At 60.1% G+C, this 230,686-nt stretch carries 187 protein-coding genes and 2 pseudogenes (1 of these 189 only partly in view); 110 read left to right on the top strand and 79 right to left on the bottom strand.

Annotated elements, in window-relative coordinates:
• Both PH547_RS14015 and PH547_RS14020 read left to right on the top strand, forming a co-directional pair.
• Positions 1-2,095: the 3' portion of an alpha-mannosidase gene (locus PH547_RS14015; protein ID WP_285168600.1), read on the top strand. The gene continues 932 nt to the left of window position 1, outside the view; only the last 2,095 of its 3,027 coding nucleotides appear in the window; its start codon lies off the left edge, out of view; the stop codon is at positions 2,093-2,095.
• A 69-nt stretch (positions 2,096-2,164) separates the two neighbouring features.
• On the top strand, positions 2,165-3,040 hold the full coding sequence (locus tag PH547_RS14020) for an arginase family protein (RefSeq protein WP_285168602.1): 876 nt from the start codon (positions 2,165-2,167) through the stop codon (positions 3,038-3,040).
• A gap of 31 nt (positions 3,041-3,071) precedes the next feature.
• Here the strand turns inward: PH547_RS14020 and PH547_RS14025 are convergent, their stop codons facing one another.
• Together PH547_RS14025 and PH547_RS14030 are read right to left on the bottom strand one after the other, a co-directional pair.
• Complete coding sequence (locus tag PH547_RS14025) at positions 3,072-4,256, bottom strand: DUF1501 domain-containing protein (RefSeq protein WP_285168604.1); 1,185 nt, start codon at positions 4,254-4,256, stop codon at positions 3,072-3,074.
• Positions 4,257-4,273: 17 nt separating this feature from the next.
• A complete protein-coding gene (locus PH547_RS14030; protein WP_285168606.1) occupies positions 4,274-5,803 on the bottom strand; it encodes a DUF1800 domain-containing protein in 1,530 nt (509 codons plus the stop codon).
• 253 nt (positions 5,804-6,056) lie between these two features.
• Here PH547_RS14030 and PH547_RS14035 point away from each other — a divergent pair, with 253 nt between their 5' ends.
• Positions 6,057-6,269, top strand: a complete 213-nt coding sequence (locus PH547_RS14035) for a hypothetical protein (RefSeq protein WP_104826804.1) — start codon at positions 6,057-6,059, stop codon at positions 6,267-6,269.
• Positions 6,270-6,370: 101 nt separating this feature from the next.
• Here PH547_RS14035 and PH547_RS14040 read toward each other — a convergent pair whose 3' ends face one another.
• Positions 6,371-7,282 carry a dihydrodipicolinate synthase family protein gene (locus tag PH547_RS14040; protein WP_260305125.1) on the bottom strand — a complete coding sequence of 304 codons (912 nt, stop codon included), beginning with the start codon at positions 7,280-7,282 and terminating at the stop codon, positions 6,371-6,373.
• Positions 7,283-7,433: 151 nt separating this feature from the next.
• Here PH547_RS14040 and PH547_RS14045 point away from each other — a divergent pair, with 151 nt between their 5' ends.
• The 3 genes and pseudogenes from PH547_RS14045 to PH547_RS14055 all read left to right on the top strand — a co-directional run.
• On the top strand, positions 7,434-8,138 hold the full coding sequence (locus PH547_RS14045; protein ID WP_285168610.1) for a GntR family transcriptional regulator: 705 nt from the start codon (positions 7,434-7,436) through the stop codon (positions 8,136-8,138).
• Positions 8,139-8,219: 81 nt separating this feature from the next.
• Positions 8,220-9,362, top strand: coding sequence for a M24 family metallopeptidase (locus PH547_RS14050; protein ID WP_285168611.1), 1,143 nt, complete (start codon positions 8,220-8,222; stop codon positions 9,360-9,362).
• 214 nt (positions 9,363-9,576) lie between these two features.
• Positions 9,577-11,226 (top strand): annotated as a pseudogene (locus PH547_RS14055) (PAS domain S-box protein); the annotation flags it as partial.
• A gap of 22 nt (positions 11,227-11,248) precedes the next feature.
• Here the strand turns inward: PH547_RS14055 and PH547_RS14060 are convergent.
• The 6 genes from PH547_RS14060 to PH547_RS14085 form a co-directional block, all read right to left on the bottom strand.
• The gene (locus tag PH547_RS14060) at positions 11,249-11,962 is read right to left on the bottom strand and encodes a DUF899 family protein (protein WP_104826799.1); all 714 of its coding nucleotides are present in this window, start codon (positions 11,960-11,962) and stop codon (positions 11,249-11,251) included.
• 132 nt (positions 11,963-12,094) lie between these two features.
• Entirely contained in the window at positions 12,095-12,730 is a 636-nt protein-coding gene (locus PH547_RS14065) for a J domain-containing protein (protein WP_285168612.1), read from the bottom strand.
• 209 nt (positions 12,731-12,939) lie between these two features.
• The gene (locus PH547_RS14070; protein ID WP_285168613.1) at positions 12,940-15,111 is read right to left on the bottom strand and encodes a putative bifunctional diguanylate cyclase/phosphodiesterase; all 2,172 of its coding nucleotides are present in this window, start codon (positions 15,109-15,111) and stop codon (positions 12,940-12,942) included.
• Between the two features lie 295 nt (positions 15,112-15,406).
• Entirely contained in the window at positions 15,407-16,912 is a 1,506-nt protein-coding gene (locus PH547_RS14075; protein ID WP_285168614.1) for a DegQ family serine endoprotease, read from the bottom strand.
• A gap of 277 nt (positions 16,913-17,189) precedes the next feature.
• Positions 17,190-17,849 (bottom strand): DUF2161 domain-containing phosphodiesterase, encoded by a 660-nt coding sequence (locus PH547_RS14080; RefSeq protein ID WP_285168615.1) that lies wholly within the window; start codon positions 17,847-17,849, stop codon positions 17,190-17,192.
• Between the two features lie 36 nt (positions 17,850-17,885).
• Positions 17,886-18,782, bottom strand: coding sequence for a LysR family transcriptional regulator (locus tag PH547_RS14085; protein WP_285168730.1), 897 nt, complete (start codon positions 18,780-18,782; stop codon positions 17,886-17,888).
• A 143-nt stretch (positions 18,783-18,925) separates the two neighbouring features.
• Here PH547_RS14085 and PH547_RS14090 point away from each other — a divergent pair, with 143 nt between their 5' ends.
• Together PH547_RS14090 and PH547_RS14095 are read left to right on the top strand one after the other, a co-directional pair.
• The gene (locus PH547_RS14090) at positions 18,926-20,119 is read left to right on the top strand and encodes an MFS transporter (RefSeq protein WP_285168616.1); all 1,194 of its coding nucleotides are present in this window, start codon (positions 18,926-18,928) and stop codon (positions 20,117-20,119) included.
• 233 nt (positions 20,120-20,352) lie between these two features.
• A complete protein-coding gene (locus PH547_RS14095) occupies positions 20,353-20,730 on the top strand; it encodes a hypothetical protein (protein WP_285168617.1) in 378 nt (125 codons plus the stop codon).
• A gap of 83 nt (positions 20,731-20,813) precedes the next feature.
• Here PH547_RS14095 and PH547_RS14100 read toward each other — a convergent pair whose 3' ends face one another.
• The 3 genes from PH547_RS14100 to PH547_RS14110 all read right to left on the bottom strand — a co-directional run bounded on the left by PH547_RS14100 (position 20,814) and on the right by PH547_RS14110 (position 27,429).
• Entirely contained in the window at positions 20,814-24,074 is a 3,261-nt protein-coding gene (locus PH547_RS14100; RefSeq protein WP_285168618.1) for a GH36-type glycosyl hydrolase domain-containing protein, read from the bottom strand.
• A 139-nt stretch (positions 24,075-24,213) separates the two neighbouring features.
• Entirely contained in the window at positions 24,214-26,685 is a 2,472-nt protein-coding gene (locus PH547_RS14105; protein ID WP_285168619.1) for a glycoside hydrolase family 2 protein, read from the bottom strand.
• 30 nt (positions 26,686-26,715) lie between these two features.
• Complete coding sequence (locus PH547_RS14110; protein WP_260305113.1) at positions 26,716-27,429, bottom strand: FadR/GntR family transcriptional regulator; 714 nt, start codon at positions 27,427-27,429, stop codon at positions 26,716-26,718.
• A 116-nt stretch (positions 27,430-27,545) separates the two neighbouring features.
• Between PH547_RS14110 and uxuA the strand changes: the two genes are divergently transcribed.
• Positions 27,546-28,748 carry a mannonate dehydratase gene (uxuA, locus tag PH547_RS14115; RefSeq protein WP_285168620.1) on the top strand — a complete coding sequence of 401 codons (1,203 nt, stop codon included), beginning with the start codon at positions 27,546-27,548 and terminating at the stop codon, positions 28,746-28,748.
• A 30-nt stretch (positions 28,749-28,778) separates the two neighbouring features.
• Here uxuA and PH547_RS14120 read toward each other — a convergent pair whose 3' ends face one another.
• The gene (locus PH547_RS14120) at positions 28,779-29,156 is read right to left on the bottom strand and encodes a hypothetical protein (protein ID WP_285168621.1); all 378 of its coding nucleotides are present in this window, start codon (positions 29,154-29,156) and stop codon (positions 28,779-28,781) included.
• Between the two features lie 154 nt (positions 29,157-29,310).
• Between PH547_RS14120 and PH547_RS14125 the strand changes: the two genes are divergently transcribed.
• Positions 29,311-29,736, top strand: a complete 426-nt coding sequence (locus tag PH547_RS14125) for a VOC family protein (RefSeq protein WP_285168622.1) — start codon at positions 29,311-29,313, stop codon at positions 29,734-29,736.
• A gap of 105 nt (positions 29,737-29,841) precedes the next feature.
• Here the strand turns inward: PH547_RS14125 and PH547_RS14130 are convergent, their stop codons facing one another.
• From PH547_RS14130 to PH547_RS14150, 5 genes are all read right to left on the bottom strand, one after another.
• Positions 29,842-30,672, bottom strand: coding sequence for an alpha/beta hydrolase (locus tag PH547_RS14130; protein ID WP_285168623.1), 831 nt, complete (start codon positions 30,670-30,672; stop codon positions 29,842-29,844).
• Positions 30,673-30,710: 38 nt separating this feature from the next.
• Entirely contained in the window at positions 30,711-31,958 is a 1,248-nt protein-coding gene (gene kynU, locus PH547_RS14135; RefSeq protein ID WP_285168624.1) for a kynureninase, read from the bottom strand.
• Between the two features lie 16 nt (positions 31,959-31,974).
• Positions 31,975-32,898 carry an ABC transporter permease gene (locus PH547_RS14140; protein WP_260305107.1) on the bottom strand — a complete coding sequence of 308 codons (924 nt, stop codon included), beginning with the start codon at positions 32,896-32,898 and terminating at the stop codon, positions 31,975-31,977.
• A gap of 4 nt (positions 32,899-32,902) precedes the next feature.
• The gene (locus tag PH547_RS14145; protein WP_260305106.1) at positions 32,903-33,682 is read right to left on the bottom strand and encodes an ABC transporter ATP-binding protein; all 780 of its coding nucleotides are present in this window, start codon (positions 33,680-33,682) and stop codon (positions 32,903-32,905) included.
• 88 nt (positions 33,683-33,770) lie between these two features.
• On the bottom strand, positions 33,771-34,757 hold the full coding sequence (locus tag PH547_RS14150) for an ABC transporter substrate-binding protein (protein WP_285168625.1): 987 nt from the start codon (positions 34,755-34,757) through the stop codon (positions 33,771-33,773).
• 183 nt (positions 34,758-34,940) lie between these two features.
• Between PH547_RS14150 and PH547_RS14155 the strand changes: the two genes are divergently transcribed.
• Entirely contained in the window at positions 34,941-35,708 is a 768-nt protein-coding gene (locus PH547_RS14155) for a GntR family transcriptional regulator (RefSeq protein ID WP_285168626.1), read from the top strand.
• A gap of 124 nt (positions 35,709-35,832) precedes the next feature.
• On the top strand, positions 35,833-36,786 hold the full coding sequence (locus PH547_RS14160; RefSeq protein WP_285168627.1) for an NAD-dependent epimerase/dehydratase family protein: 954 nt from the start codon (positions 35,833-35,835) through the stop codon (positions 36,784-36,786).
• Between the two features lie 10 nt (positions 36,787-36,796).
• Here PH547_RS14160 and PH547_RS14165 read toward each other — a convergent pair whose 3' ends face one another.
• On the bottom strand, positions 36,797-38,005 hold the full coding sequence (locus PH547_RS14165; protein ID WP_285168628.1) for a TIGR03862 family flavoprotein: 1,209 nt from the start codon (positions 38,003-38,005) through the stop codon (positions 36,797-36,799).
• 458 nt (positions 38,006-38,463) lie between these two features.
• On the opposite strand from PH547_RS14165, the gene PH547_RS14170 reads away from it, so the two are divergent.
• The 4 genes from PH547_RS14170 (at position 38,464) to PH547_RS14185 (ending at position 42,617) form a co-directional block, all read left to right on the top strand.
• Positions 38,464-39,183, top strand: coding sequence for a TetR/AcrR family transcriptional regulator (locus PH547_RS14170; RefSeq protein WP_285168629.1), 720 nt, complete (start codon positions 38,464-38,466; stop codon positions 39,181-39,183).
• A gap of 131 nt (positions 39,184-39,314) precedes the next feature.
• On the top strand, positions 39,315-40,472 hold the full coding sequence (locus tag PH547_RS14175; protein WP_285168630.1) for a Gfo/Idh/MocA family protein: 1,158 nt from the start codon (positions 39,315-39,317) through the stop codon (positions 40,470-40,472).
• A gap of 11 nt (positions 40,473-40,483) precedes the next feature.
• Positions 40,484-41,659, top strand: a complete 1,176-nt coding sequence (locus PH547_RS14180) for a dihydrodipicolinate synthase family protein (RefSeq protein WP_285168631.1) — start codon at positions 40,484-40,486, stop codon at positions 41,657-41,659.
• A gap of 133 nt (positions 41,660-41,792) precedes the next feature.
• Complete coding sequence (locus PH547_RS14185; protein WP_285168632.1) at positions 41,793-42,617, top strand: sugar phosphate isomerase/epimerase family protein; 825 nt, start codon at positions 41,793-41,795, stop codon at positions 42,615-42,617.
• Positions 42,618-42,705: 88 nt separating this feature from the next.
• On the opposite strand, the gene PH547_RS14190 is transcribed toward PH547_RS14185, so the two are convergent.
• The 8 genes from PH547_RS14190 to PH547_RS14225 form a co-directional block, all read right to left on the bottom strand.
• Complete coding sequence (locus PH547_RS14190) at positions 42,706-43,812, bottom strand: branched-chain amino acid ABC transporter substrate-binding protein (RefSeq protein ID WP_285168633.1); 1,107 nt, start codon at positions 43,810-43,812, stop codon at positions 42,706-42,708.
• A gap of 326 nt (positions 43,813-44,138) precedes the next feature.
• Positions 44,139-45,524 carry an FGGY-family carbohydrate kinase gene (locus PH547_RS14195; RefSeq protein WP_285168634.1) on the bottom strand — a complete coding sequence of 462 codons (1,386 nt, stop codon included), beginning with the start codon at positions 45,522-45,524 and terminating at the stop codon, positions 44,139-44,141.
• Positions 45,521-45,847 (bottom strand): L-rhamnose mutarotase, encoded by a 327-nt coding sequence (rhaM, locus tag PH547_RS14200; protein ID WP_285168635.1) that lies wholly within the window; start codon positions 45,845-45,847, stop codon positions 45,521-45,523. Before rhaM ends, PH547_RS14195 begins: the two co-directional genes overlap by 4 nt.
• Entirely contained in the window at positions 45,844-46,857 is a 1,014-nt protein-coding gene (locus PH547_RS14205) for an ABC transporter permease (protein WP_285168636.1), read from the bottom strand. The genes rhaM and PH547_RS14205 overlap by 4 nt, the downstream gene beginning before the upstream one ends.
• Positions 46,854-47,858, bottom strand: a complete 1,005-nt coding sequence (locus tag PH547_RS14210; protein ID WP_285168637.1) for an ABC transporter permease — start codon at positions 47,856-47,858, stop codon at positions 46,854-46,856. Before PH547_RS14210 ends, PH547_RS14205 begins: the two co-directional genes overlap by 4 nt.
• Positions 47,859-47,868: 10 nt before the next feature.
• On the bottom strand, positions 47,869-49,404 hold the full coding sequence (locus PH547_RS14215; protein WP_260305092.1) for a sugar ABC transporter ATP-binding protein: 1,536 nt from the start codon (positions 49,402-49,404) through the stop codon (positions 47,869-47,871).
• A gap of 72 nt (positions 49,405-49,476) precedes the next feature.
• Positions 49,477-50,472 carry a rhamnose ABC transporter substrate-binding protein gene (gene rhaS / locus PH547_RS14220; protein ID WP_104826770.1) on the bottom strand — a complete coding sequence of 332 codons (996 nt, stop codon included), beginning with the start codon at positions 50,470-50,472 and terminating at the stop codon, positions 49,477-49,479.
• Positions 50,473-50,526: 54 nt separating this feature from the next.
• Entirely contained in the window at positions 50,527-51,339 is an 813-nt protein-coding gene (locus PH547_RS14225; RefSeq protein WP_104826769.1) for a DeoR/GlpR family DNA-binding transcription regulator, read from the bottom strand.
• Between the two features lie 205 nt (positions 51,340-51,544).
• On the opposite strand from PH547_RS14225, the gene PH547_RS14230 reads away from it, so the two are divergent.
• Together PH547_RS14230 and rhaI are read left to right on the top strand one after the other, a co-directional pair.
• Positions 51,545-53,641: a bifunctional rhamnulose-1-phosphate aldolase/short-chain dehydrogenase gene (locus tag PH547_RS14230; protein WP_285168638.1), complete on the top strand. Its 2,097-nt coding sequence runs from the start codon at positions 51,545-51,547 to the stop codon at positions 53,639-53,641.
• Between the two features lie 237 nt (positions 53,642-53,878).
• Complete coding sequence (rhaI, locus tag PH547_RS14235) at positions 53,879-55,171, top strand: L-rhamnose catabolism isomerase (protein ID WP_260305089.1); 1,293 nt, start codon at positions 53,879-53,881, stop codon at positions 55,169-55,171.
• A 38-nt stretch (positions 55,172-55,209) separates the two neighbouring features.
• Here rhaI and PH547_RS14240 read toward each other — a convergent pair whose 3' ends face one another.
• Positions 55,210-55,857, bottom strand: a complete 648-nt coding sequence (locus tag PH547_RS14240) for a TetR/AcrR family transcriptional regulator (protein WP_260305088.1) — start codon at positions 55,855-55,857, stop codon at positions 55,210-55,212.
• A gap of 131 nt (positions 55,858-55,988) precedes the next feature.
• Between PH547_RS14240 and PH547_RS14245 the strand changes: the two genes are divergently transcribed.
• From PH547_RS14245 to PH547_RS14255, 3 genes are all read left to right on the top strand, one after another.
• Positions 55,989-57,176 carry an HlyD family secretion protein gene (locus PH547_RS14245; protein ID WP_445945037.1) on the top strand — a complete coding sequence of 396 codons (1,188 nt, stop codon included), beginning with the start codon at positions 55,989-55,991 and terminating at the stop codon, positions 57,174-57,176.
• A 27-nt stretch (positions 57,177-57,203) separates the two neighbouring features.
• Positions 57,204-58,796, top strand: a complete 1,593-nt coding sequence (locus tag PH547_RS14250; protein ID WP_283053991.1) for a DHA2 family efflux MFS transporter permease subunit — start codon at positions 57,204-57,206, stop codon at positions 58,794-58,796.
• 284 nt (positions 58,797-59,080) lie between these two features.
• The gene (locus tag PH547_RS14255; RefSeq protein ID WP_483315544.1) at positions 59,081-59,872 is read left to right on the top strand and encodes an HpcH/HpaI aldolase family protein; all 792 of its coding nucleotides are present in this window, start codon (positions 59,081-59,083) and stop codon (positions 59,870-59,872) included.
• A 56-nt stretch (positions 59,873-59,928) separates the two neighbouring features.
• Here the strand turns inward: PH547_RS14255 and PH547_RS14260 are convergent, their stop codons facing one another.
• The 3 genes from PH547_RS14260 to PH547_RS14270 form a co-directional block, all read right to left on the bottom strand.
• A complete protein-coding gene (locus PH547_RS14260; RefSeq protein WP_285168639.1) occupies positions 59,929-60,594 on the bottom strand; it encodes a YiiX/YebB-like N1pC/P60 family cysteine hydrolase in 666 nt (221 codons plus the stop codon).
• A 142-nt stretch (positions 60,595-60,736) separates the two neighbouring features.
• A complete protein-coding gene (locus PH547_RS14265) occupies positions 60,737-60,886 on the bottom strand; it encodes a hypothetical protein (protein WP_260305085.1) in 150 nt (49 codons plus the stop codon).
• Between the two features lie 121 nt (positions 60,887-61,007).
• Positions 61,008-62,201 carry a Gfo/Idh/MocA family protein gene (locus PH547_RS14270; RefSeq protein WP_285168640.1) on the bottom strand — a complete coding sequence of 398 codons (1,194 nt, stop codon included), beginning with the start codon at positions 62,199-62,201 and terminating at the stop codon, positions 61,008-61,010.
• Between the two features lie 189 nt (positions 62,202-62,390).
• Between PH547_RS14270 and PH547_RS14275 the strand changes: the two genes are divergently transcribed.
• The 8 genes from PH547_RS14275 to PH547_RS14310 all read left to right on the top strand — a co-directional run bounded on the left by PH547_RS14275 (position 62,391) and on the right by PH547_RS14310 (position 72,034).
• Positions 62,391-64,088: a dihydroxy-acid dehydratase gene (locus PH547_RS14275; protein WP_285168641.1), complete on the top strand. Its 1,698-nt coding sequence runs from the start codon at positions 62,391-62,393 to the stop codon at positions 64,086-64,088.
• Between the two features lie 150 nt (positions 64,089-64,238).
• Positions 64,239-65,249 carry a substrate-binding domain-containing protein gene (locus PH547_RS14280; protein ID WP_285168642.1) on the top strand — a complete coding sequence of 337 codons (1,011 nt, stop codon included), beginning with the start codon at positions 64,239-64,241 and terminating at the stop codon, positions 65,247-65,249.
• Between the two features lie 247 nt (positions 65,250-65,496).
• Positions 65,497-66,426, top strand: a complete 930-nt coding sequence (locus PH547_RS14285) for a sugar phosphate isomerase/epimerase family protein (protein ID WP_285168643.1) — start codon at positions 65,497-65,499, stop codon at positions 66,424-66,426.
• A gap of 11 nt (positions 66,427-66,437) precedes the next feature.
• Positions 66,438-67,559, top strand: coding sequence for a Gfo/Idh/MocA family protein (locus PH547_RS14290; RefSeq protein WP_285168644.1), 1,122 nt, complete (start codon positions 66,438-66,440; stop codon positions 67,557-67,559).
• Between the two features lie 215 nt (positions 67,560-67,774).
• A complete protein-coding gene (locus PH547_RS14295; protein ID WP_285168645.1) occupies positions 67,775-69,022 on the top strand; it encodes an ABC transporter substrate-binding protein in 1,248 nt (415 codons plus the stop codon).
• A gap of 76 nt (positions 69,023-69,098) precedes the next feature.
• On the top strand, positions 69,099-70,037 hold the full coding sequence (locus PH547_RS14300; protein ID WP_285168646.1) for a carbohydrate ABC transporter permease: 939 nt from the start codon (positions 69,099-69,101) through the stop codon (positions 70,035-70,037).
• On the top strand, positions 70,037-70,945 hold the full coding sequence (locus PH547_RS14305; RefSeq protein ID WP_285168647.1) for a carbohydrate ABC transporter permease: 909 nt from the start codon (positions 70,037-70,039) through the stop codon (positions 70,943-70,945). The genes PH547_RS14300 and PH547_RS14305 overlap by 1 nt, the downstream gene beginning before the upstream one ends.
• 3 nt (positions 70,946-70,948) lie before the next feature.
• Complete coding sequence (locus tag PH547_RS14310; protein ID WP_260305077.1) at positions 70,949-72,034, top strand: ABC transporter ATP-binding protein; 1,086 nt, start codon at positions 70,949-70,951, stop codon at positions 72,032-72,034.
• Between the two features lie 43 nt (positions 72,035-72,077).
• Here the strand turns inward: PH547_RS14310 and PH547_RS14315 are convergent, their stop codons facing one another.
• From PH547_RS14315 to PH547_RS14345, 7 genes are all read right to left on the bottom strand, one after another.
• The gene (locus tag PH547_RS14315) at positions 72,078-73,139 is read right to left on the bottom strand and encodes a class I SAM-dependent methyltransferase (protein WP_104826751.1); all 1,062 of its coding nucleotides are present in this window, start codon (positions 73,137-73,139) and stop codon (positions 72,078-72,080) included.
• 182 nt (positions 73,140-73,321) lie between these two features.
• Positions 73,322-73,873 (bottom strand): glutathione peroxidase, encoded by a 552-nt coding sequence (locus tag PH547_RS14320; protein WP_260305076.1) that lies wholly within the window; start codon positions 73,871-73,873, stop codon positions 73,322-73,324.
• Positions 73,874-73,980: 107 nt separating this feature from the next.
• Positions 73,981-75,768, bottom strand: a complete 1,788-nt coding sequence (locus PH547_RS14325; protein ID WP_260305075.1) for a gamma-glutamyltransferase family protein — start codon at positions 75,766-75,768, stop codon at positions 73,981-73,983.
• A 37-nt stretch (positions 75,769-75,805) separates the two neighbouring features.
• Complete coding sequence (locus tag PH547_RS14330) at positions 75,806-76,555, bottom strand: FadR/GntR family transcriptional regulator (protein ID WP_285168648.1); 750 nt, start codon at positions 76,553-76,555, stop codon at positions 75,806-75,808.
• Between the two features lie 125 nt (positions 76,556-76,680).
• Positions 76,681-78,126, bottom strand: coding sequence for a M81 family metallopeptidase (locus PH547_RS14335; protein WP_285168649.1), 1,446 nt, complete (start codon positions 78,124-78,126; stop codon positions 76,681-76,683).
• Between the two features lie 8 nt (positions 78,127-78,134).
• Positions 78,135-79,268: an ROK family transcriptional regulator gene (locus PH547_RS14340; RefSeq protein WP_285168650.1), complete on the bottom strand. Its 1,134-nt coding sequence runs from the start codon at positions 79,266-79,268 to the stop codon at positions 78,135-78,137.
• 163 nt (positions 79,269-79,431) lie between these two features.
• Positions 79,432-80,331 carry a LysR family transcriptional regulator gene (locus PH547_RS14345; protein WP_285168651.1) on the bottom strand — a complete coding sequence of 300 codons (900 nt, stop codon included), beginning with the start codon at positions 80,329-80,331 and terminating at the stop codon, positions 79,432-79,434.
• A 111-nt stretch (positions 80,332-80,442) separates the two neighbouring features.
• On the opposite strand from PH547_RS14345, the gene PH547_RS14350 reads away from it, so the two are divergent.
• From PH547_RS14350 to PH547_RS14360, 3 genes are all read left to right on the top strand, one after another.
• On the top strand, positions 80,443-81,864 hold the full coding sequence (locus PH547_RS14350) for an aldehyde dehydrogenase family protein (protein WP_285168652.1): 1,422 nt from the start codon (positions 80,443-80,445) through the stop codon (positions 81,862-81,864).
• 100 nt (positions 81,865-81,964) lie between these two features.
• Positions 81,965-82,441, top strand: a complete 477-nt coding sequence (locus PH547_RS14355; protein ID WP_285168653.1) for a nucleoside deaminase — start codon at positions 81,965-81,967, stop codon at positions 82,439-82,441.
• A gap of 243 nt (positions 82,442-82,684) precedes the next feature.
• Positions 82,685-84,181 (top strand): MDR family MFS transporter, encoded by a 1,497-nt coding sequence (locus PH547_RS14360; protein WP_283054010.1) that lies wholly within the window; start codon positions 82,685-82,687, stop codon positions 84,179-84,181.
• 134 nt (positions 84,182-84,315) lie between these two features.
• Here PH547_RS14360 and PH547_RS14365 read toward each other — a convergent pair whose 3' ends face one another.
• Positions 84,316-85,113: a FadR/GntR family transcriptional regulator gene (locus PH547_RS14365; protein ID WP_260305067.1), complete on the bottom strand. Its 798-nt coding sequence runs from the start codon at positions 85,111-85,113 to the stop codon at positions 84,316-84,318.
• A gap of 400 nt (positions 85,114-85,513) precedes the next feature.
• On the opposite strand from PH547_RS14365, the gene PH547_RS14370 reads away from it, so the two are divergent.
• The 3 genes from PH547_RS14370 (at position 85,514) to PH547_RS14380 (ending at position 90,413) form a co-directional block, all read left to right on the top strand.
• Positions 85,514-86,977: an MFS transporter gene (locus tag PH547_RS14370; RefSeq protein WP_285168654.1), complete on the top strand. Its 1,464-nt coding sequence runs from the start codon at positions 85,514-85,516 to the stop codon at positions 86,975-86,977.
• Between the two features lie 450 nt (positions 86,978-87,427).
• Entirely contained in the window at positions 87,428-88,474 is a 1,047-nt protein-coding gene (locus tag PH547_RS14375) for an NAD(P)-dependent alcohol dehydrogenase (protein WP_285168655.1), read from the top strand.
• Positions 88,475-88,670: 196 nt separating this feature from the next.
• Entirely contained in the window at positions 88,671-90,413 is a 1,743-nt protein-coding gene (locus PH547_RS14380; RefSeq protein ID WP_285168656.1) for a cation:proton antiporter domain-containing protein, read from the top strand.
• A gap of 12 nt (positions 90,414-90,425) precedes the next feature.
• Here PH547_RS14380 and PH547_RS14385 read toward each other — a convergent pair whose 3' ends face one another.
• Positions 90,426-91,334: an acetamidase/formamidase family protein gene (locus tag PH547_RS14385; RefSeq protein WP_285168657.1), complete on the bottom strand. Its 909-nt coding sequence runs from the start codon at positions 91,332-91,334 to the stop codon at positions 90,426-90,428.
• A gap of 318 nt (positions 91,335-91,652) precedes the next feature.
• Here PH547_RS14385 and PH547_RS14390 point away from each other — a divergent pair, with 318 nt between their 5' ends.
• The 4 genes from PH547_RS14390 to PH547_RS14405 all read left to right on the top strand — a co-directional run bounded on the left by PH547_RS14390 (position 91,653) and on the right by PH547_RS14405 (position 98,765).
• Positions 91,653-93,386, top strand: a complete 1,734-nt coding sequence (locus PH547_RS14390) for an adenylate/guanylate cyclase domain-containing protein (protein WP_260305231.1) — start codon at positions 91,653-91,655, stop codon at positions 93,384-93,386.
• Between the two features lie 222 nt (positions 93,387-93,608).
• Entirely contained in the window at positions 93,609-95,372 is a 1,764-nt protein-coding gene (locus PH547_RS14395) for an adenylate/guanylate cyclase domain-containing protein (RefSeq protein WP_285168658.1), read from the top strand.
• 27 nt (positions 95,373-95,399) lie between these two features.
• Positions 95,400-96,551 (top strand): phosphatase PAP2 family protein, encoded by a 1,152-nt coding sequence (locus PH547_RS14400; protein WP_285168659.1) that lies wholly within the window; start codon positions 95,400-95,402, stop codon positions 96,549-96,551.
• A 39-nt stretch (positions 96,552-96,590) separates the two neighbouring features.
• Complete coding sequence (locus PH547_RS14405; protein ID WP_285168660.1) at positions 96,591-98,765, top strand: S8/S53 family peptidase; 2,175 nt, start codon at positions 96,591-96,593, stop codon at positions 98,763-98,765.
• Between the two features lie 70 nt (positions 98,766-98,835).
• Here PH547_RS14405 and PH547_RS14410 read toward each other — a convergent pair whose 3' ends face one another.
• From PH547_RS14410 to PH547_RS14420, 3 genes are all read right to left on the bottom strand, one after another.
• Positions 98,836-99,837, bottom strand: a complete 1,002-nt coding sequence (locus PH547_RS14410) for an IS30 family transposase (RefSeq protein WP_283051097.1) — start codon at positions 99,835-99,837, stop codon at positions 98,836-98,838.
• A 195-nt stretch (positions 99,838-100,032) separates the two neighbouring features.
• Positions 100,033-100,995 carry a GGDEF domain-containing protein gene (locus PH547_RS14415; protein ID WP_285168661.1) on the bottom strand — a complete coding sequence of 321 codons (963 nt, stop codon included), beginning with the start codon at positions 100,993-100,995 and terminating at the stop codon, positions 100,033-100,035.
• Between the two features lie 337 nt (positions 100,996-101,332).
• Complete coding sequence (locus PH547_RS14420) at positions 101,333-102,088, bottom strand: SDR family NAD(P)-dependent oxidoreductase (RefSeq protein ID WP_283054084.1); 756 nt, start codon at positions 102,086-102,088, stop codon at positions 101,333-101,335.
• 297 nt (positions 102,089-102,385) lie between these two features.
• Here PH547_RS14420 and PH547_RS14425 point away from each other — a divergent pair, with 297 nt between their 5' ends.
• From PH547_RS14425 to PH547_RS14510, 18 genes are all read left to right on the top strand, one after another.
• Positions 102,386-102,982: a L,D-transpeptidase gene (locus PH547_RS14425; protein ID WP_104826731.1), complete on the top strand. Its 597-nt coding sequence runs from the start codon at positions 102,386-102,388 to the stop codon at positions 102,980-102,982.
• Positions 102,983-103,163: 181 nt separating this feature from the next.
• Entirely contained in the window at positions 103,164-103,286 is a 123-nt protein-coding gene (locus tag PH547_RS14430) for an ABC transporter (protein WP_104826730.1), read from the top strand.
• 145 nt (positions 103,287-103,431) lie between these two features.
• Positions 103,432-104,010 carry a hypothetical protein gene (locus PH547_RS14435; protein ID WP_104826729.1) on the top strand — a complete coding sequence of 193 codons (579 nt, stop codon included), beginning with the start codon at positions 103,432-103,434 and terminating at the stop codon, positions 104,008-104,010.
• 143 nt (positions 104,011-104,153) lie between these two features.
• On the top strand, positions 104,154-104,747 hold the full coding sequence (locus PH547_RS14440; protein ID WP_104827878.1) for a protein-S-isoprenylcysteine O-methyltransferase: 594 nt from the start codon (positions 104,154-104,156) through the stop codon (positions 104,745-104,747).
• 10 nt (positions 104,748-104,757) lie between these two features.
• Positions 104,758-105,549: a hypothetical protein gene (locus tag PH547_RS14445; protein ID WP_104826728.1), complete on the top strand. Its 792-nt coding sequence runs from the start codon at positions 104,758-104,760 to the stop codon at positions 105,547-105,549.
• Positions 105,546-106,418, top strand: coding sequence for an SDR family NAD(P)-dependent oxidoreductase (locus tag PH547_RS14450; protein WP_104826727.1), 873 nt, complete (start codon positions 105,546-105,548; stop codon positions 106,416-106,418). The genes PH547_RS14445 and PH547_RS14450 overlap by 4 nt, the downstream gene beginning before the upstream one ends.
• A 523-nt stretch (positions 106,419-106,941) precedes the next feature.
• Positions 106,942-107,031: a K(+)-transporting ATPase subunit F gene (kdpF, locus tag PH547_RS14455; RefSeq protein ID WP_034509905.1), complete on the top strand. Its 90-nt coding sequence runs from the start codon at positions 106,942-106,944 to the stop codon at positions 107,029-107,031.
• 32 nt (positions 107,032-107,063) lie between these two features.
• Entirely contained in the window at positions 107,064-108,767 is a 1,704-nt protein-coding gene (kdpA, locus tag PH547_RS14460; protein ID WP_285168663.1) for a potassium-transporting ATPase subunit KdpA, read from the top strand.
• 9 nt (positions 108,768-108,776) lie between these two features.
• Positions 108,777-108,938 (top strand): hypothetical protein, encoded by a 162-nt coding sequence (locus PH547_RS14465; RefSeq protein WP_158704570.1) that lies wholly within the window; start codon positions 108,777-108,779, stop codon positions 108,936-108,938.
• A gap of 47 nt (positions 108,939-108,985) precedes the next feature.
• Complete coding sequence (gene kdpB, locus PH547_RS14470) at positions 108,986-111,076, top strand: potassium-transporting ATPase subunit KdpB (protein WP_104826725.1); 2,091 nt, start codon at positions 108,986-108,988, stop codon at positions 111,074-111,076.
• 12 nt (positions 111,077-111,088) lie between these two features.
• Entirely contained in the window at positions 111,089-111,661 is a 573-nt protein-coding gene (kdpC, locus tag PH547_RS14475; protein WP_104826724.1) for a potassium-transporting ATPase subunit KdpC, read from the top strand.
• A gap of 63 nt (positions 111,662-111,724) precedes the next feature.
• Complete coding sequence (locus PH547_RS14480; protein ID WP_104826723.1) at positions 111,725-114,436, top strand: sensor histidine kinase; 2,712 nt, start codon at positions 111,725-111,727, stop codon at positions 114,434-114,436.
• Positions 114,433-115,125: a response regulator transcription factor gene (locus PH547_RS14485; RefSeq protein WP_104826722.1), complete on the top strand. Its 693-nt coding sequence runs from the start codon at positions 114,433-114,435 to the stop codon at positions 115,123-115,125. Before PH547_RS14480 ends, PH547_RS14485 begins: the two co-directional genes overlap by 4 nt.
• Before the next feature lie 100 nt (positions 115,126-115,225).
• Positions 115,226-115,681: a PTS sugar transporter subunit IIA gene (locus tag PH547_RS14490; protein ID WP_104826721.1), complete on the top strand. Its 456-nt coding sequence runs from the start codon at positions 115,226-115,228 to the stop codon at positions 115,679-115,681.
• 157 nt (positions 115,682-115,838) lie between these two features.
• Positions 115,839-116,867: a sulfate ABC transporter substrate-binding protein gene (locus PH547_RS14495; RefSeq protein WP_283054094.1), complete on the top strand. Its 1,029-nt coding sequence runs from the start codon at positions 115,839-115,841 to the stop codon at positions 116,865-116,867.
• 6 nt (positions 116,868-116,873) lie between these two features.
• The gene (cysT, locus tag PH547_RS14500) at positions 116,874-117,731 is read left to right on the top strand and encodes a sulfate ABC transporter permease subunit CysT (protein WP_104826719.1); all 858 of its coding nucleotides are present in this window, start codon (positions 116,874-116,876) and stop codon (positions 117,729-117,731) included.
• Positions 117,721-118,593 carry a sulfate ABC transporter permease subunit CysW gene (gene cysW, locus PH547_RS14505; RefSeq protein WP_285168664.1) on the top strand — a complete coding sequence of 291 codons (873 nt, stop codon included), beginning with the start codon at positions 117,721-117,723 and terminating at the stop codon, positions 118,591-118,593. The genes cysT and cysW overlap by 11 nt, the downstream gene beginning before the upstream one ends.
• 11 nt (positions 118,594-118,604) lie before the next feature.
• Positions 118,605-119,651, top strand: a complete 1,047-nt coding sequence (locus PH547_RS14510; RefSeq protein WP_283054095.1) for a sulfate/molybdate ABC transporter ATP-binding protein — start codon at positions 118,605-118,607, stop codon at positions 119,649-119,651.
• A gap of 51 nt (positions 119,652-119,702) precedes the next feature.
• Here the strand turns inward: PH547_RS14510 and PH547_RS14515 are convergent, their stop codons facing one another.
• Entirely contained in the window at positions 119,703-120,500 is a 798-nt protein-coding gene (locus PH547_RS14515; protein WP_285168665.1) for an NAD-dependent epimerase/dehydratase family protein, read from the bottom strand.
• Between the two features lie 104 nt (positions 120,501-120,604).
• Between PH547_RS14515 and PH547_RS14520 the strand changes: the two genes are divergently transcribed.
• From PH547_RS14520 to PH547_RS14530, 3 genes are all read left to right on the top strand, one after another.
• Positions 120,605-121,357 carry a FadR/GntR family transcriptional regulator gene (locus PH547_RS14520; protein WP_283054097.1) on the top strand — a complete coding sequence of 251 codons (753 nt, stop codon included), beginning with the start codon at positions 120,605-120,607 and terminating at the stop codon, positions 121,355-121,357.
• An 88-nt stretch (positions 121,358-121,445) separates the two neighbouring features.
• Entirely contained in the window at positions 121,446-122,351 is a 906-nt protein-coding gene (kdgD, locus tag PH547_RS14525; RefSeq protein ID WP_283054098.1) for a 5-dehydro-4-deoxyglucarate dehydratase, read from the top strand.
• A complete protein-coding gene (locus tag PH547_RS14530; protein WP_285168666.1) occupies positions 122,348-123,481 on the top strand; it encodes a mandelate racemase/muconate lactonizing enzyme family protein in 1,134 nt (377 codons plus the stop codon). Before kdgD ends, PH547_RS14530 begins: the two co-directional genes overlap by 4 nt.
• A gap of 91 nt (positions 123,482-123,572) precedes the next feature.
• On the opposite strand, the gene PH547_RS14535 is transcribed toward PH547_RS14530, so the two are convergent.
• The 3 genes from PH547_RS14535 to PH547_RS14545 all read right to left on the bottom strand — a co-directional run bounded on the left by PH547_RS14535 (position 123,573) and on the right by PH547_RS14545 (position 126,897).
• Positions 123,573-124,316: a histidine phosphatase family protein gene (locus PH547_RS14535; RefSeq protein WP_285168667.1), complete on the bottom strand. Its 744-nt coding sequence runs from the start codon at positions 124,314-124,316 to the stop codon at positions 123,573-123,575.
• Between the two features lie 150 nt (positions 124,317-124,466).
• The gene (locus PH547_RS14540; RefSeq protein ID WP_104826712.1) at positions 124,467-125,306 is read right to left on the bottom strand and encodes an endonuclease/exonuclease/phosphatase family protein; all 840 of its coding nucleotides are present in this window, start codon (positions 125,304-125,306) and stop codon (positions 124,467-124,469) included.
• 127 nt (positions 125,307-125,433) lie between these two features.
• Positions 125,434-126,897: a phospholipase D-like domain-containing protein gene (locus PH547_RS14545; protein WP_104826711.1), complete on the bottom strand. Its 1,464-nt coding sequence runs from the start codon at positions 126,895-126,897 to the stop codon at positions 125,434-125,436.
• Positions 126,898-127,235: 338 nt separating this feature from the next.
• Between PH547_RS14545 and PH547_RS14550 the strand changes: the two genes are divergently transcribed.
• The 6 genes from PH547_RS14550 (at position 127,236) to PH547_RS14575 (ending at position 129,994) form a co-directional block, all read left to right on the top strand.
• Entirely contained in the window at positions 127,236-127,526 is a 291-nt protein-coding gene (locus PH547_RS14550) for a DUF2934 domain-containing protein (RefSeq protein WP_104826710.1), read from the top strand.
• A gap of 261 nt (positions 127,527-127,787) precedes the next feature.
• Positions 127,788-127,940: a hypothetical protein gene (locus PH547_RS14555; protein ID WP_285168668.1), complete on the top strand. Its 153-nt coding sequence runs from the start codon at positions 127,788-127,790 to the stop codon at positions 127,938-127,940.
• Between the two features lie 78 nt (positions 127,941-128,018).
• On the top strand, positions 128,019-128,333 hold the full coding sequence (locus tag PH547_RS14560) for a plasmid stabilization protein (protein WP_104826708.1): 315 nt from the start codon (positions 128,019-128,021) through the stop codon (positions 128,331-128,333).
• A gap of 29 nt (positions 128,334-128,362) precedes the next feature.
• The gene (locus PH547_RS14565; protein ID WP_104826707.1) at positions 128,363-128,653 is read left to right on the top strand and encodes a DUF3175 domain-containing protein; all 291 of its coding nucleotides are present in this window, start codon (positions 128,363-128,365) and stop codon (positions 128,651-128,653) included.
• A gap of 28 nt (positions 128,654-128,681) precedes the next feature.
• Positions 128,682-129,419, top strand: coding sequence for a glutathione S-transferase (locus tag PH547_RS14570; protein ID WP_285168669.1), 738 nt, complete (start codon positions 128,682-128,684; stop codon positions 129,417-129,419).
• Entirely contained in the window at positions 129,416-129,994 is a 579-nt protein-coding gene (locus tag PH547_RS14575) for a methyltransferase family protein (RefSeq protein ID WP_104826705.1), read from the top strand. Before PH547_RS14570 ends, PH547_RS14575 begins: the two co-directional genes overlap by 4 nt.
• Before the next feature lie 86 nt (positions 129,995-130,080).
• On the opposite strand, the gene PH547_RS14580 is transcribed toward PH547_RS14575, so the two are convergent.
• Positions 130,081-130,557 (bottom strand): cupin domain-containing protein, encoded by a 477-nt coding sequence (locus tag PH547_RS14580; RefSeq protein WP_104826704.1) that lies wholly within the window; start codon positions 130,555-130,557, stop codon positions 130,081-130,083.
• A gap of 91 nt (positions 130,558-130,648) precedes the next feature.
• Between PH547_RS14580 and PH547_RS14585 the strand changes: the two genes are divergently transcribed.
• Complete coding sequence (locus tag PH547_RS14585; RefSeq protein ID WP_104826703.1) at positions 130,649-131,083, top strand: MarR family winged helix-turn-helix transcriptional regulator; 435 nt, start codon at positions 130,649-130,651, stop codon at positions 131,081-131,083.
• A gap of 22 nt (positions 131,084-131,105) precedes the next feature.
• Here PH547_RS14585 and ligD read toward each other — a convergent pair whose 3' ends face one another.
• From ligD to PH547_RS14610, 5 genes are all read right to left on the bottom strand, one after another.
• On the bottom strand, positions 131,106-131,993 hold the full coding sequence (ligD, locus tag PH547_RS14590) for a non-homologous end-joining DNA ligase (RefSeq protein WP_104826702.1): 888 nt from the start codon (positions 131,991-131,993) through the stop codon (positions 131,106-131,108).
• A 100-nt stretch (positions 131,994-132,093) separates the two neighbouring features.
• Positions 132,094-132,888 carry an SDR family NAD(P)-dependent oxidoreductase gene (locus PH547_RS14595; RefSeq protein WP_104826701.1) on the bottom strand — a complete coding sequence of 265 codons (795 nt, stop codon included), beginning with the start codon at positions 132,886-132,888 and terminating at the stop codon, positions 132,094-132,096.
• Positions 132,889-133,043: 155 nt separating this feature from the next.
• Complete coding sequence (pcaF, locus tag PH547_RS14600; RefSeq protein ID WP_285168670.1) at positions 133,044-134,249, bottom strand: 3-oxoadipyl-CoA thiolase; 1,206 nt, start codon at positions 134,247-134,249, stop codon at positions 133,044-133,046.
• Positions 134,249-135,019 carry a CoA-transferase subunit beta gene (locus PH547_RS14605; RefSeq protein WP_285168671.1) on the bottom strand — a complete coding sequence of 257 codons (771 nt, stop codon included), beginning with the start codon at positions 135,017-135,019 and terminating at the stop codon, positions 134,249-134,251. Before PH547_RS14605 ends, pcaF begins: the two co-directional genes overlap by 1 nt.
• A gap of 10 nt (positions 135,020-135,029) precedes the next feature.
• Entirely contained in the window at positions 135,030-135,881 is an 852-nt protein-coding gene (locus PH547_RS14610) for a CoA transferase subunit A (RefSeq protein ID WP_285168672.1), read from the bottom strand.
• A 128-nt stretch (positions 135,882-136,009) separates the two neighbouring features.
• On the opposite strand from PH547_RS14610, the gene PH547_RS14615 reads away from it, so the two are divergent.
• Positions 136,010-136,765 carry an IclR family transcriptional regulator domain-containing protein gene (locus tag PH547_RS14615; protein WP_104826697.1) on the top strand — a complete coding sequence of 252 codons (756 nt, stop codon included), beginning with the start codon at positions 136,010-136,012 and terminating at the stop codon, positions 136,763-136,765.
• 60 nt (positions 136,766-136,825) lie between these two features.
• On the opposite strand, the gene PH547_RS14620 is transcribed toward PH547_RS14615, so the two are convergent.
• Positions 136,826-137,713: a helix-turn-helix domain-containing protein gene (locus tag PH547_RS14620; RefSeq protein WP_285168673.1), complete on the bottom strand. Its 888-nt coding sequence runs from the start codon at positions 137,711-137,713 to the stop codon at positions 136,826-136,828.
• A 115-nt stretch (positions 137,714-137,828) separates the two neighbouring features.
• Here PH547_RS14620 and pobA point away from each other — a divergent pair, with 115 nt between their 5' ends.
• Positions 137,829-139,001, top strand: a complete 1,173-nt coding sequence (gene pobA, locus PH547_RS14625) for a 4-hydroxybenzoate 3-monooxygenase (protein WP_285168674.1) — start codon at positions 137,829-137,831, stop codon at positions 138,999-139,001.
• Between the two features lie 6 nt (positions 139,002-139,007).
• Here pobA and pcaQ read toward each other — a convergent pair whose 3' ends face one another.
• Positions 139,008-139,934, bottom strand: coding sequence for a pca operon transcription factor PcaQ (pcaQ, locus tag PH547_RS14630; RefSeq protein ID WP_285168676.1), 927 nt, complete (start codon positions 139,932-139,934; stop codon positions 139,008-139,010).
• 94 nt (positions 139,935-140,028) lie between these two features.
• Here pcaQ and pcaD point away from each other — a divergent pair, with 94 nt between their 5' ends.
• The 5 genes from pcaD to PH547_RS14655 are packed head-to-tail and all read left to right on the top strand — an operon-like array spanning position 140,029 to position 143,659.
• Positions 140,029-140,838: a 3-oxoadipate enol-lactonase gene (pcaD, locus tag PH547_RS14635; protein WP_285168677.1), complete on the top strand. Its 810-nt coding sequence runs from the start codon at positions 140,029-140,031 to the stop codon at positions 140,836-140,838.
• Positions 140,835-141,230, top strand: coding sequence for a 4-carboxymuconolactone decarboxylase (gene pcaC, locus PH547_RS14640; RefSeq protein WP_104826693.1), 396 nt, complete (start codon positions 140,835-140,837; stop codon positions 141,228-141,230). The genes pcaD and pcaC overlap by 4 nt, the downstream gene beginning before the upstream one ends.
• 12 nt (positions 141,231-141,242) lie before the next feature.
• Positions 141,243-141,992: a protocatechuate 3,4-dioxygenase subunit beta gene (gene pcaH / locus PH547_RS14645; protein WP_104826692.1), complete on the top strand. Its 750-nt coding sequence runs from the start codon at positions 141,243-141,245 to the stop codon at positions 141,990-141,992.
• Positions 141,993-141,994: 2 nt separating this feature from the next.
• Positions 141,995-142,606 (top strand): protocatechuate 3,4-dioxygenase subunit alpha, encoded by a 612-nt coding sequence (pcaG, locus tag PH547_RS14650; protein WP_285168732.1) that lies wholly within the window; start codon positions 141,995-141,997, stop codon positions 142,604-142,606.
• A 3-nt stretch (positions 142,607-142,609) separates the two neighbouring features.
• Positions 142,610-143,659, top strand: coding sequence for a 3-carboxy-cis,cis-muconate cycloisomerase (locus PH547_RS14655; RefSeq protein WP_285168679.1), 1,050 nt, complete (start codon positions 142,610-142,612; stop codon positions 143,657-143,659).
• Here the strand turns inward: PH547_RS14655 and PH547_RS14660 are convergent.
• Together PH547_RS14660 and PH547_RS14665 are read right to left on the bottom strand one after the other, a co-directional pair.
• On the bottom strand, positions 143,656-143,979 hold the full coding sequence (locus tag PH547_RS14660) for a helix-turn-helix domain-containing protein (protein WP_104826689.1): 324 nt from the start codon (positions 143,977-143,979) through the stop codon (positions 143,656-143,658). The genes PH547_RS14655 and PH547_RS14660 overlap by 4 nt on opposite strands.
• A pseudogene (locus tag PH547_RS14665) lies at positions 143,963-144,327 on the bottom strand (type II toxin-antitoxin system RelE/ParE family toxin). The gene PH547_RS14660 and the pseudogene PH547_RS14665 overlap by 17 nt, the downstream one beginning before the upstream one ends.
• Before the next feature lie 219 nt (positions 144,328-144,546).
• On the opposite strand from PH547_RS14665, the gene PH547_RS14670 reads away from it, so the two are divergent.
• From PH547_RS14670 to PH547_RS14705, 8 genes are all read left to right on the top strand, one after another.
• Positions 144,547-145,719 (top strand): ABC transporter substrate-binding protein, encoded by a 1,173-nt coding sequence (locus PH547_RS14670; protein ID WP_285168680.1) that lies wholly within the window; start codon positions 144,547-144,549, stop codon positions 145,717-145,719.
• 107 nt (positions 145,720-145,826) lie between these two features.
• Positions 145,827-146,690 (top strand): branched-chain amino acid ABC transporter permease, encoded by an 864-nt coding sequence (locus PH547_RS14675; protein ID WP_104826687.1) that lies wholly within the window; start codon positions 145,827-145,829, stop codon positions 146,688-146,690.
• A gap of 1 nt (position 146,691) precedes the next feature.
• A complete protein-coding gene (locus tag PH547_RS14680; protein WP_104826686.1) occupies positions 146,692-147,696 on the top strand; it encodes a branched-chain amino acid ABC transporter permease in 1,005 nt (334 codons plus the stop codon).
• Positions 147,693-148,457 carry an ABC transporter ATP-binding protein gene (locus PH547_RS14685; RefSeq protein ID WP_283054120.1) on the top strand — a complete coding sequence of 255 codons (765 nt, stop codon included), beginning with the start codon at positions 147,693-147,695 and terminating at the stop codon, positions 148,455-148,457. Before PH547_RS14680 ends, PH547_RS14685 begins: the two co-directional genes overlap by 4 nt.
• Positions 148,438-149,154 carry an ABC transporter ATP-binding protein gene (locus tag PH547_RS14690; RefSeq protein WP_285168681.1) on the top strand — a complete coding sequence of 239 codons (717 nt, stop codon included), beginning with the start codon at positions 148,438-148,440 and terminating at the stop codon, positions 149,152-149,154. Before PH547_RS14685 ends, PH547_RS14690 begins: the two co-directional genes overlap by 20 nt.
• A 111-nt stretch (positions 149,155-149,265) precedes the next feature.
• Entirely contained in the window at positions 149,266-152,904 is a 3,639-nt protein-coding gene (locus tag PH547_RS14695; RefSeq protein WP_285168682.1) for a hydantoinase B/oxoprolinase family protein, read from the top strand.
• Between the two features lie 80 nt (positions 152,905-152,984).
• On the top strand, positions 152,985-153,536 hold the full coding sequence (locus PH547_RS14700; protein ID WP_445945036.1) for a winged helix DNA-binding protein: 552 nt from the start codon (positions 152,985-152,987) through the stop codon (positions 153,534-153,536).
• Between the two features lie 304 nt (positions 153,537-153,840).
• Complete coding sequence (locus PH547_RS14705) at positions 153,841-154,671, top strand: MBL fold metallo-hydrolase (protein WP_104826681.1); 831 nt, start codon at positions 153,841-153,843, stop codon at positions 154,669-154,671.
• Between the two features lie 39 nt (positions 154,672-154,710).
• Here PH547_RS14705 and PH547_RS14710 read toward each other — a convergent pair whose 3' ends face one another.
• Both PH547_RS14710 and PH547_RS14715 read right to left on the bottom strand, forming a co-directional pair.
• Positions 154,711-155,475: a polysaccharide deacetylase family protein gene (locus PH547_RS14710; protein ID WP_260305055.1), complete on the bottom strand. Its 765-nt coding sequence runs from the start codon at positions 155,473-155,475 to the stop codon at positions 154,711-154,713.
• Positions 155,465-156,568 carry a glycosyltransferase family 4 protein gene (locus PH547_RS14715; protein WP_285168683.1) on the bottom strand — a complete coding sequence of 368 codons (1,104 nt, stop codon included), beginning with the start codon at positions 156,566-156,568 and terminating at the stop codon, positions 155,465-155,467. The genes PH547_RS14710 and PH547_RS14715 overlap by 11 nt, the downstream gene beginning before the upstream one ends.
• 190 nt (positions 156,569-156,758) lie before the next feature.
• On the opposite strand from PH547_RS14715, the gene PH547_RS14720 reads away from it, so the two are divergent.
• Both PH547_RS14720 and PH547_RS14725 read left to right on the top strand, forming a co-directional pair.
• Positions 156,759-158,483 carry an adenylate/guanylate cyclase domain-containing protein gene (locus PH547_RS14720; RefSeq protein ID WP_285168684.1) on the top strand — a complete coding sequence of 575 codons (1,725 nt, stop codon included), beginning with the start codon at positions 156,759-156,761 and terminating at the stop codon, positions 158,481-158,483.
• Between the two features lie 28 nt (positions 158,484-158,511).
• On the top strand, positions 158,512-159,390 hold the full coding sequence (locus PH547_RS14725; RefSeq protein ID WP_285168685.1) for an FkbM family methyltransferase: 879 nt from the start codon (positions 158,512-158,514) through the stop codon (positions 159,388-159,390).
• A 3-nt stretch (positions 159,391-159,393) separates the two neighbouring features.
• Here the strand turns inward: PH547_RS14725 and PH547_RS14730 are convergent, their stop codons facing one another.
• Positions 159,394-159,873 carry a class I SAM-dependent methyltransferase gene (locus PH547_RS14730; protein WP_285168686.1) on the bottom strand — a complete coding sequence of 160 codons (480 nt, stop codon included), beginning with the start codon at positions 159,871-159,873 and terminating at the stop codon, positions 159,394-159,396.
• A 134-nt stretch (positions 159,874-160,007) separates the two neighbouring features.
• Here PH547_RS14730 and PH547_RS14735 point away from each other — a divergent pair, with 134 nt between their 5' ends.
• The 11 genes from PH547_RS14735 (at position 160,008) to PH547_RS14785 (ending at position 176,243) form a co-directional block, all read left to right on the top strand.
• On the top strand, positions 160,008-161,213 hold the full coding sequence (locus PH547_RS14735) for a DUF3095 domain-containing protein (RefSeq protein ID WP_285168687.1): 1,206 nt from the start codon (positions 160,008-160,010) through the stop codon (positions 161,211-161,213).
• Positions 161,214-161,559: 346 nt separating this feature from the next.
• Complete coding sequence (locus tag PH547_RS14740; RefSeq protein ID WP_199773648.1) at positions 161,560-162,900, top strand: adenylate/guanylate cyclase domain-containing protein; 1,341 nt, start codon at positions 161,560-161,562, stop codon at positions 162,898-162,900.
• A 162-nt stretch (positions 162,901-163,062) separates the two neighbouring features.
• Positions 163,063-164,961 carry an ABC transporter ATP-binding protein gene (locus tag PH547_RS14745; RefSeq protein ID WP_283054127.1) on the top strand — a complete coding sequence of 633 codons (1,899 nt, stop codon included), beginning with the start codon at positions 163,063-163,065 and terminating at the stop codon, positions 164,959-164,961.
• Entirely contained in the window at positions 164,955-166,871 is a 1,917-nt protein-coding gene (locus PH547_RS14750; protein WP_285168688.1) for an ABC transporter substrate-binding protein, read from the top strand. Before PH547_RS14745 ends, PH547_RS14750 begins: the two co-directional genes overlap by 7 nt.
• Complete coding sequence (locus PH547_RS14755) at positions 166,864-167,862, top strand: ABC transporter permease (RefSeq protein ID WP_104826673.1); 999 nt, start codon at positions 166,864-166,866, stop codon at positions 167,860-167,862. Before PH547_RS14750 ends, PH547_RS14755 begins: the two co-directional genes overlap by 8 nt.
• The gene (locus PH547_RS14760; protein WP_104826672.1) at positions 167,859-169,034 is read left to right on the top strand and encodes an ABC transporter permease; all 1,176 of its coding nucleotides are present in this window, start codon (positions 167,859-167,861) and stop codon (positions 169,032-169,034) included. Before PH547_RS14755 ends, PH547_RS14760 begins: the two co-directional genes overlap by 4 nt.
• A gap of 100 nt (positions 169,035-169,134) precedes the next feature.
• Positions 169,135-170,349 (top strand): glycosyltransferase family protein, encoded by a 1,215-nt coding sequence (locus PH547_RS14765; protein WP_104826671.1) that lies wholly within the window; start codon positions 169,135-169,137, stop codon positions 170,347-170,349.
• A gap of 17 nt (positions 170,350-170,366) precedes the next feature.
• Positions 170,367-171,626 carry a glycosyltransferase gene (locus tag PH547_RS14770; protein WP_104826670.1) on the top strand — a complete coding sequence of 420 codons (1,260 nt, stop codon included), beginning with the start codon at positions 170,367-170,369 and terminating at the stop codon, positions 171,624-171,626.
• Positions 171,608-172,765 carry a glycosyltransferase family protein gene (locus PH547_RS14775; RefSeq protein ID WP_245464182.1) on the top strand — a complete coding sequence of 386 codons (1,158 nt, stop codon included), beginning with the start codon at positions 171,608-171,610 and terminating at the stop codon, positions 172,763-172,765. The genes PH547_RS14770 and PH547_RS14775 overlap by 19 nt, the downstream gene beginning before the upstream one ends.
• Positions 172,766-172,999: 234 nt before the next feature.
• Positions 173,000-175,714 carry an ABC transporter ATP-binding protein gene (locus PH547_RS14780; RefSeq protein WP_285168691.1) on the top strand — a complete coding sequence of 905 codons (2,715 nt, stop codon included), beginning with the start codon at positions 173,000-173,002 and terminating at the stop codon, positions 175,712-175,714.
• Positions 175,715-175,766: 52 nt separating this feature from the next.
• Entirely contained in the window at positions 175,767-176,243 is a 477-nt protein-coding gene (locus PH547_RS14785) for a cyclic nucleotide-binding domain-containing protein (RefSeq protein ID WP_104826668.1), read from the top strand.
• A gap of 728 nt (positions 176,244-176,971) precedes the next feature.
• Here PH547_RS14785 and PH547_RS14790 read toward each other — a convergent pair.
• The 7 genes from PH547_RS14790 to melA (PH547_RS14820) all read right to left on the bottom strand — a co-directional run bounded on the left by PH547_RS14790 (position 176,972) and on the right by melA (PH547_RS14820) (position 187,359).
• Positions 176,972-178,114, bottom strand: a complete 1,143-nt coding sequence (locus PH547_RS14790) for a fumarylacetoacetate hydrolase family protein (RefSeq protein ID WP_285168692.1) — start codon at positions 178,112-178,114, stop codon at positions 176,972-176,974.
• A gap of 180 nt (positions 178,115-178,294) precedes the next feature.
• Complete coding sequence (melA, locus tag PH547_RS14795; RefSeq protein WP_104826665.1) at positions 178,295-179,665, bottom strand: alpha-glucosidase/alpha-galactosidase; 1,371 nt, start codon at positions 179,663-179,665, stop codon at positions 178,295-178,297.
• A gap of 19 nt (positions 179,666-179,684) precedes the next feature.
• On the bottom strand, positions 179,685-181,355 hold the full coding sequence (locus PH547_RS14800; protein WP_104826664.1) for an ABC transporter ATP-binding protein: 1,671 nt from the start codon (positions 181,353-181,355) through the stop codon (positions 179,685-179,687).
• 13 nt (positions 181,356-181,368) lie between these two features.
• Positions 181,369-182,499 carry an ABC transporter permease gene (locus PH547_RS14805; RefSeq protein WP_104826663.1) on the bottom strand — a complete coding sequence of 377 codons (1,131 nt, stop codon included), beginning with the start codon at positions 182,497-182,499 and terminating at the stop codon, positions 181,369-181,371.
• Positions 182,499-183,509 (bottom strand): ABC transporter permease, encoded by a 1,011-nt coding sequence (locus PH547_RS14810; RefSeq protein WP_104826662.1) that lies wholly within the window; start codon positions 183,507-183,509, stop codon positions 182,499-182,501. Before PH547_RS14810 ends, PH547_RS14805 begins: the two co-directional genes overlap by 1 nt.
• Before the next feature lie 158 nt (positions 183,510-183,667).
• A complete protein-coding gene (locus tag PH547_RS14815) occupies positions 183,668-185,755 on the bottom strand; it encodes an ABC transporter substrate-binding protein (protein ID WP_104826661.1) in 2,088 nt (695 codons plus the stop codon).
• Between the two features lie 137 nt (positions 185,756-185,892).
• Complete coding sequence (melA, locus tag PH547_RS14820; RefSeq protein ID WP_104826660.1) at positions 185,893-187,359, bottom strand: alpha-glucosidase/alpha-galactosidase; 1,467 nt, start codon at positions 187,357-187,359, stop codon at positions 185,893-185,895.
• Between the two features lie 213 nt (positions 187,360-187,572).
• Here melA (PH547_RS14820) and PH547_RS14825 point away from each other — a divergent pair, with 213 nt between their 5' ends.
• Entirely contained in the window at positions 187,573-188,475 is a 903-nt protein-coding gene (locus PH547_RS14825) for an AraC family transcriptional regulator (protein ID WP_285168694.1), read from the top strand.
• 6 nt (positions 188,476-188,481) lie between these two features.
• Here PH547_RS14825 and PH547_RS14830 read toward each other — a convergent pair whose 3' ends face one another.
• Both PH547_RS14830 and PH547_RS14835 read right to left on the bottom strand, forming a co-directional pair.
• Entirely contained in the window at positions 188,482-188,901 is a 420-nt protein-coding gene (locus PH547_RS14830) for a DUF983 domain-containing protein (RefSeq protein ID WP_104826658.1), read from the bottom strand.
• Between the two features lie 225 nt (positions 188,902-189,126).
• The gene (locus tag PH547_RS14835; protein WP_285168695.1) at positions 189,127-190,530 is read right to left on the bottom strand and encodes an aminotransferase-like domain-containing protein; all 1,404 of its coding nucleotides are present in this window, start codon (positions 190,528-190,530) and stop codon (positions 189,127-189,129) included.
• Positions 190,531-190,754: 224 nt separating this feature from the next.
• On the opposite strand from PH547_RS14835, the gene PH547_RS14840 reads away from it, so the two are divergent.
• The gene (locus PH547_RS14840) at positions 190,755-192,998 is read left to right on the top strand and encodes a glycoside hydrolase family 2 protein (RefSeq protein WP_285168696.1); all 2,244 of its coding nucleotides are present in this window, start codon (positions 190,755-190,757) and stop codon (positions 192,996-192,998) included.
• Positions 192,999-193,014: 16 nt separating this feature from the next.
• On the opposite strand, the gene PH547_RS14845 is transcribed toward PH547_RS14840, so the two are convergent.
• The 3 genes from PH547_RS14845 to PH547_RS14855 all read right to left on the bottom strand — a co-directional run bounded on the left by PH547_RS14845 (position 193,015) and on the right by PH547_RS14855 (position 195,525).
• Positions 193,015-193,824, bottom strand: coding sequence for a phosphate/phosphite/phosphonate ABC transporter substrate-binding protein (locus PH547_RS14845; protein ID WP_285168697.1), 810 nt, complete (start codon positions 193,822-193,824; stop codon positions 193,015-193,017).
• A gap of 120 nt (positions 193,825-193,944) precedes the next feature.
• Complete coding sequence (locus tag PH547_RS14850) at positions 193,945-194,226, bottom strand: type II toxin-antitoxin system RelB/DinJ family antitoxin (protein WP_104826654.1); 282 nt, start codon at positions 194,224-194,226, stop codon at positions 193,945-193,947.
• A gap of 69 nt (positions 194,227-194,295) precedes the next feature.
• Complete coding sequence (locus PH547_RS14855; protein WP_104826653.1) at positions 194,296-195,525, bottom strand: glycosyltransferase; 1,230 nt, start codon at positions 195,523-195,525, stop codon at positions 194,296-194,298.
• Positions 195,526-195,843: 318 nt separating this feature from the next.
• Here PH547_RS14855 and PH547_RS14860 point away from each other — a divergent pair, with 318 nt between their 5' ends.
• The 9 genes from PH547_RS14860 (at position 195,844) to PH547_RS14900 (ending at position 206,791) form a co-directional block, all read left to right on the top strand.
• Entirely contained in the window at positions 195,844-197,181 is a 1,338-nt protein-coding gene (locus PH547_RS14860; protein ID WP_104826652.1) for a polysaccharide biosynthesis/export family protein, read from the top strand.
• A gap of 33 nt (positions 197,182-197,214) precedes the next feature.
• On the top strand, positions 197,215-200,481 hold the full coding sequence (locus tag PH547_RS14865) for a nucleotide-binding protein (RefSeq protein WP_285168698.1): 3,267 nt from the start codon (positions 197,215-197,217) through the stop codon (positions 200,479-200,481).
• A 4-nt stretch (positions 200,482-200,485) separates the two neighbouring features.
• Entirely contained in the window at positions 200,486-201,772 is a 1,287-nt protein-coding gene (locus PH547_RS14870; protein WP_260305053.1) for a glycosyltransferase family 4 protein, read from the top strand.
• Between the two features lie 148 nt (positions 201,773-201,920).
• Positions 201,921-202,613 (top strand): sugar transferase, encoded by a 693-nt coding sequence (locus PH547_RS14875; protein WP_283054145.1) that lies wholly within the window; start codon positions 201,921-201,923, stop codon positions 202,611-202,613.
• Between the two features lie 436 nt (positions 202,614-203,049).
• Positions 203,050-204,570, top strand: coding sequence for an oligosaccharide flippase family protein (locus tag PH547_RS14880; protein ID WP_285168699.1), 1,521 nt, complete (start codon positions 203,050-203,052; stop codon positions 204,568-204,570).
• Between the two features lie 55 nt (positions 204,571-204,625).
• Complete coding sequence (locus tag PH547_RS14885) at positions 204,626-205,447, top strand: methyltransferase, TIGR04325 family (RefSeq protein ID WP_104826649.1); 822 nt, start codon at positions 204,626-204,628, stop codon at positions 205,445-205,447.
• A 107-nt stretch (positions 205,448-205,554) separates the two neighbouring features.
• Entirely contained in the window at positions 205,555-205,884 is a 330-nt protein-coding gene (locus tag PH547_RS14890) for an ArsR/SmtB family transcription factor (protein ID WP_104826648.1), read from the top strand.
• Positions 205,881-206,360 carry an SRPBCC family protein gene (locus tag PH547_RS14895; RefSeq protein WP_285168700.1) on the top strand — a complete coding sequence of 160 codons (480 nt, stop codon included), beginning with the start codon at positions 205,881-205,883 and terminating at the stop codon, positions 206,358-206,360. Before PH547_RS14890 ends, PH547_RS14895 begins: the two co-directional genes overlap by 4 nt.
• 17 nt (positions 206,361-206,377) lie before the next feature.
• Entirely contained in the window at positions 206,378-206,791 is a 414-nt protein-coding gene (locus PH547_RS14900; RefSeq protein WP_285168702.1) for a GFA family protein, read from the top strand.
• 31 nt (positions 206,792-206,822) lie between these two features.
• Here PH547_RS14900 and PH547_RS14905 read toward each other — a convergent pair whose 3' ends face one another.
• A complete protein-coding gene (locus tag PH547_RS14905) occupies positions 206,823-208,538 on the bottom strand; it encodes a GMC oxidoreductase (protein WP_285168703.1) in 1,716 nt (571 codons plus the stop codon).
• Between the two features lie 215 nt (positions 208,539-208,753).
• Here PH547_RS14905 and PH547_RS14910 point away from each other — a divergent pair, with 215 nt between their 5' ends.
• Positions 208,754-209,938 carry a DegT/DnrJ/EryC1/StrS family aminotransferase gene (locus PH547_RS14910; RefSeq protein ID WP_285168704.1) on the top strand — a complete coding sequence of 395 codons (1,185 nt, stop codon included), beginning with the start codon at positions 208,754-208,756 and terminating at the stop codon, positions 209,936-209,938.
• Positions 209,925-210,695, top strand: a complete 771-nt coding sequence (locus tag PH547_RS14915) for a 4'-phosphopantetheinyl transferase family protein (protein WP_285168705.1) — start codon at positions 209,925-209,927, stop codon at positions 210,693-210,695. Before PH547_RS14910 ends, PH547_RS14915 begins: the two co-directional genes overlap by 14 nt.
• Positions 210,696-210,758: 63 nt before the next feature.
• Here the strand turns inward: PH547_RS14915 and PH547_RS14920 are convergent, their stop codons facing one another.
• From PH547_RS14920 to PH547_RS14945, 6 genes are all read right to left on the bottom strand, one after another.
• A complete protein-coding gene (locus PH547_RS14920; protein WP_285168706.1) occupies positions 210,759-212,267 on the bottom strand; it encodes an arylsulfatase B in 1,509 nt (502 codons plus the stop codon).
• Between the two features lie 87 nt (positions 212,268-212,354).
• Entirely contained in the window at positions 212,355-213,956 is a 1,602-nt protein-coding gene (locus tag PH547_RS14925; RefSeq protein WP_285168707.1) for a glucosamine inositolphosphorylceramide transferase family protein, read from the bottom strand.
• Between the two features lie 48 nt (positions 213,957-214,004).
• Positions 214,005-216,482, bottom strand: coding sequence for a condensation domain-containing protein (locus tag PH547_RS14930; protein ID WP_285168708.1), 2,478 nt, complete (start codon positions 216,480-216,482; stop codon positions 214,005-214,007).
• The gene (locus tag PH547_RS14935; protein ID WP_285168709.1) at positions 216,479-224,599 is read right to left on the bottom strand and encodes a non-ribosomal peptide synthetase/type I polyketide synthase; all 8,121 of its coding nucleotides are present in this window, start codon (positions 224,597-224,599) and stop codon (positions 216,479-216,481) included. Before PH547_RS14935 ends, PH547_RS14930 begins: the two co-directional genes overlap by 4 nt.
• The gene (locus PH547_RS14940) at positions 224,596-226,509 is read right to left on the bottom strand and encodes a non-ribosomal peptide synthetase (RefSeq protein ID WP_285168710.1); all 1,914 of its coding nucleotides are present in this window, start codon (positions 226,507-226,509) and stop codon (positions 224,596-224,598) included. The genes PH547_RS14935 and PH547_RS14940 overlap by 4 nt, the downstream gene beginning before the upstream one ends.
• A gap of 333 nt (positions 226,510-226,842) precedes the next feature.
• Positions 226,843-227,673, bottom strand: coding sequence for a glycoside hydrolase family 16 protein (locus PH547_RS14945; protein WP_285168712.1), 831 nt, complete (start codon positions 227,671-227,673; stop codon positions 226,843-226,845).
• 174 nt (positions 227,674-227,847) lie between these two features.
• Between PH547_RS14945 and PH547_RS14950 the strand changes: the two genes are divergently transcribed.
• Together PH547_RS14950 and PH547_RS14955 are read left to right on the top strand one after the other, a co-directional pair.
• Positions 227,848-229,275 carry an O-antigen ligase family protein gene (locus PH547_RS14950; RefSeq protein ID WP_285168713.1) on the top strand — a complete coding sequence of 476 codons (1,428 nt, stop codon included), beginning with the start codon at positions 227,848-227,850 and terminating at the stop codon, positions 229,273-229,275.
• A complete protein-coding gene (locus PH547_RS14955) occupies positions 229,272-230,537 on the top strand; it encodes a polysaccharide pyruvyl transferase family protein (RefSeq protein WP_285168714.1) in 1,266 nt (421 codons plus the stop codon). Before PH547_RS14950 ends, PH547_RS14955 begins: the two co-directional genes overlap by 4 nt.
• Positions 230,538-230,686: the final 149 nt, after the last annotated feature.

Below are 230,686 nucleotides of genomic sequence, written 5' to 3' on the forward strand. Positions count from 1 at the left end.
CAAGGAAAAAGTGGCCGATGGCTCCTGGGAAGTGATTGGCGGCATGTGGGTCGAGCCGGACACGAACATGCCGACGGGCGAAAGCCTGGTGCGGCAGATCCTTTATGGCCAGCGCTATTTCGAAAAAACTTTCGGTGCGCGTCACACGGTCTGCTGGCTTCCGGATTGCTTCGGCTTTTCCGGTGCCTTGCCGCAGTTGCTGCGCCAGGGCGGCATCGAGAGTTTCTTCACCATCAAGGTCAATTGGAGCGAGACCAACCGGTTTCCCTACGATCTCTTCTGGTGGGAAGGTCTGGATGGCAGCCGGGTGCTGGCGCATACTTTCGACAATCCGATGCAGGGTTATAACGGCTTTGTCCAGCCGGATTGCTTCGTGCCGACCTGGAAGAACTTCCGGGCGAAAACCCTGCATGATAGTTCGCTTCTTGCAGTCGGCTATGGCGATGGCGGCGGCGGCGTGACGCCGGAGATGGTCGAGCGCGAAGTGCAGTTGCGCAGTTTCCCCGCCATCCCGAAGGCCCGTTGGGGCAAGGTGGCTGATTTCTTCACGAGCGCCCATCGCACGGCGAAGGAAAAGCATGTTCCGACGTGGTCCGGGGAAATCTATCTCGAACTGCATCGCGCAACGCTGTCCAGCCAGAGCGGTGTCAAGCGGCTGCATCGCAGGGCGGAGCGGGCGCTGATCACCGCCGAAACCCTGGCGTCGATCGCCCATATGATCGGCGCCGCCGCGCCGCAGAGCCTGGAGGCTGACTGGCGGGTCACGTTGAAGAACGAATTCCATGATATCCTGCCCGGGTCGAGCATTCGCGAGGTCTATCAGGATGCCGAGCGTGAACTTTCCACCATCATCGATCACGCCAGGACGGCTCAAAACGACGCTGTGGGTGCCATCGTTTCGGCCTTGCCGAAGGGCGGCGTTGCGGATGCTCTCGTCGTCGTCAATCCGTCGCTGGATGCCCGGCCGCTGCGCGCGCTCCTCGCCGACGGCACGGTCCTTTCCACCGGCGACATAGTCTCGCCGCTCTCCATCCATGTATTCGACCGCGCCGCATTGAAGCCCGCCGGCGGTTTGCACGCCGAAGCGAACCGGCTGGAGAATGAGCATCTCGCCGTGACCATCGGCGCGGATGGAGCCGTGCAGAGCCTTGTTCACAAAGCGACCGGCCGCGAGGCGCTGGCGGAACCCGCCAATCAGCTTTGGGTCTATCCGGTCGACAAGCCGCGCAATTGGGATGCCTGGGACATCGACGCAGACTATCCGGAAAAGGGCGTTCGTCTCGACAAGCCGGAGAGCATCGAACTCGTCGAAAACAGTCCATATCGAGCCGCGATCAAGGTCGTCCATCGCTATCGCGATTCCAGCATCGTGCAACATTATGTGCTGACGGCCAACGCCAAGCGGCTGGATATCGAAATTGAAATCGACTGGCATGATCGCCGCACCTTACTGCGCTCGCTGAGCCCGGTTGCGACGCGGGCGCGCACCGCCACGTTCGAATGCGCCTATGGCGTCGTCAGCCGCCCGACGCATACCAATACGAACTGGGATGCTGCGATGTTCGAGGCGGTCGCCCATCGCTTCATCGATCTCAGCGAGCCGGATTTCGGTGTCGCTTTGCTCAATGACGCGAAATACGGCCATAGTGCCCGCAGCAACGTGCTTGGCATCAGTCTCGTGCGCGGCCCCATCTATCCTGATCCGATGGCGGACGAGGGCGTGCAGCGCTTCACCTACGCATTGCTGCCGCACACCGGCGAATGGCATTCTGGTGGTGTGCGGGAGGAGGCCGACGACCTCAATCAACCGCTGATCGTCGCGACGGCAGCTGGTCTCGCGGAGACGACGCTCGCTCCGATTGCCGTGATTGGCACGCCGGTCGGGCTTTCCGCCATCAAGCCGGCCGAAGATGGCGACGGGCTTGTGCTGCGCGTCTACGAACCGGCCGGCCGACGCGGCGGACTTGCCGTCATTCCGGCAAACGGCTGGACAATCAGCGAAGCCGTCAATCTGATGGAGGAGCCGGCCCAACGCGATGCGGGTCCCGATATCCTGCCCTTCGAGGTCAGAAGCTGGAAGATGATACGGGCGTGACGGCTGCGCCGACCTGGATGGTCGAATGAAGAGCAGCCGGCGCTCCACGAACAGAGCTCGGAGCAACAAATGAGTACGAAAACTCTGCGTTTGCATATCCCCCAATGGCAAGGGGGAAATTTGGAAGCCTATCATTTCGGGGCACAGTTGCTGGCGTGGCTTGCCCCGGCGGCCGCAGGGCCGGTCGCAACGGTCGAAGTGCCGGAGCCCGATGGTTCCGAACTTCCTCTCGAAGACGGCATCGTCGCGCGGAGTGCATTGCTTCGGCAACTGGATTCGACAGACCAGATCCTCAGGAAGGAAATGCCCGACAGGATTGTCGTTCTGGGTGGCGACTGCCTTGTCGATCTCGCCCCATTCGCATACCTCAATGAGCGGTATGAGGGCGATTTGGCCGTGCTTTGGGTCGATGCTCATCCCGATGTGATGACGCCAAAGCATTTCGTGCATGCGCACGCGATGGTTCTGGGCAATTTGATGGGAGAGGGCGATCCGGATTTCACGAATAGGGTGGCCCGGCCGGTCAAGCCTGAGAAGGTGATGTATGCAGGGCTCTACGATATGTCGCCTGTGGAATGGGAGATCGTTGAAAGGCTGGGGCTCAGCATGGCGACGCCGTCCCAATTAATCGACACCAGTCAACCGGTGATCGAATGGCTTCGTTCGACGAGCGCTCGGCATGTTGCCATCCATTTTGATCTCGATGTCATCGATCCCGTCCAGTTCCGTTCCCTCAACTTCGCGATGCCGAATGCACCTTCAGACGCGTTCGAGGGAGTTCCACGAGGTAGAATGACCATTGCCCAAGTGGTTCGTCTTTTGAACGACGTAGCCAGGGAGGTGGACGTGGTGGGGCTTGGAATTACCGAACACCTGCCATGGGACGCTATCGCCATCAGAGACATGCTGAGAGCGCTTCCACTGATCGGGGAAGGCCGCGCCTGAGAAAATGGGTATAGAACCGTCGGCGGAGGAATTACACCTTCAGGAACTGTGAGGACTTGTCGAAGCTCAGGCCCGGAAAGATCTTCGAATTGAGGTCGTCGGCGCCGACATCGAACTGCCGGTAAAGCATGGCGGCGGCTATCTCGCGCACGTCTGCGGTGGGCATCAGGTCGCGGTTCTCGAAGAGGTGCTCGTCCTTAATTCCCGGCCATTTTCCGAGTACGCGGCCGCCATTGATGGCGCCGCCCGCCAGCAGGCAGCAACCGCCGGTGCCATGGTCGGTGCCGCCCGAGCCGTTCTGGCGGACCGTGCGGCCGAATTCGGTCATCGCCAGAACCACCGTCGTCTTCCACGCATCCGGGCCGAGCGTGCGCTTCAATGTCAACACCGCCTGCATCAGGTCCCCAGCCGCCTTGCGGAATTGGGCTGCCTGCTGCACATGAGTGTCCCAGCCGTTGATGGAAAAACTGGCGATGCGGTATTCGCGCAGCAGCATCTTGGCGGCAAGCGCTGCGACATCGGCTATCTGTTCGCCATGTTTGGCGCCCGGCGCCTCGCCCATCTTCGCCGATTGGTCGGCGCGCATCGCCTCATCCATCGCCTTGGCGAAAGCGGGATCGTTGGCATAAAGGCGTGTCAGGAACTGCATCTCGTCCGCACCCATGCCCAAACCGGAATCCGAGGCCCAGACGTCGACCGTATTGGGGCCTGACAGGATCAATTCGGTCGAGGTGTTGATGTCGATCGCCTTATGCGCGGTCGAGCGCGCGATGCTTCCGAGTGCGCGGTTCAGCCAGCCGGTCTTTTCCTCGGCGACGTGGCCGCCACCCGATTCCAGCATGTCCTGGCCGTCGAAATGGCTACGGGCGTCGCGATAGGGCGTCGAAACGGCATGGACGAAGGCAAGTTCTCGGGCCTTCCATAGCGGCAGTAGGTCCGCCGCCGCCGGATGCAGGCCGAAGAAGCCATCGAGATCAACAAGCCCGTTATCGGGAGCGATGGCGATATCCGGTCGCAAACCGGCGAAAGATGCCTCACCATAGGGCTGCACCAGATCGAGCCCGTCCATGGCGCCGCGCAGCACGATGGTCACGAAGCGGTTGTCTCCGGGCATGGCCGCAAAAGTCACCGGCGTAAAGATCGGCGCGGCCGCCAAGCAGCCGGCGGAAGCGAGGAAACCGCGGCGGGAAAGCGAGAAGGGCTTGTCGTTTGCCATCGGAATATTTCCTCGCTTTAACGACGATTGAATTCGGGCGAAGCAAGCGCGAGCGTCAGGCCCGTCATCTTGTTCGGCGCTTGCGTGACAACCCGGATCGTGTCGTCGCGAGCCGCGTCCGCCAGCGTCTCCTTGAGAAACTGCCTCGGATCATCCTGCTTGCCATAACGACCGATTGCGCGCCGCGCCCAGGAAATCCGTTCGGACAATTCCCCGGCATTGATCCAGGCGTCGAAACCCTCGGGAAAGCCGGCCGGACTGGGTGGCCGCCACACAGGTTGCCCCATGCGCTGCAACGCGTAGACGCCGAGACCGCGCGGCACATAGAAAGTCGCGTCGATCGCGGCCTGCCGGCGTTTTGCCTCCTGCGGATCCGGTGGGTTGGCTGTATTGTCGAGCGGGCCGGAGCTGTTGTCGGGCATAGGCGGATTGTCATCGACCATTGCCTGCCCGGCACCCTCGTCATCGGCAAGCGCATCGACGACTGCGCCCGCGGCCGCATTCCTCGGAAGATCGAGCGCCCGCAGGCCGGCTGCGACAAAGTCGAAAGGCTGCCGGGCCTTGGCGGCTTCATTCGTCCAGGCGGCGGGATGATCGAGCATCGCGCCATAGACTGCCATCAGGTCACCATTCGTCTTTCGCCACATCTGGGTCATGGCATCGATCATCGCTTGCGGCGGCGTATCGGAAATGAAGTGGACCGCGAGCTTGCGACTGATATGCGCCGCCGTTTTCGGGTTCAGCGCCAGATCGTCGAGCATCTGCAAGCAATCCCGCTCCGATCGCTGGGTTCGGCCATAGCTGACACCCAACACCCGATGGCTGCCGGGTTCGGCAATGGCCTTGCGGAAATCGACCTCGACCGCCTGCCGGTCGACGGTGATGCCTGTCAGCACCATGGCGGCCGCTCGCACATCGTCCTGCGTATAGCCGCTGCCGGCGCCCAGTGTGTGCAACTCCAGCAATTCGCGGGCGAGGTTTTCGTTCAGTCCCTTGTTGCGTTTGAGGCCGGCGGGAGAATCCGGGCCGAGCGATTGCGCCTGGTCGAGATAGATCAGCATTGCCGGATGTTGGGTAGCGCCGCGCAGCAGATCCGGAAACGTCCCGCCGATATGGGGCCGGATCGCCTCGGCCTCGAACAGGGGAACGATGAGTTTCATCGGTTGGGTTTTGTCGACACTCACCGAGAAATGGTTCGTCCAGAAGGCGGCCAGCCGCTCGTAGAAGCCGTTCGGCGAGAAGACGGCCTGGGCGATGCGCGCATCGGCATCGCGCTGGTAGCTCTGCTGAAGTTCTTTGAAGACAGCCTTCTGCTCATCCCGCTTGGCAGCATCATCGATGTCGCTGCTGCGGATGTCGCGGAGACGGTCGGCCACATTGCGGATCGCCTGTCGGCGCGCATCGATGCCGCCCACCGGAAAAAGGCAACTGACGTCGCCCACTCGCATCGGGTCGAGCAGCGCGTCCTTGTCGGCAGGCGGCGTTTCGCTCGGGCGAAAGCCGTAACCGAACCGCAGTGCCGCCATGGTCTGAAATGAAAGGCTCATCGCTTGTCACCGCATCACCGATCCGGTGGTAGGCTCGCAGGCAATTGTGTCAGGAAAGTTCGGAAATTGTGGCCTTTTTCCGACATGGACAATTTGTAATTCACCTGCGGGAAACCGCGCTATCTGACTATCGCTTGAATATCAATAATTTAACGCGCGCGGATGGATTAGGCACATTCTCCGCAAGCGTCCGATCCGTCGTAATTCCTCCTTAATTTCTCTTCTATCTGGCGAAGCGGAAAAGAGGTGAGCGATGGTCAAATTTATTCATCGGAACATGGCGCTTTTACTGGCAATGGCCATGACTGCGCTCGCCATAGCTATGTACAATACGATCTCCCTGCTGGTGAGACATCACCACACGGTACTGCATGACATCCGTCATGCGGCCTTCGTGCTTGTTGTCTTCGGGATTTTTTACGGAGTCGTGCGCTATATCCAGGCATTGCCGGAAGACGCCGATTAGAATTCTGTTTCGATCCGGCGACCGGCATCGTCGGCGCTGATCCAAGACACCTTTGAAAAAAGCCGGCAACTGCATATTGGCGATTGCCGGCATATTCGTGCTTAGGCCGCCTGACGGGCCTTCGAGGGGCGCGTAGCGGCTGCCTTTTCGACCATGGCGGTAACTTCCGCGCGGCGAGCGCCGGAGAGCGGCAGTCGCGGCATGCGGACGCGCTCGGAGCCACGGCCCATGATCTGCTCGGCGAGCTTGATCGACTGAACGAGATCATGCTCGGCGTCGAGGTGCAGCAGGGGCATGAACCAGCGATAGATGCGGCGAGCCTCTTCCCAGTCGCCGCGCTCGGCAGCAGCAACAAGCTCCACGGATTCCTGCGGGAAGGCGCTGGTGAGGCCTGAAACCCAACCCTTGGCACCCAGCATCAGGCCTTCAAGCGCAACGTCGTCAAGGCCGGCGAAGATGTCGAAGCGATCGCCGAAAGCATTGATGAGGTCGGTAAACCGGCGCGGATCCGGCGCGCTTTCCTTGACGGCCTTGATATTCGGCACCTCGGCGAGGGCCTGCAATACGTCGGCGCCGATATTGACGCGATAGGCCGGCGGGTTGTTGTAGAGCATGATCGGCAGTGAAGTTGCTTCTGCCACGGTACGGAAATGCGCGATCAGCTCCTCCGGCTTCGGGACATAGACCATGGCGGGCAGGAGCATTAGGCCGTCGGCGCCCAGCCTCTCGGCATCGCGCGCATAGGCGACGGCGCGGCGCGTATCGAATTCGGAAACGCCGGTGACGACCGGAACGCGGCCGTTCACCACTTCGACGGCCGCCTTCAGGATCGTGCGCTTCTCCTCCGGATCCAGCGAATTGTTCTCGCCGCAGGTTCCCATGACGATGAGGCCGTTGACGCCGTCATTGACAAGCGCGTCCTGGACGCGCTGCGTGGCAGCGAGATCCACGGAAAGATCCTCGTTGAATTGTGTCGTTACGGCGGGGAATACGCCCTTCCATCCTGTCGTCATTTTGGCTCCTCGATTGAAAGTACTTGCGTTATATACAAACTGTCGACAAGACTCAAGGATGGTTTGAACGACATATGTGGGTCGATGCCCGCTGTTGCTGAAAGCCGCCAGAACAAAATAATAAGATGCTTGTTTCGAAGAAGGATATCGGATGGTGAACGACACGGAGAATGTGCGGGTGCGGGGCTCGGGCACGCAGAGCGTCTATGCCGCCCTGCGCAGGGAAATCCTGTCGATGGCACTTGAACCGGGAAGCCCGCTTGACGAAGTTCGGCTTTCCGAGCGCTTCAAGATGTCGAGAACACCGATCCGCGAGGCGCTGCTTCGGCTTGCCGCGGAAGGGCTGGTGACGACACTCCCGAACCGCAACACGATCGTTGCGATGATCGACTTCGCCGGCTTGCCCACCTATTTCGAGGCGCTGACGCTGATGTATCGCGTGACGACGCGTGGGGCGGCGGGGCGGAAGGATGCCGATATTATGCAGCGCGTGCGCGCCCGGCAGAAAGAATTCGCCGATGCCGTAGCTGCTCGAGATGCCTTCGGCATGATCGAGGCGAACCGCGAATTTCATGTCGCCATCGCTGAACTTGCCGGCAATCCCTATTACACCACCTTTTTCGCACGGCTGCTGGACGAGGGCCGGCGCATCCTGCGTCTTTACTACTCGACCTACGACGATCGCCTGCCGCGTCAATATGTGGACGAGCATGAGCAGATGATCGCCGCTATCGAGGCTGGCGATGTCGCCCGCGCCGACCGGCTGGCGATCGATCATGCAGCGCAGATCGTGCGCCAGATTCAGGAATACATCGCCCGCGACCTCGATCGTCCCCTTGCGATTGAGATTTCGTGATGCCTGCAGTCGCAGTCGTATCCATTCAATAGCCGGTGTCGGCCGCTCGGGAACCGAGCGCAACAGGAACTGGAAAACAAGATGACATGGTCCCATCCCGTCCCCCGCATCACCGATGACGAGAGGAAGCTCCGACTGGCACGGCTGAGAGAGGCGCTGGAGGTGGAGGGCATCGCCGGCATGCTGCTCGGCTCGACGGAAAGCCTGCGCTATTTCACCGGTCTCGACTGGCATCCGAGCGAACGGTTCCTTGGCGCGCTCGTCACACCAGCCGCACTCTATTACATCGTCCCGGGTTTCGAGCGCAGCCGCGTGGAAACGCTGCCGCATCTGCCTGGCGAAATTTTGGTGTGGGAGGAGGAAGAAAACAGTGCCGGGCTCGTGTCACGGCTGCTGGGTCAAATCGGCTCGCTTGCACTGGACGATGAGCTGCCGCTTTTCTTTTACCACAGGCTCGCTGCGGCCTTTGGCGCCGAAAGATTGAAGGATGGCGGTCAAATCATCCGGAGCCTGCGGCGCATCAAATCTCCAGCCGAGATCGCTCTCATTCAATACGCCATGAACCTGACGCTCAATATCCAGAAGCAGGCGCATGCGCTGATGAAACCAGGCATCAAGGCTTCAGAGGTCGTCGACTTCATCGACCGGCAGCATCGCCAGGCCGGGGCAGACGGCGGCTCGACCTTCTGCATCGTTTCCTTCGGGGCGGCGACCTCCCTGCCGCATGGCGCCGAGGGCGACCAGACCCTTGCGGCAGGCGACGTCGTGCTTGTCGATACCGGCTGTCAGATCGACGGCTATCATTCCGATCTTACCCGGACCTATGTGCTCGAAAGCCGCGATCGCGAATTCGAAGCGGCATGGGCGATCGAACGGGAAGCCCAACAAGCGGTCTTCGATGCAGCGAAGCTCGGCGCGCCCTGTTCGAGCCTCGACGATGCCGCGCGCCGGGTGCTTTCAAAACATGCCCTTGGCCCGGATTACCGTCTCCCAGGACTACCCCACCGCGCCGGCCACGGTCTCGGTCTGCAGATCCACGAGGAGCCCTATATCGTGCGCGGCAATGCAACACCGCTTGCCGCTGGCATGTGCTTCTCCAATGAACCCATGATCGTCTTTCCCGACAAATTCGGTATTCGGCTGGAAGATCATATCTATATGAAGGCGGAAGGACCGCATTGGTTCACCGATCCCGCCAAGGGGCCGACCGAGCCGTTTTCGTAGTTGACGGACCGCGTTCGGAAAGGCTGACAGAAAACAACGCATCATATTTTCGTGACGGTCCGGTTGGCTTAACGGCGAACCGGATTGCGCCTCTATCACCTCGCTCGCTTGTAACTTTCGATTAGAAGTCCGCGCCTCAGCGGAACCAATCCGCGTTTCCGTAGTTTACCGGGCGGCTCGGAGACCGGAATGGCATCTGCGAAAGCGCCCCCCGGTCATCGATGCAATCAGAAGTGCGGAGAGCGACTTGTTGGGTTTTGAAAAGATTACGCGTGATTTTTCTGGACGAAAGAAAGCAGAAACAGAACTCAGGCGGAGTGAAGAACAGTTTCGCATTCTCGTTCAGGGTGTCGCGGATTACGCCATCTATATGCTCGATCCCCGAGGTTACGTCTCCAGTTGGAACCTCGGTGCGCAGCGCATCAAGGGCTACTCGCAGCAAGAAATCCTCGGCCAGCATTTTTCCCAGTTCTATACGGAGGAAGACCGCGCGACGCAGCTTCCGTGGAGGGCGCTCGATATTGCCGCCAGAGAGGGCCGGTTCGAAAACGAAGGTTGGAGAGTCCGGAAGGACGGGTCCCGGTTCTGGGCAAGCGTCGTCATCGATGCGCTTCGCGACGACGATGGAACGCTTCTGGGGTTTGCGAAGGTCACGCGCGACATCACCGAGAAGAGAGAGGCTCAGCGCAAGCTTGAACAGGTGCGGGAAGAATTGTTCCAGGCGCAAAAGATGGAAGCGGTCGGCCAGCTAAGCGGGGGAATGGCTCACGATTTCAACAATTTACTGATGGCCGTTCTCGGAAGTCTGGAAATCGTGCGCAAGCGGACTGCTGACAATCCCGATATCACCCCGTTGATCGACAACGCCATCCAAGGCGCGCAGCGCGGTGCGGCGCTGACGCAGCGCATGCTCGCCTTCTCTCGGCGTCAGGAGCTCAAGATTGAGCCGCTCGACGTGGTCGAACTGGTTCGCAATATGACCGGCCTGCTGCAGCGCACGGTAGATCCGTCGATGACGATCGAAACGCATTTCCCCCTCAGCCTTCCAAGGGTGACCTCCGATCCGAACCAACTTGAGAACGCTCTTTTGAATCTCGTCGTGAATGCGCGCGACGCGATGCCAAAGGGCGGACGGCTCGTCATTGCCGCCGAACTTCGCAGCATTGCCAGGGACGAAGCGGGCGGACCGAAAGCGGGGGCCTATGTATGCCTCTCCGTCAGGGACGAGGGAGAGGGGATGGACGAGGCGACGCTTGCCAATGCAACCACACCATTCTTCACGACCAAGGGCGTTGGCAAGGGAACAGGACTTGGCCTGCCCATGATCCAGGGATTGATGGCGCAATCTGGGGGCAAGCTGATCCTGAAATCGCGCAGGGGCGAGGGAACCACGGCCGAGCTATGGCTTCCCGTCACAGCGGAGACCGAGACGAGGAAGGATGAGCCAGCGATTGAAGCAGCCCCCGCGGCGGGAGGCTTGTTCAATATCCTGGCGGTGGACGACGACGTGCTGGTCCTGATGAACACGGCAATCATGCTGGAGGATCTCGGCCATACCGTGCTGCAGGCTCATTCAGCCGAGGAGGCGCTGAAGCTGCTCGAGGATCACAACGATATCCATATCGTCATCACCGATCACGCCATGCCGAGGATGACCGGTTCACAGCTCGCCGCGGCGATCGCCGAGCGGCGGCCGGGTTTGCCGATCATCCTTGCTACCGGATACGCCGAGCTTCCGGCGGGCAGCAACAACGATCTGCTCCGCCTGCCGAAGCCATTCAATCAGGGCCAGCTTGCCGCGGTGATCACCAAAGCAGTGACCGAGACTCCAGTTGCCGGCATCGTGACTGCCGGCGAGGCATAGGCATCGCCGACGCAAGATCCGCTCAAGCATGTCCGTAGGTGAGCTTCGGATACCAGTCTCTTGCCCGGCCTTCGGGTGTCATGTCGAGGATCGTCCAGAGCGGCATAAGATCGGGCGCGCCGCGTGGATCCTGACCGGGGTCGGCGGTGACCGGACCCATCTCCTCAGCCCAGAAATGCCGGATCGTTCCATCTCTGCGGGTAAAGACATTGACGGCGGCGTTGTCGTTGCCGTTGGCTCCGAGCGCACGGTAATCGCGGCTATATTCGCCGGTCGGGTCGGAATAGAGTGGCAAATTCTGCCAGCGGCGCTCTGTCTTGAAATCAAGCAGTCTCTCGATCGGCGACCGAGCGACGACGGCAATTGCCATTCGCTGTTCGATATCGAGTATTTCGCCCTCCAGCGCCGAAAGAAACGACGTGCACATCGGGCAGGGCCGCGACCGCTCGGGGCCGAACATGTAGCTGTAGATCAGCAGGGTTTCCTTATCATCGAACAAGTCCTCGAAATTGACCGGACCGTCGGGGCTGATGAACTGATAACGCTTCTTCACCATGCCGCCCGGCGGCAGCGCGCGCCGCTGCGCGGCGACACGCTCTATTTGCCGCCGAAGTTCGATCTCTTCTGCCAGCAGAGCATCTCGCGCCTGCCGGTATTCGCTGCTTTCGTTGGGAAATCTGGCACCGTTTTTTTGCGCCAATTCTGCCGCAGGCGTGTATCCATCTTCGTTGATCATGATGTCCTCCCTTGTGCGATCGATGAGCCGATACTGGTCGTATGGCACCGTCGGAATTCGACCTGACGCGGGAGAAAACCCGGTTGCCGATCGAAAGTTCCAGCATTCAGCAGGGCATCGGATCAACGGGAATTACTGGGCGGCGGAGCGGACCCCGGGGGTGTCATCCCATTCGACATCCGATATCGGCTCGTCGCTCTCGAGCATCGGCGCGTCCATGACATAGAGATAGCCGTCGAGCATGTCGCAGGCGCGTTCGGTGGCGTCGATCTTGGCCTCCGTTTCGCTGATCGCGGCCGCGATGGCCTTGATGCGGGCGCGCAGCATATGACCGACGACATCCTTGCCGGGGCGTTTTCCCAGACGATCCAAATGAAGGCGGATGCGGTCCGAATGACGCTCCAGCTCGCTTTTGCTGAAGTGTGCCTTGCGGATTTCTTCCAAAAGACTGGCGCGCATATGGGCGACCGGATCGAAGGTTCCGGGTTCGCGCTCGTCCAGAACCATATCTGTAATGAGCTTCTCGATGGCGACCAGGGCCTGCAAATCGACGGCGTCGGTGAGTTCGACGTCATAGCCGGTATCGTCGAACACCTTTCGGCGCACCGGGTCCAGAAGCAGCTCGTAGGCCTTCTGGAGCTGTCCGAAAGCATCGGTGTCGCCGCCGGAATCCGGATGCGCCGACTTCGCCCGCTTGCGATAGGCGGTCTTGATCTGCTCTTCGCCCGCATCGCGTCCGATGCCGAGAATCTCGTATGGATCGGTCACTCCAACTCCTGCTGCCGCTCAGCCCCGTCCAAAGTCCTGAAGCTCTTATGCCGTCGATGATCCCGGCAGAACGCAGCGCCTACCGGAGGACGGTTCGTATCCGTCCCCGCTTCTTCTCTATCATCACCGCGGCAGAGTTTGGACAAAAACTATGATGACGCGACGCAGAAACGTTCTTTCTGTTGAAAGCTGCCGGTCTGTGGAGGAAATTATTTGGACAAAGACTTCAGGGCCGGCTCACGCATTATGCGCGTGACCTCTTCCGCTGGAATAGGCTTGCTGAACAAGTATCCCTGGATGGCATGGCATCCGGCCTCCGACAGGAAGCGCGCTTGCTCTTTAGTCTCCACGCCTTCCGCGATCACGTCCAGTTCCAGCGATCGTGCAAGCGAGATGATCGCGGATGTGATCGCCATGTCGTCGGCATCATCGGGAATATCCGCGATAAAGGACCGGTCGATCTTGAGGCGCGACAACGGAAAGCGTTTCAGCGTGCTCAGGCTGGAATAGCCCGTACCGAAATCGTCGATGGCGAGACTGACGCCCAGGGCGTTGAGTTCGTGCATTTTCATGATCGCCCCCTGCACGTCGCGCATCAGAAGACTTTCAGTGACCTCGATTTCGAGCCATTGCGGATCAAGGCCGCTCTCGGCGAGGGCTGCGGCCACCTGACGGGTCATGCCCTGTTCCTGGAACTGCCGAGCAGACATGTTGACGCCGATCTTCACGGGCGGCAGCCCCTGTTTCTGCCATTCTTTCGCCTGACCGCAGGCCTTACGCAGGACAGCCTCTCCAATCGGTACGATGAGGCCGGACTCCTCGGCGAGCGGAATGAAGTCTCCGGGGAAGACGAGCCCGTCAGTCGGATGGTTCCAGCGCACGAGCGCCTCCACGCCGATAATCTCGCCGGAGGTCATGTCCTTTTGCGGCTGGAAATGCAGGACGAATTCGTCCCGTTCGACCGCGCGTCTCAGCTCCTCCGATCGCCCGAGTTTCTGCCGTGCATTCTCGGCAAGTACCGGATCGAATACCTGGATACTGTTTCGGCCATTCTCCTTGGCGCGATACATCGCCATATCTGCGTTGGCGAACAGTTCCTTGGCGGTCCTGCCATGTATGGCAAAGCTGGCCATGCCAATGCTGCATGTGAGCTGCAGGTCCATTCCGGCCAAGGTAAGCGGCCGCGCCACGGCCTCGCGAATGCGCGTCAGCCACGGGACGAAATCTTCATCGGTCTGCTCGAGCGCCAGAATGAATTCGTCGCCGCCGATGCGCGATATCAGATTGTCTTGACCAATCTCCTCGGAGATCCGGTTCGCCACGATCTTGAGCAGCTTGTCGCCGGCCGCGTGACCGAGGCTGTCGTTCACGAGCTTGAAGTTGTCTATGTCGAGGAAGACGACCGCAACTTTCCTTGACGTTTCGTTGGCACGCCGCAGCATATCGTCGAGCTTTCGGTCGAGCAGCGTACGGTTTGGCAATCCGGTCAGGGCATCGTGCTCAGCAAGGAAGGTGATGCGCTCGGCATCGTAGTGACGGTCGATCGCGATACCGATCGTTTGTGCGACGCCCGTCAGAAACTCCCACAGACTCGCTTCATGGCAGGATACTTGGACAGCGAGCGCGCCGTGCTGTCCGCCGTCACCCGACGAGATTGCAAAGCGACGCCACGATGCCGGGTTGTCGAGGATATCTGCCGGCGAAATCGAAGCCGCGCATGCCGACGGGGACGCCGCCGCCACATAAAATTCCTGGGCGCCTTCCTTGTGCAGGAGTACAGCGGCGGCAGTGCCGGGGATGACCTCTTCGAGCAGGTTTGCGACGTCACTAAGGAACGGGTCTAAGCGTACTCCCTTGGCGACCGCCTTGAGAAGCTGCGCCTGGGCCTTCATCAGGCTTTCCCCGCGTTTACGGGCCGTGATGTCCCGCGAGGCCCCAACGACGCCGATCACCTTTCCCGTTTTGTCCCTTAGCGGAACGCGCGACATCATCAGCCAGCCGTTGCCTCTCAGACGGCGTTCCTCGAAACCAAGATCGGGTTCACCGGTCTCCATGACGTGTCGCTCGATGGCAGCTATGGTCTCGGCTGCCGCCGAAGGATGGATATCGTAATCCGTCAGCCCAACCATATCCTCCACGCGCTCAAGTCCATTGTTCAAGACGATGGCCCTGTTGGCGAACAGGAAGCGGCCCTCCAGATCCTTTGCATAGATGTAGTCCGGCACATGGTTGATCATGGCCTCGAGCCAGTCGTAACGCTCGGCGAGACTGGGCTCTTGGGACTGCGGAAGCTCCTCCGCCGCGCGCCCGCGGGTAATCGGCTCTTCGGTATCCACCGGTACCGCGTCCACAACCTCTTCTCCGACTGCCGCCTTGCGCATGTTTCCCTCACAATCCACGCCACGCTACAGTGTGAGCAAATCGTTATGTATCAGTGAAAGACCGATTGTGGGAGTGTGACATGCCAGCCTTCTGTGGCGACATCGTAAACTATTGGTTGACAATAGTATTGTCGGTTAAAATTCCCCCTCGGTCGCGATAGCGCCGGCGCGAGCCTGCGCACTTTGCTGCGCTGTGATGTTGGGGAGTTGGGAATTGCGGACGCAATCGCGGGAAATAGATACACCTCGCCTCCAGTGATGGAGACGAGGCGCGTTTGCCTTTCAGGAGAGATGCTTAGGCAGCCGAGAACGGCACTGCCACGAAGGTCTTGTCGCCGCCGCGTTCGATCAGCAGCAGAACCGACTTGCGGCCTGCTTTGCCGGCTTGTGCAACTGCGTTTTGGGCATCGTGGGCACTGTGGACCGGCTGATCGTTGACCGAGACGATGATGTCGCCCGCTTGGACGCCGGCAGCGGCGGCCGACTTATCGGGATTGACGCTGGCGACGACGGCACCTTCGACACCGTGCGGAAGGTTGAGCTGCTCGCGCAGATCCGGTGTCAGATTGGCGAGGCCGACGCCGATGCTCGGCTGATTGGACGGTTGGACTTTCCCGTCACCGCTGTCATTGGCAGCCTGCTTGCTGTCGTCATTGCCGCCGAGGGTGACGTTCACATCCATGCTCTTGCCATCGCGCCAGACCGTGAGCGAGCGCTTGTCGCCGGGAGAAAGATCGGCAACCAGGCGCGACAAATCCTTGGGCGACTTGACGGTCTCGCTACCGACGGCCGTAACGATATCGCCGGTCTTGATGCCGGCACGTGCAGCCGGCGTTCCGTCATTGACGCTGGCGACCAGGGCGCCTTGCGCCTGCGAAAGGCCGACGGCATCGGCAACATCGGCCGTCACGGGCTGAATGGCGACCCCGAGATAGCCGTGATCGATCGAGCCGTTCTTTTCAAGCTTGGCGACGATCGCCTTGGCTTGATCCGAGGGGATGGCGAAACCGACGCCGACGCTGCCGCCATTCGGCGAATAGATGGCGGTGTTGATGCCGACGACATTGCCGTCCCGATCGACCAGCGGGCCGCCGGAATTGCCGTGATTGATCGGAGCGTCGATCTGGATGAAATCGTCATAGGGGCCGCTGTGCAGATCGCGGCCACGGGCCGAAACGATGCCAGCGGTGACAGTCGTGCCAATGCCGAAGGGATTGCCGATCGCCAGGATCTGGTCGCCGAGCTTCAATTTATCGGAGTCGCCCCAGGCCACGGTGGCGAGAGGCTTCGGCGCCTTGATCTTCAGGACAGCCAGATCGGATTTTGCGTCAGCGCCAAGGAGCTTGGCCGGTAGTTCGGTGCCGTCATCGAGCGTCACCTTGATATCCGTGGCATTCTGAATGACGTGGTTGTTGGTGACGATGACCCCGTCCGGGCTGATGAGGAAGCCGGAGCCGAGTGCCATGGCGCGCTGCGCCGGACGATGCTGCGGCGCCTCCTGCTGCGGGAAGGGGATGCCCTGGTTCTCGAAGAACTGGCGGAATTGCTCGTCCATCGGGGAGTCGCCGGCATCCGCGCTGGTATCGGTGACCTTCATCGTAGTGGTAACGGTGACGACTGCCGGCTTGTCGGCGTCGACGATCGGCGCGAAAGAGCCGCCAGGCGCGATGATGCCGCCAGGTTCGGCCGTCGCGGCAACGGCAGCGGGGGTGCTGAAGGCGAAGGGCAGGGCCCCTGCGCCGACTATGATGGCCGCTCCGACGATGGCAGCGGCGCGATGCTTGCGAAGTAGATTTGACATGGCAGATGTCCCTTACGAGATCGTTGGCGATATGGCGTCTTGGGTCCATGTCAGGGACCAGGCGTCGAACGGAGTGCCATTTCTATTCTTTCCGGGGAATCTCTATTATCCGAGTTTACTGCGGAGCTTGCAGTAGAAAAAAGAATTGGCGCTGGAGATTTATATGATCCGCCTGATGAATTTTACAAATTAAATATTGATCATGTTTATATTGCAATTTTGTAAGACATTACTGGAATTTAACGTTGTAATGCCCGAATTTCTTCACCTTTATTGTTTAAGCGCCATCCGCCTGCGGCCAGCGCTTCAATGCTTCCGAACCGAGTTCGGTCAGGGCGTAAATGCCGCGATCGACGCGCTCGAACCAACCATAGACATTGTGCTGCAGTATTTTGGCGGCTTCTGGCGCGTTTGCGCGAATGTCTCTAGGACGCTGCTGTCCATTCTGGATCGCCATCGCACAGGCAAGTGCCTGCTGACGGTAGGCGGTCATGATCGGCGCGCGCGTGCTGCCCCCAAGGGCGGGATCGCCCTTGCGCCGCTTATGTTCCTCAACAAGACGTGATCGCCGGCGGATATTCTTGCGCGGCATCGGCGCGACCGGGCTGACGATGATATCAACGGTGTCGTTGTCGGAGACAGCCAGCATGCCGAAACCGAGGCGGCGGCAGAGATCGCGAAAACGGCGGTCGCTCTCTCGTCCCTTGCCCTTCGCCGAGACGCGGGCGGCAATCCACACTTCATCGCTTACTGACGCACGATCAACCGCCTGCAGCACGAGTTCCAAATTGAAGGTTAGCTTCAATTCGCAGATGACGACGACGGGCGGTTCATCGCTACTTAGGCCGACAAGATCGCAACTGCCGATTTCGCCCTTTACCGCGTAGCCGGCGGCTTCCAGGAAATTCTTGATCGGAAGATAAAGCGCCGTCTCCAAGTTCTGCCCTCTGCTTATCTGATGGTCATCGCTGTTTTACGTGATTCGCGATGCCAAAAAGTCGATAAAGGCGCGGATGCGTGCGGCAAGATAATCATGGCCGGCATAGACGGCGTGGATCAGCTCGATATCTCCCGCATTGAAATCCTCCAGTACCGGCACCAGTGCGCCGGTTTCGATATCGGGCTGCACATGAAAATATCCGACTCGGGCAAGGCCAAGACCGGCGAGACAGAGGCTGCGCACCGTCGGTCCATTATTGGCCTGCAGATTGCCGTAGACCGGCTTCACGAACTCTGATCCGGTGGCCGGATCGCGAAAGGGCCAGCCTTCGGCGGTCGGGCGGAAGTTGAAGGTCAGGCAATTGTGGTGATCGAGATCGTCCGGCGTCACCGGTAGGCCGTGCCTTGCGACATAAGCCGGTGAAGCAACGATGACGCGTCGTCTTTCCAGCAGCTTGCGAGCTTTCAGCGAACTGTCGCGCAATGGCCCGACACGAATGGCGACATCGGCGCGTTCACCGACGATATCGATGATGCTGTCGCTGAGCGAAATATCCAGTTCTATTTCCGGGTAGAGTGCCAGGAAATCCGGAATGAGTGGCACGATGCAGCGCACGCCAATGGCAACGGAGGCGCTGACGCGCAGAGGTCCGCGCGGGACCGTGGCGCCTCCTGCTGTCACCATGCGCTCCGTCTCCGCTATTTCGGCGAGGATGCGTTGAGCGCGCTCGAGGTAGACCTCTCCCTCCGGCGTCAACTGCAGCGAACGCGTGGTGCGCACGAGAAGGCGTGTGCCAAGCCGGTCCTCAAGGCGTGTAACGAGCTTGCTGACGGCAGAAGGTGACAGGCGCAATTTCCGCCCCGCTGCCGAGAAACTGCGAAGCTCGGCCACCTGCACGAAGACGTCCATTTCACCGGCGCGATTATCCACCATTCCACTCAAGCTTTGAATTGAATTCACAAGTGTTGAGTTGATATAGCCAATTATCGATCGAATGTCTTGAGATCATATTCTGTTCGAACAAGAACCAGTGCAGCCGGATATTTCCGGATGCCTTTCGATCGGGCCATCTCATGCCATTAGCTCTTTTTGCCTTGACGATCGCGGCCTATGCGATCGGCACCACCGAATTCGTTATCGTCGGTCTGCTGCCGACGGTTGCGGGTGATCTTCACATCACCCTGCCGCTCGCCGGTCTCATCGTCAGCGTCTATGCGCTTGGCGTTACCTTCGGCGCGCCGATCCTGACGGCACTCACCGGCCGTGTCGAGCGCAAGCCGCTGCTGCTCGGCCTGATGGCGCTCTTTGTTGCCGGCAACGGCATGGCAGCCCTAAGCCCCGGCTACGAGCCATTGCTTGTCGCCCGCGTGCTTTCGGCCTTCGCCCATGGCGTCTTCTTCTCCGTCGGATCGACCATCGCGGCCGATCTGGTACCGGAAAACCGCCGTGCCTCGGCAATCGCCATGATGTTCATGGGGCTGACGGTCGCGATCGTCACCGGCGTCCCGCTCGGCACGTTCATCGGCCAGACCTTCGGTTGGCGGGCCACCTTTGCCGCCGTCGCAGCCCTTGGCGTCATCGCCTTTGCGGGCATTGCGCTACTGTTGCCGTCAAACCTGAAGAAGGCGCCGCCGGCCGGGATCGGCGAGCAGGTCCGCGTGCTGGCAAGCGGCCGGCTCCTGATCGTCTTCGCCATGACGGCGCTGGGCTATGGCGGCACCTTCGTCGCCTTCACCTTCCTAGCCTCGATCCTGCAGGAAGTGACCGGCTTTGCGGCCTCCGCTGTCAGCCTGATTCTGGTGCTTTATGGCGTTGCCATTGCCGTCGGCAATGTTGTCGGCGGGCGTCTTGCAAACGGTAATCCGGTCAAGGCGCTGACGGGCCTTTTCATCGCTCAGGCGATCGTGCTCGTGCTGTTCAGTTTCACGGCCGTTTCGCCTTGGCTGGCAATTCCGACGCTGGCCGCTCTCGGCTTCCTGTCGTTTGCCAATGTGCCGGGCCTGCAGCTCTATGTCGTTCAGCTTGCCCGCCAGGTGCGCCCGGCCGCGGTCGATGTCGCTTCGGCGCTGAACATTGCCGCCTTCAACCTCGGCATTGCCGCCGGCGCCTGGATCGGCGGCCTAGTGGTGGAATCCGCACTCGGCCTCGGCTCAACCCCTTGGATCGGAGCGATCCTGGTCACCGCTGCCCTCGTTCTTACCCTCTGGAGCGGCGCGCTTGATCGTCGCTCCGCTTCCGTGGCGCAACCTGTTTCCTGCGCCGCCTGATGGGTCAATCGTCGCGGCCGTTAAATTTCGTAACAAATAAGAACACAACGCAAAATGCGGGTGAGCATAGTGGGTGAGCTGGGTGCGACGGACGAGCCGAAAGGCCACGTCTGCTGCCCAGCCAACTCCAAGCGCCTCGGCACAAGAGGCCTGCATATCAAAGCTGAAGGGACCGGTGCCGGGAGCCCACTAAATCGCTCCCCTATTGGAAAGAAACGACAAAGGAAATGCCAATGAGGGTTACCTTCATCGCCTTGGGCGTGACGGCCGCAATTACGATGGGCCTCGTCAGCCCCGCTATTGCTCAGGTTGTCATTCACGAGGATCAGTCGCCGGACGGCTACGACTCTGACCGGGACCAAACGGAGTCCGATTTTCTTCACGCCTGGAACCGGCATCACGATGCAGCCAATAGATGGGGCGAGCGTCGCGACAATTTCGGCCCGGATGACGTTATACGCCTCCTGGAACGGCGGGGTTATCACGTCAGGAACGTAAAGGACGTCGGGGTGCGTTATCTGGTTGAGGCAACGCGCGGCAACGACAATCTCCTCGTGAGCGTGTCTCGAGGAGGGGAAATCATGGGCGTGGTGCACGATAACCGCTATTGAAGGCCCGTGAGGCCACTGCATATGACCTCATACCCTCAGCCGCAAAATTCAAAGGGAGCCGCAACAAGCGGCTCCCTTCGCGATTACGCTTCAAAATCCAGTTCGATCTTGGAAACGGCAACCGACGCCGGCAATAGCGGCTTGTGGATACGTTCGCCGAATTGCCGTTTGAAGCCGAAGACGTTGTTGATCAGGCTTTTCGTAAAAAGCCCGGGACCGCTCGAATAGATGCGCCAGCCGCCATCGACAGCGATATCGCCCGCCTTGACGCGATCCCAATCATCAGAGGCGTGATAGCGATCGTGGAATGCGGCGTCGCTGCTGCTGAAATAGGTGTTGCGCTGGCGCAGCGAGGCATGGTCGAGCCGGCCGCTGACCGCGATCGGATTGGCGAGTGCCAACGCGTTCCAGACACCGTCAGCATCGTTGTCCAGCGCCAGCGCCTCGCAATAGCGCAGATGCGCATGCACATACATCAGCCCGATCTCGCGCCCGAAGAAAGACGAGGATTCGGCGCGGCGGAACAATGTCTCCGGTCCGCCGGCATAGGTCGCCGGCTTTTCCATCAGTCTCACACCATCCGGGAAAAGCAGATTGTCACTGATCAGCTTCATATGCGCATGCCGCTGTTCCGGCGTGAAGAGGCCGCCCAGCATCGGCTGCGTCATCGCGATCAGCGAATAATGCAGGCCGGTGCGCGTATCCTGCGGATGCAGCAGCAGTTCGACGCCATCATGGCTCGGATCGAAGACGCCGTAGCCGGCGACGACACCGTCGCGCATCAGGAGGCGGTTGAAATCGTCGCGCATGGCGGCGGCGGTTTCCTTAAGCGTCTGCGCCTCGTCGTCCCGGCTGGCAAGCGTCAGGATCGCAGCGTAGCGCACCAGTTGCTCGTAAAGCAACGAGACGGTCCAACTGCTGACCATCCAATCGCGCAAATGCGGATCGGCCGGCTGCAGGCTGTCATTCCAATCGCCTTCGCCATAGCGGATGAGGCTTGTGCCGGGTACGAAGCGGCTGCGTACGGTGTCGAGCAGCTTATCGACATGCGCGGAAATCGTCGCCGTCTCTTCGGTCCGTTGCATGGTGTCGTCGGCCCGCCACGGCACGGTTTCGGCTAGGAAGGCGAGATCGCCCGTCGTCTCGATATAGTCGCACAGCGCCTTCAGCGGCCAGACGACGATATCACCATGGCTCTCGCCAGCGCGGATGTTGGCATAGGGCTCCAACATGAACCATTGCGGCCAGTCGCCCCGGTCGCGATACTGCTCGGAAAAGACGGTGCTCAGAATCTGCTTTACTTCGGCATCATGTTCATAAGCGAGCAGGAATTCCACTGGTCCCTGGCAGGCGTCACGCGTTCCCCAGGCCGCGCCGGTATATTGTTCGAGGCCATGCGGCACGCTCAGATGCACGATCGCGTCATGCGCCAGCCAAGGCAGCATCACAGCCTGCGCCGTGACGTCGCGCCCTTCTCCTTCGATGCGCGCGCCGCGCGTCACATGGCTCCAGAAGCGTTGCGCGGGAGCAAGCATGTCTTCGCTGCTGACACCGGCCTTGTAGCGCGCGGCAAGACGTTCGCCCGCCGCCGTGTCGGTCATCGATCCGGTGACTGCAAAGCTGAAGCCTTGGGTCTGATGCGACTTGAGCGCGATGAAAGGGCCGTTGCGAGGCGTGCCGTCGCTGTAGAGAAGCTCATCGCCGCCGATTGCCTCGAAGGCACCCGGCGTCGAGGTGACGAGATGGTAGGCCGCATGCGGATAGCGATCCCAAAGCCAGGACGGCTGGGGCCGGAACGATATCTGCTTGGCAGCAGTGTCGATCTCGATGTTTGCGACGGCTTCGTAGTCACGTTCCCCGAGCACGATATGGCCGAAGATCAGGAAGCGGCAGGCCCCGCCGTCGACCGCTACGGTCCACTGCATGGACGGATCGTCGCCGGAAGCGATTGCCGTCACCGTGATGGTGCGGCCGGCGAGCCGGTAGATCCAGCGGACATCGCTCAATCCAATGTCAAAGGCCGCGGGAACGCCCAGCAGGCGCCAGCCTTCGCCGAGGTCCACGAGCATGCGCAGCCCGCTCGCCCGTGTCAGATTGTAGGGGTCGCGGGAGACCGAGAAAAGCTTGTGGAAGGACGTATTGCCGATCGTCAACTGCGCGGCAAAGATGCCCTGCATCCAACAGGTTGCGGCCAGCGTCCGGTCGTCCAACAGCATGTTCTGGCCGCTGCGGACGATGGCGCCATGACGGCGTGCCACGACGCGCTCTTTCTCACGCAGTACGATGTGGCGATTAAGCGAGCCGTCCGGCACGAAGAAGGAATAGAGCTGGCCATCGATGCGTTCTTCCAGCATCCGCTTGGGATAGAGCCGCTCGATCGTCGCTTCATCCAAAGGCTCGGTCACGAATAGCGGCGCGTCCTGCACCAGGCTGCGAGCCGGGGCATCGCCGGCAATATCGCTCGTCGCGAGTTCGTTCAGCGCCTGCGGCAGAGCGTCCAGCCTTGCAAGATCGGCATTGCTGGAGGCTGCGGGGTGATCGGCGACGAACAAGCCGAAGAAGGTTGCGGTTGCGATCGTCTTTGGTGCGAGCGCGAGAGGTTTCGATTGGATCGCCGGACACGCGACTTCGTGCTGCCGGCGCGTGCTCGGCAGGCTTTCACCAAAGCGCGGCACCATCTGTGCATCGCCGCCTGGGGCCGGCACCGCCAACTGGATCGCATCCGTGGCATAGGCCGCCGCCCCATCGAGGCAGCCCTGTGCCAGCCAAGGATTGCGCCCGCCGCCTTGCTTCAGATTTTGCCTGTTCATCACCACCGGCCCAAAGGCGGAATGCTCGGCAATATGATGGTCGACATACTGCGAAGCATAGGCCTCGCTGTTCATCAGGAAACCGCGATCGCCGAGGCCGACATCCTGGATCAGCACGAGATCGGCTGAAAGCGCCGCACCGGTCGTATTTTCAAGCGAAACCCGCCAGAACCAGGCGCTATCGCCGGGATGGAGCTGCAGCCGGACCGTATGCTTGACACCGGACGTCTCGCCGCTCCAGCAAAAGCCCGCCTCATCATGGCCGAAGCGCACCGCGGCCTTCGGGCCGACAATTTCGGCGACTTCAGGCTGCGAGCCGCCGATGCGCAGATAGAGGCGCCCGATACCGCCGTAAACAGGCGATCCCAGCACCTGATTGATCATGACGCTACCCTGCTGGTCGGCGAAATCGATGGCAAACAGCGTACCGTTCGGCAGCGCCGATACCGACAGGCCGGCACTATTGGCAAGCGTGGAAAGACCGAGTTCTTCGCGCCGTGGCGTCTGAAAGCTACGATTGGATTCCAAGGACATAACCGGTGTCTCGCTGATTCATGGGTCGGGTGAACGCACTAGATCACAAGCCGTCGCACGATCATAGAAGGCAATGTACCGTTTCGATCGCAATGTTTCGCCAGAGCCGTTTCGGCCTGTAGGCCGGCAGAGTTCTGCCTCACCGGGGGTGCGCTGTGCCTGCAACCTGATTGGCTGTACGCACGATAGCGGAAAGATCGGCGTCCTCCCACGCATCTTTCGACAGCCCCTTGATGCGGAAGGTTTTGCTCTCGCCCGGCATCAGATTGACCAGCATATCGTCGACCTCGGCATTCGGGCTGATGCGGTCGGCAAACAGGCAGAGATCGCGCAGGAAGGATTGCGCCGTGACCGTGACGGCGACGCCGTCGGCGATCGGCTCGGCCTCAAGGTCGAAGCGAGGCTGCGGATATTGCAGTTTCATATCCTTCTCGAAGAACCACCAGGCTTCGGCATCGCCGAGGCGGGCGCGCAGGAATTCGCGCTCAGGGTTGCCCGGCGTCGCCACATCCTTGGGGATGGAGATCTCGGCATTTTCGAAGCGGTCGCAAAGGATACGCCAGACGGAGTGGCGAGCGAGCAGCGTGCCGTTGAAATCGAAGCGCTCGATGGTGAAGGGCACGCGCCAGAACAGTGTCGCATCGTTAACGGCGATGGCGGCAAGACCGTCGCCGCGCGGCTGGATCGTCAGGAGGTGCGGCGCATAGCTGTTGCGTAGGGCGTACCAGAGCGGCTTCTTCCGGCCTGCGCCATCGACCGCTGCCCAGGAGGTCACCGGCCAGCAATCGTTGAGCTGCCAGACGATCGCGCCCATGCAGGTGGGGCGATGCGAACGCATATGGTCGACCCCGACGCTGATGGCGCGCGCCTGATTCAGTTGCGTGACGAAAAGCCAGTCGTCGAAATTCTCCGGAGCGGGAAACCAGCCTTCCAATCCCTTGATCAGTTTGTCATTGCCGCCGGTTGCCTTCTGGTGATGCAGGACACCGGGGGAGGCGGGCGCTCGACTTTTCTCTCGCACGGATTCGGTAAGCGTGGCGTAGGTCGAGGGCGCCTGCCAGCCGAATTCGGAACAGAAACGCGGAATATAGGTGCGGTAGGTCTCGTATCCGACCTCGTTCCAGACGTCCCAGATGTGCTTGCAGCCATGCTCGTCGGCATTCGGCGCAATATCCATCGAGCCGGAATAGGGGCTTCCGGGCCAGTAGGGTCGGGTCGGATCGATCTCAGCGACCAGTTTCGGTAACAGGTCAAGATAATAGCCGGCGCCCCAGGGGCGATTGGCGAGCACATCCTGCCAGCCCCAGTCGAAATACCCCCAGATGTTTTCGTTGTTGCCATTCCAGAGCACCAGCGAGGGGTGTGGCATCAGCCGGGTGATCGCCTCACGCGCTTCCGCTTCGATCTCGCCATAGACCGGCTCCTCCTCCGGATAGGCGGCGCAGGCGAAGAGGAAATCCTGCCAGACCATGATGCCGGCGGCGTCGCACTCTTCATAGAAGATATCGGTCTCGTAAATGCCGCCGCCCCAGACGCGGAGGATGTTCATATTGGCATCGCGTGCCTGGGCGATCCGCTCGCGATAGCGTTCCCGCGTCACGCGCGGCAGGAAGCAATCCTCCGGAATCCAATTAGCGCCACGGGCGAAGACCGGCACGTCGTTGACGACGAGGGTAAAGGCAGAACCGATCTCATCGGGCGCGGTGTCGAGGCGCACGGAGCGAAAGCCAACGCGGCGCTGCCAGCGATCCAGCATCGCTCCGTCTGAGCCCAGAAGCTGGAGGTCGAGGTCGTAGAGCGGCTGGCCGCCGAGCCCATGCGGCCACCAGATTTCCGGATTGTCGACACGGCATTCCGCCAGAGCATGCGTCTCGCCCTGCGCAATTCGGACTTCGGTTCGTTTGCCGCCGATCGACATCACCAGAGCCGCGCTGTCCGTGCCTTCGTCCGCCCATTCGACCTCGATACGCAGGCGCGCCATACCGTCACCGCCCTGCAAGGTAATTTCCGGGCGGACAATGGCGAGACGCGCCTTCGACCAGCTTTCAATGGCGACTGGCTTCCATATGCCTGCTGTGACGACGCTCGGACCCCAGTCCCAGCCGAAATTGCAGGCCATCTTGCGGATGAGGTTACCGGGTCCGGGATAGTTGGCCGGGATATCGGCGGCCGAACCGAGCGCTCTGCGGACCGCTTCGCCATGGGCATAGGCGGAATCGAAATCGACGATCAACTCGTTCCGGCCCTCCTTGAGCTGCCCGCGAATGTCGAAACGATAGCTGCGATGCATATTGCAGGTTTCCCCGAGCAATATGCCGTTCAGTTCCACGCGTGCCGCCGTATCAAGCCCGAGGCAGGACAGATCGACCCGATCCGCCTCTTCGTCATCCCAGTCGAAAGCCATCCGGTAACGCCAGGCCGAGCGGCCGATCCAGTCCTGGGAGATCTCGTTGACATCCAGATATGGGTCGGTGATGAGCCGGGCCGACAGCAGATCAAGATGCACATTGCCAGGCACGGCAGCCGGAATCGTCGCCGGGAGCGACGGGGCGGTCGAAGGTGCGCCTACGCGAGAAAGGGTCCAGCCGGTGTCGAGTGGCAGTTTCTTCATGATTATCTGTCCGTCAGGAAATGGATTGTGTCAAATCTGTCGCGGTTCTTGGGGAGGCTGGATGAACTGCAACCCGGCGTGAAGATGACGGTTCATATGATAGGCATAGGCGATTCGGTCACGCTGTTGGAGCGCGACGATGATGTCGCAATGTTCGTTATAGGCACTTTCGACGGCGACCCGGGAGCGCTTGCCGGCTTCCATCAGCCGCTGCAACAGTGGCTGTAGAATGCCATAGACCTGTGACAGTGTGCGATTGTTGGCAAGGCTGACGAGTTCGGCATGGAACTTGAAGTCGAATTCCGCAGCTTCCGACAGTTCCGGCGCCAGCTTCATGGCGTCGTTGATTGCCTTCAGCCGCGCAATGCTGGTGTCGTCGATATTCTGGAACAGAAGATCGGAGAGATTGACCTCGATCAGCCGGCGAAAACCCTGAATGTCCAGGAAGCTTTCGGCCGATATGTCGATCGCGAAGGAGAACAATTCCATCAACGCCTGCTGGCGGCGGTCGGTGATGACGGCGCCGACCTTTTGCCTGCTTTCGACGATGCCATACGCCTTCAGGATGCGGATTGCTTCGCGCACGGTGTTGCGGCTGCTGTTGAACATCGCCGCCAGCTCGATCTCCGAGGGCAGGGCGTCGCCGAGCCCGAGATTGCGCTCGCGCATCAGCCGCCGGATCTCGTCGACCACTTGGTCCACCGCCGATCCCTTCCCCTCGATCTCAGCGGTTTCCATCGCCATGCATTCCTCCAACTATCAAACAGATATTGTTGGTCAATAAGGGATGTCAAGCAGACACGGCGATGGACTTTCGCCGATGTAGCGATATGTTGACCAACAAATCAGGGAGGCATCGCATGGAGAGCTGTTGGCGCTGGTTCGGGCCGAAGGATCTCGTTCCACTCATTCACGCACGTCAAGCCGGCGCAACGGGCATTGTCACGGCACTGCACGAGATCTCCCATTCCCGCACTTGGACACCGGAGGAGATCGGGGCTCGCAAGGCCCTGGTGGAAGCAGCCGGCATGCGCTGGAGCGTCTGCGAATCGATCCCGGTCCCAAGCGCCATCAAGCTCGGCGGTGCCGGCGCTGCCCAGGCGATCGGCGTCTGGAAGGACACGCTGGTCAATCTCGCCCGATCCGGCATCAAGACGATCTGCTACAACTTCATGCCGGTGGTCGATTGGACGCGCACGAACCTGCGCTTCGAGATGCCGACGAGGGCGCTTGCCCTTCGTTTCGACATGGTGGAATTCGTCGCCTATGATGTCTTCGTTCTGCGCCGGAAAGGTGCCGAGGCAAACTATGGGCCGGGGCTTTTGCAGCGTGCCGAGGAGCGGCTGAAGGGGCTCTCGGAAGAGGCGGTTCGTCGACTGGAGAGCAATATCATCGCCGGTCTTCCGGGCGGCGAGGATAGCTACGGGCGTGAGGCGATCCGTACCGCCATCGAATCCTTTGACGGGCTGACGACGGAGGACCTGCAGACGAACCTCGACAATTTTCTGCACGAGGTCGTACCGGTCGCCGCCGAAGTTGGAGCACGGCTCGCCATCCATCCCGACGATCCTCCGATTTCGCTCTTTGGCTTGCCGCGAGTGGTTTCGACGGCGGAGAATCTGCGTCGCATCACTGGCTGCGTCGATCATCCCGCCAACGGCCTGACACTTTGCGTCGGCTCCCTTGGTTCGCGCGCCGACAATGACGTGCTTGCCATCGCCCGCGAATTTGCGTCGCGCATCAATTTTGCCCATTTGCGCGATGTGGCGATCGAGCCGGATGGTTCCTTTGTCGAAGCCGCGCATCTGGAAGGGCGCGGTGACATGTACGCGATCCTGCGCGTACTTCTGGCGGAGGAGGCTCGCCGCCGCACCGATGGCCGAGCCGACCACATGATTCCGATGCGCCCCGACCACGGCCACCTGATCGGCGACGATGTCGATAAGCCGACCAATCCCGGCTATTCGCTGATCGGGCGACTTAAGGGCCTGGCCGAGCTGCACGGCGTCATCCACGCCATTGGCAAGATCGATGACTACTCACGCTATTGGAAAAGCTTTTAGAGATTCCTGCTCCGCAAGCCGATGCAGCCTTCATCGCTTTAATCTGACGGGAACAAAGACATTCCAATGTCTTTCCCAACTGCCGTCGATCGTCCTGCTGCAGGTCACTGCGACATTCGGCGCGGACAGGCCATAGACTTTGGGAACCCATTTCACCGTCAGCGGCACAGCGCATCTCGGCACCTGAATCTTCAGATTTGGGTCAAGCGCCTCCCAACGGGTGCCGTCAGCCATGTTTTCCTTGGCGATGAATTGCCTCGCCTCTTCCCTTATCTCGAAAAGGCCGTGTTTTACGCCGCTCGTCCTGTCGTCTTCTATGCCGCGATAGGCGAGGCCGGACGCCAAGCAAGTTGGAGCCACCCCGGCAAACAGCCCTAAGGACAGAAACAGTGTTTGCCATCGGGTCATGTGTCTCTCGCCGTTCATGGGATGCAAGGTTCTTTGCCACGAAATGATCATATCGAAAAACCTTCACCGCGCTTGTCGGAAAATCGGATCGAAGCTCGTCCTTGGGACAGCCCGTCCAATGGGCACTAGCAAAATCCGTTCCGAGGAGTCGATCATGACCGATGCAACAGAACAATCGCAGCAGCCCAAGGTGCCGGTGCTTGGCGGCCTGGTGGCCTATTTGACGGTGGATGGCGCCGTGAAGGCCGCCGAATTCTACAAGCGCGCCTTCGGCGCCGAACAGGTGTTCATGTATCCGGCTGACGAGCAGGGCCGGACGATGCATATCCATCTCTATATCAACGGCAGTTCGTTGATGCTCTGCGACGCTTATCCCGAACATGGTCACGCGCTGCAAAAGCCGCAGGCTTTTACCCTGCAACTGCTTGTCGACGATATCGATGCCTGGTGGAAACGCGCCGTCGATGCCGGCGCCGAGGTCCTCATGCCAATCGAGGTGATGTTCTGGGGCGACCGCTGGGGCCAGCTTCGCGATCCCTTCGGCATCGTCTGGGCCATGAACGCGCCCGTCAAGAAATAAACTTTGCAGAAAGGACCGGGTTCGAAGAGTTCGAACCCGGTCCCATTCGTCGAATGTCGTTGCAAGGTTGAACCAGACGCGGCTTTCTGGATGAAGCCTTGTCTATTATTCTGAAAGCAGGGTCCGCGTCAGGGGATGCGTGGGATCGGTCAGGCCGTCCAATATCGTGAAATGATTGCGATCCGGTTCGACAACGGCAGACGTTGCCGCTCCGAGGCCGGTCCAGATATTGGCAAGCAGGGCATTCTGGCGGATGAATTCGGCACGCTCCGCGCCGCCGACCCAACAGGTGAGGCGGACATTGTCTGCGGGCTCCAGCAGGGCCGGACTTTCGGCCATGGCTTCGGCGGCATCGATGCGCAGAAGCTCGTTCATGGCTCGCTTCATAATCGGGCGCAGGTCGTGCACTCCGGAGATGGAGACCACATTGCGGATGCGGGCCTGGATGGATGCGGCGAGCGGGGAGGTCGCCGTGACCATGCGGGTTACGAGCTGGCCGCCGGCCGAATGTCCTGCCATCATCAGAGGGCCGTCGACCATATCGGCGGCTTTGCCGATCGCGGCCGCAACCTCCCTGGCAATGCCGGAAAGGCGGATAGCAGGACAAAGCGTATAGGAGGGAATGGCGACGGCGTAGCCATTGGCGATAGGGCCAGCAGCGAGATGCGACCAATAGCTCTTGTCGAGTTCCAGCCAATAGCCGCCATGGATAAAGACCACCAATCCCCTCGGTGGCTCGGCAGGCAGAAAGAGGTCGAAGCGATTGCGCTCGCCAGACCCATAGGCGAGATCGAGTTTGGCGCGACCGGTCGTGGCTAGGCTATCGCGGAAGGTTTGCGCCGGCTCCACCCAGGCGGCCGGCCAGCGGTCGCCGCCGACCACATAGGCGTCGCTGGTGTAGGCACTTTCCCAGTCGGTAATTCTGAAATACCTCATCGCCATGTCCCCCCCGCTTCGCGAGCGCCAATTCCCTATCAGGTCACAGTCGACCGCACGGCAAAACGCGCGTCCCTCCACGATTCGCTGCTCAGAATATCCTCCAGCACCTTCACCGCCTGCCAGACGTCGCGGTAGCCAACATAAAGCGGCGTGAAGCCGAACCGCAGGGTTGCGGGCGCGCGGAAATCGCCGATTACGCCGCGTTCAATCAGGGCCTGCATCACTTCATAGCTGTTGCTGTGGGTGAAGGAGACCTGGCTGCCGCGTCTTTCGCTATCGCGCGTGGTTTCCAGGACAACGCCATATTGGCCGCATTTCGCCTCGACCAACTGTATGAAGAGGTCCGTCAGCGCAATGCTCTTCCTGCGAAGCGCGCCCATGTCGACCTCATCCCAGACGCCGAGCACGCCCTTAAGCGCTCGCAGCGACAGAATTGGCTGGGTGCCGCAGAGGAAGCGCTTGATGCCATCGCCGCCGGCGAAATTCCGCTCAAAAGCAAAAGGCCGCGCATGTCCCCACCAGCCGCTGAGCGGCTGTGTGATGGCGTCGTGGTGTCGATGGGCTGCATAGATAAAGGCCGGCGAGCCGGGGCCGCCGTTCAGGTATTTATAGGTGCAGCCGACAGCGAAATCGGCGTTGGCACCGTCAAGATCGACCGGCAATGCACCTGCGCTGTGGCAGAGATCCCAAATCACCAGCGCACCGGCCTCGTGGATCCGGCGCGTCAGCGCCGCCATATCGCGCAGCTCGGCGCTCTTGTAGTTGACGTGATTGACCAACACGACCGCGACCTGATCGTCGATCAGGTCCTCGATATTGTCCGCATCCCGGCCTTCGAGGCGAAGGGTAACGCCTGGGCGCGTCGAGGCAACGCCTTCGGCCATATAGAGATCGGTCGGAAAGCTGTCGCCTTCCGCGACGATAATGCTGCGGCCCGGCCGCATGGCAAGTGCGGCATGCAGGGCTTTATAGATGTTGATCGAGGTCGAGTCCGTAACCACGGTCTGCCCCGGCGCCGCGCCGATCAGACGTCCGATGCGGTCGCCGAGCTCAAGCGGCAGGTGGAACCAGCCGGCGCTGTTCCAGCTACGGATGAGGCCGTTGCCCCACTCCTCCTTTGCCGCCTGCTGCAATTCGGCGAAAACATCATGCGAGGCGGCACCGAGCGAATTGCCGTCGAGATAGATGACGCCCTCGGGCAAGGCGAAGCGGCTGCGGAAGGACCGCAGCGGATCGGCCGCATCCATGGCCTCGACAGCGGCGAGATCGGGAAGGCTGGTCATGGTGTCGGGTCTCACTTTATTCGCGAATGGTTTCCCGGGCGGGCGCGCCGCCGCGGCTGCGCTTGATGCTTGGCAGGGCCAGCATCAGTAGGACGAACAGGCCGGTAGCGAGCTTCAGGTTCGGCGGCGGCATGCCGGCAGCGAGGCAGAGCGAGACGAGCTGGTAATAGATGATCGAGCCGACGAAGGGTGCCAATAGCTGCCGCAATACCGTCTGCTTGCCGGTGAAGGCCTCGCCGATCATCAGGGCCGCCAAGCCGTTGATCAGGATGCCGATGCCCATATTGACGTCGGCAAAGCCCTGCGATTGCACCATCAAGGCGCCGCTGGAGGCAGAAAAGGCGCTGGCGAGGCCGACGCCGCCGATCGTCGCGGCCCAGACATTGATGCCTTGCGCTTCGGCCATATCCGGATTGGAGCCGACGGCGCGCATGGCCGTGCCCTTCTCCGTCTTGAAATAGAGGTTCAGCGCGATGAGGACGATCAAGGCGATCAGGCCGGCGATGACGATCTTGCTTGCCGGAAAGCCCGGCTGGGTCAGGGGCACCCAATCGAATACGGTCGGCTGGCCGAAGACCGAGAGGTTCGACTTGCCCATGATGCCGAGATTGATGCTGTAGAGCATGGTCGACATCAGGATACCGGCGAGCAGCGTGTGGATGCGGAAGCGCAGATGGATGAAGGCCGTGCAGCAACCCGCAGCAAGGCCGACGACAAAAGCCGCAATGATCGCCAGCGGCGGTGCGACGCCGGCGGCGAGCAGAATGCCGCAGACGCAGCCGCCGAGCGGAAAGGCGCCTTCGCTGGTCAAGTCGGGAAAGCTCAGCATGCGGAAGGGAATCATGATCCCCAGCACGACGAAGCTCAGGATGAAGCTCTGCGCCAGCGTGACCGGGATGAGCGAGACGAAGCTCGAAACCGTTGTCTGAATGAAATCCATGATATCAGCTCACCAGCAGCATGCGGTCGGACTTGACGGCGAAGTGGCCGATCAATTCGGGAACGGTGATCCGCTTCTTCGCTTCACCGATGATTTCGAGATGAACTTTGCCGGCGTCGAGCATGATAACGCTGTCGCCGAAGTCGACGGCGTGCTGCATATTGTGCGTCACCATCAGGGTCGTAAGCTTTAACGTTTCGACGGTTCGCACCGTTGCCTGCATGACAATGTCGGCCGTGCGCGGATCGAGGGCGGCGGTGTGTTCGTCGAGCAGCAATACGTCGGGCGAACCGCCGACTGCCATGATGAGGGATAGCGATTGCCGCTGACCGCCGGAAAGCAGTTCCACCTTGGTATCCAGCCGGTTCTCGAGGCCGAGGCCGAGAACGGCGAGGCGTTCCTTATAGGCGGCGAGACGTGTGGCATTCAGGCCAGGCCGAAATCCCCGGCTCTTCCCGCGCAACTCCGCCAGAAGCATGTTCTCGCCGACGGTCATGCTGGCGGCGGTGCCCTTCATCGGGTCCTGGAAGACGCGGGCGAGCCGCGCCGCACGCTTGTGGACCGGCATGCTCGTGACGTCGTTGCCATTGATGAGAATCTGGCCGGAATCGAGGCTGAGGGCACCGGAAATCGCATTCAGCATGCTGCTCTTGCCGGCGCCGTTCGAGCCAATGACCACGCCGAATTCGCCGGTCTTGAGGGAGAGCGTCAGGCCGTTGAGCGCGATCTTTTCGTCGGGCTGGCCTCTGTAGAAAACCTTGCGCGCGGATTTGATGTCCAGCATCCGTGCCTCCCCTGTACTGTAGGGTTATGAAATGGCGGCGCTTTCAACGCCGCCATGGATCAGATGGATCCTACGAAGATGCCGCCTATTACTTCGTGAAGCAATTGCAATCGGCAAGCGAGGCCGGAACGTCGGCGCCGAAGGCCTTCAAAACGGTCTTGTTGATCAACGGAGCATGGTCCTCATAGGCAGGACGCGATGGCGCGATCGTCTTGGGATCGCCACCCTTGAGGATCTTTGCAGCGATCCTGCCGGCATTTTCACCGACCTGCTCGTAGTTGACGGCGAAGCTTGCCGGCACGACACCGCTGCGAACAGCGGCGTCGTCGGAATTGACGATCGGGATCTGTGCCTGGCGGGCGGCTGCAGCAACGGCGGTGATTGCCGGCTGCAAGAGGTTGGAGGCGGGCGTGTAAATCACGTCTGCCTTGCCGGCGAGCGAGGCGATGCGCTGCTGGATGTCGTTGACATTGTCGACGCCCACCGGGACCAGTTCGAAGCCTGCGGCCGGAGCGGCTGCCTTAACCTTTTCGATCAGGGCAGCGTCGTTAGCCTCGCCCGGATTGTAAGGCACGCCGATGCGCTTGGCGTTCGGAAGCAGCTTCTTGGTGAAGGTCAAGATGGCGGCGATGTCCTGCAGGTCGCTTGCGCCGGTAATGCCCTCATCGCCGGCATCCCAGGAAGGAACCAGCTTGGCGGCGACCGGATCGGTCACGGCCGAGAATACGATCGGGATACCGGAGCCGGCGAGCGCCTTCTTGGCGATCTGCGAGACAGGCGTCGTGATGGTGTACATCAGCTTCGGATGATCCGACTGCAACTTGGCGATCATCTGCGGCACCAGCGAAGCGTCGAAGCTGGTGTTGCTCTCGGTATAGACGACATCCTTGCCTTCGACGAAGCCATTGTCGGCCAGCGCCTTTTTGAAGCCGGCGATCGAAGCGTTGAGCTGCGGATGTTCGCCGAAATTGGCAATCGCGATCTTGATCGGCTCGGCGGCTGCCGTCGCCATGCTCGCCATGACCGCGCCGGCGACGACCAGCCCCGACAACCATCTGGATGTGGACTTCCTCATGATTTCCTCCCGGATTTTATAAGAGAGCCTCGCTCTCTCAACTTTGTTGTTGAGATCATACCGGTTGCGGTGCTGCTGTCAATTTACGATATATGATATGCACCATAAGCACCTTTGATATATAATTTTACTGAAAACCAGATTTATATATAATTTGCGGCTTCAGGTATCGGGATCGACGCTATGCAGGACAAGGAACCTCTGACGAAGACGGAAGCGGCCTATTGGCTCCTGCGCCGGGATATTCTCAACACGAAGCTGCGGCCCGGCGCATCGTTGAAGCTCAGCACTTTGCGGGATACCTATGGCGTCGGCTGGACTCCGCTGCGCGAAGCCTTGTCCCGGCTGGAAGCCGAAAAGCTGGTGACGGCCATCAGCAATCGCGGTTTTGCTGTCGCGCCGGTTTCCCGCACGGAGCTGGAAGATCTGATGCGCGCGCGGATGGTTGTCGAGCTGCCGTTGCTGCTGGAATCGATCGAGAAGGGTGGTCCGGCCTGGGAATCCGCTGTGGTCACGGCCCACTACCGCCTCTCTCGCTGCAAGATCGTACCCGACGCCGCTTCTGAGGAAATGGCGGATGAATGGGATGAAAAGCATACAGCATTTCATGCCGCTCTCTTAAGCGCTGCGACATCGAGCTGGCTCCTGCGCTTTCAAAGCACGATTTCCGACCAGCTCCGCCGTCATCATCGTTTTCTCGGTCTGGCGCCGACGCAGCGCGCCGCCGCTGGTCTGCAGAGCGGTTATGAAAAGGCGGTCGCCGCCCTGCGGGAGGCAATGGCGATCGAGCGGCATACGGAGTTGATGGAAGCGGCCCTCGATCGCGATATCGAGCGCGCTCGAGCGCTAATGACCGAGCATATCGGCTATACGCTGCAGGTCTATATCAAGTCCGAAGATGAGGATGACGAGCGCGCGCCATCAAAGTTGCGCAGGAATGTCCAATCGTAACAAAGCCGTGTCCTCCTCTGTTTGGGAATGACAAGACGGTGCATGCTCCTATTCTTTAGGCGATCATTCTCTTCATTCCGGTTCCGGCATCATCCGATTTTGAAAATATCCTTGGGAGGACATCATGACGCGTACAGTGGTCATAGGAGCAACCGGCCATGTCGGCACTTATCTCGTGCCGCGGCTGGTGGAGGCCGGGCATGAGGTGGTGGCGCTGAGCCGGGGCCAGGCAAAACCCTATTCGCCGAACCGGGCGTGGGATGCCGTTGAGCAATTGACGATGGATCGCGCCGCGATGGAAAAGGACGGCAGTTTCAGGCCGGCGATCCGCGCTCTGAAACCCGATATCGTCATCGATATGATCTGCTTCACGTTGGACAGTGCGAAGCATTTGACCGAGGCTCTCTCGGGTCATGTCAGCCATTTTCTGCATACGGGCACGATCTGGACGCACGGTTTTTCCACCGTCGTGCCGACGCTCGAGGAAACGCCGAAGCGACCGTTCGGCGAATACGGAACGCAGAAGGCCGCGATTGAGAGCTATTTGCTAACGAAGGCGCGGATCGAGAGTTTCCCGGCGACGCTGATCCATCCGGGCCATATTGTCGGCCCCGGCTGGGCGCCGCTCAATCCGGCTGGCCATTTCAACCTCGCGGCATTTTCGACCTTGGCGCGGGGTGAAACGCTCGTGCTGCCGAATTTCGGTCTGGAAACGGTCCATCATGTCCATGCCGACGATGTCGCTCAAATGTTCATGGGCGCAATTGCCAATTGGCGCGCTTCGACCGGCGAGAGTTTCCATGCAGTGTCGAGCGGCGCACTGACGCTTCGGGGCTATGCCGAGGCGATGTCGCGCTGGTTCGGCCATGAGCCGAAACTGGAATTTCTTCCCTACGACAAATGGGCGGAAGGCCAGACGCCGGAGGATGCCGAGGCGACGTGGGAGCATATTGCCCGCAGCCCGAATTGCTCGATCGCTAAGGCCGAGCGGCTTCTCGGCTACGCGCCGCGCTATACCTCGCTGCAGGCCGTGCAGGAATCCGTGGCTTGGCTGATGGAGAAGAGACGGATCGGGTGACGGCATCCCGTTACCGTTGTAGCCAAGCCTCTATTCCCTTCGCTGCCGCGCGTCCGGTGGCGAAACAAGCGGAGAGAAGATAGCCGCCGGTCGGCGCTTCCCAATCGATCATTTCTCCGGCGACGAACACGCCGGGGAGGGCCCTCAGCATATATCCGTCGTCGATAGCGCTCCAGCGGATGCCGCCGGCCGATGAGATGGCCTCGGTGATAGGCCTCGGCCTCAGGAGCGGGATCGGCAGGGCCTTGATCAGGTGCGACAGTCGTTCCGGATCTGCTAGAGCGGCTGATGGAACGAGTTCTCGCAGCAGCGCCGTCTTGACGCCTTCGATTCCCGCCCCTTTGCGAAGGCGATTGGAAAGGCTGGCTTTGACGTCTTGTCGGGCCAGATCGCGCGACAGCCGTTGCGCCGTCCTACCGGGGGCGAGATCGATTGTGAGGACGGCTCTACCGTCGTTTGCGAGCCGGTCACGCAGGCTGGCGGCATGGGCGTAGACGAGGCTGCCTTCGATACCGTGCCGGGAAATAACGAATTCGCCGGGAAAGGCGCCGGCATCAGACGTCGCTGTTACGGCCTTCAGCGGCTCTCCGGCGAAACGCTCTCTAAAAACCGTGCTCCAGGCGACGTCGAAGCCGCAATTGGCGGGCTGGAAGTCGGCGATGTCGATGCCTTTGTTCCGAAGCCAGGCGATCCAGGCGGCGTCCGAGCCGAGCCGGGGATAACTCGCGCCACCAAGCGCGAGCAGGGCTGCGTCGCATTGAATGGTCGTTCGTCCCTCCGGCGTCTCAAAGGCAAAGCCGCCTTCGGCAAAACCGGACCAGCGATGCCTTGTCAAAACCTTGACGCCTTGTTTCTCCAGCCTGCCAAGCCAAGCGCGCAGCAGCGGCGAGGCCTTCATGACCGTTGGAAAGACACGGCCCGAAGAGCCGGTGAATGTCTCCGTGCCAAGTCCTGCCGCCCAGCTCCTGATATCATCAGGCGTAAAAGCGTCGAGGGCCGAACATAACCGGTCGGAGCTTTGGCCGAAACGATTGGCGAAGCGGATATAATCTTCCGAGTGGGTGATGTTGAGGCCGGATTTCCCCGCCAGCAGGAATTTGCGGGCGACCGTCGGCATGCTATCGTAAACGGTGACGCGATGACCGGAGAGCGACAGCACTTCGGCCGCCATCAGCCCCGCGGGCCCGCCACCGATAATCGCGATCTGCTTTCCTGTCATGAAGCCGCCCGGTGTTGAATTGTTTTTGTTCTCTTGGGCCGAGCCGGCATTGAAAGCAAGGTGTCTCGCCTAAGTCATTGCTTGGCAATCTATACTCTCGGTCATGCCATCGTGAAGGACTACCTTTCGACGGCGTGGGCGACGAGAATTGGCCGGATTGGTACGTCGAATACATCGTCCGGGAACAAGCCGGCGAGGAGCTGCCGTTATAGGTGCGAGTCGCTTGCGAAGCTGTCGGATCGCACGTTCCACTCGCCATCGTCCAAGAAGGCACAATCGATGACCAGCGCGATGCTTCGAGCTTGCGCGCTGGTCACGTTGCCAACGGCGCAATTTTTATATAACTATATAGTTACTATCGCTTCCGATTTCCCTGGGGCTGTCAACTTGTGTCATGATCGAGTAATTGTCGGCGGCTAGGGGCCGCGTGGCCTTGCCAAACGCAATCGGGAGCCGCGATGAGCGAAGCCAAAATCACGAAGGGCCGATCGAAGAGCCCGGAGGCTGAAACTGTGGTCGGATCCACCGATCAGGCGGTATCGAGCTCACCCGCCGAGCGGCCGCGCCTCAGGGATGCGGAGCGCACGAGCAAGGCGATCCTGGCTGCGGCGACCAAGGAATTTGCCGAGCGCGGCTATGGCGGTGCCCGTGTCGATGCCATAGCCGAGCGCGCCAAGATCAACAAGCGCATGCTCTATCACTATTTCGGGGGCAAGGATGCCCTTTATGTCGCTGTGCTGGAAGGCAGTTACGTTGCCATCCGTTCGGCGGAGGCAAGGCTCGATCTCTCGCACCGCAGCCCCGCGGAGGGCATGCGGGAGCTTGTTGTTTTCACATGGAAATATTTTCTGGATCACCCGGAATTTCTTGGCATTCTCAATACGGAAAACCTGCATAAGGCCCGCTTTCTGAAGAGGTCGGCGCGGATTTTCGAGCTGCATTCTCCCTTGGTCGCGGAGATTTCCGGTCTGCTGGATCGCGGCGCTGCCGCCGGCGATTTCCGTCCGGGCTGCGATCCCGTCAAGATCTACATGAGCATCGCGGCCCTCGGTTCCTTCTTCCTAACGAACCGCTGGACGCTGTCGACGATCTTCCGGCGGAACCTTTCCGACAAGTCGGAGATCGACGCCTGGGGCGAGCATATCGTCGACGTCATCTTCGCCTACCTGCGTCCTTAAGCTTTTAAAACGCCTCTTAATCCCACCGAATCCGCGCAATTGCCGCTGCGGCCGTCGATGATGGCCGTTGACAGCGCCGCTTTGCCGTGTCACTCATGTAACTATATAGTTATTTACGGGAGGAGTGGGATATGGTGACGAAGCCGATCGGCATCATCATGCATGGCATCACCGGCCGCATGGGCTACAATCAGCATCTCGTGCGGTCGATCCTGGCGATCCGCGAGCAGGGCGGCGTGCTGCTTGCCAATGGCGACAGGTTGATGCCGGACCCGATCCTCGTCGGTCGCAATGCCGAAAAGATCGCAGAAGTCGCGCGTAAGCACGGCCTCGCGAAGACGACCACCGATCTCGACAGCGCTCTCGCCGATCCCCACAACACGATTTTCTTCGACGCCGGCTCGACGCAGATGCGCGTCTCGCTGCTGGAGAAAGCCATCGCAGCCGGCAAGCATGTCTATTGCGAGAAGCCGATTTCCGAGACGCTGGACGAAGCTCTTTCGGTCGCAAGCTCCGCAGAGCGTCGCGGCGTCAAGAATGGTGTCGTGCAGGACAAGCTTTATCTGCCGGGCCTTCGCAAGATCGCCATGCTGCGCGACAGCGGTTTCTTCGGCAAGATTCTCTCCGTGCGCGGCGAGTTCGGCTACTGGGTTTTCGAAGGCGATTGGGGCGTGAAAGCGCAGCGTCCCTCCTGGAATTACCGCAGGGCCGAGGGCGGCGGGATGATCCTCGATATGCTGCCGCACTGGCGCTATGTGCTCGACAATCTCTTCGGCGAGGTCAAAGCCGTGAGCTGCTACGGCGCGACGCATATTCCAAGCCGCGTCGATGAAAACGGCAGGACCTATGTCGCCGATGCCGACGATGCTGCCTATGCCACGTTCGAGCTCGACGGCGGCGTTGTCGCGCAGATCAATTCCTCCTGGGCCGTGCGTGTCCGCCGCGACGATCTCGTCACCTTCCAAGTGGACGGAACGCATGGGTCGGCGGTCTGCGGGCTGATGCGCTGCTGGACGCAGCATCGCGTTAACACGCCGAAGCCGGTCTGGAACCCGGATCAGCCGCAGCCGATCAATTTCTTCGAGACCTGGGACGAGGTGCCGGACACGCAGACCTTCGACAATGGTTTCAAGGCGCAGTGGGAGGATTTCCTGCGGCATGTCGTCGACGATACGCCATGGAAATTCACCTTGCGTGAGGGCGCCAAGGGCGTTCAACTCGCCGAACTCGCTCAAAAGAGCTGGGCAGAGCGCCGCTGGGTCGACGTTCCCTCGCTTTCCGCTCGCTAGGAGACAAGACCATGACGAAGACCCTTCGTTTGCCCGGCACCGACGGCAAGCTTGCCGAATTCACCGTCGCCAACACACCGCTTAGCCCACCGGAGCGCCCGGCAGGCGGCCATCGCTTCAATCGCGTCGCCTATGCCGCGGCTCATGTCGTCGTCGATCCCCTGGCCGACAATGATCCATGGCTTGACCGCAACATTGATTGGGAGCGGACGATCGCTTTCCGCGAATATCTCTGGGATCTCGGTTTTGGCGTTGCGGAAGCCATGGATACAGCGCAGCGCGGCATGGGTCTCGACTGGGCCGGCGCCAAGGAGCTGATCACGCATGCGCAGTCGGCCGCCCGCAATCGGTCGGACTCGCTGATCGCCTACGGCGCTGGCACCGATCATCTGGCGCCTGGTCCCGATGTCACCATCGATGATGTGATCCGCGCCTATGAGGAGCAGGTGGCCTTCGTCGAGGGGCAAGGCGGGCGCATCATTTTGATGGCGAGCCGCGCGCTTGCGGCGGCTGCCAAGGGACCGGACGACTATATCCGCGTCTACAACCGCATCCTCGGGCAGGTCCAACAGCCGGTGATCATTCACTGGCTCGGCTCGATGTTCGATCCGGCTCTGGCCGGCTATTGGGGTTCGTCCGACGATATGCGGGCAATGGAGACGGCGGTCGCGATCATCAACGACAACGCCGCCAAGGTTGATGGCGTCAAAATCTCGCTGCTGTCGGCGGAAAAAGAGATCGTCATGCGCCGCCGCCTTGATCCGGCGGTCAAGATGTATACCGGTGACGATTTCAACTATGCCGAATTGATCGCGGGTGACAGCCAGGGCTATTCGCATGCGCTACTCGGCATCTTCGACGCGATCGCGCCTGCGGCAAGCGCCGCTCTCGCGAAGCTGGCCGAGAACGATCTCGAAGCTTTCCATGAGATGATGGCGCCGACCGTCCCTCTGTCGCGCCATATTTTCAAGGCGCCGACACGCTTCTACAAGACCGGTGTGGTCTTCCTCGCCTATCTCAACGGCTTCCAGGATCACTTCCAGATGCTCGGCGGCCAGCAAAGCACGCGCTCCATCGTACACTTGTCGGAACTGTTCCGTCTGGCCGATACGGCCCGCGTTCTCAGAGACCCCGATCTTGCCGTGCAGCGGATGAAGACGATCCTTGCCACGGTCGGCGTCGCCTAAAGCAATTCTAGGAAAAGTGCGTGGCGGTTTTCCGTCCGGAATTGCGTGAAAACAAAGAGATGGAGTAGTTCGGCGATTCCGTGAAGCGCTGAACTGCTCTAATCGGGAAACGGGATCTGGGAGGATCATCAGAATGGCTGTATCCGGCCTTTCCATCAATCTTGCGACCGTGCGCCAGCAATATGATATGCGTCAGGCGGTCGACGCCTGCTTAAAACAGGAGATCGTCGCGATTGCGCCCTGGCGCGATCAGGTGCATGCGATCGGCTTGGCGGAAGCAGCGAGGATCGTTGCCGATAACAGGTTGAAGGTCACCGGATTATGCCGTGGCGGCATGTTCCCAGCCGCAGATGCTGAGGGCCTGAGGGCCGCGATCGATGACAATAGACGGGCGATCGACGAAGCGGCGGCGCTGAATGCCGATTGCCTCGTGCTCGTTGTCGGCGGTCTGCCGAAGGGTTCGAAGGATATCGCTCACGCTCGCGAAATGGTGGCGGATGGCATCGCGGCGATCCTGCCGCATGCTCGCAGCGCCGGCATTCCGCTGGCAATCGAGCCGCTGCACCCGATGTATGCCGCCGACCGCGCCTGTGTGAATACGCTAGAACAAGCGCTCGATATCTGCGATCTGCTGGGCGAGGGCGTCGGTGTCGCAGTCGATGTCTACCATGTCTGGTGGGACCCGAAGCTTTATGAACAGATCGCGCGTGCCGGCGCCAAGGGCCAGATCCTGGCGCACCATATCTGCGATTGGCTGGTACCGACCACGGATCTGCTGCTCGATCGCGGCATGATGGGCGACGGCGTTATCGACCTGAAGCGTATTCGCGCCGCTGTTGAGGAGGCCGGCTTTTTCGGTCCGCAGGAGGTGGAAATCTTTTCGGAGGCGAATTGGTGGAAAAGGCCGGGTGAGGAGGTCCTTTCCACCTGCATCGAACGTTTCCGCACGGTTTGTTGAAGGCGCAACGTGTGCCCGATCAGGCAGGCATAAAAAATGCCGGGCCACAAATGGCCCGGCGAAGTTTGAAGACTTAAACCAAAGCGGCTTATTCGACTGGGACGATCTTGCCCGCATCCCACTTGTAGAGCGAGAAGCTCTGCGAGGTGAGGTCGCCGGTTTCGCCATAGGTGACCTTCCCAATAGCGGTCTGGATCGGTTCGCCGCTCTTCAGTGCGGTGGCGACGGCTTGGGCGTCGTCGGCGCTGCCGGCCTTCTCAATGCCGGCCTTCAGGACTTGCACGGCAGCGTAGGCGTTCAGCGTGAAGGCTTCCGCCGGGATGTTGCGCTCCTTCAGCGCCGCGGCGGCGGTCTGGGAATCCGGGTTCTTCAGCGCGTCGGAGGCGTTGGTGAAGATCGTGCCTGCAGCGGCTTCATTGCCGATTGCCCAATATTCGGTATTCGATAGGCCGTCGCCGCCGATGAGCTGCGCCTTGACGGAGATGTCGTGCAATTGGCGGGCGAGAAGGCCGCCCTCCGGATGATAGCCGCCGAAATAGACGAGATCGACGCCGGCAGCCTTGAGCTTCGCCGTCAGCGCGCTGTAATCCTTTTCGCCAGGGGTCAGGGAATCGTTGAGCACTTCGGTTACGCCACCGGCGTTGAGCGTTGCCTTGAAGGCGTCCGCCAGACCTTTGCCATAGGCGGCCTTGTCGTTGAGGATGGCGATCTTCTTGTCCTTGAAGTTCTTCAGCACATATTTCGCGGCGACATCGGCCTGCTGGTCGTCACGGCCGCAGGTGCGCAGGATGTTGGGGAGGCCGCGCTTCGTGAGATCCGGCGCGGTCGCGGTCGGCGTCACCATCAGGATACCGTTTTCAGCGAGTGCATCCGATACCGGAATGGCAACGCCCGAGGTTACCGGACCGACGACGAAACGAATACTCTGACCCACGAAATCGTTAGCAACGGAGACGCCCTGCTTCGGATCGCCGGCATCGTCCCCCAGCTTCAGGACGACTTTCTGACCGAGAATGCCACCGGCCTTGTTGATCTCGTCAACGGCGGTCTGTGCGCCATTCTTGACCTGGTCGCCGTAAGCGGCCACAGGGCCGGTTAGTGGCGCGATGAGGCCGATCACGATATCCGCATGGGCAAGCGGCGCGAAGGCCAGCGAGGCGACGAAGGTCGCAGCCGTCAATGTCTTCAGACTCATTTTTTCTCTCCTTGGATGGGCGCGGCAGCGCCCTTTGAACCCGCCGCAATGGTCTGTCGTCGCGCGCGAACTGCCGTAAGGCGCCTTGAAAATGGAGACAGAAGTGACATCGAAGCTGATGATCGCTTTCGGACATTTTTGACCTCAAAAGCGCTCATAAGGGTAGTTTCTGTAGGAATATTACCGCGATTCCGCAAGAAAATAACCGTCGTGGAGACAATTTTGACGATTTCTCGGAAATTTCTATCGAGGTACCGATAGTGGAATTTGGGGGGGCGTGAGGTCGTTTTTCACCTCGAATGCCCTGCCGAAGATTCGAAGGGCGTTTATTCTGCCAATGCTTGATGCCAGGCGCGCCGGTAGTCCTGCAGACCCGGCAGATCGGCCCGAACGGGGTGGTTTTCCGGCGCGGCCGCAGGTTTGATGCCGGTCAGCAGCGCCGCACCTTGGCTGGTGCCGGTCGAGCCGGGCAGGGCGACGACGTCAGATCCCGTCAGCGAAGACAGGGCTGCAAGATAAGTCCGATTAAGCGCGAAAGGTCCCTCGACGAAAATCGGGCCTTTGGCGCCGATCAGATCCAGGCAGGCTTCAGTCATCAATGCTAGATAGAGGCTGGCGGCGGCGAGACGTAGCTCGGAACTCGCTTGCGCTTGCCCGATCCAGTGCATCTTTTGGCCAGGAAAGGGGCCGGAACCCTCGACCACGTTCGGCAGCAGCATGATGCCCTTTTCGATAACGGCCGCCAGCATCTCCTCCGTCGTTTCCTGCGATACGGGTCCGATTTCACCCGCCAGGATCTCGAACTCCCGCCCGCCCATGAAACGCGAGGAAGGCACGGCGCGGCCGTATGCATCAACATTGGCAAGCGCATCGCGCGCCGGATCGAGATGATCCAGATCCCCGCCGACGGCGAAATTGATCACCCAGGTCCCGGTCGACACGACGGCGAAGGGCGCTTCGTTCTCCACGAGATGCGGCAGCAGCGAGGCGTTGGAATCATGGATGCCGCAATAGACCGGAACCGGAGCACTGGGGCCGATCTCTGCCGCGATCGCCGGCAATAGAGGTCCGAGCGCATCGAAGGCGGAACGGATCGGGGCCATGAGAGAACGAATGTCGAGCGTGTCGACCAGCGAGGAATAAGCGCCGGTGGTCGGATTCCAGAGATCGGTGTGACAGCCGAGCGAGGTGACTTCGTTGGCGGCAATGCCGGTCAGCCGCAGGGCCCAATATTGCGGATAGGTCAGGATCGTGCTGACGCGCGCGAAGTCGTTGGGAAATACGCTCTTCTGATAATGGATTTGCGCACCGACATTCAGCCCGCCGGAAAGCCTCGGTGAAAAGGTCTCGCCGAAGGGCGGGCGCAGGCGGTCATAGGCTTTCTGCACGGCTTCAGGATAGCGATGCTCGTAATCGAGCACCGGCAGAGCAAGGCTGCCGTCTTCGGCAAGTAGAACGGCGGAGGCGCCGTGGGTGGTAATCGATATGGCGTCGAAGCCGGGTGTGGCAGCAAAGTTCTTCAGCGCACCAATAACGAAATCCCACAAGCCCTCGATGTTATAATGCGGGTAGGGGTCGGTCTTCAGCGTGGTATTGGACGTCCGAACGCCGGCGATCTCAGCGCCGGTCTGCGCGTCGAGCACCACGACCTTGGCATTGGTCTTGCCGATATCGAGGACGGCAATGCGGCGATAGGTCGATGGAGCGGTCATGGCAGATGGAAAACCGTCACAAGATCGCTCTGCACTGGCGAATTGTCGGGATTGGTCGCCATGATATCGGCCATGTGCGCCCACCATTTCTTCATGACCGGATGGTCGGGAAGGCTGGCCATCGTGTGATCCCTCGGCCGCGTCAGAACGCCGAACAGCGTGTTCGTTTCGGGGTCGAGATGGATGGAATAGTCGCTCACGCCGGCCTGGTGCAGCAGCTCCACCAGTTCCGGCCAGATCTCGTCATGACGTTTTCTGTACTCGCCCTCCATGCCGGGATTGAGCGTCATCTTGAAGGCGTGGCGTTCGAGGGATGAGGTCATTTCGAGCTCATCGCTTTGACGCGCCGTGCAACGATCGGCAGCGCGATGGTGATGATGAGGAGGAGGCCGATGAAGATCGACATGACGATGCCTGGCACGTTGAGAAGGCCGAGGCCGAACGTCACCAGACCCATGACGAAAGCGGCGATGACGACACCGCCGATCGTGCCGGAGCCGCCAAGGATCGACACTCCGCCGAGCACCACCATGGTCACCACCTCCAGCTCCCAGCCGAGCGCGATCGAGGGGCGGGTGGAGCCGAGACGTGAGGTCAGGCAGACGGCGGCGATACCACTCATGATGCCGGTCAGGAGGAACAGGATGAATTTGACCCGCTCGACCGGAATGCCGGAGAAACGCGCCGCAAAATCATTATTGCCGATCGTATAGACTTGACGGCCGAAATTCGTCGCATGCAGCAGGATGGCGAAGGCGGTCGCCAGCACGATGAAGAGAACGAATTCGAAGGAGAAGACCCAGAAGACATAGCCCTGGCCGAAATAGGCGAAAGCGTCGGGATAATTGCCATAGGCCTGGTCGCCGAGCACGATATAGGAAATGCCGCGAAACAGGCTCATCGTGCCAATGGTCACGACGATCGACGGCAGTTTCAGTACCGAGACGAGGAAGCCGTTGAAAAGGCCGCAGACGAGCCCCACACCCAGCCCGATCGCTACCAGTCCAACCGTACCCACGCCTACCTGCGCAGCGGCGCCCATGGCGGTCGACGCAAGCGCGATGATGGCGGCGACGGACAGATCGATTTCGCCGGCAATGACGAGCAGCGCCATGGCAAAGGCGATCATTGCCTTTTCGGTGAAATTGAAGGTCGCGTCCGAGAGATTGTAAGGGTCGAGAAAATAGGGCGAAGCCAATGAATTAAAAATGAAAATGGCAATCGCGACGCCGAGAAGCAGGATTTCCCAGCTCGCCATTATGCGCTTGAAGGGCGTGCCCAGACGATCGGGAATGCTGCGCTTTTCCGGTGCGGTTTCGGATACGGTGCTCATGCGGTGACCTCCTTACCCGAGGTTTCCTTCGCTGCCTGATCCCTGAGGATGATGCGGCCGCGATTGCGCTCGCGCCGGGCGTTGAAGACGACTGCCAGGATGATGACGGTGCCGGAGATGGCCATCTGCGTGAACGGCGAAATGCCGATGACCGGCAGTGCATTCTTGATGACGCCGAGAAACAGCGCGCCGAGCACAGCGCCGGCGACCGAGCCGACGCCGCCGGCGATCGAGATACCGCCGATGACGCAGGCTGCGACGCTGTCGAGTTCGAAACCGTTGGCGATGTCGACATAGGCGACCGCATAGCGCGACACCCAGAGGTAGCTGCTTAGGCCGGCCAACGCGCCCGAAAGCACGAAGGCGAGGAAGCGCGTCCAGCCGACATCGATGCCGGCATAAACCGCCGCAACCGGATTGCCGCCGCTGGCATAGGTGGAGCGGCCGAAGCGCGTGTAGCGCAGCAGGAGATACATCATCAGCACGATGGCGATGCCAACCCAGGAGAGCACGGGCAGGCCGAGGACCAGCGTGCGCGGCACGTTCAGGAAGATCGGCGTGAACTGATGCGCGTTGACCCACGCGCCGCCGGACAGTACGAAGGCCATGCCGCGGTAGATGGTGAGTGTCCCGAGGGTGACGACGATCGGTGGGATTTCCAGAGCCCAGACGAGATAACCGTTGATGGCGCCGAGCACTGCACCCATAACGATAGCCGTGATAACGAGCACGATCAGCGGCAGATCGGGATAGGCGGCATTCAGCATGGCGATCGCCATGCCGGTAAAGGCGAGATTGGCGGCGACGGAGAGATCGATCGATTTCGTCAGGATGACCGTCATCTGCGCCAGCGCCAGGATGATCAGGATCGACGTATCATTGAAGATGTTGGCAAGATTGGCGGGCTCGGCAAAACCGGCCGCACGCGTTGCGAATCCGGCGATCATCACGATGATGATGAGGAAGAGCAGCGTTTCGCGTTTTTTGAGTATGCGTAGCATCCGGCCCTCCCTATGCATTGCCCGTGGCTGCGCGCACCAGCGTTTCCGGCGTCAGCCCTTCGCGGTCGAACAGGCCGGCCGAAAGTCCCTCCTTCATCACCAGCACGCGATCCGACATGCCAAGGATTTCAGGCAGTTCGGAGGAGATCATGATGATGCTGAGGCCTTCTGCCGCCAGCTCGCTGATGAAGCCGTGCACAGCCGCCTTCGAACCGATATCGATGCCCTTGGTCGGCTCATCCAGAATGATGATCTTCGGCTGCGTCGCCAGCCATTTGCCGATCACTACCTTCTGCTGGTTGCCGCCCGAGAGCGTGCCGACAGGCACGGAAAGGGCAGCGGCGCGCAGGTCCAGCCGCTCGGCATATTTGCGGGCGAGCGCAAACTCGTCGGCTGCTTTCAGGAAGCCTTTGCGCGAGGTCCGCCCGAGCGAAGGCAGCGACATGTTTTGATAGATCGGCATCGGCAGCGCCAGGCCATGGCGGCCGCGTTCCTCCGGCACATAGACGATGCCGGCGCGGATGGCGTCATGCGGCGAATGAATATGGATTTCCTGACCGTTCAGCGTCAGCCGTCCGGAGAGCGGCCTGGTGATCCCGAACAGCGATTGACACAGTTCGGAACGGCCGGCGCCGATAAGGCCGTAGACGCCGAGGATTTCTCCACGCCGGAGCTTGAAGGAGATGTCGCGGAACTCGGTGCGGTGGCAATAATTTTCGACCTCGAACACCACGTCGCCAATGGTAACGGGCACTTTCGGGAAGGCATCCTTGACGTCGCGACCGACCATCATGCGGACGATCTCGTCCTGCGGCGTCTCCTTCAGCGGGCCATGACCAACGGCGCGGCCATCACGAAAGACCACGAAATTATCGGCGATTTCATAGAGTTCGTCGAACTTGTGGCTGATGAACAATATGGCCTTGCCCTTGGCCTTCAGACCTTCGACGATACGGAAGAGGTCATCGATCTCCTTGCGGGAAAGAGCCGCGGTCGGCTCGTCCATGATGACTATGCGTGCTTCGATAGACAGGGCGCGGGCAATCGCCACGAGATGGCGCTGCGCGATGGACAGGTCCTTCAGGCGGATCGACGGATCGATGGTGCTTTCCAGCGATTCCAGCAGCAGCCTTGACCGGCTGTTCATCGTCTTCCAGTCGATGGTGCGGAATTTCGTGCGCGGCGCATGGCCGAGAAAGATGTTTTCGGCAACCGTCAGCTCGTCGAAGAGCACGGTCTCCTGATGTATGGCGGTGACGCCGGCGTCGATCGCGGCCTGGGCGCTGTGAAACGCAACCGGCTTGCCGTCGACGAGGATTTCGCCCTCGTTCGGACGATAGATACCGGTCAGAATCTTGACGAGCGTCGATTTGCCGGCGCCGTTTTCGCCGATCAGGGCGGTGACCTTGCCGGGATAAAGCGAGATGCTGACGCCGTCGAGCGCCTTCACGCCCGGAAAGATCTGCGAAATGCCGCGCATTTCCAGAATGGCGGTATTGCCCAAGCTTGGCATGCCCGTGGCGGGTCGTTGAAGGACTGTGGTCATCAGCAATGTACCGGATAAGTTAACCAAGTCCGGCGGCCGAAGCCGCCGGAAAGCTGCGAATGGGTCTGCTGATCAGAAGACCTTGGAGAACTGATCGATATTCGAAGCGTTGTAGACGAAGGGATCAGCCATGGCGGCTTCGCCGTTGTCTCCAACCTTGATCTTGCCCATGCGGCCGGCATTGATCTCGCTGCCCGGCTTGCCGTCGGTTTCACCCTTGACGAGACGGTAGGAGATTTGCGTTGCGGAATAGCCGAGGTCGATCGGGTTCCAGATCGCGAACTCCTTCGTGGCGCCCGACTTGATGGCGCCAGCCATTTCGGATGGCAGGCCGAGACCGGTCACATAGACCTGGCCGATCTTGCCGGCATCCTTGACGGCCTGCGAAGCGGCGAGCACGCCGACGGTCGTCGGAGCGACGATGACCTTGACTTCCGGATGCGAGGTCAGGAGGCCCTGGGCTTCGCGGTAGCTCTTGTCCGAAAGGTCGTCACCGTAGACGGTCGTAACGAGGTTGAGGCCCGGGAAATCCTTGAGCTGCTTCTTCATTTCGCCGATCCAGATGTTCTGGTTTGTGGCGGTCGAAGTCGCCGACAGGATGGCGAAATTGCCCTTGCCGCCGTCAAGATGGTCCTTGGCGAGCGTCAGGCACATCTTGCCGATCAGCTCGTTTGAAGACGGATTGAGCTGCAGGATGCGGCCGGCCGGAGCCACGCCGGAATCCCAGGAGATAACCTTGATGCCGCGCTGCGTGGCCTTCTTCAAGGCAGGCACCACAGCATCCTTGTCGTTGGCGGAGATAGCTATGGCATCGACGCCCTGTGCGATCAGCGAGTTGATCACTTCGATCTGGGCTTCGGCGGTCGGCTGCGTCGGGCCGGTGTAGATGACCTGCACGCCGCCGAGTTCCTTGGCGGCTTCCTGAGCGCCCTTATTGGCCGCTTCGAAGAAGCCGTTGCCGAGCGACTTCACTACGAGGCCGATCTTGATGTCTTTCGCACTTGCCGTGCCGGCCATCATTGCGACGGCCAGCGCTACGCCGATCGCCAATTTCTTTGCAATATTCATGTCTCTTCCTCCCAAAGTTGATAGGCTATGCTCACCCCGCCACAGCCGCGCATCTCATGCGACGGACGGGGAATCCTCCCTCTCGGCCTGCGCCGTGACGCTCGCGATAATCAGCGACACGCCGGCATCCTCGATCATGCGTACAGTCTCCGCCGACACGCCGTCATCGGTGATGATGGTCGTTACCTGCTCAAGTGGGCACAGGATCAGGCTGGAGCGCTGACGGAACTTGCTGGAATCGACCATCACGACCAGCTCGTCGGCCTGGCGCATCAGCTTCTGCTCGCTCTGGATAACCAGCGCGTCGGCTTCCATGACGCCGAGCGGACCAACGCCTTGCGCGCCGATAAACATGCGCCGCGCATAGAAGTTCCGGGTCGTATCATTGTCAAAGGGTGACAGGATCAGGCTCTGCTCGCGATAGATCGCGCCGCCCGGAATCGTTACCGTGTTCTTCGAGTGCTTCACCAGATGTTCGGCAATGGCGAAGGAATTGGTCATCACCTGCAGCCGATAAGCCGAGATGTAGTGGACAAGCTGGAATGTGGTCGTGCCGCCATTGATGATGATGGCGTCGCCCTGACTGCATAATTCAGCGGCCTTGCGCGCAATTGCGCGTTTCTTATCGATATTGACGCCTTCCGAAACGCGGAAGGGGCGGCCGGCGAGATTGCCGAGCTGCGGAGGATGAATCGATTCCGCCCCGCCACGCACGCGCCGGATCTTTCCCTGCACATGCAGGGCCGCAATATCGCGGCGGATCGTCGCTTCGGAAGCCTCGGTCAATTCGGAAATATCCTGAATCGTCACCACAGGCTTTTCCTGTACGGCGCTCAAAATGATGCGATGGCGTTCACGTTCGTGCATCGGCTCCTCCTTCTCGGGTTATTTCGCAAATGTGACAAAGTGTCAATCACAAACGCTCAAAAACTTTCATATTGCATCGCAGCATTATCAATTATGATCGTTTTCGATTGACAAAGCGACTATCCGTGAGCGATATCGTGATTAACAAGGGCGGTTTGAGCATCTTTTAGACCGTCCGCAAGACATGATCTTATGGGAGGATGACATGGCGGCTGGTGTTCAGCTTCTGGAAAACCGTTGGGATGATGCATATGCGGCCGGCCTCGATGAGCCGGGCAAGCTGCTCTACCGGTCGAATCTGCTCGGTGCTGACAAGCGTATCACCAATTACGGTGGCGGCAACACATCGGCCAAGGTCATGGAAACCGATCCGCTGAGCGGAGAAAAAGTGAAGGTATTGTGGGTTAAGGGCTCTGGCGGCGATGTCGGCACTATCAAGCTCGACGGTTTTGCCACGCTTTATCAGGACAAGCTCGACAGCCTGAAGGGCATCTACAAGGGCGTTGCCGACGAGGACCGCATGGTCGGCTTCCTGCCGCATTGCACCTTCAACCTCAATGCCCGTGCCGCTTCCATCGACACGCCGTTGCACGGTTTCGTGCCTTTTACCCATGTCGACCACATGCATCCCGACGCGATCATCGCGATCGCGGCTTCCAAAAATTCCCGCGAGCTGACCCGCGAAATCTTCGGTGAAGACATCGGCTGGCTGCCATGGCGGCGCCCCGGTTTTCAGCTCGGCCTCGATCTCGAAGCCTTCGTCAAGGCGCATCCGAATGCCAAGGGCGTTGTTCTCGAAAGCCACGGCCTCTTCACCTGGGCCAATGACGCCAAGGGCTGCTACGAACTGACGCTCGCGATCATCAACAAAGCAATTCAATGGTTTGTGGCGAAGACTGAAGGCAAGACCATTTTCGGCGGCGGGGTAGTCCAGAGCCTGCCGCAGGCCGAACGCCGCGCGATTGCCGCCAAGCTCATGCCGGAAATCCGCGGTCGCATCGGCAAGGCGGAGCGCAAGCTCGGTCATTTCGACGATCAGGACGCCGTGCTTGAATTCGTCAATTCGAACAATCTCCGTCCGCTCGGTGCGCTCGGCACGAGTTGCCCGGACCATTTCCTGCGCACCAAAATCCGCCCGCTGATCGTCGACTTCGATCCGGCAAAGCCTGACGCAGACGCCGCCATCGCCGGTCTCGACCAGGCGCTGGAGGATTACCGTGCTGACTACGCCCGCTATTACAACGACTGCAAGCACGACAATTCGCCTGCCATGCGCGATCCGAACCCAGTAATCTTCCTGGTGCCGGGCGTCGGCCTTCTCTCCTTTGCCCGCGACAAGGCGACGGCGCGCATTGCCGGCGAGTTCTACGTCAACGCCATCAACGTCATGCGCGGCGCCTCGACCGTATCCGAATATCAGGGCCTGCCCGAGCAGGAAGCCTTCGATATCGAATATTGGCTGCTGGAAGAAGCGAAGCTGCAGCGCATGCCGAAGCCGAAGAGCCTGGCAGGTCGCGTGGCTTTCGTCACAGGCGGCGCCGGCGGCATCGGCCGCGCCACAGCGGCGCGTCTGGTGGGCGAGGGCGCCTGCGTGGTGCTGGCAGACATCGATCAATCGGCACTTGAGAGCACGCAGGAGGATTTCGCCAAGAAATACGGCGCGGACTCTGTACGCAGTGTCAAGCTTGATGTGACCAAGGAGGACGCAGTGATTTCGTCCTTCGCGGAAGCCTGCGTCGAATTCGGCGGCATCGATATTCTCGTTTCGAATGCCGGCATTGCTTCCTCTGCGCCGATCGAAAGCACGGAGCTTTCGATGTGGAACCGCAATATCGACATCCTCGCCACCGGCTATTTCCTCGTCTCGCGTGAAGCTTTCCGGCTGTTCCGGCGTCAGAATCTCGGCGGCAACGTCGTCTTCGTCGCCTCCAAGAATGGCCTTGCCTCGTCGCCGAATGCGGCCGCCTATTGCACCGCCAAGGCCGCCGAAATCCACCTGGCCCGCTGCCTGGCGCTCGAGGGTGCGGAGGCGGGCATTCGCGTCAACACGGTCAACCCCGACGCCGTCCTGCGCGGCTCCAAGATTTGGAACGGCGAATGGCGCGAACAGCGCGCGGCCTCTTCGAAGATCGAGGTGGACGACTTGGAAGAACATTACCGCAAGCGCTCTATGCTGAAGCTCAACGTTTTCCCGGAAGATATTGCAGAGGCTATCTATTTCCTCGCCTCTGACCTCTCCGCCAAGTCGACCGGCAACATCATCAATGTCGATGCCGGCAATGCGCAGAGTTTTACGCGGTAGTTGCGAGGCGGTGGCGGCCTCGGGGCCACCCTCGCGGTTCGAGGCCCTGCCGCGCTCGTTTCGCTCTTGCGGCAGCGCACCTCACCATGAGGGTGGGGTAACGATTGCGCCGAACTGACGGGGAGATCAGCCCTCACCCTGAGGTGGCCCCATAGGGCCCTCGAAGGGCGAGGGCGGATGATGGCTTGCAGGATGAACGCACCGTAACATTTCGAATAACATACCTGGGAGGAAAGAATGGCCGAGTTCAGAATTGCGCCGGATCTGGTCGCTGCGGAAAACGACAAGCGCGCTGCTGCGCTGAAATCTGATTATGAAGCGCTAGGCGCCACGCTCGCGCGTCGCGACGTCGATATCGAGGCCGTAACGAAAAAGGTCTCGGAATTCTTCGTTGCCGTGCCCTCCTGGGGTGTCGGCACCGGCGGTACACGCTTTGCCCGCTTTCCCGGCACCGGCGAACCACGCGGCATTTTCGACAAGCTCGATGATTGCGCCGTCATCCATCAGTTGACGCGGGCGACGCCGACCGTTTCGCTGCACATTCCCTGGGACAAAGCCGATGCAAAGGAATTGAAGGCCAAGGGCGATGCGCTCGGCCTCGGCTTCGATGCCATGAATTCCAATACTTTCTCCGATGCTCCCGGCCAGCCACATTCCTACAAATACGGCTCGCTCAGCCATGTTGACGCAGCGACCCGCGCCCAGGCGGTTGAGCACAATCTGGAATGCATCGAGATCGGCAAGGCGATCGGTTCGAAGGCGCTGACGGTCTGGATCGGTGACGGTTCCAACTTCCCCGGCCAGAGCAATTTCACCAAGGCGTTTGAGCGTTACCTCGCCGCAATGGCGGAGATCTATAACGCCTTGCCGGATGACTGGCGGCTGTTTTCCGAGCATAAGATGTATGAGCCGGCCTTCTATTCGACCGTGGTGCAGGACTGGGGCACAAACTATCTGATCGCCCAGACGCTCGGGCCCAAGGCCTACTGCCTCGTCGACCTCGGCCACCACGCGCCGAACACCAATATCGAGATGATCGTCGCCCGCCTCATCCAGTTCGGCAAGCTCGGCGGCTTCCACTTCAACGATTCGAAATATGGCGACGACGATCTCGACGCCGGCGCGATTGAGCCCTATCGCCTGTTCCTCGTCTTCAACGAACTGGTCGACGCCGAGCATCGCGGGGTAAAAGGCTTCCATCCGGCTCACATGATCGACCAGTCGCACAATGTCACCGATCCGATCGAAAGCCTAATTTCCAGCGCCAACGAAATCCGCCGTGCCTATGCGCAGGCATTGATCGTCGATCGTCGGGCATTGGCGGACTATCAAGACTCCAACGACGCCCTGATGGCCTCCGAAACCCTGAAGCGCGCTTACCGCGCCGATGTCGAGCCCATCCTTGCGGAAGCCCGCCGCCGCACCGGCGGCGCCATCGATCCCGTGGCGGCTTACCGGGCAAGCGGCTATCGGAAGAAGGTTGCAAGCGAACGCCCAGCCTCGGCGGCAGGCGGGGGCGGAATTATCTGAGAAATCAAAACGCGAGAAGCCGGACGCCCCCCGGCTTTTCAAACCTGGCAACCCTTGAGAAACACCTCGGCGCAAATGCGTGCCCGCCGGGTGATCTCCGCGATGTTCGGAGGGGGGAGTTGGCGCAGGATGGCGGCGCGCTGTGGCTCCATAATCATCATGCCACGCAGCATGCCGGAAGCCATATGGGGGTCCTCCAGACGGATGAGCCCACGTTCGCATTGCATCGTCAACCATTTCTCCATGATGGCATTCGAGCCAACGATGGCCGTCTCATAGAAGGATGTGGCGATTTCCGGAAAGCGGTCCGATTCGGCGATGACGAGACGCATAATGTCGATCGTATCGTCCGACATCGTCAGCATGCCATAGGCCGTCAGCAGTCGCTCCAGGCCCTGCCGCAAATCCATCGTCGCCAGCGTCGACTGGTCCAGCGCCAGGAAAAACCGGCCGATACGGTCGGAAACGATGCTCGAAAACAGGTCTGCCTTGGTCGGAAACAGCCGATAGAGCGTCTTGGTCGAGACGCCGGCGGATTGGGCGATCGCGTTGATGCTCGCGGCCGCATAGCCGTTTTCCCGAAATTGCGTATCGGCTGCCTCGATGATCAGGCTCTTCGTATCGTCGTCGCAGCGAAGCTGGGGTCGGCCGCGGGAGCGCTTCTCATTTATTTGAATTTCGACCATGACAATTTTCCAAATTCCTGTTGACTTCCATTTTACAGCGCATATTTTGGAAAACAATAAGTTTCCTAAATGTGCGGCCGAGAATTTTTGCGGGCATGTACCTCCAAGACGATCGGCCATCAGGAGAGACGATAGTGGAAAACAAGGTTCATGTATTGAATGCGAGCAAGCAGGCACCGGTTGCCGAAGCATCGACCATGGATGCCGGCAAACCGGATGTGACGGTCGAACTGATGCGTATTGCCAGCGAGGAAAAGCCGGCGGCGAAGAAGCGGGGCAAGTCGTTCCTGCTCGGCGCCACGGCACTCGCCGTTATCGCAGCCGCCGCCTATTACGGTCATAACTACTGGACGGTCGGCCGTTTCCAGGTATCGACCGACGATGCCTATGTGCAAGCCGATAACAGCGCCATCGCGCCGAAGATTTCCGGCTATATTACTGGCGTCGTCGTCAACGACAATCAGACGGTCAAGGCGGGGCAGGTACTGGCCCGTATCGACGACCGCGATTTCAAGACGGCGCTTGATCAGGCCAAGGCCGATGTTGCCGCCGCTCAAGCCGATGTCGAGGCCAAACAGGCCTCTCTCGACATGCAGCAATCATTGATCGCAGCCGCCCAGGCGACCGTCGATGTCGACAAGGCCAACGAGACCTTCGCGGAGCAGAACGACAAGCGTTATGCAAGCCTATCGGTCAACGGCTATGCGCCGGTGCAAACCGCACAACAGGCCGCCTCGCAGATCGCCGCCGCCCGGGCCGCGATCGACCGCGATACGGCATCGCTTGCCGGGACCATCAAGCAGGTCGATCTGTTGAAGGCGCAATTGGCGCAAGCCAGGGCGACCCTTGCCCACGACCAGGCCGTCCAGAGCCAGGCGGAGCTCAATCTGTCCTATACGACGATCGTCGCACCGCTCGATGGTGTCATCGGCAACCGCACGCTCCGCGTCGGCCAATATGTGCAGGCCGGCACGCAGTTGATGTCGGTGGTCCCGACGTCGGCCGCCTATATCGTTGCGAATTATAAGGAGACGCAGTTGACCGACGTGCATGCCGGCCAACCGGTCGACATCGAAGTCGATATGTTCCCCGGCCGCGTCTATCACGGCCATGTCGACAGCTTGGCGCCCGCGAGCGGCCAGGAATTCGCGCTGCTGCCGCCGGACAATGCCACGGGTAATTTTACCAAAGTCGTGCAGCGCATCCCGGTCAAGATCGTCCTCGATGGCGATAGCGCCGCCTCCGGCGATCTGCGCCCCGGCATGTCGGTGCAGCCGAGCATCGACATCAAGACGGCCGACCAGAGCCACGGCGCATGAACGGTGAAGGATGAGGAGTATTGAGCCATGTCCACCATCTCAGCCACCACCGCTATCGCCATCCCGCAGCCAAGCGCGAAGGCCAGCACCAGGGAATGGATCGCCGTACTCGCCGGCATGATCGGCGCCTTCATGGCGATCCTCAACATCCAGATCACCAATGCCTCGCTTCTCGATATAGAGGGTGGCATCGGCACGGGCGTCGATAACGGTGCCTGGATATCGACCTCCTATCTGATCGGCGAAATCGTCGTCATCCCGCTGACCGCTTTTTTCAGCAACGTCTTCTCGTTTCGCCGTTATATCCTCGTGAATTCGATCCTCTTCCCGCTGCTCTCGATCGCCTGTGCCTTTGCGCATGATCTTGGGACGATGATCGCGCTGCGCGGGCTGCAGGGCTTTGCCGGCGGCGTTCTGATCCCGATGGCCTTTACGATGATCCTCACCAAGCTGCCCAAGGCGCAGCAGCCGACCGGCCTTGCGATCTTCGCGCTATCGGTCACGGTTGCTCCTGCCATCGGCCCTACCATCGGCGGTTATCTGACGGAGAATTACGGCTGGCAGACGATCTTCTTCATCAATGCCCTGCCGAGCGCCATCATGGCGATCGCCCTTGCCCTGACACTCGAAAAGGGGCCGCTGCAACTTGGCCTTCTGAAGCACGGCGACTGGGCTGGCATCGTGACGATGGCAATCGGGCTTTCGGCGCTACAGACCGTGCTCGAGGAGGGCAATAAGGATGACTGGTTCTCCTCGCCCTTCATTCTGAAGCTCAGCACTATCGCTGTCGTTTCGCTCAGCGCCTTCATCTGGATAGAGTTGACCGTTCAGAATCCGCTGGTGAAGCTGCGGCTTTTGAAGCAACGCAATTTCGGCATCGGCGTTCTCGTCAACGTGCTGGTCGGCTTCGCGCTCTTCGGCTCGGTCTATATCCTGCCGCAATATCTCGGCCAGGTGCAGCGTTACAATGCCGAGCAGATCGGCAACGTGCTCGCCTGGACCGGCTTGCCGCAACTCATCCTCATTCCGCTGGTTCCGGTGATGATGAAGCGCTTCGACGTCCGCTATATCGGCTTCCTCGGTATCGCCATCTTTGCCATAAGCTGCTTCATGAACGTGACGCTTTCCGCCGACACCGCGGGTGATCAGTTCTGGATACCGAATATCGTGCGCGCTATCGGTCAGGCCATGGTCATCACGCCGATCACCGCCATCACGACAGCCGGCATTGCACCTGCCGATGCCGCCGCCGCATCCGGCTTGACCAATATGCTGCGAAATCTCGGCGGCGCGGTCGGAACGGCAACGCTCGGCACCGTGCTCACCAAGCGCGAGCAGTTCCATTCCAACATCATCGGCCAGTCGGTGACGCTGGCGCGCGATGAGGTGAGGGAGCGGCTGACGCAGACGACCAATTATTTCCTGTCGCACGGCGTTTCGGATCATGCCCTTGCCGCGCAGAAAGCAACGGTCGCCCTCGGCAGCATCATCAAGCGGCAAGCACTGATCATGGGCTTCAGCGACACCTTCGCCGTCATCGGCATCCTCTTGGCGACCGCCGCAATCGCCACGCTTTTTGCCCGCAAACCGCAGCCCGGCGGCGGGGCAGGGGCTCATTGATACGGTCGCCCATTGCTGGGCAGCGAAATATTGGACCGCGACAAGCTACCCCAGCTTGCCGCGGTCGCCGTTGTAAGATAGCCGCAGACCAATGGTGAGTTTTCCTATCCGCGCAACGTCGCGCGCATCTTTCGGGTAGCCGAGGCGCGGGAATCCGGTATTGTCGGCATCAACGACGAATGGCTGTCGCCCACTCGGCGGCGAAGGCTCGAAAGACGGCATCGAAAAGTATCTGAAGTGAAATATCTCGCCCTCAGCGGGCTTGGTAATTGAGGAAAATCATTATGACCACTGATATCGACGGTTTCGCGGGTCGCCTGAAGCGCCGGGAAAATGGCGGCATGATCTCAGCCTGGATCGGCACGCCCGATCCGCTGCTAGTCAATCACCTCTCGCAGGAAGCTTTCGACACCATTGTCCTCGATATGCAGCATGGAATGTGGGACATGGCCTCCGCGGCGAACGGCATTGCGCAGGTGCGCCTGGCCGGCAAGCCGGCGATCGCGCGCATCCCGGTCGGCGATTTCGCGTCAGCGTCGCGGCTGCTCGATGCCGGTGCCTCCGCCATCATTGCGCCGATGATCAATTCCGCCGATGACGCCCGCGCTTTGGTCAAGGCAACGAAATATCCGCCGCTCGGCGAACGGAGCTGGGGACCTTCGCTCGCGCTCAATCATTTCGGCATCGCTGCTGACGAGTATCTGCAGGGCGCCAACGGCCTGACTGTCACCATCGCCATGGTCGAGACCCGCGCGGCGCTCGATGCCATCGATGAAATCCTCGCGGTCGACGGCATCGACGGCATCTTCATCGGCCCGTCCGATCTCTCCATCGCGCTCTCGAATGGCGCGCGTCTGGCGCCCGACAGCGCCGCGATCGATCAGACATTGGCGCATGCAGTGGCGCGTTGCCGCGCCTATGGCAAGCTGATCTGCGCCTTCGGCACGGACGGCGAACGCGCCGGGCAATTCCTGAAGCTCGGCCTGGATCTCGTCATTGCCGGCGCCGAAACCGCACAGCTCCGCGCCGGTGCTCGCGCTGCAATTACCGCTGCCCGCAAGGTTGCGGCTTCCTGATCGGGATTGGAGCCAATTCGGCATCGAGGATCTTTGGTGATGGGGTGGACACCCCATCACAGCGGGTAGTTCGAATAAATCATCCTGAGATTTGGATCATTGGCGATGCTCACTGGAGTGACGAGGCTCTGATTGAGGATGTATTTATAGCACTGATCGAAATCGTAGCCGCGCTCAGTGCATTCGCTATCGCGCTGCCACCGCGACTGCACCAGGTTTCTGACAAGCATGTTGTCGATGTGTAGCTCAGATATTTTCTGCACCTTGCCGATCTCGATGCCCGCAGCCTTGTAGGCGAGATAGGGCAGTTCACTGCAGTAAATCGCATCGTTGTTGAACGAGAAAAACAGGTCATAGGGTTTGCCGTAGAGCGTGCGGGCGTAGGACAGGAGCTGCCGTGCGGTTTCGGGGGTGAGTCGCGGATCGCGATAGATCGCCACCTGTCTCAACAAACCGCGATTGACCCAGGTTTTCAGCGGTGTTTCCTTGACCTTTGCCCCGGCCTCGATGACCGTGATTGCCCCATTGTCGTTTTTGATGATGCCCATGTGTGAAAAGGCAGAACCAGTGGCGAATATGATCGCGCTTGATTGGTTACTGGTCGATGTCTGAAAAATCAGATCGCCGTCTTTGAGCGGCGGATAATCGCCGCCTGCCATGGCATAGAGCGTTCCGACGACAAGACAAACGCACAGGATCGCAATAGCCGTCAACTTCTTCATGCGATCCCCGTAACCGTTTGAAAGCGCTCGATTAGGCCGCTTTTACCAAGGCTCTTTTGCTGCTGAAACATGGCGCGCAAAAGGCCAATCATGAAACTCACGGCAGGGATCATTATTGCCGCAATGGAGTCGTCGCGATCCTTCAGGGGGCGATTTTTACATAGCAGGGATTGTACATGTTAAAGCCGCAGCCACCGCCGACGGCTTGTGCCGGCGTGATAAAATTTTGCAATGCGATCAATACCAGCGCGGCGGCGATCACAGTCAGAATCGTCTTCGTATATTTGTCCATTATATTCCCCTCAATATACAACTTATGCGGATGGGTCTAATGTGATTCTCGTGCGATTGCGAGGGGAATGCGGATCGAAATCTGTGGCGCGGACCCGGATGGAAAAGTCATAGTCCGGACATCAATACCGATCGTGCTCATAGACCACGTCAGCCCACGTTCCCGTCGCCGTCGACTGCAGGCAGGCGTCGATGAAGGCGAGGCCGTCAACGCCGGTCCAGGCATTGGGCGTCAGTTCCGCCAGCGGGTCAGGCTCGGCGCCGGCAATGCGGGCGGCAACCAGTTCGGCGAAATCGGTGTAGATATTGGCGAAGGCTTCGAAGAAGGCTTCGGGGTGGCCGGTGGGCAGGCGGGTGCCTCGCTGGGCATGCGGATGCAGGCTCGGAAGGCCGCGCGTGCGTAGCTCGTCGGCGCGGTTCAGCCGCATGACGCGCAGATCGTTGGCTTCGGCCTGGTTCCACGAGATGCCACCGTCTTCGCCATAAGCCTCGATGCTGACGACATTCTGCGCGCCGGTCGCCACCTTGCTCACCAGCATCTGGCCTCGCGTACCGTCATCGAATCTGAGGATCACTTGCGCCGTATCGTGTGCCGTGCGGCCGGGTAACGATGGGCCGACATCGGCAAGCACTGCGGCGATGCGGCGACCGCAAACAAAGCTCATCAGTTGATGCGCATGCACGCCGATATCCCCAAGCACATGGCTCTTGCCGCCCTTGGCCGTATCGAGCCGCCATTTGGTGCGTGGCGCCATCTTGTCCGGCTCGGCCTCGACAGGTCGGCTGAGCGAGCCCTGTACATAGCGGACATTGACGAGACGGAGAGCGCCGATCTCGCCGCCGGTGACGGTGGCACGCGCCTCGCGCACCATGGGATAGCCGGAATAATTATGGGTGAGCGACAGGATGCGGCCGCGGTCATGCGCCTTGCGGGCGAGCGCTAGCGCGCTGTCGTAATCGTTGGTCAGCGGCTTGTCGCAGATGACGTCAAGACCGGCGTCGAGAGCAGCGGCCGCATATTCATAATGGCTGTCGTTCGGCGTCATGATGGCGACCGCGTCGATGCCGTCAGCCCGCAGGGTTTCGGCTTCGATCATGCTCCATACATCGGCATAGCCGCGCTTGATGCCAAAGGCATGGGCGGAGTTTAGCGACCGCTCCGGATCGGAGGAGAAGACGCCGGCCGTAAGATCGAAGCAATCGTCGAGGCGTGCGGCAGTGCGATGCACCGGACCGATAAGCGAACCCTGCGCACCGCCGATCAGGCCGAGCCGCACCCGCCTGCCAAGAAGTTTGAAAACCACAGCCTGCGACATGGGAACGCGCCTTTCTTACTGACCGATGAGAGAAATTAGATAGCGCAATCCTAACATTAGCACAGCGCCGCGCTCGACATTTTGCATGTAGCTCAGCCAATATGGCAATGAGATATAGGTTCGGGGAAAACCGATCCGACGGATAGCAGCCGGTCGATCCAGGCGCGTTTTCCTAACGGGAGGGCAGATATGAGCAAGCCGGGAAAAGGTATCCGCAACGGTCTCACCAATTACGGCGATCCTCGTTTTGCCGCCTATCTGCGCCGCTCCTTCGCCTCTTCGATGGGGTATTCGCGCACCATGCTGGAAAAACCGGTCATCGGCATCACCTGGACGGCAAGCGGCTTCAACAATTGTCACCGCAACGTGCCGGAGCTGGTGGAGGCGGTTAAACGTGGCGTGCTGGCATCCGGAGGCCTGCCGCTCGATTTCCCCGTGACCTCGCTCGGTGAAGTCTTCCTCAATCCGACCAGCATGGTCTTCCGCAATCTGATGGCGATGGATGTGGAAGAAATGGTCCGCGCCCAGCCGATGGATGCCGTCGTGCTCGTCGGCGGCTGCGACAAGACTTTGCCAGCGCTGGTAATGGGCGCGGCCTCCGCCGGCAAGCCGGCAATCGTGCTGTCCACCGGGCCGATGATGACCTCGCGTTATCAAGGCGAGCGGCTCGGCGCCTGCACGGATTGCCGCCGTTTCTGGGGCCGCTATCGCGCCGGTGAGCTGAACGACAGGCAGATCGATGCCGTGGAAGGCGCTCTGGCGACGACCGCGGGCACCTGCGCGGTGATGGGAACGGCCAGCAGCATGGCAATCATGCTGGAGGTGATGGGCCTGATGTTACCCGGAACGGCAGCGATTCCCGCCGTCCATGCCGATCGCCTGCGAGCAGCGGAAGCGACGGGTGCTGCCGCAATGGGCTTGGTTTCGTCGGGAACGACCGTTCGCGAGACCGTCACCCAGGCGAGCATCGACAATGCGCTGAAGACCTTGCTCGCGATTGGTGGTTCGACCAATGCCATTATCCATCTGGCGGCGATCGCGGGACGGCTCGGCCTGAAGGTCGATCTGCAGGCGCTGAATGCGATGTCCGACGTAACACCTGTGCTCGTCGATCTCAAGCCGACGGGCGACGCCTATATGGAGGATTTCTTCTACGCCGGCGGCGTCGGCGCATTGCTGAAGCGTCTTGGTGATCACCTCGACCTATCGGCACGCACGGTCACGGGAGAAACGCTTGCTGAGCTAGTTCCCGATGATGATGCCTGGGTGGACGATAAGATCATCCGCCCGACCGAAACGCCGATCCGCGCTGACGGCGGTCTCGTGGCGCTGTTCGGAAACCTGGCGCCAAAAGGGGCGATCCTCAAGCGCGCGGCGGCCGACGAGAGGCTCTTTGAAAAGACCGGCCGCGCCGTCGTTTTCGAAGGGCTCAAGGACCTTTCGGAGCGGAGCGACGATCCCGATCTCGAGGTGACGGAAGACGATATTCTCGTGCTGAAGAATGCCGGCCCGAAGGCCGCTGGCATGCCGGAGGCTGGCTATCTGCCGATACCGGCCAAGCTGGCGCGCAAGGGTGTGAGGGACATGCTGCGCATCTCGGACGCGCGCATGAGCGGCACGGCTTACGGGACGATCGTACTGCATGTTTCGCCTGAATCCGCGGCAGGCGGGCCGCTGGCGCTGGTCCGCAACGGCGACCTGATCCGCATCAGCGTCAGGGAACGGCGTTTGGATCTGTTGGTCGACGAGGCGGAGCTTGCCAAGCGCGATCCGACGCCCGCACCTCCCGCCGAGACCCGCGGCTGGCTCGGCCTCTACAACAAGCATGTCCTCCAGGCCGAGGACGGCTGCGACCTCGATTTTCTTGTTGGGGAAAGCCATCAATAGAGATCGCGACATCCTGACGACCCAAGGGCCGTGCTTGCACGCGCATTTGACAGCGGGCATTGTCGGGCAGGCGAAGTGAAGCGAAGGGATTTGTCCAGCATGCAGGGATCGGGGATAGGGCGCGGCTTGCGGCGTGATGCGGGTCAGCGAGTGACGTTGCGCACTGTCGCGACCACACTTGGCCTGTCGATCACCACCGTCAGCCGCGCGCTGAAGGAAGGCCCTGAGGTCAATCGCGAAACCATCGAGCTGGTGAAGCGGGTAGCCGGCGAACTCGGCTATCGCCCGAACCTCGGCGGCCTCAATCTCCGCACCGGCAAGACCCATGCCATCGGCATCGTGCTGCCCTTCGAGCGCGAAGGCGAGATGAACATCGTCGTCGCCTCGCTGGTGGAAGGCGTGTCGCGCCATATGAAGGGCTGCGGCTACCGGACGACCGTCGTGCCGCAGTTGCAGGCAGACGATCCCTTGGCGACGGTTCGCGATCTCGTCGAAGAGGGCTCTGTCGACGGCATCATCATTACCCATACGAGACCGCAGGACGACCGCGTCAAATATCTGCTGGAGGTCGGCACGCCCTTCGTCACCTTCGGGCGCACCGAACTCTTGAGTGTCCACCCGAGCGTTGATCTCGATCATGAGGTGATCGGTGCGGAAGCAGCGCGGCTGCTGCTCGATGCCGGCCATCACCGGCCGCTTCTGATCGCGCCGTCCAGCCAGTTCACTTACAGCCTGCAATTCGTCAAAGGCTGGAGCAAGACCTTTACGTCGCGCAACCTCATCGTTCCCGACGACCTTATTCACTTTGCCGCAACGACGCCGGACAGCGGCCAGGAGCTGGCGAAAAATATCGTCGCCTGGCATCCGGAGGCGACCGGCGCCTTCGTTGCCAGTGAAGAGGCAGCTCTCGGCTTCCTCGCCGGGCTGCGCAAGGCCGGCCGGCATGCGGGCAAGGATTTCGGCTTGATCACCTATGGCGGCACCCGATTGCACGATTTCTTCAATCCGCCGCTCAGCGCCTTCTATTATTCCAACTATACCATCGGGGAGCGCCTTGCCTCCCTCTTATACCGCGCGATCGACGGTGACGATCCGGTCAATCTGCGCGAACTGGTGCATGCGGAATTCGTGGATCACGACAGCCAGGCGCTCTCTGCATAATTTCGATCCGCTTCCAAACATCAAGTGATCCGTCGAAGCCATTCGTAACGTTATCATTTCAGGTGACGCCGGAGAATCCATGCCTAACGGGCTGAAAAGGATTGCTTGACAGAATTGCGGCCATCTATCATTCGTAACGTTACGAATTGCTGATTGGAGGGATAAGAGGCTCCGTTCGGCAGAGAATGTCAGCTAGAGAACGGGAGCCTCGTATCTCGCAGGCAACCGCATTCCATGGGAGGATGTCATGGGCGCCGGCTCGCTTTTTTTCGGATCGCCAATCTGGACGTTCAACTGGAACCCGCCCTACGAGGCGTCGCTGAAGCGGCTCGCGCGTACCGGCTGCAAGGGTTTCGAACTCACCGCCTGGTCGGTCGATATGCTGGACTATTATACGCCGGCGACAATCCGCGGTCTGAAGGAGATCGCTGCGGATGAGGGGCTGACGCTCACCAATTTCTTTTTCAATTTGCCCTTCAGCCGCCAGGCGGGCGCCGCCTTTTCCACCGTCGATCTCGACGGCTACAAGCGCGGCGTCGATATCGTGGCGGAGATCGGCGCGCCGATCATGACCAGCATGACGCCCTATCCATTCCAATCCGACGTCAAGCCGATCCTGCAGCGGCCGATCTCGCAGGAGTGGACGGCCGCCGTCGAGCCGCAATGGGACTGGACGGCGGAATACAACGCCGTCGTCGATGGTTTCGCCAAGGCCTGCGAAATCGCAGGATCAGCCGGTCTGCGCGTCGCCATCGAGCCGCATCCTTATCGCTGGGTCAGTTCCGGCCAGGGCATGCTGCGGTTGATCGAGCGCACGGGTGCTTCGAACCTTGGTCTGAACTTCGACCCAAGCCACCTCTTTCCGGCCGGGGACATGCCGCACTATGTCGTACTGGCGCTCGGCGACCGCATCTTCAACACGCATTTCTCCGACAATGAGGGCCATACCAATGCCCACTGGCGCCCGGGGCGCGGCAAGATCGACTGGAAAGCGATCTTCGCCGCTCTGCAGGCGATCGGCTATTCCGGTCCGATCACGCTGGAGCTGGAGGATGCGCCCGGGGCGTCGCACTGGACGCATTTCCGCGAGGCGACACCCGAATTCGATCAGGAGATGCGGCGTGGCATGAACTATCTGCGCGACGCCGCCGCTGAACTCAACATCACCATTTCCTAGAGGCTATATTCATGAGCACCGCACCCATGAAAGTCGGCATCGTCGGCGCTGGAAACATCAGCGCCACCTATGTCGCAACCCTGCACGTGTTCGATTTCATCCGCGTCAAATCGGTCTACGATCTTTATGAAGGGCCAGCACAAAAGCTTGCCGCCCAATTCGGCATAGAGGCAGTCTCACTCGATGCCATGCTTGCCGACCCGGAAATCGGCCTGATCATCAACCTGACGACGCCGGTCTCGCATTACATGATCAGCAAGAAGGCGCTTCTTGCCGGCAAGCATGTCTATTCGGAAAAGCCGCTTGGCATCAGCATGTCGGAAGCCGAGGAGCTGATGTCGATCGCTCGCGCCGGCGACCTGCGCCTCGGCTGTGCGCCCGACACGTTTCTCGGCGGTGGCCATCAGTTGACGCGCCGGCTGTATGATGAGGGCCGCATCGGCAAGGCGGTGTCGGCCACCGCCATGCTGCTTCTGCCCGGCCATGAGCATTGGCATCCGAACCCGGCCTTCTTCTACGGCCGCGGCGGCGGACCGATGCTCGATGTCGGTCCCTATTACGTCACCAACCTGATCGCATTGCTCGGTCCGGTACGTGAAGTTTTCGGCACCGCCAAGATCACCCGCATCGAACGCGAGGTGAAGACCGATCCGCGCCGCGGCGAGACGATCAAGGTGCTGGTGCCGACGCATCTGACCGGTGTGATGGAGTTCCACAGCGGCGCGACGATCACCATCGCCACGAGTTTCGATGTCATCAAACACAAGCACAATCAGATCGAGATTTACGGCTCCGAGGGAAGCATGGTAACACCGGACCCGAATAATTTTAGCGGCAAGGTTGAGATATTCCGCGATGGCGGTGAAGCCTGGGAAGAGATCCCCGTCGACCATCCCTACACGGAAGGCGTGCCGGGCCATCTCGGGCTGCGTGGTTTGGGCGCGGCCGAAATGGTAGATTCCCTTCGCGCAGGGCGCCAGCATCGCGTATCCTCGGAACTCGCCTTCCACGCATTGGAAGTGATGACCGCTTTCGAGCGTTCGGCACAGTCGCGCAAGGTGGTTGCAATTCATAGCAGTAGCGGCCGTCCGGATCCGATCCCGCGCACAATTAATGAGGGACGTTTCGCATAGGCTGGGTTATAGAGAATTAGGAGAATTGGCAGTCCTCTGAGACTGCATGCTTGACGAACGGGCGATGCCGAGGAAGCATTGCCCGTTCGCCGCAGGGAATGGAGGCCCGGCGGCGCGGTTCTGGAGGACGACAGCATTCGGCACCCGATGGTCTTGTGACGGCGGCGGCTGAAATACAGGCGTTCAGAAGAACGCCACAAGAGGAGGAGGAGCATATGCGTGGATTGTTAATGGCATTGGTTGGCGCCACGGCGCTGATCGCAGTGGGCGTCACCGGCGCTCAGGCTGAGGGGAAGAGAGCCGAAGTCCTGCACTGGTGGACATCCGGTGGCGAAGCCGCAGCCGTGCGGGAACTGGCCAATGCATTCAACGCCGCCGGTGGCCAATGGGTGGACACCGCGATCGCGGGGTCCGGCTCGACCGCACGTCCGATCGGCATCAATCGCATCATCGGCGGCAATCCGCCGACAGCGATGCAGTTCAACACCGGCACGCAGATGAACGACCTGGCACAGCAGGGCCTGCTGCGTCCGCTCGACGATCTCGCCAAGGAGCAGGACTGGAAATCGGCGCTGACGCCGGCCTTCTATAATGCCATCCAGTTCCAGGGGCATATTTATGGCGCACCGATCAACGACCATGGCCAGAACTGGCTGTTCTACTCCAAGCCGGTTTTCGCCAAGGCAGGCGTGACTGAAGAGCCGAAAACCTGGGACGAAATGTTTGCTGCGCTCGACAAGATCAAGGCCGCCGGCCTGATCCCGGTCGCCGTTGGCGGTCAGCCCTGGCAACTCCAGTTGATGTTCAATGCCATCCTTCTCGGCGAAGGCGGCAAGGAACTCTATGCCAAGGTCTGGAAGGATCTCGACACCAACGCCGTCAAGTCCGACAAGTTCAAGCATGTGGCGGAAGTCTTCGCCAAGCTGCGCAACTATCAGGACCCGGGCAGCCCGAACCGTGATTGGAACGTAGCAACCGGCATGCTGATCGATGGAAAAGCCGGCATCCAGTTCATGGGCGACTGGGCCAAGGGCGAGTTCATCCATGCCAACATGGTCGCCGATAAGGATTTCGGCTGTATCCTCGGACCGGGCGAATCCAACTTCATGATGGGCGGCGACATCTTCGTCTTCCCGGTCCTGAAGGACAAGACGGCGACGGATGCACAGACGCTGCTTGCGACTGTGATCATGTCCAAGGAAGGCCAGCTCGCCTTCAACTCCAAGAAAGGCTCCGTGCCGGTCCGCCTCGACGTTGACACGTCCAAGCTCGATGCCTGCGCCCAGAAGGGCCTGATGGCGCTCAAGGATCCGAGCCGGCAGATTCTGGCGCCGGATGTGCTCACCGCTCAGGACATCGTTCAGACGGAGCAGGACCTCGTCGCCCAGTATTGGACGACCCCAAGCATGACGGCCGACCAGTTCGCCGACCAATTCGCACAGGTCATCGAACAGGCGAAGTAAGCCTCATCCGACATCCATGCGGCGGCAGGTCCTACCTGCCGCCGGTTTCCATGAATGCTGAGGAGGAGCTGAGGTCATGAGTACCCCCGAAACTGCTGCCGGAACCATTGCGGGGACCGGTGCCGGGACGGCTGCCACTAGGAAGAAGAGGCATCTTTCCGCCTATGTTGCCTTGTTCCCAGCCTTTATCATCGTCTTGCTCGCCTATGTCGTGACGGTTATCTGGAACATCTGGATATCGTTCACCGACAGCAAGGTATTGCCCGTCAACATCTTTGTCGGCACCAAGCAATACGAACGACTGTTCACGACGGCGCGCTGGATATTGTCGCTGCAAAATGTCGTTCTCTTCGGCATCCTCTTCATCGCCGGCTGCCTGATCCTGGGCTTTCTCCTTGCCGTAGCGCTGGATCAAAAGGTCCGGTTCGAAAATACGTTCCGGACGATCTTCCTCTATCCCTTCGCAATGTCCTTCATCGTCACCGGGCTCGTGTGGCAGTGGATCATGAACCCGACGCTCGGCCTGCAAAAGGTCGCCGACGCGATCGGGTTCACCTGGATCCGCTTCGACTGGATCGTCCAGAGCGATCTTGCGCTCTACGTCATCGTGCTCGCTGGTATTTGGCAATCGTCCGGATTGGTGATGGCAATCATGCTGGCGGGATTGCGCGGCGTCGATCGCGAACTCTGGAAGGCAACGCGCATCGACGGCATACCGGCATGGCGCGTCTATCTTCACATCGTCATTCCGATCCTGAGACCGACCATCATCACCGCCAGCGTGCTTCTGGCGATTGCCGTGGTCAGGGTTTACGAACTGGTGCTGGCAACGACTGGCGGCGGGCCGGGGATCTCGACCGAAGTGCCGGGAAAATTCATCATGGATTACCTCTTCGGCCGCGGCAATATCGGTCTCGCGACCGGAGCTTCGACCGTCATGTTCATCACCGTGGTCATCCTGGTCACACCATGGCTCTACTACGAATATTTCCGTGAAAAACCGAGGGGGAACTGATGACAGTGCCATCTTCCGTCGCAGTCGCCATGGAGGGGCCGGCCGGGCGTAAGCCCCAGCATTTGTCTCCGGCGCGTATCGGCCTCTACGCCTTTCTGGTCATAGCGGCTCTGTTCTTCCTGCTGCCGCTGTATGTAATGATCGTCACCTCGCTGAAATCCATGCCGGAAATTCGCCAAGGCAATATCTTCGCCTTTCCGCAGGTCTGGACAGGCGAAGCCTGGGTGCAGGCGTGGAGCACGGCCTGCACCGGCCTTGAATGCGGCGGCATCAGCGTCGGCTTCTGGAATTCGGTAAAGATCCTGATACCGAGCATGATACTGTCCATCTTCATCTCGTCTCTGACCGGCTATGCGTTGTCCTTCTGGCGGGTGAGGGGGGCCAACGTTCTCTTCGCCGTCCTGCTGCTCGGCGCCTTCATTCCCTATCAGGTCTTCATCTATCCGCTGGTGCTCATCTACCGCGGCGTCGGCATCTATTCGACGCTGCCGTGCATCATCATCACCCATACCGTCTTCGGCCTGCCGGTGCTGACGCTGCTGTTCCGAAACTATTATTCCAGCCTGCCGATGGAGTTGTTCAAGGCGGCCCGCGTCGATGGTGCGGGACTGTGGCAGATTTTCTTCCGGCTGATGATCCCCATGTCGATCCCGATCCTGGTAGTGGCGGCCATCCTGCAGGTTACCGGCATCTGGAACGACTTCCTCTTCGGCGTCGTCTTTGCCGGGCGGGAAAACTTCCCGATGACGGTTCAGCTCAACAACATCGTCAACTCCACCCAGGGCGAGAAGCTCTACAACGTCAACATGGCGGCAACCATCCTCACGGCCCTGGTTCCGTTGATCGTCTATTTCGGTTCAGGTCGCTGGTTCGTGCGCGGCATCACCGCGGGCGCAGTCAAGGGATAATCCATGGCCAATGTTTCCATTCGCGAACTAGCAATCGATTTCGGCAGCGTCAGCGTGCTGAAATCGTTGAATATTGAAATCCAGTCGGGCGAGTTCATCGTCCTTCTCGGACCGTCCGGCTGCGGCAAGTCCACCCTGCTCAACGCCATCGCCGGTCTTACCGACATCAGCGGCGGCCAGATCTGGATCGGCGACAGAAACGTAACCTGGGAGGAACCGAAGGATCGCGGCATCGGCATGGTGTTCCAGTCCTACGCGCTCTATCCGACGATGACGGTCGAGGGAAATCTGTCCTTCGGGCTGCGCATCGCCGGCATGGGCAAGGACGAGATCGCCGAGCGCGTCAATCGCGCAGTGCAGATCCTGCAGATCGATCCGTTGCGCAAGCGACGGCCGGGCGAACTTTCGGGCGGCCAACGCCAGCGTGTCGCCATCGGCCGCGCCCTGGTACGCGACGTCGATGTCTTCCTGTTCGACGAACCGCTTTCCAACCTCGACGCCAAGCTCCGCACCGAGCTGCGTGTCGAGCTGAAGCGCCTGCATGCCGGCCTCGGCTCGACAATGATCTATGTCACGCACGACCAGATCGAGGCACTGACGCTCGCCGACCGCATAGCCGTCATGAGCGGCGGCGTCATCCAGCAGTTCGCCGCGCCGAAGGAAATTTACCGCCGGCCGGTCAATCGCTTCGTTGCCGGTTTCGTCGGCTCGCCATCCATGAACTTCCTATCGGGGCAGGTGGCGAGCAATGGGGGTGCGCCCGCCTTCATCTTGACTGATGGACGCAAGATCGACCTGAATGGCTATGAGTTTTCTGGCACGCCCGGCGATGGCCGGTCGGCAACTCTCGGCGTGCGGCCGGAACAGATGCAGTTCGCCCCTGCCAATGGCCGCATGTCCAGCCTGCCGGCAACCTTCAGCATCGTCGAGCCCATGGGCTCGGACAATCTGGTCTGGGGCCAGGTCGGCAAGGAGACCATGTCGGTGCGCATCGATGCCGATGAGGAGGTTGCGTTGGAGAGCGAGCAGCCGGTCTATTTCCAGCCGGCGCTCGCGTCCCTGTTCGGTGAAGATGGTCAGCGTCTTTAAAGGATCGAGTTGCGCCGCGCGTTCACAGCGCGCGGCGCGGTCTTCATGCCCTGACTTCGAAGACCATGTTGAACGGCGTTTCAGTCGCCTTGCGGAAATGCGAATAGCCCGCATCCATGGCGACTTTGCGCAGTTTCATCTCACCGGCTTGCGCGCCCAAACCCAGACCGACTTCCTGCGATAATGAAGCCGGCGTGCAGATCATGGTCGAGGCGCCGTAGAAGACGCGGCCGACCGGATTGAGATTGTCCTTCAGGCAATCATGCGCGAAAGGCTCGACGATCATCCAGGTGCCGTCGTCAGCAAGGCTTTCCTTGACATGCTTGCCAGCACCCACGGGATCGCCCATGTCGTGCAGGCAATCGAACATCGCCACGAGATCATAGCCGGCAGCCGGGAAATCCTTGGCTGACGCCTGCTCGAAGGTGATGCGGCCGGCGACGCCTGCCTCCTTCGCTGCGGCTCTCGCCCGCTCGATAGAGGGGAGATGGTAGTCGAAACCGAAGAAGGTCGAGTTCGGATAGGCCTGCGCCATCAGGATGGTGGAGGCGCCATGACCGCAACCAACGTCGGCCACCGCAGCGCCGGCCTGAAGCTTTTCATCCAGGCCCTCGAGTGCCGGTATCCATTCCGAGACGAGGTGGCTGTTGTAGCCCGGCCGGAAAAACCGCTCTGTGCCGCGGAACAGGCAGGCGCTGTGTTCATGCCATCCGAGACCGCTACCGGTCTTGAAAGCATTGGCGATCTTCGGCTCGTCCATCCACATGGATTGAACGACATCGAAGGCGCCGGTAAAGAAGGCGGGGCTGTTTTCCTCAGCAAACACCATCGCCTGTTCGGGAGTCAGGTAGAAGCGTTCGGTCTTGTCGTCGTAGCTGACATAATCGGCTGCGGCTTGGGCCGACAGCCATTCGCGCACATAGCGCTCCTTCACGCCCACCTTGTCGGCCAGTTCCGTCGACGTCATCGGCGTACCATCCGCCATGGCTTTGAACAGGCCTAAATGGTCTCCGAGTGTCACCAACACTCCCGAGACCGCCGCGCCGACGTCGCCGACTAGGCGTCCGACCAGGGCGTCAAGTTTTTGCATATCAGGTTCGCGCATGACATCCTCCTCCCATCAGAACTGCTGCAGCGTTCCGTCCGGATATATTCGGAAGCCGGAAGATACTCCCGGCTAGGAGGGGAGGCAATGATACGACCGGGCTAAGCATCTTTGCGCTGCTGCCCTAGAGAAAGCGTAACCTATTGGGATTATGATATATTTTTCGAAATCTACGTCGTGCCTCAGCCGGCGCGGGCCAGCTCTTTTTCCAGAGCCGAGAGCAAGCGCGGATCGTCTGCCGTAACATCAGGTGCGAAGCGGGCAGCGACCTTGCCATCCCGGCCGATCACGAATTTCTCAAAGTTCCAGACGATCCCGCCATTCTGCCCGGTTTCGAGGCCGTGTTTCGCCAGGCGTTCCCGCATCGGCCCATCACCGGTCGTTTCGACGCCGGAGGCGATCAGGCTGTTGTAGAGCGGATGCCGCTCTTCGCCCGTCACTGCGATCTTGGAAAACATCGGAAACTGCACGTCATAGGTAAGGGTGCAGAAGCTCAAGATTTCGTCATTCGTGCCCGGTTCCTGGCCCTTGAAATCATTGGCAGGAAAGCCGGCAATGACGAGACCGTCATCGCGCTTGTCCTCGTAGAGCTTTTCCAGCCCTTCATATTGCACCGTCAGCCCGCATTTGGAGGCGACGTTGACGACCATGATGACCTTGCCGCGATAATCGGCAAGTGTCGTCTCGCTGCCATCGATCCGCTTCACCGGGATATCGAGCACGGTATCAGTCATCACAATCACTCCAAATCATTTTGAAAACAGGCTGCCGATATCAGCGCGCGAACCGGCTGAAGTCAACGGCACGATTGCGTTATGCGGCCAGATCCAGCCGCATCAGATTACCTCCCGACCGCATAGGCCTGCATTAAACGCGGCGTGGCGGCCGCACGCAGCAGGCCGCTGGCATCGCGCCGTGCGGCGGTCAGCCGGCCGACCGTCCATTCCGGCGCGACCGTCAGCTTGTGGCCCTTCTTGCGCAATGCATCGAGCACCTCGGCGCTGAAATTGGCCTCCGCCGTAATGCTGCCGGGCTCGCGTGTGCGGGGATAGAAGGAGCTCGGGAAATGCGCGCTGTGGAACAGCGGCTGATCGATTGCCTCCTGCAGGTTCATGCCGTGATGGGCGTAGCGCAGGAAGAAGGAGAGTTGCCATTGTTCCTGCTGGTCGCCGCCCGGCGTGCCGAAGGCAAGCGTCGGACGACCCTCGTAGAGGCCGAGCGATGGCGTCAGCGTGGTGCGCGGCCGCTTGCCGGGCGCGAGCGACGAAGGCAGGCCGGGCTTCAGCCAAAACATTTGCGCGCGTGAATTGAGGCAGAAGCCGAGACCGGGGATGACCGGCGAAGATTGCAGCCAACCGCCCGAGGGCGTCACCGAGACCATATTGCCTTCGCGGTCGATGACGTCGATATGCACGGTATCGCCGCGTTTTTCCCTCAGATGAGACATGGTCGGCTCGTAGACCACGCCAGCCTTGGCTTCCGGTGTTTCCAGCATGTCCATGGTGAGGTCATACTGGCTTTCGAAGCCGGGTAGCCTGCCGGGACGCAGGTCATAGGACGCTTGCGAGGTGATCAGCTTGCGGCGCTCTTCGGCATAGGCATCCGACAACAGGATATCGAGCGGCACCTTGGAGAAGTTCGGATCGCCGTAATAGACCTCGCGGTCGGCAAAGGCGAGCTTCATCGCTTCCGTGATCGTGTGGACGAAATCTGCGCCGGCCGGATCCATGGCTGCGATATCGAAACCCTTCAGCAGCGACAGCGTCTGCAGGAAAGCTGGCCCCTGGCCCCAAGGGCCGATCTTGGCGATCGTCCAGCCGTGATAGTCATAAGTCAGCGGCTCTTCGATCGTTGGCGACCAGTTGGCCATGTCATCGGCCGTCAGCACGCCCTTGTGGCGTTGGCCGCTCGCATCCATGACTTCCGCCTTGCGGAGGTAAGCGTCGATCGCCTCGGCGACAAAGCCGCGATAGTAAGCGTCGCGCGCCGCTTCGATTTGCGCCTCGCGGCCGCTTTTGCTTTCCGCCTCCGCGACCACGCGCTTCCAGGTTTCGGCAAGCACCGGGTTCTTGAAGTTCGACCAAGGTTCGGGAGCGAAGCCGCCTGGCAGCCAGGTTTCATAGGAGGTCGGCCACTCCTTGCGATAGAAATCGGCAAGGCCGGCTATGGTCTCGCAGACGCGCGGCAGCACGGGATGGCCATTTTCGGCATAGTGGATGGCTGGCTCGAGGACGTCGCGGACGGTGAGCTTGCCATAGTCGCGCAGCATCAGCATCCAGCCGCCGAAGGAGCCGGGGATAACGGTTGCAAGCAGGCCGTCGCCGGGGATCAGAGACAGGCCCTCGCTCCCATAATGTTCGAGCGTGGCGCCGGCGGGAGCCGTCCCCTGGGCACAGATGACTTCGACCTTGTCCTTCTTCTTGGAATAGATCACCGCCGGCATATCGCCACCGGGACCGCAGAGATGCGGCTCGACGATCTGCAGGACAAAGCCGGTCGCAACAGCCGCATCGAACGCGTTGCCGCCCTTTTCGAGGATGCTCATGCCGACCGCCGAGGCGATCCAATGCGTGGAGGTGACGACACCGAAGGTGCCGAGAATTTCCGGACGTGTCGTAAATGCGGTCATTGCAGCAATCCTTTCAGATGATTCATGCTTCGCGCGGTCATTTCAAATCCTCGGCAAACTCGTCGGCCGACTCCTTCTGCGGATGCTGCGCGTCGAGCGAGGTGACGCGGATCAGGCTTTCCTGCAGCATCAGCAGATGCTCGCGCATGGCTTCGGCAGCTTTCATCGGATCGCGAGCAGCGATCGCATCGATGATTGCCATATGCTGTGCGTAGGTTACCGGGCGCGTCCTGTTGGTGCTGCGGGCCAATTCGCGAATGGTTTGCCAAGCCTCGTCCTGACGAACGTGGTTGATGACATCGAAGATCGTCAGAAAGAACTGATTGCCGGCGCTTTGTGCGATCAGGCGATGCAGCGCGCCGTCCCAAAGTTCACGGCTATCGGCATCGCCGCTGGCGAAGATCTTTTTCGTCAGCTCGTACATGCGCTCGATATCGTCGGGTTTGGCGCGCATCGCGGCGAGCTGGGCGAGCTGCGGCTCGATGCGCAGGCGCACTTCCATGACTTCCATGAGATTGGTGCCGGCGACGAGCGAGCCGACATGCTGACTCCAATCATCCGGGCGCTGGCCGGCATAGGTCCCCGACCCCTGGCGCCGCCAGATGCGGCCTTCGGTCTCCAGCACTTCCAGCGCCCGCCGGATGGCGCGGCGGCTGACGCCGAACATATCCGAAAGAGCCCGCTCTGTCGGCAGCTTGCCTTCCGGTTCCAGTTTGTCCGATTCCAACAGGCCCCGGAGCTTTTCCAGGGCATAGGTGGAATTTTCGGGAAGATTGCCCGCTGTCATGATGTTTTATGTATCGGACCAATTTTCAATTGGTTCAATACAAGGTTAACTCATGCGCGGCGTCAAGCTCTTTCGCAATATATTACGATGCATAATAATTTTGCGGCACGCGGCCTTCCCAGCAATCAGCGGCGGCTCGCCGAACGAGCTGAAATCGCCACCTCGGGCGTGAAAGTAAAATCCTTGTCGAAGGGGTAGGTGGGCCTCTGCTTGCGCAGCCGCGGCAGCCGCTCGACGAACTGATCGACCACCCCGGGCGAGAGCGCCATCAGGTTCGGATTGGCGATTGGAGCCAGTTCCGGCGAGAGATAGCCGGACTTCACGACGACGATCTTGGCTCGGTGCGGATCGAGCCCGAGACGCGTGAAGTCGGCAGTGTTGTGATAGGGGCGGCGTTTGACCGACAGCACCAGATCGATGCCACCCACCGAGACGACCGCCTGGCGGTCTGTGGCATCGTCGGTATTCAGCAGAAACTTGACCGTGAACGGGGCGGTCACCGGTTTGCTGCCCTCGGTGTCCAGCGATGCGCCGACAGTGAGATCGAGTCTAGCGCCGACGCCGGCGGCGTAGCAGGCTTCGGTTGCCGCTCTGTCGGCAATCCCCGCGAAAACGACGTCGGTCGCGCCCTTGGCGAGAAGTTCCGCCAGGACATCGGCGCGGTCGCCGACACCGCCGCCGGTGGGGTTGTCGCCGGATTCGGCAAGCACCACAGGCGCGGTCGGGCTGGCGATCGCCCTGGCGACACATTCCTCGATCGAGCCGGTCTCGCAACCGAAGACGAAATCCTTGCGGACATCCCAATAGGCCTGCGCCAGCCGTTTGGCTTCGCGTTCGAGAACGGAGCGGTCCGTGCCGGTCATGATGGCGGCCGCAGTGGCGCGGGGCTCGTCGGCCCAGACATAGCCGACCATCAGGGAGGCATCCCAGACACCATCGATGGCATCGATGCCGGGCAGCAAGTCATAGAGGCTCTTTGCAGGCTCATCGACCGTACTGGTGCGCTCTCCGGGCAGCACGACCGGGATCGGCGCCCAAAGCAGGACGGGCTTCACACCGGTCTTCAGGCTTTTAACGAGCATCGTCACCGCACGACGCATGGTTTCCTCGACATCGATATGCGGCGCGGTGCGATAGGTGGAGTACATGTCCAGTGCATCGATAATGCGCTGGGTGACATTGCCATGCAGATCGTAGCTCGCCGAAAGCATGCAGTCGTTGCCGACGAGCTCGCGGGCAGCGCTGATCCAATCGCCCTCCGCATCCTCCATGCCCTCGACATACATTGCCCCATGCATGGCAAGGTAGAGACCGTCGAGCGGCAAGAGCGGCTTCAGCCGCTCCAGGAATTCCGCCTTGAAGGCTTCATAGGCGTGGCGCGCAACAGGCCCGCCGGCGATGGCCCTGGCGTGGATCGTCGGCAGGAACTCGGCGTCATAGTCTTTGAGAAATGCGAAATAAGGTGCGGCCGTCAGTTCCTCGCCGCGCACGACGCGGAAATCCTTTTCTTCGTTCAGAACCGGATTGTACGTGCTGCATTCGATATGAATGCCACCAACGGCAATACGCATGGAAAACCTCAATTCGGGTTGGGGCTAATCAGGAAATTGTGGGCGGCGATGCTGGCTGCACCTCGCGCCCAGATGTCGCCGTTGACGCGTTGGGTGCGGATCGGCGTCTGCCCGGCATAGCGCGGCAACACATTGGCTTCGATCGCTTGCTGCACGAGGGTGCCGAACAATCCGTCGAAATTGCCTTCGACATGGGTGATCAAGATCATGCCGGGATCGTTGAACTGGATGAGATGAGCGATCGCCAGGCCAAGGGCGCCGCCGGCCCGGTGTAGGATGCGGATGGCGACGGCATTGCCAGCCGATGCCTCCTCCTCCAGCTCGGTGAGCGATGTACAGGAAAGGCCTTCCGCCTTCGACATTTCCTTGATCGCGTTTATCGAGGCCACGGTGTCGAGGCAGCCGCGCTTGCCGCAGCGGCAGGGCGAGCCGTTGGGCTCGATGGTGCAATGGGCGATCTCACCGGCGCCGCCGTGATTGCCACGATAGAGCTTGCCTCGGATGAAATGGGCACATCCGACGCCGTCTCCCAACGAGACGACGCTAAAATTCCGGATGTCGCGGGCAGTGCCGAAAAGCTTTTCGCTGACGGCTATCGCCTTGGCGTCGTTTTCAATGAAGGTCTCGATGCCGGTCTTCTGTCGGATGATCTTAGCAAGCGGCACGTCCTGCCAGCCAAGCAGGGTAGATTGCACGCAATTGGCTTGCTTCTCGTCAACAAACCCGGAGAGCGCCACGCCAAGCCCCGATAGTTTGGCTGCCACATCAGGCCGCCCGGCGAGCAGTTTCGGAAGCGCATCGGCGATCAGCCTCGCTATGACCTCCGGATCGCGCGACAAGGGCATATTCTCGCGGGCAATAATCTTACCGTTGAGATCGCTGAGGACCATCGGCGCCGGATCCTCAAGCAGTGAAATGCCGACGAAGAACGCGCCTTGAGGATGCAGATCAAGCAATATCGACGGCCGGCCCTGGCCATAGACCGTTTCGGTTTCATGCAGGACGCCAAGCGTGATCAGATCGCGGGCAATCCCGCTCATCGCTGCCTTGCTGAGCCCCATCGATGCGGCAAGAACCGTCCGGCTGAGCGGGCCGGATTCGCTGATGACACGCAGGAGCTGTCGCTGCGAAGAGGTGAGCAATTCGATGTTCCGCCTGGGTATTTGCCGATTATTTTGGCTTGAAAATAAGTTTAGCAATTGAACAAATTAATCGCAATAAATCACAAAAATGGCTTAAGTCCATTGCTCGGACTTGCAGGGAACAGCTTGAGCGCGTTGCTGGCAAGCGCGCCACTTTCGGCAGTCAGCGATGCCGGCCGACCTCGTGGATCAAATCGACGAGCGCCCGCAGCCCGGCCGGCAGGAGCCGGCGGCTGGGATAATAGAGGCAGAGGCCGGGCAGAGCAGGCGCCCAGTCCTCCAGGACGCGCACCAATCGTCCCGCAGCGATATCGGCAGCGGTGGACCATTCCGAAAGATATGCCAGGCCTGCACCCTCGCGGGCCGCTTCCAGGATCAATGTCGGCTCGTCGAGAGTGAGGGAACCGGGAACATCGAGGGTCAGCACTTCGCCTTGTTTTTCGAATTCCCAGCGATAGAGCGCGCCGCTCGGCAACCGGGCACGGACGCAGCGATGCTGCATCAGATCCTGTGGCTTGCCGGGCTGTGGGTGCGTTTCGAAATAGGCGGGAGATCCGACCACGGCATAGCGCAATGGCGGGCCGAAGGGCACGGCGATCATGTCTTTCGGAACGGTATCCATCGTACGGATGCCGGCATCGAAGCCAACGACGACGATATCGATCATTCGGCCCTCGGTCACCAGATCGAGACGCATGTCCGGATAGCGTTTGAGATATTCAAGAACGATCGGCGTCAGGATCTGGCGTGCTGCACCGACCGAGCTGTTGATGCGCAGGATACCGGCCGGCGTGTCACGGTGGCTGTTTGCCGCTTCCATGGCGCCGTGGATGTCCGAAAGCGCCGGTGCGACCGTGGCGACAAACTGCTCGCCGGCGGCTGAAAGCGACACGCTGCGCGTCGTCCGGTTGAACAGGCGCACACCAAGCCGGGTTTCCAATCCGGCGACGGCATGGCTCAGCGCCGTCGGCGACATGCCGAGCTCCACCGCTGCGGCTCGGAAACTGCCGCGCCGGGCGACCGCGATGATGGCTTCGAGTTCGATCAATCCGGACTTATGCATTATCCCGATTTCCGCACCACTTCATGACGCTTTGTCCCGCTTATTGATGCAAACCTATCGGCTTATATCGGAAATAGCCACAAAAACCGCATCGCGGAGAAGGAGATCATCATGAGGATCATCGACAAGATTTACATCGACGGCAGTTTCGTTGCGCCGCACGGGGAGGAGCTTTTCGATCTCTTCAATCCGGCAAAGGGCGAAGTCATCGGCAAGGTCCGGCTCGGCGACGTCGAGGATGCGCGCCGCGCCATCGCTGCCGCCAAGCGGGCCTTTCCGTCGTTTTCACAGACAAGCAAGGAAGAGCGCATCGCCTTGCTGACCCGGCTGCACGATTCCGTTCTCGCAAAGGCTGAAGCTCTGACGGAGGCGACGATCGAGGAATATGGCGCCCCGGTTTCCCGCGCTGCCTGGGCAACGCGTTATGCGGCAGATTGTTTTCTCAATGCCGCGAAAACGCTCGAGCATTATGAATTCACGCGGCGGATCGGATCGGCAGAGGTAGTCATGGAGCCGCTCGGCGTTGTCGGCCTCATCACGCCCTGGAACAACGATTACGGCTTCATCTGCAACAAGCTCGCGACCGCGATTGCCGCCGGCTGCACCGCCGTCATCAAGCCGAGTGAAATGAGCGCCTTGCAGACGCAAATCCTGACGGAGTGCCTGCACGATGCCGGCTTGCCGGCCGGCGTGTTCAACATCGTCAACGGCCGCGGCGATGTGGTCGGCGCCGAATTGAGCAGCCATCCCGACATCGCCAAGATTTCCTTCACCGGCTCAACCGCCGTCGGCAAGGCGATCCTGCGTGTAGGGGCTGAAACCATGAAGCGGGTGACGCTGGAGCTTGGCGGCAAGTCGCCGACGGTGGTTCTCGATGACGCTGATTTTGCCGAGGCCATCCCGCATGTCATCGCCGCCGGTTTTGCCAATAGCGGCCAGGCCTGTATTGCCGGCACGCGTGTGCTTGTGCCGGAATCGCGTGCGGCGGAATTCAATGCAATGCTCAAGGCTGCGGTCGAGAACATCAAGGTCGGCGATCCCCGTGATCCCGCAACCGCAATCGGCCCGATGGTGAGCCAAAAGCAATATGAGCGCGTGCAGCACTACATCCAGTTGGGAATTCGGGACGGCGCAGCGGTCCTCGTCGGCGGCGAGGGGCGGCCGGACGGTCTGGAAAGTGGCTATTTCGTCAAGCCGACCGTTTTCACCGACGTCACCAACGACATGACGATCGCCCGCGAGGAAATCTTCGGGCCGGTCCTCTGCGTTCTCACCTACAGGAGGGAAGAGGAAGCGATCTCCATCGCCAACGATACCGTCTACGGGCTGCAGGCCTATGTGATTTCGTCCGACCCCGAGCACGCCCGCGCGGCCGCCTCGCGCATCGTGGCAGGGCGAGTGATGATCAATGGATTTCACAATGAGCCCATGGCGCCCTTCGGCGGCTTCAAGCAATCCGGCATCGGTCGCGAATACGGCGTCTTTGGCTTGGAGGCCTATCTCGAACCGAAGAGCGTGATCGCCGCCACCTAAGGGCAGCGCGTTTCCTGCTATGCCACGAAATAGCGACTTGTCAGCCAGGTTAGCAACGCGCAAGCTGCTGATATCCTGTTTCATCGCAAGGCCCGGACCTATGACCGCACCTCTCGACGACGAAGTCTTTTTGCGCCGATCCTTCGAGGTCGCGTCGCGGGCGCGAACTAACGGCAATCATCCTTTCGGCGCCATTCTCGTCGGCCCAGACGGAACGGTGCTGATGGAGCAGGAAAACGCTTTCAATCCGACGCAGGATATGACCGGCCATGCCGAGCGCGTACTGATGACACGGGCTTCGCAGCAATATTCGCCGGGTTTCCTCGTGCAATGCACGATGTATACCTCCGCGGAACCCTGTGCCATGTGCGCCGGCGCCGCCTATTGGGCTGGCGTCGGCCGTGTCGTCTATGGTCTCAGTGAAAGCCGGTTGAAGGCGATTATCGGCAATCATCCCGAAAATCCGACACTTGATCTGCCCTGTCGCGTGGTCTTCGAAGCGGGCCAGCGTAAAGTCGAGGTTGTCGGGCCGATGCTTTGCGAAGAGGCGACGGCATTGCATGATGGCGTATGGTGACACGCGAATTGCGGCGTCACGGCCGCCAAGATGAGCCAATCGGCGAACAAGGCATGCCCTTTGTCAAACGATTGACACATGCTGGTATAAGTATGCAAAGCTTACTATAATGTTTCAGCAGGCCGACGCCCCTGCAGTTGTTTAATCCTTCGACGTCGATTCCAAAATTTATCGTTCGCCCATGGCCGTCTTTGACGGTTCGCGTGCGTTTGCTGCCGGGCGGAACAGTCAGAAAGGAATGTCATGTCCAGTACGGCCGATCGTTCAAGACGTCCGCTGGTCATTGTCTCGATCATGCTCGCGACTTTCATGGTCGCGGTCGAGGCGACGATCGTTGCCACCGCCATGCCCCGCATCGTCGGTCAGCTCGGTGGCTTTACCTATTATAGCTGGGTTTTCTCCGCCTTCCTCCTGGCACAGTCCACGACGACGGTGATCTATGGCAAGCTGTCGGATATTTTTGGCCGCAAGCCGATCCTGATCGGCGGTATCCTCATTTTCCTCGTCGGTTCGGCGCTCGCCGGCTTGGCCTGGTCGATGGCTTCGCTGATTGCCTTCCGACTGCTGCAGGGCCTTGGTGCCGGTGCCATCCAGCCGGTGACGATGACCGTGGTCGGCGATCTCTATAAGCTGGAGGAGCGCGCCAAGGTGCAGGGCGTGCTCGCCAGTGTCTGGGCGGTGTCGGCCGTCATCGGCCCGCTTGCCGGCGGCATCATCGTCGATAATTTCTCGTGGGCCTGGATTTTCTGGATCAACCTGCCGGTCGGTGTGCTGACCATCATCGGCTTCACCCTTTTCCTGCATGAGCAGATCACGCCGCGCGAGGCGAAGATCGACTATCTCGGCACGATCCTGTTTTCGATATCGATCATCTCATTGCTGGTGATCCTCACCGAGACCGACTCCGGATTCGGCATTCTAGGCACGCTCGCGCTCGTCTTCGTCGTCACCGGCGTGCTGTTCCTCCTGCAAGAGCGGCGCGCGCCGGAGCCGATCATCTCGATCGAGCTCTGGGGCCGGCGGCTAGTGGCGACCAGCAATGCGGCGACGCTTCTGGCCGGCATGGCGCTGATCGGGCTGACGACTATTCTGCCGATCTACGTACAGGGTGTGCTCGGCCGTTCGCCGCTGGTGGCAGGCTTCACGCTGACGATGCTGATTGTCGGCTGGCCGCTGGCGGTGATGCTATCGAGCCGCTTCTTCCGCGCGTTCGGCATTCGCAGGACGCTGCGCGTCGGCAGCTTTATGTTCCCCTTCGGCGCGGCCTTCCTCCTGTTCCTGACGCCGGAGAGCAGCCCGGTTCTGGCCGGTATCGGCTCCTTCCTGATGGGTTTCGGCATGGGTCTCATCAGCCTCACCAGTATCGTGCTCGTGCAGGAGAGTGTGGAATGGTCGATGCGCGGTAGCGCCACGGCGTCGATCATCTTTTCACGCAGCCTCGGCAATACGCTCGGCGCGACCGCCTTGGGCGCCGTGCTCAATATCGGCATCGTCCACTTCGGCAGCGGCGATCTGGCCGCCAAGCTGCATGGCGTCCTGAACCAGCCGACCGGCCTTTCTGATCTCGCCAGTGATCCGGCAATCCGCGGCGTCTTCGATGCGGCCCTGCATTGGAGCTTCTGGGGCGTTGTCGTCGTCGCGATCCTGACCTTTGCGACCACCTGGCTCATCCCGGTGGCGCATGATGCCGGCCGCCGGCAAGTACCGAAGACGGATGCGCAGGAAGCAATGACGCACTGAGCTCATCATATTTGAAATATTGCGCAAAGCCCGGCGGAATGCGATGCACTCCGTCGGGTTTATATCGTTATTACAATCTCTTGCGTGATGATCTTCCGGCGCTGTGGAAACAATCAACGGCCGTCTTTGCCGCCTCAGAAATCGTAGCGATCGATGCGCCAGGCGTCGAGCAGGCGATGTGAGGCCTTGAGCGCCGCATCGGGATCGCGGGCAATGATCGCGTCCAGGACGTCTTTGTGATAGGGCAGGGAACGTTTCTGGCCTTCCGCCACTTCGTCATGGCTCGAAAGCGCTCGGTTGGCGTAGATCGCAACGGCGATCAAATCGATGAGCTGCGCGTAGATCATGTTGCGGGTCGCGGCAAAGATCGCGGTGTGGAAGCGCAGGTCGGCATCGGCATTGGTGTTGACGTCGCCAATGGTGGAAACCATGTCGTCATAGGCAGAGGCGATGGCGGCGAGATCGTCGGCGGTGCCGCGCGCAGCGGCTCGCGCGGTGGCTTCCGGCTCCAGCACCCGCCGGAGATCCTTGATCGAGCGCATGATCTCCACCGAAGGGCCGGTCTCGTAGTACCAGACCATGACGTCGGTATCGAGATGATGCCAGTTGGAGCGATCCTTGACGCGCGTGCCGACACGGGTCTTGATCTCCACCAGCCCCTTGCCGGCAAGGCATTTCATCGCTTCGCGGATCACGGTGCGGCTGATGCCGAACTGCTCCACGAGTTCCGGTTCGTTCGGAAGCGTCGAGCCGACGGGATAGTCGCCGCCGACGATGCGGCGGCCGAGTTCATGCACGAAATAGCCGAAGACGCCCCGCCGCGGGATCGTGCCGTACTTGCGCACATAGGCATCGAATGGCGACTGCGACACGATCAGTTTCGTTTCCGGGCTCACCCGAGAGGCAGTCGTTGCGCCAATGCCGTATTTCATTATCCGGGACTCTCATTCCTGTTGAAGAGCCGATACGAGAAAATCTTCAGCTTATGACGGCCCCTTTTGGGGCTTCGTGCTGATATTTTCGGTTTGCTCGCAGCGGTTCCATAGTTGCTCGATGCCGATTCGGCCGTTCTCATTGCGCCATATCTCGACGGGGTGACTCTACCATGTCTTGCGTGCGCATGCCTACTAGCGCCGGATCGACGGCTCCTGGGCGCGGCGTTCAATGTAGCGCGGTCGAATTGAAGAGGCGCGGATCATGATCAAATTCTGATCAGGCCGTTGAATGAAACGTGATCATTCTGTCGAATGGTAGGACGATTTCAGGCTATCGAAAACGATTCCGAACCGCTTAAATGACGAGGTTGAAAAGCGGATTCGGAGCATTTTGTGAATGACTGATATGTCCACGCGCCAACGGGGGGAGGTGGCGCAAGCTTCCAGCTCACGGCCGCTTAAGATTGCGCTGCTCGTGGCTGGCGCGTTTTTCATGGAAAACCTGGATGGCACCGTCATTGCCACCGCCTTGCCGCAGATGGCCGCTTCCTTCGATGCCCGTCCTGTCGATCTCAATATCGGCATGAGCGCCTATCTGCTGACACTCGGCGTCTTCATTCCGATCAGTGGCTGGATCAGCGATCGGTTCGGCGCTCGCCTGGTTTTCACCACCGCGGTCGTCATCTTCACCTTGGCTTCCGTTTTCTGCGGCTTTGCCAATGGTGTCGGCTCTTTTGTCGCCATGCGCATCCTGCAAGGCATTGGCGGCGCAATGATGGTGCCGGTCGGCCGCCTCTTGGTTCTCAACAATACGCCGAAGGATCAGTTGATCTCGGCAATCGCGACGATCACCTGGCCGGCGCTCGTGGCACCCATTCTCGGGCCGCCGCTCGGCGGTTTCATCACCGATCATGCGAGCTGGCGCTGGATCTTCTTCCTCAATCTGCCGCTCGGTATCTTGGCGTTCATCTTTGCCCTCATGCTGATCCCGGAGACCAAGAATTCCGCGCGACCACCCTTCGATTGGACAGGCTTTGTCGTCAGCGGTTTCGGCCTGGCGAGCCTGATGTACGGGCTTGAGCTGATCGGCCGTCCCGATCTGGTGTGGCTGGAAGCATGGGGTTATGTCGGCGTTGGTTTCGCGTTGCTCGCAGGCGCCACCTTCCATTTTCTGCGAACCAATCATCCCCTGATCGATCTTGCCGGACTGAAATCGCCGACATTCGCCATCACCATCTCCGGCGGCTCGCTGTTTCGTATCGCCATCGGCGCCGTGCCTTTCCTGCTGCCGCTCATGTTCCAAGTCGGTTTCGGGCTCAGCGCCTTTCACGCCGGCATGCTGACCTTGGCGGTCTTTGCCGGCAATCTGGCGATGAAGCCGGGCACGACGCCGATCCTTCGGCGCTTTGGCTTTAAGCCGGTGCTGGTGGTCAACGGCATCCTCAATGCGATCTTCATCGCTGCCTGCGCGCTGTTTTCGGCCGATACGCCGCTCTGGTTCATCATCCCTGTGCTGTTCATCGGCGGCATGTGCCGGTCGATGCATTTCACGGCGCTGAACACCATTGCCTTTGCCGATATCCCGCCGCAGCAGATGACGGGCGCGAACACGCTGTTCAGCACGGCCTTTCAGGTGACCACGGGTATGGGGATCGCCGTCGGTGCCATCGGCATCCGTATTGGCCAGGCGGTCAGCACGCCGCTCGGGGTAGGCGGGATCGCAGCAATCGAATTTCGCCTGGCTTTCATCATGCTCGGCATCATTGCGCTGCTTGCAGTTCTGGACTGCCTGCCGCTCGATGCCAAGGCCGGCGACAATGTCTCGCGCAAGCCGAAGCCGAACGCGAAAAAGGCGGCCTGAACGGTCGCCTTCGGCAGGAGTATGCAGGGTGGGTCGCAGCCGCCCGGCGGCTCAAAAATGATAGTTGATAAGGTTATAGCGCAAGAGAAGAGTGGGCACGGCGATCAAAAGGAGAAGAAGCACTGCTATGCTTGCGGCACGCAACATTTTTAAGCGGCGCGTGCGCTGACCGGTCCAGTCATATACCATTTTACATGTCTCCCCGTTCCGTGCGCGCTAAAAGGCAACAAAATCAACCTCTAGTCAATACGAATAATAGAATGACCTTTAACAAGTGCCGCCTAATGCATTGGATTGGCGAGGGGTTCGCTCCGTATGGAGCGGTATCTATCTGCCTCTTGCTTCGCAGAAAGGTCGTTTTGTGACCATGGTCATGGCTATATAACGGTTGAGGATGTCCTTGCGGCTGTGCGGGGATGGGAGATTGTTTCCGAACAGAGGAATGACGTGATGAGCAAGATGCGTGCCCTGGTACTGGAGCGCCAGCATGAGCTGGCGTTACGCGATATCGACCTGCCGCAAGAGGTCGGGCAGGGTGAGGTGAAGATCAAGATTCATACGGTCGGCGTCTGTGGATCGGATGTGCATTATTATACGCACGGGCGCATCGGTCCGTTCGTCGTGAATGCGCCGATGGTACTCGGCCATGAGGCGGCCGGCACGGTCGTCGAAGTCGGCGCCGGCGTCGCGCATCTGAAGGTCGGTGACCGCGTCTGCATGGAACCCGGTATTCCCGATCCCAATTCCAAAGCCAGCCGGCTCGGTATGTATAACGTCGATCCGGCTGTCACCTTCTGGGCGACGCCGCCGATCCATGGCGTGCTGACGCCCTTCGTCGTGCATCCGGCCAATTATACCTTCAAGCTGCCGGACAATGTCAGCTTCGCCGAAGGCGCGATGGTCGAGCCTTTCGCAGTGGGCATGCAGGCGGCCACGAAGGCGAAGATCACGCCCGGCGATACCGCCGTCGTGCTCGGCGCCGGCCCGATCGGCACCATGGTTGCGATCGCCGCACTTGCCGGCGGTTGCGCTCGCGCCATCGTTGCCGACCTTGCCCAGCCGAAGCTCGATATCGCCACCCAATATCAGGGCGTCATCCCGGTCAATATCCGCGAGAAGAACCTGGTCGAAGAGGTCAGGCGCCTGACGGACGGCTGGGGCGCCGATGTCGTGTTCGAGTGCTCCGGCTCGCCGAAGGCCTGGGAAACGGTGATGGAACTGCCGCGTCCGGGCGGGGTTATCGTCGCGGTCGGTCTGCCGGTTGCCCCGGTCGGTCTCGATATCTCCACGGCATCGACGAAGGAAATCCGCCTCGAGACCGTCTTCCGTTACGCGCATCAATATGAGCGCTCCATCGCGCTGATCGCGTCCGGCCGTGTCGATCTAAAGCCGCTGATCTCCGAAACCTTCAAATTCGAACAGTCGATCGAAGCCTTCGACCGAGCCGTGGAAGCACGGCCGAGCGACGTCAAGCTGCAGATCGTCCTGGATCAGTAAGCACCTGCTGTTGGCCGCCGCGTCATATAAATGGCGCGGCGGGTTTGTCTTTTGCGCAGCATGATCCTGTCTGAAAACACCATCTGCCCTTTCGCGATCATGCCCGAACCGGTAGACGTTCCCGCAAAAGCGGTGCTAGCGTAGTATCGAACAGAGGGAACGAGGCGGTAAACGCCGCAAAACGGGAAGGGCCGCCGTGCCGCACGACGTCGCATTGATAGCACTGATTGCCGCCGGTTTCGTGTTTGCGGCCATTTTCGGCTATCTCGCCGACCGGCTGCATCTGCCACCGCTGGTCGGCTATCTCGTGGCCGGTGTGATGATCGGCTCGTCGACGCCGGGTTTTGTTGCTGATACCGCTCTGGCGTCGCAGCTCGCCGAAATCGGCGTCATCCTCTTGATGTTCGGCGTCGGCCTGCACTTTTCGGCGGCTGATCTGCTCGCGGTGCGCGGGGTTGCGATTCCCGGCGCCATCGGCCAGATCGCCATCGCGACCCTCTTGGGAATTGGCCTGACCTCGCTGTGGGGGTGGGACCTCGGAGCCGGCCTGGTCTTCGGTTTGAGCCTTGCCGTTGCCAGTACCGTTGTGCTGCTGAAGGCGTTGGAAGAGCGCAATCTGGTCAGCTCCGCCAATGGCCGCGTCGCCGTCGGCTGGCTGATCGTCGAGGATTTGGCGATGGTGCTGGCGCTCGTCCTGTTGCCGGCCTTTGCCGGCGTTCTTGGCGGCCACGCCGGTGTGGGCACGCACGCAAGCAGCGGCCCGATCTGGCTGACCATAGGCATTACCCTCGTCAAGGTGGCGGCTTTTGCCGCCGTCGCGATCTTCATCGGCCCAAAGATCGTTCCCTGGCTGCTGACCTCCGTCGCGCGGACCGGTTCACGCGAGCTCTTCACGCTTTCCGTTCTTGCCATCGCGCTCGGCATCGCCTTCGGGGCGGCGGAGATATTCGGCGTTTCCTTCGCGCTCGGCGCCTTCTTCGCCGGTCTGATCATGAGCGAGTCCCATCTCAGCCATCGAGCGGCGGCCGATTCACTGCCGTTGCAGAATGCCTTTTCAGTATTGTTCTTCGTTTCCGTCGGCATGCTCTTCGATCCGTCGGTGGTGGTGCGCGAACCGCTGATGGTCCTCGGAGTGCTCGCCCTTATCATTGTCGGCAAGTCGCTGATTGCTTTCTGCGTCGTGTTGCTGCTGCGTTATCCCGCCAGCATGGGTTTTGCCGTTTCGGCAGGACTTGCTCAGATCGGCGAGTTTTCCTTCATCCTGGCCGGTCTCGGCGTCTCCTTGGGTCTGCTGCCGCGCGAAGGGCAGGATCTGATCCTTGCCGGTGCCATTCTGTCGATCACGATCAACCCGCTGGTTTTCCTTGCCGTGGAGAAGCTGGAAAAATCGGCCTTTTCCCGGTGGCCGGTGCGCATGGCCGGCTATGGTTCGGCAAAGCACGATCGCCTCTGCCGCGAGCTGGCTATTATCAGCCAAGAGCGCGAGGAGAGGGACCGTCAGCATCACCTGGAGATCGAGCAGTTGCTCGAGACGTTTCCGATGTTCGCCGAGCTCGACGAAAGCGCCCAGGAGGAGCTTCTGCTGCTTTTCCGGCCAAGGTCCGCCTCGCCGGGCGATCGCGTCATCCGCACCGGTGACCGGGGCGACAGCATGTATTTCATTGCGTCCGGCGCGGTCGAGGTGCAGCTCGAAGACAACGAGATTCCGCTCGGCGCCGGTTCCTTCTTCGGCGAAATGGCGGTGTTAACCGGCGCACGCCGCACCGCCGATGTGGTGGCGGTCGATTTCTGCCAATTCCTGGTTCTGGAACGCCGCGACTTCAATCTCTTCATGTCCCGTCATCCGAGCCTACGCGCCGCTGTCAGCAGCATGGCACAGGAGCGGCAGGAGATGAACGTATCCCGCCAAAGGCGGGATCAATCGCTGGACGCGAGTTGACCGCCCGAAAGCTTATCGCCGCGACAGCCAAGCCTTGGAGACGCGGCAGGCCATCGTATAGGCCGGATCGAAAACATTGCCGACATCATAACGCACGACTTGGCCAAGCAAATGACTGGCGGCGGTCTTGTTGAGGCCGTAGTCGGAGGTCAGCCACCTAAGCATTTCGCTGGTTGCATGCTGCAGCGCCTGGTCGAGCGGTCGGGCATTGCCGACGGTGAAAATGTCGTCTGCCGTTTCGCCACGCGGCCAGACGATCTTTTTCTTTTCGACGCTGAGCCGCACCGTCACTTCGAAGGTGGTCTCGATGCCGGTTCCGACGATCTCGCCGTCGCCTTGTACGGCGTGACAATCGCCAAGGAAGAAGAGGGCGCCCGGTGCAGAGACGGGAAACCAGATCGTCGTGCCCGGTCCGAGCAGCCGGTAGTCCATATTGCCACCGAATTCGCCGCTGGTGGCGGTGGATATGGCCTGGCCGAGCGAGGGGGCGACACCGAAGCAGCCAATCATCGGCGATAGCGGCAACACGAAAGACTCAAGACCCGTGACCGGCTCCGCAAGCCAGGCCGCCAATGCCTGACGATCGATCTGCCAGATGACCTTTTCGCCCAGCGGCAGCGTCCGTACGTCTTCCGGGTCGACGACATTGCCCGCAACGACGCTTCGGGTGAAACCTGTGTCGCGTGTCGGCACCATGCTGAGGATTTCGACCTTCAATGAATCGCCCCGTTCCGCGCCTTCGACAAAAATCGGACCATTCATCGGGTTCGGGCCGGGGGCCCGCTGGACGCCTTCCTTGTCGTAGCCGGCGGCATCGAGCGTTTGCGTAACGACAGTGTCTCCGTCGGCGATGCGCAAAGCCGGGGGAAGAGACCCAATGACGTTGTGATAGGCCGTCGGAGTAAAATGATGCGTTGCCATGGGGCTCCAGCCTTCTCTGAATTTTGATCCGGCCAACCTATGCCGGCTTTAGCCTCGACGAAAAGAGCAGAATGGCGCCGCTGGCAAATTGTCGCCATAAACCTGCCGCCATCGACCTCACGGCTCCACAAAATATCGCCGCCCCTTGGCCTAATCGCTTCGTTTGTCGAACCCGGCGCGAAGCTACTCCTCCTGGTTAATCTTCAACGAAAAGCGGCTTTGTGCTACGACAATCCAGGTGCGATTGAATGCGCGTGCGGGGGAATAAACATTTCAAATTCTCTCCTTGTTCAGAACCTGAGAAAAATTTCCGGCTCGATGATCAAGCAGTCGATCCGAAGGCGGATCGTCGCGATCGCTGCCGGCTTGATCGTCCTGATGATGGCGACTTCTGTACTGTCGATGGTGATGGTTGGGCGGCTCGGCCATCTGCTCGATGAGCTGACGGAAAGGTATAATCCTGCCAACGAGCATCTGATGCGGATCCATGTTCTGTCGCTTGAAAGAGCGCTGGCGCTGCGTCGCATGGTGATCGCAAAGATGCAGGATCCACCTGACGAGATCGGATATAAAGCTCGCAAGGAGATGTACGACGCTAAGGGCGCTGAAGTCGACCGCGAGGCGCAGGCTACGCGCAGCCTCATCAATGCGGTCATCTCAGATACGAATACGCCCTCGGATAACGCGGCACTGGCGCGCGTCGATAGCCGGATCGATAGTCTGTTGAGTGATGGCCGCAGTCTGCTGCGCAAGGAGACAGGGGAACTGCTTTCATTCCTCGATGCGCGGGACTTTGCCGGCGTGAGAGATCGCCTTCCGCGCGTCGACGCACTCCGGGACGAACTCGATCAAAGGATCGACACCCTCCGTCAGGAGATGCTGGAAGTGAGCCATGGCGCCATCGCAACGATCAGGAAAGAGCAGTCTCAAGCAGTCCTGATCTCTGCAATCGCCACGCTGCTTGCCGCCGTCCTCGGATTGATCTTCGCCAACCTTGTCAGCGGTGGCATCATTCGCTCGGTTCGGGGGCTGCTGGAGGGAACGCGTGCCGTCGAGGCCGGCCATCTCGATCAACCTATCGCTGTAACGACGCGCGACGAAATCGGAGAGCTGGCGGCTGCGTTCAATCGAATGGTCGTTCAGTTGCGCGACAACCAGCGCGTCAGGGAAACGTTTGGCAAATACATCGATCCCCGCGTCGTGGAAGGTCTCATCGATCGCCCAAACTTGACCGCGGCCGAAGGTCAGCGTCGGTTGATGACGGTCCTGTTCTGCGATCTCAGGGGATTTACGAGCCTGAGCGAAGGCTTGATGCCGCAAGGTCTGGTCAAGGTTATGAACCGCTATTTTTCCCTCATGTCCGAGCCTATCCGGACCAACCGCGGGATCATCGACAAATATATAGGCGACGGCATCATGGCCTATTGGGGCCCTCCGTTCGTGGACGAGACAGATCACGCGCGGCTGGCATGTCTGGCCACTCTGGACATGATTGACCGTATTGAGACGCTACGGCGGGAAATCCCCGACTTGCTCGGCGTTCGCGGCACGCCGATCGAGAAATGCGATTTGCGGATAGGCGTCGCGACGGGTGAAGCATTGGTCGGAAGCATCGGCTCTGACATCATGATGAGTTACACGGTGATGGGTGACGCGGTAAATCTCGCCTCCCGCCTGGAAGGCGCAAATAAGGTTTACGGCACCCGCAATCTGGTCAGCGAGAAAACAATCGCTGCGGCGGCTACCGCACTCGAGTTTCGGGAGATCGATCGGATCGTCGTCGCTGGCCAAACTCGTCCGGAGGTCATTTTTGAGGTGCTTGGACGCAGTGGCGAACTGACGCCGGAACGGATGGCATTACGGGACTCCTATCGGGAAGCGCTCACGGCATACCGAGAACGTCGATGGGATGACGCGCTTGGCGCGCTCAAGGCATCGCTGGAGATAATACCGGATGACGGACCATCGCTCGGCCTGCTTGCTCGCATCGAAAACCTGAAAGCAAAACCACCATCCCACGACTGGGACGGATCTTGGCGCATTGAGAAATAGGAAGGGGAAGGGCGATATTCTTGCGTTCCGGGATCAAAAAACACAGCAGTGCGTGACCTAACCCAAAGGCGGTACGTTGTGGGTGATATCAATACTACGTGATGTTGTGTACCATTTCTGGGGTACTCGGGGTCCAACGCTCTTAACTTCATCCTTATCGGGATTCTCGGAAAAGCACGTATATGCATTGCTGCATATACTCTATCTGAAAAGAGCAGCGACATGAACGCAAGCGAGTTGGGGCACGCGTCGCGAGCCGTTCTATTCATCGATGTCGTGGATTCCGTTCGTCTCATTGAACATGACGAAGAAGGCACCGTCTTGCGTTGGCTCCGCATGATGGACTGTATCGAGAACTCCATTCTGCCCGGATCGGGGGGGCGCGTCGTCAAGCATCTCGGTGATGGAATGCTTCTTGAATTCGAGAATATGCAGGCGGCAGCTTCGGCAGCATTTGAGATCCAAAATGCGAGTGCTCGCGACAACGCCGAACAGCCGCCCGATAGTCAGATACTGCTACGCGCAGGCATCGACGTTGGCGATGTGATCATATCGCACCAAGATCTCTACGGACGTGGCGTGAACCTCGCCGCCAGGCTCATGGGCCTCGCCGGTCCGGGCGAAATCGTTGTCTCTGCGCGCGCGCGGGGACAATTGACGCCTCACCTCGATGCCGACGTTGAGGATCTGGGCGAGTGCTATCTGAAGAACATCGAGGCCCCCGTACGCGCCTTCAGAATTGGACCGCCGGGACCCCATCCCATCGTCCAGTCGCACTGGTCGCTAGGAGAACTGCGCCCAACGCTCGCGGTCATCCCTTTCGCCGTCCGGGGCGAAGCTGCAGAACAGGGGATCCTGGGCGAGGTCTTGGCCGACGAAATCATCCGCGCTCTGTGTCGTATGCAGGAACTCAACGTTATTTCACGGCTCTCAACGACCGCTTTCGCAGGACGCAGACTGAACCTCGACGAGGTGAGACTGCATCTGCACGCAAACTACGCCGTCTCAGGGGTCTGCAGCGTGACCGGCGACAGCGTATGTCTCGACGCGGAATTGGTAGAAACAAAGACGGGGCAAATCGTTTGGGAGAATCGCCTCACGGAGCGGATCATAGGAATTCTCGAAGGCGACCAAGAAATCGTTAGTCACGTAGTTGCCGAAATCTGCAATGCGATCATGGCACGCGAACTGCTGCGTACGCGCTCGCAGCCGCTTCCGACCCTTGAAAGCTATGCGCTGCTCATGGGCGCCATTACCTTAATGCATCGCCTGAGGCTTAGGGACTTCAGCGACGCCCGCACAATGCTGGAGGCGATCTTGGAGCGCGGATCGTATCAGCCACTCGCGCAAGCATGGTTGGCGAAGTGGCATGTCCTTCGCGTGCAGCAGGGCTGGTCCGACGACGTCATGGATGATGCCCACCGAGCGCTCAATCTGACAAAACGCGCTCTTGATTCTGATCCAGAATTTTCGCTCGCCCTCGCGGTTGATGGCTTCGTGCATATGAACCTCCTCAGGCATTTCGATATCGCACGGGAACGTTACAACCTTGCCATTCACACCAACCCGAGTGACGCGCTGGCCCTCTTGCTGAGAGGAATGATGCACGCCTTTTGTGACGAGGGAGAGCAAGCGGTGAGGGATACGGAGCTGGCGCTTATGCTGTCCCCTCTCGATCTGCATCGGTTTTTCTACGATTCGCTGGCCGCGTCAGCAAACCTGACGGCCGGCAACTACGCTCGCGCCTTGGAACTTGCCAATCGATCTCTGCGCGCGAACCGAATGCACACCTCGACTTGGCGGGTTCTCACCGTGGCACAGTGGCAGCTCGGCATGCATGAGGAAGCGCGAGAATCCGCGCGTGAGCTATTGAGGCTGGAGCCCGCATTCACGGTTGGCGGGTACCTGGACCGCACGCCAGGCGCAGCTTTCTCAATCGGTAAGCTGATCGCCGACGTACTGCTAAAAGCTGGAGTGCCGCAATAAGGGATGCATTAACAGGGGGATGGGCAAATGAGCAACATATCACCGCAGGCATCGCAAGGGGGGCATGGTGGACACGGCGGTCATGGCGGCCACGGCGGACATGGCGGACACGGTGAGGAGGATGACGTCTTCTTCGGAACGGACGCGCCGCTGGTCGCTGATGCGCTGATAAACAATCGCGACGGAATTGTCGGCAATTTTCGCCGGCCTGAAGCGGTGCCTCCGGAGCTTGATCTCGAAGATTCTGGCAACATGGCCAGGTGGGCTCAGGAACGGCGAGAGCAGGTCGTCGACTTCGAGCTTCATTCCCGCATTGGCTTCTCTCAGGGTACGGATGCTTCTCCAGGAAGCATGAATGTCTGGCATTTGGACGTTGAGTTTGACCCGGACGACGCCGTGCCAAAGGTCACCTATCGTCCGCTCGTCAGAATGGTCCGGCCTACTGAGCAAGTTTTCCGTGGCCAACTTGAGCTTGTTGCGAACTATGCCGATTTGCGGGCGGATCGAGTCACCGAAATTCTGGCGCAACGCGATGGACCGGCCGCATTCCTGGCTTCCATCGCATACATTGCCCCAGACCGTGCGCGTTGGACGCTTGAACTGTTAGGGGCCGTCTTCCGGCTCGCTCAGTTTGTCGAATTTCGCATGAAGCACGCGCTCGCCTGCCGACGGCCAATCGAATACTCGCCACAGATACAGCCAATGATCCTTACGCCGGAACACGGCAGTCTTCCCAGCGGCCACTCGACTGAGTCCTTTGCGATGGCCATCGTACTGGTGCGGCTTCTCCGGGCTTCGTCCAATCCCGTCTACGAGCAGGACATTTATGCTGTCCAACTGCTTCGGCAGGCGGCGCGGGTTGCTGTTAATCGGCAGGTAGCCGGGGTGCACTTTCCAGTCGACAGTGCGGCGGGTGCGCTCCTGGGTTTGACCTTAGGCGAATATTTCTGCCGTCGGTTTAGTGGGGCGGCCAACTTCTATGCCTGGTCCTTCAACGGCGAAGCCTATCCGGGAGATGCCGATTTCGATTGGACAGGATGGTACGACGTTCGGCAGCAGCGGCAAACTGCTCCGGATACGAGGTCTCCATGCGCCGCGGAGCTGGGCCGCTACAAACTTGGAGCCGCCTCTTCTATCCTCGACTGGCTGTGGGAGAAGGCGCTAGCCGAGTGGTCCTGATCGCCCTGGTTCCAACCCAACAGTGAGGGAGAAGCCATCATGGAATGGCGAAAAACCGACCTTGAACACAGCTATTGCCGAATCGAAGGGATAGATCCTAACGCCGATTGGGTTCTCGGGCCTGGCTTTCGTGATTTTTCACGGGGTCACGATGACGTCTTGATCCCCTGTACGATCGGTCCGCTCGACGAATCCATGGTGGACATGATGAGGACCTTTCATAGGGTCGATGCTCAGCAAGGCGGGTGGGAAAGTGGAGTCTTCGTACCGTCTCTCTATCATGATGCGACAAAGGGCCAACACATGATCGCGTTTGTGAGAAGAGCCGTGTTCGATGACCTAGCACGCGGGGAGGGGCCATTCGGCCAAATTCGCACGACCGCGAAACAGATCGACATGAGCTTACCCCTCAATCCGAAATCGTTGCCCAATCACTGGAAGAGCCGCACTCCAGCATCGAAACCTGTCCCTCTACCGGTCTTCTCCCCCGGCAATTGGCCGAAGGGTACAGTTGTTATTGGTATCATCGATGATGGAATCGCTTTTGCCCATGAGCGTTTTCGCCTCGCTGACGGCAGCTCACGTGTTCAGTATGTCTGGCGTCAGGACGGCATCTTTGACAATAACGGTTCAACTGTCGATTTCGGAAGCGAGATATGTAAACTCGATCAGCCGCGGCACAGAGGTATCGACAAACTCTTGGAGGCCTACGACCAAACAGGGCTGATTGACGAGGAGGGGCTCTATCGAGAAGCAGGTCTGATCGACTTTCGTGATCCCGACCACAAGGCCGCGGCCTGGCGACTATCGCACGGCACCCATGTACTCGATCAGGCGGCCGGCTACGATCCAGTCGACGCGCCAATGAACCGCCCGATCATCGCCGTTCAGCTTCCGGTTTCGGTGACGGCGGATACCTCCGGTTCGAACCTCAAGACATTTGCGACGGCCGCGATCAAATACATCCTCGATCGAGCAGATCGGCTCGCAGGAAAGGGTCACCTGGCTGACGACTCATGGCGGCCGCTGCCGGTTGTCATCAATTTCAGCTATGGCATGCTCGCAGGACCGCACGACGGCACTCTCGATCTCGAGCAAGCTCTCGACGGTTTTGTTACCAAGCGGGGCGCACCGCTGCGCATTGTCTTGCCCGCTGGTAATGCAAATCTTTCGCGATGCCACGCCGCGGTTAAATTCAATGGGACCCGCACTCCGGTGTCTCTCAAATGGCGCGTTCAGCCCGATGATAGTACGCCAACGCAGATGGAAATCTGGTTGCCGTACGATCCAGGAAAGCCGGGTGCGAGCCGGGTGACCGTAGCCGTCGAAACACCGTCTGGGCTACGGAGTGCGCCCCTCAAGGAAGAGGTGGGCTCGGGAGTCCAGCTAGTCTCGAACGACGATGTCGTCGCGTGTGCCCATTACGCCTTTCGTTCGTCTCCCACGAAACGGGGCGTTTTTATCATCTCGCTGCAACCCACGGCGCGCTTGCGACCCCTCGACAACCCCGCGGCGGGCGGCGCGACAGCGCCGGCAGGAGTTTGGAAGGTCATCATCACGAACTCCGGCCTGCGCCCCGAACAGGAGCTGGAAGCATGGATTCAATGGGACGATGTGATCTACGGATATTCGCGCCGTGGTCGGCAATCCTATTTCGAGGCAGACTGCTATCGTCGGTTCGATCCTATAACCGGCGACGTGGTGGACGTGGATGACAAGGGCAATCCTTGTATCATCAGGCGAGGCGGCCTCATCAACGCCATCGCTACCGGAGATGAAACAATCGTGGTCGGCGGGGTCCAGCAGAAGGATCTCACCCCGCCAAAATATGCAGCCGGTGGTCCGGTCGCGCCAACCCGCGACGAGCCTTCTCATCGCGTCGGACCGGACGCAGCGTGCGTCAGCGACGATTCACGGGTTCACAACGGCATTCTCGGGGCCGGCTCGAGAAGCGGGTCTGTGATCGCCATGAGCGGAACGAGCGTTGCCGTCCCGCAAATCGTCAAATTGGTGGCTGATATGCTGGCAGACGGTGATCCTGGGAATCGCGAGTCGATTTCCCGCTTTGCGGCGGCTGAAGAACGTGCCCGCTGGGAGGCGTCAGGAGGCGTCAATCCGAAGGCGCCGGAAAGTTTCGACAAGGAACGATGCGGCTCCGGTCGCATCGTGAGACCGCGACGAGATTGGCTGAATCGCTACGAGAGGGATACCTGACGAAACGCCTAAACCCACCCCCGTGGAGAAGCTCATCCAAGTGCATCATGCCGGCGTTTAGGGTAGGGGATCACCCCTCCTCATGCAAATGCGCCAGGAACACTTCCGCTGGCGTTTTGTAGCCGAGGCATTTCCGCGGCTGGTCGTTGAGATGGCGGGCAAGGTGGATCAAGTCGCGCTGAGAGACGGCTGCGAGATCAGTATCGCCTGGCATGAAGCGACGAATGCGCTTGTTGGCATTTTCGACGGCTCCCTTCTGCCAGGGTGCACTGGGATCGCAGAACCAGCTGCGCGCGCCAATCCCATCTTCCAAAGCCCTGAATCCGGCAAACTCGGTGCCGCGGTCGAAGGTGAAGCTCTGGCGTGCGAAGGCTGGCAAAGGAGAGAATGTTGCGATGATCTTGTCCATGATCGGACGGGAGTGTCGGCTTTGGTTCTTGATCATCACGGTGTAGCGGCTTTTGCGCTCGACCAACGAGGTGAGGTTGGCATGACCGAGCTCGCGTTCGAAGATCAAAAGGTCGCCTTCCCAGTGACCGAACCTCGTCCGATTGCCAATAAAATCAGGTCGTTGCGATATCCGATGACTGGCGGGAAACACGCTATTTCGTGGCTTTCTGGAGCCACGGGGGCGGCGCTTGCGGCGCGCCTCCGGCAGATAGCGATAAAGCCCCAGCCCGTAATCCTCCTTGCCGTAGATGAAGCGGTAGATCGTCTCCTTGCAAATGCGAACAAGGCTCAGGCCGTCCAACAGCAGACGGCCGGCGATTTGCTCCGGTGACCAGTAGGCCTCCAGCTTCTCAATCACCATACGACGCAGATGCGGATGGCGTCTAAGCTTTCGCAAGCGCCGTCGTCGCTCCTTGGCAATGTCATCGGCAACCGTCGAGAAGTAGCCGCTGTATTCGGGAAGCTCGCGGTCATGGAACGTGTTGCGCCTGATCTCACGATAGATGGTCGAGCGGTGACGACCGAGCTGGCGGGCCATCTCGTTGATCGGCACCTTGCGCTCGACAAGATGATGAAGGCGACGACGATCGGCGAGGGTCAATTGCTGATAGCATCGGGACATGCCAAAATCTCCAAAGTGAAGCCATTGAAATCATTGGCATGTCGCACTTGGAAATAGAATGTACCCCGCGCAAACCTAAAAGTGCATAAGGCATCTTATGGAACTATAATCTTTCAGAAATATCAGCGAGAAGTCCCAATCCACTTACCGTGTTTGGGTGATCCCGCCGCCCTCGACGTGAAAACATCCGTCGCCTTATGATGCCGAGCATGTCTGACGTCTTGGAGACAGCAAGGATTCAGAGTCAGACGGAGGAGTACAGCTCGCCAAGCTGAAGCCAGCTTTCGTATCGCGTTTCACCGCATACATGAGCTGGTCAGCCTGGCGCATCAGCTCGTGCAGCGAAGCGCTGTCACCAGGAAGGGCGACTACCGCGCCCATGCTGCATGTGACACTATGGCCAGTGCTCTCCAATGCCGCCATGAATCCCGCGTGCAACCGCTCAGCCACTTCTGGTGCGCACTCTGCCTTGGATAGCTTTATCAACATGGCAAACTCGTCGCCGCCTATCCGTCCGAAACAGTCCTCCAAGCCGATTAGTGCCTTCCCCTCTTCTGCAAGGCATTGCAGGAGCCGGTCCCCTGCTTGGTGTCCGAACCGATCGTTAACGGCCTTGAAGCCATCGAGATCGAAATAGGCAAGTAGCAAAGACTGATTGCGCGTCGTTGCCGATGACAGCATTGCTTCAGCCTGGCGTTGGAACTCCTGCCGGTTCAAAATTCCTGTCATCCAATCTCGCCGCGCGAGGAGGCGTTCCCGGTCGAAACTTTGCCGGAAGCGCGTCACGACACCAGCGACACATCCGAACTTGATAAGTTGCATTACCAGTTCGACCATCGCGTTTGCGTCGAGATGACCGGAAATTCCTAGTGTGGTCGCAACCGACAATATGATTTCCGCGACCGCGATGCTCATCCCAGTTTTGAAACCGAAACGCCAGCACGCGACACAAATTGGCAGCATATAGAGCAGGCCGACATTGTGAATGCCGCTGGTCCGGAAAAGCCAATCCAAGCTTGCCATACAGATTAAGCTGAGGATCAGTAGTCGCCAAACGGCGGTTGGCGTCAGGGAGCTGAGCCACTGTTCCGGAGAAAACAATGGGGCGTCGAGATAGCCATTCCGCTGGCTTCGATAGTCTTCCCGCAATGTTGTCATCCCTCCGTACACACCGTCCTTCCGCCCGTGTGCCGGCCAAAAACCGGACTAGCCGCATCAGAGGATCAAAGATGCGCAAGGCTGCAGAAGCCGAGCGTTGGAAACCTGAGGTTAGTCTGGCACAGACGCCTTTGGCTTAAGCCTGCACGCCCGTCCACCATGCTTATTCCTAACCTTGTAGCGTTTCCACGCCCCGGTCTGAGTCTCACAAGCTGTCGAAGGAAATAGCTGAAAATCCTTAATATTTAGGGAGCGCAACCTCACTGCGAGGGCGGCGGCTGTGCAGTTTGTTGGCCGCACAAAGCAGCTCGCCATCTTTGATTCGGTTTTACCGTGTTTAATGGGCAGTATAAGCTCCGTCCACCAGATGGCAGCTCCCAGTGATGAAGCTTGCCTGTTCCGACAGAAGGAAACATACGAGAGCCGCCACTTCCTCAGGGTTTCCGCGTCTGCCCATGGGCTGGAGTAATTCCATACGTCGGGTGCTTGTTGCTTCCGAATGCTCCGACAGAAGCGGCGTTTGAATCCAACCGGGACCGACGGCATTGATACGGATGCCCATTCGCGCATATTCGATTGCGGCAGCCTTCGTCAGTCCTACAACACCATGCTTGGCCGCCGTATACGCCGATGCAAAGGGCAATCCAACCGAACCGAGGATGGAAGCTATGTTGACGATAGCGCCGCCGCCACCCGACAGCATGGCGGCGATCTCATATTTCATGCAGTAAAAGGCGCCATCCAGATTGACGCTCATCAACTTCCGCCACTGGTCGAGCGGGTAGTCCGCGGTTGCCTTTCGCACACCATCGAACCCCGCGTTATTGACCGCTAAATGGAGGCCACCATAGGTCTGGACGCTGAAATCGACTAACCGCTTGACGGCTTCTGCATCGGAAACGTCGACTGCAAAGGCACAAGCCTGGCCTCCCTGCGCGCAAATCTCGTCGGCGACGCGCCGCGCTCCTTCGACGTCAAGATCGGCAACGACAACCTTGGCTCCCTCGCCGGCGAGTTGAAGGGAAATAGCGGCCCCGATCCCAGAGCCAGCCCCTGTCACAACCGCGACTTTTCCGTCGAGGCCTAGCTTCATAATATCCCTCCCCTTTTAGTTCGTGCTAATCGAGCAGAGGCCGATGGTTGATGCAAGTGGTTTCCTCGACGATACACAACTGCACATTTGCAGCCGCGCGGAGCCGTATCCAGCGTCTGAATGGTAGAGCCCGTGTAAGACCCCACGCCGCTCGCTCAACAATCATAACAGATGCAGCTTTCGGTTTTCGATGTTTCTCAAATCACTCAATCAGAATCAGCTAATGTGGTGATAGCTTCTGAAACGCGGCGATGTTAAAGACGAGCGTAGGGCTGATCTATTGTTGGGCAGGTGGAAATGGACGAAAGCCGCGTCACGCGCCGGGGGCTGGTGCTCGGTAGTCTGACTTTGATGATTTCTGGATGCGTGTCGGGGTCGCAGGATGGACCTCCGCTTGGATACAACGTCTTTGGGAGGGACCCGGATAACGATTCTCGCCTTCGGCGACAAGAGGTAGCTTACGATGGAGGCGAACCGCCGGGAACGATTGTCGTCAATACGTCGGAGCGCTATCTCTACTTCATCGAGCAAGGTGGCCGGGCAACGCGTTACGGCGTTGCTGTTGGTGAAGAGGGGTTGAGCTTCAAAGGGGAAGCCACCATCGGACGTAAGGCGGAGTGGCCGTCGTGGAAGCCCACCGATGACATGATGCAACGTAAGCCTCGTCTGATGCAGTATGCGGACGGCGTGCCGGGCGGGCCGCTCAATCCACTAGGCGCGGCGGCTCTCTACCTCTACCAGGACGGACATGACACTATGTTCCGGCTGCATGGTACAAACGCTCCCTGGTCGATAGGTCATGCGGTGTCTAACGGATGCATCCGTCTGACAAACTCAAATATTGTCGACCTCTATAGCCGCGCCCCTGTAGGGACGCGGGTGCTGGTCATCTGATCGAATGTTCATTCATCGACCCCAACAGTTTGACCACGGGCAACTTAAGAAGGTTAGAAAAAACACAGATAATCCGTCGCAGTGTGTTCTTTCTGCACTAGGCCTATATGTTAGTTGTGACTACTATTTGATTCGTTGCCTACCATAAGTAATGCAATCCTGAGGAGAGAGGACTTCTTTGATGAGCAGAATTCTAATCGCAATCATCTCTGTTTTAGCCGTTGCCAATCTCAGCGCTTGCGCAGACATTGGCAAAGGAAAGGGTAAGGCACCGCCGCCCGCAGCAGCGGCAGTCTACAAGTAAGGTTAGCCTTAAATGAGAGGGGGGGCCGGATTAGACCCCCCCTCCCAAAACCCGCCAAATGATCCTGCTTACAATCACAATGGCGAAGAATTGATCGCTTACTTCAAGCCCCGCGCTTGTCAGGGCTTTCTAATGGAGCGTACCGATGATGCGTGGAATGGGTGGCCTTTCGCTTGCAATCCTGTTGGCGTTGGCGACAGCATCGTGCCAGACGGAAGATAAAAGTCCCCAACCCCGGTACACTTCCAACCGCCATGGCCCGGCAACAGCCTCCGCTCAAAACAAAGCCGGCCACTTTATCGAATTTCGTTCGCGCTATGCACTCACCTACGGCCATACCTATGTGGTCTTTGGACGCGCCGACGAGAATGGGAAGATGATCGATCCCGAAGTTGCGGGCCTTGCGCCGGCCTCGCCGGATCCTGGGCCTTACGTCTTGGGCCATTTTGTACCGGTGCCGGCCACGACCGGAGCGACCGATGGTGACCTGGAAGAACAGTACAGGTCGGCTAGCTGGCGAGTCATGCTTAGCGATGCCGAATACGCTGATGTTGTTGCTTTCATACGCAAGCAGCAGGCCACTTCCCATCTGTGGCAAGCAACGGTCGACAATTGCAATGCCTGGGTGGGGAACATCGCACGACACATGGGATATAAGACTCCCGGTATCTGGCTCAGGCCGCAACAGTTCATTACGCAGCTTCGAGAGCTAAACACGGCTTGAGGCGTTATCTCAGCGAGTCGGCGAGCTGCTCTGGTACTATTTGATTCTTCCGCTAAATTGTCGATGAAACTGGGGAGCGAGCGTGGTCGTATCGCTGGGGTGCGTCGACGATCGCGGATTGCAGAAAGGCTTTGGTGAACAATTTGACCGCATCGGCAGCAGGGGCCGGCCAAATCATCTGGGTGCTCGGGGTCGTCGCCTGGTACGTTATTCGCTATCCATTCGCGCGTCGCGCCAAGCGTTTACGGGTTATCCAAGATCAACGCTCACAGATCGAGACCATCGGGCTCGCCGCGGCTCTTCTGGGCCTTGCGGTTGTGCCCGGAATCTATGTCGCGACGGGCATTCCACGGATGGCCGATTATCCTGCCCATGCATGGGCCGTCGGCGTTGGAACGATTTTGTCCTTCGCAGCAATGTGGGTTTTCCGCAGGACCCATAAGGAGCTCGGCAAGAACTGGTCGATAACGCTGGAGATCCGCGAAAAGCACAAGCTGGTTTGCAGCGGCCCATACGCCCTCGTCCGCCATCCAATGTACACCTCTTTCCTGCTCATGGGGCTTGGACAAGCCTTTTTGCTGTCGAACTGGGTGGTGGGGTTGGCAGGCCTGTTGGGCTTTGCAATCCTTTATTTCCTACGGGTAGACAAAGAAGAGCGTATGATGCTGCAACATTTCGGCCCCGACTATCGCGCCTATATGGATCGCACGAAGCGAATTATCCCTTATCTCTATTAGAGGTGGCACCATGCGAGGGCGAACCGTCAAGCTATCAGCATCACGACGTCTTGTCGGAGATTTGATGAGATTCTCGATCGGCGTGCCGCGGGTTGCGGTGCAGCGGCAGATGAATCTTGGTCCGCTGCTGGCCGCCAGAGCGATGCAGACACAGCCAATGAGGCCGTCCTGGACCGTGCTTTTCCTGAAGGGATACGCGCTTCTTGCCAGCGAGATTCCGGAATTGCGGCGCGCTTACGTCAAGTTGCCCAGAGCGCAGCTTTATGAATACCCGGAAAGCGTGGCCTCAATTGCCCATGAGCGCGAACATGAGGGTGAGAGGGTCGTATTGCTCAGCCTCATAAAGCGCCCCGAGAAGAGATCCATCACCGAGCTCGAGGCGCTCACCACGGCCGCTCGGTCACGTCCGGTTCTTGAAATAAAGGAATTCCGGCGGATGTTGAAATTTGCGCGTCTGCCGGGGCCCCTTAGATGGCTGATGATGTGGCTTGGGTTGAATATCGGCAGACAACGGCCACGCTTTTTTGGCACGTTTCAACTGTCGGTCTATTCGGGTCTCGGAGCAGAGTCCCTCAATCCGCTTACGCCATTGACGACGCTGCTGAACTACGGCCCGATCAGCAAGAACGGAACGGTAACCGTGCGCATTCACTACGACCATAGAGTGATGGACGGGGCCAATGTGGCGCGAGCTCTGGAGCGGTTCGAAAAGATATTGAACGACGACGTTGCCTGTGAAGTAAGAGCCCTTGCTCAAAGCGAAGCTGTGCCCAGCACGGCCGCCGTTGGAACTGCGACATGAGCCTTCAGCAAGAGGGGCGCCTTGCAGTCGTGGTCGTCGGTGCATCGCGTGGCATCGGGAGGGCAATGGCCAAGATCGTTGCTCGCGAGCGGGCTGCTGTCGTGCTTGTTGCGCGGTCATCGGAAGGTCTAGTGGCTGCTGCGGCTGACGTGCGGGAAGCCGGCGGCGAAGCTTACGCACTGGAGCTGGATATTGTCGCGTCCGATGCATCGACGCGTCTTCATGATTTCTTGTCCGCAAACGGTTTGGTCTGTGATGTTCTCATCAATAGCGCTGGATATGGTTTGCGTGGCGCGGCGACCATCCTTCCTATCGAAGATCAGCTTGGGATCGTTGATCTCAACATACGCGCCCTCACCGATCTGACCCTTCGCTTTTTGCCGGAAATGGCAGCACGGCGGCGCGGCGGCGTGATCAATCTCGGCTCCATAGCGGGGTTCCTTCCGGGGCCGAATATGGCGTTATACTATGCCAGCAAAAGCTTCGTGCGTTCCTTTTCGGAGGCGCTTCATCAGGAACTACGCCGCACTGGCGTGACCGTCACATGTGTCGCCCCGGGGCCGGTGTCCACGGAATTCCTCGAAAGATCCGGCGCTGGCCGGGCGACGCTATTCAAGATTCTACCCAAGCTGGATTCGGCTTATGTGGCTGAACGCGCCTGGCGCGGATTCAAATCCGGCCGCCGTCTCGTCGTGCCGGGCATCTCGGCCAAGCTGGTTGCCGTTGCGGCGAGGTTGTTGCCTTCCGTTGTTCTGCTGCCATTGATTGGTCGATTGCAACGTCGCAGCGGCGATCCATGTCCCTGCGGCTCAGGTGAAAAGTTCAATAAATGCTGCGGCGCCGGCCGCCAGAGCGTCGGAAGTCGCTGACGGCTTCACCCTCCCCTATATCGAAAATGGCGTGCTCGTCCGCCTCCTGCCATATTGGCAGGCCGGTGCCGGTCCCATTTCATTTTATTAGGCCAATCCCGCGCTTCCGTCCGTCAAAACACGCAATTTCATTGATTTTATTAAAGAAAACGCCCGAAAAGCCGGGATTGCGGAGCGGTTCGCCGGTAGCCCAGACCTTGTGTCCCATTACGGTTTCGTTCCGCCACCCAGGCCCGGCATTTATAAGATTTTTATATCTTTCCCTCACCCGCCGTCTCGAACCTTAATGCTGTTCGGCCGCATATTGATGTCCGAGATATTCGCAAGATGATCTCCCCGCCGGGAGGATGTGAAGGGCGCCTTCTTCGAAGGTGCCTTCAGTCTATTTCGGCGCTCAACAAGAACAAATCAAGGATCAACGATCAATGATGGACATTCTTCTTATCGGGATCGGTGTTTTATTCTTCATCCTGTGCGTCGCTTACACCAAAGCCTGCGACAGCCTTTAGTCGGAGAGACACCAATGCTCCTGGATTACATTCTCGGCGGCGGCGTGACCCTGTTTCTCACCGCTTACCTGATCTACGCTCTCATTCGCCCTGAGCGCTTCTAATTCGATAGCGCCGGGTAGGGAAAGTTACCACCATGACCTTCAATGGATGGCTTCAGATTCTGATTTATATCGGGATCCTCCTTCTGCTCGTCAAACCGCTCGGCGGTTACATGACGCGTGTCTTCACGGGCGAGCGCACGATTCTCTCCTACGTTCTCGGTCCTTTGGAACGGGGACTTTATCGCATCGCGGGAACGGATGAGCGTGAGGAGCAGCATTGGACGACCTATTCGATCTCCATGCTGCTGTTCAGCCTCGCCGGCTTTTTTGTGCTGTATTTCCTGCAGCGGTTCCAGGCGAGCCTGCCTTATAATCCTGCCGGCATAGCCTCGATCGGCCCTGAGCTTTCGTTCAACACCGCCACCAGCTTCGTGACCAATACGAATTGGCAGAACTACGGCGGCGAAAGCACGATGTCCTATCTCGTGCAGATGGCCGGCCTCACCGTCCAGAACTTCGTCTCCGCCGCAACCGGTATCGCCATCGCGATAGCGCTCATCCGCGCCTTCTCGCGCGCTTCCGGCAAGGCGATCGGCAATTTCTGGGTCGATCTGACCCGGGCGACGCTCTACATCCTGCTTCCCGCCTGCATCGTCATGACGCTGGTCTTTGTCTATCTCGGCGTGCCGCAGACGCTCGGCCCCTATGTCAACGCCACGACGCTCGAAGGCGCACAGCAGACGATCGCCGTCGGCCCGGTCGCTTCGCAGCTTGCGATTAAGATGCTTGGCACCAACGGCGGCGGCTTCTTCAACGCCAACTCCGCTCACCCCTTCGAAAACCCGGATGCGATCTCCAACCTCATCCAGATGCTGGCGATCTTTGCGATCGGTGCTGCGCTCACCAACGTCTTCGGACGCATGGTCGGCAATCAGCGCCAGGGTTGGGCAATCCTCGGTGCGATGGGCGTGCTGTTCATCTCCGGCGTCATCATCACCTATTGGGCTGAAGCAGCCGGCAATCCGCTGGTGCATGCGCTCGGCATCCAGGGCGGTAATATGGAAGGCAAGGAAGTCCGCTTCGGCATCACGCTGTCCTCGCTGTTTGCGGTCATCACCACGGCGGCATCCTGTGGCGCGGTGAACGCCATGCATGGCAGCTTCACGGCAATCGGCGGCATGATCCCGCTCATCAACCTGCAGCTCGGCGAAGTCATCGTCGGCGGTGTCGGCGCTGGTTTCTACGGCATCCTGATGTTCGTCATCATCGCCATCTTCGTCGCCGGTCTGATGGTCGGGCGTACGCCGGAATATCTCGGCAAGAAGATCGAGGCCAAGGAAGTGAAGATGGCGATGCTTGCCGTGCTTTGCCTGCCCTTCGGCATGCTGATCTTCACCGCCATCGCTTCCGTGCTGCCGTCCGCCGTTGCGTCCATCGGCAACCCCGGTCCGCACGGCTTTTCGGAAATCCTCTATGCCTATAGCTCGGCAGCCGCCAATAACGGCTCGGCTTTCGGCGGTCTTTCCGGCAATACGCCCTGGTACAACATCACGCTCGGCATCGTCATGCTGATCGGTCGCTTCCTGGTCATCGTTCCGGCGCTCGCCATTGCCGGCTCGTTGATTGCCAAGAAGACGGTTCCAGCCTCCGCCGGTACCTTCCCGACAGATGGCCCGCTGTTCGTCGGACTGTTGGTCGGCACGATCCTGATCGTCGGCGGGCTGACCTTCTTCCCGGCGCTGGCGCTCGGCCCGATCGTCGAGCACCTGTCGATGATTGCCGGACAGACCTTCTAAGGATCCGCGATGTCGCAGCCCATGTTCATCAGGCTTCGAAAGCTCATCGATCCACGCCCCTTCGATAGGGGGCGTGGCACGGCCGGGATGGCCTGCGCTTCCGACGTCATCCTGGCTGCGATGGTCACGCTGTTTCTCGGCCTTGTGGTCTTCGGAATTTTACTGGGCTGACCGGGCAATCCCGATCCGCCGTGTCCCTCTTCACGCTGGAGTCTCTTATGAGCCAGTTAAAATCCGCGAGTATTTTGGATTCTCGCATCCTCATTCCGGCCGTGGGCGCCGCTTTCAAGAAGCTGAACCCACGGACACTAGCCAAAAACCCCGTCATGTTCGTGGTTGCCGTCGTCTCGGCGCTGACCACCGTCCTCTTCCTGCGCGATCTTTTGACGGGCGGCGGCAATCTCGGCTTCTCCCTCCAGATCAACATCTGGCTCTGGTTTACCGTGCTGTTTGCCAACTTCGCCGAAGCCGTCGCCGAAGGCCGCGGCAAGGCTCAGGCCGAGTCGCTGCGCAAATCGCGCACCGAGACCCAGGCGAAGCTTCTGACCGGCAATGGTCGCAGCGATTATAAGATGGTGCCGGGTACCAGCCTCAAGGTCGGCGATGTCGTCCTGGTCGAAGCCGGAGATATCATCCCCTCCGATGGCGAAGTCATTGAAGGCGTCGCCTCGGTCAACGAAGCGGCGATCACCGGTGAATCGGCTCCCGTCATCCGCGAATCCGGCGGCGACCGTTCGGCCGTCACCGGTGGTACGCAGGTGCTGTCCGACGAAATTCGTGTCCGCATCACCGCGGCTGCCGGCTCGACCTTCATCGACCGCATGATCGCGCTCGTCGAAGGCGCGGAACGCCAGAAGACGCCGAACGAGATCGCCCTTAACATCCTGCTTGCCGGCATGACGCTGATCTTCGTGCTGGCCACGGTGACGATCCCGAGCTTTGCGGCCTATGCCGGCGGCTCGATCCCAACCGTCGTTCTCGTCGCCCTGTTCGTGACGCTGATCCCGACCACGATCGGCGCGCTGCTATCGGCGATCGGCATCGCCGGCATGGACCGTCTGGTGCGCTTTAATGTGCTTGCCATGTCCGGCCGCGCCGTCGAAGCCGCCGGCGACGTCGACACGCTGCTTCTGGACAAGACCGGCACGATTACCCTCGGCAACCGTCAGGCCACATCCTTCCGCCCGGTTAAAGGCGTGACGGAGCAGGATCTGGCAGACGCTGCGCAGCTCGCTTCGCTCGCCGATGAGACGCCCGAAGGACGCTCGATCGTCGTGCTTGCCAAGGAGAAATACGCGATCCGCGGCCGCGATATGACCAGTCTGAAGGCTACCTTCGTGCCCTTCACCGCCCAGACCCGCATGAGCGGCGTCGATATCGAGGGCTCCTCGATCCGCAAGGGCGCTGTGGACGCGGTTCTTGCTTATGTCAACGGCAGCGCAGCTTTCGCCTCTGACGCCGGTGCGACCGTGATGTCGCGCACCAACAGCGAGACGATCCGCGATCTGCAGACGATATCGGACGAAATCTCCAAGGCCGGCGGCACGCCGCTTGCAGTCGCCCGCGACGGTCGCCTGCTCGGCGTCATCCAGCTCAAGGATATCGTCAAGGGCGGCATCCGCGAGCGCTTCGCCGAACTGCGCCGCATGGGCATCCGCACTGTGATGATCACCGGCGACAATCCGCTGACGGCCGCCGCCATCGCCGCCGAAGCCGGCGTGGACGACTTCCTCGCTCAGGCAACGCCGGAAATGAAGCTGGCGCTGATGCGCGAGGAGCAGGCGCAGGGCAAGCTCGTCGCCATGTGCGGCGACGGCACCAATGACGCCCCGGCGCTTGCCCAGGCTGACGTCGGCGTCGCCATGAACACCGGCACGGTCGCCGCCCGCGAGGCCGGCAACATGGTTGACCTCGACAGCGACCCGACGAAGCTCATCGAAATCGTGGAGATCGGCAAGCAGTTGCTGATGACCCGCGGTGCGCTGACCACCTTCTCGATCGCCAACGACATCGCCAAATACTTCGCCATCATCCCCGCGATGTTCATCGCCTTCTATCCGCAACTGAAGATGCTGAACGTCATGGGGCTGGCAACGCCGCAAAGCGCCATCCTGTCGGCAATCATCTTCAACGCGCTGATCATCATTGCCCTGATCCCCCTGTCGCTGAAGGGCGTTCGTTATCGCCCGATCGGTGCAGGCGCCCTGCTCAGCCGAAACCTGCTGATCTATGGCGTCGGCGGCATCATCGTGCCCTTCATCGGCATCAAGGCCATCGACATGGCGGTTACCGCCATGGGCCTCGCCTAAGGAGTTCTTGTCATGCTCAAACAAATCAGACCGGCCATCGTCATGATCGTCGTCACCACCGCCGTCACCGGCCTTCTCTATCCGATCGCCATGACTGGTGCCGCCCAGGCGCTCTTCCCTTACCAGGCAAATGGTAGCCTAGTGGAAAAGGACGGCAAGGTGATCGGCTCGACGCTCATCGGCCAGAATTTCACCTCCGACCGCTATTTCCACGGCCGCCCCTCGGCTGCCGGCACCAACGGCTATGACGCTTCGTCCTCCGGCGGCTCCAACCTCGGCCCGACCAGCCAGAAGATGCTCGACCGCATCAAGGGCGATGTCGCAAAACTGCAGGCGGAGAATCCGAATGTGCCGGTCCCGATCGATCTGGTTACGACGTCGGGCAGCGGTCTCGATCCGGATATCTCGCCGGAGGACGCGTACTTCCAGATCCCGCGTGTCGCCAAGGCGCGTGGCATGGATGAGGCCAAGGTCCGCACGATCGTCGATGCCGCCATCGAGCCGCGCGAACTCGGGGTTCTCGGCGAACCTGTCATCAACGTCCTGGCATTGAACCAGGCGTTGGATGCTTCTATGACTCAGTGAGACCAAGGGGTTGAGGTGGCGAGCGCCACCTCAACTTCCGCCGTCATGAAAGAGCAATAATCAATGCCAGACGATAGCCGCGATACGCTGAGCAGGCCCTCACCCGACGCGCTTCTGGAGAAGGCTCGGCAGGAAACGCGCGGCCGCCTGAAGATCTTTCTGGGTGCTGCGCCCGGCGTCGGCAAGACCTACGAAATGCTGATCTCCGGCAAGGCGAAGATTGCCGACGGCGTCGATGTCGTCGTCGGCGTGGTCGAGACCCATGGTCGGCGGGAAACGCAGGCCCTGCTCGAAGGCTTCGAGATCATTCCGCGGGTCAATATCGATTACAAGGGCCGCCCGCTCGACGAGATGGACCTCGATGCCATCCTGAAGCGCCGTCCCGGCCTTGTGCTCGTCGACGAACTCGCCCACACCAATGCCCAGGGCAGCCGCCACCCGAAGCGTTATCTGGACGTCAAGGAGCTGCTGGACCGCGGCATCGACGTCTATACGACGCTGAATATCCAGCATGTCGAAAGCCTGAACGACGTGGTGTCGCAGATCACCCGCGTGCGTGTGCGCGAAACCGTGCCGGATTCGATCATCGACATGGCAGACGATGTGGAAATCATCGATCTGACGCCCGATGACCTGATCAAGCGCCTGCATGACGGCAAGGTCTATGTGTCGAAGACAGCCGAGCGAGCGCTAACCAATTATTTCACTCCCGGCAATCTGACGGCGCTGCGCGAGCTGGCATTGAGGCGCACGGCGCAACGGGTCGACGACCAGCTTCTGACCCACATGCAGGCGCATGCGATCCCCGGCCCGTGGGCCGCAGGCGAGCGTGTTTTGGTCTCCATCGACCATCATCCGCGCTCCACTTCGCTGGTGCGCTATGCGGCCCGCATGGCCTCGCGCCTGCGCGCGCCTTGGGCAGCCGTTTATGTCGAGACCAATCGGTCTATCAGCCTGACGGAAGCGCAGCGTGACACCATTGCGGCGACGTTGCGGCTTGCCGAACAACTCGGCGGCGAAGCCATTACTATTCCCGGCCGCGAGGTCGCCGAAGAACTGCTTCGTCATTCGGCCAGCAACAATGTTACCCATATCGTCATTGGCTCGCCTAAGATCGGAACATGGCGGGATTGGTCCAAGCGCTCCGTCTCCTACGAATTGATCCGCAAGGCCGGCGACATCAGCGTTCATGTCATTTCCGGCAGCGACGCGGAAGGCTCGGCGGCAAGCCGTGGCGTCAGAGCGGCGCCCTCGCCTACCCCGTTCCAGCTTCGCGGCTACATCCTGGCGACGCTCTATGTCGCCGTCGCCCTCGGCTTCTGCGTCATCCTCGACCAAGTGCTTGACGTCCGCAATCTGGCCCTAGTCTTCTTGATGGCCGTATTGGCCTCTGCCGTGACGCAAGGCTTGCGGCCGGCCCTTTATTCCTGCCTTCTTGGTGCGCTTGCCTTCAACTTCTTCTTCCTGCCGCCGCGCTACACGCTGACGATCAGCGATCCGGAAAGCGTGCTCGCCTTCTTCTTCTTCCTCGGCGTCGCCATCGTCGCCAGCAATCTGACCGCAACCGTGCAACGGCAGGCCGCCGCGGCACGCCAGCGGGCGCGCACGACTGAGGATCTTTATCTTTTTTCGAAGAAGCTTGCCGGTACCGGTACACTCGATGACGTGCTCTGGGCGACGGCCTTCCAGCTCGCTTCGATGCTGAAGGTGCGCGTGGTGCTGCTGCTGCCGGAGGATGGCACGATTGCCGTAAAGGCCGGCTATCCGCCTGACGATACGCTTGACGATGCCGATATCGCCGCCGCGCGCTGGGCCTGGGAACACAATCATGCCGCCGGGCGTGGCGCCGATACGCTGCCGGGCGCCAAACGCCTTTATGTGCCGCTGCGTACCGGCCGCACGGCCGTCGGTGTCATCGGCCTCGACAGCGACCGCCGTGACGGTCCGCTATTGACGCCGGAGCAGCAGCGCCTTCTCGATGCGCTGGCCGATCAGGCAGCGCTTGCCATCGAGCGCGTGCAACTGGTCGCCGATGTCGACCGGGCCAAATTGGCCGTCGAGGCCGACCGGCTGCGCTCTGCCTTGCTGACCTCGATCTCGCACGATCTCAAGACGCCGCTCGCTGCGATCCTCGGGGCTGCCGGCACCTTGCGCGACTATCTGGAATCCCTGCCACATGAGGACCGGGTTGATCTTCTGACGACGGTGGTTGATGAATCCGAACGACTGAACCGCTTCATCGCCAATCTGCTCGACATGACCAAGATCGAGTCCGGCGCCATGGAGCCGAATTACGCTTTGCATTATGCCGGCGATATTGTTGGCAGCGCACTTCGGCGTGGGGAGAAAATCCTCGCCCGGCATCGCGTGGAAGTACAGATTCCGGTCGATCTGCCGATGGTTCGGGTCGATCCCGTACTCTTCGAGCAGGTGCTGTTCAATCTGCTCGACAATGCCGCCAAATATGCGCCGGAGGAGTCTGCCATTCGCCTGGAGGCCTGGGCCGATATCGATAATATCGTTTTCCGCGTCATGGACGAGGGCCAGGGCATTCCGCCCGCCGATCTCGAACGCGTCTTCGATATCTTCTATCGCGTGCGCAAGGGCGATCAGGTGCGGGCCGGCACAGGTCTTGGCCTTTCTATCTGCCGCGGCTTCATAGAGGCTATGGGCGGCACGATCACGGCAGGCAACCGCACGGATCGCCAAGGCGCGGTCTTCACCATTCGCCTGCCGAAACCCACGGATGTTCCCAAGCTGGATGACCTGAAATGAACACGACTGCCGTCAAGATACTCGTTGTCGATGACGAGCCGCCGATCCGCAAATTGCTGCGTGTCGGCCTGAGCGCGCAAGGCTATGCCGTCAACGAAGCTCAGAACGCTGCCGCGGCGCGGCTTTCCGTAAAGGAGGATCAGCCCGACCTGATCGTGCTCGACCTCGGTCTACCCGACAAGCCGGGCCATGACCTCTTGCAGGAATGGCGCGAGGACGGATTGCAAATGCCCGTCGTCATTCTCTCGAGCCGCACCGACGAGGCGGGCATTGTCAAGGCGCTGGAAACCGGCGCCGACGACTATGTCACCAAGCCTTTCGGCATGAACGAACTCGGAGCGCGCATACGCGTCGCGCTTCGCCACCGTCTGCAGCAGCAGGGCGAAAAAGCGATTTTCCAGACCGGCGGCCTGTCGATCGATCTCGTCAAGCGCATCGTCAAGGTCGACGGCAAGGAAGTGAAACTCTCGCCGAAGGAATATGACATCCTGCGCGTGCTGGCGCAGCATGCCGGCAAGGTGCTGACGCATCAGTTCCTGTTGAAGCAGGTCTGGGGTCCGGCGGCGGATGTGCAGTATCTGCGCGTCTATGTCCGTCAGCTCCGGCAGAAGGTAGAACAGATTCCGGATCAGCCCCAATACATCACCACGGAGACCGGCGTCGGCTATCGTCTGCGTGAGCCGGAATGAAGCTGTAATCCTCTGGTTTGTGCGATCGCCGGCCTTGTTGCGACGGGCCTGCTATGCGAGGCCATGCCAAAACTATCAATGTCCGAGCATGAGAGTGACAATGGACCTTTCCACCATCATCCTGCCTGAGCACGTCTTCGTCGGCCTTTCCGCGCCGACCAAGTGGCGAGCCTTGCAGATCTTGTCGTCGAAAGCGGCTCATTGCCTCGGTCTCGATGAAGGCTCGGTGCTGCGGGCGCTGGAGGCTCGCGAAAAGCTCGGAACGACCGGCATCGGCAATGGCATCGCCGTTCCGCATGCGGCAATCGTGGGGATGACGAGACCGCGCGGGCTGATGGTTCGTTTCGGCCATCCCCTCGATTTCGAGGCGATCGACGACGTTCCGACGGATCTTGCCTTCGTCCTGCTCTTCGCTGAAAATGGTCGCAGCGAATATCTGAACGTGCTTGCCGCCATCGCCCGGCGGCTCAGAACTGACGGCGTGTTGGCCGCCATGCGCCAGGCAAAAAGTGCCGACGAACTCTATTCCGTTTTCATGTCCGACTCGATCTGCTGACGCGCTATCGGTGTACTACGGCCAAACGATGGGAATGCGATTTCACTTTCCTTGATTCTATGGGATGTCGTTCTATGTAATCGCGTCCGGCGGGAACAATCTTCGTTACTTTATACGACCAAGTTGATAGAGTTAAAGCACAACGAAGGAGGTCACCATGCAGACGATAAAGCTTTCGCGGCTTCTCGCCGCCGCAGTTCTGATCGGCAGTTTTTCGCTCACAGCGGTAGCGCCGACTTGGGCCGCGGATACGACGCTTCTCAACGTTTCCTATGATCCGACGCGCGAATTATACAAGGATTTCAACGAAGCCTTTGCCGCGAAGTGGAAGAAGGACACGGGTGAAAGCATCAAAATCAAAGCTTCGCATGGCGGCTCCGGCGCGCAGGCCCGCTCGGTCATCGACGGTCTTGATGCCGATGTGGTGACGCTGGCACTGGAAGGCGATATCGACGCCATTGCCAAGGCGACAAAGAAGATCCCAGCCGACTGGAAGACCAAGTTCCCGAACAATAGCGTTCCCTACACATCGACCATCGTCTTCCTCGTCCGCAAGGGCAATCCGAAGGGCATCAAGGACTGGTCGGACCTCGTCAAGAACGATGTCCAGGTGATTACGCCGAACCCGAAGACTTCGGGCGGAGCTCGCTGGAACTTCCTGGCAGCCTGGGCCTGGGCCAAGCAAGCAAACGGCGGTGACGATGCCAAGGCGCAGGAATACGTCACGCAGTTGTTGAAGCACGTACCGGTGCTCGATACCGGTGCTCGCGGCGCCACCACGACATTTGTTCAACGCGGCCTCGGCGACGTTCTGCTTGCCTGGGAAAACGAGGCTTATCTTTCGCTGGAGGAGCTCGGTCCCGATAAATTCGAGATCGTCACTCCGACGGTTTCAATCCGCGCCGATCCCCCGGTTGCGGTCGTCGACGGCAATGTCGACGCGAAGGGCACCCGAAAGGTTGCCGAAGCCTATCTGAACTATCTCTACTCCGACGAGGGTCAGAAGATCGCCGCCAAGCACTACTACCGGCCGATCAAGCCGGAAGCGGCCGACCCCAAGGATATTGCGCGGTTCCCAAGTTTGAAGCTGGCAACGATTGACGATTTCGGCGGATGGTCCCAAGCTCAGCCGAAGTTCTTTGACGATGGTGGCGTCTTCGACCAGATATACAAGCCGGGACAGTAATTCTTAATGCATATAATAACCCGCAAACGGTGGCGGTTTAGGCAGCCGAGTGTCATTCCGGGCTTCGGATTGGCGCTCGGCGTTACCTTGACTTGGCTCATCCTGATCGTTCTCATCCCGCTCTCGGGATTGTTGTGGAAGAGCAGCTCTCTTGGCTGGTCCAAGTTTTGGGCCCTCGCGCTCGATGTCCGCACGCTTTACGCACTCCGCATGAGCTTTGGCGGCGCCTTCATCGCCGCTATCGTCAATGCGGTGTTTGGCCTGATCCTCGCCTGGGTGCTGGTGCGTTACCGTTTTCCCGGCAAGCGCATTATTGACGCCATGGTCGACCTGCCTTTCGCCTTGCCGACGGCCGTCGCCGGCATCGCACTGACGACGCTCTATGCGCCGAACGGCTGGATCGGCCAGTTCCTGGAGCCGCTCGGCATCAAGATCGCTTTCACGCCGGCCGGCATCATCATCGCGCTGATCTTCGTCGGGCTGCCCTTCGTCGTGCGGACGGCGCAGCCGGTGATGGAGGAGATCGACCGTGAGGTGGAAGAAGCTGCCGCGACGCTTGGCGCAAATCGTTTCCAGACGATCACCCGCGTGTTGTTGCCCGGCCTCGCGCCGGCAGCCCTCACCGGTTTTGCTCTCGCTTTCGCGCGCGCGGCCGGCGAATACGGTTCGGTGATCTTCATCGCCGGCAACAAGCCCTACGTCTCCGAAATCGCGCCATTGCTCATCGTCATCCGTCTTGAGGAATATAATTACGCTGCGGCGACGGCGATCGCGACCATGATGCTGATCATCTCTTTCATCATGTTGCTGGTCATCAATCTCATTCAATCCTGGAGCAGAAGGAGATACGGCTATGGCGCATGATGCCGTTTCCCTCGCCGACACAGGTCAATCCGTCATCACCGAGAGCAGATTTGCGCGCTGGATTTTCGTCGCCATCTCGCTTGCCTTCCTGGCACTGATGGTGCTGATGCCGCTTGCCGCCGTTTTCGTCGAAGCGTTCCGCAAAGGTGTCGAAGAGTTCTTCAGCGCCTTGGTGGATGAGGAAACCTTTGCCGCCATCCGGCTGACGCTGATCGTCGCCGGCATCAGCGTGCCGCTGAACCTCGTTTGCGGTGTCGCGGCCGCCTGGGCAATCGCCAAATTCGAGTTCAAGGGCAAGGCATTCCTGACGACGCTGATCGACCTGCCGTTCTCCGTGTCGCCCGTCATATCGGGCCTCGTCTTCGTGTTGTTGTTCAGCTCGAACAGCGTGCTCGGACCTTGGCTGCAAAGCTACGACATCCAGATCCTGTTCGCTGTTCCGGGCCTTGTGCTGGCGACGATGTTCGTCACCTTCCCCTTCGTCGCCCGTGAATTGATCCCGTTGATGCAGGAGCAGGGAAATTCCGACGAGGAAGCGGCGTTGTCGCTCGGCGCCAATGGCTGGCAAACCTTCTGGCACGTAACCTTGCCGAACATCAAATGGGGCCTGCTTTACGGCGTTCTCCTTTGCAATGCCCGCGCTATGGGCGAGTTCGGCGCCGTGTCGGTTGTCTCCGGCCATATTCGCGGCGAAACCAACACCATGCCGTTGCAGGTCGAAATTCTCTATAATGAATATAATTTCTCGGGCGCTTTCGCGGTTGCCACGCTTCTCGCCTTGCTTGCCCTTGTCACACTTGTACTGAAGACGCTGTTGGAAATGCGCTATAGCGAAGAGATCGCAGCCAGCCGACGTCACTGAAGGAATTGTTAATGGAAGTTCGCGTTCAAAACCTGCGCAAGGAATTCGGTCGCTTTCCGGCGTTGCATAATGTCTCCCTGGATATTCGCTCTAGCGAGCTTATCGCGCTCCTCGGCCCTTCCGGCTCAGGCAAGACGACGCTCTTGCGTCTGATCGCCGGATTGGAGACGCCGACCGAAGGTCGGATTTTCTTCGGTGATGAAGATGCGTCGAAGAAGACGGTGCAGCAGCGCAATATCGGCTTTGTGTTTCAGCACTATGCGCTGTTCCGCCATATGACGGTGTTGGATAACATATCCTTCGGCCTCAAGGTGCGCACCGCTTCGCGCCGCCCTCCCCGCGCTGAAATCCATCGCCGTGCTCTCGAGCTGCTTGAACTGGTGCAGCTTAGCGGCCTCGAAAAGCGCTACCCGGCGCAGTTGTCCGGCGGCCAGCGCCAGCGCGTGGCGCTCGCCCGGGCCATGGCGGTCGAGCCGAACGTGCTGCTTCTGGACGAACCCTTCGGTGCGCTCGATGCGCAGGTCCGCAAGGATTTGCGCAAGTGGCTGCGTGAAATCCATGATCGTACCGGTCACACCACCGTTTTCGTCACCCACGATCAGGAAGAGGCGCTGGAACTGGCTGACCGTGTCGTCGTGCTCAACAAGGGCGCCATCGAGCAGGTAGGGACGCCGGATGAGATCTACGACACGCCGAACTCGCCCTTCGTCTATGGCTTCATCGGCCAGTCCAACCGCGTGAAGGTGCGGATTTCCAGCGGCGAAATCTGGTTTGACGATCGGCCACTCGGACTCAGCACGCCGCACGAGCCCGATGGTGAAGCCTATCTTCACTTTAGGCCGCACGATATCGAGCTTCGCGACGGTGATGGCGGTTGCATCGCCGGACTGTTGACCTCCAGCCGCCGCGTTGCTGGTACTCGCCATATCGAAATGAACATCGGCGCCAATCAGGAGCCTGTCGAAATCGAGCTGCCGCCGGACAAGGCCGGCGCGCTCGACCGCAACCGCATCGCTTTCAGGCCGACGCGTTGGAAATTGTTTCGGAACGGCGACTGAGGTTTCACGGGGCGGATCACCGCCCCGGCTATGGCTGACCTCGTTTAGTCCTTAATCTTCCGGATGGCCGGCCGCGGCAAAGCCGCCGCCCTGATAGATCACAGCCGGATCATTCGGGTCTTCCGGCGCGGCGTTCGCCAGAACTTCCGCCCGCCAAGGCGAGGAGCTGTCTTTCGGCTTCCAACCGAGGAAAGCAGCGTTGCGATTGTCCCACCATTGTTCGTCGTTATCGGAGGCGCCGTAGACGATCGTGTGTCCGAGCCGAGGCGTCTCAAAGGCGCGGTCGCAGAGCGTCATCAGATCGCGGGCGCTGAGCCATGTCGCCAGCATGCGCGGATTGCGCGGCTCCGGGAAGCAGGAGCCGATGCGTACGGACAAGGTCTCCTGCCCGAACTTATCGAAATATAGGCTCGCCAAGGCTTCGCCATAGACTTTCGAGACTCCGTAGAGGGAATCCGGCCGGGTCGGTACGGTGTTGTCGATGCGCTCGTCGCGGCGATAGTAGCCGATCGTATGATTGGAGCTCGCAAAGATGATGCGCGGCTTGCCGGCGGCACGGGCGGCTTCATAGAGATTGTAGAGGCCGATGATGTTGCCCTGCAGGATCAGGTCGAAGGGCTTTTCCAGAGAGATCCCGCCAAGATGAATAATGCCGTCGATGCCCTTGACCAGCGTCTCGACGCCGGCGCGGTCAGCGAGATCGCAGGCAATGAAGCGTTCGTTCGGACGCAGATCCTCGATCGGCGCAATATCCGAGAGCACGACGGTTTCGGCGATCTGCGAAAGAAGCGGCCGCAGTGCCTGGCCAACGCCGCCGGCAGCGCCGGTCATCAACAGAGTTTTCAGCATGGTTTTCTCCCATATCGGTATCATCGAAGTGGAACTTATAATATGGGCTTTCGCTCGTCATCATATATCTGTAATCTCCCTGTTCGAAACTTGGGGATGTCGGAATGCCGAGAAGCGCAGCGATCAAGACAAGGGAGCGTAACGAACGGCCGACGGGCCGGCGCAATCTGGTGGACATTGTCGGCCAGCAACTGCGCCAGGAGATACTTGGCGGCGTCTTGAAGCCTGGCGAAAAATTGCCGAGCGAAAGCGGCCTCACCGAAAGATATAAGGTCAGCCGCACCGTCATTCGCGAAGCGATCGCTTCAATGCGTGCGGATGGACTAGTCGAGGTGCGCCACGGCATCGGCGTCTTCGTCCTTCACGCAAGGCCGCCCTTCCCCGCCGCGGGCTTGCTGGACACCGATCCGGGTCGGATCTCCTCCATCATCGAAATGCTGGAATTGCGCGCCGCGGTGGAAACCGAAGCGGCTGGCCTTGCCGCCGCCCGCCGCTCGCCGGCGCAGGACGAGGCCATCATCGAGCGGTTCGAAGATATCGATCATGCCATGGAGCGCGGCATCGCGACATCGGAGGCCGATTTCGCGTTTCATCTCGCCATTGCCGACGCCACCAACAATCCGCGCTTCCGTGAGTTTCTGGAGTTGACCGGCAAGAGGGCGATTCCCCGCTCCTTCCTGCAGGACCAACCGGACGAAATCGCATCAGCCGACTATCTGGCGCAGATCCAAGCAGAACACCGGCGCATTGCTGAAGCCATATCGGATCGCGATGAACACGGCGCACGCGAGGCAATGCGACTACATTTGAAGGGCAGCCAGCAGCGGTATCGAAGCCTGATCCGAAGAGGAACTTGAATATAGACATATGATAACAGATTGACTGTTGTCATATGTCATCTATGATCCCGTCAACTCAGAAGGATTTTGGAGGATCATCGTGTCCATGGACCCGCAAGCTCTCAAGGCCGCGCTTGGCGCCGGGCTCTTGTCTTTTCCCGTGACGCCGTTTGGCAAGGACGGCAATTTCAATCGCGCTGCCTATAGCGATCATGTCGGCTGGCTTTCGGGCTTCAAGGCAAGCGTGCTTTTCGCCGCCGGCGGCACCGGCGAATTCTTCTCGCTGGCGCCGGATGAAATCCCGACAATCGTCAGCGCCGCAAAGGCGGCCGCGGGCGATACGCCGATCGTCGCGGGTTGCGGTTATGGCACGCGCATCGCCGTTCAGATCGCTCAATCGGCGGAGAAAGCCGGGGCAGACGGCATCCTGCTTCTCCCGCATTACCTGATCGAGGCGCCGCAGGACGGCATGTTCCAGCATATCAAGGCAGTCTGCGATGCCGTTTCGATCGGCGTCATGGTCTATAATCGCGACAATTCCATTCTGACGGCTGAAACGCTTGCTCGGCTCTGCGATGCCTGCCCGAACCTCGTCGGTTTCAAGGACGGCTCCGGCGATATCGGCCTGGTGCGCAAGATCACCGCGACGATGGGTGAGCGACTGACCTATCTCGGCGGCATGCCGACGGCCGAACTTTTTGCCGACGCTTATCTCGGTGCGGGTGTCACCACCTATTCCTCGGCCGTTTTCAACTTCGTACCGGCGTTGGCGCAGAATTTCTACAAGGCGCTGCGCGCCGGCGACACGGCGGCGACCAACAAGCTGCTGATCGATTTCTTCTATCCCTTCATGAACATCCGCAACCGCCAGAAGGGCTATGCCGTGTCGGCCATCAAGGCCGGCGTACGGTTGCTCGGCTTTGATGCCGGTTCGGTTCGCCCACCGCTGACCGACCTGACCGAACAGGAAGTTGCCATGCTCGATGATCTGATCAGGCCGTACCGCCCATGAAAATCTCCGCTGTTCACACCCATCTGCTCGACCATAAGCTGGATCACGCCTTCGAAAGCGCTTCCATGCGCTTCGACCGCCGCCAGCATTGCCTCGTCGAAATCGTCTGCGATGACGGTACCGTCGGCTGGGGCGAATGCCTCGGCCCGGCAGGTCCCAACGCCGCGGTGGTGAAAGCCTACACCCCTCGCCTGCTCGGCCGCGACCCGCGCGATACGGAGGTGATCTGGCTCGAACTCTACAATCTCCTACGTGATCAGGGCCAACGCGGCCTGACGGTGACGGCGCTCAGCGGTATCGACATCGCGCTCTGGGATATCAAAGGCAAGCACCACGGCACCTCCGTGTCGCGGCTGCTCGGCGGCCGCTTCCGCGAGGATGTAAAGGCCTACGCCACCGGTTCCTTCCGAAAGGATGGCGTCGACCCGGTCTCCGATATCGCCGCCGAAACCGCCGCCTATGTTGCCCAAGGGTTCCATGCGGTGAAGATCAAGATCGGGTTTGATGTCGAAGAGGATATCGCCGTCATCCGCGCCGTGCGCGAAGCAATCGGTCCAAATATACGGCTGATGATCGATGCCAATCACGGCTATGACGCGCTGGAAGCCTGCACGGTCGGCAAGGCCGTTGCGAAATACGGCGTCGATTGGTTCGAAGAGCCGGTCGTTCCGGAACAGCTCAGCGCCTATCGCGCGGTGCGCGCCGGCCAGCCGATCCCTGTCGCCGGCGGAGAGACCTGGCATGGCCGCTTCGGCATGCGCGAGCCGCTGGAAACCCGCGCCGTCGATATCATCCAGCCCGATATCTGCGGCACCGGCGGCTTCAGCGAAATGCGCAGGATTGCCGATATGGCCGCCATCAACGGCGTTCGCCTCGTCCCGCATGTCTGGGGAACGGGTGTCGCCATCGCGGCCGGCCTGCAGTTCATCGCCGCCCTGCCCCCGGACCCGCCGCGCCGCAATGGCCGGCCGCCGATCCTGGAATTCGACCGCACCCGCAATCCATTCCGCCAGGCCGTGCTGACAAAGCCGCTGGATCATGTGAACGGCGTCGTCGCCATTCCCGATGGCCCCGGTCTCGGCATCGAGATCAACCGCGACGCGCTGGAGCAATACCGGCTGAAGGATTGAGCGGATAAATTCGGCAGGAATTTCGGCCGTTACGGCTGAACGCTATCGATATTGTTTGTGGCCCAAGACCCCTGTTTTGGGCCATACCACATCACCCAATCTTCGCGGTGACCAGCTCCGAACCATAGGCATCCCGCAATTCGCCCTCCTCACCCTTAGCCCGATCGACCGCCTTGTGGATCAGGATTGACGTGTAACCTTCCGTGGCGGTGCCCTCGATCAATGTGACATCCGCATTTCCTGGATTGTCCGAGCGTTCGAACCAATCGACGGAATGATGCAGAAAATTCATTTCGAACGCCCTGTTGGTGACGCCGTGGCCAACGATAATGACATTGTTTCTGCCATGCTTAGCCTCGTGCATGACCGTCTGGAGGAATAGGCGGACCCTCTGCGCCACATCCGCCCTGCTCTCGCCGTCGGGAGGCCTTGCATAGAATTTCCCGTTGTTGTTACGCAGCCTGGCCCATTTTTCGAATTCCTCGGGAAACTTCCGTTTCTGTTCTGCACGATCATAGATTTCGGTGAAGAGGCCGAAATCCTGTTCCCGCAACAGGTAATCCTCCCGAGAGTCGGTGACGCACTCGCTCGGCAGGACTTCGAGCAAAGCATCCTTGCTCTGTAGCGTCCTCAGATAAGGGGAATACCAGATGCTCAGTTTTGACGCTTCAGCGCTTGGTCGGGCTTTCAGATGGGAGGCGATCACACGTCCGGCTTCCAGCACCTGCCGATAGCCCCACTGCGTCAACGGAACGTTGTGATCACCGAACTGCCGGTAAGCCTGCTCGCTGATGTTGCCAAGGGATTCGCCGTGTCGAACGAGAAAGATGTGCATCAACAATCCGCATTGTCCGATCTGAAATCGAGCTCATCATGAATGGGAAGCGCAGAGTGCGCAACGCATTAGCTTCTTTGCCCCGGATGATTGCATGGGATGGATCGAAACGGCAGCCGACCTTTTCGGCTTAACGCCGCATGTCCGATTTCAAGCAGATTCGGCCCGCGCCTCTGTTTCCGCCCTCAGTGTTTCCAGGCTGACGACTGCCTTGATCGGCAGGTGATCAGAGGCGACACGCGCCAATGGCGAGTCATGAACCTCCACTGTCGAGATCAGTCCGCGACGATTGGCCATGATGCGGTCCAGCGCCAGAAGCGGCAGGGTGGAGGGAAAGCTTGGCACCGCCGGCGGCAGCGGGCCGAAGGCGGCCTGGAAGGTGTTGAGCGACGAGCGGTCGCCGAGCCGCCATTCGTTGAGATCGCCGAGGAGGATGGTCGGCGTGTCATTGTCGGTTCTCATCAGGTCGACGATCAAACGCGCCTGCTGGGCACGGGAGCTATGCAGCAGCCCGAGATGAGCAGCGATGATCCTGAGCGCTCCGCCGCGGGCCAGCTCGATTTCCGCGAGCAGCGCGCCGCGGGGCTCGAGCCCCGGCAGGTTGATCTGATGTACATCGCGTACCGTACCCTGCTTGAACAGCACGACATTGCCATGCCAGCCATGCGCCTTGCTGACACCCGCCACGGGCACGGGAATTAGGCCGGTTTCCAGCTCGAGCCGCCGCAGGTCAAGCAGACCCGTGCGTTCGCCAAACCGCGTATCGGCCTCCTGCAAGCCGATGACATCGGCATCGATTTCATGGATGACCCGGCTGATCCGCTCCGGATCGAAACGGCGATCGGCGCCGACGCATTTGTGAACATTGTAGGAGGCGATCAATGTGCCTGCGGGACGTGCTCGTTCGCCGGCATGCATCGTCCGCGACTTCTTTCTGTTCTTCAACGTTTCGAAAATGCTTGCACGGAGACTCTCGTTCTTTTTCCGCATCTGTCCGTTGACCATTTCCGTTGTCAAAGCCTGCCGAGCGGCGTCTTCAGGAGGAGTATAGGGAGTGATTGCCGGCCTTGTCATGTGAAAAGGCTTGTTTGTAGAAAGACGGACCGCGCCACTTTGTTCAGAGATAGGGCGAACCGAGCCACAGGATCTTTTCTATCAGGCGGACGATGAAGGGGCGAGCGCGCAGCTTGCCGAGCTCGACCGGGATCGCCGTTTCGAGGATCGCGCCGATACGCGCATCGAGCGCGCCCGCAAAGCCGCGGTCCATCACCTCCAGATCGACTTCGAAATTCAGCCGTAGAGAGCGCGGGTCAAGATTGGAAGAACCGACATAGGCCCAGGTGCCATCGACCGTCAGCAGCTTCGAATGATTGAAAGGGCCATCAGCCCGCCAGATGCGGCAATAATCCTTCAGCATCTGATCGAACTGCGCGGTCATGGCACGGTCGACAAGCACAAGATTGTTGGCCGCCGGCACGATGACATCCACTTCGACGCCACGTCTTGCCGCTGTCACCAGCGCGCTGATCAACTCGCGATCCGGCAGGAAATAGGGCGACATGATGCGGATGGAGGTGCGGGCGACCGAGAATGCACCGATCAGCATTTTATGGTTCGTCTCGACGCTGCGGTCGGGTCCGGAGGCAATGACGCGCATGAAGACCGGCGCGCCGGGTTCGTTCGCGGGCGTCCCAATCCGCCAGTGGTCACCGCTGAGTGCCTCGCCGGTGGCAAAACGCCAGTCCTCGGCGGCCGTGTTGAACAGATCGGCGACGGCGGGGCCGGTGACGCAAAAATGCATGTCGCGGGCGCAGTGATCCCCGGCGAACTCCCTGGCGAAACCCTTGCGGATATTCATGCCGCCGGTAAAGGCAATGCGGCCGTCAATGGCCAGGATCTTACGGTGGGTGCGCAGATTGGCATAGGGCAACCTGAGGCCGATGATCACATTGCCGTTGAAGACGTCCACCTGCACGCCGCCTTCTTTGAGATGGCCCATGATGCTCGGCACCGAATACCGTGCGCCGACCGCATCGATCAGCACGCGCACGCTGACGTCTCGTTTGACCGCCTCAATCAGCGAATCGGCGATGCGCAGGCCGATCGGATCGCGGTCGAAAATATAGGTCTCCAGCAGGATGCTGCGTTCGGCGCCATCGATGGCGGCTTTCATCGCAGCGTAGGCGACATCGCCGCTCTCCAGCATTTCGATGGTATTGCCCGTACTCATCGGATAGCGCGCCACGCGGTCGCCAAGCGTCTTCATGGATCCGAAGCGCTCGCCAAAGATCCGGCGCACGACTTCGCCCTGCGCATCGAAGCTCGCGAGTACGCCCGAGGCATCCTTCTGGAACAGGACGTTGCGCTGCGAGGTTAGCGAAGCCCGGCGGATGCGGTTGATACCGGCCACTGCATAGAGCAGAGCCCCCACGATGGGCGACAGGATGATGACGCCGACCCAGCCGATCGCCGCGCGAACCTCTTCCTTCGTCATCGCCGCATGAATGGCCGCTGCCGCCCCCATGGCGATGGAAAGGACAGCGAGGATTTGGCCCCAATGGGCAATCACCAGGTCAAACATGGGGGGAGTATAACTTTGCCCGTGAAAGCTGCAATCGATCGCAAGGTCTATTCCCGGTCCCGTCGACAAAACGTTCTATGAAAAGACTGTGTATTAGATGTTTTTAAATTGAATGACGATTATGCTCTCGCCATATTGGCGGTTCGGTCGCTTCGCTATCGTCCATCACAGTACACGAGCGAAGCACCTGGCGCAGCCTGGGCATTGAGACAGGGAGAGTTTTGCTCCGTGGTCCCTCAGAGCCGGCATGCCGGCTGCTCGGGAAGGCATGAAAGCCCGCATTTCAAGACGGGCATTTTTTCTTCAACCATGTTCAATAATGCGAACGGAGGACGGCAATGTTGGAATCCCGGGACGAATGGATCAAGAAGCGCGCCTACGCCATATGGGAGGAAGAAGGATATCCTTCCGGCCGTGATACGGTTCATTGGGAACAGGCGAGCAGCGAGCGCATCGCGCTTGAGAAAAAGGCCGGAAAGAAGGAGAAGGTCGACACTAAACCTAAGACCGACTCCAAACCCAAGATAAAGGGTCAAGCGGCTGCTGTAATGGCTGCGGCCGTTGCCGGAGCGACCGCAAAGGCCGCGACGAAACGAGCGTCAAAAAAAACCGGTGACGCGAAGATCTGACGTAAACTTCGCGGTTGGTGAGACAATCGGCGACATGATCGGCCCGGGTTGAGTTCGGGCCGTTGGCTTGTTGCGCCATGTTGCCGAATTTTCGCAAGGATTTCGGTAAATTACGCGTCCTGCGCGAATAGATGTCACATATCCATGGTACGTAGCGAAAAGGGGAACTTCGCCAGGGTAATAACGACATGAATCGCGTTGAAGTCTTTGTTCTGGCTGTCGGGGCAGGCTGGTGCTTGGCGGCTGGATCGACGTAATCCCATGCTATCCCTCCTCCTTCTCGCCACTCTTTATCTCTTTGCGGCGCTGGTTCTGATTTTCATCATCGACCGCTCTGTCGGCATCATGTTCCCCGCATCGACTGAGGATACGCGCTCCGCGGCGCACCCTCCCCTCCCAGATGCTTCGAACTGATCGCCCATATTCTGCTGAAATCGGAACTTTTTCCGTGGCGTTGGGTTGGTTTTCTCATAGGCAGCAAGGAGAAACATCATGCCCCGAGGAGACAAATCCGCATATACCGACAAGCAGAAGCGTAAGGCTGAACATATCGAGGAAAGCTACGAAAGCCGTGGCGTTTCCGATGAAGAAGCCGAACGTCGTGCCTGGGCGACCGTAAACAAGGAAAGCGGCGGCGGTAAAAAATCCGGCTCCGGCCGAGGCCATAGCGAAAGCCACGCATCCTCTGAAAAGGGCGGACGCATCGGCGGCAAGGCATCCGCGAGCCGCTCTGCGAGCGAACGTTCCGCATCGGCAAAGAAAGCCGCTGCAACGCGCAAACGCAACGAGCACCGCGCTCATCACTAACGTCAAATTCTTGAGGAAGGAGCCCTGCTATGGCCCGATCCCAAAAGAAGAAATGGTCACATGACGTGACCGAGAACAGCGACGCCTTGGACTTGAAAGACGGCGTCTTCAAATCGCGCGATCCCAAGGCCATTGCCGACTCTCTCAAGCATTCCGCAGAGGCGAGCGATCGCCGCAAGTCCAGCCCCTTCCGTTCCGCTATGTCGATGCTAAATTTCTATATCAATCGCGCCGGCAGCCATCTCAGCAAGCGGCAGAAACAGACGCTCGAAGCCGCCAAGGATGAGTTGCGCAAGGATTTTGGCCGCGAACCGAAATAGACCTGCAACGGGACGGAAGGATTCTTGAATGCCCTATGAGCTTTACTACTGGGACGGCATCCAAGGCCGTGGCGAGTTTGTGCGCTTGGCGCTCGAGGAGGCCGGCGCCGACTATATCGACATCTGCCGGGGTCCTGCGAGCGAAGGCCAAGGCATTCACGCGATGATGGCGGTGATGAAGAGCAAATCCGAGGCGCATATACCGCTTGCCCCTCCTTTCCTGAAAGACGGCGATCTCATCATCTCCCATGTCGCCAATATCCTGATGTATCTCGGTCCGAAACTTGGGCTCACACCTGAGGGTCCAGCCGCGCGCCATGTCGTAAACGGATTGCAACTGACGATCACCGATCTTGTTGCCGAAGTGCACGATACGCACCATCCGATCGCCACCTCAAAATATTATGAGGAGCAGAAGGAGGAGGCCAAGGCCCGCGCTGCCGAGTTCATCGATAATCGCATGCCGAAATTCCTCGGCTATTTCGAACGCGTTCTGCGGCAAAACCCGCACGGGCCAGCGCACATATTCGGCGATCGGCTGACCTATGTCGATCTGTCTCTATTCCAGGTGTTCGAAGGACTGCGTTACGCCTTTCCTCGTGCGACGTCGCAACTGAGCACTCAATATCCGCACCTAGCAGCTCTGCATGATGCCGTCGCTGAACGGCCGAACATCGCCCGCTATCTCAAATCTGAGCGCCGCATTCCTTTTAATGAAGACGGCATCTTCCGGCACTATCCCGAATTGGATAAAAATGCGGCATGAGCGAAGCAGCTTTGTTGGCTCGGTTCCTGCCGGTCTGCTGGGGCATTTGGGCAGTAATTTGGTTTGTTGCATCGTTCCGCGTCAAGAAGACGACGCGGAGCGAAGATCCGTTGTCACGGCTATCAAACACGGCACCTATCTGGATCGGCGCTTTTTTGCTGGCGGCGCCGCCATCTTGGCTCGGCCTCCTGTCCTTCCGGCTCCTCCCGCAAGATCTGATCTATTACGGCATCGGCGCGGCTCTGACCGTCATCGGCCTCGCCTTCGCCGTCTGGGCGCGCTATCACCTCGGCCGTAATTGGAGTGGCGTGATCACCGTCAAGGAAGATCATGCGCTCATCCGCACCGGCCCCTACGCCATCGTTCGCCATCCGATCTATTCCGGCCTGCTGCTTGCCGTCATCGGCTCTGCAATCACCCGCGGCCATATCGGCGCGATGCTCGCGATCGCATCCATGTTGTACGCCGTCCTGCGCCGTGTCCGCATCGAGGAGCGCTGGATGAGCGAGACATTCGGCCAAGCCTATACGGACTACAAGGCCGAGACGCCAGCGCTGGTGCCGTTCGTCGCGTAGGATTTGTCGTAAAGCGTTGCGATATGCCGGCACCCCCTGATCCTATTGAAAGGCGGTTCGACTATCCGGTATCGCCCCACTAGCTTCTATGTCGGAGGCACCGCTGGCGTAAGACCATGACGGATCATGATTTCCGCCATTTTCGCCCGATCTGGCGGACCTCCGGCGGCCGCGTTGAGCACCGCGAAGGCCTCGCGGAAATATTCCGGCCCGATCGCTGCCGGTGTGGCCACACAGAGTGCCTTTACGTCCTGGCCGCCGTTGTTATCAAACCGATGAACGGCGCCGCGCGGAATGCACAGTACCTGCCCCGGCCCGACGTCGATCTGCTTTTCATCCACCGTCCAGGTCAGCACCCCTTCGAGGCCGTAGATCGTCTCCTCGTAGTGATTGTGGCTGTGAGCCGGCGCCGGCAGTCGCAGCGCGGCGGGGACCATGAGTTCGAAGGCCGCAATGCTGTCGTTCGAGTTGTCCGCAGTCACAAGGAAGCGAACGGCGAACCCTTTGGAACCAATGGTTTCGTCGGAAGGATTGACACGGAGATTAGCGGTTTCATGTGGCATTGCAAAGCTCCCATCGGTAAATTAAATTTACCGTCTAGAAGTAAATGAAGTTTACCGGGTCGTCAATGTCTACAGTCACGAAAGCTTGCCGATGAAGACCGAAGATATACTGATAGGGGCCCTGCTACGCGTGCCCGCCCAGGCAATTCAGCGCCGGTTGATTAAGGGGCTCAACGCCACCGGCTTTGAGGAACTGCGTCTGCCGCATATGGCGGTTCTGCAATTTCCAGGACCGGACGGGGCAAGGCCGGGTATGATCGCCGAACGCGCCGGCATGAGCAAACAAGCCATCAACCAGCTACTCCGCAGCCTCGAGGGCTTCGGCTATATTGTCCGCTCCGATGTTCCAGGCGAAGGCAACGCGCGTATCGTCCGCTTTACTGAACGCGGACACGCTGCATTCGGGAAGATGGTCGACATATTGCGCGACATTGAGGACGAGTGGCGCGTCGAGCTCGGGCCGGAGCGTTTCGCCGAACTCAAGGCGCTGCTGTTTGACGTCTGGGACAGTCCACTGGTGCGCTAGATCAAATCATTTGCAACGCGTTCTAGCTTCTCAGCGGTTCGGCCGCCTCGAAGAAATCGGCCCACGGGTCGGCGGAGCGTTCGTCGAGCCGTGAGGCTGCATTTTTTACCGTGAATGACGACGGGCCGGTGCGATCCGTCAATTCGTCCCAGGCAAGTGGCATCGAAATCGCCGCTCCCGGTCTTGCGCGGGTCGAATAGGCTGCTACGGCCGTATTGCCGCGGCCATTGCGCAGATAGTCGATGAAAATGTGGCCGGCCCGTTTCGCCTTCGCTGCGACGGAGAGGTATTTTTCGGGATTGTCGGCGCTCATGCCCTCCGCGATCGCTTCCGCAGCGGCTTTGACATCCGGCCACGCAGCCTTTGGCTCGAGAGGGGCGACGACATGCAATCCCTTGCCGCCGGACGTCTTGACGAAGGAGGCAAGGCCCAAAGCCTGGAACCGTTCCTTGATTTCCTTAGCCGCCGCAATGACCGCGCTCCAGGCAACATCCTCGCCGGGATCGAGATCCATGATGATCATGTCCGGCTTTTCCCAATGCGCCGTTGTCGCGCCCCAGGGGTGGATTTCGAGGGAGGCGGATTGGACCAGTGCAACAAGGCCGTCGAAATCCTTGATCCGCAACAGCTTTTCCCCGTCCTTTTCCTCCGGGTCGGCTATCTCTTCGATATGCCGATTGATGCCTTTCCAAGCATGCTTCTGAAAGAACCGCGGACCCTTTATGCCATCCGGGCAACGCAGCAATGCCAAGGGCCGATCGACGACGAAAGGCGCCATGCGCGGCCAGGCAAGCGCGTAATAATCGACCAGATCCTGTTTGCTGACGCCGTCGTCCGGCCAATAGATCCGCTCCGGATGCGTCAATTGCACGGAGGTCTTTACAAGGTCTCGTGTGGGCGTCTTTGCCATATCGCGTACGCTCCATCATGGATATTGACGCCGCCTAAAACGATCGCGCCGGGCATAGGTTCCATTCCCCGACGCAGGAAGTCGATTGCCGGCCCTCGCCTTACGGCATCAACTGGCCGCCGTTGACCTCGATGACCTGCCCGGTGATGTAGCCGGAAAGGGTCGGTGAAGCGAGGAAGAGGTAGGCGCCGACGCAATCTTCCGAGGTGCCGACAAAGCCCATCGGGATGGTCCTGCGCTGCAGTTCCATCTGCTCATCGTTGGTGTAGCGCTCATGGAAGGGCGTGGCGATGACGCCTGGTGCCACGGCATTGACGCGGATCTTATCGGCGACGAATTCCTTGGCATGGCCATGGGTGATGGTCGAAACGAAGCCCTTGGAGGCGGCATAGAGGATCGCACCGTTGCCGCCGCCGTTGCGGGCGGCAATCGAGGTAGTATTGATGATGAAACCGCCCTGTTTCTTGAGATAGGGATGGGCAGCGCGCGTTGCGGCTAGGACCGAGCGGGCGTTGAGATTCATCACGCGCTCGTAATGTTCATCGGTCATTGCGGAGGTCGGCACACGACCGAGCATGCCGCCGGCATTGTTCACCAGGCCATCGAGTCCGCCGAATGCCTTCGCTGTCTCATTGACGACGCGCTCAGTCTCGCCATCCTGCGAGACGTCGCCCTGGACCAGATGCACATGGCCGCCGCCGGCGGTGATCTCCGCTGCCAGCTTTTCGGCTGGTTCACGGCTGGCGTTAAAATGGATGCCGACCTTCATCCCCTGCTGGGCAAAAGCACGGGCAAGAGCTGCGCCGATACCGGTCGATGCACCGGTTATCAACACCCGCTTGCCGGCGAGATCAGGAATGCGGATGGAAGCGAGTAGTTGCGCAAGTTCTGCCATGACAGCTCCTCCTGAATGTCAAAAACGTAAAAGCTTAAAACAATTGGCATCGGTAATATCAGTCGGAATTGCGATCAGGCAATGCATGCGCCGCCAACAAAAAGCGGGCGGCAGGGAAACCCCCGGCCGCCCGCCGTCAAATTCCTGTGATGCCGTCAGACCCGCTCGAGCGCGATCGCGATGCCTTGGCCGACACCGATGCACATGGTCGAGAGTGAATAGCGTCCGCCGGTCTCCTTCAATTCCAGCGCCGCCGTGCCGGTGATGCGAGCGCCGGACATGCCGAGCGGATGGCCAAGCGAGATGGCGCCGCCGTTGCGATTGACGCGGGCGTCCTCGTCGGCAATGCCGAGCTCGCGCAGTACCGCAAGACCTTGCGAGGCGAAGGCTTCGTTGAGTTCGATGACGTCGAATTGCTCCTGTTTCAGGCCGAGTCGGGCCATCAGCTTGCGGGATGCCGGCACCGGGCCGATGCCCATGATGCGCGGCGGCACGCCGGCGGCAGCCCCGCCGAGGATACGGGCAATCGGCGTCAGGCCGTATTTCTTCGCCGCCGCTTCCGAAGCGATAATCAGCGCCGCCGCACCGTCGTTGACGCCGGAGGCATTACCGGCGGTCACCGTGCCGCCCTCCTTCTTGAAGGGCGTGCCAAGCTTTGCCAGCGCTTCCATCGTCGTTGCGCGCGGATGTTCGTCCTTGCCGACGACGATCGCATCGCCCTTGCGCTGCGGGATCGTTACCGGCGTGATCTCCGTGGCAAGCCGGCCATTTTCCTGTGCGGCCGCAGCCTTGGCCTGCGAGCGGACGGCGAAGGCGTCCTGGTCTTCGCGGCTGACCTTATAATCCTCCGCAACGTTCTCACCGGTTTCCGGCATCGAATCAACGCCATACTGCTTTTTCATCACGGGATTGATGAAACGCCAGCCGATGGTAGTGTCGTAGATTTCGGCATTGCGGGAAAAGGCGCTATCGGCCTTCGGAATGACGAAGGGCGCGCGTGACATGCTCTCGACGCCGCCGGCGATCATCAGTTCGGCCTCGCCTGAACGAATGGCGCGTGCTGCGGTGATAACGGCGTCCATGCCTGAGCCGCAAAGGCGGTTGATCGTCGTGCCCGAAACGGAAACCGGCAGGCCGGCGAGCAGCGCCACCATACGGGCGACGTTTCTGTTATCCTCGCCGGCCTGGTTGGCGCAGCCGTAGATCACGTCGTCGACCGCTTCCCAATCGACCGAACCGTTGCGCGCGATGAGCGCCTTCAGCGGCACTGCACCGAGATCGTCGGCGCGGACAGAGGAAAGCGAACCACCGAAACGGCCGATCGGCGTGCGGATATAGTCACAGATAAACGCTTCGGTCATCAGGCTGCCTCATGTGCTTTCTTGGTGCGTGCATTGATGTCGCGCAGAACGGAGAGTTCGGTTTCGGTGGGCGCCGGCGTCTCGATAACCTCGTCGGCAAACTTGATCGCCCAGCCGCAATTCTCCGATATTTGCTCACGGGTGACACCCTTGTGGATCGACACGACGGTCAACTCCTTGGTCACCGGATCCGGCTCGAGAATGCAGAGATCGGTGATAACCCGAGTCGGGCCTTTCGTCTTCATGCCAAGCCGTTCGCGATGGTTGCCGCCTTCACCGTGGCCCATCGAGGTGATGAAGAGCAGCTTTTCGACGAAGCCACGCTTGGAAAGCGCCATGGTGATGAAGATCTGGCCGCAATTGCTGGCGATTTCCGGCGCGCCGCCGCCGCCCGGCAAGCGAACCTTCGGATGATCATAAGGGCCGACGACCGTGGTATTCAGATTGGCAAACCGGTCGATCTGCGCGCCGCCGAGAAAGCCCGTCGTAACCCGCCCGCCTTGCAACCAGTAACGGAACATCTCCGGCACCGAGACCGTGAAGAGCGCGGTATCGCAAAGCTCGCCGTCTCCGATCGAGAGTGGCAGCACATCCGGCTTGGTGCCGACGGTGCCGCTTTCATAGATAAGCGTAATGTCGGGCGCATGCGTCAGTCGCGCAACGTTGCATGCGGCCGATGGCGCGCCGATGCCGACGAAGCAGACGTCATCATTGGTGAGTGCACGCGCCGCGGCGATGGTCATCATTTCCGTGGGGGTAAAATCGGTCATCTCTGCCTCCTCACGCTGCGTTCTTTTTTGCATATTTGGCGAAATCTTCCGGCCCGGCTTCCATGACATTCTCCCTGATCCAGGCCTGGAAGCTGTCACGGTCGCGGGCGATTTCGTCCCAAGCAATGTAGAAGGCGTTCGAGCGCGCATAATAGCCCTGCGCATAGGAGGGGAAGGCGCCGCCCGGCACATGCGCAACCGAGGTTACCGCCCAGGTCGGCAGCACGACGGAATTCGGCGATGGCGGGTTCAGTTCGTCGACGATCTCTTCGACCGTGACGATCGACCGTCTGGCAGCAAGCACCGCTTCCTTCTGCACGCCGACAATACCTTCGAGCAAGACATTGCCCTTTCGGTCGGCGCGCAGCGCGTGGATGATCGTGACATCCGGCCGGATCGCGGGAACAGCGGCCAGCACTTCGCCGGTGAACGGGCAAGTCACGCTTTTGATGTTCGAATTGACCTTCGGCAGGTCAGCGCCGATATAGCCGCGTAGCATCGCGAAGGGCAGATTGGCAGCCCCCGCCTCATAGGCGTTTGCCATCGCCGCATGCGAATGTTCCTCGATCTCCAACGGCCGCGGCCACTGGTTTTCCACGGCGTCACGGAAGCGATGCAACGAGCCGACGCCGGGATTGCCGCCCCAGGAAAATTTCATGCCGCGCGCGGCACCGACGCCGATCAACTGGTCGTAGAGGATGTCCGGCGTCATGCGGATCAGGTAAAGATCCTTCTTCCCCTGCCGGATGACCTCGTGCCCGGCGGCATAGGGGATGAGATGGGTAAACCCTTCCATGGCGACGGTATCCCCATCCCGCACATTTTCCGCCACCGCTTCCGAAAGCGATACGATCTTCGCCATGAGGCCTCCCAAAATAGTCATGTGGTATGGGTCAATAAGCGCCTCCAGGCGACCAACGTCAAATATTTTGTGCGTTATTTGACTTTTGTTCATATATCGCACAAAATGCCCTTACCTGGAGGAAGACTATGCGTGAAACTGATTTCGTAAGCGGCTTTGCCAAAGGATTGAAAACAATCGAAGCCTTCGGCGAGACGCGCCAGAGACTATCGATCGCCGAGGCGTCGAAGCTAACCGGACTCGATCGCGCAACGGTGCGCCGCTCGCTGCTGACGCTCGCCGAACTTGGTTATGCCGACTATGACGGAAAATTCTTCGCGCTGACGCCGAAAATCCTGCGGCTCGGCCATGCCTATCTTTCGGCGACGCCGCTTCCGACGATCATCCAGCCCTATCTCGATCAACTTTCAGAGCGCGCCGGTCACAACGCTTCCGCTTCGGTGCTGGACGGCACAGAAATCGTCTATATCGCCCGCGCCTCACAACGCCGGGTGATGTCGATCAACCTCACGCCCGGCAGCCGCCTGCCCGCCTATTGCGCCTCCATGGGCCGCGTCTTGCTCGGCGCCTTGCCGGAAAATGAGGCGCGCGCCGTGCTTGCCCGCACGGAGATCAAGGCCAACACGCCGAATACCAAGACAGATCCGGAAGTGTTGATGGCCGAGTTTCGCCAAGTACGGGCTCAGGGCTATGCCGTCATTGACCAGGAGCTGGAAATCGGCCTCTGCTCCATTGCCGTTCCGGTGGAGAACGATCGCGGCCAGACGGTTGCGGCAATCAATATCGGCGCGCCGGCGGCCTATGTTGCCGCTGCCGAGATGGCGGAGCGCTATCTGCCGCTGCTGCGGGAAACGCAGAAGATGCTGCGGCTGGTTCTGCGTTAGCCTTCACGTCCCTCGAAGCACGAGGGCGGGTGATTGGACTCCGATTTTCGATTGCCTTGCTCACATTCCGAGCCTCTGTCGTTCCTCAATGCGCCATGCGCGGGGTGTCTGGCCGGTTTGCTTCACAAAGAAGCGCGAGAAATAGGTGGGGTCGCTAAATCCGAGGCGATAGCTGATCTCCTGCACGCTGCCCAAGGTAAAGACCAATTCGCGCTTGGCCTCGTCCACCAGCTTGCGCGCGATGAGCTCATGGGCGCCATGGCCGGTCTTGCGGCGCACGATGCGGTTCAGATGTGTCGGCGAGATACCGAGCGCTTCGGCGTAAAAGGCGGCGGGTTCGTGGGAGCGGAAATGCCGCTGGATGAGGCCGTTTAGTTTTTCCATCCGTTGTTCGCCTTCGTCGGACGCACCCTGCCCTTCGCTTTCCTGCTGCGAAAGACGAGCGGTCAGTAGCAGCGCCGAGGTAAGATAGGCTTCGAGCAGGTCGTTGCGGCCGCCACGGCGATTGGCGAACTCGCCGCCGAGCCGCTTCAAGGTTCTGGCGACGTAAGCCGCGTCTTGGTCGCTCATATCGAGCCGCGTCAGATGCGGCGCAGCCAGCCATTCGCCAAGCCGGCTGCGATCACCCGGCGCTGCCTTAAGATGCGAGATCAGCACGGTGATGACCAAGCCGTCGATATCCCTGGAAAAACGGAAACCATGATTGAGGCGCGGCGGGATGGTGATGACCGCGGGCGGCATGATGGCGTGACTCTCGCCGTCAAAGATCGCATCGCCAGAGCCGGCATCTATGTACAGGATCTGAAAGAAGCTCTCGTGGCGATGTGGTCGGATTTCCCAATGATGCAGGCTGCTGCGCGACGGGATTGTCTCGCAATGCAGCCAGAAATCCGGTCTTTTGCCCGTATTTTCACCGTAGAGCTCATAGGTCGGCACTGATTTCGACAAGGCTACCCTCCCTCCATCATGTTCGATTTGTGCAATTACTTGGGTGAAATGTCCATTGTTGGCGCCCTCGCCGCCGCGCAGAATGGGGAAAAAAGACGAAGCGTGGGAGGACATTATGCGCACTCAGGTCGCCATTATCGGTTCAGGTCCGTCCGGCCTGCTCTTGGGACAATTGCTGACGGAAGCCGGGATCGACAACGTCATCCTCGATCGCGTCGGCAAGGACCATATCCTCGGACGCGTTCGCGCCGGCGTCCTGGAAGAAGGTACGGTAGGGCTGATGGACAAGGCGAAATCCGGCGCGCGTCTGCATGCTGAGGGCTTGCCGCATAACGGCTTTTCACTTGCCTTCGACGGCCGCGATCATCGCATCGATCTTCATGATCTCACCGGAGGCAAGCGCGTCACGGTCTACGGCCAGACGGAACTCACCCGCGATTTGATGGCCCATCGCGAACAGAGCGGCGCCTTAACAATCTACGAGGCCGTCAATGTTCAGCCGCATGATTTCGACGGAAGCTCACCTTATGTCACCTACGAGAAAGATGGGGTAACCTACCATATTGATTGCGATTTTATCGCTGGCTGTGATGGTTTTCATGGCGCGAGCCGCAAATCGGTTCCGGAAAAATCGATCCGCAGTTTCGAGAAAATCTATCCTTTCGGCTGGCTCGGTCTGCTCGCCGACGTTCCGCCGGTCAATCACGAGCTGATCTATGCCAATCATCCGCGCGGATTTGCGCTCTGCTCCATGCGGTCGATGACGCGCAGCCGCTATTACATACAATGTCCGCTGGATGAGAAAATCGAGAACTGGAGCGACGACCGTTTCTGGGACGAACTGCGCCACCGTCTGCCCACGCATCATGCCGAGGCGCTGATCACCGGGCCTTCATTTGAGAAATCGATCGCGCCGCTGCGTTCCTTCGTCGCCGAGCCTATGCGCTTCGGTCGCCTGTTCCTCGTCGGCGACGCGGCCCATATCGTGCCACCGACCGGGGCCAAAGGCCTGAACCTTGCGGCGAGCGATGTGCATTATCTCTTCTCGGGTCTTGCCGAACATTATCAGGATCGCTCCAATACCGGCCTGGACGCTTATTCAGCCCATGCGCTCGCTCGCGTCTGGAAGGCGGTGCGCTTCTCCTGGTGGATGACGACGGTGATGCATCGTTTTCCCGACACCAGCGATTTCGACCAGAAAATACAGGAGGCGGAACTGGATTATCTCACCCGTTCCCGCGCCGCCTCGACCGTGCTGGCGGAGAATTATGTCGGCCTGCCCTATTGAGACGGCCTAGCTCTTCTTTGCCACCTCGGCCGCCGCTTCCCGTATCGTCTGCATCAGGATCGATAGCGGCATGGTGGGGATGGCGTCGGTGCGCATGGTGAGGCCGACGGGGCCTCTGGTCTCGCTGGTATCGATCGGCAGCAGGCTGAGCAGACCGTCCTCGACATCGCTGGCGACGACGCCGGTGGAGATGATCCAGATGGCGTCGCTCGATCGCACAAAGGCGCGGCCGAAGGAATCCGATACCGTCTCGATCTGGTTCGGCAGGCTGGCAACGCCGTTGGCGATCAAGAAACTCTCGACGAAGGGACGTATGATCGAGCCGCGCGTCGGCATCAAGACCGTGTATTTGCCGAGATTGGAAAACAGCGATTGTTTCACCGCCAGCAGCGGGTGCCCTGCCCGCACCACGAAGACGACCTGCTCGGAATAAAGATGCTCAAAGGAAAAGCCGGCCATCTTGTCGGGACCGGCCAGGCGGCCGACGACGAGATCGAGATCGCCGACACGGAGTTGCTCCAGCAGCACCGCGTTTTCGCCGGTGACGATCTTGATGCGGCTCCAGGTTTCCTCCTTCAGGAATAACTCCATCGCCCGCGGCATGATCCGCGTGGAGACCGTAGGCAAGGCACCGATCCGGATCGGCGGCGCTTCGCCGGAGCGCTCCTGCAAAATGGAGTCGAATCCCTGTCTGAGCGCAGTCAGCGCCGCCCCGGCATGGCGCAGGAAGACTTCGCCGTAACGGGTAATCTTGATGCCGCGCCCGTCACGCTCGAAAACCGCGACGCCCAGCGCCTCCTCCAGCTCGCGGATAGTCTTGGTCACCGCGGGCTGGCTGACATGCAGGAGTTCGGCCGCCTTGATCACGCTTTTCTGGCGCGCGACCTCGACAAAGGTCTGGAGATGGCGGAATTTGACGCGGGAGTCGATCATGGTTTTCATAACTCATAGGTTATTGAAAAGCCAAGAAATATCATTTTACCTAACCAGATTAAACCTCCAATCTCGTTGTTAGAGGAGATTTCCAGTGCAGTTCGCCCGTATCAATGATGTCACGATCCACTATCAGATCATCGGCGCTGCCGGCGATAAGCCAGTGCTTGTCTTTGCCAATTCGCTCGGCACGGATTTCCGGATCTGGCGTGATGTGATCGTTCGGCTCGCAGGCGATTTTGCCATCGTTCTCTATGACAAACGCGGCCATGGCCTGTCCGATCTTGGCCAGATGCCCTACACGATGGAGGATCACACCACCGATCTCGCAGGGCTGCTCGATCTGCTCGCGGTGAAAGATGCCGTCATCTGCGGCCTCTCGGTCGGCGGTCTGATTGCGCAATCGCTCTATCAGCGGCGGCCGGATTTGGTGCGGGCGCTGATCCTTTGCGATACGGCACATAAGATCGGTACGGTCGAGAGTTGGAACAACCGCATCGCCAGGGTCGAGGCCGAGGGCATCGAGTCGATTGCCGACGGCGTGCTCGAACTCTGGTTCACGCCCGCTTTTCGACGTCCCGAGAACACTGCTTTCGGCGGTTATCGCAACATGCTGATCCGCCAGCCGGTGGAAGGTTATGTCGCCACTTGCGCCGCTCTTCGTGACACCGACTTCACCGAGGCGGCGAAGAAGATTGCGGTACCGACCATCTGCATCGTCGGCGACCAGGACGGTTCGACACCGCCAGAACTCGTGCTGTCGACCGCCAAGCTCATTCCGAATGCGCGTTACGAGGTGATCAAGGACGCAGGGCACATCCCTTGTATCGAGCAACCCGAGGCCCTGACCGCGGTCATCCGCGCTTTCATCGATTTTGCCTTGCATGGAGAAAAAGGCCCATGAATGACCCCTCCGAGCGCTACCTCCAGGGCATGGCGACGCGGCGCGCCGTTCTTGGCGACAGCCATGTCGACCGCGCCCAGTCGGGATCGACGGATTTCGACCGGCCTTTCCAGGACCTGATCACGGAAGCCGCCTGGGGGCACGTTTGGTCGCGCCCGACGCTCAGCAAGCGTGAGCGCTCGATCGTGACGATCGCGCTTTTGGCGGCGCTTGGCCAGGATGAAGAGGTAGCGATGCATGTTCGCGCCACGAGCAATACCGGCGCGACGCGCGACGACGTCTGCGAAGCGCTGTTGCATGTGGCGATCTATGCCGGCGTGCCGGCTGCCAATCACGCGATCAAGATCGCCAAGCAGGTTTTCGAACAGATGGACGCCGAGAAAGCGGCCTGAAACGAGGCAGACATGTCCGACAAAACCAATAGCAAACCGGAGACCGGCGCTTTTTTCGCCCGCGACCGTGCCTGGCATCCACCGGCCTTTACACCCGGCTACAAGACCTCGGTTCTGCGCTCGCCGCAGCGGGCGCTCCTCTCACTGGATGGAACGATCTCCGAAATCACCGGGCCGGTATTTGGGCATTCTATCCTCGGCGAACTGGACAACGACCTGATCCATAACTTCGCCAAGCCGGGCGAAAGCGCGATCGGGGAGCGCATTATCGTGCATGGCCGCGTGCTGGATGAGCGGGGCCGGCCGGTTCCTGGCGTTCTGGTGGAATTCTGGCAGGCCAATGCCGGTGGGCGTTATCGCCACAAGAAAGAGACCTACCTTGCCGCCATCGATCCGAATTTCGGCGGCTGCGGCCGCGCCATCACCGACGAGGAGGGCCATTATGCCTTCCGAACGGTGCGGCCGGGGGCCTACCCCTGGCCGAACGGCGTTAATGACTGGCGGCCGGCGCATATTCATTTCTCGATCTTCGGTCACGGCTTTGCGCAGCGGCTGATCACGCAGATGTATTTCGAGGGTGACCCGATGATCTGGAAATGTCCGATCGTGGGCACGATCCCTGACAAGGCGGCTATCGAGCAACTGATCGCGCCGCTTGACTGGGGCAACACCATTCCGATGGATGCGCGCGCCTATAAATTCGATATCGTACTGCGTGGCCGCCGCTCGACCCTGTTCGAAAATCGGCTGGAGGGAAACTGATGGTGCAGCAAATCGGCTACCTCAAGGAGACGCCGTCGCAGACGGCCGGTCCCTATGTCCATATCGGCCTCACGCCGAACTATTGCGAGATCGGTGGTATCTACGACACCGACCTCGGCATATCCATGGTCAACGACAAGACGCTTGGAGAGCGCATCACGCTCAAGGGCCGGATTCTAGACGGTGCCGGTGTGCCGGTGAAGGATGCCGTCGTCGAGATCTGGCAGGCAGACAGTGCCGGTCTCTATAACAGCCCTGCTGAAATGCGCGGCACGGCCGATCCGAACTTCACCGGTTGGGGCCGCTGCCCGACCAGCGCCGAAGACGGCGTTTTCCGCTTCGAAACCGTGAAGCCCGGTCGCGTTCCTTATAAGGACGGACGCCGGATGGCGCCGCATATCACCCTCTGGATCGTCGCACGTGGCATCAATATCGGATTGCATACGCGCATTTATTTTCCGGATGAGGCCGAGGCCAATGCGGAGGATCCCCTGCTTGCCCGCATCGAACATCGCGACCGCGTCGCCACCCTGATCGCCCGCAAGGAAGGATCGGTCTATACGTTCGACGTGCATTTGCAGGGCGACAAGGAAACGGTTTTCCTCGATGTATAGGCCATGAGTATTTCCGCCTTCGATCACCCGTTCCTCTCCAGCCTCCTCGGCGATGAGGAGGTCTCCGCTTACTTTTCGGCAGAAGCCGATATCCGGGCAATGCTTGCCTTTGAGGCGGCGCTCGCGAAAGCCGAGGCGCGGCACGGTATCGTCCCGCAGGAGGCGGCGCAGCGGATTGCCGAGATCTCAACCAGTTTCCAGCCCGATATTTTCAGCCTCAAATCCGCGACGGCGACGGATGGCGTCGTCGTTCCGGATCTTATCAAGCAATTGCGCAAGGCGGTCGGCGACGAAGCCGGGCAGCATGTGCATTTCGGCGCTACCAGCCAGGATGTCATCGACAGCAGCTTGATGATCCGTCTGAAGGCGGTAGCCTTTCTGCTCGCCGGCCGTCTCTTCGCCGTTGCGGCGGCGCTTGAAAAACTCGACAAGCAGTATGGTTCGAACCGCCTGATGGGCCATACCCGCATGCAGGCCGCTATTCCGATTACTGTCTCTGACCGGCTGCGCGCCTGGCGCGATCCGCTGGACAAGTACCGGGATCGGCTGACGCAGGAGACCTTTCCGATCCAATTCGGCGGCGCGGTCGGCACGCTGGAAAAGCTGGGATCCAAAGCTGCGGCCGTTCGCGCCTCGCTGGCGCAGGAGCTTGACCTCACCGATGAACCGCAATGGCAGAGCCAGAGGGCAAGGGTTGCTGAACTCGCCGGTCTGTTCTCGCTGATTTCGGGCAGCCTCGGCAAGATCGGTCAGGATATCGCCCTCCTTGCGCAGACCGGCGATGAGATCGAGCTCGCCGGTGGTGGCGGCTCTTCTGCCATGCCGCACAAGCAGAACCCGGTCGCCGCCGAAGTCCTCATATCGCTTGCCCGCTTCAACGCCGTTCAGCTTTCCGGCCTCCATCAATCCCTCGTGCACGAGCAGGAACGCTCGGGCGCCGCCTGGACGCTCGAATGGCTGCTATTGCCGCCGATGGCGATGGCGACGGCCGCGTCGCTGCGATTGGCGCGGGAGCTGATCAGCAACGTGAGGCGATTGGGAGCGGCTGCTTAGCTCAGGACCTCAAGGCCGTGTTTCTGCACGATCGCCAGCAGTTTCAGCGCCATACCGCTCGGCCGTTTGGTGCCGCTTTCCCATTTCTGCACGGTCGACTCGCTAGTATTGAGATAGCGCGCGAAAACCGGTTGGCTGACGTGATTTTGTTCGCGTAGCGCTTTGATATCTGCCGGCTCGAGCGCTGGCGGAACAGCAAGGCAATCCTCGTCAAAGGAGCGCAATGTTTCCTTGTCAATCGCGCCAACCTTGTAGAGGGCTTCGGCGGAAGTGTGGATCGCCTCAAAGGCATCACTTTTGTATTTACGTGTTTTTGTCATTGCCGATCTCCACAAAATGTCCGATTTCCACCAAACGCTGAAGCTGCTCTTCGGAAAGGCTGGCATATGATTTGGCGAGCTTCCGAAATTTGAGCAATTCATCGTTTTCGATGTTTGCTCGATCCTGTTTCACGAACAGATATTCGTAGACCCAAAACGTCCAGCGTTTGCCAATATGGTCGAGCGATGCATATTGTCGTTCAACCGCTTTTTGAAAACGCCGCCTCCGAGATCATCGACCTTGCCTTCGGCAACTTGTTTGATCGCCTTTAGAAGCTCGGTATCCGAAATATGGGCTTTGCGCGCGGCCTTGCCGAACCAACTCGTTTTGAACACCCGGGCGATCATGGATTTATGTAGCACCTGGTCCTACTGAATTCAACAATAGCGATTTCAAAATTTCGCTTCTCGCCCTATGCTTTCCGTCATCCAGAAACATAACTCATAAATTATGAATACGAGCATTTATTTCATTTTACATCACCATTTCACATGCCAGATTGGCAGTTGAAGCGGTTCATCAAGGCAAGCTGGTCCGGGAGCAGGCTGGCTGCGGGAGGAGAAAATATGAGACGGTTCGTTCTGGCCGCGATCGCGGCTATTGCCATGGGCAGTGCGGCCTATGCAGACACGATCAAGATCGGCGTCATCGGTCCTTTTTCAGGTCCGTTCGCCCTGCAGGGTAAGAACTTCAAGGCCGGTATCGACGCCTATATGGCAATGCACGGCAATAAGGTCGGCGACAACGAGATCGAAATGATCTATCGCGATGTCCCGCAAGCCGATCCGGCACAATCGAAATCCTCGGCGCAGGAACTGGTCGTCAAGGAGCATGTGCACTACCTCGCCGGCTTCTATTTCACACCGGACGCCATGGCCGTGACGCCGATTCTCAAGCAAGCCAATGTGCCGATGGTGATCTTCAACGCCGCGACATCGGCGATCGTCACGAAGAGCCCGCTGGTGGTGCGCACGTCTTTCACCACCTGGCAGACCTCGACGCCGATCGCCAAGGTTGCGCATGACAGCGGCGTCAATAAGGTCATCTCCGTCGTCAGCGATTACGGTCCGGGCATCGATGCCGAAAATGCCTTCAAGGCAGGCTTCGAGAAGGCAGGCGGCCAGGTTGTCGAGGCTGTCCGCATGCCGCTGTCGACAAATGATTTCAGCCCGATCATGCAGCGCATCAAGGATTCAGGCGCACAGGGCGTTTTTGCCTTTCTGCCCTCGGGTCCGACCACGCTCGGTTTCGTCAAGGCCTACAACGAAAACGGCCTGAAAGGCGCCGGCATCAAACTGTTTTCGCCCGGCGACCTGACGCAGGAATCCGACCTGCCGGCACTCGGCGATGCAGCGCTCGGCATGCAGACAACGTTCCACTATTCGATCTCGCACGACTCTCCGGAAAACAAGGCCTTTGTCGCTGCCGCGGGCAAGGCGATCGGCAATCCGGCCGAACTCACCTTCCCGGCCGTCGGCGCCTTCGACGGCATGTATGTCATCTACAAGATGATCGAGGCGACCGGCGGCAAGCAGGATGCCCAGAAGGCCGTCGATGCGGTGAAGGGGCTCTCCTGGGTCAGCCCTCGCGGCCCGGTCATCATCGATCCGGAGAGCCGCCATATCACGCAGAATATCTATCTGCGCGAGGTCGCCAAGACGGCTGATGGCACATACATCAACAAGGAAATCCAGACCTTCGAAAAGCAAGGCGATCCGGGCCTTGCCGCAGCAAAATAAGGTCTGCCTTCATTTCATTCTCCCGGTTGCGCAGGAGTGGGCGGATTGCGTCCGCTCCGGTGGAGAAGGATCAAGGCAGGACCAGAAAAGGTAGTCGGACCAGCATCATGCAAACCGTGCTTAGCATAGCAGTGGATGCCCTCGCCTACGGCATGGTGCTGTTCGTGATTTCCATTGGCCTCTCCATCACCATGGGGTTGATGCGCGTCGTCAATCTGGCGCACGGCGCCTTCGCCATGATCGGTGGCTACATCGCCTCCTATGCCGCGCGTGATCTTGGCATCGGCTATGCGGCTGCGGTGCTGCTTGCCGTGGTGGGCACGGTGATCATCTCCATCCCGATCGAGCGGCTGCTTTATCGGCGCATCTACGGGGCGCCGGAATTGACGCAGGTGCTGATGACCATCGGCATCACCTTCTGCATCATCGGTATCGCCAACTATGTCTTCGGTCCGACTTTGAAGACCATTCCCTTGCCGAACGAGCTGCAGGGTTCCGTCAATCTCGGCTTCCGCACCATCGGCACGCATCGTCTCTTCGCGATCGTCTGCGGGCTGATCGTCGCGTTGGCATTGTGGTACACGATCGAAAAGACCTCGTTCGGCGTAAAACTCCGCGCCTCCGTCGACAACGCTTCGATGGCGGCGGCGCTCGGCGTGCGCACGGAGATCGTTTATGCCGTCAGCTTCGCCATTGCCGTCGGGCTTGCTGCTTTCGGTGGCGTTGTCGGTGCCGAGCTGTTGCCGGTCGAGCCCTATTATGCCCTGCGTTATATGGTGACCTTCCTCGTGGTCGTTTCGGTCGGCGGGGCCGGCTCCATTTCCGGGGCGCTGCTGGCCTGCCTCGTCCTTGGCTGCATCGATACGACCGGCCGCTATCTGATGCCGGAATATGGCGAATTCTTCTTCTATCTCGCCGTGATCGCCATCGTCTGTGTCTTCCCACGCGGCCTAGCCGGAAGGGCGAAGTGATATGGCACTGACCATGGATAGCGCGGCCATCGCTGCCGCCAGCAAACGCCGGGCACTTAGTCGCGATGCCGTCGCCATAGCGATCATCCTCGTGTTGGCAGCAGCCGGTTATCTGTTGTTTCCCGACAATCTCGCACTTCTGACGCGGTTGATTGCCATCGCCCTGCTGGTTTTGTCGCTTGATCTGGTGACCGGTTATTGTGGCGTGGCGACGCTCGGTCATGCGGCCCTGTTCGGGGCCGGCGCCTATGCCGCAGGTATCGCATCGGCGCATTACGGCATCAACGATCCCCTGGTCATGACGCTTGCCGGCATCGTCGGCGGTGCAGTCGCCGGATTGATCTGTGGCATCGTCATCCTCAGAGCACAGGGCTTGCCGCAACTCGTGCTGTCAATCGCGCTGATCTATCTCTTCCACGAATTCGCCAATAAGGCCTCGGATTGGACTGGTGGCAGCGATGGACTTTCCGGCATCTCCGCCGATCCTCTGTTCGGTCTGTTCGAATTCGATCTCTATGGGCATACGGCTTATATCTATGCTGTAGCACTTTTATCGATCATATTGATCCTGCTGCGCTTTATCGTACGCTCACCCTTCGGCATGCTCTGCCGCGGTATCAAGGAAGACCCCTTGCGTATCCGCGCCATGGGCGCCTCGCCAAAGATGGTGCTGATCAAGATGTATGTCATCTCGGGCGCTGTCGCCGGCGTCGGTGGCGCGCTGAACGCAATCTCCACTCAGGTTGTCGGCCTCGACAGCCTCTCCTTCACACAATCGGCCGAGGCGCTGGTCATGCTTGTGCTCGGCGGCACCGGTTCCCTGTTCGGGGCGCTCGCCGGCACGCTGATCTTCATGCTGTTCGAAGATTATGTCTCGGCCGCCAATCCCTTCCATTGGCTGACCATAGTCGGCCTGCTGCTGATCGTCGTCGTGCTGTTTGCACCGAAGGGCATCTATGGCACGGCCGCAGCCTATCTCGCACGCAGCCGGGAGGCGCGTTCATGAGCGCGATTTTCGAGGTTGATCATCTGAACAAGGCTTTCGGTGGACTGACTGTGACCAACGATGTCAGCCTGTCGATGGCGCCGGGCGATCGTGTGGCGCTGATCGGACCGAACGGTGCCGGCAAGACCACTTTCGTCAATCTGGTCACCGGCAATCTGCGGCCAGATTCTGGTGCCGTCCGTCTTGGCGGCGAGACAGTGACAAAGGTCGACGCCATCGGCCGCGTCCGGCGCGGACTGGTGCGCTCGTTCCAGGTAACGCGGCTTTTTCAGGACATGACGCCGGCCGAGCATGTCGGTCTTGCCATTTTGCAGCGCTCCGGCCGCTCCGGCCGTATGTTCGGCAATTTCCTGGCCATGCGCGACGTTATGACGGAGACCAGCGATCTGCTCGGCACGTTGGGCCTCGGCGATCTCATGCATCGCAAGGCCAGGGAGATCGCCTATGGCCAGCAGCGGCTTTTGGAGATCGCCGTTGCCATGGCGTTGAAGCCGAAAGTACTGCTACTCGACGAGCCCGCCGCCGGGGTCCCGCAGAGCGATACCGGCCGCATCGAGCAGGCGCTGGCCGATCTGCCCGGCGATCTCGCCGTGCTGATGATCGAGCACGACATGGATCTGGTCTTCCGCTTCGCCAGACGTGTTGTGGTCCTGGCCGCCGGCACCATCATTTTCGACGGCTCGCCCGCCGACGTCACCAGGGATGCGCGGGTACGCGAGGCCTATCTGGGGAGCTACGCCAATGCCGGCCACGCCGCTTGAAGTGGAAAATCTGTGCGCCGGCTATGGGCCGACGCGGGTGCTCGAAGGTGTTTCCTTTTCCGTTCCCGCCGGTGCGCGGCTTGCCGTGCTAGGCCGCAACGGCATGGGCAAGACGACACTGCTTGCAACACTCGCCGGCCAGACGCGCCGCTATGACGGCCGCATCCGGATGGGGGCGGCCGACGTGACTGGCCTTCCGAGTGCCAAACGAGCGCATCACGGTCTCGGCTATGTGCCACAGACGCGCGACATCTTCCCGACGCTGACGGTCGAGGAAAACCTCTCTGTCGGTTTGAAGGGTCGCCCGAAGACCGCCTTGCAGGAAGCCTACGACATGTTCCCACGCCTCAAGGAACGCCGCAGAAATCTCGGCAACCAGCTCTCCGGCGGAGAACAGCAGATGTTGGCGACGGCACGGACTATCCTTGGCCGCCCCTCCGTGCTCCTCCTCGACGAACCACTGGAGGGTTTGGCGCCCGTGATCTGCGAAGAACTGATGGCCGCCTTCGCCAATCTCGCCAAGACCGGCGACATGACCATCCTGCTGGTCGAACAGCGCATTCAGAGCGCACTCGATTTCGCCGATCAGGTGATCATCCTTGAGCGCGGACGGCTAGCCTGGCAGGGAACGCCGGAGGCCCTTTCCCAGGATCATAGTGCCGTTGAACGCCTGCTTGGCGTTGGTGGCCTGCACTAAACAATCCCCCTGGTATTGCCGCCAGCAAATCAGCCTTGAGTCGGATTCATCGTTGACGATAAAACATCGACGATTTATCGATATTTTATAATCGAAATTCGGGCGGTTTTGATGGAGGCGGTCTTGTCGGGCAGCGTAGCGGGTCATTGGGATTTCTGGATTGATCGCGGTGGCACTTTTACCGATATCGTCGGACGCGATCCCGCGGGAGAACTGCACGCGCGGAAGGTCCTTTCGGAAAATCCGGAGGCTTATCGCGACGCCGCCGTGTACGGCATCCGTCTACATCTCGGCCTGACGAATGGCGAGCCGATCCCCGCCGGCTTGATCGGCGAGGTGCGCATGGGCACGACGGTTGCCACCAATGCGCTTCTGGAGCGCAAGGGCGAGCGTCTGGCGCTCGTGACGACGCGGGGGTTCCGTGACGCGCTGCGCATCGGCTATCAGGAGCGCAAGAAGATCTTCGCAACCGAAATCATCAAGCCCGAAGCGCTCTACGATGATGTGGTGGAGATCGAGGAGCGCGTGCTTGCCGATGGCACGGTGGAGCTCGCCCTCAACGAGCAGGCAGCGGAAGCGGCGTTGCGCGATCTGCGCGCCAAAGGCTATCGCGCCATCGCCATCGTCTTCATGCATGCCTATAAATTCCCGGCGCATGAGGCAGCCGTTGCCAGGATCGCAAGGCGTCTCGGCTTCGAGCAGGTCTCGGTCAGCCATGAGGTCTCGCCGCTAATCAAGCTGGTCGGTCGTGGTGATACGACCGTGGTGGATGCCTATCTCTCGCCGGTGCTCGGTCGTTACATTAGCCAAGTCTCGGAAGAGCTTGATATTGCTCGCACGGGCGCGCGCGTCATGTTCATGATGTCGTCCGGCGGATTGACCGCTGCCGACATGTTTCAGGGCAAGGACGCCATCCTCTCAGGCCCGGCCGGCGGTGTGGTCGGTCTTGCCAAGACCGGCGAGCAGGCCGGGTTCGCCAATGTCATCGGCTTCGATATGGGCGGCACGTCGACGGATGTAGCGCATTTCGACGGCGAGTATGAGCGCGCTTTCGAGACGGAAGTTGCCGGTGTCCGCGTCCGCGCGCCGATGATGCTGATCCATACGGTGGCGGCCGGCGGCGGCTCGATCCTGCATTTTGATGGCGACCGTTTCCGCGTCGGCCCGGATTCTGCCGGCGCTTTTCCCGGCCCCGCCTGTTATCGCAATGGCGGCTCCTTGGCCGTGACCGATGCCAATGTCATGACCGGTAAGCTGCTGCCGGAATTCTTCCCGGCGATCTTCGGGCCGAACCAGGACCAGCCCCTGGATGTCGAAACGGTGCGCGGCAAGTTCGCCGAACTGGCCGCCGAGATCGGCGATGGCCGCAGCCCGGAAGAAGTGGCTGACGGCTTCATCCGCATCGCCGTTGCCAACATGGTCGAGGCGATCAAGAAGATTTCGGTGCAGCGCGGCTATGACGTGACACGCTACGCCCTCAACTGCTTCGGCGGCGCCGGCGGGCAACATGCCTGCCTGGTTGCCGACGCGCTTGGCATGAAAAGCATTCTGCTGCATCCAATGTCCGGCCTGCTCTCGGCCTATGGCATGGGTCTTGCCGATATCAGGGCTACGCGACAGAAGGCGCTTGGCGTGCCGCTTGACGATACCGCGCCGGCCGCCATCGCCGCATTGGGCAAAGAATTGCAGGGCGAATGCGTGCCGGAGCTACAGGCGCAGGGCGTCGCCACAGGCGATATCCGCACCGTCGAGCGCGCTCATATTCGCTATGCCGGTACGGATACGATGCTGGCCGTCGAGGTCACCTTCCCCGAGATCGACAATTCTGCGCGACTGCGCAGCGAATTCGAAGTGCTGCACAAGCGCCGCTTCGGTTTCGTCGCCGAGGATAAGCCGCTGGTGATCGAGGCGGTCGAAGTCGAGACGATCGGAGGTGCAGCCGCCGAAGTCGACGCCGAGCGGACAGAGGCAGGTCAAGGCGAAGCCGATGCCACTCGCCGCACATCCTTCCATTCCCAGGGCGAAAGCCATGACGCGGCCGTCGTACTGCGCGAGGCGATCCTGCCCGGGCAGACGGTGACCGGACCGGCCATCATCATCGAGCCGAACCAAACCATTGTCATCGAGGATGGTTGGCAGGCGATGTTGACTGCGAAGGATCACATCATTCTGACCCGCATCAAGGCCTTGCCGCAACGCACGGCTATCGGCACGAAGGCTGATCCGGTGATGCTGGAGATCTTCAACAATCTCTTCATGTCCATCGCCGAGCAGATGGGCGTGACGCTGCAGAACACTGCTTATTCCGTCAATATCAAGGAGCGGCTGGACTTCTCCTGTGCCGTCTTCGATGCCGAGGGCAATCTCGTTGCCAATGCACCACACATGCCGGTACATCTCGGCTCCATGGACGCCTCCGTCGCGACTGCCATCCGCGAAAACCCGGTCATTCATCCCGGCGACGTCTTCCTGATCAATGCGCCCTATAATGGCGGCACCCACCTGCCGGACCTGACTGTCTGCACGCCCGTCTTCGACGATGCCGGTAAGGAGATTCGTTTCTGGGTCGCCAGCCGCGGCCATCACGCCGATATCGGCGGCATCTCACCCGGGTCCATGTCGCCCCTTGCCACCCATATCGAAGAGGAAGGCGTCTATATCGACAATTTCAAGCTCCTCGATCGCGGCCGCTTCTGCGAAAACGAGCTGGCGAAGCTTTTGACCGGAGCCCGCTATCCGGTGCGCACGCTGGCGCAGAACATCAACGACCTGAAGGCGCAGGTCGCCGCCAATGAGAAGGGTGTCGCCGAGCTGAAAAAGATGATCGTCCACTTCGGCGAAGAGGTGGTCGATGCCTATATGGGCCATGTCCAGGACAATGCGGCCGAAAGCGTGCGTCGCGTTCTCGATCGCCTGCCGGATGGCGAGTTCAGTTATGAGATGGATCAGGGCTGCAAGATCGTCGTCAAGATTTCGATCGACAGGGACAAGCGTGAGGCGACGGTGGATTTCACCGGCACCTCGGAGCAACGCGCCGACAATTTCAATGCGCCGCAGCCGGTGACCCGCGCTGCCGTGCTCTATGTCTTCCGTGTGTTGGTCGAAGCCGACATCCCGATGAACGCCGGTTGCCTGAGGCCGGTCCGGATCATCATCCCCGACGGTACGATGCTGACGCCGAAATATCCGGCTGCCGTCGTTGCCGGCAATGTCGAGGTCAGCCAGGCCGTCACCAACTGCCTGTTCGGTGCCGTCGGCACGCTTGCCGCGGCACAGGGGACGATGAACAACCTCACCTTCGGCAATAATGCCTATCAATATTACGAGACGATCTGCTCCGGCGCGCCGGCCGGTCCGGGCTTCAACGGTGCCGATGCGGTGCATACGCACATGACCAATTCACGCCTGACCGATCCGGAAATTCTCGAGACCCGCTTCCCCGTCGTGCTGGAGGATTTCCACATTCGCCCGAACTCCGGCGGACGCGGCAAGTGGAACGCCGGCAACGGAACGCAACGGACCATCCGCACCCGCGAGAAGCTGGAATTTGCGATACTCTCCGGCCATCGCCGCGTCGCGCCGTTCGGCGTCAAGGGTGGCGAACCGGGCCAGACCGGCCGCAATTATGTCCGGCGCAACGATGGTGTGATCGAGGAGTTGATAGGCGCCGCCCATACGGTGCTGGACGTCGGCGAAGCTTTCACCGTCGTCACACCGACCGGCGGCGGTTACGGCAAACCGGGGGCATAAAGACGATTGCCAACAATTGAATCTTATCGATAATTTGTTGACAAAATGCCTTTGTCACATAGTCTGCCTGACGCACTTCAATCCGGATATGTGAGAGCTCTTTGGGCAAGTCGAAGGAACGGAAATCTTCCCGCGAATTGATCGTGTCATCCGCTCATTTGGCGGTTGGCAGTTCTCCGGCCCTCTCCGAGCTGGAGTATGGATTGATCCTCTTTTCGCACGCGTTTAACCGCTGGATGGTGCGCTGCATGGCGGCTGCCGGCGTGCCCAGCCTTTCCCCGATTGAAATTCTGATCATTCATTCGGTGCGGCACCGCGGGCGGCCGAAGACGTTGTCCGATCTGTGCCTCGTGCTCGACATCGAAGACACCCATGTCGCCAATTACGCCGTGAAGAAGCTGGAGGCCGCCGGTCTCGTCAAGACGGGCAAGGCGGGTAAGGAAAAGATGATCCAGGTAACTGATAAGGGCCTGGAGGCACTGACGCGCTATTCCGAAATCCGCGAACGGCTGCTGGTCGAAGCGACCAAGGTTTCCGGCCTCTCTCAGGACGATCTTTCCGACATGGCATCACATTTGAGAGCTCTGTCGGGCTATTACGAACAGGCAGCAAGGTCGGCGGCAACCCTCTGAGCTTGCCGACTGGGACCTGAAGGCATACCGACAACAATCCAACGACATCCATTGCAGGTGTGACTTTCTGCTGTCTCGCCAACACCTCATCACTTGTTGTTCGAGGCTTCATCCTTTTTTTGTCGCATCATACCTATATTAGCTCTGTGCGATCCGTTGCTGAACACTGGCCGAAGCATTTTGCGTCGATGAAACGGCGGGATTTAGTTTTCACGAGAGTCTGACTTTTGCGAAAATTGCTGGCTTCGCACGATAGGAAAAGTGTGCTTACGTTGACGGAAAGGGGAATGGTGTCAAAACTTCTATGAAAAACGATAGTTTCGAGCTTAAATTCTGGGGTGTGCGAGGAAGTGTCCCCGTATCGGGACCGGAATTCGAGCGTTACGGCGGGAATACATCCTGCATCGAATTGCGGCATGACGGCAGGCACATTATTTTCGACGCCGGAACCGGCGCACGCGAGGCTGCACTGTCACTTGCCAAGCAAGGTGTCCGCGACGTCGATGTCTTCTTCACGCACTCGCACTACGATCACATCATAGGTCTGCCTTTCTTCAACCCGATCTATGATCCGAAGGTCAGCGTCGATCTCTGGACGGGTCATCTCGCCGGCAAGACGACGACGCGACAATTGATCGGCCAGTTCATGCGGCCGCCTTGGTTTCCGGTGGAGCCCGATATCTGCCGGGCAACGATGAACTTTCGCGATTTCGCGGCCGGTGACACGCTGAAGCCGCATCCGGGCATCGTCATCCATACCGCCAAACTCAATCATCCAGGCGGCTGCATCGGCTACCGCGTCGAATGGGCGGGCCGGGTCATAGCGCTGGTCTACGATACCGAGCACATGGCCGGCCAGACGGATGAAGCAGTCCTTTCGCTGATGATGGATGCCGACCTCGCCGTCTACGACACGACCTACACCGAGCCCGAGATGGCAAAGCATATAGGCTTCGGACATTCCACCTGGAAGGAAGGCGTCAAGCTGGCGAAAAAAGCGGGCGCAAAGCGTCTCGCGCTCTTCCACCATGCGCCGGCACGCACGGACAAGGAACTGGACGACATGCAGCGGGATGCGCGAGCGAGCTTCCCAGGCTCCTTTGCCGCCTTTGACGGTCAGTTGCTCGAGCTTTAATGCAACAGTCCCAAACTGAGAAACGGTTTTGGGGTAAGATTATGCGTGCTGCTGCTGACCCATGAAGTCGCCGACGTGGCGCCAGTCGATGGCCGCGTGTGCAGCCGTCTCTTCGAACAGCGTTGCAATGAAATCCCACGCCAAGGCGTCATGGACGAGGTGATGGGTGAGGATGCCGATCGGCTCGCTATTGCCGTCGAAGCGGTTTTGCAGTTCCCGCACGAGATAGCCAACCAGCTCGGCATGCGGCCAGCCGCCATGGGTCCCGTGCCAATCCATGATATCGACATGGGTATTGATCAACGCGATTGGCTGATCCGGCTTTGCCAATCCGTAGACGGAAACAGCACGATATCCGAAAGCGGCCAACCCGGGCAGCAGCGCCTTGTCGATCCGGTTCCACGGCGGCACCAGCATCGGCGCGAATTGCTGGGGGTAGAGCACCTTCAGCTTGTCAAAGCCCTGGCGGAGTTCATCGAGGATGATCGCGTGCGGGCGATGCGGGCCGAGTTCCTGCTTCTTCGCCTCGTCCGGCGCATAATTGTGATGCGTCCAGCCATGCACGGTCACCGTCAAATCTTTCTGGCTTGCCAGTCGCGTCGCCAGCGGCTCGCTGGTATGGGCGGGGATTACCGCCAGAGTGACGGGTACGGAATGGCGATCCGAAAGCGCCAATAGACGGTCGAGCGCCTCGGTTGGCTCGACGGCGTCGTCGTCGCGAAACCATAGTTTCGCCCTTCGTCCGGCATCGGCCCAGCGCTGCAATTCATTGCGCAGGGGCTGCCATGCGGCTCTATTGCTCATAGTAGGAATCTCCCAAATGCTTTCGCAGGATGGCTTCAAGTCGTTTCGAAGCGGCGCTCAACGACCGCTCGTCATGAACAAGGCGGTGGGCCGCCTTGCCCATCGCCCGCCGCTTCCGGTCGTCGTCCAGCAAACGCGCAATCGCGTCGGCATAGGCTCGCGAATCGGCATCGGGTGTCAGAAACCCGGTGACACCATCCATCACCACTTCCGGCACGCCGGCGGTTGCCTGCGCCACGACGGGCAGGCTGGCGGCCTGTGCCTCGAGATAGGCAAGGCCGTAGGCCTCGCCGCAGCCCGGCCAGACATAGATGCCCCCTGCCCGCAACTCGGTGACGATCTCGGGCGTCGAACGCTCTCCGAGCCAGATGATGCGGCCGGCATCGAAGGCGGAGAACAGCGTCCGCACCTCCCCTCGCATCGGACCGTCGCCAATGACCGTCAGCGTCCACTCGCGATCCCGGATCAGTTCCAGCGCCTGTGCGAGCATCACATAGCTGTCGAACTTATCGCCGCGCCGCATCATCGCGACGGTTATCAGCCGGTGCGGAGCGGCTTCATTGGCCGGCGGCCCAAAGTGCGCCGTATCGATGAACGGCAGGAAGCGCTCATAGCGCCCCTCGGGAACGGCGTCCAAAAGGCCGATCCGGTCACGCTCGGTAAAACACAGATTGACGGCAGCCTGCCGAACTGCTTCGGCAATCAGGCGCTGGTTTTCGCCCCAGCCGCCGTCATCATGCCGCCTGCTATAGGATGCTTCGGCCGTGACGTAGGGAATGCCGAGCGACGCCGTAACCGGCGGGCCGATCAGGTCGGGCGTCTTGTAGTAGGGATGGTAGGTAAACCATAAATCCGGCCGCGGCTCTGCCCGCCATTTCTCCAGCAATCTATCTGTTTCTTCCGCCGCTTTCCGGGCGATCTCGGCAGACGATGCGTCCCCCGGCGTCGGCCTGAAACTGCGCAACTCGGAAGCGATCTCGACCTTATGTCCTGCCATCTCCAGGGCCGCGATGATCAGGCGCGCCATCAGCCGATCACCCGACGGCACCGGATGATTGGGCGATTTCAATGGAGCATAGAAGGCGATCTTCATGGCACAAGCGAATAGTTGACAAAAACGTGATAGTTTGGCCCGGAAATTGCCCGAATTCCGACAGGTTGCTTGACAATAAGGCTCCCGCTTCAAAAGCCGCATCCTCGACAGCATGCGGCATTGGAGCTAGATGATTTAGGCGATAACCGCTTTCCGTTCTTTTGTGAACGGGCAATATGATCTGGATTTGATGACCACCGAGGCGAGAAAACCCATCATCTCCGATCGTCTTGCGCGAAAGTTCCGCCTCGGCTCCGGTTTGATCATTTTCGTCTTCGTGATCATGCATCTGGCCAATCATTCGCTCGGATTGATTTCGCTGAGCGTCGCCGATCACGCGCAGCACTGGTTCATGGCCGTCTGGCGCAATCCGGTGGGCACCGTTCTTCTCTACGGCGCGCTGATCGTTCATATCCTGCTCGTCCTGCGCATGCTTTACAAGCGCCGCACTCTGGTCATGCCGGCCGGTGAGGCCTTCCAGATCGTCACCGGTTTGCTGGTTCCGGTTCTTTTGATCGACCACATCATCGGTACGCGCATCCTGCATGATATCTACGGCTATCAGGACAATTACCGCGCTATCGTCCACAGTCTCTGGATCACATCGCCGGCAAACGGCGTGCGCCAGGCGGTCGTGCTGGTGGTCGTCTGGATCCATGGCTGTATCGGTATCCATTTCTGGCTGCGATACCGCTCCTGGTATACGGCTATCGCACCCCTCATGCTGTCTTTCGCCATCGTCCTGCCCGTTCTCGCTTTGCTCGGTTTCGCCGCCATGGGCCGAACAGTGTCGCATGAGGCGGCGCAGAATGACGAACGCGGTTTTCGGGGCGGTTATTACAGCGACATGCGCAGCTATGGCGAAGCCGGGTCCATACCCGGCAGGCGGATGGTCAGCGCCATATGGCCCTATCGCGTGGGTTTCTACGGCGCCTTCAGCGCATCGATCATCAGCCTTTTTGCTTTCCGCACTCATCGCAAGCTGCGCGAACGGCAGCATCAGTTCGCGGTACGCTATGCCGGCGGCGAAGTCGTGTATGCGCCCCGCGGCTTCACCGTGCTCGAAGCAAGCCGCCTCGGCGGCATCCCGCATTATTCCGTCTGCGGCGGCAAGGGCCAGTGTTCCACCTGCCGCGTCCAGATCATCGAGGGCGCGGATAATCTGCCGCCGCCCGAAGCGCTGGAACAGAAGACGCTGAACCGCATCGGCGCCACGCCGGACGTCCGCCTCGCCTGCCAGTTACGTCCGACAGGAAACGTCAGCGTCCTGCCCCTTCTGACGCCGATGGCGGAATCTAACATTCCCGTCTACAGCCAGACGGCAAGCCCCGGCCGCGAGCGTGAGATCGTCGTCTTTTTCTGCGATCTGCGGCATTTCACGACACTGACCGAATCGCGCCTGCCCTTCGATATCGTCTTCCTGCTCAACCGCTATTTCGCGATCGTCGGGCGTATCATCGAAGTTAATGGCGGCCGGATGGACAAGTTTATCGGCGACGGCGCCATGGCCCTGTTCGGCCTGCGCACCACGCCGCAGGAAGCCAACCGGCAGGCGCTCAAAGCAGCCGCCGAGATCATCAGGGAGATCGGCAAACTCGGCGAGGAGCTGGCAGACGAGCTATCGGTCCCCCTCGAAGTCGTCGTCGGTCTTCATACTGGCTTGGCCGTGGTCGGTTCGATGGGCTATGGCAACGTCAAGAACGTGACGGCGATCGGCGACACCGTGAATGTGGCGAGCCGCCTGGAAAGCGTCGCCAAAGAATTTAGCCGCGCCCTGGTCTTCTCCGAGCCGGTGGCGACCCTTTCCGGCATCGATATCGCCGGCATCGAAAGCCGGGAGATCGCCGTTCGCGGCCGCGGCGAGCCTTTGCGCGTCTATATCGTTCCGAAGGAGGAGAGCGGTCGCTTTGCATAGGCCGTTCGGGCGTGTAGGGATGGCCACCATGTCCGACCGTAAGATTTTGACCGCCAAGTACTGGAGACGAACCCTTCGCAAGATCAGGGATCGCATCGCCACACGCTTATTCGATACACGTCTCGGCCGTGAGATCTTGATCAGCGCCATCGGCCCGCGCGTGAAGACGATGACGGTCGATTGCGGTGATCATGTTCTAACCTTCTCGCCCGCTGACTACATCGGCCGTAAAGTGTTTCGCAAAGGCCATTTCGAGCGCGATCATGTCGACCGGTTGCTGACGATTCTGCGCGAGAGCGGTCTGCTGAGAAAGGGCACGGTGCTACTCGAACTCGGGGGCAATATCGGTACTCAGACCAGCTACTTCGCCCTAAGCGGCGCGTATCGCCATATCGTTACCATCGAGCCGGACCCGCGTAATTTTCGGCTTCTGTCCGTCAATATCGCCGATAACGGCATGCAGGATATGGTCACGGCGTTCAATTGCGCCGCTGGCGATCGCGAAGGACAGCTCGATTTCTACCTGAACCATAAGAACCACGGCAAAAGCAGCGTCTTTCGCCAGAGCGCAAGTGACGAAAAGATCTCCGTACCCGTCCGTCCCGTCGCCGATATTCTTGCCGATATCGGCATCGAGGCCGCCGATATCGGGCTGATCTGGATGGATATCGAGGGTTACGAGCCCGTTGCCGTCAGGTCGATGCAGGCGTTGATGGCCCGCAAAGTGCCGCTCTATATGGAGTTTACGCCCACCTTTTACGGCCGGGATCAGGCGATCACCTTCGTCGCCGATCTCGCCGGCTATTACGCCGAATGCCTCGTCTTTTTCGAGGACCGCAGCGTGGCGATGAAGGTTACCGACCTGCCGGTCGAAGGCGACCAGTTCGACGTGTTGTTCCTGCGCTGACGGCTATCTGCGGCGATAGATGAAATAGCGCCCCTCTTTCACACCTGACGGCAAGGACAGTGCTTCGAGATCGGGATGATCGAGCGGCAGGCCGCTGACAGCGAGACCATGCGATGCGAGAACACCGGCCATGATTTCGGGCAGCCAAGTCAGTGTCACCGCGTCCTTGTCCTCGTAACCTGTGCCGATATCGGCATGGGCGAGCGATGCGCCGACACCGATGAAATCTCTGGCGGTGTCCTTGATTTCGCCGAGCACGAGATTGCCGTCCTCCGGCATTGACGAGCCGTAGGCATGGGCAGCCCGATCGAAGGCGACGACGCGGCGATCCGGAAAAAGCTCGCGCAGATGATCGAAGGTGCGGCCGTTGCCGAGCCCAAGCTCCAATACGGGGCCGTCGAGCGCTTTGACCTCATCGACAACGGCATTGAGAATATCTCGCTGTGCGGTCAGGCGGCGGATGAAACTATCCAGGCGGCTCATTCGTATACGTCCTTGGCGTCGTGGTGTCTCTCCCGCAGCCGGAGTAGCATGGCGAATGATACCGCGTCGACCGCCTGCTGGTTTTTCGATGCAGTTGTTGTAGGGATATGCGTCGCGCGGTTAAGGGGGATGTCATGGCCGATCTATCGAACGACGATTTCTTCCGTACTTTGTCGGTTTTCACCGATTTCGAAGGCGTCACCGACAGCAATAATTATCAGCCGCTTCCCGAGGACTGGCTCCTGGCGGTGGCCGATATCGTCAGCTCGACCAAGGCGATCGCATCGGGCCACTACAAATCCGTCAACATGGCTGGCGCCAGCGTGATTTCAGCCGTGCTCAACGCGCTGGACAATGGCGACTATCCCTTTGTCTTTGGCGGCGACGGCGCTCTGGTGGCCATTCCTCCCTCCGGTGAGGATCGTGTGCGGCAGGCACTGGCCGCGGTGCGGACATGGGTCACGGAGGAGTTGGAGCTCAGCCTGCGTACCGCGCTGGTGCCGATGGCGGACGTTCGCGCCGAGGGGCTGGATGTGCGGGTCGCCCGCTTCAGCCCCAGTGACTTCGTCTCCTATGCCATGTTTTCCGGCGGCGGCGCGAGCTGGGCGGAAAAGCAGATGAAGGCGGGACGCTTTGCGGTCGAAGCAGCGCCACAGGAGACGCGGCCGGATCTGACCGGTCTCTCCTGCCGATGGAATCCGATCGACGCGCATAATGGCGAGATCGTCTCGATCATCGCCGTTCCCGATGCTGCCGGCAACGGCCCCGAGTTCCAACGCCTCGTTGCCGATATCATCGCCATTTCCATGGAGCAGAACCGCGGCGGCCATCCCGTGCCGGTCGAAGGGCCGACACCGGCACTTGCCTTCGAAGGCGCCGATATCGAGGCCCGCGCAACGGCGTCGGTCGCCAATCGCTGGCTGCGGAAACTTTCGATCGCCGCCCAGATCGTTGTCATCTATATCCTCGACAAGTTCGGCATTCGCGCGGCAACCTTCGATGCCAAGATCTACCGGCGTGACCTTGCCGCAAATTCCGATTTTCGCAAATTCGACGATGGCCTGAAGATGACCATCGACGTGGACGCCGCGCATCTTTCCCGGATTGAAGCTCGGTTGCGCGAGGCCGAAGCCGCAGGCGTCTGCCGCTACGGCCTGCATCGGCAGCAAAGCGCACTGATGACCTGTTTCGTGCCGACGCCGCTGATGCGCGATCACATGCATTTCATCGACGGGGCCAGCGGCGGCTATGCGATGGCGGCTATGGCATTGCGGGAAAAGTTGCGTGCCGCCGTTTCTCCGGCGTTGGATGCACCGCTGGCCTCGCCCGGCACACCATGAGGTTTTTCTCTATGGGAAAATTTTCTTTAGCCGCATCGTTTTTGGCCATTGTTTCAGCGGCATGAGAGGCTTATCTAAACAAGAACAAAACGAGAGCCGGCAGTTCTGGCGGCCCTTTTTTGTTGTGCCATGTGTCCACCAGGACGCGTAGAAGGCGCAGCAAATTTTTCACGGCGCCGGCAAAATTCAAACCTTCTGGGAAAATGTGCCGTCGTCTGTTGCATGGTTCGCTCATTCGACCCGTGCCAAAATGCTTGGACACGACCTCAACGCCGCGCCCATATCATTTGGTAGATGGCGCGTTGCCGGGTCGGAGCATTTGGGATTGCAAGGAATAGGCCACGGGATGATGACCGTTCATTCGAGTGTTTCCGATATTTTTCTCGACAAGGTCGCCGAATGGCTGACACAGTCGGCGCTGACAGGCGAAAATCTTGAGAGCATCGTTCGCGGCTTTTGCGAACGCATCGCCGCTTCAGGCCTGCCGATCGCCCGCGTGCATCTGACCTTTTCGATGCTGCATCCGCTCTATGATGCCCTCGGCTTCACCTGGCGCCGCGCCGGTGGCCTGACGATCGAAGGCTATCGGCATGTGAACGACAAGCCGGAGCGCTTCGTGCAGAGCCCCTATTATTATCTGCTCTCCAACAATCTCCTGCACCTGCGCCGTCGCGTCGATGTCGACGGGCCGCTGGAGTTTCCCGTCTTCGAGGACCTGCGCAAGGAGAAGATCACCGACTATATCGCCTTTGTGCAGACCTTCGGCGCCGGTTCCGCCCAGGGCATGATGGGCTCTTGGTCGACCGACAGCATCAGCGGCTTCAGTGAGGAGATGATCGGCGCGCTGATGCGCATGCAGAACCATCTCGCCATGGCCGCCAAGATGGCGGTGCTTGGCAAGCTCGCCAACAATATGCTCACCACCTACCTCGGCGGCGACGCCGGCAAGCGCGTGCTGAATGGGCAAATCCGCCGCGGCGACGGCGAGACGATCCGCGCCGCCCTCGTCATGGGCGACATGCGGCAATCGACCCTCTATGCCGAGAAAGAAGGGCGCCAAGCCTATATCGATACGCTGAACGAATTCTTCGACGCCATCGCTGCGCCGTTCAACCGTAACGGCGGGGAGATCTTGAGTTTCCTTGGCGACGGTTTCCTTGCCGTCTATCCCTGCGGGCGGCACAAGGACCCCTCCAAGGTCGCCTGCGAGGCGGCACTGTCAGCCGTTTTCCATGCGCAGGGCCGTGTTGCCGCCCTCAACAAGGATCGCAAGACGCGAGGCCTCAGCGAAGTGCGCTACGGCATCGGTCTGCATGTCGGCAATGTCATGTTCGGCAATGTCGGGCTGAAGGATCGCCTGACCTTCTCCGCCTTCGGCGCCGCCGTCAATGAAGTGCAGCGGCTGCAATCGCTGACCAAGAAGTATTCGACGGAGGTGGTCGCAAGCCAGGCCTTTGCGGGCTACACCGGCGGCGAATGGGTAACGCTCGGCGAAGAGAGATTGCGCGGCGTCCGCCAACGCTTCACGGTCGTACATCCGAAAGCCATAGCCGATGCAAATGGGACGACGGAAGTCTTTCATGATGTGGCCGCCGACGGCTTGTCGGAGGCGGAACAGGTCATCCTGCTGCACCGGGATGCCAAGAAGTTCGAGAACCGCCAGCAAGTCGAGAAGTTCATCCAGTGACATTCAGGAGCTCATAGTTGAGCATCCTCCTATAGATCACTGGAAAAGCGACAGTTTTTTAACGGTTGATGCACAGCCCTTTGACTAACTGGACACCCGTTATGGGCTACGTTAGTGTGCCATACGGGGCCATAAGGTCGTGTAAGCGGGAACTACTATAGTATGGCGTCAGGGACTGATTTATTGCGTATCGAGAACCTCGACGTCTCGTTCTCGATCTACGGCGACAAGTTGCGGGTGGTCAAAAGCGCCAATCTCCGGGTGCTTCCCGGTAAGGTAACGGCGCTGGTGGGCGAGTCCGGTTCCGGCAAATCGATCATCAGCCAGTCGATCATGGGTATCCTGCCGACACCGGCTAAGGCAACGGGCCGCATTCTTTTTACTGATCCGCTCGATGGCGTGACAACCGACGTTCTGCAGTTGCCACGCGACAGCATGGAGATGCGCCAGCTTCGCGGCGCGCGTATGGCCAATATTTTTCAAGAGCCGATGACCTCGCTCTCGCCGCTGCATACGGTTGGCAATCAGATCAGCGAGGCGCTTCGCATCCATAATCCGGCCATCAGCAAGGCCGAGCAGCGCGAAAAGACCGAGGAGATGCTGGGCCTCGTCGGCTTTCAGAACCCGCACCGCACCTTCGACATGTACCCGTTCGAACTGTCCGGCGGCATGCGTCAGCGCGCGATGATCGCCATGGCGCTGATCTGCAATCCGGCGCTTCTCATCGCCGACGAGCCAACGACGGCATTGGACGTTACGATCCAGGCGCAGATCCTCGGCCTGCTGCGCAACCTGCAGCAAAAGTTCAACATGGCCATACTGCTGATCACCCATGATCTTGGCGTCGTCGCCAATATGGCCGACGAGGTCGTGGTCATCTATCATGGCGAGATCATGGAGGTCGGACCGGTCGATACGATCTTCCGCCAGCCACAGCATCGATATCTGAAGGCGTTGATGTCGGCGGTGCCGCATTTCGACATGAAACCCGGGGAGCGGCTGAAATCGCTTCGCGACGTGCCGGTCAATATCGGCACGTTCTCGGGCAAGAAGAAATCGGCCAAGACCAACGGCGACGCCGCGCAGATGCTGCTCTCGGTGCGCAATCTCACCAAGACCTATACCTCGAAAGGAAGCGGGCTGTTCGGACGGCGGGCGGGCACGAAGTTCCGCGCCGTCGACGATGTCAGCTTCGACATCCGCCGCGGCGAATGTCTGGGCCTCGTCGGCGAAAGCGGATGCGGGAAGACGACGATTAGCAAGATTTTGATGCGCGCCGTCAGCGCGGATGACGGTTCGGTGACGTTCGACGACGGCGACGGCAAGATCGATGTGCTGGCGGTCAAGGGCGACGATCTCATGGAGCTCCGGACCAAGATCCAGATGGTATTCCAGGATCCGGTTTCATCCCTGTCACCGCGCATGACGATCCGCAATATTCTGAGTGAACCCCTTGAAATCCATGAGCACGGCGACAGCAGTGAGCGCAAGGAGAAGGTCAAGGGACTGATGCAGGCGATCGGGCTCGATCAGCACTATTTGAGCCGCTACCCCCACAGCTTTTCCGGCGGCCAGCGCCAGCGCATCGGCATCGCCCGCGCCCTGGCGCTCGGGCCGAAGCTCCTGATCCTCGACGAGCCCGTCTCGGCGCTCGACGTCTCAGTTCAGGCGCAGATCCTCAATCTTCTCAAGGATTTGCAGAAGGAACTTGGCCTCACTTATCTATTCATCTCGCACAATCTCGCCGTCGTCGACTATATGGCGGACCGCATCGCCGTCATGGCCCGCGGCCGCATCGTCGAAATCGCGCCGCGGGAGATCATCCTGCGCGATCCCGTCCATCCCTACACCCGCTCTCTGCTCGCAGCAGTCCCCTTCCCCGATCTCGACCGGCCGCTTGATTTCTCCGCCTTGAATGCCGAAGGTCCGGCCGCCAAGCAGAGTTGGGGGCCGCAATTTGCAGAGGACGAAGGCGGTGACCTCGCCTACGCCGATCTTGGCGGCGGTCATTTCGTGCGCGCTCGCCGCGGCGCCGATGTTCAGGAATTACGCACGTGGTAACCCGTCGAACCTTTCTCGGTTTTCTTGCATCTTCCGTGTTGCCGCTGCCGGCTGTCGCGGCGGATGCCGACAATGAACCCGACTTCCTGCACGACTGGCTGCGGGCCGGCCAGATGCCGCCGCTGGCGCAGCGCCTGCCGAAGATGCCCCGTATCATCAATCTCGCCGCACTCGGTCGCGAGCGCGGCCGCTATGGCGGCTCGATACGCATGCTCATCGGCGGCCAGAACGATCTGCGTCTTATGAATGTCTACGGTTATGCCCGTCTGGTGGGTTATGATCAGACGCTGACGCTGCAGCCGGATATCCTCGAATCCTACACGGTTGAAAACGACTGTATTTTCACCTTCAAGCTGCGTGAGGGTCATAAGTGGTCGGACGGCCATCCGTTCACATCAGACGATTTCCGCTATTGGTGGGAAGATGTCATTCTGAACAAGAAGTTGACGCCGGGCGGTGGCGCGCTGGAGCTGCGTCCGCATGGCGATCTGCCGCGCTTCGAAGTCATCGATGAGCTGACCGTGCGTTATAGCTGGGACCAGCCCAATCCGTATTTCCTGCCAAATCTTGCCGCGCCGCAAGCCTTGGTGCTGGTCGGCCCCAGCCATTATCTCAAGCAGTTCCATCCGAAATATCAAGACGATATCCGCCTTTCGGCGCTTATGAAGCAGTATCGCGTCAAGAAAGTCGCTGACCTGCACATCAAGATGGCCCGCGTCTATCGTCAGGAAAATCCCGAGCTGCCGGTGCTGGATCCCTGGCACAACACGACCGCACCGCCGGCCGAGCAATTCGTGTTCGAGCGCAATCCCTATTTCCATCGCATCGATGAAAACGGCAAGCAATTGCCGTATGTCGATCGCTTTGTTCTAAACGTCAGCTCATCCGCGATCATTTCGGCCAAGGCCGGCACCGGCGAAAGCGATTTGCAGGCGACCGGTATCGATTTCGACGACTACACCTTCCTGCGGGACGCGGAGAAACGTTATCCGATCAAGGTCAATCTTTGGAAGGCGACGCGCGGGTCGCGCGTGGCGCTGATGCCAAACCTCAATAGCGCCGATCCGGTCTGGCGGCAGGTGTTGTGCGACGTGCGGGTGCGCCGCGCCTTGTCGCTGGCTATCGACCGCCACGAGATCAATATGGCGGTTTTCTATGGCCTCGGCACCGAAAGCGCCGACACCGTGCTGCCGGAAAGCCCGCTCTATAAGCCGGAATATGCCAAGGCCTGGATCGCCCATGATCCGGCCCAGGCCAACACCTTGCTCGATGCCGCCGGCCTCGATAAGCGCGATGCGGACGGCATTCGCCTGCTGCCGGATGGTCGACGGGCAGAAATCACCGTTGAGACCGCCGGCGAAAGCACCCTCGACACCGATGTGCTGGAGCTCGTCATCGACCACTGGCGCAAAGTCGGCATCGCGCTCTTCACCCGCACATCGCAGCGCGACATCTTCCGCAGCCGCGCCATGGGCGGGCGCGTCATGATGTCGATCTGGTACGGCCTCGACAATGGAGTGGCGACCGCCGACATGAATCCCGGCCAGCTTGCGCCGACCATGGACGACCAGATGCAATGGCCGCTCTGGGGCATGTATTATCTCTCCCGCGGCACTCAGGGCACGGCACCCGATCTGCCGGAGGTCAAGAAGCTCGTCGAGCTGCTGGGAAAATGGGGCGAGTCGACTTCATCCTTCGAGCGGGCCGGAATCTGGCATCAGATGCTGGAGCTCTATACCGATCAGGTCTTTTCCATCGGCCTGATCAATGGCACGCTGCAGCCGGTCGTGCGTGCGTCACGTTTGCAGAATGTGCCGGAAAAAGCGCTCTACGGTTTCGATCCGACCTGCTATCTCGGCGTCTATATGCCTGACACCTTCTGGCTGAAGGAGGATCAACCGCGTGTTTAAATATATCCTTTGGCGCCTTGCGGTGATGGTTCCGACGCTGCTCGTCATCTCGATGTTGGTCTTCACCATCATCCAGTTGCCGCCAGGCGATTTCTTCGAAAGCCAGATCGCCGAACTTCGCGCGCAGGGCGAGAGTGCCAATCTGCAAGAGATCCAGGATCTTCGCCACGAATACGGGCTCGATAAGCCCATTGCCTTGCAATATGTCTATTGGGTCGCCGGCATGCTGCATGGCGATTTCGGCTATTCCTTCGAATATCAACTGCCGGTCTCGGAGGTCGTCGGCGACAGGTTGTGGCTGACGATCCTTGTTTCGATGACGACGATCATGTTGACGTGGCTGGTCGCCTTCCCCATCGGCATCTACTCCGCCACCCATCAATATAGCTGGGGTGACTACGGCCTGACTTTCCTCGGCCTGCTCGGCATCGCAATTCCGAATTTCATGCTGGCGCTGATCCTGATGTATTTCGCCAATATCTGGTTCGGCGTCACCATCGGCCATCTGATGGATCAGAAATATCTATCGCAGCCGATGAGCTGGGAAAAGGCGCGCTCGATCCTCTCGCATCTGTGGATTCCCGTCATCATCGTCGGCACTGCTGGCACCGCCGGCATGATCAGACGCCTGCGCGCCAACCTGCTCGACGAAATGCAGAAGCAATATGTCATCACCGCCCGCGCGAAGGGGTTGCACCCGCTCCGGGCACTGGTGAAATATCCACTGCGCATGGCGCTTAATTTCTTCGTCGCCGATATTGGCTCGATCCTGCCGTCGATCATTTCCGGCGCCGAAATCACCGCCATCGTGCTGTCTCTGGAGACGACCGGGCCGATGCTGATCAAGGCGTTGCAAAGCCAGGATATGTATCTCGCCGGCTCGTTCCTGATGTTCCTCGCTTTCCTGAACGTTATCGGCGTGTTGATCTCCGATATCGCCCTCGGCTTCCTCGATCCCCGCATCCGCTTGCAAGGCAGGAGCACAAAGTGAACGCACCCCTGCCGCGCCCAGGCGCCCCGCTAGAGCATTACGTTTCAACCGCCGCCTTCGATCCGGAGCAGTTCGAGGCCATGTCGGCCGGTCAGGCGCGTTACTACCAGGCCTCGCAGAAGCGGCTGATGTGGTGGAAGTTCAAGCGGCACAAGCTTGCTCTCGCCTCCGGCATCTTCCTGCTGCTGCTTTACGCCATGATTCTGATTTCGGAATTCCTGGCGCCCTACGGCCTGCATACCCGCAATGTCGAATACATTCATTCGCCACCGCAGAGGGTGCATTTCTTCAACAACGGCGAATTCGTCGGCCCCTTCGTCTATGGCCGCAAGATGACGCTCAATCTCGATACGTTGCGGCGGATCTATACCGACAAGACTGAGGACGTGCAGCCGATCCGCTTCTTCTGTCATGGCGACGCCTATCGTTTCTGGGGTCTTGTGGACGCGAACATCCATCTGGTCTGCCCCGCCGTCGGCGGCCAAATGTTCCTGCTCGGCACCGACCGACTGGGTCGCGACGTACTGTCCCGTATCATCTATGGCGCGCGCATCTCCCTGACGATCGGACTGATCGGCATCGCCATCAGCTTCGTGCTCGGGATCGTCATCGGCGGGCTCGCGGGCTATCATGGCGGTGTTTTCGACCTTCTCGTCCAACGGGTCATCGAAGTGCTGCAGTCGTTGCCGAGCCTGCCCTTGTGGATGGCGCTAGCGGCGATCATGCCGGTGACCTGGAGCCCCATCATCGTCTATTTCGGCATCACCATCATCCTCGGTATTCTCGATTGGACCGGACTGGCACGCGCAGTTCGTTCCAAGCTCTTGTCTTTGCGCGAAGAGGACTATGTACTTGCTGCACAATTGATGGGTGCAAGCTCGCCGCGTATTATTGCGCGTCATCTTATACCAGGCTTCATGTCGCATCTGATCGCGACGGCGACGATTTCGATCCCCAGCATGATCCTTGGCGAAACCGCGCTGAGCTTCCTGGGGCTCGGTCTTCGCCCCCCGATCACAAGTTGGGGCATTCTGCTGACGGAGGCAAAGAACGTCAGCGTCATCGCATTTTACCCGTGGCTCCTTTTCCCGATGGTCCCGGTAATTTTGGTCATTTTGGCGTTCAACTTTTTAGGAGACGGCTTGCGCGACGCGGCCGATCCCTACAAATAGCGGAAAGCGTGGCCAGAAATGAGTTGCAATTCGAAGAGCGGCCGCGGACGTCGTTTGCTGACAACGTGCGAAAATGACTTTCATTCCTGAGGTTTTGCCCATGAAGCGGCGCTTAGAAGATGCTCGAATCCTCATGTATAGTCATGACACGTTCGGTCTCGGTCACCTCAGGCGGTGTCGAACCATCGCGCACGCGCTTGTCGAGGATTATCGCGGGCTGAACGTCCTGATCGTTTCCGGCGCGACGATCGCCGGTGCTTTCGATTATCGAGCGCGAGTCGATTTCGTGAAGGTGCCGAGCGTCATCAAACTGCGCGACGGTGAATATACGTCGATGGCAAGCCATATCGATCTTCAGGAAACGCTGAAGATGCGCCAGTCGATCATCCGCCACACCGCGGAGACCTTTCAGCCCGACATCTTCATCGTCGACAAGGAGCCGATGGGCCTGAAGGGCGAGGTCGAGGAGACCCTGCAATATCTGAAGGCGCGCGGCACGACGCTCGTGCTCGGCATGCGCGACGTCATGGACGCGCCGCACCTGTTGGAAGCGGAGTGGAAGAAAAACAACGCCCTGCAGAAGATCGATCAGTTTTACGATCGCGTCTGGGTCTATGGCCCGCCGGATTTCCATGATCCGCTTGTCGGCCTCGATGTGCCGCCCGGCGTGCGCCGGAAGATGGAGTTCGTCGGATTCCTGCAGCGTAGTGTATCCACCTTGGGCACGAAGTCGGAACATGTGCCTGACGAGGATTACATTCTGGTCACGACCGGCGGCGGTGGCGACGGCGCCGATCTGGTCAGCGATGTCATCGGCGCTTTCGAGCATGACAATACGCTACAACACAAGACGTTGATCGTGCTTGGTCCCTACATGCCGGCCAAGGAGCGTAACCAGTTGCTGGAGCGCGCGAGTAAAATTGCCTGTCTGCAGGTGATCGAGTTCGACAACAAGATGGAAGAGCTGATCGCCGGCGCCAAAGGCGTCGTCGCCATGGGCGGCTACAACACCTATTGCGAGATACTGTCCTTCGACAAGCCGGCGCTGATCATTCCGCGTACGCGCCCACGCGAGGAACAGTTGATCCGCGCTCAGCGGGCAAGCGAGCTCGGCCTTGTCGACATGCTGCTGCCGGAGGAGTCTGCCGATCCGAAACAGCTTGCGGCGGCGCTAAAGCGCTTGCCAACCCGCGCACCACCATCGGCGAGCGGCGGGAACATGCGGCTGGAAGGTCTGGTCCATATTTCCCGCATCGTCGGCGAATGGTTTGACGACCGCGACCACTATCCGCCACTGTCGATCGTCGCCGAATAGAGCATCGGAACCGATCGATGCGGAAAAAAATCCTGGTGGTCCTCAAGGGCTACCCCCGCTTGTCCGAGACCTTCATCGCACAGGAGCTGCTTGGCCTGGAGCGAGCCGGCTTCGACCTGACGCTGATCTCGATGCGCAAGCCGACGGACAAGAAGCGCCATCCTGTCCATGATGAGATCAAGGCGCGGGTCGTTTACCTGCCGGAATATCTGCACAACGAGCCGCTGCGCGTGCTGCGCGCCTTCCTGGCCGGGATCAGAAAGCCCGGTTTCAAGCCATTGCTGAGGCAGTTCTGGGCCGATCTCAAGCGCGACATCACGCCGAACCGCGTTCGACGTTTCGGCCAGGCGCTGGTGCTGGCGCATGAATGGCCCGACAATGGCGAGTGGCTGCATGCGCATTTCATCCATACGCCAGCCTCGGTGACCGCCTATGCCAGCATCATGACGGGTATTCCCTGGACGTGCTCGGCGCATGCCAAGGATATCTGGACCTCGCCGGACTGGGAGCTGTCGGAAAAGCTCGAACGCGCCCGCTGGACGGTGACCTGCACGCGCAGCGGCTTTGAACACATGTGTGATCTGACCGCAATGCCCGAGAATGTACACCTCAGCTATCACGGCCTCGATCTCGCACGTTTCTCGCCCTTCACAGGCCACCACTCCGATCGCGATGGTTCGCAGGCACTGGAACCCGCTCTGCTGCTCAGCGTCGGGCGTGCGGTGGAGAAGAAGGGTTACGATGTGCTGCTGAGGGCATTGGCGCTGCTGCCCGCCGATCTCCATTGGCGCTTTACCCATATTGGCGGCGGCGATGGGCTGGCGAAGCTGAAGGCGCTCGCCGAGACGCTGGGCATTACCGACCGCATCACCTGGAAAGGCGCGATGGCGCAGGAGGATGTGCTGGCACAATACCGCCAGGCGGATCTCTTCGCCCTTGCCTGCCGTGTGGCGGCGGATGGCGACCGCGACGGTCTGCCGAACGTGCTGGTCGAGGCGTCCAGCCAGCGCCTGGCCTGCCTCTCCACCAATATTTCCGGCGTGCCGGAGCTGGTGACCGATGGCGAAAATGGCTTCGTCGTGCCGCCGGAAGATCCGAAGGCGCTGGCGGCGGCAATGGAACGGGCGATACGCAACCCGGCGCTGCGCCATCGGCTCGGCGACGCCGCCGAGAAACGGGTGCGCGAGCATTTCGACCATCATTCCAGCATCTGGCAATTGACGCGACTGTTCGAGGATCAGTGGCAAAAAGAAGAGCAATGGCGCAAATCCGCATGACGCCCCTCCACACGTCGTCCCCCCGCGTTTTTTTCTATGTTCAGCACTTGCTCGGCATCGGCCATCTCGCCCGCGCCAGCCGTATCGCCAGCGCCATGGCGAAGGATGGTTGCGAGGTAACGGTCGTTACCGGCGGCGTGCCGGTGAACGGCTTTCCTGGTCCGGATGTCACCTCCGTCACCCTGCCGCCGGTGGTGGCCAGCAGCGCCGGTTTCTCCGGACTCGCCGATCAGTTGGGAAATGCCGTCGGCGAGGACTTTCTGGCCGCGCGCCGCGACCAATTGCTGGATGCTTTTCGGACGGCTTCGCCTGATATCGTCATCATCGAGGCATTTCCTTTCGGCCGCCGTCAAATGCGCTTCGAACTCCTGCCGCTGCTCGATGCCGTCGCGAGAGCCAATCCGAAGCCGAAACTCTACACCTCGGTGCGCGATATCCTGCAGCAGCAGAAGAAGCCGGGGCGCGATGAAGAGACGGTGGCGCTGCTGCGGGATCATTTCGATGGCGTTCTCGTCCATGGCGATCCCAATTTCGTTCGACTGGAGGAGACATTTCCGCTCACCTCGGCGATATCCGACAAGATCACCTATACCGGCCTGGTAGCGCCGCCACTGCCGCCCGAGCCGCCCGAGATCTTCGACATCGTGGTTTCCGCCGGCGGCGGTGCCGTCGGGCACGACCTGATCCGCGCCTCGTTGGAGGCGGCAAGCCGCGTGGCCGTCGATCGCCGCTGGCTGCTGGTCACGGGGCCGAACCTGCCGGAGCAGGATTTCGCGGCATTGACGGGGGATGCGCCCGGCAATGTCGACCTCGTCCGTTTCCGCAAGGATTTCCCGTCCTTGCTGAGGGGGGCAGAACTGTCGATCTCGCAGGCGGGCTATAACACGGTCGGCGATCTCCTCGTCACCGGCTGCCGCTCCATCCTGGTTCCGTTCACGGCGGGCGGCGAGACGGAGCAATCGGTGCGCGCCGAGCGGCTGGAGAAGCTCGGGCTAGCACTGGCCTTGCCGGAAGCGGGGTTGACGACGGATCAGCTCGCCGATGCGGTGGAGACAGCGCTGTCGAGGCCGAAACCGTCAAACCCTGATATCGATCTTGCCGGCGCCGAGCGAACCTCGGCGGTCATTCGCCAGAGATAACGGTTGCAGCAATGAATCCGTCACAATACCTATCGTTTTGCCCCCTCGTTTTCTGCGATCCTGTGATATAAATTGAAAAATCAATGAATCGGAAGGGCGCCTGGACGAAAGACCGGGCGACGTTTCGTTTTCAAGATGGGGCGCGCATTCACGATGAACTCCTCCCGCACCTCTGCAACATCGGCGTCAACACCGGCGGCGAAGACTGTTGAATTTGGAAGCATGCAATAAGCGATGGAAAAAAGTCTAGCGCGTTACATCTGGTCGAATACCCGGCTGGAGCAAATCTGGATCCTGACGATCGTCGCCGCTTCGATGATCCCTTACTTTCTGTCCTTCGACTTGCCGAAGCAGATCGTCAATGGGCCAATCCAGGGCAAGGGTTTCGAACGTCCGGGTCAAACCCAGACCTTCATGCACATTTCTTTCGACGTGCCGGTGCTCGGGCACTTCGAAGTCTTTCAGGGCCTGCAGCTCACCCGTTTTTGGATGCTGATCGCGCTCAGCCTGGTCTTCCTGGCGCTTGTTATCCTCAATGGTCTCTTCAAGCTTTATATCAACACCTATAAGGGCCGGCTGGGCGAGCGCATGCTGCGCCGCATTCGCTTCGAGCTGATCGACCGCGTGCTGCGTTTCCCGCCCGCGCATTTCAAGCGGGTGAAGCCGGCCGAAATCGCCACCATGATCAAGGACGAGGTGGAGCCGATGGGCGGCTTCACTGGCGACGCTTTCGTGCAGCCGGCGCTTCTCGGTGGCCAGGCGATCACCGCGCTCGTGTTCATCATCATGCAGAATTTCTGGCTGGGCATGATCGCCGCGGGCATCGTCGCAGTGCAGGCGGTCGTCATCCCGCGCATGCGCAAGCGGCTGCTGGAACTTGGACGTCAACGGCAGCTCACTGCGCGCGAACTGTCCGGCCGTGTCGGCGAAATCGTCGAAGGCATAGGCACCATCCATGCCAACGATACCACCAACCTGGAGCGCGCCGACATCGCCTATCGTCTCGGGCTGATCTTCTCGATCCGCTACGACCTCTATCAGTGGAAGTTCCTGGTGAAATTCATCAACAACTTCCTCGCTCAGGTCACGCCCTTCCTGTTCTATTCCATCGGTGGCTTCTTTGCGCTGCAGGGCCGGCTCGATATCGGCCAGCTCGTGGCTGTCATCAACGCCTACAAGGACCTGCCGGGGCCGCTGAAGGAACTCATCGACTGGGATCAATCGCGCCAGGACGTGCAGGTCAAATACAATCAGGTCGTCGAGCAGTTCAGCGTGGATGGCCTGATCGAACCGAAGATCCAGGTTATCTCGCCCGCGCCCGCCGGCCGCATCACCCATCCGCTGGTCGCAACCAATCTCACGGTGATCGACGACAGCGGTGCCCGCGTGCTGGATCACGTCTCCGTCGAGATCCATCCCGGCGAAACGGTCGCGATCGTCGGCGACAGCGGCGCCGGTGGCGAATACCTTGCCGAAGCGCTCGGTCGACTGGTCTGGCCGGATACCGGCCGCATCTCCATCGATGGCCGCGACTTGCTGGAACTGCCGGAATCGCTGACGGGGCGGCGTATCGCCTATGCCTCGTCGGACACCTTCTTCTTCCACGGTACGTTGCGCAACAATCTTCTCTATGGCCTGAAGCATGCGCCGCTGACCGCGGCCGATTATGACGACGAGGCGGCCACCAAGCTCAAATGGCAGATGGCAGAGGCACGCCGCGCCGGCAATCCAGAGCTGGATCTCAGCAGCGACTGGGTCGATTATGGCGCTGCCGGCGCCACCGGTCCGGATGATATCTATTCGGTCATCCGCCCTGTTCTCGATGCTGTCGCCATGTCCCAGGATATTCTCGACATGGCGCTACGCTCGAATGTCGATACGACCGCGCATGATGATCTTACCTCTCGTATCGTCGAGCTGCGCCAGGCGCTACGCGTCAGACTGCAGGAGGAAAATCTCGACGGGCTTGTCGTGCCGTTCGAATTTGACACCTACAATCCGCAGGCAACCGTCGGCGAAAACCTGTTGTTCGGTACGCTGAAGCGGCCGCTGATGACCAACCGCAAGCTCGCCGCTCATCCCTATTTCCAGAAGCTGTTTACGGATACCGGCCTCGAGACCGACCTCTACGACATGGGCCTGGAGATCGCCGAGAACGCCGTCGAACTCTTCACCGATCTGCCGCCGGATCACCCCTTCTTCCAGCAACTCACCTTCATGACCGCGGAGGATATCCCGACATACGAAGCGTTGCTGCAGAAGCTGAACGGCAAGGGCTTCAGCGCCGCGACGCCCGATGAGCGAGTGGCCATCATCCGCCTCAGCTTCTCCTACATCGAACCCCGTCACCGCTTCGGTCTCCTGACGCAGACGCTGATGGACAAGATCGTCAAGGCGCGCGCCAAGTTCCATGAACATATCCCGGCTGATCTCGCGCGCGTGATCGAGCGCTACGACCCCGAGCGCTTCACCGCCTCGGCGACATTGATGGACAACGTGCTTTTCGGCCGAATTGCCCACCAGCAGGCCGATGCGCCCGAGCGTATCCACACCATCCTGTATGATGTCTTCGAACGGCTGGGCATGCAGGATAGCGTATTGTCGATCGGCCTCGATTTCGACGTTGGTTCCGGCGGCAAGCGGCTGACCAACGTGCAGCGGCAGAAACTCAATCTTGGCCGCGCCTTGCTGAAGCGGGCAGATTACATCATCTGCAACCGGCCGCTGCCGGCGCTCGACCATCGCGTTCAGGATCAGATCGCCCGCGCTGTCCTGACGGGGCTCGACAGAAGCGAATATGCGCCCGCCGTCGTCTGGGTCCTATCCAATCCGGGCTTTGCGGAGCTGTTTGATCGCGTTCTGGTTTTCGATCGCGGCAGCCTGGTTGAAAGCGGCACCTCCACCGATCTTTTAGAGAAAAACGGTATGTTCAAAGAACTGTTATCGTAATATCCTATTGCAACGGTGGTATCTGGGGCCCGACACTGGGGGTTTGAAGCTCATGCTTCTGAAAGACGAAGTTGAAATGCTAAAGCGGGTGCCGATTTTTTCGCGCATCGCACCCGCAAAGTTGAAGCTTTTGGCATTCACGTCGGATCGCGTCAGCTACAATGCCGGTCAAGTTTTGTTTCATCAGGGCGACCAGGGCGATGCCGCCTACGTTGTTCTTTCCGGAACTGCTGATATTCTTGTCGATAGCCCGGCTGGAGAGATCAAGGTCGCCGAAGTCGACATCAACTCCATCGTCGGTGAAATCGCCATTCTCTGCGACGTCTCCCGCACCGCTACCGTCAAGGCGACGTCGCGGCTGGAGGCGCTGAAGATCAGCAAGGAGCATTTCCTGAAACTGCTCAGCGATTTTCCCGAAATGGCCGTCGAAATCATGCGCGTCCTCGCCGACCGCCTCAATCACACCACCTCCGAACTCACCGCCGCCCGTAGCCGCCAGAACCAACAGCAGTCAGTGTCTACGCATTGAGATTTAGTCGTTGTGCCGACCTTTTCAGGTCTCGCGCGAGTGCATACTTCATCCGCAAGCACCCGCTTTGATGGGCACCGTTCCCTTTACTCATAGCCATGGGCGAGGATGATGCGGCGTGCCGCTACCTCCATCGCATGACCACATCAGGAAGGCTTTCCCCTAACGTACGTCTTAGCGGGTGAGGTTTCGGATCTTCGGTCCCATATTTCCTACAACCTTCATACGGATAATGGATGGCTCATTGCCTCGATTGTCACGTTGTCCTTGGTATTCAACGCGCTCAAATTCTCTGATGCAGTAAGGACAGGTCATGGTGTTCATGGCGTTCATCCTTTGCGATCGGAACTATAGAGCGATGACCGAGCGTGAGAAACAGATTGAATTGGATCGCCTCATAGAGATACTTCGGGCCGACGGCATGCCCTATCCCAGAACAAACGGTATGCTTCTCTCCGGCGCTATGCTTGACAAGACGGTTTCGGAGTGCCGCCGGCTTGTGTCGATATCGCGGCGATCTGGACCACATGTTGGGTCTTTGGAGCAAAGCCCTGTGCAGCCATACAGCCTCTGAGTGCTTTGTTGGAGGCGTGGCCCCAACAATCCAAAGGCTGTCGGCGGCTACTTGGGTTTCTGAAGCATGGCCGTTGCAAATCGCCTTTGATTGCTCAAACCGAGCCTCCTTTCACCTGGGGACTATGGCGGCCGAGTCTCCCTTCACGTCTCCATCAAATCAGCCCACGCCCAGCCAAATTGCGCATCAAATGCGACGTTCCAAACGTCCAGGGAGCGCATTCCGTCGACAACAGCACCCGGTTCCTCAATGCGCCGAGCTTGTCGTTCGAAATGGTGACGATATCACCGACCTTGTGGGTGAAGCCCTGACCGGGCGTGTCGCGATCCTCGACAGGCGCAAAGAGCGTCCCCATGAAGAGGACGAAGCCGTCCGGGTATTGGTGATGGCGGCCGATGGTCTGGGAGACGAGATCGAGGGGATCGCGGCTGATTTCCTTCATTGATGAGCGCCCATGCAGCACATAACCGTTCTCGCCCTCGACCTTGAGGTTGAGATCGGCGTTGCGCACGTCGTCGAGTGTATAGGTCTCGTCAAACAGGCGGATGAAAGGGCCGATCGAACAGGAGGCGTTGTTGTCCTTCGCCTTGCCGAGCAGCAACGCCGAGCGCCCCTCCACATCGCGGAGATTGACGTCATTGCCGAGCGTCGCGCCCTTGACACGGCCCTGGCTATCGACAGCCAGCACGATTTCCGGCTCGGGATTGTTCCACTTTGAGATCGGGTGCAGGCCGACATCGGCACCCGTGCCGACGGAGGACATGACCTGCGACTTGGAGAAGACCTCGGCATCCGGGCCGATGCCGACTTCAAGATATTGCGACCAGACGCCCTCCTCGATCAGAGCTGCCTTCACCTTGGCAGCTTCCGGTGAACCGGCCTTCAGGTTGCGAAGACTGTCGCCTATCAGGGCGGTGACCTTGCCGCGGATTGCCTCCGCAAGATCCGGATTGCCGGCGGCGCGCTCCTCGATCACGCGCTCCAGCATCGAGCGGGCGAAGGTGACGCCGCAGGCCTTGATCGCCTGCAGGTCAACGGGGGCAAGCAGATGGAAGACTGACAGGTCGGCTTTGGTGGCAAGCAGATCATCGAGCTTGGCGACGGCTTCGCCCTTTTGTGCGCGGATAAAACCGACCGGATCGTCCTTCTCGAGGAGGTCACGCACGGTCGGCGTGTCTTTCGAGGTGATGTCGTAGAGCGCGCCGTCACGGACGACGACAACAGCCGGGCCTTTAACATCAGGACGCCAGATGCGGCCGACAAAGATTCCCGTGCTGAAAATGTCAGAACTTGCCATGTGTTTGCTCTCTCCCAGGTTCACCCCGTTTTTTTAGCGCAGGCAGAGAGGCTTTGCCACCTTGGATCGGCTCGAAGGATAGCAGGGTTTTGGATTTTCACCTTCTCCATGACGACAAAAAAGCAAGGCCCCGCAGCGATGCTGCGAGGCCTTTCCGGCCGCAAAACCGGGAGAGTGGTTTCAAGCGGCCTGAACCTTGCGGTCGCTGCGCGCCCATTCGGGCAGCCAGGTGCCATGGGTGGCCAAAAGCTCGTCGACCAGCGACCAGATCTGGTCGAGATCCAGCTCGGCGGCCGTGTGCGGGTCCATCATCGCCGCATGATAAATGTGGTCACGATTCTCGGTCATCAAGGCCTGTACCGTCAGCTCCTGCACGTTGATGTTGGTGCGGATCAGCGCGGTCAATTGCGGCGGCAGGTCACCGACGAAGGTCGGCTGGATGCCGGAGGCGTCGACCAGGCATGGAACCTCGGCGGCGCAATTATAGGGCAGCGAAGTGATGCAGCCATTATTGCGGACGTTGCCGTAGATGACCGAAGGTTCGCCGGTCCAGATCGAATTGATGATCGAGGAAGCATATTCCTTCGATTGGCTCACTTCTATCTTGTCCGCGCTGCGATATTCGTCGGCCTGGTTCTTCCAGCGTGCGATCTGCTCGATGCAGCGCTTCGGATACTCATCGAGCGGGATACCGAATTTCTCGATCAGGTCTTCGCGACCTTCCTTGATGAAATAAGGCGTGTACTCGGCGAAATGCTCCGAACTTTCGGTGACGAAATAGCCGAGCCGGGTCAGCATCTCATAGCGGACCTTATTAGGGCAACGCGGGTTCCAACCGGGCTTCGGCGCCCGCCCCTCGCGATAGGCGCGCACGAGATCGGGATAGAGATCGCGATAGGAACCATCCGCCTGGCGATGCTCAAATTTCAGGTAGAAGGCCATATGGTTGATGCCGGCCGAGCGGTAGCGGATTTCGTCATAGGGAATATCGAGATCCTTGGCCAATTCCATTGCCGTGCCCTGCACGGAATGGCAAAGGCCGACCTGCTTGATCGTCGGAAATTTCTCGGCGATTGCCCAGGTGTTGATCGCCATCGGGTTGACGTATTGCAGCATGACCGCCTCGGGGCAAACGGCGAGCATGTCCTCGCAGATCTTCCAGAGATGCGGCACGGTTCTAAGTCCGCGCATGATGCCGCCGACGCCGAGCGTGTCGGCGATCGTCTGGCGCAGGCCATATTTCTTCGGCACCTCGAAATCGGTCACGGTGCAGGGCTCGTAACCACCGATCTGAAAGGCGACGACGACGAAATCTGCTCCGTCCAGGGCCTTGCGCTGATCGGTAAAGGTCTCGACAACGGCCGATGCGCCAAGCGTCGAAGCCAGTTTGCGGGCAACGATGGCGCTCTCTTCCAGCCGCTGCGGATTGAGATCCATCAGCGCGATTTTCGCGCCCGTCAGCGCCGGGCGTTGCAAAACGTCGCCGATGATATTCTTCATGAACACGGTCGAACCGGCGCCGATAAAGGTGATCTTGGGATTGCCTGCCATGTGAAAGTCTCCTGAATGCTTATGAAGCTACCTCGAACGCCGCCTTCACGAGGCGTTCGGTGTAAGCGGTCTTGGGATGGGAAAGTACGTCGTCGACCGGCCCCTCTTCCATGATCTTGCCGTGCTGCATGACGATGACGCGATGGCAAAGGGCGCGGACGACCTTGAGGTCGTGGGAGATGAAAAGATAACTCAGACCCCGTTCGTCCTGCAGCTTGCGCAAGAGATCGATGATCTGCGCCTGAACGGAGAGATCGAGCGCCGAGGTCGGCTCGTCGAGCAGGATGAATTCCGGCTCGAGCGCGATAGCCCGCGCAATGGCGATGCGCTGGCGTTGGCCACCGGAGAATTCGTGCGGAAAGCGCGACAGGATATTCGAGGGCATGCCGGCGCTGACCAGTGCTTCCTTCACCCGCTCCAGCCGCTCCGCCTTGTTGGTACCGATATTGTTGACCACCAGCCCCTCGGCAATGATCTGGCCGATCGGCATGCGCGGGTTGAGCGAGGAGAACGGGTCCTGGAAAACGATCTGCATGCGTGAGCGCAACGGCCGCATCTCGGCCCGCGAACGGCCGTGGATGGCCTGCCGGTCGAAATAGATTTCACCGCTATCGGCGTCGATCAGCCGCAACAGGGCTTGGCCGAAGGTGGTCTTGCCGGAGCCGGATTCGCCGACGAGCCCCAGCGTCTCGTGCCGGCGGAGCTCCAGACTGAGGCCGTCGACGGCGACCAGTTCACGCATATCCGGTTTGAGGAAGGTGCCGTGGCGCAGCATGAAGGCAACCTTGACGGATTTGCCTTCAAGGATGGTGTCGCAATCCGGTGGCAACGGCTTTGCCTGTCCCCTCGGTTCGGAGGCGAGCAGATGCTGCGTATAGGAATGTTGCGGATGGGCAAAAAGTTCTTCCGTCGTATTGTGCTCGCGCATCTCGCCGTGCTGCATGACGTAGACATAGTCGGAGAACTGCCTGACCACGGTCAGGTCGTGGGTGATCAGGATCACCGCCATGCCGAGTTGCTTTTGCAGGTTGCGGATCAGATTCAGGATCTGAGCCTGCACGGTAACGTCGAGCGCGGTGGTCGGCTCGTCGGCGATCAGCACATCCGGATCATTGGCGAGCGCCATGGCGATCATAACGCGTTGGCGCTGGCCGCCGGAAAGCTGGTGCGGGTATTGTTTCAGCCGTGCCTCAGGATCGGGAATCTGGACTTGCTGCAGCAGCGCCAGCGCCCGCTTCTCTGCCTCGCGGCGGCCGATCCTGCGATGGACGCGGATTGCCTCGACGATTTGGCTGCCGATTGTGTAGATCGGGTTCAGCGAGCTCATCGGCTCCTGGAAGATCATCGAGATGCGATCGCCGCGCAATTGCCGACGGGCGCGTTCGGAAAATTTCAGCACATTCTTGCCGTCGTAGCTGACGGTGGATTTTTCCGAGACGACGGCGCGTTTGGTAAGCAACCCCATCACCGTGCGGGCGGTCACCGATTTTCCCGAGCCGGATTCACCGACGATAGCGATGGTTTCGCCACGGTAGAGCTGGAAGGAGATATCCTTGACGGCGTAGACGATGCCGTCCTCCACCTTGAATTTGACGGCGACATTGCGGGCGTCGATGACGGGCGGCACGGTCTTGTTGGCCGCATCAAGCCTGATATCGGGGGCAAAGGGATTGACGAGTGCGAGAGCCATTGTCCGTCTCCTCTCAATAGGGATCGATGGCGTCGCGCAGACCGTCGCCAAGCGCATTGAATGCAAAGACGGTGACGAGCACGAAGGCGACGGGCGAGAGGATCCAGGGATAAGAGCCGATGACCGAATAGGTGGACGTATCCTGCAGCATCAGCCCCCAGGAAATCAGCGGCGGCTTGACCGCGAAACCAAGGAAGCCAAGGAAGGATTCGAGCAGCACGACGCTCGGAATTGCCAGCGTCACAGTGACAATGACATGGCTCATCACGTTCGGGAAAATGTGCTGCAGGATGATGCGCCAGTCCGTCGCCCCTACCGCCATGGCGGCGCGCACATAATCGATCCGCGCCAAGGCCAAGGTCTTGCCGCGCACCTCGCGCGACATCTGCGCCCAGCCGAGCGCCGACATGACGATGATGACGAAGGCGAGGAAGACATTGGTCGGCGCCGTCACGGGGATCAACGAGGTCAGCGCCAGATAAAGCGGCAATTGCGGAAAGGCGAGCACCAGCTCGACGAAGCGCTGGATCCAGGTATCAAGCGTACCGCCGAAATAGCCTGAGACCATGCCGACGGTGGTGCCGACGATCGTGACAATGAAGACGACTGTCAGTGCAATCATCAGCGAGATGCGCGAGCCGTAGATGGCGCGGGAGAGCACGTCGCGGCCGAACTTGTCGGTGCCGAGGAAATGCACGGGCTGGCCGTCGACCGAGCCGAAGAGGTGGCGATTGCCGGGGATCAGGCCAAACAGGTTATAGGGCGCGCCCTTGACGAAAAAGCCGAGCAGACGCGGGTTGTTGTAGTCTGGCCCGACCACCGGCTGAAAGGTGACCGGATCGAGCTCGTCGGTTTCGGCCAGCGCATAGACGCGCGGCTGGAAGAAGAAATTACCGTCCTTGTCGTGGAAGCTGATCACCTGCGGCGGTGCAAAGCCGGTGTCGGTAGCCTTGGGATCGTCTGGGGCGACGAATTCGGCAAAGAGCGACATCAGCAGCAAGAGGATGACGAGGATGAGGCCGCCCATGCCTGTCCAGGAGCGCTTCAGGCGTCGCCAGACAAGCGCGATGTAGCTCTCATTGCCGCTTTTCGATTTGATCTTGTTGTCATCGAGCGGTGGCGCGGATGTACTGAAGGCGAGCATCAGTGGATCCCTCCCTGTTGGCGAACGCGGGGATCGAGCAAAGCGAGCAGCATGTCGGCGATGATGTTGCCGATGATCAGCGTCGCCGACAGCACCATCATGAAGGTGGCGGTGACATAGACGTCGCCGACCGCCATCGAGCCAACGATCGCAGGCCCCACGGTCGGCAACGCGAAGATGATTGCGGTTTCGATCTCGCCGGTCAGCATATAAGGCAGCACGACACCCTGATACATGACGAGCGGATGCAAGGCGTTCGGCACCGCATGGCGCATGACGACGGCGCCGCCGGAGAGTCCTTTCGCACGCGCGGTCTCGACATATTGCGCATTCAGCGTGTCGAGCAGATTGCCGCGCATGACACGCATGTTGTAGGCGAGCCCCCCGAAAGTGGCGATCGCCACGACCGGCCAGACATGCTTGACCAGATCGACGAACTTAGCCCAGGACCACGGCGCGCCGCCATATTGCGGCGAATAGAAGCTGCCGATTTCCGAGACGTTGAGCTGAAAGACGAGGATATAAACGATGATCAGCGCCATCAGGAAGCGCGGCACCGTCATGCCGAGAAATGAGATGCCGGAAAGCAGGCTGTCGATCCAGCTATATTGCCTGGTAGCGGCCCATATGCCGAAGCCGATGCCGAGAACGGAAGCGAAGAGATGGCAAACAAGCGCGAGCGCCAGGGTGCGCGGCAAGCGTTCGCCGACGACATCCGCGACCGGCTTGTTGTAGAACATGCTGTAGCCGAAATCACCCTTGGTGACGATGCCGCCGATCCAGTTGAAGTATTGCACGACCAGCGGCTTATCGAGGCCGTGTTCGCGACGGTAGATTTGCGCTTGCTCATCAGCCTGGGCGAAGGACGCGCCGCCCTGGTTCATCAACTGCGAACGGATGAAATCTGCATAGTCCCCAGGCGGCGCCTGGATGATGGCAAAAGTCACCACGCTCAGAATGACGAGCACAGGTATGGCAGAGGCTATGCGCACGAGCAGGAATCGCAACATGGGACGGTTCGCTTCTCTTCTTGCCGCCGGTGGTCTGCATCCCCCGAGGATAGCACGGACCGGCTGGGTTCACCCTTGCCCGGCTGCACCGCGATGCAGCCGGAATTTTTGCTTGGTTAGCGGGTAGCCGGCCCAATGGGCCGGCTACCGTTGCTCCGTTAGTTGATCGGGCCGGCACTGCCCGGCGCACCCGGAAGCTGCTGCGGGAACAACTCGTATTTGCCTTGCTTGTCGGCCGCGACCCACATGCGCTCGCGAATGATGGAGTCTTCTGCCCAGTTGAACATGAAGATCGGCGTGCCCGGAGGAACGTTCGAGAAGCGCTTGTTGATGATGAGCGCGCCCGGATATTCCGTCAGACCGATATTGTAGAGATGCTCGGTCGAGACTTTCTGGTACTGCTTCATCAGGGCCACACGCTCGTCGCTATTCTGCGAGGTCGTGAACTTATTGACAACATCGACCATCTCCTTTTCGAAAGGCATCAGGTCCAACTGGCCACTTTCGGGCGCGCGGTGGTTCCAGCTCGTGCGCGGGCCGACCGGGGCGAGCTGTTCGGTGTTCTGCACGACGGAGGCCAGCTCCGTGGTGTTACGCCGGACCATCCAGTCGAAGCGGCCGCTATAGTTGGCGTCGTCGCGCTTCGGTCCGTCGAGTGCATTGATGATCACGCGAAGCCCGAGCTTTTCCATCTGGGCCACGACGCCCTCGGCAAGGCTCTTGTCCGTGGTGTAGTCATTGTTGACCAAGAGCGTGATCTCGACATCCTTACCGCCGGCGGTGCCGGCCGGGAAGTTGACGATGCCGTCACCATCCGTGTCCTTGAGGCCCGCCTTGGCAAGCAGTTCCTTGGCACCCTTCAGATCGAAGGGATAATAGACGGTCGAGTTGCGATCATAGAAGCTGGTGCCCGAAGAAAGGCCGCCCGGATAGATCGCCGTGAACGGCCCCTTGACCAGGGAGTCACCGATCGCCTTGCGGTCGAGCGCCATGGTCACGGCCTTGCGGAAATCCTCGTTGCGGTTCAGCTCGCGGATTGCCTGGCCGCGTGGGTCCGGGTTGCCCCAGCCATTGGCGGAGAAGTTCATCTGCAGGTTATAGCCGATGAGGCGCGGTCCGAAGGCGAGACGCGCGGGAGCGTCCGGCTGGGCAGCGCGCTTCAGCGAAGCGACGAAGTTTTCCGGCTGCTCCAGATTGGAGAGGTCGCCGGAGCCGGCCACCGCCTGCACGTCGCGGTCCGCCCAAGTCGAAAGCTTATAGTGCAGCTCGTTGAGGTAAGGCAGTTGATTACCCTTCTCGTCGACCTTCCAGTAATAGGGATTGCGGCGCAGGACGATAATGTCATCGGATCGATACTCGACCGGCACCCAGGCGCCCATGACCGGAATGTTCATATATTCCGGTGGGAAAGCATTCTTGAACTGGTCGTAGGTGTTCTTCGAATATTTCGGATGCTGCGGCTTCAGGATGTGCGATGGGCCTGGGCAGAAATTGGGATAGGCCATCGTGTAGAGATATTGTTTCGGGAAGGCATCCTTGAAGGTCCACTCGATGGTGTAATCATCGATCTTCTTGAGGGTCGTGCCCTCGCCGAAAGCTTCCGGCGATGCGCCGCCACCGAGCGGCGAGACGTTCGGATCGATGACTTCGTCTTCCCAATAGAACATGATGTCGTCGGCATTGAAGGGCACGCCGTCGGACCATTTCGCACCTTCGATCAGGTGCATGGTGAGCTTGTGGCCGTCCGGCGACCATTCCCAGCCCTTGGCAAGGTTCGGCAGCGGTTCGGTGTCCTTCGCCTCGACCTGGAACAGCGGCGCGGTGCGCGTCAGGCACTCGGAGAGGCCGATATCGATGCCGCCCCACCCTTGCGTCTGGCCGGCGCCATAGTTCCAGCCTTCCGGCCGGCCGCCGATGACATGGCGCAGCGTATCGCCATAGACGCCGGTGCCGTCAGGCATGTTGCCGGTCTTGAAAACGAGCGGTTCCTTCGGCAGGCGATCCTTGACCGGCGGCAACTTGCCGGTCTTGACGAATTTCTCGGTAACCCAGTCCGGCTCGTGATATTCCGGCAGCGTCTTGAACTCCAGGATGGAATCGCGTGCCACATATTTGATCTTGCCTTCGGCCGGGAAAACTGGCGGTACGGGCGGCACCGTCGGTTCGGACGCGTAGGCGCTCATGGCGATCGCGGATGTGGCAATCGTCAACGCCGCAAGAATGCTGATCGGTCGAAAATGTCTCATCGTTTTCTCTCTCCCATTGTCGCGAGCGCCCCGCGGGTGCGCCGCACTCCTCCATCGAACGGGAACCGGTTGGCTTTGCGCGACGGGCCTCCTCCTGAAAGTCCCGCCGCAGCCAACCTGTCCCGAATGTCCATTCGCTAGCCAGCCTGCTTCACGGCTGCTTTTTCCGCTCTCAGCTCCTCGATCGAGCGTACGTTGCGGCTGGCCGCACCCTTCCAGTCGCGGGTTTTCACCTTGCCGCGCGACAGGCGGTCCTTGGCGCCTTCGACTGCATCCGCATATTGCGGCAACCAGCGAGCTTCGGCCACAATCATTTCGTCCACCATCTGCCAGACCTCTTCCGGTGTCGATACGGCGCCGACCAGCGGATCGTGCAGAACCGCGAGTTTCAGCAGGTCGAGATCGCCGCTGACGGCCGCATGAACCGACATACGCTGAACATTGATCGAGGAAATGCAGGTCGCGGCGCAGGCTTCGGGCAGCGTGATGCCTGCCACCATGTTGATGCCGAAGCGATCGACGAAGCCGGGCGATTCGATGATGGCGTCTGCAGGCAGATTGGTGATGACGCCATTATTCTTGACGTTGAAGTGGCCGCGATAGACGCGGTTGGTCTCCAGCGCTTCGAGAATATGGCTTGCATGCTCGTTCGAGCGCTTGGCGGGGTCGATCGGCTTCGAGGCGCTCTCGAGGATCTGCGGGAACTCCGTCTCGAACCAGTTGCGGGTCTCCGTCGAATGGCGGAGATAGCCGCCCGTCTCGCCGTGGATCCAGTCGGACATGTCGATCCACTTGTTGATCTCGTCCGGCCGCTTGCGATACCAGGGCAGGTATTCCGAAAGATGCCCGTTGCTTTCGGTGGAATAGACGCCGAAGCGCTTCAGCACATCGATGCGCAATTTCTCCTGCTGCGAATAGACCGGATGCGCCTCGAAAGCGGCAATCAGCTCGTCCTTGCCGATCTTGCGGCCGTTGAGACGCAGGTCGACGAACCAAGTCTGGTGATTGATGCCCGAGCAGATATAGTCGAGTTCCGACTTGTCCTTGGCCCCGAGAACTTCGGCGATCTGCTCGGCCCCGTGCTGGACGCCATGGCAGAGACCAATCGTATCGACCTTGCCGTATTCGATCGCCGCCCAGGTGTTCATCGCCATCGGGTTGGCATAGTTCAGGAACTTCGCGCCTGTTTCAGCGACTTCGCGAATATCCTTGCAGAAGTCGAGAATGACGGGAATGTTGCGCTGGCCGTAGAGAATGCCGCCGGCGCAGATCGTGTCGCCGACGCATTGGTCGATACCGTATTTCAGGGGGATGCGGATATCTTCGGCATAGGCTTCCAGCCCGCCGACGCGCACGCAACTGATGACGTAGCGCGCGCCATCGAGAGCCTTGCGCCGTTCTGTCGTGGCCGTCACCCGCGTCGGCAACTTGTTCGCCTCGACGATCTTGTCGAGGATCGCCTTGATCATCGTAAGATTGTGCTCGCTGACATCGGTCAGCGCGAATTCGACATCCCGGAACTCCGGCACGCAGAGAATGTCGGTGAACAGTTTTTTCGTGAAGCCGACGCTGCCTGCGCCGATGATGGCGATTTTGAAACTCATGATCCTCACCTTAAAGTCGGTCGAACAATCAGCAGCGGAGAAGAGGCTGGTGTTTTCATTCTATGATCGCAGAGACAGCGCGACACAGTAAAATCAGCACCTTCTCCTCCTTCTGCCGGTCCTCATCGGCAGGTGCATGCTGTTTTCTGAGAGGAATTATGCCTATAATCGTCGGGCCGACCAGAGAACTATTATGCTTTCAAGGGTAATTTTGTGCTGCAAGATTTGATCGCCAACGGCCAGACCATGCGGACCGTCTCATTGCCGCGTGGACGCCACCGGCTGCACGCCATGCCGACCAGCGCCGGCTACGAAATAAGGGACAACGAGCTTTACGATTGGGATGGACGCAGGCGCGGCCAGACGCCATTTACGGTGCTGCAGCACACGATCGGCGGCAGCGGCCGGCTGCGCTATGAAAACCGCAACTACCGTGTCGGCCCCGGTGACACGCTGCTGGTGCTGGTGCCGCACAATCATCGCTATTGGTTGGAAAAAGGCGAGCGCTGGGAATATTTCTGGATATCGATGAATGGCGAGGAGGCGTTGCGTATTCATCGCCTGATCCTCACCGCCGCCGGGCCGCTCCTGAAACTGCAGCCGTCGACGATCGATCATCTTGCCGATTGCAGCCTCCGCCTCGTAAGGGGCGCCACGACGCCAGCCTCTGCCTCGGCGGTGGCCTATGAAGCCGCGATGGCGCTCTATGACGATGTCTTTGGTTCGCATGCCATCGCTGCCGATCGATCCGCCATGCAGACGGTGATCGACTATATCGACGCCAACCTCGACAAGCCTTTGCCGGTCAGTGATCTTGCGCGGGTCAGCGGCCTCAGCCGCGCCCATTTCTCGCGTGTCTTTGCCGACAGCGAGGGTTTGCCGCCGGCGGAATTCGTGCTGCAGCAGCGCATGCAGAGGGCCGCCAAGCTCCTGACCAAGGCAGCGTTCATTCCGGTCAAGGAAGTCGCGATCATGTCTGGCTTCGACGATGCCAATTATTTCTCGAAAGCTTTCCGGCGCACCTACGGCATCAACCCTACGGAATTCCGCACCACCGGCATGTACGCGGCAGTGCGGAGCCCAGGAGAGGACATCAAGAATGCGCGGACAAGATAGCTCCGCCTATGCGGAATGCGGATGCAGGTCGTCGTTACCAGGCGTTTCCAGCCGCACCAGCTTTCCTTCTTCCGCCTTGTAGAAATATTGGCTCGCCACCAGCCAGCCCTTCAACGGACGCAGCGGCGGGATGCAGGTGAGCAGCATGAACGGCAGCGTCGTGAAGGCATGCACCCAATAGGGAGCTTGGAAAGCCACCTCGAGCCAGACCGCAAGCGCGACGCTTGGAATGCAAGCAAAGCAGATGACGAAGAAGGCCGGACCATCGGCCGGATCGGCAAAGGAATAGTCGAGGCCGCAGACCTCGCAGGACGGCCGGAGCGTCAGGAAACCTTTGAACAGATGACCTTGCCCACAGCGCGGGCAGCGGTTGCGCAAACCGGTCTGGAGCGGCGGAAGCGGCGGCCATGAATCTTCGGATGACATTGTTTTGTCCCTTCCAAGAACCGGGCATTCGCTCTGGAGCGTATTGCCCGAGAGCCTCGCGGGCGAAGCGCCCCATGCGGATCGTCCCGAAGCCGGACGGCACTGTGGGCGACCTTCAAGCCGCCTGCCGTCCTGTTGGAAGATGTATGGCACAACATGCATACATTGTCAATTATTGTATGTATATTGTTCAAGTATCTCATGCGGGCGCGGCAATTTGTCCGATCAGATGACGATCGCCGAAGCGGCCGGTGTCTCTGCCAGCAGATCGGCGACAATGCCGAGGCTCTGGCGAAGATGGTCGCGATCTTCCGCAACGCCGAGCCCAAGGCGGACCGCTTCCGGCGCCGGACCAAGGGCAAAGGCATCGCTCGCGACGACGCCAATGCCGGCAGAGCGCAGTCGCGCCGTGAATTCGCCGCGCGACCATTCGGACGGCAGCCGCAGCCAGGCATGGAAGCCTTCCGGATCGACAAGCAGATTGGCGGCAGGCAGCAATTCCGCCGCAATCGCCTGCCGTGCCTTCGTCTCCTGGCGGATCGCCGCCAGCACAGCCTCGGCCGTACCGTCTTCGATCCAGCGGCTGGCGATCGCGGCGGAAAGCGGCGAAGCCATGGCGGCGGTCGCGCGGATGATGCCGGCAAGCTTGGTTGCCGCGCGCAGATCCGGCACAGCGAGATAGGCGATGCGCAGCGCGGGCGACAGACACTTGGCGAGGCCGGCGATGTGATAGACCCGCTCCGGCGCAAGCGCCGCCAGCGGCGCGACCGGCTGTATCGGCAGCGCGCCATAGGCATCGTCCTCGATAACAGCGACATCGTAACGGGCGGCGATGTCGAGAATGGCCTTGCGCCGCGACAGCGGCAACGTGATCGTCGTCGGGTTGTTGATGGTGGGATTGCAATAAAGCGCCTTTGGGCACCTACTGAGGCAGAACTCCTCAAAAGCTTCTGGAATCAGACCTTTATCGTCGGTTTCTATAGCAGCAACATTAAGCCGCAAATGCGCCGCCACGGAGAGGAAGCCTGGATAGGTCAGCGCCTCAGCGCAGACTGTGTCGCCAGGGGCCGTCAGCATGCGGGTGATGGCGAGTATCGCGCCCTGAGCGCCGGGGCACACGAGAATACGTTCCGGCCCGATACCGGGCAGCCGGCTTGCGAGCCATTCCGCTCCGGCCTCGCGGTCACGGACGGCGCCGCCTGGCTGTTGGTAGCGCAGCAGCAGGTCCAACCCATCGCTGAATTCCAGCCCGCTGATCCCCTGCCACATCCGCGCCGTCAGGGCTTCGTCATCGAAGCGCGGCGGCAGGTTCATGCTCATATCGACCAGCCCGCTGGGAATGGATTTTTGGCGTGGCGGCGCTGCCCGGCCCTGGCTGACATAGGTCCCCTGCCCGACCCGGCCTTCCACCAAACCCCGTTTGCGCGCTTCGGCGTAGGCGCGGGTGACGGTGGTGAAATCGATGCCGAGCGCCTCGGCTAGCGCGCGCTGCGGTGGCAGGCGCGCACCGATCGCCAAGCGGCCGGCGCGGATGTCGGCCTGCAAGGCATCGGCGATCGCCAGATAGACCGGCCCGGCCACCCTGCTGATAGAGGGTGCCCAGAAGGGCGCTGCCTGATCATCGCTCATATCGGTATCTCCAAAGGAATGTATGCATATTGTATGGTTTTTGCGTCGCGAGCAAGAGGGTGACCACCGGGAAATGCCGATCCGGGATCCGATTTCGTTGCACCATCGCGACAGGCCTGTATAGATATCGCCCGGCTGCGACCATGCTTCGCATCGCAACCGCGCCTTTTCCAAGCAATACGCGTTCGTCCAGGCTGCGACGGGCTCCATCGATAGGAATGAACATGCGCTCTGTTGTCGCTTTCAATGAATCCTGGAGTTTTCAGGAAGGTTTTTCGCTTGCCGAAGTTGGCCATCTTCAGGCAGGACAGCCCGTCACCTTGCCGCACACTGCGGTTGAGCTGCCATTCAACTATTTCGACGAGAAATCCTATCAGCGCGCCTTCACCTACCAGAAGATCCTGCCCTGGAGCGCCGATTTCGCCGGGCGCGAAATGTCGCTGGTGTTCGATGCCGCCATGGCCGATGCGGTCGTCTATCTCAATGGCGAGGAGATCATCGCTCACAAGGACGGCTACACACCCTTCGAAGCGCGGCTGACTGGCCGCCTGCGGGAGGGCGACAATCTCCTCACCGTCAAGATCGACGGCAGCGAGAACCCGGAAATCCCGCCCTTCGGCGGCCGTATCGACTATCTCACCTATGCCGGTATCTACCGCGATGTCTGGCTGAAGGTGGCAGCGCCCGTCTCGATCGCCAACATCAAGGTCGAGACCGGCAATGTGCTTGCCGCTGCAAAATCCGCGACCGTTCGCTGCGACATCGCCAATCCGCAGGGCCTCGCCTTCAACGGCGCGATGGAAACCCGCCTCTGCGCAGCGGATGGCACGGTGCTGGCCTCGGCAGTCGCCGAGATCTCGGGCGGCAGCGTTACCTTCGCCTTCGACAATCTGACCGGCATCTCGCTGTGGGAACTCGACAATCCCGTGCTCTATACGATTGATGCCGAGCTGAAAACCAACCATGGATCAGATCGGTGCGCGGTAAATTTCGGCTTCCGCACTGCCGAGTTCACCGCCGAAGGTTTTCTGCTGAATGGCCGCAAGCTGAAGCTGCGCGGTCTCAACCGTCACCAGGCCTTCCCCTATGCCGGCTATGCCATGGGCCGCTCCGCGCAGGAGCGTGACGCCGAGATCATGAAGCACACGTTGAAGTGCAACGTGGTGCGCACATCGCATTATCCGCAATCGACCTGGTTCCTCGATCATTGCGACCGCATCGGCCTACTGGTCTTCGAGGAAATCCCCGGTTGGCAGCATATTGGCGGCGAAGAGTGGAAACAGGAATCGATCCGAAACGTCCGCCGCATGATCGAACGCGACTGGAACCATCCCTCGATCATCATCTGGGGCGTGCGCATCAACGAATCGCAGGATTCCCATGATTTTTACGTCGAGACCAACAGGCTTGCCCGCGAACTCGATCCGACGCGCCAGACCGGCGGCGTGCGCTACATCACCGAGAGCGAGTTGCTCGAAGACGTCTATACGATGAACGACTTCATTCTCGGCAACGAGGAGCTGCCGGGCGCCAACCGCCCGCGCACGCCTCTCAGATCGCAGCAGGAGAATACCGGCCTCTCTAAGAATGTGCCCTATCTGATCACCGAATTCGGCGGCCACATGTACCCAACGAAGATCTACGATCAGGAACAACGGCAGGCCGAGCATGTGCGCCGGCATCTGGAAGTGCTGAATGCGGCCTATGGCGACCCGTCGATATCAGGCGCCATCGGCTGGTGCATGTTCGACTACAATACCCATAGCGATTTCGGCTCCGGCGACCGCATCTGCTATCACGGCGTCATGGACATGTTCCGCGAGCCGAAATTCGCGGCCTACGCCTATATCAGCCAGTGCGAGCCTTCCGACGAGGTCGTTATGAAGCCCGTGACCCAATGGGCGCGCGGTGAGCGCAACATTGGCGGCGTGCTGCCGCTAATCGTGCTCACCAATTGCGATGAAATCGAGCTGCGCTACGGCTCGCTCGTCAAGCGTATCGGCCCGGACCGGGAGAATTTCCCGCATCTACCGCACCCGCCCGTCGTCTTCGACCATCGCCATTTCACGAAGGACGAATTGGGCGTCTGGGGCATGGAATGGGAGGACGCGCATTTTACCGGGTTTATTGGTGGCAAGGCGGTCGCAGCGCTGCACATGGTCGCCAATCCCCTTCCGACGACGCTCGAGGTGAAGGCGGACAGCCTGACGCTTCGCGCCGGTGATCGCGACACGACGCGTGTCATCGTCCGTGCTCTTGACCAGGCAGGCTCCCGCCTGCCCTTCCTTAACGATGTCGCGACGATAAAGGTCACCGGCCCTGCTGAGGTCATCGGCCCGCAGACGATAGCCTTCCAGGGCGGTACCACCGGCTTCTGGCTCCAGTCGACGGGCGAAGCGGGGGCAATCATCGTCGAAGTTTCATCCTCGCGCTTTGCGACGCGAACGGTCACGCTGGCGGCGAAGTGACGACCTAAAAGCAGGCTCAGGCGATGACGGGATAGCCCAACGTGATCGCCTGCCGCTCCAGCTCGGCCAACGCCTCATAATCGGCATCGCCAAGCACCTCAAAGCACCGCAACGACAAGGTATCGCGGACATCCGCAAGCGTGGGCTCGCTTGCGATGCCGGAGAGAATTTGGCGCAGCAGCGTCAGTTCTTCCGCCGAAGTTTCCATGCCGGTGATGAACGGCAAGCCCGGCCCGCTGACCGTTTCCGCCAGAATGCGGACACCGGCGACACGGTGGGGATCAAAGCGGTTGGCATTGCCGAAGGTGACGCAGTCAATCGCTGCGACATCAGCTCTGCCGTCGGTCACGGCATCGATACTGCGCAGATGCCCGCCGGTTTCGATGACGCGACCGAAGAAGCTGCCGCCTTTAGCGAGCGGCGCGATGGCCGCACGGAAGAGATTGGAGCCGGAATTGCTGCCGGGATCGTTGATGGCGGCGGTCAGTCCGCGAAGATCGGCAAGCGCCTCTATTGCCGAGTCCTTGCGAACAATGATGAAGCTGCGCATCGACGGGCCATCGCAACCCGGCAGGTCATAGACCGGCGTCGCCACAAGCTGGACCCTGCCTCGCAGGTATTTGACATAGGGAAAGCCGCAAGTCTGCGCCAGCAGCAGCCCAGGCTGCACCCAGGCCTCGTCATGCGTGATGCCCTTCTCCAATGTCTCGGGGACATCCGCCACGCCCGCTTTTCGCAGCCGGTCGCCGATATAGGCCCAGAGAGCGTCCGTCGCGGCAACAAGCGGCGGCTGACCGGTATACATGGCAATGTTGCTGAGGCGCATAACGGGGATATCTCAAGAGATCGGCAGGACTTGCTGATCCCATACACCGCTCCGAATGCTGGCGCATCCCGGAAAGTGCATTTGCTTCGTCGAGGCGTCCGCCTTCAATAGTCGGGCACGTCAAGCGTGCCTTCGCCCTGGGGAAAAATGCCTTTCCTCATCGGCATCATCGACATCGGGTCTGGCATCCTCGAGCGCCTGCAGAACTTTCGCGCGCAGCCATGCATCGTGGACAGCGCTGTTGCTGACGAGTTCGAGTGGCAGGGCGCCCTCATTCGCCGTACGGGTCAGCAGGATGCGGATGGCATCCGAGACCGTTAATCCCATGGTCTCGAGAACGGCCGCTGCGCGTTCTTTGATTTCAGCGTCGATTTGAGTCTGGACCATTACATCCGATGCCATTTCAGCCTCCCTCGGCTGAGGAACAATGTCATGCATTTCGAATGACATCTTCCAGTGGCCGAATATAAATCAAAAAGTCGGCGCGTGCACCGTCACCGGGTCGGTCGTGGCGACGCGTTGCGGCGTTTCCGCTGCCGGCGCTGGGAACTGTCCCTCGAACAGGCGTTGGATGGCAGCGGTGCTCCGGTCGTTGCGTGGCAGAACCGGTTTACGTGCCAGCAATTCCTCATCGATTATCGCCTGCATGCCTGTCGTGAAATTGCGAAGGCTGAATTGAGCCGCATGCGCACGCAGCACGTCCGGACGGAAAGCATCCTCGTGATCTTCGAAATCATGCACCGCGTCCACCACTGCTTCCACGGATTGCTCCCCGAACAATATACCGCTGAGGCCTGGAACGACCGTTTCCAGCGCGCCGCCGCTGCCAAAGGCGATGACGGGACGGCCGCTGGCCATGGCCTCGACCGGAACGATGCCGAAATCCTCTTCGCCCGGGAAAATCAGTGCGCGGCAGCGAGCCAACTTCTCCTTCAGCACCGAGAACGGCGCACGGCCGAGGAAGGTGATGGTCGGTCCGGCCAAACGTTTGAGTTTCTCCATTTCCTTGCCCTCGCCGATGATGACCAGATTGCGGTTCATCTTGGTAAAAGCCCGGACAGCGAGGTCGATCCGCTTGTAGGGAATGAGCTGGCCGGCGCAGAGGTAGAAGTCCTCCGTTGCCGCCGCCGGGATGAAATCGTCCACCGAGACCGGCGGATAGAGCACGGTTGCTGGGCGACGGTAATATTTGCCGATGCGGGCGCTGACATGGTGGGAGTTGGCGATGAAGCGATCGACGCGCAAGCTGGTGTTGACGTCCCAGGTCCGCAACAGCGGCGCCAGCACCGGCAACATCAGCCGCGAGGCAAGGCCGGCATTGGAGCGATAGAAATGATAGTGGTCCCAGAGGTAGCGCATCGGCGAGTGGCAGTAGCAGACGTGCGTTGCTTGCGGCGGCGGGATAATGCCCTTTGCCGGGCCTGATTCGCTGGAGATGATCAGATCGTAACCGCTGAGATCGAAGCTCTCCAGTGCGAAGGGCATCAGTGGCAGCAGTGACTGATAGCCTTTGATGGCGCCGGGGATGCGCTGCAGGAACGATGTCGTGACCTTGTGTCTCCTGATCTTTTCGGAGACGCGGCTCTCATCATAGACGAGCGTGAAGATATCGGCGTCCGGATACATGTCGCAGAGCGCTTCGACCACTTTCTCGCCGCCCCGCATCGACACCAGCCAATAATGAACGATGGCTACCCGCATCCTTCTTCCTCCGCCGTTGATCGAGACATCATTGTGCGGGCGGCGGGCAATGCGACAGAACCCACATCGGTCCTCCATCGCATCCAAATGGTGGAAGGTCATGACCAAAAGGTCTAGGCGGCCAAAAACAGTTTAAACTCAATGTTATATTCGCTGTTACCCGAACGCTGAGCCCCACCCATTCCTTCCTCAGAAGGGATTAGCCGTAACCCTACGGCAGGGGATTTACTCGAAAAGCGTTCAAGGGATGATCTCAGTCCATAGCGCTGCGGCAGGGTTGGCGGTGGCGCGACCGACACGAAAACGAGATCGCGCCTCATGTTGACAATTTCTGCTCTTCACGCACAAGCCCGCCGGAAGACGCCGGGCACCATCCTCGGCCTGTTCCTCGCCCTGGCACTTTCGGGAACCGCCTTTATCGACAAAGCGAGTGCCGCATCGGACGATGTCTATCACATCAAGCCTCAGACGCGGATGAAGGTAGCGATCGTCGAATGGGTCGCCGCGACCGGCGAATATAAGGAATGGACGGCGCTGAACGGCGAATATGTCGTTTCGCAATCCGGAACGATCTCCATCCCGATGATCGGCGAGATGACGGTCCTCGATAAGACCACTGTAGGTGTCTCCGCAGAAATCGGCGATCGGCTGAAGCAGATCACCGGGCTTGCCACCGCTCCGACGGCGTCCGTCGAAGTGGTGAAATATCCGATGATCTACGTCACCGGTTCAGTCGAGAAGCCGAGCGAGCTGGAATTCCGGCCGGGGCTGACAGTCAAGCAGGCCGTTGCCATGGCCGGCGGCCGCGAGCGCCGCACCAGTCCGACCGGCGAATACAACAATGCGCAGCAGATCAGCTATGCCGGCGAGATTAACCGGATGGAGCTGCAATTGAAGCAGCTCGGCGCTCGGCGCGCCCGGTTGATGGCTGAGCTGAATGACCAGACGACCATCGATTTTCCGATGGAAATCAAGGCGGCGCCTGAAGGCTCGGCCATCAAGCAGATCATGACCAGCGAAATCGATGTCTTCAATGCCAGGGCCGAGGCGATGCGCCAACAGCTTCAAGCTGCCGCCGAGCTCGAAACCTTGCTGCGCAACGAGATCGACATTCTCGACGAGAAAATGACATCCCAGGACGAGCAGGTGAAGATCGCCCAGGACGAATTGCAGGACATTTCCAAGCTGGTCGACACCAAGATCCTCACCACCTCGCGCAAGACCTCCCTGGAACGCGTCGTCGCTGACATGCAGAGCGGCAAGCTCGATCTCGTCGTCGCCTCGATGCAGGCCAAGCAAAAGCTCAGCGAGACCCAACGCGATGCGCTGAACCTCAAAGGGCAGCGCAAGACCGAGGTCGGACAGCAATTGCAGGCGACCGAAACCGAAATCGAAGACACCAAGCTGAAGCGCAACACGACGCTGCAACTGCTGCAGATCGCCGGCGCTTCGCTGTCTCGCTCCCAGAGCATGAAGGCGATCGATCTCCAGCCGCTCGAATATTGGATCACGCGCGGCGGCGATGCAGGCACCACAACCGAGGTGCAAGAAACGACGGAGGTGCAGCCGGGCGATGTGCTGGATGTTCGCTACAACGTTTCCGGCAGCCTGGACGGCACGGTGCTGTCCTCGATCGATCCCACGCAATCCCAATAACCACCATCAAAAGCAAGGTCGGGCGGAAGTATCATGGCAGTTCACGAGATTGGTAAAAGCGTACCCGGAGCTCAATCCGAGGCCAAGCGATCAAACGGAAGCGAATATATTTCCTTTCGCGATATTTGGCGGTTCATGCAGCGTCATGTGCTGATCTTCATCACCTTTACCGCGATGGGGCTCGGCATCGGCTCATACTACGTGATGACCACCCAGCCGATCTATCAGGCTACAACCCGCCTGGTGATGGATCCGGAACAAGGCCGCATTGCGTCCCAGGACGCCTTCAGCGGCACGGTCATCATCGAGGCTGCGGAAATCGCCAGCCAGGTTGAGATCGTCAAATCGGAGGCCATCGCCCGCGCGGTGATCGAGAAGCTCAATCTCAGTGAAGACCCCGAGATCGTCGGGGGCATGTCGTGGCAGGGAGCCCTGCGTGACAAACTGCATAGCATCAGCGCCTATTTCACCCACAGCCAGGACGAAGAAGTAAAGCCTGTCCCGACCCAAGACGATCTGATGCGCCGCACTATGGCGTCGTTTCTCTCCAGGGTCTCGGTCAACCGTGTCGGCCAATCCTACATTCTGGAAATCGGCTATAGTTCCACCGATCCGCGTAAGGCGGCACTGGCGGCGAACGCGATCGCCGCCGCCTATATCCGCACGGGGCTGACCGAGCGCGCCTCCGCCGCACAAAGCGGCGCGAAATGGTTGGAGACGCGGCTGATCGAGGTCGGGCGGCAGGCCCGCGAGGCCGCAATGAGCGTCGAAGAGTTCCGTGCCAAGAACGGCATCATGGAAATCAGCGCCTCCTCCTCGCTCGATCAGCAGCAATTGTCCGAAATCAGTAGCCAGGCGCTGGCAGCCCGGGCACAGACGGCCGCAGAATCCGCCAAGCTTGCGACGCTCACCCGGCTTATGGCCGGCGAGAAGGTCGAGGGCGATGTCGACGAGACGATCAACAATCCGCGCATACAGAAACTGCAGGAAGATCTGAGCACTGCAACGACCAAGCTCAACAACCTGACCAGCCGGTATGATGCCGGCAACCCGGCAATCGCGGCTGCGCAGGACGAGATCAATCGGCTGAAAAGCGAGATGCAGAGGGAGTTTTCCCGCATCCAAGCGGTCTATCGCTCCAATCTGGAAGTAGCCCAAACCCGGGAGAAGCTGCTCAACGACGAGCTGGCCGCGCTGACGGAAACCGGTACCGACAAGAACCTGGCGCGTGTCGAACTTTCCGAAATGGAGAGCCGCGCAACGACCTATCGCCGCATGTATGAAAGCATCCTGCAGCAATTGATCGGCGCGCTGCAGAAGGAATCCTTCCCGCTCGGCAATGCCCGCATCGTCACGGCTGCCGCCGTGCCGCTGACGAAGAACTGGCCGAAATCCTCGATCGTCATTCCTTTCTCCGCCATGCTCGGCCTTGCCTTGGGACTTGGGATGGCGCTGCTGCGTGACGGCATGGACCGGCGCGTCAGCTCCAGCGAAAAGCTGCGGCGCGAACTCGGCATCACCTCGCTCGGCCATGTGCCTGTCTATGCCGGCCCGTCCTTCGTGCCCGGCCATATCGTAGGCGGTGGCTCGACGTGGCGACGAACCATGTCACCGCTGAGATCCGTGCTCGATACACCCTACTCGCAATTTTCCGAAGCCTTGCGTGGCGTAAAACATTCGGTCGACTCCGCCTTCCAGCCGAATGCGCCGATGGTGATTGGTATCACTTCGGTCGGCACAGGCGAAGGCAAGACGACGATCGCGACCAATCTCGCTCAGCTCTATCAGAACGAGGGCACATCCGTGGTGCTGGTCGACGCCGATTTCCTCAATGCCCGCCTCAGCGGCGTGGCAATGGAATCGGGCGCGGATTTCGGCATGGATCTGCTGCGCATGAACGAAGTGCCGCGGCGTTATTCAGTCGCACATGAAAACGGCTTGTCCATCGCAACGATCGATCATGATCCGGAGATCGACAGGCTGTCGTCGCAGCCCTATGGCAGCGGCATTCCCGTCGTCACGGTCGACGAGACGGAGAAATCCGTTGCCGCATTCCAGCGCTATGGCCATCTGCCGGCGCTCAAGGCGGAAATCGATCTGCTGCGCCGGCGCTACAAGGTGGTCATCGTCGACATGTCGGCCTTCGAAGACTCCGCCGATACACGCGTCATCTGCTCCTATCTCGAAGGCATCGTCGTCGTTGTCGGCCATACCAACAAGATGACGGTGGAGCGGCTGTCCGACGCGCTTGCAAGCTTTGGTACGACGCCGATCAATATCCTCGGCATCATCGCCAACCGCAGCAGCGAAAAGCGCCGGCATGCCGAGCGCCATCACTGGTGGCGCAAGCCGCAGCCGCGCGAAACCCGCTTTTCCGCCAAGCGGCTCGAAGGCCGTCCGGCTGGCCGCCCGCTCAAGCTGGTCGTCGGCATCGCCAGTGCCGGCCGGCGGGACATCCTGTCCTCGATCCTTCCGCATATGGCGCGCCAGACGCGCAAGCCGGACGAAGTGGTCGTCTGCCTCGCCTCGCCGGAGGACATCGATCCGAGCTGCCTGCGCGATCTCGATTTTCCGGTGCGCGTGCTGATTTCCGAACGGGGACTCTGCCGCCAGCGCAACCGGATCCTCGACAACATTCCCGATTCGGACGTCGTCCTCTTCGTCGATGATGATTTCCTGATGACGCCGAACTACCTCGAGGAGACGGAACGGCTGTTCCAATTCCATCCGGACATCGTCATGTGCACCGGCACGGTGCTTGCAGACGGGATCACCGGCCCCGGCATCTCCGTTCGCGACGGGCTGCGAATGGTGGAATCGAAGAGCCGGCGGCGGTCGGATCCGACGGCCCAGTTCCAGCCGGTCTACAACGCCTATGGTTGCAACATGGCGGTCCGCACCACGATCATCAAAGCCGGCAATCTGCGCTTCGACGAGAACCTGCCCTTCTATGGCTGGCTCGAGGATGTCGATTTCAGCCGGATCGTCGCCCGCTACGGCCAAGTGGTCAGCGCCAAGCAGTTGGAAGGCGTGCATCTCGGCACGAAGGTCGGCCGCTCGGCCGGCGTCCGGCTCGGTTATTCGCAAATCGCCAATCCCGTCTATCTCATGCGCAAGCGAACCATGAGCGTCCGTCACGCGTCCATCCAGATCGGCCGCAACCTAGCCGCCAACCTCGTCAAAGCCTGGCGGCCCGAGCCGTGGGTCGACCGCAAGGGACGGCTGAAGGGCAATGCGATGGCCTGTCTCGATCTGCTGAAGGGCAGGCTTGCGCCGCAAAACGTCGAAGCGCTGGAGTAATCTCGTGAGCCCACCCCGTCCCGATCGGGTCGTCATCATCAACGATCGCTCCGTCAAAGTTGGCGGAGCATCGAATCTGGCGATCCTTTCTGCCGATCTATTGCAACACGCTGGAATTCCAGTCACCTATTTCGCCGGCGACACCGCCGGCGACAATCCGCCGGCGTTGGACACCATCAATCTCGATGGCCTGCCACTGACCCAGCAAGGCCGGATGAACGCCCTCGCCAGCGGACTATACAGCAAGAGCGCCTATACTGCGCTGCAGGATCTCATCACCCGAAAGGACACGCCAGCTACGATCTACCATGTACATGGCTGGTCGAAGATCCTTTCGCCGTCGATCTTTCGGGCGCTGTGGCCGGTGCGCGAGCGGGTCGTGCTGCACGCCCATGACTATTTCTTATCCTGCCCGAACGGCGGCTTTGCGAACTATCGAAAAAACGATGTGTGCCGCCTCACGCCCATGTCGATGCAATGCCTGACGACGCAGTGCGACAAGCGCGGTTATCACGAGAAGGTCTGGCGATCGGCGCGGCATGTGCTGCGGGAGCACTTTTACCCCACTCATCAAACGCCGGCCAATATCGTCATCGTGCACCAGCGCATGCGCGACTATTTCGACCGTAGCGGTATCGAAACAGACAATATCGAGATCATCCGCAATCCGGTCGAACCCTTTCTGAAGCAGCCGATGCAGCCATGGAAGAAACGCGATTTCTTTTTCGTCGGTCGGCTCGAACCGGAAAAAGGATTCGAGGATGCCGCCATGGCGGCGCGGCTTGCCGGCATAAGTCTCCACATCATCGGCGACGGCGCGGGCCGCGCGCTGCTGGAGCGCGACTATCCGGAGGTGGTCATTCACGGCTGGAAATCCAAGGAGGAGATGCGCGACATCATCGGCAATGCCCGAGCACTCGTCGTTTCCTCGCGCGTTCCGGAGCCTTTCGGGCTCGCCGCGCTGGAAGCGGTGACCAGCGGTATTCCGGTCATCCTTCCAGACGCGGCGCTTCTCGGCGACGAAATTGCCGAGCTCGGCTGTGGACTGACCTTTCAAAGCGGCAAGGTAGAAACGCTTGCCGGCGCGATGCGCCGCCTTGCAGGCGATAACATGTTGATCCGCCTGATGAGCGTCAACTGCATGCGCCGGTCCAGTGGTCTTGCCCATACACCGGCCTCCTGGCGGGACGCACTGATCACCCTCTACGACCGCATTCTCGAGCGCACGGCCGCCTCCGCTGCCCTCGCCGAGGACTATCCGGAAGCTGCTGGACAATCACCAATCGGTTAGTTGAGTAGACGAATTACCTGCCGACCTAGCCGTGCTTTCCCGGCTTTACGTCAATGGGACTAGGGCAATACCCGCAGGGTCAATTGTCAAGCTTGAGGGCAACTGGCAGCTTTGTGAAACGGTTCGGCAATGTCGAGAGGTTCAAGAGATGCTGTCGGCTTTTGATGGCTATGCTCATGATGAGCAACCGCTTCGTGATTTGAAACAGACAGCAAGGCGCAGCCGCGCCAAGCGTAGCGTCGATATACTGCTTTCGGCCGTAGGCCTGCTGTTTCTCGCCCCGGCGCTTCTTGTAATCGCCATCGCGCTGCTATTGGTCGATGGCCGCCCCATCATCTACCGCCATACGCGCGTCGGCCGAGAGGGCCGCCCGTTCCAATGCCTGAAGTTCCGTTCCATGCGCAAGGATGCAGACAAGCGCCTGGCTGAGTTGCTGGAGCGGGAGCCGGAACGGAAGAGGGAATGGCTGGCCACGCAGAAGCTGATGAACGATCCGCGCGTTCACTGGCTCGGCAAATATCTGCGCATGAGCAGCGCCGATGAACTGCCGCAGCTTCTCAACGTGCTGCGTGGCGAGATGAGCTTGGTCGGGCCACGCCCGGTGGTGGCCGCAGAACTCGATCGCTACGGATCGCAATTGTACTGCTACCTGGCACTACAGCCCGGCATCACCGGCCTATGGCAGGTCAACCGCTGCGCCGACACCTCCTATGAGGAACGGGTACAGTTCGATGTCGACTACTACCACGCATGCTCATTCTGGACGGACGTCGCCATTCTCTGGAAGACCGTCGGCGTCGTGCTGCTTGCCCGCAATGAAAAGGAACGACTCACCAAATGAAGAAGATGGCGACCGCAGCCCAGACAGCGAGGCAAAACAATATCAGCAACCAACGAAGCACGAATTTCCGGCGCGGAAAGCGCCGGCGCCCGGCTGCCGTGCGATCGGGATCGACGTCCTTCATAACCTGTTCTGCATGTTGTCTCATGACAGCTTACGAAAAACCCTCTGTTGGGCGAACACCAACCAAAAACATCTTCTCAGGCCCAGGTCGCAACTTACGTAACGTTAGGCCGTTCAACGCCAGTTTGCTTAGTTTTTGGAGCGTTCCCCTTGGCGCAAGATTGTGTTCCGAATGGGAACGTTACATGATTTATCTTAAGAAAATCTGGTTTTTCTTAAAGAAACCCACACAATATTATGGGGCCGCGATGAGTCAGCGGTGGAAAAACGGAGGGGTTTTGCCTTTCTTTTCTCCGACGCAGGCGGTGCGCTGATGGACGGGATGCCCCTTCCCCCTCCATCTTCCGGCCGATTCGGTTTGCCGCGATGGCTTCGCCTGCGCTTGCCGTCCGTCATCGGCGACGGTGCTTCGACCCTGGTTTCGAAGATCGTCTCCCAGGTCGTGCAGCTCGTCGTTTTCCTCGTCGCAGCGCGTGTTCTGGAGTCTGCCGAATTCGGCCTCTACGCCTATAGTTCCGCCATCGTGATCCTGCTCGTCGTTGTTGCCGAGGGCGGCTGGGGCGAGTTCATCATGAAAACGGAGTGCACGCGGGATGAGCTCGACCAGGTCGGCACGATCTCGGTCATCTCCGGAATCCTGATAACGATCGTCGGCCTCTCGATAGCCGCGGTGGTCTGGTTTGTCTTCCATCAGCCCTGGGAAGGCATGCTGCTCTGCCTCTTCAGCTGCTGGTTCCTGCCCTCGTCGCTTTCAGTCGTCTATGACGGACTGCTAGTCGCAAGGGGGCAGTTGCGCAAACAGGCGGCAATCCGTATCGCATCCGAGCTTATCGGGCTGGGCGTGACTATGCTCGGCCTATGGATTGGTTGGAACGTCTTCTCGCTCGTGGCGGGAAGGCTTGCGACACTGCTCGTCGGCGTATTCGCCTCTGCCATCGTCGCACGTTGGTATCCCAAACCACGCCTCACCTTTCCGTTCGCGCGCGAAATCCTCGAGTTCTCGCGTCATATTCTGGCAAACCGGCTGATCATCTTCCTGCGCTCCTATTCGGGCACACTGGCGATCGGCAGCTTTCTCGGTCTCGCGGAAGCCGGTTATTATCGCGTTGCAGAACGGATCATCGCCGCCTTCTCCGAACTCATCGGCGAGCCGGCGCGCATGCTCGCCTGGACGTTGTTCCGTCGGGCGACCGTCAAGATCGATGCCAACGGCAAAACATCCCGCGATGTCGGTCCCGCCGCGACCACCTTCATGACCCTTCTGATGGCGATCTCGGCGCCGATCTATCTCGGGCTGTCGCTGATTTCATCCAGCTTGATCGACGTGGTGCTCGGCGACAAATGGGCGCCGGCAGCGATCCTCGTGACGATCCTCTCGGTCAAGCAGGTGCTGCTGACGCCCGGCTATGTCACCGAGCCGCTGCTTTCTCTGTCCGGCAATATCAGGCATATGCCTGCCGCGCTGTTGCTCAACGGCGCTATCTCGGTCGGCCTGATCGTTCTCTTCGCGCCCTTCGGCGTCGAGGCGGCGGCTGGTAGCCAATGCCTGGCATCGCTGATTTCCTTTGTGGTATCGATGCATCTGCAGCGCAACTATGGCGGCCTCGCATGGAGGCGGGTGATCAGCGACTGCGCCTACGTTGCCGTTGCCATCGCAGCCATGGCGGCAACGGTCTATTCGCTCGGTTATCTCGCCGAAGCATCTGCGCTGCGGCACCTGGCAACATTGGCGATCCAAGTGGTGTCCGGCGGAGCGACCTATGTTCTCACCCTTGCGATCCTTCAGAAATTGATAGGGATCCCGATCCCGATCTTTGCGGTCGGCCGACGATAGGCCTGACAATTTTCAAAACGAGAAAGGCCGTTCGAGGCCAGTTGAGGACATGACAATGGCGACGGCATCTTTGTCAGAGAACAAGCGCTCGATCCTTGGCGAAACGGTCCGCAGTCTTGGCCGGTCTTTGTCGCCGCTGCGTGCGGCCGGCGGGCGCCTGCGGTATCTATCGCCATTTCCGCGGCGATTTACCGGAGCTTACAGTTCCTACGAAGCTGCCTTTGCCGCCGCCAAGACCATGCCGATGGCCGGTTACGACCACGAGGAAATCACCAATGTCGGCTTTTCCAAAATGTGCCAGGTCTTGCCATGGGACTATCCGGTGATGTTCTGGATGCGCAACCTGATGCAGGAGGTTGACGGTGTAATCGACGCCGGCGGCCATATGGGAACGAAATACAGGGCTTTCCGGCCGTTGTTGCAGTTCGACGACTCCTTCCGTTGGGTCGTCTACGATCTTCCCTCCTTCACCCGCGCCGGACGGCGCTTGGCGGAGCGCGATGGTCTGACCGGCCTCACCTTCGTCGACCGCATCGAGGAAGCCGCCGGCATACCGCTTTTCCTGGGCTCCGGCTTGATGCAATATCTGGATGTGCCGCTCTCCAGCCTGCTGCAGCGCCTGCCGGCGTTGCCCCGGCATGTGATCCTCAACAAGGTCGCCCTCCACAAGAGAGGCACGGTCGTGACGCTGGAACGAATAAGCGGCGCCTATGTGCCTTATCAGATGCGCGACGAAGCCACCTTCCTCGGCGATTTGACACAGCTCGGTTACACGCAGGTCGACCGCTGGGCGATCCCATCTCTGTCTCACCTCATCGACACCCATCCGGAATTGGGACGGAGCGAAAGCGCCGGCTTCTATTTCCGCCTCGGCTAGAGATATTCCCGGAACGCAGTCAAGGGGGTGGCGAGAGCCGCCCCTTCGTGCATGGATCAAATCAAATAGTATTGACTAATCGATTAGTCCTTGCTATTTGATTTCTCATGATCGAAACCGACACCATAACTGCCGTCATGCGCGCCCTTGCCGATCCCACCCGGCGGGCCGTGTTCGAGCGCATCGTCAATTCCGACGAGATCACCGTGGTCGAATTGACCCGCGGCAGCAGTGTCACGCAGGGCGCCATCTCCCAACATCTCAAGTCCTTGAAACAGGCTGGCCTTGTCTGCGAGCGCCCCGAGGGTCGCAACGTCTATTATCGTGCCCAGCCAGATGGCCTGGAGCCGCTGGTCGACTGGATGAGCCACTATGGCGTCTTCTGGCGCGAACGCTTTGCCGATCTGAGAAACCTGCTGAAGGAAATCGACCCATGAACCAAGCCGTGAGTAAAGACACGCAGGCCATTGTGGCCGAAGAAGTTTTCCCGCATGCGCCGGCGATAATCTGGAAGGCCTTGACCAGCGGCGAACTGATCAGCCGTTGGCTGATGGCGCCGAAGGGTTTCGAGTCTGTGGCTGGCTGCCACTTCACCTTTCAAACCACGCCTGCAGGTGAATGGGACGGCACCATTCACTGCGAAGTGCTGGAGGTCGTACCGAATGAGCGGCTCTCCTATGCCTGGAGGGGCGGCCATGCGGCCAATGATGGCTACGGCTCAAAACTGGACACGGTGGTCACCTTCACCCTCTCCAAGGCCGAGGCGGGCACGCGCCTGCGCCTCGTCCATTCCGGCTTCGTGCTTCCGAAGAACGATACCGCCTACCGCAACATGAGCGAAGGCTGGAAAAAGGTGGTCAAGAGGCTCGACATGGTGGTCGCCGAAGAGGCGTCTTCGCAAACATCGCATTGAAGCAATAGGAGAACGACATGAACAAGCCCTATGTCGGCGGCTGCGCCTGCGGCGCGATCCGCTACGAAATCGCCGGCGAACCAGCCGTCATGGTTGACTGCCAGTGCCGGCAATGTCAGCGCGACAGCGGCACCGGCCATCAATCGCATCTGACTTTTGTTGCGGCTGAAGTGAAGGTCGAGGGAGAAGCGTCGCACTGGCAGACCGTTGGTGACGGCGGAACCGTGAAGCGGCGCGGCTTCTGCCCGACATGCGGCTCGTCCGTCTATATGACGTTTCCCGACATGCCGGATGTGTTCATAGTTACGCCGGCAAGCCTCGATGAACCAAGCCGCTATGAGCCGCAACTGGTATCCTGGACCGCGGCCGGATATGCCTGGGATCACCTCGATCCTGCACTGCCGAAATTCGACAAGATGCCACCGAGGTGAGACAGCTTGAACCTGAAGGTCAATAGAGACGTCAGACTGTCTTCACCATAACCGGCGATGACCGTCCACCGACGACATGCGACCTCTCGATTGCGTGCCTCGTCTTGAGATGATCGGCGAGGCGGACTGCCAGCGTCAACAGCATCAGCGTCGGATTGGCGTGGCCGCCCGTCGGAAAGACCGAACTGCCGGCGACGAACAATCCGTCGATACCATGGACCATCGCGTTCGGATCGACGACGCTGGTCGCGCGATCCGTTCCCATGCGCGTCGTGCAGGATGGATGCGCCATATCCATGAAAGCCGCGCTGCCGTCGTCATCCATGGCGATCCAGTCGGCGAGTTGCGGCCGCGGCAAGCCGATGCGGCCGAATTCCTTTGAAATCACTTGCGCCAGTCGCTTTATGCTCTTGATTTCGCAAGGCCCTATCTTCCAATCCACTCGAGGCAGAGGCCTGCCGAAGCGATCACGTGTGTGCGAAAGCGTGACCCGGCTCTCAGGATCGAGCTTCTGCTCCGCCATGACGTCGAAACGCAGCTCGGTCGACCGGTGCGGCAAGCCGCGTTTGCGGATCAGCCTGTTGTAGAGGCCGGATGCGATCATTCCGGGCGATCGTCCGATGGCCGAAAGATCATGCGCCAATGTCCGGTGTGAGCCGTGCGCCACGCGCTTCAGCGCAACCCACGGGTCATCGGCAGCGTGGATCTGGACCGGATAGGCCGCACAGTTGGTAAGACCTTCCCGCACCTGCATGTCCGGACTGAGAGACAGTCCCTGCAGATAAAAATGCGTTCGCCCTTTATGCGACAGACCATAGAAATTGAAATGCCGGGCGATCCGATCGATATCGCGCCCGATGACGCGGGCAAGCGACGTGCGGGGATGATCGGCAAGATAGCGGCCGACGACATCCCGGCTGTTGCCAATGCCGGACCTCATCAACGTGTTTGAGGCCAGCAGCAACCGGGCATTCTCAATACCACCGCCGCAAAGTACGATCGTCCTGGCGTCGACGATGGCCTTGTTTCCTTCAAGGCTCGTCACATTCAAGGACGTGGCCCGGCGGCCATTGTGGTCGAGAACGACCTCCGTCACCGTCGCATGTGTCAGAAAATCGATATTCGTCGCATTGATCTTGCGCGCGCATCTGTTGAAGCGCATCGGTTCGCCGCGCCGATCCCGCTCGTGGCTGAATTGCCAGAAGAACGGACGGAGAAGATCGCTGTTCATGCCAAGATCGGTCGGGCGGGAATGCAGCCGTTCATAAAGGCGCTCGTCGTAAAGATTGGGTCCGAGATTGAGCAGGTCGCCAGCGCGGTCGAGCGCTATCTGCAGCTCATCGCGCCCGATCGGCCAGCCGGACAGCGACAGCCACGGCCGCCTTGCGAAATCGATCTCGTCGAAAGCAGCACATTTGCCGACCCACGTATGAGTGCTGCCGCCGAGAAGCCGGTTGCGCAGCTCGAAGGCCGGTATCTCGTTCAACCACTCCAAGCCGCCGCTGTAACCGCGCCCAACCGGCTCGATGCCGGCGCGCGCAACAGGCTCGCCGATATTTTCGACCGCGTTCAGTGTCTGCAATTCGGGCTCGTAATCGAGGCCGCCGCTATCGATGACGAGGATGCGAACTGGCGTATTTGCAAATTCCTGTGCGATGGTGATGCCCGCGGGACCACCGCCGACGATGGCGATATCGGCATGTAGCAGCGTATTGTCCGGGGCTGATCTGAGGTCGCGGATCGCCATGATAACATTCTCCCACAATTCCTTGTTTTTCTATCGGAATCGCGGCTTCGCGGATAATCGTCCAATCAGGCATAGATGCGTATGTGAGCTACCGATTTTGGATAGGTCGATTGGCTCTGCACCAAGCCTTTCTGGCCGGAAAGCCATGCTGAAAACAGAGCGAACGGGCGCTAGGCTCAAAGACGAGAGCCGCTGATTTCATCGGGAGCGAAGATATGGCTAAAGTCGGATTGCGGGAATGGATGGCGCTTGCGCCGGTATTTGCGTCGGGAAAATTGGCGCGCTATGGCGACGACACAGGCGGTCCCCTATTGCGGTTCGAGGCCGATTTCTGCGCCAAGTTCGGCGTACAGCATGCGCTGACGATGAGCAGCGGTACCGGGGCGCTGATTTCAGCGCTGGTCGCGGCCGGCATCGGCCCCGGCGACGAAGTGCTGGTGCCCGCCTATACCTGGATCGCCACCGCCGCCGCGCCTCTGGCCGCCGGCGCCGTACCGGTCTTGGTCGATATCGACCAGACATTGACGATGGACCCTGCCGACATCGTCCGCAAAATCACCCCGCAGACGAAGGCGATCATTCCCGTGCACATGTCGAACATGGTCTGCGACATGGACAGCATCATGCACATCGCCCGCGAGCATAATCTGCTTGTCATCGAGGATGCCTGCCAGGCCGTCGGGCTGACCTACAAGAACAAGCGGACGGGCACCATCGGCGACCTCGGTGCCTATAGCTTCAACCAGTTCAAGAACATGAACATCGGCGAAGGCGGCGCTGTCGTCACCAGCGATCCGCAGCTTTTTGCCCGGGCGCGCATGTATCACGACATCGGCTCGCTGTTTCGCGGCCATCTCGATAATGCCAACGAACCGCCGATGCTCGGCGTGAATTTCAAGGCGAGCCAAATCCAGGGTGCCATGCTGCGCGTCCAACTGAAGCGGCTCGATCCGATGATTGGGCGCATGCGCAAGCGCTACGACTTGATGACCGAGATCCTGTCGAAGAGTGACAGGATGCGCATCGGTCCGCACAATGATGTCGCCAACGCCGCCGGCTTGCATGTCATCTTCGAAACGCCCGACGACGCCAGACAGTTTGCCGAGGAAAACAGGCGTGGCGTCTATCGGCTCTATGATTCCAGCCGCCACGTCTACACCAATTGGCAGCCGGTGCTGCAGCAGCGCAGCGGCCACCCTGCAATGAACCCCTATAATTGGACGGATCGAAAGATCGAATATACGCCTGACATGTGCGCGCAGACGCTGGATATCCTGAAGCGCACTTGCCGCATCAGCCTTGGCGAGAACTATCCGGCGGCGCTGATGGCATATTTGGCACGGCGCATGGTTCGCCAAGGCCCGACCGCCAGCGGCAAGCTCTCCTATGCAACAACCTAGTTTTGAAGTCATCGGTCCAGACGTTATCGACGTCTGGACCTGGAGTCTCGATGCGACGCCGTCTCAGCTCGATGGGTTCGCAGCGCTCTTGTCCGCTGAAGAGCTCACAAGAGCTGCGCGCTTCGTGCGCGAACGAGACAGACAACGGTTCATAGTTGGAAGGGGACGGTTGCGATCCATCCTCGGGCAGTATCTCGGCCTGTCGCCGCAAAAAGTGTCCTTCACGTATAACGACTATGGCAAGCCTTACGTCGCTTTCCCTGGCGGCACTCACCTCCACTTCAATCTGAGCCACAGCGCCGATCTTGCGGCGCTGGCGATCTCTGATCGCTACGAGCTCGGCATCGATGTCGAGGAAATCCGCTTCCTCAAGGAAGACATCGCTGGTCGTTTCTTTTCCCGTAAGGAATGCCTGACCCTGCGGGCACTGCCGCCGGAGGCCTATCTCGACGGTTTCTATCGCTGCTGGACGCGCAAGGAGGCCTTCGTCAAGGCGCATGGCGAGGGGCTCTCGCTGGCGCTCGACAGTTTCGACGTAACATTCGATTGGACAAGTGAACCGAGACTGGAGCGGCTAGAGGGCGATCCAGACGCGCCTTTCAACTGGCGGATTCTCGAGCTTGAAACACCGGCGACGTTCGCCGGCGCTGTTGTTGCTCTCACAAAGGGTCGTCCGGTCGGCCTGCGCTATCGCAGCGATGAGGACGAGACGCCTAAAGCGCATCGCGATCTCTGGGATTTGCTCCGCGCGCTTTAGGTTCTTGATTTTACGCGTGTCGCTATTGCAAAACCACGTTTGCCGCCACGAAAGAATTGCCCATCAATCTCCGACATTGAACATTTCAGCCGCGTCGGGCAGCACCGTGTCCGAATGCAAAAGCAATCGCACGGCGTCCTGCATGATGAGCGGCGGAGCCATCTGTGAGGCGAGCTCGATGATCCGCGCCTGCAGTTTCTGGACCATTTCGGGGTTCTGATCGGCAAGGTTTGTGGTCTCGGACGTATCCTTCGAAAGATCGAAGAGTTCGAGTTTCGGCGGCAATGTCGCCTTCCACACAAGCTTCCAATCGTCCTGGCGCACGGCGGCCGTCATTGGTTCGATGTTGTAGACGATCTCGGTGCGTGGCGATGGCTTTCCTTCGCCAAGCATCGGCCACATGTCCATCCCGTCCAGCGGCTTGTTCTTGCCGAGCTTGGCACCGGCCAGAGCCGCCAAGGTCGGGTACATGTCAACGACATGCATCATTCCGTCGGCGGTACCAGGCTTGATCTTTCCCGGCCAGTTGACCAGGCCAGCGACGCGCGTACCTCCTTCATAGGTCGTCCCCTTGCCCTCCCGGTAAGGACCGTTGTCGGCCGGAAGCTTGCCCTTGACGTCGCTTTCCCCTGCAAAGAAAGCATTGACCACGCCGCCATTGTCGCTGTGAAAGACAATGAGCGTGTTCTCGCCCATGCCGCGCGTTTCGAGAGCTTCGATGACTCTGCCGATGCCATCGTCCATCACCGAGATCATCGCCGCATAGTTTCGCCGGCTCTCGTCGGCGATATGGCTGTTGCGTTCAATATACTCCTTCGGCGCCTGGAAGGGCGTATGCGGCGACGTGAAGGCCAGATACAGGAACAAAGGCTTCGACTGATCGTGCTCGTTGATCACTCGCACGGCTTCGGTAGCGAAGAGGACGTTGTCGAATCCTTCCTCCTCGATGGCTTCGTTGTTGCGGTACCAATCCGCATTGCCGTTCGCCGACTTATGCGTGAAGTGATCGATCTCGCCAAGCAGAGCACCATAGAATGAATCGAATCCGCGCTGGCGCGGCCAGAATGCCGTTTTGGCGTGACCGAGGTGCCATTTGCCGCTCGCGGCGGTGGCATAACCTGCTTCCTTCAACATTTCCGGCAAGAGATAGTCATCGAGCGCCAAGCCGTAGGTACCGCCCTGGGGAATGACGGCGGTCTGCATGCCGTAGCGGAACGGGTAGCGGCCCGTCATGAACGCCGCCCGGGTCGGCGTGCACATGGGCTGGGCGTAGTATTGCTCAAGCCGGGCGCCTTTTTCCGCCAGTTGGTCGATATTTGGCGTCTTTATGTCAGAGCCGTGAAACCCGACATCCTTCCAGCCCAAATCGTCGGCGAGGATAAAAACAATGTTTGGCTTGGTCGACTGAGCCAACGCGGCTGTTCCGGAAGCAAGCGCTGCGGCCAATCCACCCACGCCCATCCTGCCAGCGATTTGCACCGCCGCCAGCGAACCGCCAGTCGTGAGCACCGCCCTGCGCGTAAACCCTTGTGGGCCGACATGATCGGCCTTATTATCGGCGTCCTTGTCCATCAGTTCTGTCTCCCCTCGCTGGGCGGCCTTTGTCCAGCATTTCGTGCAAGAACAGTTCGTTGATGATCATCACCCGCGCGACAGGCTTTAAATGCTCAATCTCGCGTCCATGATGTAGCGCCCGCCCGCTGCATCGAAATGATGGCAGCCGAGAAGCCCGGTCTTGAAGTCCGGCGTGATGGTGCGGATGCAGCGTTCGCGATAATGATCGAGCGTGAGCTCTTCGATCTCCATGATGTTCAGCCCATAACCGTAGAGGCCGTGGGAATTTCGCTGCGACGGCCTGTAGATCTTGCCATCGCGCTCGAAGATGCGCCCGGCATTGCGGGCCACGGTGCTGCCGATGACGACGGGATTGCGTTTATGCGGCACGACGCGCTTCAGCTCCGGACCGTCGACCTCGAAGACATAGAGCTCGTTACAGTGATCTTCATAGGCGTGATGATCCGAGAGATTGGTGAAGAGCCACCATTTGTTGCCGTGACGCGTCAGAATGCTGTCAGCAGCCGATTGGCCTTCGAGGGCGGTCGAATAAAGTTCCCATTTCAGCGGGAATTCGGTGCAGCGCCAGATCTCGAGCCGATGCGACTGATGCGCCTCCGGCATCATGAAGATGTCGTCGCCGTCGCGGAACACGAACGGATAGGAGAGATGGTGCGGGCAATCGAGCGCTACGCCGAGCCGCTCAATCTTGTCGCCGTTGAAGCGGCCAACCGCGATATGCGCCTTGCGGTCGCCATCCGCATAGGCTTCGTAAAACAGGTAGCATTCACCATCATGCTGGAAGAGGAAGGGATCGGCCTTGATGTCGCCCTTGGTCGGCGGGATTTCGATCGCCTGGCTAGGATCGAAATCATCTATCCGCCCGCGACCGGTATAGAGCGTCCAGATGGACGAACCGAAGCGCAGTTTTGATTTCAATGCTTTAAGCGCTTTTGCTGAGAGATAACCTGACAATGCGCCGGTATAGCGGAAGAGATCGCCGAATGATGGGGCTGAAGTGACTGGCGGGCGCGCCAATGCTGTTGTGTCGAGCTGACGCGTATCGGCCAAACGCCCAAGTTCGCGCATCAAAAGCGTCACGCCACGCTCCCGCACGAAAGCGGCATTGCGCGCCGCGCTGAATTTGATGTTGAATGAGGAGGTAGCGATCTGAGCAAGCTGGGTTTCATCGCCGCGCTTGGCATAAAGCGTCAAGTCCGTCACCGGTGCCCTGGCAATGACATCGGCATAGCTGTACCAATCGGCATGTTCCGATCGCTGATCGGAGAAATTGAAGGCCCATTCGCCAAACGGCAGTGCCCGGATCGCATCGTCGGGCAAGCCCTCCGGCGTGGTGCGTATGACCAGATCGAGATCGAGACGCTTGAGTAATGCGGAAGCGACGCTGCCATCGGTCGTGTTGCGGCCGCCAATGGCTTCGAGATAGTCGACGCGCTGGCGGCCGGCATCGAAATGCTTCGGGATATAAGCAGGCTGCCGGGCGAGCAGTTTACCCTCCAGCCGTGCTTCCAAGGCAAACAGCGACGACGTCTTCCGGTTACCGAAAGCCCGTGGATGAACCAGCAGCGTGACGAGCTCGAAGCGCGGATCGGCAAGAACCCGGTCAAAAACCATCAGCTCCCAATTCTCAAAGCCGTCCTTGTGTCCGACAAGAACACCGATCCTCAAAGGCCTGGTCATATCCATGGTCGCGTTTCCTGTGCGGTTTCGCCGGATACTTTTCGAAGCGGCGCCTTAGGCGCCGCCGAACTTCTTGGAGACGACCGATGCCAGTTCGGCCACGGAGTCCTCATGCCAGCCTTTAATATCGACAACGGTGGTTTCTGCCGCCACCGCGTCGCCCCAGCCGAACAGCAGCTTGCGAGCGCGGGGATGATTGGCCTGGCTGCGCAAGAGTATCACAGAAGGGTCCTTGCTCTGCACCGGCTTGTAGCTGCGCGCAGCCGCCACCAGCAGATCCGTCACCGCCGCATTGGCCTCTTCGTCAGCTGAATATTGCCCGGCTTTGACGCCGAACATTTTCAGAAGCGCGAGCGAGAAATTGAACTCCTTGAGGAACACGATCAGCGGCATCCGGCCCGACAATACCTTCTTCGTGAAGTAGACGAGGCGTTTGACGCGCCGCTCCCTGTTCCATCGTTTCTGCTCCCTTTTCGGCAGCGAGCGGAAGTAGCCTGGCGCCCATGTATCGATGATCGCGGTAAAGCTGACATCAGCCCCCTTCTCCCGCAACTGCCGAGTTACCTCCATCGCCAGTGTCCCGTTGACACACAGCCCGGCGAGGCCAACAGGCCCGGCGCTGACATCGATCTGCATGGCATCGACCGCATAGCGGGCAATATCCTCGAGCCGCATACCAGCCAGGTTTCCGAGATCGGTATTGAACATGTTGATGTTGTGAACCGACACCGTATCCGGCAATTCGTTTGCCAGGCGGTAATAGAGGAAGGGATGGTTGAGCGTATAAACCGAGGCCGGCCCTGTGCCGCGTTTGCAGGTGATCATTTCCCAGGGATTGGCGATCGCGGCGGCGGGTTCCTCCGCCTTCGGCGTGTCGAAGATCGCGGCGGCAAAGCCCTCGAGCGTCGGCTCCTTGAACAGAAGTTCCAGCGTCGGCTTGACGTTGAATTTGTCCCGCACGGCCGACAGCAGCCGCAGCGCCAGCAGGGAATGACCGCCGAGAGCGAAGAAATCGTCCTTCGGCCGTACCTGCGGAACTTGGAGAATGTCCTGCCAGAGGGCCGCCAGCGCAGCCATCTTCTTCGCCACCGGCGTATCGGCCGAAGCCTGGCTCCCGGAAAGCTCCGTTGCCGATGCGTCCTTGGCGGCAGCAACTGCTTGCCGTTCGGGCACGGTCAGCGACGACAGCATTGCCTCGGGATGGTCGAGGGCGACCTCATACGCCTTCTGCCAGAGCTGCAGCAGGCTTTCGATCGTGCGCGCATCGAAGAGATCGGCATTGTATTCGATCGACATGCGCCAGCCCGTCGGTCGGCCGATCATGATGAAGCTCAGATCGTAGATGACGCCGGGCGATTGCGACGGCGAGCTGATCAGCTCGAAGCCGCCATAGCGATGATCCTCCAGAAACGCCTTCTGCAGGTTGAAATTCACGGAGATCAGCGGATTACGCGAGGGATCGCGGACCGGGTTGATCAGCTCCACCAGCTTGTTGAACGGCATACGCTGATGGTTCAGCGCCCCCTCCACCGTCTCGCTGACCGAATGGATATGCTGCGCGAACGAGATGTCGGAAGAAAAATCGAAGCGCAGCACAAGATTGTTGATGAAGACGCCGATCAGATCTTCGAGATCGGAATGTTCGCGGCCTGCCACCTGTGAGCCGAACATCACGGTCTCGGCATTCGTCAGCCGATGCAGCATGGCGCTGATGATGGCGGCGCCGTAGCTGTATTGCGAGACGCGATGAGCGCGTGCGGCGGCATCCATGCGCTCGCTGAAGGCGAGAGGCTGCGCGACGGAGAGAATATTGCCGTGATTGGTCTTCACACGGCCGCGCGGATGGTCCGGCGTCACTTCGAAGTAAGGCGCGCCGGTGAGCTTCTCCCGCCAGAAGGTCTTCTCCGTCTCGAAACCGTAGCTCTGCAGATATTCCTGCTGCCAGAGAGCATAGTCGCCATATTGGAGCGGCAAATCAGGGAGGACAGGCTGCCGGCCGGCATCGATGGCGGCGGCGATTTCCCCCACTTCCCGTCCGAGCACGCGGATCGACCAACCATCGAAGCAGCTCTGGTGGGCGGTGATGAGGAGAACCCCGCGGTCATTTTCGGCCATCAGCAGCGAGACTCGAAAGAGCCCGGGCTTGCTAAGGTCGAAAGGAGCCTGTGCCGTCTCCTCGCCGATCGACAGGATTCTTGTCTGGCGCTGATCGGCCGCCATGCTGCGAAGATCGATCACCGACATCTTGAAATCGATCCGGTCCACCGCCTGCTGGAAGGGGCGGCCTTCCCTTTCGATGAATCGCGTCCTCAGAATCTCATGACGCTGGATCACCTTGCGAAAGGCCGCCTCGATGGTCGCGGCTTTGAACGCGCCGCGAATTTCCCAGCGAACCGCAACATTGAGCGCTGGATTGCCGGGGAGCAACTGGTCGAGAATCCAGCAGCGCAATTGCGTCTGCGTGCAGGGAAACTCGCCGATGATCTCCAGATCGGCAACCTGGCCTACGGGGCTGTTTTCAACACTACTCATATTGCCCTCTCCAATCCGCGGCGTGCGCCGTTACGGAAGTCTTTCAATGATGGAACGTGGAACTGAGCCGGGTCAGCCTTGATCTCCCCTTGGCTGTCTGCAAAGGCCGCCAGCTCGGCTACCGAGGGATGACGCAGCAGATGCTTCGCCTCCAGTGGCAGGCCGGTGTCGAGCATGCGGGCGGCGATGCGGAAGATAGTCAGCGAGTCGGCACCCAGCGCGTAGAGATTGTCGTCGACGCTGATATCTCCGAGGTTCAACACCTCCTCCCAGATCGTCAGGATCCGCCGCTCCGTCTCTGTCTTGGGTTGAACCTTGACGACTGCAGCCTCGCGCTGTGGCACGCCGCGCAACTGCAGGGTCTTCCGGTCGAGCTTGCCATTAGCGGTCTGCGGCAGCTCGCTTTCAGTCACCCAGAAGCTCGGCACCATATGGCCGGGAAGATTGGCCTTGGCATGTGCGGCAAGATTGGCCGGCGAAAGCTCGATGCCGCTGATCGTGGGTACGACATAGCAGACGAGAGAGCGGTCGCCCTTCTGGTTCTCCGCCGCAACGACGGCGCATTGGCGAACGCCTTCGGCTTTGGAGACGACGGCTTCGATGTCGCCGAGTTCGATGCGGAAGCCGCGAAGCTTGATCTGCTGGTCGCGCCGACCGAGCAGTTGCAGCGACCCGTCGGCCAGGCGCCGGCCGACATCGCCAGTCTTGTAGAGTCGCTTCGGCCTGCCGGTGGCGAAGCAGAACGGCACGAAGGCTTTCTCGGTCAGGTCAAGCCGGTCGAAATAGCCGTTCGCCAGGCCATCGCCGCCGATATGCAGCTCGCCGGTAACGCCGATTGGCGCGATGCTGTTGTTCTGGTCGAGAATATAGAGCTGGGTATTGGCGATCGGGTGGCCGATGGTGATCGGCTGATCCGCATCGGTGATCCGCTGCAGCGAAGACCAGATCGTCGTCTCCGTCGGGCCATACATGTTCCAGAGCTCGCCCCCGATCGTCAGCAGCGATTTCGCCAGCTCCTTCGGCAACGGTTCGCCGCCGCAGAGCATCTTCAGATTCGGCCGCTCCTTGAGGCCCGCCTCCGTCAGCATCTGCCAGAGCGTCGGGGTTGCCTGCAGCACCGTCGCATTATGCTCATTGATCAGCCGCACCAGCGCGAAGCCATCCTGCACCTGCATCCGGTTGGCGACGACGACCTTTCCGCCCGATATCAACGGCAGGTAGATTTCCAGCCCGGCGATATCGAAGGAGATCGTCGTTACGGCAATCAGCGTGTCATTGGCGGTGAATCCCGGCTCCTTTGCCATGGAAAGGAGGAAGTTCGTCAGCGCCCGGTGGGACACTTCGACGCCCTTCGGCATGCCGGTCGAGCCGGAGGTAAAGATGATATAGGCCGGAGCCGTGGTGTCAGTCGGCAGGCTCTTCAGGGTGGCCCCTGTCATCGAGCCGATCGCCTTCGCGTCCTTGTCGGTACGGATGATCGGCGTGCCTGAGGCTGCAAGCCGTGCCATCTCGTCGCTATCGCAAATCAGGCCGCCGACGCGGGCGATATCCAGAGTCTGACGCAACCGCGGCTCAGGATGGGCCGGGTCCATGGGCACATAGGTGTGCCCGGCCTTCATGACCGCCAAGAGAGCGACGATCATTTCCAGCGAGCGCTCGACGAGAAGCGCGATGCGCTGCCCGGGTTCGGGGATCGCCATCTGCAGATAGAGGGCAAGCTGGTTGGAGCGGGTTTCGAGTTCGCCGTAGGTGATCGTATGACCGTCATGCTCGGCGGCGACGGCATGCGGATGTTCTGCTGCCTTGCGGGCGAAGAGCGAGAAGGCAAACTCATCATGATTGTAGTCCATCGCCGTATGATTGAGGCTTTCGATCAGCCAGGACTTCTCGTCCGCCGTCAGCAGCGACAGTTCGGAAACCTTGCGCTCCATATCTTTCGCGAGTGCCGCAGCCAGCGTCGAGAAATGGCCTATCCAGCGCTCGATGGTGGCGCGGTCGAAGACGTCGGCATTGTAGTCGACATCGATGCGAATGTGATCCGCGGCCTCGATCATGTTGAAGAACATGTCGAAGTTGGAGAAGGCCTTCGCATTCGGCTCGATCGTCGGCTTCAGGTTGCCGAAGGCGCCGCCGCCGGCCATACGCTCCAGGTTGAACTGGATTTCGGTGAGCGGCAGGCGCCGCGAGTCGCGCTTGATCCCGAGTTTGCGCACCAGCGTGCCGTAGGTGTAGTCCTGATGCTCGAACGCCTGGAAGACTAACTGTTGCGTTGCCTTCAGGTGGGTGACGAAGGATTCTGTTGACGTCACGGTCTGACGCAGCGGCAGGAGGTTGACGCAGTGGCCGACGAGGATCTGGTCACCGACCAGGCTCTGGCCCGCAGAAGGGATGGCGATGACGATGTCCTCCTGGCCGGAAAGCCGCGAGATCGTTACCTGCAAGGTGGCAAGTAGGGTGGAGAACAGCGTTGCACCCGATTTTGCTCCCGCCTTCTTCAGGGTCTTATAGACTTCCTCGCCGATGAAGCCGGTGCAGGTTCCGCCGGCAAAGCTGCGATATTCCGGGCGCGGCCGATCAAGCGGCATTTCCGGCAGATCGGGAACCGTCTTGAACTGGTCGAGCCAGAATTGCTCCGTAGCCCCTGATTTCTCCGGCTTCGGTGCGAAGTCGGTCGAATAGGCGGCGAAGGACAGAGCCGGTTCGAAGTGCGGCATCTCGCCCTGTTGGTAGGCAGCATAGGCGGTCGACAACTCATCGACGAACACGTTGATCGACCAGCCGTCGCAGACGATGTGGTGGCCCGTGAAGACGAAGACATGCTTGTCGTGACCGAGCTTCACGATGCTGGCACGGACCAGAGGACCGTTCACGAGGTCAAAGGGTGTCAGCGCCTCGTCTTCGATGATCTGGCGCAGATGAGCTTCGTTGGCACCATCGACCAGCGGCAGATCGAGTTTGAAATCCGGAATGAAGTGGAAGAACTGGCCGCTGCGATCAAAACGGATATGGAAGGCATCATGACGATCAACGACGGTATCGATGGCTTTGCGGAACGCTTTCTCGTCGAAAGCGCCTTCGAGCTTCAATGAAAAGGATTCGTTGAACGAGCACGAGGCTTCGTCGCCGGCCTGTGCCGCCAGCCAGATTTCCGTCTGCGCCTCCGTCAGCGGTGCGGATTGCGGCCGCGGAGCGCGCGCTACCACGGGTACTTTCGTTTCAACCGATGAGGCTGGTCTATCTTCGGCAGGGGCGAGGATTCCCACCGACTGCAGCGCGTCGAGAGTGTCGCGGAAGGCCTTGGCGATGGTCTGGAAATCGTCTTCGCTATGGGCCGTGGTCAGGAAGCATGGATAGCCTTCCTGGATGTGGACGCCGTTCAGGCGCATCTGGGCGTAGAACAGTGACCCCAGCGAATCCTGGCTGCTGAAGTCGGCGGCGAACCAGCTCTTATAGCCGTGAACGACATCGGCAATGCCGCGCCTTGCGAGTTCCGCCTTCATTTCGGCGACGAGTGCCTGCGTTCGTTCGGCGACGCGTCCATAAAGCTCCGCACCCTCACCCTTGATGTGATGCAGGACGGCATGTGCCGCGGCCAGCACCAGCGGGTGACGTACGAATGTGCCGGCAAAAAAAGTCGGGGCGGTCATGGGAACGGAGTCATCGCCGTAATTCCAGTGGCCGCCGTCGAGAGCATCCATGAAACGTGCGCTTCCAACCAAGACTCCGATCGGCATGCCGCCGCCGACAACTTTGCCATAAGTCGCCATATCGCCCTTGATGCCCCAGATCGCCTGCATGCCGCCGGGATCGACGCGGAAGCCGGTGACGACTTCATCGAAGACCAGGGCGAATTCAGACTTAGTGGCGACATCACGCAGCTCACGAACAAATTCGATCGGCTGCAATTCCGGATGGCGGCTTTGGATAGGTTCAATGATAACGGCCGCAATTTCCTCAGCATTGGCGCGGATGAAATCGAGGCTTTCCGGTGCGCCGTAGCGCAGCACGGTCATGTTGGATACCGAGCCCATCGGGATGCCGGAAGCGATCGGCAAGGCGATCGGCCGGTCGGCCCGATTGCGGCCCTTGACCAGCACTTCGTCGAACTGGCCGTGGTAGTCATTGGCGAAGACCACGATGCGGTCACGGCCGGTGACGGCACGGGCGAGACGCATGGCGGCCATGACGGCTTCCGAACCGGTGTTGCAGAAGGTGACGCGCTCATGACCAGTCACTTCGGCGATCATTCCGGCGACCTCGCCGGCGAGCGGCGTTTGCGGGCCAATGGCGAAGCCGATATCGGCCTGGGCCTTGATCGCATCGATGACGAAATCCGGGGCGTGACCGAAGGCGGTCTGCCCGAAGCCGTTGACTAGATCGACGTATTTGTTGCCGTCGACATCCCAAATATGTGCGCCCTTGGAATGGTCGCAGACGATCGGGAAGACCATTTCCTTCCAGTCGGCGCGGAAGCCCGAAGCCGTGCGCGGGTCGGCAAGCCAATGGCGATTGGCCTTGGTGAAGGCCTTGGACTTGGCGTTCTTCGCTTCATAGGCGGCGGTCAGATCGGCGATGAAGGCCCGTTTCGCATTGGTTATCTCCGGCGCAAGGCTCTTTGCGCCGGGACGGTAGAGCTTGATACGCTCCGTGCCGAATTCGGTCTCCGCTGTGTCTGACGCCGGCTTGACGGCTGCTGGAGCGGCAGGCGCGGCAGCAGGAGTGATGACGGGCACAGAAACCGGCGGTGCAACTGCTGGGATCGCCGCAGCGGCGGCCGGGACGAGCGCCGTGCCGCCCTGGAGGATCGCCAACTGCTGGGCAAACAGCGACTGTGCGAGCTGGATCTGCGATTGGAGCACGGCTGCCAAATCCGGCGACGCAGCAGACACCATCGGCATCGGGGCGACGGGAAGTGCCGTCGGAATAGCGATTGGTGAGGATGCTGCAGCCACCGGCGCAGCGGGAGCGACAACCGGCGCCACTACCGGTGCCGCGACTGGTTTCACGGCATCCGGCGGCATCTGCTGGTCGAGATGGAGTGCCAGATCGGCGACCGAGGGAATGTTGCTGAGCAGCTCACGGAAGGAGAGTTTAACCTTGTATTCCTTCTCGATACGCTGCGCGAACTGGCCCACGAACAGTGAGTCGAAACCGAGTTCGAGGAAAGTCACGGCCCGCTCGGTAACCCCCAGCGTCTCCCCTGACATTTCGCTGAGCAAGGTCAACAGGGAGGTTTCAAGAGTGAGGACGCGATCGGAAAGGGAGAGTGGTGTTACGACGTTCATGGCTTTGTTCTCATCGACAAGGTTGACATCGGCTGCGAAAGAGGCAGCGGGCACAGGAACTTGAGCGGGTAGAGCCGGTTGGCTCGCCGCGCGGCGGGAGGATTGCGGCGCATCGATCCAGTGACGCTGGCGCTGGAACGGATAGGTCGGCAGGCCCAGGCGCTGCTGGGCGCTGGCGGGCAGAGCCGGCCATTCCAGCGGGTAGCCGGCCATCCAGAGTTTGCCATGTGCTTCCGCCAGGGTCTCGGAAGCGGCAAAGGCGCGGTCATGCTCAGGCAAGGACTGCACGATGGCGGCAACACCGTCACGGGCAATCGTCTGCGCGGCAAAGACCGATAGTGTTCGGCCGGGGCCGACTTCCAAGAGCACCGGTTTGCGGCCACGGCAGAGCGTCATGAGCCCATCGGCGAAGTGAACTGCGTCGCGGCAATGCGTTGCCCAATAGTCCGGCGAGGTTCCGCGTTCACCGGTCTGCCAGTCGCCAGTGACGCAGGAAATATACGGCATGGTGGCTGTGCCATAGGTGGTCTTTGCCGTCTCTTCGCGCAGGGCAATAACGGCTTCATCCATCATCGCCGAGTGGAAGGCATGCGAAGTATGCAGCCGGCTGAAGGCAATGCCGGCGGATTCGAGCACGGTGCAGACCGTATCGATATCTTCGAACGGCCCCGAAATGACGGAGAGTTTCGGCGCATTGATCGCAGCGATCTCGACCTTGCCCCGCAGATGCATGGCGACGGTTTCGGCATCGGCGCGAACCGACACCATTGCACCCTGCGGCTGGTTCTGCATCAGCCGCCCCCGGTTGGCGACCAGCCGCAAGCCGTCTTCGAAGGAGATGACATTGGCGAGCGTTGCGGCGACGAATTCGCCGACGCTATGGCCGATCATCGCATAGGGCTTGACGCCACGGCTCAACCACAGCCGCGCCAGCGCGTATTCGACGAGATAGAGGCAGGGCTGCGCGATGCGCGTCTCACGCTGCTCGTCGGCCATGGCCTGGGTCACCGGGCCGGTGTGGCAGATATAGTCGCGCAGATCGACGCCGAGTGTCATCTTCAGCAGCTCGGCGCCGCGGTCGATCCAGCGGGCGAATTCCGGCTCCGCGCTATAGAGGCCGGCGCCCATGCCGGCATATTGAGCGCCCTGCCCCGGAAACATGAAGGCGACGGGCGGTTGATCCGAGGCAATGAGCGGCTGGTAGCGCTCCGCTGTCAGGCGATCGATCGCCTCCTCCGTAGTGCTGGCGGCAATGGCAAGGCGATGGTTGAACTCACGCCGGCCGGCCTGCAGCGTATGAGCCACCTGCGCTAGAGGCAGCCCGGGATTCTTGGCGAGATGGTCAGCGAGGTTAGTACGCATGGCCGACAGGGCGGCCGGATTGGATGCCGAAAGCGGCAGAAGATATGGTCCTTCCTGCTCATCGACAGACTCATCGTGACGAACCGGCGGTTCCTCGACGATGACGTGAATGTTCGTGCCGCCGACACCGAACGCACTGACGCCGGCGCGGCGCGGCCCTTCCATTTCCGGCCAATCGATCATCTCGGTCGGAATATAGAAGGGGCTGTGATCGAGATCGATGCGCGGATTCGGTTTCTCGTAGTTGGGCATGGGCGGTATCTTTGCCTTGCCCAGCGCCAGCGCGGTCTTGATGAGGCCGGTAACGCCGGCGGCGGCGTCCGTATGGCCGATATTGCCTTTTACCGATCCAAGCGCGCAGCTTGCCGGCGCGGGCGGATCCTCCGAAAAAGCACCCTTGAGACCGCTGAATTCGATGGGGTCGCCGAGCGGCGTCGCGGTGCCGTGGCATTCGACATAGCCGATGGTTGCTGGTGAGACGGCGGCATTGGCAAAGGCTGCCGAAATCGCTTCGGCCTGGCCTTCGACGCTCGGTGCGACGAAACCGACCTTGTCGGAGCCATCATTGTTGACGCCATAGCCTCGGATAACCGCATAGATATGGTCGCCATCCCGCAGCGCATCTTCCTGGCGCTTCAGAAGCACGACGCCGGCGCCGCTCGCGAAGACTGTCCCGGCAGCGTTTGCATCGAAGGGACGGCAGGTGCCATCAGGCGAGGCCATGCCGCCTTCCTGATAAATATAGCCACGCCTTTGCGGGATGGTGATCGAGACGCCGCCGGCAAGCGCCATGTCGCAACTATAGGTCAACAGGTTCTGGCAGGCTTGCGACACGGCCAGCAGCGAGGTCGAGCAGGCCGATTGCAGCGTAAAGGCGGGACCACGCAGATTGAATTTATAGGCGATGCGTGTCGCAAGCGTGTCGTTGAGTGCGCCGACAAGATGTTGGAAGCAGCCGATCTGATAGTTGGAGGTAAATTCCTCCGCCTTGGCGCGATCGCCCAGAACGTTGTTGATCAGATAGGTCGGCATCGAGGAGCCGGCGAAGACGCCGATCATTCCCGGGTAACGCTGCGGATCGTAGCCGCCATCTTCGAGCGCTTCCCAGCAGATTTCCAGGAAGACTCTGTGCTGCGGGTCAGTCAGCGCCGCTTCGCGCGGATACATGCCGAAGAAATCAGCATCGAACAGCTCGACATCGCGAAGATGCGGCCGGGCCGGAACAAAATTCGGCTGCGCGCGCTCCTCGTCGGTAAAGGCATCTTCGAGTTCTTCCGGCGAGAATTGCGAGAAGGCATTCCGCCCTTCGCAAATCAACTGCCAAAGCGCCTCCACCGAAGGCGCTCCCGGGAAGCGACCGGACATGCCGATAATTGCGATACCGCCCGAATCCTGATTGTCCCAATCCTGATTGCTATCGAAATCACTCTCATCGCCATTGGCATGACCGGTTTCATAATCTCTCGTCATGAAGAACTCCTGCGGAATTGGGACATGGTCTTTCTCTGAAGAGCTGCGCGCTGGGCGGCGGCGATAGCCCGTGCCGAACCCGAAGCCTTGCCGTCGACGTGGCGCGCCAATTCGCGGATCGTCGGATGCTTGAACAAGGCAACGACGTCGACGGAACGTTCGAGCTCGGCCTCAAGGCCTGCATGGATTTCCATGAGCTGCAGCGAGGTTCCGCCGAGGTCGAAGAAGTTTCTGTCGAGGTCGATTTTTCCCGTGCCCAGCGCGTCCTGCCAAAGCCTTGTCAGAAGTGTCTCCGTCTGGCTCTTGGCGATGGCATCAGGTGCAATCTCGATCTGCTCCATAGGCGGCGGCTGAAGCTTGGAGCGATCGACCTTGCCGGCCGGCGTCAGCGGAAATGCGTCGACGACCACGGCCGCGCTCGGGATCATGTAGGCTGGAAGTGCCGCGCGTAGCGCTGCCATGACGCTTGGTACGAAATCGGGACCTGCGCTCCCCTGACGGGGGCACAGGTAGGCGACGATGCGCTTCAGCGTCGCGCTTTGGACGTGGCAAAGGACGATGCCGTCGGCAAGGCGCGGATCGCGTCTTAGCGTGGCCTCGATTTCATCGAGCTCGATACGTTTGCCGTTGATCTTGACCTGCCGGTCGCGACGTCCCTTGAAGGCGACCATGCCGTCCGCATGCAGAACGGCGAGATCGCCGGTCAGATAGTACCGCTTTTGTCCGTTGTTCGTGCCGATCGTCACGAACTTCTCCGCGGTCATCTCCGGACGTTTGAAATAGCCGATCGCAAGCCCGTCGCCCGATATCGCCAACTGCCCCTCGGTCCCGTACGGAACCTCCCGCAATTCCTCGTCGAGAACGGCAATGCCCGTATGCGCGATGGCTCTGCCGATCGGCAATTCCTGCCCGGTAAAATTCGGAGGCACTTCGAATGCTGTCGCGAAAACCGTCGTTTCGGTCGGTCCATAGGCATTTGTGAGCTTGCAGCCTGGAAAGCGGTCGAGAAAACGGCGCGCATGAACTGCCGATCCGACGTCGCCGCCGAACAGGACATGGCGAAGCTGCGGCAGGTCGCCGTCCGCATGATCGGCAAACACGTTGAAGAGCCCTGTCGTCAGGAACATGATGCTGACGCCGGTTTCGCGTATGAGGTTGCAGAGCCGAGCGACGGAGAAGCTAGTGTCCGGCATGCCGACAAGCTTGCTGCCGTTGAGCAATGCCCCCCAGATCTCCAGGGTCGCGGCGTCGAAGGCGATCGTTGCGGTGTGCAGGACCACATCATCCGGCCGAAATTCGACATAGGTCTGATCCAGGACGACGCGGGCGATACTGCGATGTGCGATCGCGGTGCCTTTCGGGCGGCCGGTCGAACCGGAGGTGTACATGACATAGGCCACATCATCGCCGCCGATCTTGACGGAAGGCCGCGGCTGGGGCGGACGGATGGTCATTTCCGCAATGATGGCGCTCGCCTCGATGACGCGGCCGCGCATGCTGGGAACGATGCTGATCTTGTCGCCATAGGCCGAATCGACAAAGACCACCTTCGGCTCGCATTCGCCGATGACGTGATCGAGGTGCTCGATCGGAAAAGCAGGATCGAGGGGGAGATAGGCGCCGCCGGCCTTGAGAATGGCGAGCTTGCAGACGATGGCATTGAGGCTGCGCGGCAGGAACAGGCCGACGATGTCGGCCTTGCGGATACCGAGTTTTACGAGATAGGCCGCCAATGAGTCGGAGAGCCGGTCAAGTTCGCGGTAGCTGAGTGCCGAATCGCCGAAAACGACAGCGGTGGCGTGCGGCGCAGCCAGGGCCTGTTCATGCACCATGTCATAAAGGTTGCGGTCTCGGTCGTAATGCATGATTACAGGAGAATTGGCTTTCTCTTCAGAATCGAAGTCGATCATCGCTGTGCTCCGGGCTACGTTTGCTGCCTGCGACGGCACGATATCTGTGCCTTATCGTCGCCTGCAGAATTTCACGCTGCCGGAAAATCACCAGTTGATCATTGGGATGACTGCCCTCCTCAACGAAAGTCTTAAGCCTTAGCCGACGTAGACATTTCGTCGGAGGAGGCCGCCGAGGCGGCCGCGAGCTGGCCAAAAGCATTACGGGTGAAGAAGATTGGGCGGGTCGTGCGAACGCACCCCGCCTCAAAAGGAAGTTTCTTTATTTCCGCTCATATCAAGGAGTGCAGACTACGGGCGCCTCTGCAGAGAGAATGCACCAAGGCCAGGCGCCTATTTGAATTGATAGGCCCTGACATAGTCGACAAACATGAAGCAGGGATCCGGGGCGACCATTTTGGTGACGCTGTCGACGATGCCCAGATTCAAAAGAATATACATCGGCTGGCGATGTTCCGGCAGGACTTTGGTCTTCCAAACGAATTTGCCGTCGAAATACATGCGTATGAAATCGGTATCGATCTTTACGCCGTAGGTATGCATGTCCGTCGGGCTTGTCGTTTCATAGACATTGATGCGCGAAAAATCGGACTCATGCTTGCCGCCGCGGTGCCAGACATGCACGGTAGAGGAATAGGCGCCCGGCTTGTCGCCATAGTATTCGACGACATCGATTTCGGCCGTGGATTTCGAGCGGTCCTTGCCGATCAGCCAGAAGGCCGGCCAGACGCCGGGGCCGTCCGGCAAGCGAGCGCGCATTTCGAAATAGCCGTATTCCTGTGAAAAGCCATTGCCCTTCGCATCGACCGAAGCGAGCAGACCGGAGCGCCACTCGCCCTTGCCGTCGCGCGCCGCCGTGATGCGCAACATGCCGTCTTCCGTCTTGAAGGGGAAATCGCCCTTGGGGTCGGTAAAGCGCGCGCCGCCGAAATCGCCGTTCCAGGGTGTGTGCGCGATCCAGCGGGTGCCCGGCCCCCAGGGTGAGACGCTGAGGCTGTCGAAATTATCCTCGAAGGTCAGCGTCATATTGCTGATGTCGAGCGCGTCTCCCGTGTCGCCCGCTTGCGCGGCAAGATCGCTGCCGAGCAATGCAAGCGTGGCGCCAAAGCCTGCACGCAGAAATCCGCGGCGGCCGATCGACCATGGTCGTCTATGTTTGAACAAGTGATCCATACTCTGACGCTAACGCGGCGGCGCCTATCCGGTACAGAACCCATTTCGGTTTATGCGGTACCCCAAAGGGCTTAAGCGCGGCGGAAATACAAGCCAGCCGGCGCCGTGATAGTTTTTGTCCTGATGAAATAGACGATATTTCGGAGCGGACGGCATATGAATTTCATGGGTTTACTAACGTTTGTCGTCGGCGTGGCCATGCTGGCTGCGCCCGTTCGATGGTCGTTTACCGTCATGATCCTGTCTACGGTGTTTGGCGCGGCTGCCGCCTTCAGCGTGCCGGGCCTTGGCGGCGCGTCGGTTCTGGTGCCGAGCCTTTTTCTGCTGTTCTTCGGCGTGCGCTTGTTCCTGGCCTATGGCGAAGGACCGCTTTTTGCTGCCTTGGCGCCGCCGCGTCCCGGTTTCTGCCTTCTGGTGCTGACCCTCTTCGGCTTGGCAACAGCCGTCTTTTTCCCGCGGCTGTTCCAGGGCATGACGGAGACGATGACCGTCGAGCGGGCGGTAGGCGGGCGCAACTTCATTTCGCTGGTGCCGCTGAAGTTTTCGTCAAATAATATCACCCAATCCGTCTATGCGATTGGTGGCCTCGTCTGCTTTGCGGCGACTTTCGCTTTCATTCGCAAAGGCGGCACTCCCACCAATCTGATCAATGGAATGCTGGTGGTTGCCAGCGTCAATCTCGGCTTCGCCCTTGCTGACATTATTACTTATTTCAGTCACACGGAATTCCTTCTCGGTTTCGTGCGAACCGCCAACTATGCGCTGCTGACCAATGCCGAGAAAGGTGGACTGAAGCGGATCTCGGGGACATTTCCTGAAGCGTCGGCCTTTGCGGATTTCACGCTCGTGCTTTTTGCAATGACGGCCAGTCTATGGCTAAGCGGCATCAGATCCCGCGCCACCGGCATTATCGCCGGCCTGCTTCTGGTGGCCCTGATCCTCTCGACATCGGCAACAGCCCTCGTCGGCCTTGGCCTGGTCTTGCCGGTGCTTTGCCTGCAATCTTTCCTGGCTTCGCGCAACGAACCAGGCACCGGACGCCCTGTGATGATCGTCGCCATCATGGCGGCAATGCCGCTTGTCATTCTCTTCGTCCTGATCGCCATGCCCGATCTTGCCAACGGCTTGCACGACTTCCTCGACGAGATGCTGTTCTCGAAAGCCGACAGCCAGTCCGGTCGCGAACGCTTCATGTGGAATTCCATGGCCTATCAGACATTCATCGACACCCAAGGCTTCGGCGCGGGACTGGGCAGCGCGCGTGCATCGAGCTTCGGCCTCGTGCTGCTTTCCAATCTCGGCATTCCCGGCGCGCTGATCTTTGCGCTCTTCGTGCTGCTGATCCTGAAAGCCGATACCCGGGCCAGGAACCTGCCATCCCGGGAAGCCGCGGCCGTTGCCCGGGCCGCCAAGGCCGGATTCATCACCGTGCTGGTGTCCGCGGCCACGTCAGGCACCGTCTATGATCTCGGATTGATGTTCTACATTCTCGCAGGCAGCGTCTCCGCCCTCACGGTCCCATCTCTGGTTCGCGCGCACGACGCGCCGGCGGCGCGCATGCGGCAAATTGGTATTGTCGGGAGATTGCCGTGAAGATTGTCGTATTCAACGTCAAATACAGCGAAAATCTTGGAGACGGTCTGCTGGCGCAATGCGTCGAGGCTGGGCTGACCAAGGAAGGCGGCCATATCGAGGTGGAGACGATCGATCTCGCCGGACGGGAAGGTTTCGGGACGAGCGGAGGAAGCGGCCGGCGTCAGCAGGCGCTGAAGGTGCTGCACCGGCTGCCCGCCTTCGCCCGACGCTGGGCCGTGGGCTATGTTCTCGGGCGCTCGCTGCGGAAACTACGCGGCCGATGGGATGCCAAGATCGCCGCTGCGGATGCGGTGGTGATTGGCGGCGGCAATCTCTTTCAAGATGACGATCTCAATTTTCCCCTGAAGGTCGGCACCGTGCTCGATAGCGTCCGGCGCCACAATCGGCCATTGGCGATCTATGCAGTCGGTGTCAGCGGCCATTGGTCCGCACCGGCGGCGCGCCTCTTTGGCCGGCTGAAGCAGACCAATCTCGTCCACCTCTCGGTGCGCGACAGCTTCGCCCAAGACAGTTGGCGCCGGCACTTTCCTAATGGGCCGGAAGCGACGGTCGTTCACGATCCAGGATTGCTCGCACGGACGCTCGTCAGTGATGATTACAGTCCAGCGTCGCCGAAGCGCCGGCCAATCATCGGCCTGTGCGTGACGGAGCCGGTCATTCTGCAACGGCATGCCAGCCAGAAGGCCTCTGCCATTCCGCTGCAGGACATCGCCGAATATCGGGATCTCATTCGACTGTTGGTGCAGGATGGATATCGCGTGTGCTTGTTCTGCAACGGCGCCAGCGAGGACCAGATCTTCGCCCAACGAATAATGGACGAGGTCCTGATGCACCGTCTCGCCCTATCCGGCGCGCTGCAGCTCGCCCCGCGTCCACGCGCGCCGGAAGAGCTGATTCGGATCCTGCGGTCGGCCAATGTCATCCTTGCCCATCGGCTGCATGCCTGTATCGCCGCCTATTCCCTGGGGATTCCTCATGTCGGGCTGGGCTGGGACAAGAAGGTCGAGGGCTTCTTCCGATCGGTTGGCCGGCAGTCCTACTTCCTCAACGGCAGCGGGACGTCGGCATCTGATATTGCTCGATTGTTAAGGGCGGCCGATTCGGAAGGAATCGAATCGCACCACCATCGGGTGATTATGGCCGAGGCAGAAGCTGGAATTGCCGATATGCGTCGGAATCTCACCCGGAGGGATCAGAATATCGCCGCCGAGATGTCGTCCGTAATACGAAATGATCATCGCGCGGCGGCATCGAATTAATACCAAGAAATTCCGGGGTAATTACCATGTATAATGAGCGATGTTAGATGCTTTAATCATATGACAGGCAAATTAATCGCCGTGTGATTTCGAAGAGAATTCACATAAGCAATATAGACTACGAGCCACGCCGAAAGTTGCGTGCTATA

Origin of the sequence: Rhizobium cerradonense (assembly GCF_030182455.1) — a bacterium.
Classification (GTDB): Bacteria; Pseudomonadota; Alphaproteobacteria; order Rhizobiales; family Rhizobiaceae; genus Rhizobium.

Bases quoted from the DNA above. Each gene is read 5' to 3' on its own strand.
- PH547_RS14670 (WP_285168680.1), top strand. From the start codon at position 144,547: ATGAGACGGTTCGTTCTGGCCGCGATCGCGGCTATTGCCATGGGCAGT.
- cysT (WP_104826719.1), top strand. From the start codon at position 116,874: ATGCATATAATAACCCGCAAACGGTGGCGGTTTAGGCAGCCGAGTGTC.
- kynU (WP_285168624.1), bottom strand. From the start codon at position 31,958: ATGACCAGCCTTCCCGATCTCGCCGCTGTCGAGGCCATGGATGCGGCC.
- PH547_RS14430 (WP_104826730.1), top strand. From the start codon at position 103,164: ATGAGCAGAATTCTAATCGCAATCATCTCTGTTTTAGCCGTTGCCAAT.
- PH547_RS14535 (WP_285168667.1), bottom strand. From the start codon at position 124,316: ATGCACATCTTTCTCGTTCGACACGGCGAATCCCTTGGCAACATCAGC.
- PH547_RS14420 (WP_283054084.1), bottom strand. From the start codon at position 102,088: ATGAAGCTAGGCCTCGACGGAAAAGTCGCGGTTGTGACAGGGGCTGGC.
- PH547_RS14830 (WP_104826658.1), bottom strand. From the start codon at position 188,901: ATGTCATCCGAAGATTCATGGCCGCCGCTTCCGCCGCTCCAGACCGGT.
- PH547_RS14270 (WP_285168640.1), bottom strand. From the start codon at position 62,201: ATGTCGCAGGCTGTGGTTTTCAAACTTCTTGGCAGGCGGGTGCGGCTC.
- PH547_RS14690 (WP_285168681.1), top strand. From the start codon at position 148,438: ATGCCGGCCACGCCGCTTGAAGTGGAAAATCTGTGCGCCGGCTATGGG.
- PH547_RS14815 (WP_104826661.1), bottom strand. From the start codon at position 185,755: ATGAGACATTTTCGACCGATCAGCATTCTTGCGGCGTTGACGATTGCC.
- PH547_RS14415 (WP_285168661.1), bottom strand. From the start codon at position 100,995: ATGACAACATTGCGGGAAGACTATCGAAGCCAGCGGAATGGCTATCTC.
- PH547_RS14210 (WP_285168637.1), bottom strand. From the start codon at position 47,858: ATGCTACGCATACTCAAAAAACGCGAAACGCTGCTCTTCCTCATCATC.
- PH547_RS14395 (WP_285168658.1), top strand. From the start codon at position 93,609: ATGAACGCAAGCGAGTTGGGGCACGCGTCGCGAGCCGTTCTATTCATC.
- PH547_RS14900 (WP_285168702.1), top strand. From the start codon at position 206,378: ATGAACAAGCCCTATGTCGGCGGCTGCGCCTGCGGCGCGATCCGCTAC.
- PH547_RS14925 (WP_285168707.1), bottom strand. From the start codon at position 213,956: ATGGATATGACCAGGCCTTTGAGGATCGGTGTTCTTGTCGGACACAAG.
- PH547_RS14605 (WP_285168671.1), bottom strand. From the start codon at position 135,019: ATGACCGATTTTACCCCCACGGAAATGATGACCATCGCCGCGGCGCGT.
- PH547_RS14050 (WP_285168611.1), top strand. From the start codon at position 8,220: ATGACATGGTCCCATCCCGTCCCCCGCATCACCGATGACGAGAGGAAG.
- PH547_RS14515 (WP_285168665.1), bottom strand. From the start codon at position 120,500: ATGCTGAAAACTCTGTTGATGACCGGCGCTGCCGGCGGCGTTGGCCAG.
- PH547_RS14165 (WP_285168628.1), bottom strand. From the start codon at position 38,005: ATGACAGGAAAGCAGATCGCGATTATCGGTGGCGGGCCCGCGGGGCTG.
- PH547_RS14765 (WP_104826671.1), top strand. From the start codon at position 169,135: ATGAAGCGGCGCTTAGAAGATGCTCGAATCCTCATGTATAGTCATGAC.
- PH547_RS14575 (WP_104826705.1), top strand. From the start codon at position 129,416: ATGAGCGAAGCAGCTTTGTTGGCTCGGTTCCTGCCGGTCTGCTGGGGC.
- PH547_RS14020 (WP_285168602.1), top strand. From the start codon at position 2,165: ATGAGTACGAAAACTCTGCGTTTGCATATCCCCCAATGGCAAGGGGGA.
- PH547_RS14495 (WP_283054094.1), top strand. From the start codon at position 115,839: ATGCAGACGATAAAGCTTTCGCGGCTTCTCGCCGCCGCAGTTCTGATC.
- PH547_RS14060 (WP_104826799.1), bottom strand. From the start codon at position 11,962: ATGATCAACGAAGATGGATACACGCCTGCGGCAGAATTGGCGCAAAAA.
- PH547_RS14045 (WP_285168610.1), top strand. From the start codon at position 7,434: ATGGTGAACGACACGGAGAATGTGCGGGTGCGGGGCTCGGGCACGCAG.
- PH547_RS14310 (WP_260305077.1), top strand. From the start codon at position 70,949: ATGGCCAATGTTTCCATTCGCGAACTAGCAATCGATTTCGGCAGCGTC.
- PH547_RS14905 (WP_285168703.1), bottom strand. From the start codon at position 208,538: ATGGCGATCCGCGACCTCAGATCAGCCCCGGACAATACGCTGCTACAT.
- PH547_RS14040 (WP_260305125.1), bottom strand. From the start codon at position 7,282: ATGACGACAGGATGGAAGGGCGTATTCCCCGCCGTAACGACACAATTC.
- melA (WP_104826660.1), bottom strand. From the start codon at position 187,359: ATGAGTTTCAAAATCGCCATCATCGGCGCAGGCAGCGTCGGCTTCACG.
- PH547_RS14130 (WP_285168623.1), bottom strand. From the start codon at position 30,672: ATGAGGTATTTCAGAATTACCGACTGGGAAAGTGCCTACACCAGCGAC.
- PH547_RS14530 (WP_285168666.1), top strand. From the start codon at position 122,348: ATGAAAATCTCCGCTGTTCACACCCATCTGCTCGACCATAAGCTGGAT.
- PH547_RS14465 (WP_158704570.1), top strand. From the start codon at position 108,777: ATGTCGCAGCCCATGTTCATCAGGCTTCGAAAGCTCATCGATCCACGC.
- PH547_RS14180 (WP_285168631.1), top strand. From the start codon at position 40,484: ATGACGAAGACCCTTCGTTTGCCCGGCACCGACGGCAAGCTTGCCGAA.
- PH547_RS14735 (WP_285168687.1), top strand. From the start codon at position 160,008: ATGGCCGATCTATCGAACGACGATTTCTTCCGTACTTTGTCGGTTTTC.
- pcaQ (WP_285168676.1), bottom strand. From the start codon at position 139,934: ATGATCGACTCCCGCGTCAAATTCCGCCATCTCCAGACCTTTGTCGAG.
- PH547_RS14285 (WP_285168643.1), top strand. From the start codon at position 65,497: ATGGGCGCCGGCTCGCTTTTTTTCGGATCGCCAATCTGGACGTTCAAC.
- PH547_RS14775 (WP_245464182.1), top strand. From the start codon at position 171,608: ATGGCGCAAATCCGCATGACGCCCCTCCACACGTCGTCCCCCCGCGTT.
- PH547_RS14580 (WP_104826704.1), bottom strand. From the start codon at position 130,557: ATGCCACATGAAACCGCTAATCTCCGTGTCAATCCTTCCGACGAAACC.
- melA (WP_104826665.1), bottom strand. From the start codon at position 179,665: ATGGCAGGCAATCCCAAGATCACCTTTATCGGCGCCGGTTCGACCGTG.
- PH547_RS14450 (WP_104826727.1), top strand. From the start codon at position 105,546: ATGAGCCTTCAGCAAGAGGGGCGCCTTGCAGTCGTGGTCGTCGGTGCA.
- rhaI (WP_260305089.1), top strand. From the start codon at position 53,879: ATGGCCGAGTTCAGAATTGCGCCGGATCTGGTCGCTGCGGAAAACGAC.
- PH547_RS14120 (WP_285168621.1), bottom strand. From the start codon at position 29,156: ATGACCCGATGGCAAACACTGTTTCTGTCCTTAGGGCTGTTTGCCGGG.
- PH547_RS14250 (WP_283053991.1), top strand. From the start codon at position 57,204: ATGTCCACCATCTCAGCCACCACCGCTATCGCCATCCCGCAGCCAAGC.
- PH547_RS14915 (WP_285168705.1), top strand. From the start codon at position 209,925: ATGCAACAACCTAGTTTTGAAGTCATCGGTCCAGACGTTATCGACGTC.
- PH547_RS14875 (WP_283054145.1), top strand. From the start codon at position 201,921: ATGCTGTCGGCTTTTGATGGCTATGCTCATGATGAGCAACCGCTTCGT.
- PH547_RS14860 (WP_104826652.1), top strand. From the start codon at position 195,844: ATGTTGACAATTTCTGCTCTTCACGCACAAGCCCGCCGGAAGACGCCG.
- PH547_RS14230 (WP_285168638.1), top strand. From the start codon at position 51,545: ATGGCGGCTGGTGTTCAGCTTCTGGAAAACCGTTGGGATGATGCATAT.
- PH547_RS14125 (WP_285168622.1), top strand. From the start codon at position 29,311: ATGACCGATGCAACAGAACAATCGCAGCAGCCCAAGGTGCCGGTGCTT.
- PH547_RS14555 (WP_285168668.1), top strand. From the start codon at position 127,788: ATGCTATCCCTCCTCCTTCTCGCCACTCTTTATCTCTTTGCGGCGCTG.
- PH547_RS14490 (WP_104826721.1), top strand. From the start codon at position 115,226: ATGGACCTTTCCACCATCATCCTGCCTGAGCACGTCTTCGTCGGCCTT.
- PH547_RS14185 (WP_285168632.1), top strand. From the start codon at position 41,793: ATGGCTGTATCCGGCCTTTCCATCAATCTTGCGACCGTGCGCCAGCAA.
- PH547_RS14655 (WP_285168679.1), top strand. From the start codon at position 142,610: ATGAGTATTTCCGCCTTCGATCACCCGTTCCTCTCCAGCCTCCTCGGC.
- PH547_RS14740 (WP_199773648.1), top strand. From the start codon at position 161,560: ATGATGACCGTTCATTCGAGTGTTTCCGATATTTTTCTCGACAAGGTC.
- kdgD (WP_283054098.1), top strand. From the start codon at position 121,446: ATGGACCCGCAAGCTCTCAAGGCCGCGCTTGGCGCCGGGCTCTTGTCT.
- pcaH (WP_104826692.1), top strand. From the start codon at position 141,243: ATGTCCGACAAAACCAATAGCAAACCGGAGACCGGCGCTTTTTTCGCC.
- PH547_RS14695 (WP_285168682.1), top strand. From the start codon at position 149,266: ATGGAGGCGGTCTTGTCGGGCAGCGTAGCGGGTCATTGGGATTTCTGG.
- PH547_RS14110 (WP_260305113.1), bottom strand. From the start codon at position 27,429: ATGGCGATGGAAACCGCTGAGATCGAGGGGAAGGGATCGGCGGTGGAC.
- PH547_RS14675 (WP_104826687.1), top strand. From the start codon at position 145,827: ATGCAAACCGTGCTTAGCATAGCAGTGGATGCCCTCGCCTACGGCATG.
- PH547_RS14195 (WP_285168634.1), bottom strand. From the start codon at position 45,524: ATGACCGCTCCATCGACCTATCGCCGCATTGCCGTCCTCGATATCGGC.
- PH547_RS14920 (WP_285168706.1), bottom strand. From the start codon at position 212,267: ATGGACAAGGACGCCGATAATAAGGCCGATCATGTCGGCCCACAAGGG.
- rhaS (WP_104826770.1), bottom strand. From the start codon at position 50,472: ATGAATATTGCAAAGAAATTGGCGATCGGCGTAGCGCTGGCCGTCGCA.
- PH547_RS14300 (WP_285168646.1), top strand. From the start codon at position 69,099: ATGAGTACCCCCGAAACTGCTGCCGGAACCATTGCGGGGACCGGTGCC.
- PH547_RS14910 (WP_285168704.1), top strand. From the start codon at position 208,754: ATGGCTAAAGTCGGATTGCGGGAATGGATGGCGCTTGCGCCGGTATTT.
- PH547_RS14175 (WP_285168630.1), top strand. From the start codon at position 39,315: ATGGTGACGAAGCCGATCGGCATCATCATGCATGGCATCACCGGCCGC.
- PH547_RS14315 (WP_104826751.1), bottom strand. From the start codon at position 73,139: ATGCGCGAACCTGATATGCAAAAACTTGACGCCCTGGTCGGACGCCTA.
- PH547_RS14800 (WP_104826664.1), bottom strand. From the start codon at position 181,355: ATGGCTCTCGCACTCGTCAATCCCTTTGCCCCCGATATCAGGCTTGAT.
- PH547_RS14485 (WP_104826722.1), top strand. From the start codon at position 114,433: ATGAACACGACTGCCGTCAAGATACTCGTTGTCGATGACGAGCCGCCG.
- PH547_RS14595 (WP_104826701.1), bottom strand. From the start codon at position 132,888: ATGGCAGAACTTGCGCAACTACTCGCTTCCATCCGCATTCCTGATCTC.
- PH547_RS14895 (WP_285168700.1), top strand. From the start codon at position 205,881: ATGAACCAAGCCGTGAGTAAAGACACGCAGGCCATTGTGGCCGAAGAA.
- PH547_RS14950 (WP_285168713.1), top strand. From the start codon at position 227,848: ATGGGTTTACTAACGTTTGTCGTCGGCGTGGCCATGCTGGCTGCGCCC.
- PH547_RS14365 (WP_260305067.1), bottom strand. From the start codon at position 85,113: ATGAAATACGGCATTGGCGCAACGACTGCCTCTCGGGTGAGCCCGGAA.
- PH547_RS14100 (WP_285168618.1), bottom strand. From the start codon at position 24,074: ATGTCCTTGGAATCCAATCGTAGCTTTCAGACGCCACGGCGCGAAGAA.
- PH547_RS14560 (WP_104826708.1), top strand. From the start codon at position 128,019: ATGCCCCGAGGAGACAAATCCGCATATACCGACAAGCAGAAGCGTAAG.
- PH547_RS14840 (WP_285168696.1), top strand. From the start codon at position 190,755: ATGCGCTCTGTTGTCGCTTTCAATGAATCCTGGAGTTTTCAGGAAGGT.
- PH547_RS14805 (WP_104826663.1), bottom strand. From the start codon at position 182,499: ATGCTCGCCTTCAGTACATCCGCGCCACCGCTCGATGACAACAAGATC.
- PH547_RS14375 (WP_285168655.1), top strand. From the start codon at position 87,428: ATGAGCAAGATGCGTGCCCTGGTACTGGAGCGCCAGCATGAGCTGGCG.
- PH547_RS14810 (WP_104826662.1), bottom strand. From the start codon at position 183,509: ATGTTGCGATTCCTGCTCGTGCGCATAGCCTCTGCCATACCTGTGCTC.
- PH547_RS14260 (WP_285168639.1), bottom strand. From the start codon at position 60,594: ATGAAGAAGTTGACGGCTATTGCGATCCTGTGCGTTTGTCTTGTCGTC.
- PH547_RS14435 (WP_104826729.1), top strand. From the start codon at position 103,432: ATGATGCGTGGAATGGGTGGCCTTTCGCTTGCAATCCTGTTGGCGTTG.
- kdpB (WP_104826725.1), top strand. From the start codon at position 108,986: ATGAGCCAGTTAAAATCCGCGAGTATTTTGGATTCTCGCATCCTCATT.
- PH547_RS14935 (WP_285168709.1), bottom strand. From the start codon at position 224,599: ATGACGAGAGATTATGAAACCGGTCATGCCAATGGCGATGAGAGTGAT.
- PH547_RS14400 (WP_285168659.1), top strand. From the start codon at position 95,400: ATGAGCAACATATCACCGCAGGCATCGCAAGGGGGGCATGGTGGACAC.
- PH547_RS14610 (WP_285168672.1), bottom strand. From the start codon at position 135,881: ATGGCGAAGATCGTATCGCTTTCGGAAGCGGTGGCGGAAAATGTGCGG.
- pcaF (WP_285168670.1), bottom strand. From the start codon at position 134,249: ATGACCGAAGCGTTTATCTGTGACTATATCCGCACGCCGATCGGCCGT.
- kdpF (WP_034509905.1), top strand. From the start codon at position 106,942: ATGCTCCTGGATTACATTCTCGGCGGCGGCGTGACCCTGTTTCTCACC.
- kdpA (WP_285168663.1), top strand. From the start codon at position 107,064: ATGACCTTCAATGGATGGCTTCAGATTCTGATTTATATCGGGATCCTC.
- PH547_RS14075 (WP_285168614.1), bottom strand. From the start codon at position 16,912: ATGTCAAATCTACTTCGCAAGCATCGCGCCGCTGCCATCGTCGGAGCG.
- PH547_RS14730 (WP_285168686.1), bottom strand. From the start codon at position 159,873: ATGAGCCGCCTGGATAGTTTCATCCGCCGCCTGACCGCACAGCGAGAT.
- pcaC (WP_104826693.1), top strand. From the start codon at position 140,835: ATGAATGACCCCTCCGAGCGCTACCTCCAGGGCATGGCGACGCGGCGC.
- PH547_RS14335 (WP_285168649.1), bottom strand. From the start codon at position 78,126: ATGCGTATTGCCGTTGGTGGCATTCATATCGAATGCAGCACGTACAAT.
- PH547_RS14035 (WP_104826804.1), top strand. From the start codon at position 6,057: ATGGTCAAATTTATTCATCGGAACATGGCGCTTTTACTGGCAATGGCC.
- PH547_RS14835 (WP_285168695.1), bottom strand. From the start codon at position 190,530: ATGAGCGATGATCAGGCAGCGCCCTTCTGGGCACCCTCTATCAGCAGG.
- ligD (WP_104826702.1), bottom strand. From the start codon at position 131,993: ATGGCAAAGACGCCCACACGAGACCTTGTAAAGACCTCCGTGCAATTG.
- PH547_RS14570 (WP_285168669.1), top strand. From the start codon at position 128,682: ATGCCCTATGAGCTTTACTACTGGGACGGCATCCAAGGCCGTGGCGAG.
- PH547_RS14550 (WP_104826710.1), top strand. From the start codon at position 127,236: ATGTTGGAATCCCGGGACGAATGGATCAAGAAGCGCGCCTACGCCATA.
- PH547_RS14170 (WP_285168629.1), top strand. From the start codon at position 38,464: ATGAGCGAAGCCAAAATCACGAAGGGCCGATCGAAGAGCCCGGAGGCT.
- PH547_RS14150 (WP_285168625.1), bottom strand. From the start codon at position 34,757: ATGAGGAAGTCCACATCCAGATGGTTGTCGGGGCTGGTCGTCGCCGGC.
- kdpC (WP_104826724.1), top strand. From the start codon at position 111,089: ATGCTCAAACAAATCAGACCGGCCATCGTCATGATCGTCGTCACCACC.
- PH547_RS14030 (WP_285168606.1), bottom strand. From the start codon at position 5,803: ATGAGCCTTTCATTTCAGACCATGGCGGCACTGCGGTTCGGTTACGGC.
- PH547_RS14780 (WP_285168691.1), top strand. From the start codon at position 173,000: ATGGAAAAAAGTCTAGCGCGTTACATCTGGTCGAATACCCGGCTGGAG.
- PH547_RS14785 (WP_104826668.1), top strand. From the start codon at position 175,767: ATGCTTCTGAAAGACGAAGTTGAAATGCTAAAGCGGGTGCCGATTTTT.
- PH547_RS14095 (WP_285168617.1), top strand. From the start codon at position 20,353: ATGAGGGTTACCTTCATCGCCTTGGGCGTGACGGCCGCAATTACGATG.
- PH547_RS14715 (WP_285168683.1), bottom strand. From the start codon at position 156,568: ATGAAGATCGCCTTCTATGCTCCATTGAAATCGCCCAATCATCCGGTG.
- PH547_RS14545 (WP_104826711.1), bottom strand. From the start codon at position 126,897: ATGTTTGACCTGGTGATTGCCCATTGGGGCCAAATCCTCGCTGTCCTT.
- PH547_RS14445 (WP_104826728.1), top strand. From the start codon at position 104,758: ATGCGAGGGCGAACCGTCAAGCTATCAGCATCACGACGTCTTGTCGGA.
- PH547_RS14850 (WP_104826654.1), bottom strand. From the start codon at position 194,226: ATGGCATCGGATGTAATGGTCCAGACTCAAATCGACGCTGAAATCAAA.
- PH547_RS14160 (WP_285168627.1), top strand. From the start codon at position 35,833: ATGACGCGTACAGTGGTCATAGGAGCAACCGGCCATGTCGGCACTTAT.
- PH547_RS14090 (WP_285168616.1), top strand. From the start codon at position 18,926: ATGCCATTAGCTCTTTTTGCCTTGACGATCGCGGCCTATGCGATCGGC.
- PH547_RS14710 (WP_260305055.1), bottom strand. From the start codon at position 155,475: ATGAGCAATAGAGCCGCATGGCAGCCCCTGCGCAATGAATTGCAGCGC.
- PH547_RS14510 (WP_283054095.1), top strand. From the start codon at position 118,605: ATGGAAGTTCGCGTTCAAAACCTGCGCAAGGAATTCGGTCGCTTTCCG.
- PH547_RS14320 (WP_260305076.1), bottom strand. From the start codon at position 73,873: ATGACTGATACCGTGCTCGATATCCCGGTGAAGCGGATCGATGGCAGC.
- PH547_RS14215 (WP_260305092.1), bottom strand. From the start codon at position 49,404: ATGACCACAGTCCTTCAACGACCCGCCACGGGCATGCCAAGCTTGGGC.
- PH547_RS14745 (WP_283054127.1), top strand. From the start codon at position 163,063: ATGGCGTCAGGGACTGATTTATTGCGTATCGAGAACCTCGACGTCTCG.
- PH547_RS14410 (WP_283051097.1), bottom strand. From the start codon at position 99,837: ATGTCCCGATGCTATCAGCAATTGACCCTCGCCGATCGTCGTCGCCTT.
- PH547_RS14360 (WP_283054010.1), top strand. From the start codon at position 82,685: ATGTCCAGTACGGCCGATCGTTCAAGACGTCCGCTGGTCATTGTCTCG.
- PH547_RS14305 (WP_285168647.1), top strand. From the start codon at position 70,037: ATGACAGTGCCATCTTCCGTCGCAGTCGCCATGGAGGGGCCGGCCGGG.
- PH547_RS14585 (WP_104826703.1), top strand. From the start codon at position 130,649: ATGAAGACCGAAGATATACTGATAGGGGCCCTGCTACGCGTGCCCGCC.
- PH547_RS14190 (WP_285168633.1), bottom strand. From the start codon at position 43,812: ATGAGTCTGAAGACATTGACGGCTGCGACCTTCGTCGCCTCGCTGGCC.
- PH547_RS14725 (WP_285168685.1), top strand. From the start codon at position 158,512: ATGTCCGACCGTAAGATTTTGACCGCCAAGTACTGGAGACGAACCCTT.
- PH547_RS14330 (WP_285168648.1), bottom strand. From the start codon at position 76,555: ATGACAGCGGGCAATCTTCCCGAAAATTCCACCTATGCCCTGGAAAAG.
- PH547_RS14890 (WP_104826648.1), top strand. From the start codon at position 205,555: ATGATCGAAACCGACACCATAACTGCCGTCATGCGCGCCCTTGCCGAT.
- PH547_RS14480 (WP_104826723.1), top strand. From the start codon at position 111,725: ATGCCAGACGATAGCCGCGATACGCTGAGCAGGCCCTCACCCGACGCG.
- PH547_RS14225 (WP_104826769.1), bottom strand. From the start codon at position 51,339: ATGCACGAACGTGAACGCCATCGCATCATTTTGAGCGCCGTACAGGAA.
- PH547_RS14140 (WP_260305107.1), bottom strand. From the start codon at position 32,898: ATGGATTTCATTCAGACAACGGTTTCGAGCTTCGTCTCGCTCATCCCG.
- uxuA (WP_285168620.1), top strand. From the start codon at position 27,546: ATGGAGAGCTGTTGGCGCTGGTTCGGGCCGAAGGATCTCGTTCCACTC.
- PH547_RS14720 (WP_285168684.1), top strand. From the start codon at position 156,759: ATGACCACCGAGGCGAGAAAACCCATCATCTCCGATCGTCTTGCGCGA.
- PH547_RS14350 (WP_285168652.1), top strand. From the start codon at position 80,443: ATGAGGATCATCGACAAGATTTACATCGACGGCAGTTTCGTTGCGCCG.
- PH547_RS14145 (WP_260305106.1), bottom strand. From the start codon at position 33,682: ATGCTGGACATCAAATCCGCGCGCAAGGTTTTCTACAGAGGCCAGCCC.
- PH547_RS14240 (WP_260305088.1), bottom strand. From the start codon at position 55,857: ATGGTCGAAATTCAAATAAATGAGAAGCGCTCCCGCGGCCGACCCCAG.
- PH547_RS14520 (WP_283054097.1), top strand. From the start codon at position 120,605: ATGCCGAGAAGCGCAGCGATCAAGACAAGGGAGCGTAACGAACGGCCG.
- PH547_RS14540 (WP_104826712.1), bottom strand. From the start codon at position 125,306: ATGCGGAAAAAGAACGAGAGTCTCCGTGCAAGCATTTTCGAAACGTTG.
- PH547_RS14770 (WP_104826670.1), top strand. From the start codon at position 170,367: ATGCGGAAAAAAATCCTGGTGGTCCTCAAGGGCTACCCCCGCTTGTCC.
- PH547_RS14355 (WP_285168653.1), top strand. From the start codon at position 81,965: ATGACCGCACCTCTCGACGACGAAGTCTTTTTGCGCCGATCCTTCGAG.
- PH547_RS14070 (WP_285168613.1), bottom strand. From the start codon at position 15,111: ATGCGCAAGGCGGCAGTCGGAGAAGAGGTTGTGGACGCGGTACCGGTG.
- PH547_RS14275 (WP_285168641.1), top strand. From the start codon at position 62,391: ATGAGCAAGCCGGGAAAAGGTATCCGCAACGGTCTCACCAATTACGGC.
- cysW (WP_285168664.1), top strand. From the start codon at position 117,721: ATGGCGCATGATGCCGTTTCCCTCGCCGACACAGGTCAATCCGTCATC.
- PH547_RS14325 (WP_260305075.1), bottom strand. From the start codon at position 75,768: ATGACCGCATTTACGACACGTCCGGAAATTCTCGGCACCTTCGGTGTC.
- PH547_RS14565 (WP_104826707.1), top strand. From the start codon at position 128,363: ATGGCCCGATCCCAAAAGAAGAAATGGTCACATGACGTGACCGAGAAC.
- PH547_RS14025 (WP_285168604.1), bottom strand. From the start codon at position 4,256: ATGGCAAACGACAAGCCCTTCTCGCTTTCCCGCCGCGGTTTCCTCGCT.
- PH547_RS14385 (WP_285168657.1), bottom strand. From the start codon at position 91,334: ATGGCAACGCATCATTTTACTCCGACGGCCTATCACAACGTCATTGGG.
- PH547_RS14685 (WP_283054120.1), top strand. From the start codon at position 147,693: ATGAGCGCGATTTTCGAGGTTGATCATCTGAACAAGGCTTTCGGTGGA.
- PH547_RS14940 (WP_285168710.1), bottom strand. From the start codon at position 226,509: ATGATCGACTTCGATTCTGAAGAGAAAGCCAATTCTCCTGTAATCATG.
- PH547_RS14390 (WP_260305231.1), top strand. From the start codon at position 91,653: ATGATCAAGCAGTCGATCCGAAGGCGGATCGTCGCGATCGCTGCCGGC.
- PH547_RS14845 (WP_285168697.1), bottom strand. From the start codon at position 193,824: ATGCGCCTCAGCAACATTGCCATGTATACCGGTCAGCCGCCGCTTGTT.
- PH547_RS14370 (WP_285168654.1), top strand. From the start codon at position 85,514: ATGACTGATATGTCCACGCGCCAACGGGGGGAGGTGGCGCAAGCTTCC.
- PH547_RS14880 (WP_285168699.1), top strand. From the start codon at position 203,050: ATGGACGGGATGCCCCTTCCCCCTCCATCTTCCGGCCGATTCGGTTTG.
- PH547_RS14105 (WP_285168619.1), bottom strand. From the start codon at position 26,685: ATGAAGAAACTGCCACTCGACACCGGCTGGACCCTTTCTCGCGTAGGC.
- PH547_RS14265 (WP_260305085.1), bottom strand. From the start codon at position 60,886: ATGGACAAATATACGAAGACGATTCTGACTGTGATCGCCGCCGCGCTG.
- PH547_RS14295 (WP_285168645.1), top strand. From the start codon at position 67,775: ATGCGTGGATTGTTAATGGCATTGGTTGGCGCCACGGCGCTGATCGCA.
- PH547_RS14660 (WP_104826689.1), bottom strand. From the start codon at position 143,979: ATGACAAAAACACGTAAATACAAAAGTGATGCCTTTGAGGCGATCCAC.
- PH547_RS14680 (WP_104826686.1), top strand. From the start codon at position 146,692: ATGGCACTGACCATGGATAGCGCGGCCATCGCTGCCGCCAGCAAACGC.
- PH547_RS14290 (WP_285168644.1), top strand. From the start codon at position 66,438: ATGAGCACCGCACCCATGAAAGTCGGCATCGTCGGCGCTGGAAACATC.
- PH547_RS14885 (WP_104826649.1), top strand. From the start codon at position 204,626: ATGGCGACGGCATCTTTGTCAGAGAACAAGCGCTCGATCCTTGGCGAA.
- PH547_RS14155 (WP_285168626.1), top strand. From the start codon at position 34,941: ATGCAGGACAAGGAACCTCTGACGAAGACGGAAGCGGCCTATTGGCTC.
- PH547_RS14705 (WP_104826681.1), top strand. From the start codon at position 153,841: ATGAAAAACGATAGTTTCGAGCTTAAATTCTGGGGTGTGCGAGGAAGT.
- PH547_RS14790 (WP_285168692.1), bottom strand. From the start codon at position 178,114: ATGGCAAGTTCTGACATTTTCAGCACGGGAATCTTTGTCGGCCGCATC.
- pobA (WP_285168674.1), top strand. From the start codon at position 137,829: ATGCGCACTCAGGTCGCCATTATCGGTTCAGGTCCGTCCGGCCTGCTC.
- PH547_RS14345 (WP_285168651.1), bottom strand. From the start codon at position 80,331: ATGCATAAGTCCGGATTGATCGAACTCGAAGCCATCATCGCGGTCGCC.
- PH547_RS14855 (WP_104826653.1), bottom strand. From the start codon at position 195,525: ATGCGGGTAGCCATCGTTCATTATTGGCTGGTGTCGATGCGGGGCGGC.
- PH547_RS14405 (WP_285168660.1), top strand. From the start codon at position 96,591: ATGGAATGGCGAAAAACCGACCTTGAACACAGCTATTGCCGAATCGAA.
- PH547_RS14255 (WP_483315544.1), top strand. From the start codon at position 59,081: ATGACCACTGATATCGACGGTTTCGCGGGTCGCCTGAAGCGCCGGGAA.
- PH547_RS14865 (WP_285168698.1), top strand. From the start codon at position 197,215: ATGGCAGTTCACGAGATTGGTAAAAGCGTACCCGGAGCTCAATCCGAG.
- PH547_RS14615 (WP_104826697.1), top strand. From the start codon at position 136,010: ATGCGTGAAACTGATTTCGTAAGCGGCTTTGCCAAAGGATTGAAAACA.
- PH547_RS14205 (WP_285168636.1), bottom strand. From the start codon at position 46,857: ATGAGCACCGTATCCGAAACCGCACCGGAAAAGCGCAGCATTCCCGAT.
- rhaM (WP_285168635.1), bottom strand. From the start codon at position 45,847: ATGACCTCATCCCTCGAACGCCACGCCTTCAAGATGACGCTCAATCCC.
- PH547_RS14425 (WP_104826731.1), top strand. From the start codon at position 102,386: ATGGACGAAAGCCGCGTCACGCGCCGGGGGCTGGTGCTCGGTAGTCTG.
- PH547_RS14930 (WP_285168708.1), bottom strand. From the start codon at position 216,482: ATGAGTAGTGTTGAAAACAGCCCCGTAGGCCAGGTTGCCGATCTGGAG.